Annotated in this window: 215 protein-coding genes, 2 pseudogenes and 1 riboswitch (1 of these 218 only partly in view); of the genes and pseudogenes, 119 read left to right on the plus strand and 98 right to left on the minus strand. The window is 62.1% G+C overall.

Annotated elements, in window-relative coordinates:
* Both BC363_RS25270 and BC363_RS25275 read left to right on the plus strand, forming a co-directional pair.
* Positions 1-877: pseudogene (locus tag BC363_RS25270) on the plus strand (NADP-dependent phosphogluconate dehydrogenase); the annotation flags it as partial.
* Positions 878-1162: 285 nt separating this feature from the next.
* Positions 1163-1729 (plus strand): dienelactone hydrolase family protein, encoded by a 567-nt coding sequence (locus BC363_RS25275; protein WP_065779857.1) that lies wholly within the window; start codon positions 1163-1165, stop codon positions 1727-1729.
* Between the two features lie 91 nt (positions 1730-1820).
* Here BC363_RS25275 and BC363_RS25280 read toward each other — a convergent pair whose 3' ends face one another.
* Together BC363_RS25280 and BC363_RS25285 are read right to left on the minus strand one after the other, a co-directional pair.
* Positions 1821-2267, minus strand: a complete 447-nt coding sequence (locus tag BC363_RS25280; RefSeq protein WP_065779859.1) for a GNAT family N-acetyltransferase — start codon at positions 2265-2267, stop codon at positions 1821-1823.
* A gap of 134 nt (positions 2268-2401) precedes the next feature.
* Positions 2402-3460, minus strand: coding sequence for a LacI family transcriptional regulator (locus BC363_RS25285; protein ID WP_065779862.1), 1059 nt, complete (start codon positions 3458-3460; stop codon positions 2402-2404).
* A gap of 470 nt (positions 3461-3930) precedes the next feature.
* Between BC363_RS25285 and BC363_RS25290 the strand changes: the two genes are divergently transcribed.
* The 11 genes from BC363_RS25290 (at position 3931) to BC363_RS25340 (ending at position 16763) form a co-directional block, all read left to right on the plus strand.
* Positions 3931-5166: an ABC transporter substrate-binding protein gene (locus BC363_RS25290; RefSeq protein ID WP_065779870.1), complete on the plus strand. Its 1236-nt coding sequence runs from the start codon at positions 3931-3933 to the stop codon at positions 5164-5166.
* Between the two features lie 222 nt (positions 5167-5388).
* The gene (locus BC363_RS25295) at positions 5389-6297 is read left to right on the plus strand and encodes a sugar ABC transporter permease (protein WP_065779872.1); all 909 of its coding nucleotides are present in this window, start codon (positions 5389-5391) and stop codon (positions 6295-6297) included.
* Positions 6298-6316: 19 nt separating this feature from the next.
* Positions 6317-7243 carry a carbohydrate ABC transporter permease gene (locus BC363_RS25300; protein WP_161952495.1) on the plus strand — a complete coding sequence of 309 codons (927 nt, stop codon included), beginning with the start codon at positions 6317-6319 and terminating at the stop codon, positions 7241-7243.
* 4 nt (positions 7244-7247) lie between these two features.
* Positions 7248-8339, plus strand: coding sequence for an ABC transporter ATP-binding protein (locus BC363_RS25305; protein WP_065779876.1), 1092 nt, complete (start codon positions 7248-7250; stop codon positions 8337-8339).
* Between the two features lie 91 nt (positions 8340-8430).
* A complete protein-coding gene (locus tag BC363_RS25310; protein ID WP_065779878.1) occupies positions 8431-10905 on the plus strand; it encodes a glycoside hydrolase family 2 protein in 2475 nt (824 codons plus the stop codon).
* A 6-nt stretch (positions 10906-10911) separates the two neighbouring features.
* Complete coding sequence (locus BC363_RS25315; protein ID WP_065779880.1) at positions 10912-11607, plus strand: D-lyxose/D-mannose family sugar isomerase; 696 nt, start codon at positions 10912-10914, stop codon at positions 11605-11607.
* Between the two features lie 75 nt (positions 11608-11682).
* On the plus strand, positions 11683-12444 hold the full coding sequence (locus BC363_RS25320; RefSeq protein WP_065779882.1) for a sugar phosphate isomerase/epimerase: 762 nt from the start codon (positions 11683-11685) through the stop codon (positions 12442-12444).
* 15 nt (positions 12445-12459) lie between these two features.
* The gene (locus BC363_RS25325) at positions 12460-13638 is read left to right on the plus strand and encodes a Gfo/Idh/MocA family oxidoreductase (RefSeq protein WP_065779884.1); all 1179 of its coding nucleotides are present in this window, start codon (positions 12460-12462) and stop codon (positions 13636-13638) included.
* A 118-nt stretch (positions 13639-13756) separates the two neighbouring features.
* Positions 13757-14785, plus strand: a complete 1029-nt coding sequence (gene mgrA / locus BC363_RS25330) for an L-glyceraldehyde 3-phosphate reductase (protein WP_065779886.1) — start codon at positions 13757-13759, stop codon at positions 14783-14785.
* Positions 14786-15070: 285 nt separating this feature from the next.
* Positions 15071-16177: a TRAP transporter substrate-binding protein gene (locus BC363_RS25335; RefSeq protein WP_065779888.1), complete on the plus strand. Its 1107-nt coding sequence runs from the start codon at positions 15071-15073 to the stop codon at positions 16175-16177.
* 172 nt (positions 16178-16349) lie between these two features.
* A complete protein-coding gene (locus BC363_RS25340; protein WP_065779890.1) occupies positions 16350-16763 on the plus strand; it encodes a cupin domain-containing protein in 414 nt (137 codons plus the stop codon).
* Positions 16764-16907: 144 nt separating this feature from the next.
* On the opposite strand, the gene BC363_RS25345 is transcribed toward BC363_RS25340, so the two are convergent.
* A complete protein-coding gene (locus BC363_RS25345; protein WP_065779892.1) occupies positions 16908-18689 on the minus strand; it encodes a TRAP transporter large permease subunit in 1782 nt (593 codons plus the stop codon).
* The gene (locus tag BC363_RS25350; RefSeq protein ID WP_065779894.1) at positions 18686-19261 is read right to left on the minus strand and encodes a TRAP transporter small permease subunit; all 576 of its coding nucleotides are present in this window, start codon (positions 19259-19261) and stop codon (positions 18686-18688) included. Before BC363_RS25350 ends, BC363_RS25345 begins: the two co-directional genes overlap by 4 nt.
* 345 nt (positions 19262-19606) lie before the next feature.
* On the opposite strand from BC363_RS25350, the gene BC363_RS25355 reads away from it, so the two are divergent.
* Positions 19607-21232, plus strand: a complete 1626-nt coding sequence (locus BC363_RS25355) for a glycoside hydrolase family 43 protein (RefSeq protein ID WP_065779896.1) — start codon at positions 19607-19609, stop codon at positions 21230-21232.
* A 127-nt stretch (positions 21233-21359) separates the two neighbouring features.
* On the plus strand, positions 21360-21752 hold the full coding sequence (locus BC363_RS25360; RefSeq protein WP_065779898.1) for an RcnB family protein: 393 nt from the start codon (positions 21360-21362) through the stop codon (positions 21750-21752).
* A gap of 43 nt (positions 21753-21795) precedes the next feature.
* Here the strand turns inward: BC363_RS25360 and BC363_RS34750 are convergent, their stop codons facing one another.
* From BC363_RS34750 to znuA, 3 genes are all read right to left on the minus strand, one after another.
* A complete protein-coding gene (locus BC363_RS34750) occupies positions 21796-22014 on the minus strand; it encodes a hypothetical protein (RefSeq protein WP_139110053.1) in 219 nt (72 codons plus the stop codon).
* Positions 22014-23219, minus strand: coding sequence for a GTP-binding protein (locus tag BC363_RS25365; RefSeq protein WP_065780334.1), 1206 nt, complete (start codon positions 23217-23219; stop codon positions 22014-22016). Before BC363_RS25365 ends, BC363_RS34750 begins: the two co-directional genes overlap by 1 nt.
* 390 nt (positions 23220-23609) lie before the next feature.
* On the minus strand, positions 23610-24665 hold the full coding sequence (znuA, locus tag BC363_RS25370; protein ID WP_065779900.1) for a zinc ABC transporter substrate-binding protein ZnuA: 1056 nt from the start codon (positions 24663-24665) through the stop codon (positions 23610-23612).
* Between the two features lie 203 nt (positions 24666-24868).
* Here znuA and BC363_RS25375 point away from each other — a divergent pair, with 203 nt between their 5' ends.
* From BC363_RS25375 to BC363_RS25385, 3 genes are read left to right on the plus strand one after another with little or no spacing between them, the layout of a single operon-like run.
* The gene (locus BC363_RS25375) at positions 24869-25774 is read left to right on the plus strand and encodes an ATP-binding cassette domain-containing protein (protein ID WP_065779902.1); all 906 of its coding nucleotides are present in this window, start codon (positions 24869-24871) and stop codon (positions 25772-25774) included.
* Positions 25767-26597 carry a zinc ABC transporter permease subunit ZnuB gene (znuB, locus tag BC363_RS25380; RefSeq protein ID WP_065779904.1) on the plus strand — a complete coding sequence of 277 codons (831 nt, stop codon included), beginning with the start codon at positions 25767-25769 and terminating at the stop codon, positions 26595-26597. The genes BC363_RS25375 and znuB overlap by 8 nt, the downstream gene beginning before the upstream one ends.
* Positions 26597-26992, plus strand: coding sequence for a Fur family transcriptional regulator (locus tag BC363_RS25385; protein ID WP_065779906.1), 396 nt, complete (start codon positions 26597-26599; stop codon positions 26990-26992). The genes znuB and BC363_RS25385 overlap by 1 nt, the downstream gene beginning before the upstream one ends.
* A 105-nt stretch (positions 26993-27097) precedes the next feature.
* Here BC363_RS25385 and BC363_RS25390 read toward each other — a convergent pair whose 3' ends face one another.
* From BC363_RS25390 to BC363_RS25415, 6 genes are all read right to left on the minus strand, one after another.
* Complete coding sequence (locus BC363_RS25390; RefSeq protein WP_065779908.1) at positions 27098-27628, minus strand: gamma carbonic anhydrase family protein; 531 nt, start codon at positions 27626-27628, stop codon at positions 27098-27100.
* A gap of 188 nt (positions 27629-27816) precedes the next feature.
* Positions 27817-28503, minus strand: coding sequence for a fumarylacetoacetate hydrolase family protein (locus tag BC363_RS25395; RefSeq protein ID WP_065779910.1), 687 nt, complete (start codon positions 28501-28503; stop codon positions 27817-27819).
* A 67-nt stretch (positions 28504-28570) separates the two neighbouring features.
* Positions 28571-28774 (minus strand): hypothetical protein, encoded by a 204-nt coding sequence (locus BC363_RS25400; protein WP_063934152.1) that lies wholly within the window; start codon positions 28772-28774, stop codon positions 28571-28573.
* Positions 28775-29143: 369 nt separating this feature from the next.
* Positions 29144-29383 (minus strand): DUF982 domain-containing protein, encoded by a 240-nt coding sequence (locus tag BC363_RS25405; RefSeq protein ID WP_053251758.1) that lies wholly within the window; start codon positions 29381-29383, stop codon positions 29144-29146.
* A 169-nt stretch (positions 29384-29552) separates the two neighbouring features.
* Positions 29553-29795, minus strand: a complete 243-nt coding sequence (locus tag BC363_RS25410) for a hypothetical protein (RefSeq protein ID WP_202618617.1) — start codon at positions 29793-29795, stop codon at positions 29553-29555.
* Positions 29796-29956: 161 nt separating this feature from the next.
* Entirely contained in the window at positions 29957-30340 is a 384-nt protein-coding gene (locus BC363_RS25415) for a hypothetical protein (RefSeq protein ID WP_065779913.1), read from the minus strand.
* Positions 30341-30742: 402 nt separating this feature from the next.
* Here BC363_RS25415 and dusA point away from each other — a divergent pair, with 402 nt between their 5' ends.
* Positions 30743-31822, plus strand: a complete 1080-nt coding sequence (gene dusA / locus BC363_RS25420; protein ID WP_065779915.1) for a tRNA dihydrouridine(20/20a) synthase DusA — start codon at positions 30743-30745, stop codon at positions 31820-31822.
* Between the two features lie 299 nt (positions 31823-32121).
* Here the strand turns inward: dusA and BC363_RS25425 are convergent, their stop codons facing one another.
* Entirely contained in the window at positions 32122-32334 is a 213-nt protein-coding gene (locus BC363_RS25425) for a cold-shock protein (RefSeq protein ID WP_025427309.1), read from the minus strand.
* A gap of 739 nt (positions 32335-33073) precedes the next feature.
* Here BC363_RS25425 and BC363_RS25430 point away from each other — a divergent pair.
* The 6 genes and pseudogenes from BC363_RS25430 to BC363_RS25455 all read left to right on the plus strand — a co-directional run bounded on the left by BC363_RS25430 (position 33074) and on the right by BC363_RS25455 (position 38953).
* Positions 33074-33643 (plus strand): J domain-containing protein, encoded by a 570-nt coding sequence (locus BC363_RS25430; protein WP_141690438.1) that lies wholly within the window; start codon positions 33074-33076, stop codon positions 33641-33643.
* Positions 33644-33928: 285 nt separating this feature from the next.
* Complete coding sequence (locus BC363_RS25435; protein ID WP_083223368.1) at positions 33929-34627, plus strand: LssY C-terminal domain-containing protein; 699 nt, start codon at positions 33929-33931, stop codon at positions 34625-34627.
* A gap of 335 nt (positions 34628-34962) precedes the next feature.
* The gene (locus tag BC363_RS25440; RefSeq protein WP_065779921.1) at positions 34963-35718 is read left to right on the plus strand and encodes a DUF4239 domain-containing protein; all 756 of its coding nucleotides are present in this window, start codon (positions 34963-34965) and stop codon (positions 35716-35718) included.
* Positions 35719-35772: 54 nt separating this feature from the next.
* Positions 35773-36258, plus strand: a pseudogene (locus BC363_RS33830) (molecular chaperone DnaJ); the annotation flags it as partial.
* A gap of 841 nt (positions 36259-37099) precedes the next feature.
* Positions 37100-38002 (plus strand): retron St85 family effector protein, encoded by a 903-nt coding sequence (locus tag BC363_RS25450; RefSeq protein WP_065779925.1) that lies wholly within the window; start codon positions 37100-37102, stop codon positions 38000-38002.
* Positions 38003-38005: 3 nt separating this feature from the next.
* Entirely contained in the window at positions 38006-38953 is a 948-nt protein-coding gene (locus BC363_RS25455; RefSeq protein WP_083223369.1) for a retron St85 family RNA-directed DNA polymerase, read from the plus strand.
* 207 nt (positions 38954-39160) lie between these two features.
* Here the strand turns inward: BC363_RS25455 and uvrB are convergent, their stop codons facing one another.
* On the minus strand, positions 39161-42049 hold the full coding sequence (uvrB, locus tag BC363_RS25460) for an excinuclease ABC subunit UvrB (RefSeq protein WP_065779927.1): 2889 nt from the start codon (positions 42047-42049) through the stop codon (positions 39161-39163).
* A 329-nt stretch (positions 42050-42378) separates the two neighbouring features.
* Here uvrB and BC363_RS25465 point away from each other — a divergent pair, with 329 nt between their 5' ends.
* Complete coding sequence (locus BC363_RS25465; RefSeq protein WP_065780337.1) at positions 42379-43380, plus strand: FecR domain-containing protein; 1002 nt, start codon at positions 42379-42381, stop codon at positions 43378-43380.
* A gap of 3 nt (positions 43381-43383) precedes the next feature.
* Here the strand turns inward: BC363_RS25465 and BC363_RS25470 are convergent, their stop codons facing one another.
* Both BC363_RS25470 and BC363_RS25475 read right to left on the minus strand, forming a co-directional pair.
* Complete coding sequence (locus BC363_RS25470) at positions 43384-45555, minus strand: adenylate/guanylate cyclase domain-containing protein (protein ID WP_065779929.1); 2172 nt, start codon at positions 45553-45555, stop codon at positions 43384-43386.
* 6 nt (positions 45556-45561) lie between these two features.
* On the minus strand, positions 45562-47316 hold the full coding sequence (locus BC363_RS25475) for an adenylate/guanylate cyclase domain-containing protein (protein ID WP_065779932.1): 1755 nt from the start codon (positions 47314-47316) through the stop codon (positions 45562-45564).
* Between the two features lie 301 nt (positions 47317-47617).
* On the opposite strand from BC363_RS25475, the gene BC363_RS25480 reads away from it, so the two are divergent.
* Together BC363_RS25480 and BC363_RS25485 are read left to right on the plus strand one after the other, a co-directional pair.
* Complete coding sequence (locus BC363_RS25480) at positions 47618-48280, plus strand: aspartate/glutamate racemase family protein (protein WP_065779934.1); 663 nt, start codon at positions 47618-47620, stop codon at positions 48278-48280.
* Between the two features lie 312 nt (positions 48281-48592).
* A complete protein-coding gene (locus BC363_RS25485) occupies positions 48593-49141 on the plus strand; it encodes a GNAT family N-acetyltransferase (protein WP_065779942.1) in 549 nt (182 codons plus the stop codon).
* Positions 49142-49173: 32 nt separating this feature from the next.
* Here BC363_RS25485 and BC363_RS25490 read toward each other — a convergent pair whose 3' ends face one another.
* Entirely contained in the window at positions 49174-49617 is a 444-nt protein-coding gene (locus BC363_RS25490; protein WP_065779944.1) for a TIGR02594 family protein, read from the minus strand.
* An 886-nt stretch (positions 49618-50503) separates the two neighbouring features.
* Between BC363_RS25490 and BC363_RS25495 the strand changes: the two genes are divergently transcribed.
* Positions 50504-50857, plus strand: a complete 354-nt coding sequence (locus BC363_RS25495; protein WP_065779946.1) for a DMT family protein — start codon at positions 50504-50506, stop codon at positions 50855-50857.
* A gap of 121 nt (positions 50858-50978) precedes the next feature.
* Here BC363_RS25495 and BC363_RS25500 read toward each other — a convergent pair whose 3' ends face one another.
* From BC363_RS25500 to BC363_RS25515, 4 genes are all read right to left on the minus strand, one after another.
* Complete coding sequence (locus BC363_RS25500; protein WP_065779948.1) at positions 50979-51845, minus strand: RDD family protein; 867 nt, start codon at positions 51843-51845, stop codon at positions 50979-50981.
* Positions 51846-51941: 96 nt separating this feature from the next.
* A complete protein-coding gene (locus BC363_RS25505; RefSeq protein ID WP_065780339.1) occupies positions 51942-52697 on the minus strand; it encodes an ATP-binding cassette domain-containing protein in 756 nt (251 codons plus the stop codon).
* Positions 52698-52806: 109 nt separating this feature from the next.
* A complete protein-coding gene (locus tag BC363_RS25510; protein WP_065779950.1) occupies positions 52807-53589 on the minus strand; it encodes an ABC transporter permease subunit in 783 nt (260 codons plus the stop codon).
* Between the two features lie 101 nt (positions 53590-53690).
* Entirely contained in the window at positions 53691-54644 is a 954-nt protein-coding gene (locus tag BC363_RS25515; protein ID WP_065779952.1) for an aliphatic sulfonate ABC transporter substrate-binding protein, read from the minus strand.
* 96 nt (positions 54645-54740) lie between these two features.
* Between BC363_RS25515 and BC363_RS25520 the strand changes: the two genes are divergently transcribed.
* From BC363_RS25520 to BC363_RS25530, 3 genes are read left to right on the plus strand one after another with little or no spacing between them, the layout of a single operon-like run.
* Positions 54741-54983 (plus strand): hypothetical protein, encoded by a 243-nt coding sequence (locus BC363_RS25520; RefSeq protein WP_065793337.1) that lies wholly within the window; start codon positions 54741-54743, stop codon positions 54981-54983.
* Between the two features lie 6 nt (positions 54984-54989).
* Entirely contained in the window at positions 54990-55556 is a 567-nt protein-coding gene (locus BC363_RS25525; protein ID WP_065779954.1) for a sigma-70 family RNA polymerase sigma factor, read from the plus strand.
* Positions 55537-56178 (plus strand): DUF1109 domain-containing protein, encoded by a 642-nt coding sequence (locus tag BC363_RS25530; protein WP_348272156.1) that lies wholly within the window; start codon positions 55537-55539, stop codon positions 56176-56178. Before BC363_RS25525 ends, BC363_RS25530 begins: the two co-directional genes overlap by 20 nt.
* A 28-nt stretch (positions 56179-56206) precedes the next feature.
* Here BC363_RS25530 and BC363_RS25535 read toward each other — a convergent pair whose 3' ends face one another.
* Complete coding sequence (locus BC363_RS25535; RefSeq protein ID WP_065779956.1) at positions 56207-56797, minus strand: hypothetical protein; 591 nt, start codon at positions 56795-56797, stop codon at positions 56207-56209.
* 11 nt (positions 56798-56808) lie between these two features.
* Positions 56809-57195: an acyl-CoA thioesterase gene (locus tag BC363_RS25540; RefSeq protein WP_053251737.1), complete on the minus strand. Its 387-nt coding sequence runs from the start codon at positions 57193-57195 to the stop codon at positions 56809-56811.
* Between the two features lie 214 nt (positions 57196-57409).
* Between BC363_RS25540 and BC363_RS25545 the strand changes: the two genes are divergently transcribed.
* The 9 genes from BC363_RS25545 (at position 57410) to BC363_RS25585 (ending at position 65559) form a co-directional block, all read left to right on the plus strand.
* Entirely contained in the window at positions 57410-59224 is a 1815-nt protein-coding gene (locus BC363_RS25545; RefSeq protein ID WP_065779958.1) for a methyl-accepting chemotaxis protein, read from the plus strand.
* A gap of 391 nt (positions 59225-59615) precedes the next feature.
* On the plus strand, positions 59616-60167 hold the full coding sequence (locus BC363_RS25550; RefSeq protein ID WP_065779960.1) for a Kazal-type serine protease inhibitor domain-containing protein: 552 nt from the start codon (positions 59616-59618) through the stop codon (positions 60165-60167).
* Positions 60168-60550: 383 nt separating this feature from the next.
* Positions 60551-61804: an extensin family protein gene (locus BC363_RS25555; RefSeq protein ID WP_065779962.1), complete on the plus strand. Its 1254-nt coding sequence runs from the start codon at positions 60551-60553 to the stop codon at positions 61802-61804.
* A 193-nt stretch (positions 61805-61997) separates the two neighbouring features.
* The gene (locus BC363_RS25560) at positions 61998-62264 is read left to right on the plus strand and encodes a hypothetical protein (RefSeq protein WP_139110048.1); all 267 of its coding nucleotides are present in this window, start codon (positions 61998-62000) and stop codon (positions 62262-62264) included.
* A gap of 277 nt (positions 62265-62541) precedes the next feature.
* Positions 62542-62874: a metalloregulator ArsR/SmtB family transcription factor gene (locus BC363_RS25565; RefSeq protein ID WP_065779966.1), complete on the plus strand. Its 333-nt coding sequence runs from the start codon at positions 62542-62544 to the stop codon at positions 62872-62874.
* A complete protein-coding gene (locus BC363_RS25570; protein WP_065779968.1) occupies positions 62871-63278 on the plus strand; it encodes a YeeE/YedE family protein in 408 nt (135 codons plus the stop codon). The genes BC363_RS25565 and BC363_RS25570 overlap by 4 nt, the downstream gene beginning before the upstream one ends.
* Positions 63275-63763, plus strand: a complete 489-nt coding sequence (locus BC363_RS25575; protein WP_065779970.1) for a YeeE/YedE family protein — start codon at positions 63275-63277, stop codon at positions 63761-63763. The genes BC363_RS25570 and BC363_RS25575 overlap by 4 nt, the downstream gene beginning before the upstream one ends.
* A gap of 111 nt (positions 63764-63874) precedes the next feature.
* Positions 63875-64801, plus strand: coding sequence for an ABC transporter ATP-binding protein (locus BC363_RS25580; RefSeq protein ID WP_065779972.1), 927 nt, complete (start codon positions 63875-63877; stop codon positions 64799-64801).
* Positions 64798-65559, plus strand: coding sequence for an ABC transporter permease (locus BC363_RS25585; RefSeq protein ID WP_065779974.1), 762 nt, complete (start codon positions 64798-64800; stop codon positions 65557-65559). The genes BC363_RS25580 and BC363_RS25585 overlap by 4 nt, the downstream gene beginning before the upstream one ends.
* A 171-nt stretch (positions 65560-65730) precedes the next feature.
* On the opposite strand, the gene BC363_RS25590 is transcribed toward BC363_RS25585, so the two are convergent.
* The 3 genes from BC363_RS25590 to BC363_RS25600 all read right to left on the minus strand — a co-directional run bounded on the left by BC363_RS25590 (position 65731) and on the right by BC363_RS25600 (position 67503).
* Positions 65731-66432, minus strand: a complete 702-nt coding sequence (locus BC363_RS25590; RefSeq protein ID WP_065779976.1) for a TIGR02281 family clan AA aspartic protease — start codon at positions 66430-66432, stop codon at positions 65731-65733.
* Positions 66429-66650 (minus strand): DUF1289 domain-containing protein, encoded by a 222-nt coding sequence (locus BC363_RS25595; RefSeq protein WP_065779978.1) that lies wholly within the window; start codon positions 66648-66650, stop codon positions 66429-66431. Before BC363_RS25595 ends, BC363_RS25590 begins: the two co-directional genes overlap by 4 nt.
* Before the next feature lie 64 nt (positions 66651-66714).
* Positions 66715-67503, minus strand: coding sequence for an adenosylcobinamide-GDP ribazoletransferase (locus BC363_RS25600; protein ID WP_065779980.1), 789 nt, complete (start codon positions 67501-67503; stop codon positions 66715-66717).
* 152 nt (positions 67504-67655) lie between these two features.
* Here BC363_RS25600 and cobT point away from each other — a divergent pair, with 152 nt between their 5' ends.
* Both cobT and BC363_RS25610 read left to right on the plus strand, forming a co-directional pair.
* Positions 67656-68672, plus strand: a complete 1017-nt coding sequence (gene cobT, locus BC363_RS25605; RefSeq protein WP_065779982.1) for a nicotinate-nucleotide--dimethylbenzimidazole phosphoribosyltransferase — start codon at positions 67656-67658, stop codon at positions 68670-68672.
* A 226-nt stretch (positions 68673-68898) separates the two neighbouring features.
* Complete coding sequence (locus BC363_RS25610) at positions 68899-69312, plus strand: diacylglycerol kinase (RefSeq protein ID WP_065779984.1); 414 nt, start codon at positions 68899-68901, stop codon at positions 69310-69312.
* Between the two features lie 39 nt (positions 69313-69351).
* On the opposite strand, the gene petA (BC363_RS25615) is transcribed toward BC363_RS25610, so the two are convergent.
* Both petA (BC363_RS25615) and BC363_RS25620 read right to left on the minus strand, forming a co-directional pair.
* Positions 69352-69918: a ubiquinol-cytochrome c reductase iron-sulfur subunit gene (gene petA, locus BC363_RS25615; RefSeq protein ID WP_065779986.1), complete on the minus strand. Its 567-nt coding sequence runs from the start codon at positions 69916-69918 to the stop codon at positions 69352-69354.
* Positions 69919-70181: 263 nt separating this feature from the next.
* Positions 70182-71717, minus strand: a complete 1536-nt coding sequence (locus BC363_RS25620; protein WP_065779988.1) for a HAMP domain-containing sensor histidine kinase — start codon at positions 71715-71717, stop codon at positions 70182-70184.
* A gap of 166 nt (positions 71718-71883) precedes the next feature.
* On the opposite strand from BC363_RS25620, the gene BC363_RS25625 reads away from it, so the two are divergent.
* From BC363_RS25625 to BC363_RS25635, 3 genes are all read left to right on the plus strand, one after another.
* A complete protein-coding gene (locus BC363_RS25625; RefSeq protein ID WP_244519949.1) occupies positions 71884-72552 on the plus strand; it encodes a thermonuclease family protein in 669 nt (222 codons plus the stop codon).
* Positions 72545-73180, plus strand: a complete 636-nt coding sequence (locus tag BC363_RS25630; protein ID WP_065779992.1) for a uracil-DNA glycosylase family protein — start codon at positions 72545-72547, stop codon at positions 73178-73180. Before BC363_RS25625 ends, BC363_RS25630 begins: the two co-directional genes overlap by 8 nt.
* Positions 73181-73245: 65 nt before the next feature.
* Complete coding sequence (locus tag BC363_RS25635; RefSeq protein ID WP_025427268.1) at positions 73246-73734, plus strand: Lrp/AsnC family transcriptional regulator; 489 nt, start codon at positions 73246-73248, stop codon at positions 73732-73734.
* 112 nt (positions 73735-73846) lie between these two features.
* On the opposite strand, the gene BC363_RS25640 is transcribed toward BC363_RS25635, so the two are convergent.
* From BC363_RS25640 to BC363_RS25650, 3 genes are all read right to left on the minus strand, one after another.
* A complete protein-coding gene (locus BC363_RS25640; protein WP_065779993.1) occupies positions 73847-74569 on the minus strand; it encodes a DNA alkylation repair protein in 723 nt (240 codons plus the stop codon).
* Positions 74566-75435 carry an NAD(P)-dependent oxidoreductase gene (locus BC363_RS25645; RefSeq protein WP_065779995.1) on the minus strand — a complete coding sequence of 290 codons (870 nt, stop codon included), beginning with the start codon at positions 75433-75435 and terminating at the stop codon, positions 74566-74568. The genes BC363_RS25640 and BC363_RS25645 overlap by 4 nt, the downstream gene beginning before the upstream one ends.
* Before the next feature lie 112 nt (positions 75436-75547).
* Complete coding sequence (locus tag BC363_RS25650; protein ID WP_065779997.1) at positions 75548-76375, minus strand: class I SAM-dependent methyltransferase; 828 nt, start codon at positions 76373-76375, stop codon at positions 75548-75550.
* A 182-nt stretch (positions 76376-76557) separates the two neighbouring features.
* On the opposite strand from BC363_RS25650, the gene BC363_RS25655 reads away from it, so the two are divergent.
* Both BC363_RS25655 and BC363_RS25660 read left to right on the plus strand, forming a co-directional pair.
* Positions 76558-77283: a DUF2270 domain-containing protein gene (locus tag BC363_RS25655; RefSeq protein WP_065779999.1), complete on the plus strand. Its 726-nt coding sequence runs from the start codon at positions 76558-76560 to the stop codon at positions 77281-77283.
* 223 nt (positions 77284-77506) lie between these two features.
* Complete coding sequence (locus BC363_RS25660; RefSeq protein ID WP_065780001.1) at positions 77507-78211, plus strand: SDR family oxidoreductase; 705 nt, start codon at positions 77507-77509, stop codon at positions 78209-78211.
* 129 nt (positions 78212-78340) lie between these two features.
* On the opposite strand, the gene BC363_RS25665 is transcribed toward BC363_RS25660, so the two are convergent.
* The 4 genes from BC363_RS25665 to BC363_RS25680 form a co-directional block, all read right to left on the minus strand.
* Positions 78341-78607, minus strand: a complete 267-nt coding sequence (locus BC363_RS25665; protein WP_065780004.1) for an usg protein — start codon at positions 78605-78607, stop codon at positions 78341-78343.
* A gap of 168 nt (positions 78608-78775) precedes the next feature.
* The gene (locus tag BC363_RS25670) at positions 78776-79606 is read right to left on the minus strand and encodes an ABC transporter permease (protein WP_065780006.1); all 831 of its coding nucleotides are present in this window, start codon (positions 79604-79606) and stop codon (positions 78776-78778) included.
* Entirely contained in the window at positions 79603-80406 is an 804-nt protein-coding gene (locus tag BC363_RS25675) for an ABC transporter permease (RefSeq protein WP_065780008.1), read from the minus strand. The genes BC363_RS25670 and BC363_RS25675 overlap by 4 nt, the downstream gene beginning before the upstream one ends.
* A 169-nt stretch (positions 80407-80575) precedes the next feature.
* Positions 80576-81358 carry an ABC transporter substrate-binding protein gene (locus BC363_RS25680; protein WP_065780010.1) on the minus strand — a complete coding sequence of 261 codons (783 nt, stop codon included), beginning with the start codon at positions 81356-81358 and terminating at the stop codon, positions 80576-80578.
* A gap of 55 nt (positions 81359-81413) precedes the next feature.
* Between BC363_RS25680 and BC363_RS35205 the strand changes: the two genes are divergently transcribed.
* The 4 genes from BC363_RS35205 to BC363_RS25695 all read left to right on the plus strand — a co-directional run bounded on the left by BC363_RS35205 (position 81414) and on the right by BC363_RS25695 (position 86190).
* Positions 81414-81572 carry a hypothetical protein gene (locus BC363_RS35205; RefSeq protein WP_161491379.1) on the plus strand — a complete coding sequence of 53 codons (159 nt, stop codon included), beginning with the start codon at positions 81414-81416 and terminating at the stop codon, positions 81570-81572.
* A gap of 201 nt (positions 81573-81773) precedes the next feature.
* Positions 81774-84131 carry an OmpA family protein gene (locus BC363_RS25685; RefSeq protein ID WP_065780012.1) on the plus strand — a complete coding sequence of 786 codons (2358 nt, stop codon included), beginning with the start codon at positions 81774-81776 and terminating at the stop codon, positions 84129-84131.
* Positions 84132-84247: 116 nt separating this feature from the next.
* Entirely contained in the window at positions 84248-84991 is a 744-nt protein-coding gene (locus BC363_RS25690; RefSeq protein ID WP_065780343.1) for a polysaccharide deacetylase family protein, read from the plus strand.
* A gap of 170 nt (positions 84992-85161) precedes the next feature.
* Positions 85162-86190, plus strand: a complete 1029-nt coding sequence (locus tag BC363_RS25695; protein ID WP_161952491.1) for an SEL1-like repeat protein — start codon at positions 85162-85164, stop codon at positions 86188-86190.
* 225 nt (positions 86191-86415) lie between these two features.
* On the opposite strand, the gene mobB is transcribed toward BC363_RS25695, so the two are convergent.
* The 3 genes from mobB to BC363_RS25710 are packed head-to-tail and all read right to left on the minus strand — an operon-like array spanning position 86416 to position 88530.
* The gene (mobB, locus tag BC363_RS25700) at positions 86416-86943 is read right to left on the minus strand and encodes a molybdopterin-guanine dinucleotide biosynthesis protein B (RefSeq protein ID WP_065780014.1); all 528 of its coding nucleotides are present in this window, start codon (positions 86941-86943) and stop codon (positions 86416-86418) included.
* Positions 86940-87605, minus strand: a complete 666-nt coding sequence (gene mobA / locus BC363_RS25705) for a molybdenum cofactor guanylyltransferase MobA (RefSeq protein ID WP_065780016.1) — start codon at positions 87603-87605, stop codon at positions 86940-86942. The genes mobB and mobA overlap by 4 nt, the downstream gene beginning before the upstream one ends.
* 16 nt (positions 87606-87621) lie before the next feature.
* Complete coding sequence (locus BC363_RS25710) at positions 87622-88530, minus strand: DMT family transporter (protein WP_065780018.1); 909 nt, start codon at positions 88528-88530, stop codon at positions 87622-87624.
* A 456-nt stretch (positions 88531-88986) separates the two neighbouring features.
* On the opposite strand from BC363_RS25710, the gene BC363_RS25715 reads away from it, so the two are divergent.
* Positions 88987-91539, plus strand: coding sequence for a methyl-accepting chemotaxis protein (locus BC363_RS25715; RefSeq protein WP_065780020.1), 2553 nt, complete (start codon positions 88987-88989; stop codon positions 91537-91539).
* A gap of 301 nt (positions 91540-91840) precedes the next feature.
* Here BC363_RS25715 and moaA read toward each other — a convergent pair whose 3' ends face one another.
* Positions 91841-92890, minus strand: coding sequence for a GTP 3',8-cyclase MoaA (gene moaA / locus BC363_RS25720; RefSeq protein ID WP_139110047.1), 1050 nt, complete (start codon positions 92888-92890; stop codon positions 91841-91843).
* A gap of 248 nt (positions 92891-93138) precedes the next feature.
* Between moaA and BC363_RS25725 the strand changes: the two genes are divergently transcribed.
* Positions 93139-93513, plus strand: a complete 375-nt coding sequence (locus BC363_RS25725; protein WP_065780024.1) for a DUF971 domain-containing protein — start codon at positions 93139-93141, stop codon at positions 93511-93513.
* A 24-nt stretch (positions 93514-93537) separates the two neighbouring features.
* Entirely contained in the window at positions 93538-93690 is a 153-nt protein-coding gene (locus BC363_RS35210; protein WP_161952492.1) for a hypothetical protein, read from the plus strand.
* A 25-nt stretch (positions 93691-93715) separates the two neighbouring features.
* On the opposite strand, the gene BC363_RS25730 is transcribed toward BC363_RS35210, so the two are convergent.
* Complete coding sequence (locus BC363_RS25730) at positions 93716-94201, minus strand: MarR family transcriptional regulator (RefSeq protein ID WP_065780347.1); 486 nt, start codon at positions 94199-94201, stop codon at positions 93716-93718.
* 47 nt (positions 94202-94248) lie between these two features.
* Here BC363_RS25730 and BC363_RS25735 point away from each other — a divergent pair, with 47 nt between their 5' ends.
* From BC363_RS25735 to BC363_RS25745, 3 genes are all read left to right on the plus strand, one after another.
* Complete coding sequence (locus BC363_RS25735; protein WP_065780026.1) at positions 94249-95202, plus strand: alpha/beta fold hydrolase; 954 nt, start codon at positions 94249-94251, stop codon at positions 95200-95202.
* Positions 95203-95389: 187 nt separating this feature from the next.
* Positions 95390-95998: a pyridoxamine 5'-phosphate oxidase family protein gene (locus BC363_RS25740; protein WP_065780028.1), complete on the plus strand. Its 609-nt coding sequence runs from the start codon at positions 95390-95392 to the stop codon at positions 95996-95998.
* Positions 95999-96064: 66 nt separating this feature from the next.
* Positions 96065-96871 (plus strand): M15 family metallopeptidase, encoded by an 807-nt coding sequence (locus tag BC363_RS25745; RefSeq protein WP_065780030.1) that lies wholly within the window; start codon positions 96065-96067, stop codon positions 96869-96871.
* A gap of 36 nt (positions 96872-96907) precedes the next feature.
* On the opposite strand, the gene BC363_RS34755 is transcribed toward BC363_RS25745, so the two are convergent.
* The 3 genes from BC363_RS34755 to fumC form a co-directional block, all read right to left on the minus strand.
* Complete coding sequence (locus BC363_RS34755) at positions 96908-97069, minus strand: L,D-transpeptidase family protein (protein ID WP_202618618.1); 162 nt, start codon at positions 97067-97069, stop codon at positions 96908-96910.
* A gap of 35 nt (positions 97070-97104) precedes the next feature.
* Positions 97105-98175: a GGDEF domain-containing protein gene (locus BC363_RS25750; protein ID WP_065780032.1), complete on the minus strand. Its 1071-nt coding sequence runs from the start codon at positions 98173-98175 to the stop codon at positions 97105-97107.
* 190 nt (positions 98176-98365) lie between these two features.
* Entirely contained in the window at positions 98366-99757 is a 1392-nt protein-coding gene (gene fumC, locus BC363_RS25755) for a class II fumarate hydratase (protein WP_065780349.1), read from the minus strand.
* Between the two features lie 534 nt (positions 99758-100291).
* Between fumC and BC363_RS25760 the strand changes: the two genes are divergently transcribed.
* Positions 100292-102187 carry a murein L,D-transpeptidase gene (locus tag BC363_RS25760; RefSeq protein WP_065780034.1) on the plus strand — a complete coding sequence of 632 codons (1896 nt, stop codon included), beginning with the start codon at positions 100292-100294 and terminating at the stop codon, positions 102185-102187.
* Positions 102188-102555: 368 nt separating this feature from the next.
* Here BC363_RS25760 and BC363_RS25765 read toward each other — a convergent pair whose 3' ends face one another.
* On the minus strand, positions 102556-103233 hold the full coding sequence (locus BC363_RS25765; protein WP_065780036.1) for an HAD family hydrolase: 678 nt from the start codon (positions 103231-103233) through the stop codon (positions 102556-102558).
* Between the two features lie 222 nt (positions 103234-103455).
* Between BC363_RS25765 and rpiA the strand changes: the two genes are divergently transcribed.
* The 5 genes from rpiA (at position 103456) to BC363_RS25790 (ending at position 108552) form a co-directional block, all read left to right on the plus strand.
* Entirely contained in the window at positions 103456-104151 is a 696-nt protein-coding gene (rpiA, locus tag BC363_RS25770; RefSeq protein ID WP_065780039.1) for a ribose-5-phosphate isomerase RpiA, read from the plus strand.
* A 121-nt stretch (positions 104152-104272) separates the two neighbouring features.
* Positions 104273-104821 (plus strand): DUF2059 domain-containing protein, encoded by a 549-nt coding sequence (locus BC363_RS25775; protein WP_065780041.1) that lies wholly within the window; start codon positions 104273-104275, stop codon positions 104819-104821.
* Between the two features lie 196 nt (positions 104822-105017).
* Entirely contained in the window at positions 105018-106409 is a 1392-nt protein-coding gene (gene gor / locus BC363_RS25780) for a glutathione-disulfide reductase (protein WP_065780043.1), read from the plus strand.
* Between the two features lie 246 nt (positions 106410-106655).
* On the plus strand, positions 106656-108029 hold the full coding sequence (locus BC363_RS25785) for a 3-deoxy-7-phosphoheptulonate synthase class II (protein ID WP_065780351.1): 1374 nt from the start codon (positions 106656-106658) through the stop codon (positions 108027-108029).
* Between the two features lie 124 nt (positions 108030-108153).
* The gene (locus BC363_RS25790) at positions 108154-108552 is read left to right on the plus strand and encodes a GFA family protein (RefSeq protein WP_065780045.1); all 399 of its coding nucleotides are present in this window, start codon (positions 108154-108156) and stop codon (positions 108550-108552) included.
* A 6-nt stretch (positions 108553-108558) separates the two neighbouring features.
* On the opposite strand, the gene BC363_RS25795 is transcribed toward BC363_RS25790, so the two are convergent.
* From BC363_RS25795 to BC363_RS25815, 5 genes are all read right to left on the minus strand, one after another.
* Entirely contained in the window at positions 108559-109593 is a 1035-nt protein-coding gene (locus BC363_RS25795; RefSeq protein ID WP_065780047.1) for a MerR family transcriptional regulator, read from the minus strand.
* A 249-nt stretch (positions 109594-109842) separates the two neighbouring features.
* The gene (locus BC363_RS25800; RefSeq protein WP_065780049.1) at positions 109843-110760 is read right to left on the minus strand and encodes a hypothetical protein; all 918 of its coding nucleotides are present in this window, start codon (positions 110758-110760) and stop codon (positions 109843-109845) included.
* Positions 110761-110957: 197 nt separating this feature from the next.
* Entirely contained in the window at positions 110958-112676 is a 1719-nt protein-coding gene (locus BC363_RS25805) for a pilus assembly protein TadG-related protein (protein ID WP_065780353.1), read from the minus strand.
* Positions 112677-112698: 22 nt separating this feature from the next.
* Entirely contained in the window at positions 112699-113121 is a 423-nt protein-coding gene (locus tag BC363_RS25810; protein ID WP_065780051.1) for a TadE/TadG family type IV pilus assembly protein, read from the minus strand.
* Positions 113122-113580: 459 nt separating this feature from the next.
* Positions 113581-115503 carry an LTA synthase family protein gene (locus BC363_RS25815; protein WP_065780356.1) on the minus strand — a complete coding sequence of 641 codons (1923 nt, stop codon included), beginning with the start codon at positions 115501-115503 and terminating at the stop codon, positions 113581-113583.
* A 269-nt stretch (positions 115504-115772) separates the two neighbouring features.
* Between BC363_RS25815 and BC363_RS25820 the strand changes: the two genes are divergently transcribed.
* From BC363_RS25820 to BC363_RS35625, 6 genes are all read left to right on the plus strand, one after another.
* Positions 115773-117455, plus strand: a complete 1683-nt coding sequence (locus BC363_RS25820; protein WP_065780053.1) for an NAD+ synthase — start codon at positions 115773-115775, stop codon at positions 117453-117455.
* A 2-nt stretch (positions 117456-117457) separates the two neighbouring features.
* Positions 117458-117793 (plus strand): hypothetical protein, encoded by a 336-nt coding sequence (locus BC363_RS25825; RefSeq protein ID WP_065780055.1) that lies wholly within the window; start codon positions 117458-117460, stop codon positions 117791-117793.
* Positions 117794-117817: 24 nt separating this feature from the next.
* Positions 117818-118645 (plus strand): TolB family protein, encoded by an 828-nt coding sequence (locus BC363_RS25830; protein ID WP_065780057.1) that lies wholly within the window; start codon positions 117818-117820, stop codon positions 118643-118645.
* Positions 118646-118913: 268 nt separating this feature from the next.
* Complete coding sequence (locus BC363_RS25835) at positions 118914-120647, plus strand: ankyrin repeat domain-containing protein (RefSeq protein WP_065780059.1); 1734 nt, start codon at positions 118914-118916, stop codon at positions 120645-120647.
* 160 nt (positions 120648-120807) lie between these two features.
* Positions 120808-122328 (plus strand): diguanylate cyclase, encoded by a 1521-nt coding sequence (locus BC363_RS25840; protein ID WP_065780061.1) that lies wholly within the window; start codon positions 120808-120810, stop codon positions 122326-122328.
* Positions 122325-122468, plus strand: a complete 144-nt coding sequence (locus tag BC363_RS35625; protein ID WP_202618619.1) for a hypothetical protein — start codon at positions 122325-122327, stop codon at positions 122466-122468. The genes BC363_RS25840 and BC363_RS35625 overlap by 4 nt, the downstream gene beginning before the upstream one ends.
* Before the next feature lie 47 nt (positions 122469-122515).
* Here the strand turns inward: BC363_RS35625 and BC363_RS25845 are convergent, their stop codons facing one another.
* A complete protein-coding gene (locus tag BC363_RS25845; protein ID WP_065780063.1) occupies positions 122516-123541 on the minus strand; it encodes a LacI family DNA-binding transcriptional regulator in 1026 nt (341 codons plus the stop codon).
* Positions 123542-123641: 100 nt separating this feature from the next.
* On the opposite strand from BC363_RS25845, the gene BC363_RS25850 reads away from it, so the two are divergent.
* The 3 genes from BC363_RS25850 (at position 123642) to bluB (ending at position 126906) form a co-directional block, all read left to right on the plus strand.
* Positions 123642-124835 (plus strand): phytanoyl-CoA dioxygenase family protein, encoded by a 1194-nt coding sequence (locus BC363_RS25850; RefSeq protein WP_065780065.1) that lies wholly within the window; start codon positions 123642-123644, stop codon positions 124833-124835.
* A gap of 91 nt (positions 124836-124926) precedes the next feature.
* The gene (locus tag BC363_RS25855; protein WP_065780067.1) at positions 124927-125748 is read left to right on the plus strand and encodes an SDR family oxidoreductase; all 822 of its coding nucleotides are present in this window, start codon (positions 124927-124929) and stop codon (positions 125746-125748) included.
* A 106-nt stretch (positions 125749-125854) separates the two neighbouring features.
* Positions 125855-126064, plus strand: a riboswitch (cobalamin riboswitch).
* A gap of 44 nt (positions 126065-126108) precedes the next feature.
* Positions 126109-126906 carry a 5,6-dimethylbenzimidazole synthase gene (bluB, locus tag BC363_RS25860; protein WP_065780069.1) on the plus strand — a complete coding sequence of 266 codons (798 nt, stop codon included), beginning with the start codon at positions 126109-126111 and terminating at the stop codon, positions 126904-126906.
* On the opposite strand, the gene BC363_RS25865 is transcribed toward bluB, so the two are convergent.
* The 4 genes from BC363_RS25865 to BC363_RS25880 all read right to left on the minus strand — a co-directional run bounded on the left by BC363_RS25865 (position 126815) and on the right by BC363_RS25880 (position 132104).
* Positions 126815-127900 (minus strand): DUF2865 domain-containing protein, encoded by a 1086-nt coding sequence (locus tag BC363_RS25865; RefSeq protein ID WP_065780071.1) that lies wholly within the window; start codon positions 127898-127900, stop codon positions 126815-126817. The genes bluB and BC363_RS25865 overlap by 92 nt on opposite strands.
* 177 nt (positions 127901-128077) lie before the next feature.
* Positions 128078-128722, minus strand: a complete 645-nt coding sequence (locus BC363_RS25870) for an acyl-homoserine-lactone synthase (protein WP_065780073.1) — start codon at positions 128720-128722, stop codon at positions 128078-128080.
* A gap of 154 nt (positions 128723-128876) precedes the next feature.
* A complete protein-coding gene (locus BC363_RS25875; RefSeq protein WP_065780075.1) occupies positions 128877-129614 on the minus strand; it encodes a LuxR family transcriptional regulator in 738 nt (245 codons plus the stop codon).
* Between the two features lie 177 nt (positions 129615-129791).
* On the minus strand, positions 129792-132104 hold the full coding sequence (locus BC363_RS25880) for an NADP-dependent malic enzyme (protein WP_065780077.1): 2313 nt from the start codon (positions 132102-132104) through the stop codon (positions 129792-129794).
* Positions 132105-132279: 175 nt separating this feature from the next.
* Here BC363_RS25880 and BC363_RS25885 point away from each other — a divergent pair, with 175 nt between their 5' ends.
* Entirely contained in the window at positions 132280-133119 is an 840-nt protein-coding gene (locus tag BC363_RS25885; RefSeq protein ID WP_065780079.1) for a UDP-2,3-diacylglucosamine diphosphatase, read from the plus strand.
* 104 nt (positions 133120-133223) lie between these two features.
* A complete protein-coding gene (locus BC363_RS25890) occupies positions 133224-134444 on the plus strand; it encodes an MFS transporter (protein ID WP_065780081.1) in 1221 nt (406 codons plus the stop codon).
* Here the strand turns inward: BC363_RS25890 and dgcA are convergent.
* Complete coding sequence (dgcA, locus tag BC363_RS25895; protein WP_065780083.1) at positions 134396-135379, minus strand: N-acetyl-D-Glu racemase DgcA; 984 nt, start codon at positions 135377-135379, stop codon at positions 134396-134398. The two genes, BC363_RS25890 and dgcA, sit on opposite strands and share 49 nt — an antisense overlap.
* A 138-nt stretch (positions 135380-135517) precedes the next feature.
* On the opposite strand from dgcA, the gene BC363_RS25900 reads away from it, so the two are divergent.
* The 4 genes from BC363_RS25900 to BC363_RS25915 all read left to right on the plus strand — a co-directional run bounded on the left by BC363_RS25900 (position 135518) and on the right by BC363_RS25915 (position 139673).
* Positions 135518-136672 (plus strand): ABC transporter permease, encoded by a 1155-nt coding sequence (locus BC363_RS25900; protein ID WP_065780085.1) that lies wholly within the window; start codon positions 135518-135520, stop codon positions 136670-136672.
* A 13-nt stretch (positions 136673-136685) separates the two neighbouring features.
* Positions 136686-137495 (plus strand): ABC transporter ATP-binding protein, encoded by an 810-nt coding sequence (locus BC363_RS25905; protein WP_065780087.1) that lies wholly within the window; start codon positions 136686-136688, stop codon positions 137493-137495.
* A gap of 96 nt (positions 137496-137591) precedes the next feature.
* Complete coding sequence (locus BC363_RS25910; RefSeq protein ID WP_065780089.1) at positions 137592-138962, plus strand: MlaD family protein; 1371 nt, start codon at positions 137592-137594, stop codon at positions 138960-138962.
* Between the two features lie 93 nt (positions 138963-139055).
* Positions 139056-139673, plus strand: coding sequence for an ABC-type transport auxiliary lipoprotein family protein (locus tag BC363_RS25915; protein WP_065780091.1), 618 nt, complete (start codon positions 139056-139058; stop codon positions 139671-139673).
* A 214-nt stretch (positions 139674-139887) separates the two neighbouring features.
* On the opposite strand, the gene BC363_RS25920 is transcribed toward BC363_RS25915, so the two are convergent.
* Positions 139888-140160 (minus strand): BON domain-containing protein, encoded by a 273-nt coding sequence (locus BC363_RS25920; protein ID WP_065780092.1) that lies wholly within the window; start codon positions 140158-140160, stop codon positions 139888-139890.
* 156 nt (positions 140161-140316) lie between these two features.
* On the opposite strand from BC363_RS25920, the gene BC363_RS35215 reads away from it, so the two are divergent.
* Entirely contained in the window at positions 140317-140493 is a 177-nt protein-coding gene (locus BC363_RS35215) for a hypothetical protein (protein ID WP_161952493.1), read from the plus strand.
* A 22-nt stretch (positions 140494-140515) separates the two neighbouring features.
* Here the strand turns inward: BC363_RS35215 and hemF are convergent, their stop codons facing one another.
* Positions 140516-141427, minus strand: a complete 912-nt coding sequence (hemF, locus tag BC363_RS25930; RefSeq protein WP_065780358.1) for an oxygen-dependent coproporphyrinogen oxidase — start codon at positions 141425-141427, stop codon at positions 140516-140518.
* Between the two features lie 297 nt (positions 141428-141724).
* On the opposite strand from hemF, the gene BC363_RS25935 reads away from it, so the two are divergent.
* On the plus strand, positions 141725-141985 hold the full coding sequence (locus tag BC363_RS25935) for a hypothetical protein (protein WP_065780097.1): 261 nt from the start codon (positions 141725-141727) through the stop codon (positions 141983-141985).
* An 87-nt stretch (positions 141986-142072) separates the two neighbouring features.
* On the opposite strand, the gene soxR is transcribed toward BC363_RS25935, so the two are convergent.
* Positions 142073-142552, minus strand: a complete 480-nt coding sequence (soxR, locus tag BC363_RS25940) for a redox-sensitive transcriptional activator SoxR (RefSeq protein ID WP_065780099.1) — start codon at positions 142550-142552, stop codon at positions 142073-142075.
* Positions 142553-142629: 77 nt separating this feature from the next.
* Between soxR and BC363_RS25945 the strand changes: the two genes are divergently transcribed.
* Positions 142630-143205: an NADPH-dependent FMN reductase gene (locus BC363_RS25945; protein ID WP_065780101.1), complete on the plus strand. Its 576-nt coding sequence runs from the start codon at positions 142630-142632 to the stop codon at positions 143203-143205.
* Positions 143206-143287: 82 nt separating this feature from the next.
* Here BC363_RS25945 and BC363_RS34760 read toward each other — a convergent pair whose 3' ends face one another.
* Complete coding sequence (locus tag BC363_RS34760) at positions 143288-143749, minus strand: tRNA (cytidine(34)-2'-O)-methyltransferase (protein WP_065780103.1); 462 nt, start codon at positions 143747-143749, stop codon at positions 143288-143290.
* Between the two features lie 6 nt (positions 143750-143755).
* Positions 143756-144280 carry a GNAT family protein gene (locus tag BC363_RS34765; RefSeq protein WP_244519950.1) on the minus strand — a complete coding sequence of 175 codons (525 nt, stop codon included), beginning with the start codon at positions 144278-144280 and terminating at the stop codon, positions 143756-143758.
* Between the two features lie 35 nt (positions 144281-144315).
* Here BC363_RS34765 and BC363_RS34770 point away from each other — a divergent pair, with 35 nt between their 5' ends.
* The 6 genes from BC363_RS34770 to BC363_RS25980 all read left to right on the plus strand — a co-directional run bounded on the left by BC363_RS34770 (position 144316) and on the right by BC363_RS25980 (position 151767).
* Positions 144316-144759, plus strand: coding sequence for a hypothetical protein (locus BC363_RS34770; RefSeq protein ID WP_141690432.1), 444 nt, complete (start codon positions 144316-144318; stop codon positions 144757-144759).
* Positions 144743-146596, plus strand: a complete 1854-nt coding sequence (locus tag BC363_RS25960) for an ABC transporter ATP-binding protein (RefSeq protein WP_065780107.1) — start codon at positions 144743-144745, stop codon at positions 146594-146596. The genes BC363_RS34770 and BC363_RS25960 overlap by 17 nt, the downstream gene beginning before the upstream one ends.
* 122 nt (positions 146597-146718) lie before the next feature.
* Positions 146719-148584, plus strand: a complete 1866-nt coding sequence (locus tag BC363_RS25965) for an ABC transporter ATP-binding protein (protein WP_141690433.1) — start codon at positions 146719-146721, stop codon at positions 148582-148584.
* Positions 148585-148949: 365 nt separating this feature from the next.
* Positions 148950-149528 carry a ubiquinol-cytochrome c reductase iron-sulfur subunit gene (petA, locus tag BC363_RS25970; RefSeq protein ID WP_065780111.1) on the plus strand — a complete coding sequence of 193 codons (579 nt, stop codon included), beginning with the start codon at positions 148950-148952 and terminating at the stop codon, positions 149526-149528.
* Positions 149529-149542: 14 nt separating this feature from the next.
* Positions 149543-150865: a cytochrome b N-terminal domain-containing protein gene (locus BC363_RS25975; protein ID WP_065780113.1), complete on the plus strand. Its 1323-nt coding sequence runs from the start codon at positions 149543-149545 to the stop codon at positions 150863-150865.
* 32 nt (positions 150866-150897) lie between these two features.
* Complete coding sequence (locus BC363_RS25980; protein ID WP_065780115.1) at positions 150898-151767, plus strand: cytochrome c1; 870 nt, start codon at positions 150898-150900, stop codon at positions 151765-151767.
* Positions 151768-153014: 1247 nt separating this feature from the next.
* Here BC363_RS25980 and BC363_RS25985 read toward each other — a convergent pair.
* Positions 153015-159671 carry a kinesin gene (locus BC363_RS25985; RefSeq protein WP_065780117.1) on the minus strand — a complete coding sequence of 2219 codons (6657 nt, stop codon included), beginning with the start codon at positions 159669-159671 and terminating at the stop codon, positions 153015-153017.
* Positions 159672-160279: 608 nt separating this feature from the next.
* Between BC363_RS25985 and BC363_RS25990 the strand changes: the two genes are divergently transcribed.
* On the plus strand, positions 160280-160648 hold the full coding sequence (locus BC363_RS25990) for an Hpt domain-containing protein (RefSeq protein ID WP_065780119.1): 369 nt from the start codon (positions 160280-160282) through the stop codon (positions 160646-160648).
* Positions 160649-160933: 285 nt separating this feature from the next.
* Positions 160934-161254, plus strand: coding sequence for a 2Fe-2S iron-sulfur cluster-binding protein (locus tag BC363_RS25995; protein ID WP_025427192.1), 321 nt, complete (start codon positions 160934-160936; stop codon positions 161252-161254).
* A 488-nt stretch (positions 161255-161742) separates the two neighbouring features.
* On the opposite strand, the gene BC363_RS26000 is transcribed toward BC363_RS25995, so the two are convergent.
* Positions 161743-162372, minus strand: coding sequence for a DUF922 domain-containing protein (locus BC363_RS26000; protein ID WP_065780121.1), 630 nt, complete (start codon positions 162370-162372; stop codon positions 161743-161745).
* 105 nt (positions 162373-162477) lie between these two features.
* Between BC363_RS26000 and folP the strand changes: the two genes are divergently transcribed.
* The 3 genes from folP to folK are packed head-to-tail and all read left to right on the plus strand — an operon-like array spanning position 162478 to position 164226.
* Positions 162478-163329, plus strand: a complete 852-nt coding sequence (folP, locus tag BC363_RS26005; RefSeq protein ID WP_065780123.1) for a dihydropteroate synthase — start codon at positions 162478-162480, stop codon at positions 163327-163329.
* A gap of 14 nt (positions 163330-163343) precedes the next feature.
* A complete protein-coding gene (gene folB, locus BC363_RS26010; protein WP_053247535.1) occupies positions 163344-163712 on the plus strand; it encodes a dihydroneopterin aldolase in 369 nt (122 codons plus the stop codon).
* Positions 163702-164226, plus strand: coding sequence for a 2-amino-4-hydroxy-6-hydroxymethyldihydropteridine diphosphokinase (gene folK, locus BC363_RS26015; protein ID WP_065780125.1), 525 nt, complete (start codon positions 163702-163704; stop codon positions 164224-164226). Before folB ends, folK begins: the two co-directional genes overlap by 11 nt.
* 69 nt (positions 164227-164295) lie before the next feature.
* On the opposite strand, the gene BC363_RS26020 is transcribed toward folK, so the two are convergent.
* Complete coding sequence (locus tag BC363_RS26020) at positions 164296-164847, minus strand: hypothetical protein (protein WP_065780127.1); 552 nt, start codon at positions 164845-164847, stop codon at positions 164296-164298.
* Between the two features lie 279 nt (positions 164848-165126).
* Between BC363_RS26020 and BC363_RS26025 the strand changes: the two genes are divergently transcribed.
* Positions 165127-165957: a cytochrome b/b6 domain-containing protein gene (locus BC363_RS26025; protein ID WP_065780360.1), complete on the plus strand. Its 831-nt coding sequence runs from the start codon at positions 165127-165129 to the stop codon at positions 165955-165957.
* Positions 165954-166745, plus strand: a complete 792-nt coding sequence (locus BC363_RS26030; protein WP_065780129.1) for a molybdopterin-binding protein — start codon at positions 165954-165956, stop codon at positions 166743-166745. Before BC363_RS26025 ends, BC363_RS26030 begins: the two co-directional genes overlap by 4 nt.
* 9 nt (positions 166746-166754) lie before the next feature.
* Here the strand turns inward: BC363_RS26030 and BC363_RS26035 are convergent, their stop codons facing one another.
* From BC363_RS26035 to BC363_RS26045, 3 genes are all read right to left on the minus strand, one after another.
* The gene (locus BC363_RS26035) at positions 166755-167840 is read right to left on the minus strand and encodes a TIGR01620 family protein (protein WP_065780131.1); all 1086 of its coding nucleotides are present in this window, start codon (positions 167838-167840) and stop codon (positions 166755-166757) included.
* Positions 167837-169330: a YcjX family protein gene (locus BC363_RS26040; protein ID WP_065780133.1), complete on the minus strand. Its 1494-nt coding sequence runs from the start codon at positions 169328-169330 to the stop codon at positions 167837-167839. Before BC363_RS26040 ends, BC363_RS26035 begins: the two co-directional genes overlap by 4 nt.
* Positions 169331-169454: 124 nt before the next feature.
* Positions 169455-169976, minus strand: a complete 522-nt coding sequence (locus BC363_RS26045; RefSeq protein WP_065780362.1) for a histidine phosphatase family protein — start codon at positions 169974-169976, stop codon at positions 169455-169457.
* A 413-nt stretch (positions 169977-170389) separates the two neighbouring features.
* On the opposite strand from BC363_RS26045, the gene dksA reads away from it, so the two are divergent.
* The gene (gene dksA / locus BC363_RS26050; protein ID WP_025427181.1) at positions 170390-170809 is read left to right on the plus strand and encodes an RNA polymerase-binding protein DksA; all 420 of its coding nucleotides are present in this window, start codon (positions 170390-170392) and stop codon (positions 170807-170809) included.
* Between the two features lie 102 nt (positions 170810-170911).
* Here dksA and BC363_RS26055 read toward each other — a convergent pair whose 3' ends face one another.
* A complete protein-coding gene (locus BC363_RS26055) occupies positions 170912-171865 on the minus strand; it encodes a flagellar biosynthetic protein FliO (RefSeq protein ID WP_065780135.1) in 954 nt (317 codons plus the stop codon).
* A 275-nt stretch (positions 171866-172140) separates the two neighbouring features.
* Here BC363_RS26055 and BC363_RS26060 point away from each other — a divergent pair, with 275 nt between their 5' ends.
* Positions 172141-174765, plus strand: coding sequence for a PAS domain-containing sensor histidine kinase (locus BC363_RS26060; RefSeq protein WP_065780137.1), 2625 nt, complete (start codon positions 172141-172143; stop codon positions 174763-174765).
* A 90-nt stretch (positions 174766-174855) separates the two neighbouring features.
* Here the strand turns inward: BC363_RS26060 and BC363_RS26065 are convergent, their stop codons facing one another.
* Both BC363_RS26065 and BC363_RS26070 read right to left on the minus strand, forming a co-directional pair.
* Entirely contained in the window at positions 174856-175785 is a 930-nt protein-coding gene (locus BC363_RS26065; protein WP_065780140.1) for a pseudouridine-5'-phosphate glycosidase, read from the minus strand.
* A gap of 30 nt (positions 175786-175815) precedes the next feature.
* A complete protein-coding gene (locus tag BC363_RS26070) occupies positions 175816-176763 on the minus strand; it encodes a carbohydrate kinase family protein (RefSeq protein WP_065780142.1) in 948 nt (315 codons plus the stop codon).
* 239 nt (positions 176764-177002) lie between these two features.
* On the opposite strand from BC363_RS26070, the gene recA reads away from it, so the two are divergent.
* From recA to BC363_RS26085, 3 genes are all read left to right on the plus strand, one after another.
* Entirely contained in the window at positions 177003-178091 is a 1089-nt protein-coding gene (gene recA, locus BC363_RS26075; RefSeq protein ID WP_065780144.1) for a recombinase RecA, read from the plus strand.
* Positions 178092-178321: 230 nt separating this feature from the next.
* A complete protein-coding gene (gene alaS / locus BC363_RS26080; RefSeq protein ID WP_065780146.1) occupies positions 178322-180985 on the plus strand; it encodes an alanine--tRNA ligase in 2664 nt (887 codons plus the stop codon).
* 259 nt (positions 180986-181244) lie between these two features.
* On the plus strand, positions 181245-182096 hold the full coding sequence (locus BC363_RS26085) for an AraC family transcriptional regulator (protein ID WP_065780148.1): 852 nt from the start codon (positions 181245-181247) through the stop codon (positions 182094-182096).
* Here BC363_RS26085 and BC363_RS26090 read toward each other — a convergent pair.
* Both BC363_RS26090 and BC363_RS26095 read right to left on the minus strand, forming a co-directional pair.
* Positions 182089-182673: a demethoxyubiquinone hydroxylase family protein gene (locus BC363_RS26090; RefSeq protein WP_065780150.1), complete on the minus strand. Its 585-nt coding sequence runs from the start codon at positions 182671-182673 to the stop codon at positions 182089-182091. The genes BC363_RS26085 and BC363_RS26090 overlap by 8 nt on opposite strands.
* A 16-nt stretch (positions 182674-182689) precedes the next feature.
* The gene (locus BC363_RS26095; protein ID WP_065780152.1) at positions 182690-183904 is read right to left on the minus strand and encodes an NADP-dependent isocitrate dehydrogenase; all 1215 of its coding nucleotides are present in this window, start codon (positions 183902-183904) and stop codon (positions 182690-182692) included.
* Between the two features lie 274 nt (positions 183905-184178).
* Here BC363_RS26095 and BC363_RS26100 point away from each other — a divergent pair, with 274 nt between their 5' ends.
* From BC363_RS26100 to BC363_RS26135, 8 genes are all read left to right on the plus strand, one after another.
* The gene (locus tag BC363_RS26100; RefSeq protein ID WP_065780364.1) at positions 184179-186167 is read left to right on the plus strand and encodes an FUSC family protein; all 1989 of its coding nucleotides are present in this window, start codon (positions 184179-184181) and stop codon (positions 186165-186167) included.
* Positions 186168-186256: 89 nt separating this feature from the next.
* Complete coding sequence (locus BC363_RS26105; protein ID WP_065780154.1) at positions 186257-187102, plus strand: RNA methyltransferase; 846 nt, start codon at positions 186257-186259, stop codon at positions 187100-187102.
* Positions 187089-187886: a glutamate racemase gene (gene murI / locus BC363_RS26110; protein WP_065780156.1), complete on the plus strand. Its 798-nt coding sequence runs from the start codon at positions 187089-187091 to the stop codon at positions 187884-187886. Before BC363_RS26105 ends, murI begins: the two co-directional genes overlap by 14 nt.
* Before the next feature lie 223 nt (positions 187887-188109).
* Positions 188110-189624, plus strand: coding sequence for an ATP-binding protein (locus BC363_RS26115; RefSeq protein WP_065780159.1), 1515 nt, complete (start codon positions 188110-188112; stop codon positions 189622-189624).
* Between the two features lie 256 nt (positions 189625-189880).
* Positions 189881-190498: a 30S ribosomal protein S4 gene (rpsD, locus tag BC363_RS26120; RefSeq protein ID WP_065780161.1), complete on the plus strand. Its 618-nt coding sequence runs from the start codon at positions 189881-189883 to the stop codon at positions 190496-190498.
* A gap of 155 nt (positions 190499-190653) precedes the next feature.
* The gene (locus BC363_RS26125) at positions 190654-191601 is read left to right on the plus strand and encodes a glutaminase (protein WP_065780163.1); all 948 of its coding nucleotides are present in this window, start codon (positions 190654-190656) and stop codon (positions 191599-191601) included.
* A gap of 114 nt (positions 191602-191715) precedes the next feature.
* Complete coding sequence (gene ttcA, locus BC363_RS26130) at positions 191716-192600, plus strand: tRNA 2-thiocytidine(32) synthetase TtcA (RefSeq protein WP_065780165.1); 885 nt, start codon at positions 191716-191718, stop codon at positions 192598-192600.
* A complete protein-coding gene (locus tag BC363_RS26135; RefSeq protein WP_065780167.1) occupies positions 192597-193421 on the plus strand; it encodes an inositol monophosphatase family protein in 825 nt (274 codons plus the stop codon). Before ttcA ends, BC363_RS26135 begins: the two co-directional genes overlap by 4 nt.
* Before the next feature lie 73 nt (positions 193422-193494).
* On the opposite strand, the gene BC363_RS26140 is transcribed toward BC363_RS26135, so the two are convergent.
* The 8 genes from BC363_RS26140 to BC363_RS26175 form a co-directional block, all read right to left on the minus strand.
* Positions 193495-194787: a multidrug effflux MFS transporter gene (locus tag BC363_RS26140; protein WP_065780170.1), complete on the minus strand. Its 1293-nt coding sequence runs from the start codon at positions 194785-194787 to the stop codon at positions 193495-193497.
* A 68-nt stretch (positions 194788-194855) separates the two neighbouring features.
* A complete protein-coding gene (locus BC363_RS26145; protein WP_065780172.1) occupies positions 194856-196091 on the minus strand; it encodes a multidrug effflux MFS transporter in 1236 nt (411 codons plus the stop codon).
* 393 nt (positions 196092-196484) lie between these two features.
* Positions 196485-196823 carry a Grx4 family monothiol glutaredoxin gene (grxD, locus tag BC363_RS26150; protein ID WP_065780174.1) on the minus strand — a complete coding sequence of 113 codons (339 nt, stop codon included), beginning with the start codon at positions 196821-196823 and terminating at the stop codon, positions 196485-196487.
* 134 nt (positions 196824-196957) lie between these two features.
* Positions 196958-197200, minus strand: coding sequence for a hypothetical protein (locus BC363_RS26155; protein WP_065780176.1), 243 nt, complete (start codon positions 197198-197200; stop codon positions 196958-196960).
* Between the two features lie 7 nt (positions 197201-197207).
* Positions 197208-197441, minus strand: a complete 234-nt coding sequence (locus tag BC363_RS26160) for a BolA family transcriptional regulator (protein ID WP_057248940.1) — start codon at positions 197439-197441, stop codon at positions 197208-197210.
* Positions 197442-197622: 181 nt separating this feature from the next.
* Positions 197623-199854 (minus strand): phosphoribosylformylglycinamidine synthase subunit PurL, encoded by a 2232-nt coding sequence (gene purL / locus BC363_RS26165; protein ID WP_065780178.1) that lies wholly within the window; start codon positions 199852-199854, stop codon positions 197623-197625.
* Positions 199855-200050: 196 nt separating this feature from the next.
* Positions 200051-200632: an acyloxyacyl hydrolase gene (locus tag BC363_RS26170; protein ID WP_141690434.1), complete on the minus strand. Its 582-nt coding sequence runs from the start codon at positions 200630-200632 to the stop codon at positions 200051-200053.
* A gap of 91 nt (positions 200633-200723) precedes the next feature.
* A complete protein-coding gene (locus tag BC363_RS26175; RefSeq protein ID WP_065780182.1) occupies positions 200724-202142 on the minus strand; it encodes a PLP-dependent aminotransferase family protein in 1419 nt (472 codons plus the stop codon).
* A gap of 82 nt (positions 202143-202224) precedes the next feature.
* Here BC363_RS26175 and BC363_RS26180 point away from each other — a divergent pair, with 82 nt between their 5' ends.
* Complete coding sequence (locus BC363_RS26180) at positions 202225-202479, plus strand: DUF1127 domain-containing protein (RefSeq protein WP_065780366.1); 255 nt, start codon at positions 202225-202227, stop codon at positions 202477-202479.
* A gap of 145 nt (positions 202480-202624) precedes the next feature.
* Here the strand turns inward: BC363_RS26180 and BC363_RS26185 are convergent, their stop codons facing one another.
* From BC363_RS26185 to purC, 4 genes are all read right to left on the minus strand, one after another.
* Positions 202625-203032, minus strand: coding sequence for a hypothetical protein (locus tag BC363_RS26185; RefSeq protein ID WP_065780184.1), 408 nt, complete (start codon positions 203030-203032; stop codon positions 202625-202627).
* Positions 203033-203087: 55 nt separating this feature from the next.
* A complete protein-coding gene (gene purQ, locus BC363_RS26190; protein ID WP_065780368.1) occupies positions 203088-203759 on the minus strand; it encodes a phosphoribosylformylglycinamidine synthase subunit PurQ in 672 nt (223 codons plus the stop codon).
* Between the two features lie 270 nt (positions 203760-204029).
* On the minus strand, positions 204030-204272 hold the full coding sequence (gene purS / locus BC363_RS26195; protein WP_065780186.1) for a phosphoribosylformylglycinamidine synthase subunit PurS: 243 nt from the start codon (positions 204270-204272) through the stop codon (positions 204030-204032).
* Positions 204273-204305: 33 nt separating this feature from the next.
* Positions 204306-205070 (minus strand): phosphoribosylaminoimidazolesuccinocarboxamide synthase, encoded by a 765-nt coding sequence (purC, locus tag BC363_RS26200; protein WP_025427151.1) that lies wholly within the window; start codon positions 205068-205070, stop codon positions 204306-204308.
* A 335-nt stretch (positions 205071-205405) separates the two neighbouring features.
* Between purC and BC363_RS26205 the strand changes: the two genes are divergently transcribed.
* Positions 205406-205720: an ATPase inhibitor subunit zeta gene (locus BC363_RS26205; protein WP_065780188.1), complete on the plus strand. Its 315-nt coding sequence runs from the start codon at positions 205406-205408 to the stop codon at positions 205718-205720.
* Between the two features lie 58 nt (positions 205721-205778).
* Here BC363_RS26205 and BC363_RS26210 read toward each other — a convergent pair whose 3' ends face one another.
* Positions 205779-208268, minus strand: a complete 2490-nt coding sequence (locus BC363_RS26210; RefSeq protein WP_141690435.1) for an EAL domain-containing protein — start codon at positions 208266-208268, stop codon at positions 205779-205781.
* A gap of 154 nt (positions 208269-208422) precedes the next feature.
* Positions 208423-208977, minus strand: a complete 555-nt coding sequence (locus BC363_RS26215; RefSeq protein ID WP_065780192.1) for an alpha/beta hydrolase — start codon at positions 208975-208977, stop codon at positions 208423-208425.
* A 161-nt stretch (positions 208978-209138) separates the two neighbouring features.
* Here BC363_RS26215 and BC363_RS26220 point away from each other — a divergent pair, with 161 nt between their 5' ends.
* Positions 209139-209954, plus strand: coding sequence for a DUF2189 domain-containing protein (locus BC363_RS26220; RefSeq protein WP_065780194.1), 816 nt, complete (start codon positions 209139-209141; stop codon positions 209952-209954).
* A 58-nt stretch (positions 209955-210012) separates the two neighbouring features.
* Here the strand turns inward: BC363_RS26220 and BC363_RS26225 are convergent, their stop codons facing one another.
* From BC363_RS26225 to BC363_RS26255, 7 genes are all read right to left on the minus strand, one after another.
* Positions 210013-210318, minus strand: coding sequence for a PilZ domain-containing protein (locus BC363_RS26225; RefSeq protein WP_053247501.1), 306 nt, complete (start codon positions 210316-210318; stop codon positions 210013-210015).
* Between the two features lie 332 nt (positions 210319-210650).
* On the minus strand, positions 210651-211952 hold the full coding sequence (purB, locus tag BC363_RS26230) for an adenylosuccinate lyase (protein ID WP_065780196.1): 1302 nt from the start codon (positions 211950-211952) through the stop codon (positions 210651-210653).
* A 63-nt stretch (positions 211953-212015) separates the two neighbouring features.
* The gene (locus BC363_RS26235; RefSeq protein WP_065780370.1) at positions 212016-212570 is read right to left on the minus strand and encodes a hypothetical protein; all 555 of its coding nucleotides are present in this window, start codon (positions 212568-212570) and stop codon (positions 212016-212018) included.
* Positions 212567-213259, minus strand: coding sequence for a DUF2259 domain-containing protein (locus BC363_RS26240; RefSeq protein ID WP_244519951.1), 693 nt, complete (start codon positions 213257-213259; stop codon positions 212567-212569). Before BC363_RS26240 ends, BC363_RS26235 begins: the two co-directional genes overlap by 4 nt.
* A gap of 47 nt (positions 213260-213306) precedes the next feature.
* Positions 213307-213981: a ribulose-phosphate 3-epimerase gene (gene rpe / locus BC363_RS26245; RefSeq protein ID WP_065780201.1), complete on the minus strand. Its 675-nt coding sequence runs from the start codon at positions 213979-213981 to the stop codon at positions 213307-213309.
* 74 nt (positions 213982-214055) lie between these two features.
* On the minus strand, positions 214056-215060 hold the full coding sequence (locus tag BC363_RS26250; protein ID WP_141690436.1) for a P1 family peptidase: 1005 nt from the start codon (positions 215058-215060) through the stop codon (positions 214056-214058).
* Positions 215060-216148, minus strand: a complete 1089-nt coding sequence (locus BC363_RS26255; protein WP_065780205.1) for a branched-chain amino acid ABC transporter substrate-binding protein — start codon at positions 216146-216148, stop codon at positions 215060-215062. Before BC363_RS26255 ends, BC363_RS26250 begins: the two co-directional genes overlap by 1 nt.
* Positions 216149-216487: 339 nt before the next feature.
* On the opposite strand from BC363_RS26255, the gene BC363_RS26260 reads away from it, so the two are divergent.
* From BC363_RS26260 to BC363_RS26290, 7 genes are all read left to right on the plus strand, one after another.
* A complete protein-coding gene (locus BC363_RS26260) occupies positions 216488-216937 on the plus strand; it encodes a flavin reductase family protein (RefSeq protein ID WP_139109964.1) in 450 nt (149 codons plus the stop codon).
* Positions 216938-217059: 122 nt separating this feature from the next.
* Positions 217060-217986, plus strand: a complete 927-nt coding sequence (locus BC363_RS26265) for a MoxR family ATPase (RefSeq protein WP_065780209.1) — start codon at positions 217060-217062, stop codon at positions 217984-217986.
* Positions 217987-217988: 2 nt separating this feature from the next.
* Positions 217989-219275 carry a VWA domain-containing protein gene (locus tag BC363_RS26270; RefSeq protein ID WP_202618620.1) on the plus strand — a complete coding sequence of 429 codons (1287 nt, stop codon included), beginning with the start codon at positions 217989-217991 and terminating at the stop codon, positions 219273-219275.
* Between the two features lie 5 nt (positions 219276-219280).
* Positions 219281-219613: an XdhC family protein gene (locus BC363_RS26275; protein WP_065780211.1), complete on the plus strand. Its 333-nt coding sequence runs from the start codon at positions 219281-219283 to the stop codon at positions 219611-219613.
* A 3-nt stretch (positions 219614-219616) separates the two neighbouring features.
* Complete coding sequence (locus tag BC363_RS26280) at positions 219617-220324, plus strand: XdhC family protein (protein WP_065780213.1); 708 nt, start codon at positions 219617-219619, stop codon at positions 220322-220324.
* Positions 220321-221937 (plus strand): NTP transferase domain-containing protein, encoded by a 1617-nt coding sequence (locus BC363_RS26285; RefSeq protein ID WP_065780215.1) that lies wholly within the window; start codon positions 220321-220323, stop codon positions 221935-221937. The genes BC363_RS26280 and BC363_RS26285 overlap by 4 nt, the downstream gene beginning before the upstream one ends.
* A gap of 4 nt (positions 221938-221941) precedes the next feature.
* Positions 221942-222259 carry a TfoX/Sxy family protein gene (locus BC363_RS26290; RefSeq protein WP_065780217.1) on the plus strand — a complete coding sequence of 106 codons (318 nt, stop codon included), beginning with the start codon at positions 221942-221944 and terminating at the stop codon, positions 222257-222259.
* Between the two features lie 38 nt (positions 222260-222297).
* Here the strand turns inward: BC363_RS26290 and BC363_RS26295 are convergent, their stop codons facing one another.
* The 5 genes from BC363_RS26295 to BC363_RS26315 form a co-directional block, all read right to left on the minus strand.
* Entirely contained in the window at positions 222298-222735 is a 438-nt protein-coding gene (locus BC363_RS26295) for an NUDIX domain-containing protein (RefSeq protein WP_065780220.1), read from the minus strand.
* Positions 222736-222743: 8 nt separating this feature from the next.
* The gene (locus tag BC363_RS26300) at positions 222744-224252 is read right to left on the minus strand and encodes a DEAD/DEAH box helicase (RefSeq protein WP_065780222.1); all 1509 of its coding nucleotides are present in this window, start codon (positions 224250-224252) and stop codon (positions 222744-222746) included.
* A gap of 198 nt (positions 224253-224450) precedes the next feature.
* Positions 224451-225782, minus strand: a complete 1332-nt coding sequence (locus BC363_RS26305; protein ID WP_065780224.1) for a M23 family metallopeptidase — start codon at positions 225780-225782, stop codon at positions 224451-224453.
* 88 nt (positions 225783-225870) lie between these two features.
* Complete coding sequence (locus BC363_RS26310) at positions 225871-226701, minus strand: ferritin-like domain-containing protein (protein WP_065780373.1); 831 nt, start codon at positions 226699-226701, stop codon at positions 225871-225873.
* Positions 226702-226722: 21 nt separating this feature from the next.
* A complete protein-coding gene (locus BC363_RS26315) occupies positions 226723-227190 on the minus strand; it encodes a peroxiredoxin (protein ID WP_065780226.1) in 468 nt (155 codons plus the stop codon).
* A 324-nt stretch (positions 227191-227514) separates the two neighbouring features.
* Here BC363_RS26315 and BC363_RS26320 point away from each other — a divergent pair, with 324 nt between their 5' ends.
* Positions 227515-228435, plus strand: partial view of a DUF3971 domain-containing protein gene (locus BC363_RS26320; protein WP_065780228.1) — the beginning only. 2475 nt of this gene lie beyond the right edge of the window; only the first 921 of its 3396 coding nucleotides appear in the window; the start codon lies at positions 227515-227517; its stop codon lies off the right edge, out of view.

A 228435-nucleotide genomic window follows, 5' to 3' on the forward strand; every position in this document is an offset into this window, starting at 1 on the left:
GATCCACAACGGCATCGAATATGCCGACATGCAGATGATCGCCGAGATCTACGGCATCCTGCGCGACGGCCTGAAGATGACGGCGGGCGAGATCGGCGAGGTGTTCGGCGCCTGGAACAAGGGCCGCCTCAACTCCTACCTGATCGAGATCACCGAGAAGGTGCTGAAGGCAGCCGACCCGCTGACCGGCAAGCCGATCGTCGACCTGATCCTCGACAAGGCCGGCCAGAAGGGCACCGGCAAGTGGTCGGTGATCGAAGCGCAGAACATGGGCGTTCCGGCAACCGCGATCGAAGCGGCCGTTGCCGCCCGCAGCATCTCGTCGGCGAAGGACGAGCGCGAAGCCGCCGAGAAGATCCTTGGCCTGCCCGATGTCGGCGCGTTCACGGTCGCCGACAGGGCCGCCTTCATCAGGGACCTGGAAAACGCGCTGCTGGCCGCCAAGATCGGCGCCTATGCGCAGGGCTTCGCCGTCATGTCCGCCGCCTCGAAGGAATTCGACTGGTCGCTGCCGATGCCGACGATTGCCAAGATCTGGCGCGCCGGCTGCATCATCCGCTCGCAGTTCCTGGATGAAATCACCACCGCCTTCACCAAGGCGCCCGATGCCGCCAACCTGATCGTCACGCCGACCTTTGCCGCCATGGTCAAGGAAACCGATGGGGCACTGCGCCGCGTCGTTTCGGCCGCAGCCCTTGGCGGCCTGCCGGCACCGGCGCTGGCCTCGGCGCTCGGCTATTTCGACAGCTACCGCCGCGGTCGCGGCACGGCCAATGTCATCCAGGCGCAGCGCGACTTCTTCGGCGCCCACGGCTTCGACCGCGTCGATGGCGCCGACAGCCACCATGGCCCGTGGGGCAGCGGCCTCAACGCCTGAGCGAGCAAAGATCGGAAATTCGAACGGGGCGGCTTAGGTCGCCCCTTTTCGTTTGGGGTATATGCTGTCGCTTCGGCACCGGAGGGACGTGCAGGGCCATTACAGCGCCGCGCGTCAAATATGACGCGCTAAGGACGCTGTAACAGCCTAAACTTGCTGCATAATTTTCTCCTTAATCGATTCCGATTTAAGGAATTATGCAGTAATCCTCGGCCGGCATTGTCTCGAAATGCACGTCATAGTATTTCAGGTCCGGCGACGGCAACCGGCACGAGGAGCATATCGATGGCCATAGTGATCCTGTTTCATTCCATCTACGGGCTGCGCGCGCTGGAGCGCGACGCTGCGGCGCGATTGCGGACAGCGGGCCACGATGTGATCACGCCAGATCTCTACGAGGGCCAGGTTGCCGGCTCGGTCGACGATGGCTTTGCACTGAAGGATAAGATCGGCTGGCGGACGCTGTGCGAACGGGCGGAAGCGGCGGTGGCCGGCCAGCCGGCGTCAGCAGTGCTCGGCGGATTTTCCTTCGGCGCGGCGATAGCCTCACACCTTTGGGCGAAGCGGCCGGAAACATCCGGCGTTCTGCTGCTGCACAGCATCGTCGAAATCCCCGGCAATGCCCGCGACGGGGTTCCGGTGCAACTGCATCTGGCTGATCCGGATATCTACGAGCCGGCGGAGGATGTTGCGGCATGGCGGGCGGTGGCCGACCGGTCGACGATCGCGCTTGAAGCCTTCACCTATCCTGGCGTCGGGCACCTCTATACGGATGCTTCCCTGCCGGATTACGATGCCGAGGCGGCAAGCCTCACCTGGAGCCGTGTGGAGCGTTTCCTCGACGCCCTTTAGGCGCAACTTCGTCGCTCGCCGGAGCGCGGGGAAGCGCCCCTCTGCGAAGCCATAGCGATCCCGCCGACGAGCCCGAATGCCGGTGGGGGCTCTACTTGGGGCGACGTTTCTCGTACCGAACGTCGCCGTTTGCCATCGTGTCGACGTGGATCCAGCCGTGCTTGCGATAGAAGCCGTTGGCGCGGATGCCGTCGCGTCCGTCGGTTTCGAGCCAGATCGTCTCATGACTGCGGAAGAGGGCGGTTTCCGCCTCTTGCAGCAGCAACCTTCCAAGCCCGAGCCCTTCGAAATCAGGGTTGACGAAGAGGGCGAAGACGCAGCCGTCTTCGTCGTCGATCGACGAGAATGCGGCGGGGGTACCGTCGACCTCGGCGATCCAGACGCCGACGTCGGCCGCCAGCATCTCGACCAGTGTTGCAGGTGTGATGCCCATCTCCGACAGTTGTTCGCGCGACAGGTGGTTTTGAACAACGCTGGTGCGGATGTCGAAAATCGCCTCGACGTCTTCGGCTCTGGCTTTTCTGACGACGATGTTCATCACGGACCCCCTGCTGCGCGCACGGGTGTCGTCTAGCGCGCTGATATCGATGCGTCCACAGGTTGCTGCTGGGGCAACAAACTGATTTGCGATGGTGCCGTAAGCACCACAAGCCGGCATCGCGCGACCAACCGCTAACGCTTGATCGACACCTGTACGGCGGACTGAAACTCAGGCTGGCTGAGGCTCTGCAGCGTCTCGGATGGCTGGCCGTCGATATGGCCGATCACCGCCTTGGCGAGTTCGCGCCCGGCAACCCGGATGTCCTCGTACATGGTCACCACCTCTGGACGAAGCCACCGCAGGAAATCGCTCGGCACCTTGGAGACCATGTCGGCATCCTTGCCAAGCGTCTTGTTGGCGGCCTCCAGCCCGGCAATCAGCGCGATCGCGCCCGAGCCGCTGCCCGATACGATGCCATCTGGCGGATCGTCCGAGCGCATCAGCGTTTCGAAGGCGTCGCGGATCTCGACCAGCGTGTGATCGATGTTGATATGATGGAAACTGACTGCATCCGCCTGGAAGTCGCGAAGCCCGCGCTCGAAGCCGGCGCGCATGTGGGAGTAGAAGGTCAAATGCGGCGGTGGTTCCAGCAGCACCAGGCGCTTGCGGCCGCGCTCCACCAGTTCGCGCACAGCCTCATAGGCAAAACGCTCGTTGTCGAAGTCGTGATAGGGGTGGACGACACCCATTTCGGTGCGGCCATGGGTGACGAAGGGCAGGCCGCGCTCCGTCAGGAGCGCCACGCGCGGGTCGTGCGGTTCCGTGCGCGAGATGATCACGCCGTCGGCGGCACCGGTATCGAGGATATAGCGGATCGGCGCCAGGGCATCCTTGGTGGCGCTATAGGGGGTGACGACCAGGTGATAGGGCGTGCCGGCGAGAACCTCGGTAATGCCGACGACCATCGGGCTGGTGATGCCCATGATCTCTTCATCGAGCGTCAGCACCAGGCTGATGACGTTGGTCTTGCCCGTTCTCAGGCGCACGCCGGCGCGGTTCGGCTGGTAGCCGATCTGCTTGGCGACGAGGCGCACGCGCTCCTTGGTTTCGGCGCCGATATCGGGCGCATCCTTCAAGGCACGGGAAACGGTGGTGATGCCGAGCCCGGTCATGAAGGCGATCGTCTTCAGCGTCGGCCTGCCGCCATCCGGCGGCGGCGTCAGCGGTCTGTTTTTCGTCTTGCTGTCCATCGCCTTACCCGCCCGCCCTTGCCATTGCCGCCAGCCGTCCCATTTAGCGTCACTTCACCGCCTTATATACGAAATGTGACGGGGAGCTATCCCGCTATGGGCCCGCGGCGCCAATACAAATCTGTAACGATACAGTAGCGCTGTCGAGCGTTTTTGTTGCTGCGCTGCGGCGAATGAAACACTCTGGTTGAGTGCTCCGCCTAGCGGCTAGCATTTTGCGCTTGCGAGAGAGCACATGCAGCAAAATGGCCGTTCATCTCTGCAATAACCTTCAAAATCAGCGAGATAGAGACCTGAAGTATCTCATTTTCATGGGTCTATCGTGAAGATCTCGCTCCTCTTCGATGTCTTCTTATGCATTCCTGGGTTGTAACAAATGTTTCTATTTAAATTCATTGGGGTGGGAGTTGCGGACCGGGATCGTTTCCTCTAAGTTTTTTACGGTAACGTTACAGTGAGGGAGGAGACTCATGAATTTACGTTCTTTCGCAGCCGCATTGGCGGTGACGGTTGCGCTGCCGCTTGGTGCAGCAAGTGCGGCCGATCTTGAAGTAACCCATTGGTGGACATCGGGCGGCGAGGCGGCTGCTGTCGCCGAGCTGGCCAAGGCATTCGACGCAACCGGAAACCATTGGGTTGACGGTGCGATTGCCGGCTCCGGCGGTACGGCTCGCCCGATCATGGTCAGCCGCATCACCGGTGGCGATCCGATGGCAGCCACGCAGTTCAACCACGGTCGCCAGGCTGAGGAGCTTGTCGAGGCCGGGCTGATGCGTGACCTGACCGATATCGCCACCAAGGAGAAGTGGACGGAAATCATCAAGCCGGCAAGCCTGCTCGATTCCTGCACCATCGACGGCAAGATCTACTGCGCGCCGGTCAACATCCATTCCTGGCAATGGCTCTGGCTGTCGAACGCCGCCTTCAAACAGGCGGGCGTCGACGTGCCGAAGAACTGGGATGAGTTCGTCGCTGCGGCCCCGGCACTCGAAAAGGCCGGCATCGTGCCGCTCGCCGTCGGCGGGCAGCCGTGGCAGGCAGCCGGCGCTTTCGACGTCCTGATGGTGGCGATTGCCGGCAAGGACACCTTCCAGAAGGTCTTTGGCGACAAGGACGAGGAGGCAGCCGCCGGACCGGAGATCGCCAAGGTCTTCAAGGCTGCCGACGATGCGCGCCGCATGTCCAAGGGCACCAATGTCCAGGATTGGAACCAGGCGACGAACATGGTTATCACCGGCAAGGCCGGCGGCCAGATCATGGGCGACTGGGCGCAGGGCGAGTTCCAGCTCGCCGGCCAGAAGGCCGGAACCGACTACACCTGCCTGCCGGGTCTCGGCGTCAACGAGGTGATCTCGACCGGCGGCGACGCCTTCTACTTCCCGCTGCTGAAGGACGAGGAAAAGTCCAAGGCGCAGGAAGTGCTGGCGTCGACTCTCTTGAATCCGGCGACGCAGGTCGCATTCAACTTGAAGAAGGGTTCGCTGCCGGTGCGTGGGGACGTCGATCTCGCCGCCGCGAACGACTGCATGAAGAAGGGCCTGGATATTCTTGCCAAGGGCAACGTGATCCAGGGCACCGACCAGCTTCTGTCGGCCGATAGCCAGAAACAGAAGGAGGACCTCTTCTCCGAGTTCTTCGCGAACCCCTCCATGACGCCGGAAGATGCGCAGAAGCGCTTTGCCGACATCATCGCCTCGGCGGATTGATTGAGCCTTCCTTGTTCCGTCGGTCCCGCCAAGGGGCGGGGCCGGCCAAGGCTCCCTTGCGGCACGAAACGCTCGTGCCGGAGCGACGCGGCTTCGCCTGGCGGGGCGCGCATCTGGGGAGTGGCTTCAACGTGGCGAGGTGGTTCATCGAGGAGCGGCACATTCGCCGTCGTCGATGCTGCCCGCCATCTGAAATCCAATGCAGTTCCGGAGGAACGAAACATGGCGGGTCACACACGCGGTTCGGGTCGGCCGAACCAGTGGCTGCGGAACCTGAATGCGAAGCTGGCTTCTATCCCGATGATCCTGACGGCCGTGGTCATCTTTCTCGGCGGCACGGTCTGGACGGTGGTCTATTCCTTCACCAATTCCAAGCTGCTGCCGCGGCTTTCCTTCGTCGGCCTTGACCAGTACGAGCGGCTGTGGGCGGCGCCACGATGGCTGATCTCAGTCCAGAACCTGGTGATCTACGGCTTTTTCTCGCTGATCTTCAGTCTCGTGATCGGCTTTCTGCTGGCGGCGCTGATGGATCAGAAGATCCGCTTCGAAAACACCTTCCGCACGATCATGCTCTATCCCTTCGCGCTGTCCTTCATCGTGACGGGTCTCGTGTGGCAATGGCTGCTCAATCCGGAATACGGCATCCAGTCGGTGGTGCGCTCGCTCGGCTGGACGAGCTTTGCCTTCGACCCGCTCTACAACTCCAACATCGTCATCTACGGCATCCTGATTGCGGCCCTCTGGCAGGGAACCGGCCTTGTGATGTGCCTGATGCTCGCGGGCTTGCGCGGTATCGACGAGGATATCTGGAAGGCTGCCCGCGTCGACGGCATCCCGATGTGGAAGACCTATCTGCTGGTAATCATTCCGATGATGCGTGGCGTCTTCATCACCACGCTGGTGATCATCGCAAGCGGCATCGTCAAGGTGTACGACCTTGTGGTGGCGCAGACGAGCGGCGGCCCGGGCATCGCCTCGGAAGTGCCGGCCAAATATGTTTACGACTACATGTTCCAGGCACAGAATCTCGGCCAGGGCTTCGCGGCCTCGACCATGATGCTCGTGACCGTTGCCATCATCATCGTGCCCTGGGCCTATCTCGAATTTGGGGGAGGGCGCAAGCGTGCCTGAGATCGTCGCTTTCAACGCTATTGCCGCGGGCATCGAACCGGAGGCCGAAAAGGACCCGGTTGCCCTATCGGGGCCCTGGGGACGCAAACCGCGCCGGGCGCTCTCGCCGCGCAACATCATTATCTACGGCACGCTGATCGTCGTGGCGCTCTACTATCTGCTGCCGCTCTACGTGATGGTCATGACGTCGCTGAAGGGCATGCCGGAAATCCGGCTCGGCAACATCTTTGCGCCGCCGCTCGAAATCACCTTCGAGCCCTGGGCCAAGGCCTGGTCGAGCGCCTGCACCGGCCTCAATTGCGACGGGCTTTCGCGCGGTTTCTGGAACTCGGTGCGCATCACCGTCCCTTCGACGATCGTGTCGATCGCGATTGCTTCGGTGAATGGCTATGCGCTGGCAAACTGGCGCTTCAAGGGCGCCGATCTGTTCTTCACCATCCTGATCGTCGGCGCCTTCATTCCCTATCAGGTAATGATCTATCCGATCGTCATCGTGCTCAGGGAGCTTGGCGTCTATGGCTCGCTGACCGGCCTGATCATCGTGCACACCATCTTCGGCATGCCGATCCTGACGCTTCTGTTCCGCAACTATTTCGCCGGTCTTCCGGAGGAATTGTTCAAGGCGGCGCGTGTCGACGGCGCGGGCTTCTGGACCATCTATTTCCGCATCATGCTGCCGATGTCGATGCCGATCTTCGTCGTGGCGATGATCCTGCAGGTCACCGGCATCTGGAACGACTTCCTGTTCGGCGTGGTGTTCACCCGGCCGGAATACTACCCGATGACCGTCCAGCTCAACAACATCGTCAATTCGGTGCAGGGCGTGAAGGAATACAACGTCAACATGGCGGCCACCATCCTCACCGGTGCCGTTCCGCTCATCGTCTACTTCGTCTCCGGGCGGCTATTTGTCCGCGGCATCGCCGCCGGCGCAGTGAAAGGGTAAGGGCATGGAAAACGTCAGCGTATCGGTCAAGGATCTGTCGTTGAGCTTCGGTGCCGTCACGGTGCTGGACACGCTCAACCTCGACATCAAGGACGGAGAATTCCTGGTTCTACTCGGCTCGTCCGGCTGCGGCAAGTCGACCTTGCTCAACTGCATCGCTGGCCTCCTGGATGTCAGCGAGGGCCAGATCTTCATCAAGAACAAGAATGTCACCTGGGAGGAGCCGAAGGACCGCGGCATCGGCATGGTGTTCCAGTCCTACGCGCTCTATCCGCAGATGTCGGTGGAGAAGAACCTGTCCTTCGGCCTGAAGGTCGCCAAGGTGGAAAAGGCCGAGATCGACAAGCGCGTCAGCCGTGCCGCCGAAATATTGCAGATCCAGCCGCTGCTGAAGCGCAAGCCGGCCGAACTTTCCGGTGGCCAGCGCCAGCGCGTGGCGATCGGCCGGGCGCTGGTGCGCGATGTCGACGTGTTCCTGTTCGACGAGCCGCTGTCGAATCTCGACGCCAAGCTGCGCTCGGAACTGCGCGTCGAGATCAAGCGGCTGCATCAATCGCTGAAGAACACGATGATCTACGTCACCCACGACCAGATCGAGGCGCTGACGCTCGCCGATCGCATCGCGGTGATGAAGAGCGGCGTCATCCAGCAGCTTGCCGACCCGATGACGATCTACAACGCGCCGGAAAACCTGTTCGTCGCCGGCTTCATCGGTTCGCCGTCGATGAATTTCTTCCGTGGCGAGCTGCAGTTGAGGGATGAGCGGGCCTTCGTGCATGCCAATGGTGTCGATTTCGACGTGTCCGCCTATCCGTCGCGCGGACCTTTCCGGGACGGGCAGAAGGTCGTCCTGGGTGTCAGGCCGGAGCATGTGCGTGTCGACGAGGCGCTGAGCCGCCAGCCGTCGCACCAGGCGGTCGTCGATATCGAGGAACCGATGGGCGCCGACAACCTGCTTTGGCTGAAGCTAGCCGGCCAGTCGATGTCCGTGCGCATCGCCGGCCAGCGCCGCTACAAGCCGGGCACGGCGGTCACGCTCTCCTTCGACATGGCGGTCGCCTCGATCTTCGACGCGGTCAGCGAAAACCGTCTGTGAGCAACGAGGGAACGCGCCGGCTTCCATCATCCGGCGCGTTTCGACACACTGGCATGCCGGCACTGTCGCCGGCGATCAACGGAATATGGAAATGCTCTCTGAGGATCTGAACCGAACCGCTGTCCATCTCAACCTGGCGGGCGAATGGCAGCTCGCCTCCGGCGATCGAAACCACGCGACCACCATGGTCTTGCCGGGCGACGTGCACACGGCGCTGCAGAAGGCCGGCGTCATCGACGATCCCTATGCCGGCCGCAACGAGGACGACGTGCAGTGGGTGGCCCACAAGGACTGGGTGATCGAGCGCACGGTGTCGATCGATGCCGGTGATCTCGGCGGCTACTGGTATCTCGACCTCGAATGCATCGACACCGTCGCCTCGGTCTTCGTCAACGACCGCCCCGTGCTTGAGGCCGACAACTGCTTCCGCCGCCATCGCCCCGACGTTTCCCGCGCGCTGGTTGCCGGTGAGAACCGTATTCGCATCGTGCTGCCGTCCGCGATAACAGAGGGCGCGCGCCGGCAGGCGGCGCAACCCTTCTACGTGCCCTACCATCCGGGCAATTCGCCGATCGCCAACGGCAACATGCTGCGCAAGCCGCAGTGCCATTTCGGCTGGGACTGGAACATCGCCATCGCGCCGCTCGGCGTCTACGGCACACTCGCCCTGCGTCGGCTAGAGATCGCCCGCATCGAGCATGTGACGACACGGCAGGTCTGGCTCGACGACGGCTCGGTCGACCTGCAGGTAACTGTCACCCTCTTTGCCGACGGCCCCGGCATCGTCCCGGTTCATTTTTCGCTCGACGGTCAGAGGGAGCGGCTCGATTGCGCCGTCGGTGCCGGCGAGACCCGCATCACCCATGTCTTTACCGTCAGCGACCCGAAACGCTGGTGGCCGGCCGGTAGCGGCGAACAGAACCTTTCGATGCTGACGGTGGAAGTGCCGCAGGAGCAGGTGAGCCGCCAGATCGGTTTCCGCACAATCGAGCTTCTGACCGATAGGGACGAGGCGGGCAGCCGCTTTGCCTTTCGCGTCAACGGCCGCGAGATCTTCTGCCGGGGGGCCAACTGGATCCCGGCCGATGCGCTGATGTCGCGCGTGACGCAGGAGGGCGTAGAGGATCTGCTCACCTCGGCGGTCGACGCCAACATGAACATGATCCGCGTCTGGGGCGGCGGGTTCTACGAGCCGGACTGGTTCTACGATCTCTGCGACCGGCTGGGCCTGATGGTCTGGCAGGACTTCATGTTCGCCTGCAACCTCTACCCCTCGACGCCCGATTTTCTCGACAATGTCGCAGCCGAGGTCGACTATCAGGTCAAACGTCTGTCGTCCCACCCGTCGATCGCGCTCTGGTGTGGCGACAACGAGCTGGTCGGCGCGCTCACCTGGTTCGACGAGCCGCGCAAGGACCGCGACCGTTATCTCGTTTCCTACGACCGGCTGAACCGCACGGTGGAGGTGGCACTGAAGGCGGCCTTGCCGGAGGCGCTGTGGTGGCCGTCGAGCCCGGCGTCGGGCTATCTCGATTTTGGCGATGCCTGGCATTCGGACGGTTCCGGCGACATGCACTACTGGTCGGTGTGGCACGAGAACAAATCCTTCGACAATTACCGCGCCGTGCGCCCGCGCTTCTGCTCGGAGTTCGGTTTCCAGTCCTATACCTCGATGCCGGTGATCCGGCAGTTCGCGGCGGAGAAGGACCTCAACATCGCCGCGCCCGTGATCGAGAGCCACCAGAAGAATGTCGGCGGCAACGAGCGCATCGCCGGCACGATGTTTCGCTATTTCCGCTTCCCCAAGGATTTCCCGAGTTTCGTCTATCTCAGCCAGGTCCAGCAGGGCCTGGCGATCCGCACCGCTGTCGACTATTGGCGCTCGCTGAAGCCCCATTGCATGGGCACGCTCTACTGGCAGCTCAACGACACCTGGCCGGTCGCCTCCTGGTCGAGCCTCGATTACGGCGGCAGCTGGAAGGCGATGCACTACATGGTGCGGCGCTTCTTCCAGCCTGTTTCCGTCGCGGCGATCCCATCCGCCGACGGCAAGGAAATTGCCTTTTCGATGGTCAATGACACGGCCGCGCCGGTGACGGTGGAGCTGCAGGCCTTCGTCGTCACGCTCGATGGCGTGCGCACGCCGTTGATGGCGGCAGCCGGAACCTGCCCGCCGGACCGGGCGGCAACGCTGGTGAGCATCGCGGCGCGCGACATTCCCGCAAACGCGCTGTTGTTCTGGTCCTTCGAGGCGTCGAACGGCATGCGCGGCGCGGGGCATCACGTGCCCGGCACCTACAAGGCGCTCGACCTTCAGCCCTCCGGGCTTTCGCTTGAGGTCCTGCCGGTCGGCGACGGCAGCTACGATGTTTCGGTCACGGCGAGCGGCCTGGCGCTGCACGTGATGATCGAGGCCGATGTCGCCGGGCGCTACTCCGACAATGCCTTCGATCTCACCGCCGGCGAAACGAAGGTCATTCGCTTCACGCCGAAAACACCGCTTGCCGGAGGCACATTGCCGCGCTTTGCCGCCTTCGATCTCGAATCCTGCCAGGGAAAGGGGTGACCCACCATGAAACGCAGCCACGTCAACGACATCATCGCCCGCAGCGATGCCTTCATGAAGAGCTTCGGCTTCGTGCTTCCGCCCTTTGCCTATTGGTCGCCTGAAGAAATGAAGTCACGCGTCGCTTCCGATTGCCCGACGATCTATGATGCCCGTCTCGGCTGGGACATCACCGATTACGGCAAGGGTCGTTTCGACGAATTCGGTCTCGTGCTCTTCACGCTGCGCAACGGCGATGCTTCCAATCTGAAGACGGGGCAGGGCATGGTCTATGCCGAGAAGCTGATGATTACCCGTAACGGCCAAGTCAATCCGCTGCATCGCCACGCTGTCAAGACCGAGGACATCATCAACCGCGGCGGCGGAACGCTGGTCCTGCAGATGTACAATTCGCGCTCCGACGGCACCGTCGACGAGGAAAGCGGTGTCGAGGTGGCGACCGATGCGCGGCTGAGAAGGCTGAGGGCCGGCGATCTGCTGAAGCTCTTGCCCGGCGAAAGCGTGACGTTGCTGCCCGGCAACTGGCACGCTTTCTGGGCAGAAGACGGCGACGTGTTGATGGGCGAGGTTTCGACCGTCAACGACGACCTGACCGACAACTACTTCCGCGAACCCGTCGGTCGCTTCTCGGCGATCGAGGAGGATGCAGCACCCGTCCATCTGCTGGTGTCGGACTACGACGGCTGGCTCAGGGCCGGATGACAACAAACGCGGGCGGTTCTTGTTCCGCCCTTACCGTTCAGACCGATCACGATGATTTCCCAAGGAGGATTTTCGATGAAAGACGTCAGTTTCCAGCTCTATAGCGCCCGCAACTTCCCGCCCTTCGCCGATGTGCTGAAGGCGCTCGGCGAGGCCGGTTACAGCCAGGTCGAAGGCTATGGCGCGCTCTATGCAGCGCTCAGCGATGCGGAGATCGCCAGCTTCAAGCATGGCCTCGACGAGAATGGCCTGGCGATGCCGACAGCGCATTTCGGCCTTGATATGCTCGAGAGCGATCCGGCGCGGGTGCTGGAAATCGCCAAGGCGCTCGGCATCCGGGCGATCTATTGCCCCTATCTCCTGCCGGAGCATCGCCCGACCGACGCTGCCGGCTGGCGCGCTTTCGGAGAGCGACTGCAGGCGGCCGGCAAGCCTTATCGCGATGCCGGCCTGATCTTCGGCTGGCACAACCACGATTTCGAATTCTTCGCCCTGCCGGATGGAAGCATTCCGCAGGACCTGATCTTTGGGGGCGGGCCGGACCTTTCCTGGGAAGCCGATATCGCCTGGATCATCCGCGGCGGCGCCGACCCGATCGCCTGGATCAGGAAATACGCCGACCGGATCACCGCCGTGCACGTGAAGGACATTGCGCCGACTGGCGAGAAGAAGGACGAGGACGGCTGGGCCGATGTCGGCGAAGGCACGGTCGACTGGAAGGGCCTGTTCCAGGCGCTCTCGGGCACCAAGGCTCGCTACTTCATCGCCGAACACGACAATCCGAGCGATTTCCAGCGCTTTGCCAAGCGCTCGCTCGCCTCCATCCAATCCTACTGAAAAACAGGTAGATCCATGACCAAGGAACTTGGCGTCGGCATCATCGGATGCGGCAACATCTCCACCACCTATTTCAAGCTTGCTCCCCTTTTCAGGGGCATCAAGGTCATTGCCTGCGCGGACATCAATCCGGCGGCGGCTGAAGCGCGCGCGACTGAGTATGGCGTCGAAGCCCAGAGCATCGAGGCGCTTCTGGCCAATCCGGATGTCGACATCGTCGTCAACCTGACCATCCCTGATGCGCATTTCCCGGTATCAAAGAGCATTCTCGAGGCCGGCAAACACGTCTACTCGGAAAAGCCGCTGGTGCTGTCGCTCGCCCAGGGCGAGGAGCTGCGCGCTATCGCCAAGGCCAAGGGGCTGACGGTCGGTTGCGCCCCCGATACATTCCTTGGCGGTGCGCACCAGCTTGCCCGCAGCTACATCGACGCCGGCAAGATCGGCCGCGTCACGTCGGGCACCTGCCATGTGCTCAGCCCGGGCATGGAGATGTGGCATCCGAACCCGGATTTCTTCTTCCTGCCGGGCGGCGGTCCGATCCTCGATCTCGGGCCTTACTACATTGCCAACCTGATCAACCTCATCGGCCCGGTGAAGCGCGTCGCGGCGCTGTCGTCCATGGCCAACCCCACGCGCACGATCACCAGCGAGCCGCGCAACGGCGAGGTCATTCCGGTGAAGACGCCGACCAACATCCATGCGCTGCTGGAGTTCCAGAACGGCGCGACGATCACGCTGTCGGCGAGCTGGGATGTCTGGTCGCATCGCCACGCCAACATGGAGCTTTACGGTACGGAAGGCTCGATCTTCGTGCCCGATCCCAACTTCTTCGGCGGCAAGGTGGAAGCAAGCGGCCGCGACAAGGATATCCAGCCGCTCGAAATGTGGGATCATCCTTTTGCCGTCGAAAACCAGGAACACCCGCAGGGCCCGATGGCGAACTACCGCACTGCCGGCCTTGCCGACATGGCGATCGCCATTCTCGAAGGCCGCGATGCCCGCTGCTCGCTCGACCGGGCGCTGCACGGCGTCGACGTGATGGTATCGATCCTGAAGTCGGGCGAGGAAGGGCGGTTCATCGAACTGTCGACCACCTGCACCCAGCCGGCCGCGCTCGGGATCGAGGAGGCGCGGGCGCTGCTCATCGAGCCGCTGGAAGAAATATCGGGAAATCGTGCCGCTGCTGCTTCATAGCCGCGCCGGACCAGTTTAGACGTTTGTGAACAGGGGTTTCCGCAGCCGCGGAAACCTTTCTCATTTGCAGGATGGCGGACACTTGTCGCCATCGGGACCTGCTCGCGGAGGAATTGCGATGACCTGGCAGCCGGCGGAAAACCGCTACGACACCATGAAGTACAACCGCGTCGGACGGTCCGGCCTGAAGCTGCCGGCGATCTCGCTCGGGCTATGGCACAATTTCGGCGGCGACACGCCGCATGATCGCAAGATCGACATGTGCCGCACCGCCTTCGATCTCGGCATCACCCATTTCGACCTCGCCAACAATTATGGCCCGCCTCCGGGATCCGCCGAAACCGCCTTCGGCGAGATCATGCGCACGGACTTCGCGCATCTGCGCGGCGAGCTGATCATCTCGTCCAAGGCCGGCTACGACATGTGGCCGGGTCCCTATGGCGAGTGGGGCAGCCGCAAGTATCTGATCGCGTCCTGCGACCAGAGCCTGAAGCGCATGGGCCTCGACTATGTCGATATCTTCTACTCGCACCGCTTCGATCCGGATACGCCACTGGAGGAAACCTGCGGCGCCCTCGACCATATCGTGCGGTCCGGCCGGGCGCTTTATGTCGGCATCTCCTCCTACAACTCGCAGCGCACCCGCGAGGCGGCCGCGATCCTGAAGGACCTTGGCACGCCCTGCCTGATCCACCAGCCGAGCTATTCCATGCTCAATCGCTGGATCGAGGACGACGGCCTCGTCCACACGCTCGAAGATCTCGGCATCGGCTCGATCGTCTTCTCGCCGCTCGCCCAGGGCATGCTGACGACGAAGTATCTCGGCGGCATTCCGCAGGATAGCCGCGCGGCGCAGAACCACTTCCTCAAGAAGGATTTCATCCGTCCTGAGATCATCGACAACATCCGCAAGCTGAACGGTATTGCCGAAAAGCGCGGCCAGACGCTGGCGCAGATGGCGCTCGCCTGGGTGCTGCGCGGCGGGCGCATCACCTCGGCGCTGATCGGCGCCAGCCGCTCCGAGCAGATCGTCGATTGCGTCAAGGCGCTAGACAATGACTCGTTCACGGCGGAGGAACTGGCCGAGATCGACCTTTATGCGCGCGAGGCCGACGTCAATCTCTGGGCCTCTTCGGCCGAGCGCTGAGTTTGGCTGAAAACATTGATTTGCCTTGATTTTAGGCAAAGAACACAGCTTTCCGGCGCATTAGACAAAAGTCGAATAGGCGCCGGAAGGCGCCTTCTGGACATGGACCAGCGAGCGTGTAAGGTGCGCTCCTGCCGATGGTTTACGGGGCTGCTTTGCTGCTCTCGCCACGGTGGAAAGAGGAGGAGAGGGACCAATCGACTGTCCGTTGCGGCAGCGGGTCTCATTGGACGCGGCGCAGCGTCTGCTGCGCCGGAGTCTGCCCCGGCGGAATAGGGAGGAACCATGGATCGCCGTTCATTCATCAAAAACGCAAGCCTCGGTGGTCTGGCTGCGGCCGGCGCATCCGCGCTTGCCTCGCCGGCCATTGCGCAGGCAAACCCGAAAATCAACTGGCGCCTCGCCTCGTCGTTCCCGAAGTCGCTCGACACGATCTACGGCGGCGGCGAAGTGCTGGCCAAACACGTCTCCGAAGCGACCGACGGCAATTTCCAGATCCAGGTCTTCGCTGCCGGTGAAATCGTGCCCGGCCTGCAGGCCGCTGACGCGGCTGCGGCCGGTACGGTCGAAGCCTGCCACACGGTCGCCTACTACTACTGGGGCAAGGACCCGACCTGGGCGCTCGGCGCTGCCGTTCCCTTCGCGCTCAATGCGCGCGGCATGAACGCCTGGCACTATCATGGCGGCGGCATCGATCTCTTCAACGAATTCCTCGGAACCCAGGGCCTCGTCGGCTTCCCCAACGGCAACACCGGCGTGCAGATGGGCGGTTGGTTCCGCAAGGAGATCAAGACGGTTGCCGACATGCAGGGCCTGAAGATGCGCATCGGCGGCTTCGCCGGCAAGGTGGTCGAAAAGCTGGGCGTCGTGCCGCAGCAGATCGCCGGCGGCGATATCTATCCGGCGCTGGAAAAGGGCACGATCGACGCTGCCGAGTGGGTCGGACCCTATGACGACGAGAAGCTCGGCTTCTACAAGGTCGCGCCGTACTACTACTATCCCGGCTGGTGGGAAGGTGGCCCGACGGTCCATGCCATGTTCAACAAGGCGGCCTTCGACGGCCTGCCGAAGAACTACCAGTCGCTGCTGCGCACCGCCTGCCAGGCGACCGACGCGAACATGCTGCAGAAGTACGACTACCTGAACCCGTCGGCGATCAAGCGGCTTGTCGCCTCCGGTGCGAAGCTCAGCCCGTTCAGCGCGGAAATCCTTTCGGCCTGCTTCGACAAGGCGAACGAAGTCTACGGCGAAATGGAAGACTCGAACCCGAACTTCAAAAAGATCTGGGACTCGATCAAGGCTTTCCGGGGCGAGTACTACCTGAACGCCCAGATCGCCGAATACAACTACGACACCTTCATGATGATCCAGCAGCGGGGCGGCAAGCTCTAAGCTTGCACCCGCCAAGGGTGCTTTCCATCCCTGATGGAAAGCGGCACCAACTGAAATGAAAGCCGCTCGCAACCTCGGTTGCGGGCGGCTTTTTGCTTCCTGCTACCGGCGGGATACGGTCTCTTGTTTTCGTGGTAGGGTTGCTGCCTCAACGCTCGAGCAGGAGGATGCCATGGCGAGCGAAAGCCAATCGATCGTGCTCGGGCCGGATGGCGGCCGGCGCTACGACATGGGCGCGATACAGGCCGTCTTCAAAGCCGACGGCCCGGAAACCCAAGGCCGGTTCTCAATCTCCGAATGGTGGGTCGAGGCGCGGCATGAAGGGCCGGGGGCGCACAAGCACGACGACAATGACGAGATCTTCTACGTGATCGAGGGGGCCGCCAGCATCCTGGTCGGCGACGCCTGGCACCAGATGGCGAAGGGATCGATCTGCGTCATCCCGCGCGGAACCATGCACGACTTCCGTAACGCGAGCACGTCCCGCATGGGCCTGCTCAACGTTTTCGTGGGGGGCCCATTTGAGGAAATGATGCCTGCCATCGTCGACTGGTATTGCGACAATCCGGCCAAGCGGCTGGACTGATGCGGGTTGCCCTGTCTACTGAATGTCTCCTTAAATCGTCGCCGATTTAGGGACAAAACATGCAGCCATTCAATGGTCGCTGTCGGTCGGGTGGGGCCGGAAAGAAAGACGGGCGGCCCTTTGTGAGGCCGCCCGATGCTGGTGTCACTTGAACGATGGTGGCTGACTGAGATCGTTCGCAGGCGGCGTTTGCGTGCCGCCATTTGGGTCCGCGGGCTTCTGGTCGAGCGGACTGCCGCCCGGAAGCTGGAGGCCGCCGGGAAGGCCCAGGCCGCCGCCATTGTCGGGCAGGGTGAGCCCGCCGCCGCCGGCCCCGAAGCCGGGCACCTCGATCTTGATCGTGTTCGGATCGATGACCTCGCCGCTTCCCTTGTAGTGCATGACCATCTGCGGGAACATGATCGTCAGCGCCACCATCAGGAGCTGGATGCCGACAAAGGGCACGGCGCCCCAGTAGATCTGGCCGGTGGTCACCGGTTGGATCTTCTTGCCGGTGATCTTGTCCAGATAGGGCACCCTGGCTGCGACCGAGCGCAGATAGAAGAGCGCGAAGCCGAAGGGCGGGTGCATGAAGCTCGTCTGCATGTTGATGCCGAGCAGCACGCCGAACCAGATGAGGTCGATGCCGAGCTTGTCGGCGGCCGGCGCCAAGAGCGGCACGATGATGAAGGCGAGCTCGAAGAAATCCAGGAAGAAGGCCAGGAAGAAGACGAGGACGTTGACGGTGATGAGGAAGCCGGTCTCGCCGCCCGGCATCGCCGTCAGCAGGTGTTCGACCCATATGTGGCCGTTGACCCCGTAGAAGGTGAGCGAGAAGACGCGCGCACCGATCAGGATGAACAGCACGAAAGCTGAAAGCCGGGTGGTCGCCGTCAGCGCGCCGCGTACGACATCCATGGTGAGGCGACCCTTGGCCGCGGCCATGATCAGTGCTCCGACAGCGCCCATGGCGCCGCCTTCCGTCGGCGTGGCAATGCCGAGGAAGATGGTGCCGAGTACGAGGAAGATCAGGGCCAGCGGCGGGATCAGCACGATGATGACCTGCTGGGCCAGCCGCGACATCGCGTTGATCTTGAACCCGCGATCGAGCAGCGCGACGACATAGATGAAGGCCACACCCACTGTTCCGCCGAGGATGTCGGCGTTCTCGCCCTGGGTCGGAGAGAGATAGACATGGGCGGCATAGGCGATGCCCGCCGCGACGGCGAGGGCAATGAACAGCGAGGTCACACCCGAGCCGAGCGTGCGCGCCTCCAGCGGCAGGGCCGGCATGGAGTCCCGCTTGAGGACCGTCATGATCAGGATATAGATCATGTAGAGGCCGGTCAGCACCAGGCCGGGGATGAGAGCGCCGGCATACATGTCGCCGACCGAGCGGCCGAGCTGGTCGGCAAGAACGATCAGCACCAGCGACGGCGGAATGATCTGGGCGAGCGTGCCGGATGCGGCGATGACGCCCGAGGCGACCTTCCGGTCGTAGCCGTAGCGCAGCATGATCGGTAGCGAGATCAGGCCCATGGCGATGACCGAAGCGGCGACGACGCCGGTGGTGGCTGCAAGCAGCGCACCGACGAAGATGACCGCATAGGCGAGACCGCCGCGGATCGGGCCGAAGAGCTGGCCGATCGTGTCGAGCAGGTCTTCCGCCATGCCCGATTTTTCGAGCACGATTCCCATGAAGGTGAAGAAGGGGATGGCAAGCAATGTGTCGTTCGACATCACCCCCCAGAACCGGTCGGGAAGTGCATTGAGCAATGGCCAGGACAGATTGATCGAATCCGACAGCGGAGCCAGTTCCACGCCGATGATGAAGAACAGGAGGCCGTTGGCAGCGAGCGAGAAGGCGACGGGATAGCCCAAGAGCAGGAACACGATCAGCGAGACGAACATGATCGGTGCCAGGTTTTCAGCAATGAATTCGATCATGGACGGGCCTCCGGGGACACGACGTCATCAAGCGGCGCATGGGTCGGCACGTAAGGTGTCGGGTCCTCCATGTTGCCGGTCATGATCGCGATTTTCTTGATGATCTCCGACACGCCCTGGAAAGCGAGCAGCAGGAAGCCGAAGAGCAGGATGGCCTTTGCCGGCCAGATGATCAGGCCGCCGGCGCTGGAAGAGACTTCGCCCGAGGCGTAGGACATCGTCACATAGGGGACGAGGTAATAGAGCATCAGCAGGACGAAGGGCATCAGGAAGAGGAGGTGCCCGAGAAGATCGATCCAGTGCTGTACGCGGCGCGAGAACTGGCCGTAGACCACGTCGATGCGGATATGTTCGTTCTGGCTGAGCGTATAGGCGGCCGCGAACATGAAGGCGGCCCCGAACAGATACCACTGCGCCTCGAGCCAGGCGTTCGACGACATGTTGAACATTTTCCGGATGACGGCATTACCGGCGCTGACAAGCACAGCGATCAGAATGAGCCAGGACACCGATTTGCCGATGAACTCGGTAATCGTGTCTATGAGTCGGCTGAAGCCGAGTAACGCTTTCATCGATTTCCTCCCCGCAGTGGCTGTTTTGGTTTTTGTGCCAAGCACAGGCAGAGTGCCGATTTCAAGCCCGCGTTCAAGTCCGAGGCCCGGTTTTCCCTGTTAGTTCCGCGACCCCAGACTAAAGTCGAATAGAGCTGTCTGGCGATTGCCCAAACATTGGGCACAACAGGGCATCGCCCAGTATCGCCAATCGGTTTCACTTGCAGACGCAAAGGGCGGTGACGGCGATACTGCGGGAATCACGCATGCGGCGGCGGCTGTCGGCCCATCGACTGCAACGTTGCAGTCTTGAAAAAGGCGATGGTTTGGGGCTGGATGCGGCCGACAAACGGAGGAGCCCTCGGTATGACCGCCCTGATTCGCAACCCGATCCTGCCGGGCTTCAACCCTGACCCGTCCATCTGCCGGGTCGGCGACGACTACTACATCGCCACGTCCACATTCGAGTGGTACCCGGGCGTGCAGATTCACCATTCGCGCGACCTGGTGAACTGGCGGCTGGTGCGCCGGCCGCTGGAGCGGGCAAGCCAGCTCGACATGCGCGGCAACCCCGACAGCTGCGGCGTCTGGGCGCCGTGCCTGTCCTATGACGACGGCCTGTTCTTTCTTGTCTATACCGACGTCAAGCGCTTCGACGGCAACTTCAAGGACGCGCACAACTACATCGTCACGGCAGAGGCGGTCGAGGCGGTCTGGTCCGATCCGGTCTATGTCAATTCCTCGGGCTTCGACCCGTCGCTGTTCCATGACGACGACGGTCGCAAGTGGTTCCTCAACATGCAGTGGAACCATCGCAGCGAGAGTTTTGGCGGCTCGCCGAAGCACCCGGCCTTTGACGGCATCCTTCTGCAGGAATGGGACGAGCGCACGCGCAAGCTCACCGGACCGGTGAAGAACATCTTTGCCGGCTCGCCGCTCGGCCTGGTCGAAGGACCGCACCTCTTCAAGCGCAATGGCTGGTACTACCTGACGACGGCGGAAGGCGGCACCGGATACGATCATGCCGTGACCATGGCACGGTCGCGCACGATCGACGGTCCATACGAGATGCATCCGGATACCTACCTGATCACGTCCAAGGATCAACCGGATGCGCCGTTGCAGCGGGCGGGTCACGGGCAATATGTCGAGACCCCGGACGGGCAGGCCTATCACACGCATCTCTGCGGCCGGCCGCTGCGACCTCAGCGTCGCTGCACGCTTGGCCGCGAGACGGCACTGCAGAAGTGCGTCTGGCGCGACGACGGCTGGCTCTATCTCGAAAACGGTGGGCCGGTTCCCGCGATCACGGTTGCAGCCCCGGGCCCGGTCGAGGCCGTGGCGGTGCGGCGGGTGGTCGAGACCGACTTCGATGAAAGGGCGTTGCCCGGCGAGTTCCAGTGGCTGCGCACGCCGCTGCCGGAGCGGATCTTTTCGCTGGAAAGGCGGGCAGGGCATCTGAGGCTCTTTGGCCGCGAAAGCATCGGCAGCTGGTTCGAGCAGGCGCTCGTCGCTCGCCGGCAGGAACATCATTCTTTCCGTGCTGAAACCACCGTCGAATTCGCGCCTGAGACCTATCAGCAGGTGGCCGGGCTGACGCACTATTACAACCGCCACAAGTTCCATGCGCTGGGCGTGACCTGGCACGAGACGCTTGGGCGGGCGCTGACGATCCTGTCCTGCCCGGGCGACTTCCCGCATGGCCGGCTGCAATTTCCTGTCGGAAGCGGCGTCGCCGTGCCGGACGGGCCGATCGGGCTTGCCATGGAGGTCCGCGACAATGATCTGCAGTTTTTCTGGCGACCGGCCGGCGTGGGCGACTGGCAGGCGATCGGCCCGGTTCTCGACGCCGGTGTGGTGTCGGACGAGGGCGGCCGCGGCGAACACGGATCCTTCACCGGCGCCTTCGCCGGCATGTTCGCCTTCGACACATCAGGCTCGGGACAGGCGGCCGACTTCGACCTATTCCGTTACGTCAGCCTTTCGAAGTGAGAACGTCATTTTGTAAGGAGACGCTTATAAGTATGGAATATCATTACGCATTTGTAATGTAGCGTTTCATTTTCGGTTCAGGAAGTCGGGCCTATTTTCGGGGTGCAAATAACGAAAGGATACCCCGATGAAACGCCTCCTGACCGCTCTGGTCGCCAGCTCCTTCCTGATCACGCCGGTAGCGGCCTTTGCCCAGCCGGCAGGTTCCTTCGAGGTAGCGCAGAACCATGACCGCTATCAGCGCCGGCCGGTCGATCGTCACATGGACCGGAACGGGGAGCGGCACGGCAACAAGCACGTGACCATCGAAAAGCGCGTCATCGTCAAGAAGAAGGAACGCTGGACCCGCGGCCATCGCCTCAGCCCCGCCGAGCGCCGCCACATGGCGCAGGTGCGCGATTATCGCCGCTACAAGCTGCGCCAGCCGCCGCGCGGCCAGCAGTGGGTTCGCGTCGACAACGACTTTCTGCTGATCAGCCTAGCGACCGGCGTCATCGTCGGCCTGGTGTCCGCGCACTAAAACACGACTGGGGCAGCCTTTCGGGCTGCCCCTTCGGCGTTCCTTACACTGTCGTTCGGCGCATCGGCGAGACGTCCGCGCCTTCGGTTCGATCCCGCTCGCCGAAAAGCAGTCGCTCCAGCGGACCGACCGGCATGAGAACTTCTTCCACCTCATCCTGTCCGTCGAAGAACGGGTCGAACATCGGCACCGGCCTGCCGGCCGCGTTAAGGCCCATGCAGGTGAAGCGCGGCCGACGCGGCCCTTGTCCCGCCGCCGCCATCAGGCCGCCCGCTGCGACCAGCTCGCGAAGGGATCCGGCAGGTCCCGCCAGCGGTCCGGCCGGAAGCTGGTGTCATCGATTAGGCAGGCGTCGAGTTCGGCCGTCAGCAGGGCTTGATCCATCGGGTCGGCGCCGATGAAGACGATCTCCTGGCGGCGGTCGCCCCAGACGGGATCGATATAGGGACCGACGGCCTTCAGGAAGCCCGGGTCGCGTGGCCATTGTTCCCTAGGCACGGCCGCCCACCACAGGCCCATCTTCGAGGTTCTGACCAACGGCCCGGCCTGGCTCAACTCGCCGACATGATAGGGCCGCGTCGCCAGCCAGAAAAAGCCCTTGGCGCGCACCACGCCCTGCCAGGAGCGATTGAGAAACGCCTGGAACCGGGTGGGGTCGAACGGCCGGCGGGCCTCATAGACGAAGGAGCGGATGCCGTATTCCTCGGTTTCCGGAATATGATCCTTGAAGCCATGCAGCTCCTTGTACCAGAGCGGGTGCTGCTCGGCCCTGGCAAGGTCGAAACGGCCGGTGCCGAGCACCTCGCGCAGTTCGACCTGGCCGAAATCCGCCTCGATCAGCCGCGCGTCCGGGTTCAGTCCGACGATGATCTTCAGCGCCGCATCGCGCTGCTCGGGCGTCGCCGTGCCGATCTTGTTGAGCACGACGACATCGGCAAACTCGATCTGCTCGACCAAGAGGTCGACCAATGTGCGCGTATCGCCTTCGCCTGCCGTCTCGCCGCGATCGGCAAGGAAATCGAGCGAGGAATAGTCCGCGAGCAGATTGGCGGCGTCGACCACCGTAACCATGGTGTCGAGCCGGGCGACATCGGCAAGGCTCTCGCCATTCTCATCGCGAAAATCGAAGGTGGTGGCAACGGGCAGGGGCTCGGAAATGCCGCTCGATTCGATCAAGAGATAGTCGAACCGGTTCTGTTCGGCGAGGTCACGGACTTCGCGCAAGAGATCGTCGCGCAGCGTGCAACAGATGCAGCCATTGGTCATTTCGACAAGCTGCTCTTCGGTGCGCGACAGGTTGGCGCCGCTGTCGCGGATCAGCGCGGCATCGATATTGATCTCGCTCATGTCGTTGACGATGACGGCAACGCGCAGGCCGTCGCGATTGGTCAGCACATGGTTGAGCAGCGTCGTCTTGCCAGCGCCGAGGAAGCCGGACAGCACGGTAACGGGAAGCTTTTCCATCATTGTTTCCTGCATGTTATACCATTACATTTTCGTCGAATTTAAAAGGCGAGCGCGAACGCCCGCCTGGACAATCCCTTAGCTGGGGGGGCCGGCGTTTCAATTGGCCCCGAGGCTCTGGCATCTCGCGCCGTTTCTGCCTCGACCGGTCTCAGTCATCGGTTTGCCTCCTCCTCTAGTCGCTCCCGGATCAGGTCTCCCGCTTCGTCATCCTCCCGCTTGACCTCTCCTCCCGTCATCCTCGGGCTTGACCCGAGGATCCAACTGTGAGGCGCCGTACGAGGAGGCATGCTGGATGCTCGGGTCAAGCCCGAGCATGACCGAGCGAGGGGGAGCACGGCCGCCCACCCTAGCCGCATTGGGAGGACGGCCTTGCCGCCTTGGGAGGACGGATCAGCTTGCCGAGGCGAGGCAGGTCTTGAGCGATGTGCCGATGTTTTCCATCAGCTGGAAGTAGAGGTCCGGGCCTGCGTCGAGTGTCGCCGCTTCCGGATCGAGCGTGCCGGATTTCGCCGGCGTGCCTTCGATCACCACATTGATCAGCTTCGGTTCGAACTGCGGTTCGGCAAAGACGCAGGTTGCGCCCAGTTCCTTGATCTTGGCGTGAATCTGCGAGAGCCGCTCGGCGCCAGGCAAAACCTCCGGGCTGACCGTGATCGAGCCGGCAACCCGCACCTGGTAGCGGTGCTCGAAGTACTGGTAGGCATCGTGGAAGACGATGAACGGCTTGTCCTTCACCGGCGCGAGGGTGGTCGTCAGGCTCTTGTCGAGCGCGTCGAGGCGCTGGTTGAACTTGTCGAGGTTCGCCTTGTAGGCGGCGGCATTGTCCGGGTCGGCCTTGGTGAGCGTCTTTTCAATCTCGGCTGCCATCGCCTTGGCGTTCTGCGGATCGAGCCACATGTGCATGTCGAAGCCGTCGTGATCATGATCGTGCCCCTCGTGCGCGTGATCATCGGCGGTAGCGGCTTCGGGTGCTGCGGCATGGTCGTGTTCTGCTTCGCCCTCCGTGTGCTTGTGCCCTTCTTCCCCGTGACCAGCGTCGGTATGGGCTTCGCCTTCATGGCCTTCGTCGCCATCATCATGCGCCTCGAAGGCGCCGCCTTCGCGGAATTTCAGCTTCTCAAGTCCAGGCGCCTCGCCGAGCTCCACCACCTTGGCGCCGCCGCTGAGCGCATCGAGCGGCTTGTCCAGAAAAGCTTCGAGCCCGGGGCCGACCCAGAAGACCACCTTGGCCGCCTGAAGTGCTGCGGCATTGGAGGGTTTCATGTTGTAGGTATGCGGGGAGGCGGCACCCTCGACGATCAGCGACGGCTCGCCGACGCCCTGCATGATCGAAGCGACGAGCGAGTGGACAGGCTTGATCGAAGCCACGACATTGGGACCAGCCGCCGCAACGGGCGAAGACAAGAGGATAGTGGAGGCAAAGAGCAGGGCGGAAGTCAATTTCATCGGTTTCTCCGGGCTTGAATGTCACGCAATCCCCTGAACCGAATGTGTTTTTCGGCCAGGGACAGGCGCAGTTCGGACATCTAAAACGCCGAGCGCACGTCCGGTTGAACGTGTGGACGTTTTAATGTAATGTTATTACATCAATTGCGTTATGCTATAACGTGTGCGATAGCCAGTGGCAACCGCCAATCCGGAATTTTTTGATGTTGAATTTCCGATCCCCAGAAACGACACCGCTGGTCCGGCTGAACGATGCCGGCGTCAGCCGCAACGGCCGCTGGCTGGTGCGCGGCGTCGAATTTTCGATCAGCCCCGGTGAGATCGTCACCCTGATTGGCCCCAACGGCTCGGGCAAATCGACGACGGCCAAGACCGCGATCGGCGTGCTGAAGGCCGACGAGGGCTATGTTGAGCGCAAACCAGGCCTGAAGGTCGGCTACGTCCCGCAGAAGCTGTCGGTCGACTGGACGCTGCCCTTGACGGTCGAGCGGCTGATGACGCTGACCGGACCTCTGAAGGGCCGGGAGATCGAGGAGGCGTTGTCGGCGACCGGGGTTTTGCATCTCGCCAAAGCCGAGGTGCAGCACCTGTCGGGCGGCGAATTCCAGCGGGCTCTCTTGGCGCGGGCGATCGCCCGCAAGCCGGACCTGCTGGTGCTCGACGAGCCGGTGCAGGGCGTCGACTTCAGCGGCGAGATCGCGCTCTACGAACTGATCAAGCAGATCCGTAATCGCACCGGCTGCGGCATTCTGCTGATCTCGCACGATCTGCATATCGTCATGGCGGAGACCGACACGGTTGTCTGCCTCAATGGCCATGTCTGCTGCCGCGGCACGCCGCAGGCGGTCAGCCAGAGCCCGGAGTACCAGAAGCTTTTCGGCCGCCGCGCCGCCGGCGCGCTTGCGGTCTACAGCCACAATCACGACCACACCCACCTGCCTGACGGTCGCGTGCTGCATGCGGACGGCTCGATCACCGAGCATTGCTACCCCGGCGACGGCCATCACCACGACGAGGACGACAACGTGCACGACCATGGCGAGGATTGCGGCTGCGGCCACCATACCCGCCTGCATGGCTTTGAACTGAAGGAGAAGCGCGATGCTTGACGATTTCTTCGTCCGGGCGCTGATCGCCGGCATCGGTATCGCCGTCATGGCCGGGCCGCTCGGCTGCTTCGTGATCTGGCGGCGCATGGCCTATTTCGGCGATACCATGGCGCATTCGGCGCTGCTCGGCGTCGCCCTGTCCTTGCTTCTCGACCTCAACCTGATGGTGGCGGTGTTCATCGTTGCGGCTGCCGTGTCGGTATTGCTGCTCTTTCTGCAGCGGCGCGGGGCGCTGTCGACCGATGCGCTGCTCGGCATCCTGTCGCATTCGGCGCTGTCGATCGGCCTCGTCATCGTCGCCTTCATGACCTGGGTGCGCATCGATCTCGTCGGCTTTCTCTTCGGCGACATTCTTGCGGTGTCGGAGGCCGACATCGACATCATCTGGGGTGGCGGCATCCTTGTGATCTTCGCCATCGTCTATCTCTGGCGGCCGCTGCTTGCGTCCACGGTCAATCCGGAGCTCGCCGAGGCCGAGGGCATGAGGCCGGAGCGGGCGCGGCTGTTGTTCATGCTCTTGATGGCGCTGGTGATCGCCATCGCCATGAAGATCGTCGGCATCCTGCTGATCACCTCGCTGTTGATCATCCCGGCGGCCACGGCCCGGCGCTTTGCGACATCCCCCGAGGTGATGGCGGTTCTGGCCTCGGTGATCGGCGCGTTTGCCGTGACCGGTGGACTTTTCGGCTCGCTGCACTGGGATACGCCATCGGGACCGTCTATCGTGGTTGCCGCACTTGCGCTTTTCGTCCTGAGTCTGCTGCCGATCGGGCGGCGCCGGTTGGAGACAGCGTCTCATTCCACGCCTGGAGGGCATCACTGATGGCGACCCCGCAACTGACCAAGAACCAGACGATGGTGATGGATGCGCTCAGCCATTCCGAAGGCCCGATGAGCGCCTACACCATTCTCGACAAGCTGCGCGATCAGGGTTTTCGCGCGCCGCTGCAGGTCTATCGCGCGCTCGACAAGCTGCTCGAATACGGCCTCGTGCACCGGCTCGAAAGCCTCAACGCCTTCGTCGCCTGCACGTGCCCGCACGAGCATGAGCAAGACCACGGGGTAACAGCCTTCACGATCTGCGAAGGTTGCGGGCAGGTGACCGAATTCCACGACACTGCGATCGAGCAGCGGTTGTCGGCGCTGACGCGCGCCCAGAACTTCAAGACGGAAAAGACCACCATCGAGATCCGCGGCCATTGCCAGAGCTGCGCCTGACAGGCCGCTGATGCGGAGCAGAGGGGCTTGGCGTGCACGAGAGCATGCGCGCAGGCCGGCTTTGGATATTCCCTTAAACAGCGTCACATCTGACGCGCGGCGCGTTCAGTCGAGCTTCGTCAGCTGCATCGCATAACGCTGCCAGTTCTTGACGTAGTGGCTGGCCGAGCGTTTCAAGCCTTCGACCGCGGCATCGTCCAGCACGCGGATCGCCTTGGCGGGCGCACCGACGATCAGCGAATTATCGGGGAATTCCTTGCCCTCGGTCACCAGCGCGTTGGCGCCGACCAGGCAGTTGCGGCCGATCTTCGCGCCGTTCAGCACCGTTGCGCCCATGCCGATCAGCGAGTTGTCGCCGATGGTGCAGCCATGGATAATCGCGCCGTGGCCGATGGTGCAGCCTTCTCCAATGGTCACGGGAAAGCCGGGGTCGACGTGGATCACGGTGTTTTCCTGAATGTTGGTGCGGGCGCCGAGCCGGATCGGCTCGTTGTCGCCGCGCAGCGTCGCGCCAAACCAGATGCCGACATCCTCGCCGATCTCGACCTGGCCGATGACGTTGGCGTCTGGCGCCACCCAGTAGCTGCCCTCGGGCGGGGTTTGTGGGCGCAGTGGTCCAAGGGCGTAGAGCGGCATCGAGCGATCCTTGTGGCCAGAGCATTTCCAGGAAAAGTGCGTAGCGGTTTTCCGCGGGGAAATGCGTCAAGGGCGGTTAGAGCATTTCCAGGAAAAGTGCGTAGCGGTTTTCCGTAGGAAATGGATCGAAACAAGCGAAAGGGCGCTTCCATGACACCGTCTAGAACGAAAGCGGAAGCGCTCCGATTTTAGAGAACAGTGACGGCAAGGGCTGCGACACCGTCGACGCCGCAGGTTACCGTGTCGCCGCGAACCACAGGGCCGACGCCCGAAGGGGTCCCGGTCATGATGATATCACCGGGGGCGAGGGTAAACAGCCGCGAAAGCTCCGAGATGACTTCGGGTATCTTCCAGATCATCTGGTCGAGATCGCCGTGCTGGCGCAGCTCGCCATTGACCTTCAGCCAGATATTGCCGTTGACGGGGTGGCCGATCGCTTCGACCGGCACGATTTCGGAAACGGGGGCCGAATGCTCGAAGGCCTTGGCGGCCGCCCACGGCTTGCCGGCCTTCTTGGCTTCGGCCTGCAGGTCGCGGCGGGTGAAGTCGATGCCGACGGCATAGCCATAGACGCAATCGAGCGCCTGTTCGACCGGGATGTCGGCGCCGCCGCGCTTCAAGGCGACAACCAGCTCGACCTCGTGATGCACATCCGTCGTGCGCGGCGGGTAGGGGAAGGCCCTGTCGGCCACCAGCAGATTATCCGGGTTCTTCTGGAAGAAGAACGGCGGCTCGCGGTCCGGGTCGTGACCCATCTCGATGGCGTGGGCCGCATAGTTGCGGCCCACGCAATAAACCCGGCGCACCGGAAAACCCACGAGGCTGCCGGCGATCGGCAGCAGGACGGGTGGCGAAAGTGGAATGATTGTTTGCATGATGGTCCGGCTGTTTCGAATCCCAGCCGGACGTTAACACCCTGTTCGGGTGCTGCAAGGGTTTATCTCAGGCGCAGCAGGCGTAGGCCTGCAACTGGTCGCGCGTGAGAAACCGGCCGTCGGACCGAGAGTTCAGTTCCGGATGGCTGTATTCTAGGCTTGGTACTTGAAGTTCCAGGGCTTGTCGCACGGTCATGATGCCGACATCGCGACGGTCGCCGTCGCGCTTCACACTGACTTCAACGATGCGATAGAGATTCTGCTCGCTCATGATATCTCTCCCGTTTTCGTTGTCCCTTGTCCGGGACATTATGCTTTTCCCTTAATGGAATTGAGGCGCTTCGAAATTGGTTTTTATGAGGCACCTCACGATATAGCGGAGAGAAATGAACGCTTCACGACAGAAATCGGGCCATTTCCGGGAAATTTGCGAGCGATTTGAAGATGGTGCACCTAAACGGCGCGCTACCTCAATCACCGAACCCCATGTGCAGGCTCTGTCCGGGCGCGCGGTCGCGCCGCCACAAGTCATTTCTCTCAAAAGGCGCCAGACGCCAATCGAAACAACATCCAGCGTGCTCTTCGCATGCTGGCGGCAAGAGGCGAGTGCAGAGGCACCCGGCCCGGGCGGCAAACCCTCTCAGTGGGCTTTCAGTTCGGCTTCGCGTGCGGCAGAGATAAACAGCGATCGCGCTTCTTCGACCGTGCGGCGGCCGTCGATCGCAGCGCGGCAGGCGCTGCGGGCGGCGACATAACTCGGTCCGCGGCGCGGCCACTGGTCGGCAAGGCAGGCGAGCGCGTCTGAAGGGCCTTTGACGGTGCGAACGTCTCCGGTCACGAGATCGAGTTCGATCGGCTGGTTCCAGATGATTTGATGCATGCGTCTCCTCCTCGAGATCATCTCAATGAATGTCGGCATTGCGACCGCTTGCGACAGGGCTCCTCCCACGCGGCAAGCGGTCAATCGTGCTAATGTAACGCAGGATAACGCTTTTGTAAGCAGCTTTTGAGGGTGTGCTTTGCTGCGGCGCAACCTCTAGCTCCTGACTCTAGGAAGAGGTCGATGTCTCCGCCGGCAGGCGTGAGGCGAACCAGCGGCCAACGACGAGCAGCAACTGCTCATTTGTCGTGCCTGCCAGATATTCGTCGATCAGCATGCGCGCATGCCGGCGGGCGTGCTCGCTGTCGCGCGGCCAGTGATGTTCGGCGCAGATATTGTCGAAAACGCGCTGCAGCGTGTCGATGTCCGGCTGCGACAGCGCAATACATTGTGTCGAGCGCAAAGGGTTCACGTCTGTCTCCCCCGGCACCCAAGTCCCGGTGCCCGACGAACTATGCCACAACGCCCTATAATTGAACCCCTGGGGAATGAGGGGTTCCCGGAGCAGGTCGGAAGCGGAAAGCGCCGGCGTTGGCCCGCCGGGTCACCCGGGACCGCGACGTCTTTGGTGTCTCAGGCCGGTCCGACGCCTGCCACCTTGGTCTGGCGTCCGCCTTCCTCGATCCTGACATAGTCGGGTCCGATCTGCGCGAACTGGTCGCAGCGCCTGCCACCATCCTCGAATGTGATGCAGACCTCGTCGCCTGCGATCGTGTAGGTTCCGCCGTCGCGCACTTCGTAGTCGCGGTAGCCATAGCGGCCGTCGGCAAAGTAGGAGGAGACGACGCCATTGATCGTGTAGCGCAGCGACTTGCCGACGATGAGGGCCTGAAGATCGGCTCCGGAGAGCGTCGGCACGGAGGGGGGCTTCGGCTTTGCAATCTCCTGGTCCTCGAGCGCCATCGACTGGCAACCCGCGAGCTGGAGAGTGAGGAGTGCCACGATCGCACGTTTCATACCGTCTTCCCTTGTTCCTGCCTTCTGTATCGATACAGGGACGCTGGCCTAATCGCCCGTGACGCTGCCTGTCAACCCGGTGATATTTGCATAGGTCGGTTTGCGCCGCCCGGCTACGCGTGAATTCGTTTCTGTGCCGCACGTCGAGCGGTGTCAGCCGCCTTGCGGCGTCGCTTCAATAGTGCGGAGTTCGCAAGCGCCGGGTGGCCAGTCCGGCCATCTCGTGCTATGGGGCTGCGGGCGGCGCCCGACCCGACACCAATTGGGTGCATTCGTTTCAATGCCGTCCTCCTGGATTGCTACAAAATCGGCCGCTCTGCACCTATCTGACAGGGACGGCAGCACGAAGGTCGAACTCGCGCGCTCGCCGCGCACCGATCGGTTATGAGAGACTTGCCTGATATGGCCGAAATTTTGCGCAACAGCCGCTATTTCAAAAGCCCGGTCTTTGCCGTGGCGCCTATGATCGATTGGACCGATCGGCACTACCGCTTTTTCGCGCGCCGGCTTACGCGGCATGCGCTGCTCTATACCGAGATGATCGTTGCCGATGCGATCCTGCGCGGTGATCGCGGCAAGCTGCTTGGCCATGACGTCTCGGAGCATCCGCTGGCGCTGCAGCTTGGCGGCAACGATCCGCGCAAGATGGCGGAAGCCGCGCGCATTGCCGAAGAGTGCGGCTATGACGAGATCAATATGAATGTCGGCTGCCCGTCGGACCGGGTGCAATCCGGCACGTTCGGCGCCTGCCTGATGCAGGAGCCCGGCGTGGTGGCGGAATGCGTGGCGGCGATGAAGGCAGCGGTCAAGATTCCGGTGACGGTAAAATGCCGCATCGGCGTCGACGAGCAGGATCCGGAAGTGGCGCTGCGGGATCTGGTGTCGCGCGTGACCGACGCCGGCACGGACGCCGTCTGGGTGCATGCCCGCAAGGCCTGGCTGCAGGGGCTGTCGCCAAAGGAAAACCGCGACATCCCGCCGCTCGACTACGACCTCGTGCATCGTTTGAAGGCGGAAAATCCCAATCTTTTCATCGGCCTCAACGGCGGACTTCAGACTTTGAGTCAGTCTCTTGCGGAGCTGAAACACCTCGACGGCGTGATGCTCGGCCGCGCCGCCTATCATGACAGTGCCATGCTGTCGGCGGTCGATGGCGTCTTCGCCCATCCGCTGACCGATGCACCGGCACTCGTCCGCGACGGCGCCGATTTTTCAGAGCGCGGCCACCGGCTCGACCTCGCCTTCTGGGCAGAACTGCGCGACGCGATGGCCGATTATGCTGCCGGCCATATTGCCGCCGGCGGGCGGCTGGCCCATGTCACGCGGCATATGGTCGGGCTGTTCCAGGGCTGGCCGGGTGCGCGGCGCTATCGCCAGATCCTGTCGTCCGACGCCACTCGGCCAGGCGCGGGGCCGGAGGTCATTCACGCGGCCTTCGACGCCGTGTTCGAGGCGGCCGCGGCAAAGCAGGCGGCTGAGTAGGTCCGAGTTCGTCTCAGAAACAGTCGCTGTTCCCCCACCATCCCGTGCCTGTCACAGGGGCAGTGGCGGTGCGTGTGAAGGACGGGAAGCTCCGACGGGGCATCTTCGCTGTCATCCTCGGCCTTGAGCCGAGGATCCATGCCCGGCCGGCAGATCCGGTGCAGGCCAAAGGGTCTCATTGGCGCTGTAGGTGGCCCGGCCAGCGTGCTGGAGCACGTCCGACGCGAACCAACGGCACAAACGAAAACGGCGCCCCCTGGGGAGCGCCGCTTCCAAAAAGTTCAGTCGGACGATCCGGCTTACGAAGCCTGGATGTTGACGGCCTTCGGGCCCTTGCCCATGCGGTCAGCTTCGGTGTCGAACGTGACAACCTGGCCGTCCTTCAGCGTAGCAAGGCCAGCGGCCTGTACAGCGGAGATGTGGACGAAAACGTCCTTAGCGCCGCCGTCCGGCGTGATGAAACCAAAACCCTTGTCCTGGTTGAAGAATTTTACGGTGCCCTTAGTGGCCATGGAAGAAGTCCTTTTCCTTCAGTCTTAAAGCTATACCCGCGCCCCCGGGGGGATGTGGGTGTGTCGTCTTCCGCATACAAGCGGATAGGCGTCGAGTAGTCACGATAACGGGGAAAGAACGTCCATTTGCCGCTTCCGGCCGGCCCGGCAAGCCGGGCACAAAAGAGAAAGTCCAGTCTCCGGGATTGAAAACGCCCGAACGGTAGCAGCAGTGACAGTATTTGCACAAAAACGCAAGAGCCATTCGCGCGGCTTATTTCGGGAAAATGTGGCGCCAACCACAGCATTCTCAGGGGTTTTAGACTTCGGTCCGCGTCGAGGGCTGCCGCTCGGCAAAGCGGACCGCGGAGCCGGCCCGACCGCAAGTCGGTTTTCGGGGGCGGGCCAGAGTGCGTTGCCCTGCATTGTCGAAAACGCCCATCGGCGATCGCCGCTCGGGCCGCGACACGAATTCACCACCATCGACCCCGCATGGAAAAATCGGGGACGGCCCGGTTCTGACCACAATTTCGTCCCGGCCACGGCCGAACGTGCGCGCCGCTTCGGGCGGGCGTTGACACAGCGAACCCGGCAGCGTGCGGTGCTGATCGCCATCACATCGCATCAGCACTTGAACAAGTTTGGGATAACGCGCAGGCTTTACCGGTGATTGGTTCCGGTCTTCGGATGCGTGCGTTAGGTCAGGCGGAGAAATCGGAATGCGAGACGAACAGGGGGCAGCGTGATCGATCCCTACGAGATGCTTGGCGTGGACCGCGACGCGAACGACCAGGCTATCCGCACGGCCTATCGCAAGGCAGCCAAGGCGGCTCATCCCGACTCGGGCGGCGATGCCGAGCAGTTTGCCCGGCTGCAGGCGGTCTATGATCTCCTGAAGGACCCGGTGCGCCGCAAGGTCTTTGACGACACCGGCTACGACCCGCAGCTCGCCGAGCCGCGCGACCTCAAGGGCCTGATGATGCTGGAGACGCTGGTCAACGACTTCATCCTCGACGAGCGCGAACCCGGCAGCTTCGACCCCGTTGCCGCCATGCGCCGCAAGCTTTCCGACGATATCGTCAAAAGCCGCTTCCACATCCTCGAGCTGGAGCGTCACCGCGCCCGCGTGCGCAAACACCTCGACCGCCTCGGCCGCCGGCCGGAGACCGACGTGCTTGGCTCGATGCTGCGCGCCCGCTCACGCTCGATCGCCGAAGCGATCAAGACGACCGAAGAGCAGATCAAGACCATCGAACAGGCCTATGAAATGCTGGAGGGCTATTCCTACGAGTTGGAGGCGCTGGAGGCAAAGGCGCACGCGGCGGAGTAGGGCAGCTCGCATCTTGCGGCAGGAGAGGCGCTACAGCGCCGCGCGTCTTTTAAGACGCGCCAAGGTCGCTGTAACATTTTGAATTGCTGCATGTTTTTCGCCTTAAATCGAATACGATTTAAGGAAACATGCAGTAGGTTCAGAGCGCAAGGAATGGTCTGCGGCGACGATGGCGGATCGGAGGCGGGCGCGGGTCAGGATCGGCACGATTGTCGCCACGTGTTGCATTCCAAGCCGTGTCAGGTTTAGCTTATATGGCCGCACCGGGACTTGGGGGGAATGCAGATGACCCGTCGCAGGAAACTTCATGCATTGCTGAGCGTTCTGGCGGCCGTGCTGGTTGCCTATCTGCTGGTCAGCTACTTCCTGCTGCCGGAACTCTGGATTTTTCGCGACCGGAGCCGGGTCGACGATGTCAGCTCCATGGTCACCACCACCGAGCAGGATATCCCCGGCGACCCGATCAATGTCGGGCTCGTCGGCTCCAGGGAGCAGATAATCCGCGCCTTCGCCGCGGCCGGCTGGGATCCGGCCGACAAGATCACGCTGCGCTCCTCGGTCGATATCGGCTTGAGCGTGGTGCTCGATCGGCCGGATCTTGATGCGCCGGTCAGCCCTTTGTTCTTCGAGGGCCGGAAACAGGATCTGGCGTTCGAAAAGCCTGTCGGTAACAGCGCCGACGAGCGCAACCACGTGCGCTTCTGGCTGAGCAAACAAACCGGTGCGGATGGCAGGCCGCTCTGGCTCGCTTCGGCAAGTTTCGACCGCGGCGTCGGCTTCAGTCACGACACCGGGCAGATCACCCACCATATCGGCCCGGATCTGGACGCCGAGAGAAACCTGGTGATCGCCGACCTGCAAAAGGCCGGGCAGGTCTCGTCGACCTATGACATCCCCGGTATCGGTGCCACCAAGACCGGCCGCAACGGCGGCGGCGATCCCTATTATACCGATGGCAAGGCGCTGGTTGGCGTGCTGAAGTAAGCGACAACCGCCACCGGCGTTCAAAGTGCGGCGCTACAGCGCCGCGCGTCTATTTAGACGCGCAAAGGTCGCTGTAACACTTTGAGTTGCTGCATGATTTTGCCCTTAAATCGATTCCGATTTAAGGAATTATGCCGGAGGTGGCAGAACGATAACGCAACCTTCGAAGGCGGCGCCGCGATCCTTGGCATTCATCGGTCATGTCGGTTGTTGCCGTTACCGTTGCCTGCGGCAACGATTGCCTTTGCCCGCCGGGAACGTCAAAGTTCCCTTTCCAGCTGCCGAGAAGACTTGCAGAACGCGCAGAATGCAGCGGGGGGATGGGAGCGGTATCCATGAGCGCGATCCTGATTGCCGTTGCCGCCTTTCTCTGCCTGAGCGTGGCGGCGCTCGGTATGATGCATCTCTATCCAAAGCTGCCGGCCCGCCATCGCGACGAGGATACCAACACCGTCGTGCGGCTCGTCGCCAATATCTTCGTGGTCATGGCGTCGCTGGTCTTCGGCCTGATGATCAATTCGGCCAAGAACACATTCGAGGGCATCGACGACAACGTGCATTCCTTCGCCATCAACCTGATCCTGCTCGACCGCACCCTCAGGACCTACGGCCTCGCCGGCAACGATGCTCGGCAATATCTGATCGCCTATGTCGAAGGCGCGATCGCCAACCCCGAGCGCGTCAACGACGCACTGCACGAGGCGCGTAATGCCGGTCAGCAACGGCTTGACACCATCGGCAACAGCCTGGCGGCCATCCAGCCCGCCGACAGCTTGCATGAATCCATGCTGGCGGACGCGCGCCAGCATTACAACCGCATCGTCGAACAGCGCTGGACGATCGTCGAGCAATCGGAGGGCGCGATCCCGATGCCTGTCATCGGCATGCTGATCGCCTGGATGGCACTGATCTTCGCCAGCTTCGGCTACCGCGCCCCGCAAAATGCCGTGGTCGTTTCCATGTTCGTGGTTTCAGCGATGTTCATCGCCGCCTCTGTCTATGTCGTGCTCGACATGGACATTCCGTTCACCGGCGCGATCCAGATTTCCGATGCGCCGCTGCATCGGGCGCTGGCGGAGATGAAGGTGTAGCGCACAGCGGCGATGGGCGCGGATGTGCACCGCTTCCGGAGGTGAAGCTTGTGCGATGCCGAGCAATTTGGCCTGCGGTCGGCGGTCTATGATGTCCTAGGTCCCGGTGCGCCGGAAGGTCTTTGACGACACCGGCTGCGACCCGCAGCTCGCCGAACCACGCGACCTCAAGGGCCTGATGATGCTGGAGGCGCTGGTCAACGGCTTCATCCCTAGCGAGTACGAACCCGGCAGCTTCGATCCCGTTGCCACCATGCGCCGCAAGCTCTCCGACGATATCGTCAAGAGCCGGTTCCACATCCTCGAGCTGGAACGCCACCGCGTCCGGGTGCGCAAACACCTCGACCGCCTCGACCGCCTCGGCCGCCGACCGGAGACCGACGTGCTTGGCTCGATGCTGCGCGCTCGCTCACGCTCGATCGCCGAGGCGATCAAGCCACCGAGGAGCAGATCAAGGCAATCGAACAGGCGTATGAAATGCTGGAGGGCTATTCCTACGAGCTGGAGGTGCTCGAGGCGAAAGGGCACGCGGCGGAGTAGGCGGCGCGCAACACTAGTACCGATGAGGCCACCCTCCGGCGCATGCTCCACCCTCATCCCCGTATCGGTCACTGGCCTTCAGCCGACACGCGTCGGCACCACGATAGAGTTTGGTCCAGCCTGCCGCCGTCTTGGCATCGTGTCCGGAGCGGAGGCCTCTGCGCGCCGCAGACGTGGCGCTACTGGAATTTTGCTACAAGCGCAGAATGAGGGAAGGAGGTCGCTGAGGGGGTGGGGCGGACGAAGTATCCTTGACACACGGACGAACTGGCGCGCCGCGCTACCCGTGTGCACAAACACTTCGATCCGCTGGCCGGAAACAGAGATCCTCGGCCGCACGATACGCGTTCGCACGCAGTCGATCGCTCAGGGATCAAGAATGTTGAGGAGCAGATCAGAAGCAAGAGCAGGCCTATGAGGTTGCGGAGAAATGCCTCTCTGAGTTGTGTAAGTGCTGGAGGTAAAGGCTTACGTGGCGGAGTTGGACGGGCGTTGCTCGCAGCATGTCCAGAGGCCTGCTTCGTGAACGTGGTACTTTGGCGAAACCTTAGTGTTGGTATGATCTTGCATATGCCCTTGCTCTCATTGAGCTTATTGTGGATCTGCCGATTGCAAGCTGTGAATTTAGCGACCTCAACTCTTGTTTGTTTTTGTTTCGATGGTAGCTTGTTGCCACTCTTAGCTGAGTGTGGTTGCGAGACACTCTATGCCGGGCGATTGGCCAGGCTGTACTCGATTGAACGATTTTGGGCGCCGACTTCGAATCATTTTGTCGGCCCCGGTCGTTGCCTCGGAGCCGACAAAATGATTCGAAGTCGGACGCTTAAGTAAGAGAATTGGAATGGATCATCCCCTGCGCAGCAAGAAACTAAAGCCGCTGCGCGGGCGGGTGATCTCCCTATTTCAGAGTGGGTTTCTTATCCAACGAACGAGCAACATAGTCTTCGTTTGTGGCGGAAACAGTCCAGACAATATGCGTCGAAAATTTCAGGACATCTTTAGCAGTCTTTTGCCTGACTTTGAGTTCTTCGAACCTGAATTTGCGATGCGCAATTACTTCGGCCTGGGGGACGAGCGACCTTTCGATATATCGGAGTTTGAAGAGCTTATCGGTGAACTATCTCATTCAATTGTTCTCTTCCCTGAGGCGCCGGGTTCATTCGCTGAGGCAGGATATTTTGGGGCAATAGATAGTTTAGCAAAAAAAACGATTCTAGCGATCGACTTGAATAGACAAAAGAATGATAGTTTCATATCGCTTGGCCCAGCAAAGAAGATTGCCGACATTTCTTTCTTTCAGCCAAATATACAACTTAATTACAATGAGCCTGACTTTTCTTTGATCTCGCAGAGAATTTTGGAGCGAAGACCCCTGAAAAAATCCAAGGGGGCATTCGTTATTAAGCCATTTAACCAGACATCAACGTTTGAATTGTTCGCGCTTATTCACCAGATTGTCTCGCTTCTGCGGATCGCTACGGCAGCCGATGTCGAGTTCTTCGTCAACTCGGTCTACAAAAGCCACATCAATCCATCAAAGGTGAAGAAAGTGATCTCAATGCTTGTGGGATCTAGGAGATTGATGGAAGTTGGTGGCTTTGATCATCTACGTGCGTGCGAGGACCGTGCATCGTTCTTATCCGTGCGAGAGGGCTTCCAAACCTCGCATGATGTCCTCTCAGTTGATATCGCCACCGCAATGCTGGAAGCGGATGCAGATTTCCTTGCTGTTTTGGGGGCATAACTGATGCTAGTGGAATTGCTCGTTAGAGCCTCAAAGATTAGCGAAGCTAAACTGACCAGCTTGGCGGCTACTGCGAGCAACAGGTACAAAGTGTACGAGATCCCAAAGCGGTCGGGCGGGAAAAGAACGATCGAACATCCAAGCAAGGAACTAAAAGCCATTCAGCGGTGGATTGCAAAGGCTGTATTTGCTCGCTTCCCAATCCATTCTGGAGCCACTGCATATCGCCAGGGGTTTGGAATTCGCGAGAACGCTGAGAGGCACAGACAAAGCAAGTTTACAAATCGCTACGATTTCTCCAATTTCTTTCCATCGTTTACGCAAGCTGAGGTGCAGAATTTCTTACGTTCGCGATCGGCGGCGGTCGGTTTGGTGCTTACAGAGAAAGATATTGGGTTCGTTGGTAATATTGTTTGCCGCAACGGGCGATTGACGATCGGATCGCCAACTTCACCCATCATCACCAATACGATGATGTTCGATTTTGACGTCACCCTCGACAATTTTTGTGCTGAACGTGGTCTGATCTTTACAAGGTATGCGGATGATATGTTTGTGTCATCCAATAAGGAGGGGCAACTTTTTTCTGTAGAAGATGGAATACATCTTGCGATGAATAGTATTCCTAATCTTAATCTTGAGGTTAATCACAAAAAAACAGCCCTTCTTTCCAAGAAGTATCTGCGCCGTGTGACTGGTGTTGTGATAACTTCGGATCATCGATTGTCAATTGGACGGCACCGAAAACGCGAAATTAAGGCGCTAATTCATAAATGGCGGACCGGCACTCTAGAGGTTGAGAAATTGCATTACATGCGTGGACTGGTGGCCTTCGCTAGAGATGTCGAACCGAACTTTGAGCAGCGACTAAGGTTGAAGTACGGAGACCAAGCAATCGATGAGATAGTTCACTCTTCTGATCTTAGTATTGTGTTTGATAAGAATACTTGAATCTGCTTCAGTAGTCTAATTCATATTCATTGTCGCTATTGTTTCCTGAATAACGCTATGGATTAATATTTCCATATTTAGCGTCAGGATCTCGCGTGTCGCTGGCGGTGACGGGGCCTTTTATTTCTGACGTCCTGCGAGTTTGAGGTGTGTTGCACGACGCCTGGATAAACTGGGATCAGTTTGACCGCATCAGGATCGCGAAAGTTACCTTCCCGGTCGGCCCGTCTTGCCCTTGGTCCGCCCCTTCTGCCGCTTCTCGTCGACCGGTTCCTCGTAAGAGCCGACGCCTGGTTTGGCGCGGATGAGGGGCTTGTCGGGTACCTTGCCGATCACCGGCTTTTCGGTGCGGCCGACGGTCATTTCGTCGAGGCTGTTCTTGCGGAAGAGGCTTTGGCCCTCGGCATCCCTGCGGCCGGCCGGGGTTGCAACGTCGCGGCCCATTTCGTCAAGTGACGGTTTCTGGAACAAAGATTTTTCGTCGGCGGTGATGGATCCTCGGGTCGAGCCCGAGGATGACGGAGAAGCGGACGCCTGACCGTTCTTGGATACCGCTTCTTTCTTCCGTCCGGTTCCGCCCTCAATCGCCTTTGCCTCTTCCCTTGCCATCGGGTCGTCCATGGCGGCGAGTTCGGCGGCCTTCAGGCGCTTGATTTCGTCGCGCAGGCGGGCGGCCTTTTCGAAGTCGAGGTCGGCGGCGGCGTCGCGCATCTGCTTTTCCAGCGCATTGAGGTGCGCCTGCAGGTTGTTGCCGACGAGGTGGCCGCCGTCGGCAAAACCCTTGCCGGCGACGCCGGAGATGTCGGCGCGCACGTGGTCCTTCTCGTAGACCGAGTCGAGGATGTCGGAGATCTTTGCCTTCACCGATTCCGGGGTGATGCCGTTGGCCTCGTTAAAGGCCATCTGCTTTTCGCGGCGGCGGCTGGTCTCGTCCATGGCGCGCTGCATCGAGCCGGTGATCTGGTCGGCATAGAGGATGACCTTGCCGTCGACGTTGCGCGCGGCGCGGCCGATGGTCTGCACCAACGAGGTTTCCGAACGCAAAAAGCCTTCCTTGTCGGCGTCGAGAATGGCGACGAAGCCGCATTCGGGAATGTCGAGACCTTCGCGCAGGAGGTTGATGCCGACGAGCACGTCGAAAGCACCCAAACGAAGATCGCGGATGATCTCGATGCGCTCCAACGTGTCGATGTCGGAGTGCATGTAGCGCACGCGAATGCCCTGTTCGTGCAGGTATTCGGTCAGATCCTCGGCCATGCGCTTGGTGAGTACCGTTACCAGCGTGCGGTAGCCGGCAGCGGCCGTCTCGCGGATTTCGCCCAAGACGTCGTCGACCTGAGTCTTTGCCGAGCGCACTTCCACCGGCGGGTCGATCAGGCCGGTCGGGCGGATGACCTGTTCGGCAAAGACGCCGCCGGACTGCTCCAGTTCCCAGCCGCCGGGGGTTGCCGAAACGGCGATCGTGTCCGGGCGCATGGCGTCCCATTCCTCGAAGCGCAGCGGCCGGTTGTCCATGCACGAGGGCAGGCGGAAGCCGTATTCGGCCAGCGTCGCCTTGCGGCGGAAGTCGCCGCGATACATGCCGCCGATCTGGCTGACGGAGACGTGGCTTTCGTCGATGAACAGCAGCGCGTTGTCGGGGATGTATTCGAACAGCGTCGGCGGCGGCTCACCGGGATTGCGGCCGGTGAGGTAGCGCGAATAGTTCTCGATGCCGGCGCAGGAGCCGGTGGCCTCCAGCATCTCGATATCATAGCGGGTGCGCTGCTCCAGCCGCTGGGCTTCGAGCAGGCGTCCGCCCTTTTCCAGCTCGGCCAGCCGGTGCTTCAGTTCTTCCTTGATCGCCTTGATGGCGCCGTTCAGCGTCGGGCGCGGGGTGACATAGTGCGAGTTGGCGTAGATTTTCACCGACTTCAGGTCGCCGGTCTTCTGGCCGGTCAAGGGATCGAACTCGGTGATAGCGTCGATCTCATCGCCGAACATGGAGATGCGCCAGGCGGCATCCTCCAGGTGGGCCGGGAAAATCTCGATGGTATCGCCGCGCACGCGAAACGAGCCGCGCTGGAAATCCATGTCGCGGCGCTTGTATTGCTGTGCCACCAGATCGGCCAGCAGCTGGCGCTGGTCGAGCGTGTCGCCGACATTCATCTGGAAGGTCATGGCGGTATAGGTCTCGACCGAGCCGATACCGTAGATGCAGGAGACCGAGGCGACGATGATGCAGTCGTCGCGCTCGAGCAGCGAGCGCGTGGCCGAGTGGCGCATGCGGTCGATCTGCTCGTTGATCGACGATTCCTTCTCGATGAAGGTATCGGAGCGCGGCACGTAGGCTTCCGGCTGGTAGTAGTCGTAATAAGAGACGAAGTACTCGACCGCGTTGTCGGGGAAGAAGTTCTTGAACTCGGAATAGAGCTGGGCGGCCAGCGTCTTGTTGGGCGCGAGGATGACGGCGGGGCGCTGCGTCGCCTCGATCACCTTGGCCATGGTGAAGGTCTTGCCGGAGCCGGTGACGCCGAGCAGCACCTGGCTGCGCTCGCCGGAGGACAGGCCCTCGACGAGATCGGCGATCGCCGTCGGCTGGTCGCCGGCGGGCTCGTAGTCGGAGACCATGCGGATCTCGATGCCGCCTTCGGATTTCGGCGGCCGGGCAGGGCGGTGCGGCGTCCAGAGCTTGCCGTCCTTGAACAGCGGATTGCCGCTCTCGATCAGCGCCGACAGCGCCTCCACCGTGGCGGTGACGCCCGAAGTGGACAGCTTGTCGGCATCCTCCAGCGACACGTCGAGGCCAGCGACCGGGTTGAGGCCGGCCGCGGCGCGCGTCTTCGGGTCGGTCGTGCCGCCCATCGAGGTGCCCCGAGCAGATTTGGAAGCCGCGATCTCCACCTTCTTGCGGTGCTTGCCGGCCTTGGAGGCAACCTCGCGCTGGCTCTCGAAGGCAGAGGCCTCGGCATCCGCTTCAAGCTGTTTCACCCAATCGGAGACATTGCCTGACAGCGGCGTTCCGGACAGCGGCGCCTGCGGGGCTTCCTCGAAGCCGCCGGGCACTGTGCTTTTGCTGGGGGGATTTTTTGCAGACTTCTTCGGATCCTTGGCCATGGCGGGAATATGGACAGAGTCATTGCGAAAATAAAGAGGGAATGAGTACAAAAGGGAAACGAAATGTCCGGATTTTCGCCGGTGGCGAGGGCCGGCTTATTGCATTTTGGTTGGCCAATGGCGCGCGGTCGCCGATGGGACCGATTTGTCCGTCGTTTTCACATCTAAGGGTGGCGTTGATTGGCCACTGCGAGTTCCGGTTGCTAGCCGCTTACCTCGAATGGGCGAGCAGACACCCGGCCGAACAGCATGATAATAGTAATAATAATAGAGGTTTGGAGGGGACCATGTCGTGTTTGCGTGGTGCCGCCCTTATCGCTTTTCGTGCCATGCTCCTTTGCCCTGCCTCGAGCTTTGCGGCCGAACCTGTCGGCCAGGCAGTCTCGATCAGGACCGAGGTGTCCGGCGCGCGCGGTCCGCTGGCGGTCAGGGACCCGGTCTACCGGGACGAACGGATCCGGACGTCAAAGTCCGGCCTCGGCCAGTTCGTCTTTCAGGACGGCACCAAGCTCGCCGTCGGCTGGGGCTCGTCGGTTGTGATCGATCAATTCGTCTACGACGGCAGCAAGTCGGTGAAAAAGCTGACGATCATGGCCGCCAAGGGCACTTTTCGCTGGGTCAGCGGCAAATCGAACCATTCCGCCTATGAAATCGTCACGCCCGCCGGCACGATCGGCGTGCGCGGTACGGCCTTCGATTTCTATGTCGGCCGCGACGGCACGACTGCGGTCGTGCTGCTCAACGGCGCGGCCAGCTTCTGCGGTGCCGGCGGTTGCCGGCAGTTGACGCGGCGCTGCGACTGTGTCGTTGCCACACCCGGCGGCGGGGTCAGCCAAGCGGCGCGCGTCAGCCAGCGCACGCTGCGCAGCCTTGGCAATAGCCAGGCCCTGCCTTTCCTTTCCGGCGGTCAGAGGCTTTCCGGCACGATAAGCGCGGTCGGCGCTGGCTGCGGGCTGCAGGCCGCGGTTCGCGACGATCTAGAGCGTCCGCCGGCGCGGATCGTGCCGGAGCAGGCGCCGATCGTGCGCGAGGAGCCCAAGCCGGAAAAACCCCGACCGGAAAAGCCGCATCATGAGAAACCCCACCATGACAAACCGGATCGCGACAAACCCGACCACGACAAGCCGGATCGGGACAAGGAGCACGAGCATCACGACAGGGACCATGAGGACCGCGACGATGATCATGACGCCTCCGGCGGCGACAACGGGTACGGTGGCGGCGATGACGATGGCAGGAACGGTGGAGACCGCGCCGATCGCAACGGAAACAACGATCGCCATGGTGGACGTGACCGCGATCGAAGCGATCACGACAACGACGACGATTGATCGCTATTCGGCGATGCGGCTGGCCTGATCGGCGGGGATATCGATGAAATGTTCGGAGCGGCGGGTGATCCTGCCATAGAACGGCACGAGGCCGGGCGTGATCGCCGCCGCCTTGAGCTTTGCCGCATTGGCAAGGCTGCGGCTGGTCGAGGCGCGTGCACGCAGGTTTTCGACCAGTCTCGAATGCAGCCGCTGCAGTTCGCCGAAGTCGGGCGAAGAGGCGACGCCTTCGTCGCCGACGACGGCAAAGAGCCGGGTTCGTGTCGTCTTTCCCTTCAGCCCCAGGGCGCCTGCTTCCAGCAGCGCGCAACCGGGCAGGGCCTGCGCCGTCGCCTCTGACACGAGAACGTCGAAGCTCACCTCCTTGCAAGCTGCCTCAATGCGGGCGGCGATGTTGACGGTATCGCCGACAGCCGAATAGTTGAAGCGCGTCTCGGCACCCATATTGCCGACGCAAGCGATCCCCGTATGAATCCCGATGCCGATGCCGATATCCTGCGCCGCACCGAATCCGAAGGCATCGTCGGCATTGAGCCGCGCCAGGGTCTCGCGCATGCCGAGCGCTGCCCGCAGCGCCTTTCGCGGATGGTTGGCGACGTCGACCGGCGCGTTCCAGAAGGCCATGATCGAATCGCCGATGAACTTGTCGAGGGTGCCCTCGTTGGCAATGACGTGCCGGCTCAGGGCGTCGAGCAGCGTGTTGAGAAAGGCAACGACATCGGTCGGCGCCATGCGCTCGCTGATCTCGGTGAAGTTGCGCACGTCGACGAACATGACGGTGAGTTCGCGATCGTCGCCGCCGAGCCTCAGGGCGTTGCGGTTGTGCTCGATGCGGTAGAGCAGAGAAGGCGAGAGGTAGCGGCCGAAGGCCTGGCGGACCTCGCGGCGCTCGCGGTCGGTGACCAGGAAGCGGAAGGCGGTCGCGGAGAAGTGGGTGATCGACGCCGCAAGGATCGGTGCCAGCGGGTCGAAGAGCAGGCCCGCATAGGAGAACGCGACCCAGGAGGCGACCAGCCCCAGCGCCGTGATCGCCAGACCGCAGGCGAGCGCCATTACCGGGCTGACGAAGGTCGTCAGCAGCACGAGCAGGCAGCCGGCAATCGCGATCGCCAGGATTTCCAGGCCATTTGCCCAGTCCGGGCGCGAGAGGTAGCGGCCGGAGAGGATCTGCTCGACGATCTGGGCGTGCAGCGAGACGCCGGGCACGTTCTGGCCGAGCGCCGTCGTGCGCACGTCCTGCAGGCCGGCGGCAGAGGTGCCGATGAACACGATGCTGCCCGCGATCGCCGCACTGACATCGGGGGATATGTCATCGTCTTCGAGAATGCGCCGGGCGGAGACATAGCGCTCGGTCGTATCGGGACTGACATAGAGCCAGAGTTCGCCGGAGGCGGTCAGCGGCACGACGAAATCGCCGATCTTGGCGGCTGTCAGCGTATCCGGCAGATCGGGCGCACCGGCAAGGACATAGGTCGAAGCGCCTTGCGCCACGCGCAGTGCCTCCATTGCGAGGCTGGGGTAGAGTTGCTGACCGTCGCTCAGAAACAGGGGTGCCGCGCGTACGACAGCCGAGGAACCGCCGGGGTTGAGACTGATATGGCCGAGGCCGGCGGCATTGCTCTCCAGTTGCGGCCGCAGCGGCGTGGCCGCCCGGATGCGCGGCGGCGCACCGATCGGGCTTTCGCCGGTGAACGCGAATCCGGCCTTGACCGGTGGTAGGTAGCTTCCGTCGTTGGTCAGCCCAAAGCCGAGGACGACGGGCTTTTCCACGATCGACGTGGCAAAGACCTCGTCATTGTCGGGCAGGCGCTCGAGCAGCGACTGGTCGAGTTCGGGGACGTCGCGCAATACGCTGCGCGGCGACAGCCGGTCCGGTTCGGCAAACAGGATGTCGAAAGCGATCGCCGAGGCGCCCATCTCCGCGAGCCTGTCGGTGAGCTTTGCCAGTCGGTCTCGCGGCCAGGGCCATTGTCCGAAGGCGCGCAGCGAGGCCTCGTCGATATCGACGACCTTGACCGGCATCGCCTCGTAGGCGCGTGGCGACAGCCGTTGATATTCATCGAAGGTGACGTCGCGCGCCTGCCTCAGAAGCTGCGGGTCGCTGGCGCGCAGCAACGTGAGGACCAAAACGATAGCCAGACCGATCACGACACCAAGCGGTTGCGCACGTGTCATGGCGCCTCACGGAACGGCAGGCAGGCCCGCCTTGCGCAGACCGTCGGTGAAATGCGTGTAATCGGCGGGATCGACGTAGGCCGTGAAGATCTGCCAGTAGCGTGGAAGATCCAGCGGGGCGTTGGCGACTGCTTCGTCGATGAGCTTGCCGGCATCCGCCGTGCGTCCAAGCTGGCCGAGACAGGCGAGCACCACCACCAGATTGAAATAGGTGCGCCGCAATAGCAGCCCGCGTTCGGCATGGTGCTGCGCCTCCTCGTAATTGCCGAGATGATAGTGGGCAAGCGCGAGCCGATTGAGGAAGAGATAGGTCAGCGGATCGTGCGGGCTCAACCGCAAGGCCTTGTGCAATGGATCGAGCGCCTCGGCGAAGCGGCCGATGAATATGCGGGCCCAGCCGAGTGCCATATAGGCCAGTGCGAGATTGGGGTTGATGTCGATTGCCTGCTGCGCTTCGGCAACAGCGGCATGCGGGCGGTGGGCCGCAAAATTGGCAAGGCACATGACGTAATGCGAGTAAGGATCCCGGTCTTCGAGCGCGATGGCGCGCTCGGCTGCGACGAGCAGTTCGGTGCTGTCGCGGTCGATATCGTCGCTGAAACCGAAGAAACATCGGGCGTACAGCGAACGCGCGAGCATCATGTGGGCGCGGCCGAAGTCCGGATCGAGCGCGATGGCGCGGCGATGCCAGTCGATCGCCTCGGAAAAATGCGCGGCCGTGTCCTGGGCATTGTGCAGCAGCGTGCCGCGCATATGGCATTCGTAGGCGTCGAGGTTTTCGGTGCCGCGCAACAGCGCGCGGCGGTTTTCACCGATGAGGATTTCCGGTTCGATGGCGGCGACCACGTGCTGGGTGAGTTCGTCCTGGATGGCGAAGATGTCAGCCACCTCGCGATCGAAGCGCTGCGCCCAGAGATGCACGCCGGTCTCGGCCTCGATCAGCTGCCCGGTGACACGCACGCGGCTTCCCGACCGGCGCACACTGCCCTCGACGATATAGCGCACGCCGAGATCACGGCCGATCTGCTTCACGTCCATTGCATGCCCCTTGTAGGCGAAGGATGAGTTGCGGGCGATGACGAAGAACCAGCGACAGAGCGAGAGCCCGGTGATGATGTCCTCGGTCAGCCCGTCGGCAAAGTAGTCCTGGCCCGGATCGTCCGACATGTTGACGAACGGGAGGACGGCGATCGACGGCTTGTTCGGCAGACGGAGCGGCATGCCGGGCAGATCGGGTACCGTCGGATCTTCGCGCCAGTCGACGCTGTGCACCAGCACCGGCCGCGGCATGTTTTTGAGCGTCTGCTCGCCGAGCTTGACCATGGGGAAGTCGAGCTTGCCTTCGATCTGGTCATGCAGGGTTCCGGAAATGCAGACGCCGGCCGGTCGTGCCACCTGCTGCAGCCGTGCCGCGACGTTGACGCCGTCGCCCAAAAGGTTCGTGCCCTCGACCACGACGTCACCGAGATTGATGCCGATGCGGAACTCCATGCGTTTCTCCGGCGCCAGATCGGCATTGCGACGTTGCAGAGCGCGCTGGATGGCAACGGCGGCGCGTACCCCCTGGACGGCGCTGTGGAATTCGGCGACGACGCTGTCGCCGGCAGTGCTGAAAATGCGGCCGCCATGCTCGGCGACGAGGTCGCCGATCGTGGCGCAATAGGTGCCGAGCGTCGCAAGCGTACCTTCCTCGTCGGTCGCGACGAGGCGACTATAGCCAGCGACATCGGCGGCGAGGATGACTGCGAGCTTCCGTTCCAAGGGGGCAAGTCCCTCCTGTGGCGTACAGCTAGAGGAAATTAAGGGTAGCGTAATTTAGTAATATCTAGAAGGGTGAAAAGCGCGGCGATCGTGTGTCGGCATCGATTGATGCGCTGATTTTGAGACCATTTGCGGGCCAAGCGCCCTTTCGTCCGTGGATTGCGCGCTTGAGACGACGAAGAGTCTGCGTTGTGGGTTCTTCAAACGCCGTTTTCACCGAGCGGCGTAACGTGCGAGATATGTCGACGGCGGGTGACTGACACTGGTCGCGAAGCTCAAAACCAGCGTGAGGAAAAACATCTTGATCATCGCCTGCCTGCACACGGCCGATAGCAACGTCGCCGTTTTCGAATCTGCCGCGCGCGAGCTCGGCCTTGCAACGGAGGTGCTCCGCCACGCCGTGCGGCCGGACCTGCTCGAGGCTGCGGAACGGGCAGGCGGGCTCACGGACGCCACAGCCCGCGAGACGGGCGCAGCGCTGACGGCACTGGCGGCCCGGGCCGATGCTGTACTCCTTACCTGTTCGACGCTTGGGCCGAGCATGGCGAATGTTCGTGAGGCGCCGGTGCCGGTGTTGCGGACCGATGCGGCGCTTGCCGAAATGGCAACGGCAGTCGGGGGCAGGGTGGTGGCGCTTTGCGCCGTCGAAACGACCGTGGCGCCGACCACCGCGCTTTTTGCCGAGGCCGCGAAGCGACGGGGTGTTGCGCTTGAGGTGCGCCTCGTCGCCGGCGCCTGGGCCTTGTTTAGAGCGGGTGACCGCGATGGCTATCTCGCCGCAATCGCCGGTGCTGCCGACGCCGCCTATGGTGATGGCGCGGCAATCGTTGCCCTTGCTCAAGCCTCCATGGCCGGTGCGGCGGACCTCGTGCGTGGAGGACCGCGCCCATTGACGAGCCCGACGGCCGGTTTGAGTGCGGCGCTGGCGCGGATCGCGCAGATGGCCGCGCCGGCTGCGCGGTGATTAGGCGTTTGGTAGTCGATTCAGGTGTTTAGGAGGAAAGTCTAAATGTCGGAATCCGGTTGCCGACATCGCGGATTAGCGTTGACAGGGTCGAGTCGATGCGGGGAGGATCGTTCGCCTGATGCATGTCGCCCAAAAGTGCGCAGCGGTTTTGTGATCACGACATAAGACCGCGTGTGGATGGCGAAGAGATTGGGATAAGCGATTGTCTTTATGTAGAAAACTCCAGTCGTGCATTGTCCGCACATCTTACCTGACGGTCCTATCGCAGGACTGTATCGACGGAGCCGCTGCCGCCGGTAGGATGCCGCCATGAACGCCTTGATTCGACTGACCCGTGAAGATGACACACCCGTGCTGCCCGATATCGAAAGATCGTCGGGAGAGGCTTTTCGCAGCGTTTCCGACCTGGCCTGGATTGCCGACGACGACGTGCAATCGGTCGATGCGCATCTGGATTTCGTTCGCTCCGGCCTCTCCTGGGTGACCGTCGATAATCGCGACCATCCGCTTGGATTTCTCTGCGCCGAGATTAGCGATGGCGCGCTGCACATCTGGCAACTGGCGGTACTGCACGAGCGGCAAGGCCATGGGCTTGGACGTGGCTTGATCGCCGCCGCCATCGCCCATGCGCGCGACCGCTCGCTTGGCGAGGTAACGCTGACCACCTTCCGCGACCTCGCATGGAACGAGCGCTTCTATCGCAAGCTCGGGTTCCGGACGCTCGACGAAGAAGGGCTCGACGCGCGGCTGGCGCAGATCCTGGCGAAAGAGGCGACCTACGGCCTGCCGACCGATCGACGTTGCGCGATGCGCCTATCGCTCGACGACAGGCGGTCAAACGCCCCCACGATCCCCTAGGTAGCAAACTGCAAATCCGTTTCCTTCGCCGGCTAACGTCTGACGGCGACGACCTGACCGCGGTTGAACTGCGAAACCGTAACGCGGCCCGACTGGTTGCCGCCCATCACCTTCGCCGTCGATTTCGACAGGGCGGAGATGATGCCGACGTGATAGCTGCGGCCGGTGCGCACGACGATGATATCGCCGGGGCGCGCGTAGGATAGCTTGACCGGGGCACCGAAGCGCAGCCAGGAGCGGGCGATACCGAAACTCTGTGGCGGGGTTCGACCGGCCTTGCGGGCAACCAGGCCCATGAAGTGCCCGCACCAGGGGGTGCGGGCCGGATTGATGCCGAGTGCGGCGCGCAGTCGCCTGTTGTTCTTGACCTCGTGCAGGCCTTTGTATTGCTGGGCCTGGGCCAACATGCCCGCCGTGGCCACATCCGGTATCAAAAGAGCGGCATAGGCAGCCGCGAGAAACGCCAGGACCTTCATGGTCAGGTCTCCTTGCCAAGTTGTTTGGTGCGTGCATCCCGGATGAGCCTGGCGATCGCCGGCACTGCCCCCGGTTTTTCATCTGCATCGGTCATTGTGTTCGGGGATATCGGCGGTTCGCGCCTGCGCGTTGCACCTTGAACGCAGCATCAGCGCGCCGGCGAACCGCGCTGAAACGCGGAGCCAACTTCACGGCAATTGCCGTCGGAGTGTGGTATTCCCCTGCCTGTCCCGTCGGACAGTGCGCGGACTTTGCCTATGGGCTGGAGCAAAATTGTGGCAAAGCGCGCAAAAGGCGAATTTTCGTGCGCAACCTAACCCATTTGGATTATATATCGCCGATTTTCGTGGGTTTGGTGCACTATTTTTGTGTCCCGCCTGGCTGCTGGCTTCGGTGCAACGATCCATTGATCGCATGTTCGAGCCCTAATTAAGGCAGCAATTTTCAACTGTGGCCGAATACGGTAGAACGGGCAAAGCCATGGAAAGGAACAGGATTTGACGCAGGCGGCCGAAGCCGGGGCCGGCTGGCGGCGCTGATTGCCGAGGGCGCAAGGCAAGGCGCATGGGCGATCGATGATCCACGGATGCTGGCGACCTTCCTCTTTAACGGCGAGCATGGCGTCGCCGACGGCAAGGACCGCACTTGCACTGGTCGAGGGGCTGCAACGGTCCGATTCCAGACTGCTTGGGATTGGGGAATGATCGCCTATACGCCGCGTGTCGACGCAAAACAAAGTCTTTAAAAGAGTTTATCGAAGCTCCTTGAGAGAGTCATTCAGGTTTCGCACGCCGCCGATTGCGCTCCTCGACTGATGTTCACGCTTGTCAGAGCGCGTGCGGCAAGATCATCCTGCCGGAGCGATTCGCGCCTTCGAGGATACTCATGCCGTTTACCATCAACCCGACCTATCTCTGGCCGATCCTGCTGCTCCTGATCTCCAACGTCTTCATGACATTTGCCTGGTATGGGCACCTGAAGTACACCTCGTCGCCGCTTTACATGGCGATCGTCGCGAGCTGGGGCATCGCCTTCTTCGAATATTGCCTGGCCGTGCCGGCAAACCGCATCGGTCACGAGGTCTATTCGGCAGCGCAACTGAAGACGATGCAGGAGGTGATCACGCTGTTGGTGTTCGCGGCGTTTTCAGTCTTCTGGCTGAAGGAGTCGATCGGCTGGAACCACCTCGTCGGCTTCTCCCTGATCGCGATCGGTGCCTCGTTCATCTTCAAGGGATGAGCCGGGCAGCAGTGGGGCGAAACGACTGGATTTCGAGATGATTGCTCGCCGAGTTCGATGCCACCGCAGAAGCGGGTGTGGCAATGACCACGAGCGATTGCGCGATGGTGACATCGGGTGATCAGGCGGCTGTAGGCGCCGAATGGGCCATGCGCGATCTGGGGCTGTGAATGACGCGGCATCCTGTCAGACGGTCATAGATGGTTCGACCGCGCCAGCGCATGAAGGGCCATACCCACCAGACGATTGCGGGCAAGGGGGAGAGCAGGCCGCCGACAAGCAGGATGACGTGAGCCGGCGCGCCAAAGATGGTCACGGCGTCGATCGCATCCCTGAGAATGTCACCGGTGCCAAAAATCGCAAGCGACAGCAGCAATAGCGGAGCGCTAAATGCCGCAAGGATTGTCGGCAGCATGCGCAACACCTCCCGTTTGGCGGCCTTGGCAAACGGCAGCGGTTCGCCATTGTCTTGGACAACGCGCAAAGCGAAGAGCCTCTTGCCGGGTGTGGTGCCGAAGCGCGCGATCAGAGCGGCGCCGGACAGGCAGAAGAGAAGAATCGGCGCTAGTTCGCTAAGCACTGCGTGTCCCACCTGCATCGCTTCAAGTTCGAGCGGATTGCCGGCCTCGTCGATCTCGAACCTGATCGACCGTTGTGTTGGCATATCGCCAGCGTCGATCAACGTTGAAACAAACGACCTGCTGTCGGGCACGCCCCAAAAGGAGGTGGTGCAGATCTGGTTTTCGCGCGATTGACCGGGCGCCAGTGGCCATTCGCGGTCGATTCTTTGTGCAAACGCACTTGGCGCGGCCGGTTCGCATATGGTCGTCGCGGACATGAAAAAGCGCGGCGCCCAGGGAAGCACGAACATGAGGACGATCGAAATAGCGACTGCGACGACGCAAAATAGGAGGGAGTCGACAACAAAGGCCGCCAGTCGCCGCCAAAAGAAGCGTGGGAGGTTGGTGCCGGCGACCGTAGTGTTCATGTTTCAACCTTCAATGCATGCCATGATTGCATTGCTTTCATGGAAGGTTGTGTTCGTCAATGCACGGCGCAACAAACAAAGATCGGAAGCGGCACGTCATCCCCGTCCGAATAGCCGGTCCAGGATCTGGCCTTCGAACCTGGCAGTTTCGGCGCTGCCGTGACCGCGAGGGCGCGCGAGCGGGATCGGCAGATCGAGCGCGATGCGGCCTTTATCGATGACGACGACGCGGTCGGCAAGCGCCACGGCCTCAGTGACATCGTGGGTGACGAGCACGGCGGTAAAGCTCTGTTGCTGCCAGATGCGCTCCAGCAGCTGCTGCATCTCGATGCGCGTCAGTGCGTCCAGCGCGCCAAGCGGCTCGTCGAGCGCCAGGATGAAGGGATGGGCGACGAGTGCCCGGGCAAGCGCCACGCGCTGCTTCTGCCCACCCGACAGTACCGACGGCCATTCCTCGGCGCGGTCGGCAAGGCCGACCTCCTTAAGGATCTGCTGCGAGAGATCGCGGGCGACTTCGCCCTCGGCGATACCGGTCAGGCCGATTTCGACATTGCGGGCGATCCGTGCCCAGGGCAGCAGCCGTGGTTCCTGGAACATGATGCGGCTGCGCCGCTCCGACGCGCTGCCACCGGCAACAGTCAGGCTGCCACTCGTTGGGCTGTCCAGTCCCGCAAGAATGCGCAGCAAGGTGCTCTTGCCGCAGCCGCTCTTGCCGATGACGGCGACGAACTGACCCTGGGGTACGTCGAGATCGATGCCGTCGAGCACGGTCTTTTCGCCGAAACGCTTGGCGATGCCCCGTAAGGAGAAGGCGAGTGGAGCGGATGGCGAAGCCGGTGAAGGTGTCCGCATGGTCGCGGACGGGCCGTTCGCTTCCTGTGGCTGTTTCGGATGAAGGGCGATGACGGACATCGGATTGCTCCTTTTTTCGTCGGGATCGGGCTCGTCCAGTTTAGCTGCATCAAGCCGGGTGGAAGGCCGGGTGCCACTGCAGCGTCAGTCGCTCGAGCAAGCGTGCAAAGCTGTCGGCGAGCTTGCCGAGCAGGGCGTAGATCAGGATGGACAGGATGACGACATCGATCAGCAGGAACTCCCGCGCCTGCATCGCCATGTAGCCGAGGCCCGAGGAGGCAGCGATCGTCTCGGCAACGATCAGCGTCAGCCACATGATGCCGAGCGCATAGCGAAGGCCGACGAAGATCGCCGGCAGGGCGCCGGGCAGGATGACGCGGAAGAAGAGCTGACGCCGCGACATGCCGTAGATCCGGCCCATCTCGACGAGCTGCGGGTCGACGCCCTGAATGCCGAGTAGCGTGTTGACATAGATCGGGAAGAAGACGCCGAGCGCGACGAGGAACAGCTTGGCTTCTTCGTCGATGCCGAACCACAGGATGACCAGTGGAATCAGCGCCAGATGCGGAATGTTGCGCACCATCTGCAGCGTCGTGTCGGTCAGGTCCCGGCTCAAGCGCGAAAGGCCGTTGGCCAGCCCGAAGGCAAAGCCGATCGCGCCGCCGATGGCAAAACCCGAGAGCGCCCGCAGGGTGCTGATGCCGATGTTTTCGACAAGCTCTCCGGAGGCGAGCAGCCGGATAAAGGCGGCAAGCACGGCCGAGGGCGGCGCCATCACGCTTTCCGAGATCAAGCCGCTGCGCGAAGCCGCTTCCCAAGCGAGGATCAAAGCGGCGGGCAGCAGCCAGCCCGCGAGGTTTCGCGCAATGGTGTTCGTTGCGGTCTTCGCCATGACTTGGGTCCTCGTTTGCTCAGAGCCTTCTGTCTTCGCGGCGCCGGCGCCGAAACTTCCGTCCCGACGCCGGCCGGTTCTCGCCTTGGGAGGGAGAGGGATTAGTTGCCCGGTGCGTTCCAGACCGCATCGGAGATGGTGACCTGCTTGGGGATGAGCCCGAGCTTGAAGAAGCGATCGGCGGTCTGCTGCTGGCCGGCGACGATGTCGTCGTTGATGGGGCCGATCGAAAAGACGGTGCGGTTGGCCGCAATCGTCTGCGCCTCGAGCGGCACGCCGGTCACTTCATGCAAGGCGGCCGCCACCTTGTCGCGATTGGCGTCAGCCCAGACGGAGGCCTCCTTCAGGGCTGCAATCGTCGTGGTGACCGTCTCTGCATGGCTGGCCGCGAAGTCGCGGTTGGCGAGGAAGTAGGTATTGACCTCCAAGGTCTCGGCCGATGTCGTCAGAATGCGCGGCTTGTAGCGCGTTTCTGCGATCGCGAAGAACGGGTCCCAGACGGCCCAGGCGTCGATCTTGTCGCTGGCGAAAGCGGCTGCCGCATCGGCGGGGCTCAGATAGACCGGGGTGACGTCGCCAAAGCCGATGCCGGCCTTTTCCAGTGCCGCGACCACGAGATTGTGGGCGCTGGTGCCCTTGCCGACGCCGATCTTCTTGCCCTTCAGGTCCGCGAGCGACTGGATCGGCGAGCCCGGCTTGACGAAGATCGCCTCGCCCTTGCCGTTGGAAGGAAGCGCTGCGGCATAGACGATCGAGGAGCCGGCCGCCTGGCCGAAGATCGGCGGCGCGTCGCCGGTCCAACCGACATCGATGGAGCCGACGTTCAAGGCCTCGACCAGCGGTGGCCCGGCGGTGAACTCCACCCAGGAAACGGCGATGCCTTTCGGCTCCAACGCCTTCTCGATGACCTTCTGTTGCTGGGCGACGACGGGGAGGCCGGTCTTTTGAAAGCCGATGCGGAATTCCCCAAGGTCTTCGGCCATGACGCCGAAGGAGGCGAGCACCGCGGCGGTGAAGAGGCCGGTGCCGAAAAGCCGTCTGGTCAGTTTGAACATCTGTCCCGCTCCTGTTTGCTGGAGGGCGAAGGGCGCCGTCCGCTGAACTGGAATCAGTGTAAAAGAAGAATATAAAATTTATGGAGTTTATTTGTTTTGTTGTTGGCGCGCTTTGCGGAACGCTTTTGCGGCAGGACAGGCAGCTTGGGGATAATCCTCATTGTGGTGATCGGGCGGCTGGCTGGTCGTTACATCCTGCTTTTCGATTTTTTTCGTGCCGTGCGCTTGCTGTCTGTTCGATTGCAGGGGAAAACGCTGGCGAAGCGAGGCTTCCGGCCGATTCAGAAATATTTCTTCGGTGCCGGTAACAAAAATGCGTGCCTCGTTCGTAGAGGATGATGTCGGGTGAAGTATTCGGCGCGTGACCAGGAATGGGCAGAGTGGATGCGCAGCGCCATAAAAGGCGACACGCAGGCCTATCACCGCTTTCTCTCCGCCGTTACGCCGCATCTGCGCGCCATGGCGCGCAGGCGCTGCGACCAGTTCGGGGCGCCGGCGAGCGAGGCGGAGGACGTGGTGCAGGAGGTCCTGCTGGCCGTCCACCTCAAGCGCGGTACCTGGGATCCGGATCGCCCGATCGGCCCATGGCTGTCGGCGATCGTGCGCAACAAGCTGATCGACAGCCTGCGTCGGCGGGGTCGACACGTGAATGTGCCGATCGAGGACGTGATTGCGACATTGGAAGCGGAAGAGCAGAGCGACGGGTTGGATCGGCTGGACGCGCAGCACATGCTGGAGCGCCTGAAGGATCCGCAGCGTGATATTGTCCGCTCGATTTCGCTGGAGGGTGCCGGGGTGCGCGAGACGGCCGAACGACTGAAGATGAGCGAAGGAGCAGTGCGCGTGGCGCTGCACAGGGCGTTGAAGTCACTGGCAGCCCTTTATCGGAGTGATGCACGTGAAGACGAATGACTTGATCAGCCTGTTGGCAGAGGATGCGCCCGTCGGGATGCGGCTTGGCCGCATGCTGGCGATTGCCCTTCTGGTCGGCGTCGTCGTGTCCGCTCTGGTGCTCCTGTCGACAGTGGGTGTGCGTCCCAACCTGGCAGCGGCCATCGAGACGGCGCGCGTCCTGTTCAAGATCGGCTTCACGCTGGTTCTCGCCGCTGCCGCCTGCCGCCTGGTCTTCATCGTCGGCCGGCCGGGGCTGTCGCTCAAGGCGCGCGGACTTCAACTCGCCGTTCCCCTCGTGTTTCTTGCCATTGCTGTCGCTTCCGAGCTTTCCGTTCTGCCCTCGGAGGCGTGGACGGCGAGCATGCTCGGCAGGAACGCCGCCTTCTGCCTGTTCTTCATCCCTGTCCTGTCGCTGGCGCCGCTCGCCGGTTTTCTGCTTGTGCTGAAAAACGGTGCGCCTGAAAGTCCCGGTCTCGCCGGTGCGTCGGCCGGTCTTGCCGCCGGCGCCATTGCCGCTTCGCTCTATGCCTTCCACTGCCCGGACGATAGTCCGCTGTTCCTGGCTGTTTGGTACTCGATCGCCGTGCTGCTGGTGACCACGATCGGCTACCTCATCGGGCGGCGCTGGCTGCGCTGGTAGGCGACGCCTCCGGCCTCGGCCACCGCGCTCAATCCAGGAGGTCGAATGCCCGGTACATCCACACCAATTGATAGGTGACCGCGCCGATGAGGAACGCGGCGTGAAAGCGCCGGTTCGGTGTCCAGGCCGCGATCAGGCACAGGACGATGTAGGTCACGTTGCGCATCGGGTATTCCGGCCCGTAGGACGCGAAATAGGCCTTTCCCTTGAGCGCGGTGTCGAAGAGGTCGACGGCAAAGGCAAGCGCCAGAAAGGCGAAGAACCAGCTTCGCCGCGACATGAAGTAGTGCTCGTAGTCGCTGTAATCCTCCAGTGTCGTCGGAAACAGCAGCACGCAAAGAAAGAAGAAGACGCAGCAATAGAGGATGACGAAGAGATAGACGGTCACGTCGAGAACGGGCAGGGCATGGAGGTGGAATTCCCACCACCAGAAATGCACGAGGAAGACGAACATGAACAGGACCCAGCCGAGGTGGATCCAGTACACCCTGGTCTTTCCCGGATGCTGTACGAAGAGCGCGAGCCCGCTCAGGAGTCTGGCGAGGCTGAGACTGACGACCATGCCCATGACGACGCGAATATGCGAGAAAATCGCCGGGTCAGGCTGGGTCGGGTCCATGAACGCTGCTCCTATTCGTCCGGTACCGCCTTCGGCTTGCCGTTCTCGTCGAGCGCGACCATGACGAAGATCGCGTCGGTGACCTTTTCCATCAAATGCGAGAGATAGCGCTGCGCCCAGGCCTCGACCTTGAGTGTCATCGAGGTCCGGCCGACCTTGACGACATCGGTGTAGATGCAGAGCGTATCGCCGATCTTGACCGGCAGCGCGAAGGCCATTTCCTTGACTGCCGCCGTTACCACGCGGCCGCGGGCCCGCTCGGCAGCACGAATACCGCAGGAAAGGTCCATCTGCGCCATGACCCAGCCACCGAAAATGTCGCCGGCGGCATTGGCGTCGGCGGGCATGGCGAGCGTGCGCAAGGTCAGCTCGCCGGTCGGTTTGTTGTCTGCGGTCATGCGGCCTGTCTCCCTGTGTCGGGAAAGATGTAGCGCATGGTTGCTTCGTCAGGGAAGAGCGCCGGACGACAAATCGCGCCAGGTCAGCGATCGCAAACTTCATTCCTTTCGAAGGCATTATTTGAGAATTGTCAAAATTAGGGATCGTTTGTTAGGGGCTTTGCAAAGAGCCCTCCCTATCCTGCACGCTTCTACTGGAGGCAGGGGACAGGGGATGAAACGATTCAGGATTTCGGTGCGGCTTTACGCGCTCGTCGCGTTCGCACTTTTGACCATGGCGGCGGCGCTGACCTTCGGTCTGTTTCAAGCGCAGGACAAGCTCGTCGGCGAACGCAAGGCGATGCTGTCGGCAATGAACGAGAACGCCATTGCGGTGTTCGACGCCTACCACAAACAGGAGGTTGCCGGCACGTTGTCGCGCGAGGATGCGCAGAAGCGTGCGCTCGAAGCGATCAAGGCGATGCGCTATCAGGGCAGCGGCTATTTCTGGATCAACGACATGCATCCGACGATGATCATGCATCCGATCAAGCCGGAAATGGATGGCCGCGATCTTTCCGCCAACAAGGATCCGAATGGCAAGCACCTCTTCGTCGAATTCGTCAAGACGGTGGAAAAGAGCGGACAGGGCTTCGTCGATTACTATTGGCCGAAGCCGGGCGCCGACGAGCCGGTGCTGAAATACTCCCATGTCGCCGGCTTCAAGCCCTGGGGCTGGGTGGTCGGCACCGGCGTCTATTCCGACGATCTCACAGCCATGTTCCGCGAGCGCGCCTGGCAGGTTGCCGGCATTCTTCTCGCTGCAGCGCTGGCGATCCTGATGGCGGCGCTGGCGATCGTGCGCAGCGTGGTCAAACCGGTCGAGAAGCTGAAGGCGTCGATGCGGTCGATTGCCGATGAGGATCTGTCATCCGACGTGCCGGAAACCGACCGTGGCGACGAGATCGGCCAGATGGCCAAGGTGCTCGTCGTCCTGCGCGACTCGGTGCGCGAGCGGCTGGAGCTGCGCTCACGCGAAGCCGAGCAGCAGGACAGGCTGGAGTCCGAGCGGCGCGGCAACGAACAGCGCCGGCGGGCAACGGCTGACGCACAGGCCGACGCGATGGAAATCGTGGGCGCTGCGCTCGAGCTGCTCGCAAGCGGTGATCTGACGGCCGAAATCGGCCATATCGCCCCGGAATACGGTAAGCTGCGGCAGGACTTCAACACGGCGGTTGCAGCTCTTCGCGACGTCATCGGTTCAATCTCGCATTCGACCGAGATCGTCACCGCCAGCGCCGGCGACATTTCGGAAGCGGCCAACAACCTGTCGCGCCGCACCGAACAGCAGGCCGCGGCACTGGAAGAGACGGCCGCGGCGCTTGACGAGATCACCTCGACGGTGCGCCATTCCTCCGACCGGGCCAACGAAGCGCGCGGCATGGTCAGCGAGACCAAGGCGAGTGCGGCAAAATCCGGCGGCATCGTGCGCAACGCCATCGACGCCATGGGGCGGATCGAGGCGTCGTCGAGTCGGATCAGCCAGATCATCGGCGTGATCGACGAAATCGCCTTCCAGACCAATCTTCTGGCGCTGAACGCCGGCGTCGAGGCAGCGCGGGCAGGCGAGGCTGGTCGTGGTTTTGCCGTTGTCGCACAGGAGGTGCGCGAACTGGCGCAACGCTCCGCCGGTGCCGCCAAGGAGATCAAGGAACTGATCGGAACATCGGTGCGCGAAGTCGGCGCCGGCGTCGAGCTTGTCCGCTCGACCGGTGATGCGCTGACGGAGATCGAAGCCCTGGTCAACCGTGTCAACGAACAGGTTGCCTCGATCGCAACCGCAGCCCGCGAACAGGCGACCGGTCTGGCGGAAGTGAATACCGCCGTCAACAGCATGGACCAGATGACCCAGCAGAACGCGGCAATGGTGGAAGAGACGACGGCGGCAAGCCAGACGCTCGCTGCCGAGAGCCGCGAACTGAAGATGTTGCTGACGAAGTTCCGGCTGCAGGAAACGGCCCGGCAGACGGCCTACGGCCGCGCCGCCTGAACGCAACGGCCATGGCGATCAATGAAGGCCTGCGTGCGGAAGCACGCAGGCTTTTCGGCATTTCGGCGCTTACAGCGCCGCGCGTCAAACATGACACGCTGGGGACGCTGTAACACTTTAAACTTGCTGCATAATTTATCCCTAAATCGAATCCGATTTAAGGAATTACGCAGTAGGCGGCGCGAGCTAACCGATCGGAAGCGCGGGTGTGCGCTGGGGCGGCTCGGCCTTCTCCAATCGTTGACGATTTGGCTTCCGTTCAACCGTTGGTCACTCCGGCGAAGGGCGGGCTTGACCAATCCGTGTATGGAGATAGATACGGCTGAACGGGAGGTGGAATGACGCGGCATGGCGCCGGGTCGCCCGTCTGCCTGTGCTAGAGGGGATATTCATGGCGCTTCTCAGACTTCTTTTTACGCGGGCGGGGGCGGCTATTTTGCTGGCGTTCGGATTTCTGTCCGCGTGTACCGTCGTGGTTGACGAGCCAAGACCCGGTCCGGGGCCGATCCGTCCGCCGATGTGCACGATGGAATATGCGCCGGTCTGTGGCGCGCGGGGCAGCCGCATGCGCACCTTCTCGAATTCGTGCCAGGCGCGCGCCGACGGCTTCAACGTCATCCACCGTGGCGAGTGCCGGCCGGATTACCGTCCGCCGGAGCGGGAGCCGCAGGCCTGCACGCGTGAATACGCTCCGGTGTGCGGCCAGCGCGGCCGCCAGCAGCAGACGTTCTCGAATGCCTGCATGGCGCGGGCTGATGGCTTCCGCGTGGTTGCGCCCGGCGAATGCCGCCGCGATGACGACCGCCCGCCGCAGGGCCAGTTCTGCACCCGCGAGTATGCGCCGGTCTGCGGCCAACGCGGCAACCGGATCCAGACCTTCCCGAATTCCTGCGAGGCAGGTGGCGCCGGTTTCCGGATCGTGCACCCCGGTGAGTGCCGCTAATCACGCGTCAGCGGGAAAAGTGAAACGGGCCTGCGCAGAGCGATCTGCGCAGGCCATTTTGCTGTGCGCCGTCAGCGCATTGCGAAGCCGTCGACCTGCCGGATGTTGGATGCATGTCGCAAGGCTTCATTTACCGTGTTTGCTTAAAATGCGCCCCAGAACGGGCTTTTTCGGCGGCGTGCCCGGCTCGCGACACAGGCGGACTGCACCGTTTTGATGTTGGGTGGGTGCGGCGTGGCGGTGTCTTCGATACCGCCCTAGAGCGCTGCGCGTCCATTTGGACGCGCTAAGGTCGCTCTAGCACTTTGAATGAGCGTATGAGCCTTTTCGAAAATCGATACCGATTTTCGGGCCTATACGCGGGATGAAGGCGGCAAATCGGTATGGCGTATGTTCCCTCTCTCCATCGTCCATTGACGGCGTTCGTGCTGTCGATCTCGCTTGTTGCCTGCACGACTGATGTGTTGACGCCCTCGGCCCGCATCGACGGCAGCGAACGCGTCGGCGCGATCAGGCCCGTTCCGGTCGATGCCGTGCCGGAGCAGGAGGTTGCGGCGTATCCCTCCGGAGAGCCGGTTTCGACTTTCAGGAATGGCGGTGGCAATGAAATGGCCGTTGAGCCGCGCCAGCAGACACGCCGCGCCCTGCCGATGATCGACAGCGAAGAGGCGAGCCTTTCCGGCGCCCAACAGGTCGATACCGGCTCGACCGCCATTCCTTCCGAAGGCGTCAACATGGACGCGATGCTCGGCGTGCAGCCGGTGGTCGGGCTGGCGGAGGAGCAGAGCAGCGAGATTGCCGAGGGCAATGCCAGCCAGCCCGTCGTCGGTGGCATCGGCGAGGACAATGTCCGCCAGCTCGGCAGCCCGCCGCAGACCTTAGATGAGGCCCAGGCGAGCCTTGGCGGCGACCCGGATCTGCCTGCATTGACCGCCGAACAGATTTCAGCGGAAGAGGCGCAGCGCGCCCGCGCCTTCGAGCGGCAGAGGGCCATGCAGAGAGCCCAGGAACCGCAGCAGGTGGCGATGCTGCCACGCGCGCGCAATCCGCTATCGACGCCGGAGAGGCAATATACCGGTCAGATGCCGGGCTCGGAGATTGCCTGCCGCCAGCGCCTGCGCAAGCTCGGCGTCGAGTTCCGCGATATCCCGCGCATCAGCAACGGCCCTTCCTGCGGCATCGACTATCCGATCGAACTCAGCGGCCTGTCCGGCGGCATCGACGTCAAGCCCGCAGTCAAGCTCAACTGCGAAGTGACCGAGGCCTTTGCGAAATGGGTGAAATACGAGCTGGCGCCATCGTCGCGCTATCGCTACTGGTCCGGCGTCAAGACGATCAAGCCGCTCGGCGGCTATTCCTGCCGCACCATGAACTCGCGCCGGGGCAACCCGATGTCCGAGCATGCGCATGGCAACGCCATCGATGTCGGCAAGTTCGTGTTGAAGAACGGCAAGGAAATCGACGTGCGCAAGAAGGGCTTCTTCGCCTTTCGCGAGAAGGGGCTTTTGAAGGCTGTTCGCACCGACAGCTGCAAATACTTCAACACGGTCCTCGGCCCGGGCAGCGATCCCTTTCACAAGGATCATTTCCACTTCGACCTGAGGACACGCAAGACCGGCTACCGCCATTGCGATTGAGGGGCCGTCAGAACCGCGCATATCGTGAGCCGGCAAAAAAAGAGGCCGGCGGGGAGCCGGCCGATGTCCGGATAAGGGGTCTCCGGAACTAAAGCGATGCGTGCAAATCACGTGGCGGGTGGGCCGCGTGCGACGCCAAACTGATTGAAAAGCATCACCGTTTCGTGACAGAACAGGCGCGTCGGCGGCAATATTGCGTTCCTTTGCCGGATTCTCACCGTCACGATTGGAGCGGGTGGCGCGCGCCAGCCTGCCGGCGCTTTCAACCGGTTTCATCAACGCGATCGCCGTTGGCCTGATCATTCCGATCATATGGCTGATTGCACCGCTCGGTGTGGCGGCGGCCCATGCCATGGACCGACGCCAGCTCGAGGCGGATTCGGCATTTTCAAAATTCTGGTTGATGTATGGCTTTTATACATCTTATGCGTGTAAGTCGTTTTTATACCGTAGGTTTTAGCGCTTGCTCTTGGTTGATTCCAGAAATTAGCCCAATTTTGGCGCGCTACTTTCCGATGACCTACAATTGTAACAATCTGAATTTACTATATGATTTTCATCGTCCTCGTCGGTGCGGGCCGACTGTCGGTGGTAACGCGTTTGTGTGTCGTCTGGCTTGCGAATAAGTATTACCATAATATATTACTTCATATAACAATCATGGATAGAATCCGGGCTTGTCCCGGACGCGTCATTTTCGGGGCTCCACTCACTCCTTGGCACGACAGGAGGAAGGCATGGGAACTGTAATGCGATTTCCAGGGATGCGCGCCGACATGACTGCGCATGCCACCGAAGTTTCACAGATCCTGCGCACGCTTGCCAATCGCAACCGACTGCTGATCGTCACCACGCTTCTCGAAGGGGAACATTCGGTGGCGGCACTGGAGGAATTGCTCGGTATCCGCCAACCGACGCTGTCACAGCAACTGACCGTGCTGCGCGATGCGGGCGTCGTTTCGACGCGGCGCCAAGCCAAGCAGGTTTTCTATCGCCTGAGCCATGATAAGGTCGCCCGGCTCGTGGGCGCGCTTTGTCAAATCTTCTGTCGCGAAGGCAAGAAAACATGAATGAGTACTGGAATGCGCTTGCCGGAGGCCTGCTGATCGGGCTTTCGGCGGCGATCCTGATGGTAGCCAACGGTCGTGTGGCCGGTATCAGCGGAATTGCCGGAAGGCTGTTGCAAGGGGTCCAGGCCACCACCGGGATCGTCTTTGTTCTTGGCCTGATAGCGGGTCCCGTGATCTACCGTCTTTTCGCCGGCACTTGGCCAGCGGTTACTGTCACGTCCTCCTGGCCGCTGTTGGTGATTGGCGGGCTGCTTGTCGGTTTTGGCTCGCGCATGGGCTCAGGCTGCACCAGCGGTCACGGCGTCGTCGGTCTCGCCCGGCTTTCGCGTCGCTCGGTCGCGGCGGTTGCCACCTTCATGATCGCGGCCGTCGCCACCGTCTATCTCCAAGGTTTCCTCCAATGAACGGCAGCGCCTTCTCGCGCCTGGTGGCAACGCTTGCCTCCGGCGTCATCTTCGGAATTGGCCTGTCGCTCTCCGGCATGCTGGATCCGGCCCGCGTTCGCGCCTTTCTCGACATCACGCGCGACTGGAATCCGTCACTTGCCTTCGTGCTCGGCGGCGCGGTGGCCGTCTCAGCACTCGGCGTCCTCATGACCCGGCGCATGCAGCGGCCGTTGCTCGACGATGCCTTTCATTTGCCCGCGAACCGCGTGATCGACCGACGGCTCATCATCGGCTCGGCGATCTTCGGCGTTGGCTGGGGTCTGGTCGGCCTTTGCCCCGGTCCGGCGCTCGCATCCCTTTCGCTCGGCCTGCCGGCGACGGCCCTTTTTGTGGTCGCCATGCTTGCCGGTATGGTGCTGCACGATCGATTGCCGCGCGTGGGGCCTCGTGCGCAAGGACAGGTGAATGACCGGATCAGGTTGGAAAGCGGCCGATTGCCCTGATGTTGACGCTCCGTCACCTTGTTTTTTGCGGGCCGCGGGCTGCAAATCGCGATGAATCGGCCCATATAGGCGAGACCTGTCGACTTCGCTCCCCGCATCCGGATCAGCTTCATGGCGCCTATCGTTTCCGTTTCCAATCTTTCGAAAACCTATGCCTCGGGCTTCAAGGCGCTGAAAGGCGTCAGCCTCGATATCGAGCAGGGCGAGATCCTGGCGCTGCTTGGTCCGAACGGGGCGGGCAAGACCACGCTGATCTCGATCATCTGCGGCATCGTCAATCCGAGTGGCGGCAGCGTGGTGGTCGGCGGCCATGACGTCGTGCGCGATTTTCGCGAGACGCGGTCGATGATCGGCCTGGTGCCGCAGGAACTGACGACGGATGCCTTCGAGACGGTCTGGAACACCGTCACCTTTTCGCGCGGCCTGCACGGCAAGAAGCCGAACCCGGCGCATATCGAGAAGGTGCTGAAGGACCTGTCCCTCTGGGACAAGAAGGACAACATGCTGCGCGAGCTTTCCGGCGGCATGAAGCGGCGTGTGCTGATCGCCAAGGCGCTGTCGCACGAACCGCGCGTGCTCTTCCTCGACGAGCCGACCGCCGGTGTCGACGTCAGCCTGCGCAAGAGCATGTGGGAGGTCGTGGAACGGCTGCGCGCCTCGGGTGTGACGATCATCCTGACGACCCACTACATCGAAGAGGCGGAAGAGATCGCCGACCGCATCGGCGTCATCAATGGCGGTGAGATCCTGCTGGTGGAGGACAAGACGGCGCTGATGAGCAAGCTCGGGCGCAAGCAACTGCGTGTCGACCTGTCGCATCCGTTGGAAGCCGTGCCCGAAACGCTCTCGACCTACAACCTGACGCTAGAGGGCGATGGTCATTGTCTGATCTACGACTATGACACCAGCGCCGAGCGCACGGGCATAACCTCGCTGCTGGCGGCGCTCGCCGAAGCCGGTGTGCGCCTCAAGGACATCTCCACGCGGCAGAGTTCGCTGGAGGATATTTTCGTCGAGATCGTGGGAGCAGGACGATGAACATCGAAGCGATCAAGTCGATCTACTTCTTCGAGATGGCGCGCACGCGGCGCACCCTGCTGCAGAGCGTGGTGTCGCCGGTCATTTCCACCTCGCTCTATTTCATCGTCTTCGGCGCGGCGATCGGCGCGCGCATCCAGGAGATCGATGGCGTCTCCTATGGCGCCTTCATCACGCCTGGCCTGATCATGCTGACGCTCCTGACCCAGTGCATCGGCAACGGCTCCTTCGGCATCTATTTCCCAAAATTCACTGGCACGATCTACGAGGTGCTGTCCTCGCCGGTGTCGATGGTCGAGATCGTCCTCGGTTATGTCGGGGCGGCGGCGACCAAGGGGGTGATGATCGGCACGATCATCCTTCTGACGGCTTCGCTGTTCGTCGATCTTTCGATCGCCCATCCCTTGGCGATGATTTTCTTCTTCGTGTTGACCGCCGTTTCGTTCAGCCTGTTCGGCTTCATCATCGGCATCTGGGCCAAGGACTTCGAGCAGCTGAACCTGATCCCGATGCTGGTCATCCCGCCGCTCGTATTCCTTGGCGGCAGCTTCTACTCGATCGACATGCTGCCACCGTTCTGGCAGGCGGTCAGCCACTTCAACCCGGTGCTCTATCTCATCAGCGGTTTCCGCTGGAGCTTCTTTGAAGTGTCCGACGTCAATCCGGTCGTCAGCGCGGCGATGATCCTGGTGTTCCTGACGGTCTGCCTGTCTGTGCTCGCCTGGATCTTCCGCACCGGCTACCGGTTGCGGAACTGACGGCGGTGAGCCGTCACCCGTGCCGTAGATGATGGCGGCGCCGACCAGGAAAATGGCGATCAGTGCCTGAAACAAGGTCCAGACGACGCGCAGGGCCGCCCGTGTGGTCGACAGACTGAGGTGGGCCCTGAACCAGTGCGTTCAAGAAGAAGCGTTTGCCGCAGATCCCGTTCAGTCGCGCAGCCGGAGCTGGTCTGTGCGCATCTGCAGGGAGTCGAGAGTCGACAGGAAGCTCATGCCGAGCAGGCTCTGGTCGAGCTTGCCTTCGGCTGCGACCGTTGCGCGGACGTCGTTGCGCACGATCGGGCCGATGGCGACCTCGGAAAGCAGCACGGGTGCCGCCATCGCCTGACCATTGGCGGTCATGACCGTCATCGTGTAGCTCAGCTTTGCCGGATCAAGCCCGATGCGCTCGGCATCTTCGTAGGTCAGCGCAATGCTGCTGGCGCCGGTGTCGACCAGCATGTTGATCTCTTTGCCGTTGACCGCGGCATTCGTCTCGAAATGGCCGTTGATCATCTTCTGCAGCACCACCTCCTGGTGGCCTTCGCTGTCGGTAATGACGGTGGCGCGACCCGGTATCAGACCGGAAAGCACCCGGTTGCCGAAGCCCTGTAGCTCGAAGCGATAGACATAGGCCGAGACGAGGGCCAGCAAAATGAGCAGCCAGATCGCTGCCTGCCGGGCGCCTACGCCAAAGCGGCGACGGCTTTGCCAGATGCCGGCGCTCAACAGCGTGGCAATTGCGCCGAGCGAGACGAGCTGGCCGAAATCGTCATTCGCCAGTCCGAAGGTGCGGCCGGCGTCATGGTTGACGATCAGCAACAGGAGGCCGATCGCCAGGATCGAGAGCAAAATCAAAAGGCGTGTCATGCGTCGCCACGTTCCCTGGCCATGCGCGTGCGGCGCGTTTCGCGCCGGGGCTTTCGCTCCATCGTTTCAAGCCTTGCCGGCAGGGCCAACATAATCGCGTGTCTGTCGGCGTCGGTGTAGAGCGTCCAGGCGCCGATCTCATTTCGGGTGCGACCGCAGCCGAAACAGTAGCCGGTCCTGTCGTCGATCGAACAGACGAGAATGCAGGGAGATTCCATGGTCCTGAGCTGAAGGTCCTGGGTTGTGGGGTGGGCCGTTGTTTCGACTGATTATATCGGCTTTTCAAACCGTCAGTGCAAGGGCACCGAGGATGGCGATTTCCGTCAGTTGCTGTGTCGCGCCGATGGTGTCGCCGGTGTGGCCACCGATCTTGCGGGTGGCGAGACGGCCAAAGGCGGCAACGGTCGCGACGAAGGCGACAAGTGTGAGAAGGAGGGCGAGTGCCGGGGCCTTGGCGAAATAGAAAAGCAGCATGGCGGCAAGCACGCCTGAGCCAAGCGCGAAGGACGTGGCTGCCGGGTCGGGTTCGCCGGCCGAGGCGGCAACACCGTCACGGCGAGCCGGCGGCAGGCGCGACCAGTGCCAGACCATCGCCGCACGACTGAGGGCGGCGGCGCCCAGGATCATGAGCCCGGCGCCGGTCGGGGTAAACAACGGCAGGAAGGACGCCAGCGCCGATACGCGAAGGCCGAAGGAGAGGATCAGCGCAACGGCGCCATAGGAACCGATGCGGCTGTCCTTCATGATCACCAGCGCCGCCTCCCGGTCGCGCCCGCCGCCGAAGCCGTCGGCCGCATCGCCCAGCCCATCCTCGTGCAGGCAGCCGGTCACCAGCGCCTGCACGGCGACGACCAGGAAGGCCGTAAACAGGGAGCTGACCTGGAGCGCCATCAGCAAGGAGGCGATGGCGGCTGCGGGCAGGGCGATCAACAGTCCCGCCAACGGAAAGGCGCGAACGGCACGGTTCAGCCGGCCGTCATAATCGACGAAATGGCGTTGCGGCATATGGATGCGGCTGAGGAAGGCGACCGAGCGCGCCAGATCGTCACAAAAGTCGCGAAGATAGGTCATGGCCCCTCCAAACCCCGGGCGCGCCGAATCGATGCCCTTTCGCCGGATCATGCTCCGGCGACGCGGATTGGCGCAAATGTCGTTGCCCGAAATTTGCGCGCCCTCTATGAGGAGCGTGGATTGAGCTTCACGATATGCAAGGATTCCTCCCCATGAGTGCCAGCGGCCTGCCGTTTGATGATTTCCGCGAATTGTTGCGCAACCTCCCGGGCCCGAATTCGGCCGCGCTGGCTGCCGCGCGCGATCGCGATGCGCAGCTGACGAAGCCGCCGGGCGCGCTCGGGCGTCTTGAGGAGATCGCTTTCTGGCTGGCCGCCTGGACGGGCAAGCCGCCGGCGGTCAATCGGCCGCTCGTCGCGATCTTTGCCGGCAATCACGGTGTCACCCGTCAGGGCGTCACGCCATTTCCGTCGTCGGTCACGGCACAGATGGTCGAGAACTTTGCCGCCGGCGGCGCCGCGATCAACCAGATCTGCGTCAGCCACGATCTCGGCCTGAAGGTCTTCGACCTCGCGCTCGATTATCCCACCGGCGACATCACCGAGGAGGCGGCACTTTCCGAGCGCGACTGTGCGGCCACCATGGCCTTCGGCATGGAAGCTGTCGCCGGCGGTACCGATCTGTTGTGCATCGGCGAGATGGGCATCGGCAACACGACGATCGCTGCTGCGATCAATCTCGGCCTTTACGGCGGCACGGCGGAAGACTGGGTCGGGCCGGGCACAGGTTCGGAAGGCGAGGTGCTGAAGCGCAAGATCGCTGCGGTCGAAAAGGCGGTCGCGCTGCACCGCAATCATCTGTCCGACCCGCTCGAGCTGATGCGCCGCCTCGGCGGCCGCGAGATCGCTGCCATGGCCGGCGCCATCCTGGCGGCCCGCATGCAGCAGGTGCCCGTCATCATCGACGGTTACGTGGCGACCGCTGCCGGCGCAATCCTCAAGGCGGCCAACCCGTCGGCGCTCGATCATTGCCTGATCGGCCACGTCTCCGGCGAACCCGGCCATATGCGCGCGATCGAAAAGCTCGGCAAGACTCCGCTGCTGGCGCTCGGCATGCGCCTTGGCGAAGGCACGGGTGCCGCCCTTGCCGCCGGCATCGTCAAGGCGGCTGCCGCCTGCCACGGCGGCATGGCGACGTTTGCGCAGGCTGGCGTCAGCAACAAGAACTGACGAAGAAACGACGGGCCTTCGTGCGAAGGCCCACCGTTTGCTGTCGATTGCCTGTCGCAGGCACCACACTTGTCTGCGACAGGCTTGCTGGCCGCATTCTTCTCGCCTATCCAGAGGCGCATATGCACGCGGCAGCCACCGCCGGCGCCTCTGCAACCGAGACCGCCTTGCATTCGCCTCAATGACGATGTCGAAGCAGCGCAGTTTTATAGACAGTCGAGATGAAATGGACGCCAACAATACCACGCCCCGCCGCGGCCAGACCGGACCGGTCGAAAAGCAGACCGGAATCCGCCATCTGTTCGCTGCCGCGAGCTATTCGCTGGGCGGTGCCAAGCGGCTGATCGGCGAGGCTGCGTTCCGGCACGAGCTGATCGCCTTCGCGATGGTGATGGTCGCGTTCACAATCGCCGGCGCCACATTCTTCCAATACGTCGCCATGGCGATCCTGTTTCTGCTGATGATGGCCTTCGAGGCGATCAACACGGCAATCGAAGAGATCGTCGACCGCGTCTCGCCGGAAATCTCGGAGATGGGCAAGAACGCCAAGGACCTCGGCTCCTTCGCCTGCCTTTGCCTCATCGTCGCGAATACGGTCTATGCCGGCTACGTCATTTTTGTCGCGGGCCTCATCGACTGAGACGACACATCTCGCGGCGAAACGGGCGCACGACGTGCGCTAACCGATCTTGATGACGGTATCGGAGATAAACACCATCGGCGGTATCGCCAGGTTCTCCGGGGCAGGACCCTTACGGACGCGGCCGGCCGTGTCGTAGTGCGAGCCGTGGCAAGGGCAGAACCAGCCGCCGTATTCGCCGGCCTGGCCGAGCGGGATACAGCCGAGGTGGGTGCAGACGCCGACCATCACGAGCCAGTTCTCCCGTCCTTCTCCGGCCGAGCGCGCAAGATCGGTGGCCGGCTGGTCCCTGGGAAGATTGGCGTTACGAGCCACCGGGTCCTTGAGTTCGTCCATCGCGACCGCTTTCGCCGCCTCGATCTCCTTGGGCGTCCTGTGGCGGATGAAGATCGGGCGGCTGCGCCACCTGAGCGTCATCGACGCCCCCTCCTCAAGCGAGGCTACGTCGACCTCGACCGAGGCCATCGCCAGCGTCGAGGCGTCAGGATTCATCTGGTTCAAGAACGGCCACGAAGCACCACCCAGTCCAACTGCGCCCGCAATGCCGGTCGAAAGATAGAGGAATTCACGCCTCGTCGGTTCCCTTTCTTCAGTGAATATGTTCATGCCACAGCGCTCCTTCCGTCGCGCCACGCGGTCGAGCGACATGCCCCTGGCGGAGGGGCAGAAGGGATGTCCGACCTTCGGCTGTCGCGGTTGCAATGCAAGCGTGGCGGTTTCCCACTTTTATCGCGCAATTTTACGCTTAATTCGCTCCGGAATTAAGGTGTTGCATTGCGCTGGCGCTTGGGGATGCTGGCGACGCCAATGGAGGTCGCGACCGCACACTGCCCGCAGGTGGCGGCACGAGCTGTTTCAGCGGATACGGATCAGGCGAAGCTCTTGCGGCGGCGGGCAGGGGCGGGCACGTCTTCGACGGCGGGCAGGCTTTCAAGCACGCGGCGGGCCGGCAGGATGGCGATGGCTTCGGTGCCTTCGCGCAGCTTTGAGCGCAGGATGAACTCGCCATTGTGCTTGGCAAGGATCGCCTGCACGATCGGCAGGCCGAGGCCGGTGCCCTGTTCGGCGCTCTTGATGGCGATGGAACCCTGGCCGAAGGCGGAGAGCACGATCGGGATTTCCTCCTCGGGAATGCCCGGGCCATTGTCCTTGATCGAGAGATATTGGCCGCCGCCGGCCGTCCAGCCCACCTTGACCGTGATTTCGCCGCTGGAACTGGTGAATTTCACCGCATTCGACAACAGGTTGAGGATGACCTGGCGCATGGCCTTTTCATCGACCCAGACGGCGGGCATGCCCTGCTCGAATTGTGCATGGATGCTAATCGACTTGGCACGGGCGCGAAGCTGGACCATGCCGATGCAATCGTCGGCGATATCGACGAGGCTGACGGATTCTTCGTTGAGGTCGTAGCGGCCCGCCTCAATGCGCGAGAGGTCGAGGATCTCGTTGATCAGGTTGAGCAGATGTTCACCCGAGCGGTGGATATCGCTGGTATATTCCTTGTAGGTCGGGTTGTTGAGCGGCCCGAGAACCTCGGTCGACATGACCTCGGAGAAGCCGAGGATGGCGTTGAGCGGCGTGCGCAGCTCGTGCGACATCGAGGCGAGGAACCGCGACTTGGCGAGGTTTGCTTCCTCCGCGCGCCGACGCGCTTCGTCCGACATGGATTTTGCCACTTCGAGCTCGGCGATCAGGTCGTCCTTCTCCGATTGCATCGAAAGAATATGCACATTGGCGCGGTTCATGCGGTCGGTCATGAAGACGAGGAACAGCAGAGACAGCGAGATTACGCCGGTCAGGCCGACATGAACCGGATCGCCCGTGGTCAGCGAGGAAAAGGCGAGCGCAGCGACGACGGGCAGGAATGTGTAAAGCAGGGCGTTGCGCAGCAGGAAGGTGCCCATGGCGGTGGCGGCAAGTGCGATCAGCAGGCCGGCGCCTTCAAAGAAGCCATAGCGGATCTCGCCGCAGGTGGCGCAGTCCTGCGTCACGAACGTCGCCCAGCAAAGGCCCATCAGCAGTTGCCCGATCAGGAAGCGGCGGCGCCACACCGGCACCTTGTCGGCGGCCATGTCCTCCTTGCGCGCCTTTCGCGCCAGGAAGACGGTGACGGCGTGGGCCGACAACGTCATGATCGCCCAGACGACGATACTCAGGTTGCCGGAGAGATAGATGCCGACGGCGGTGATGAGGGTAACGAGCAAGGGCATGGCAATGGCGCCATGCAATGCGGAACCAATATAGAGATTGAGCATTTCGCGTTCGAAGCCGGAGGGCGCAGACGAACCGGTTTGCAGCCGTTCGCGCGTCGCGCGCACTGTCTTCGAAACGGCCTTGTTTCGATGGCTTCGCGACTTGTCGACAATGATCTTATCTGTCGATGTGCTGACGGCGATACTCATGCTCTTATATGCAAAGGTTACAGCTGGTTGCAGTCTAGTGAGCAATCCTTAAGAAGTTGCTGCCTGACATGAAGGATTCGACAACCATTGTGGCGCGATCGTGATTGTGGCGCGATCGTGATTTGCGGCTTCAATGGGCGTTGCAAAGCGGACGGGGCGCAGCAAATTGAGATCGGGCAGATCCAGATATCGGTTCACGGGCGGCAGAAGGGGTGCTGAGGGTGGCGCCCCTGCCGGGCGCATGGGAACCATCGGCGGCTGGATCTTCTTTCTGCTGCTCTGCGCCGGCGCCTTTGTCGTCTCGCAGCTGCCGCCACCGGAGCGGACGGTGACGGGTGAGCTCTCTGGGATGGCGACCGCGAGCGACGGCGACAGCCTGCGCCTCGATGGCCGGCGCATACGCCTCGACGGCATCGACGCGCCCGAGATCGGCCAGATCTGTGAGCGCGATGGCGCGCAGTGGGATTGCGGAGCCGACGCTCGCCAGCGGCTGAGGGCGATGGTTTCGGGCACCACGACGCATTGTCGGCTGCACGGGCGCGACAAATATGGCCGTGATCTCGGTACGTGCGAAACGAATGGGCGAGACATCGGACGGGAGATGGTCGCGACCGGCTATGCCGTCAGCTACGGCCGCTATCGGAAAGAAGAAGCAGCGGCGGAAAGGCAGAACGTCGGGCTTTGGGGTGGCGATTTCACCCGGCCACAAGCCTGGCGCCGCAGCAACGGCCATGCGGACGAGGCGCCGCATGTCGTGGATAGTTGGCTCGATGCTATCCGGCTGTGGCTTTCCGAACAGCTCTCGGCGCTGTTTGCGAGGATCGGCGATGCATGAGAAGCAGGATGATATTGCAGGGCTTCGCGCCGCTATCGCGGCCTGCCGCATCTGTCGTGACCAGCCGGCGCGCGGATCGGAAGACCGGCTGCCGCACGAGCCGCGACCGGTTGCGGTCATTTCCAGATCCGCGCGGGTGCTGATCGCCGGACAGGCGCCGGGCCTGCGGGTGCATGAAAGCGGGTTGCCCTTCAATGACGCCTCCGGCGACCGGCTGCGGCAGTGGCTCGAGATCGATCGGGAAACCTTCTACAACAGGGACAAGCTGGCGATCGTGCCGATGGGATTCTGCTTTCCGGGTTACGACGCCCATGGCAGCGACCTGCCACCACGGCGGGAATGCGCGCCCTTCTGGCGGATGAGGGTAATGCAGGCGATGCCGCAGGTCGAGCTGGTGCTGGCCATCGGCCACTATGCGCAGCGCTGGCATATCGGGCCGGACTGTCCGAAATCGATGACCGAAACGGTTGCCGGTTGGCGGCGCTATGCGTTGCGCAATGCCGTGCCTGCGATCGTGCCGTTGCCGCATCCGAGCTGGCGTAATACCGGCTGGCTGAAGCGCAATCCCTGGTTCGAGGCGGATGTTTTGCCGTTTTTGCGTGAGCGGGTCAGGTTGTTGATTTCCTGAAAAATTATTCTTTATCTTTGTCGATTTCGCGCTATAGAAAGAAAAATAATTCGAGAGGGACATACATGGATCGTCTAGACCGCAAAATCCTGCGCCTGTTGCAGGAGGATTCCACCTTGGCCGTTGCCGACCTTGCCAAGAAGGTAGGCCTGTCGACCACGCCTTGCTGGCGGCGCATCCAGAAGATGGAAGAGGATGGCGTCATCCGCCGCCGGGTGGCGCTGCTCGATCCGGTCAAGATCAACACCAAGGTGACGGTGTTCGTGTCGATCCGCACCAATACGCACTCGATCGAATGGCTGCGTCGTTTCTCGGAAGTGGTCGGCGAATTCCCCGAGGTCGTCGAGTTCTATCGCATGAGCGGCGACGTCGATTACCTCCTGCGGGTCGTCGTCCCCGATATCGCCGCCTATGACGCTTTCTACAAGCGACTGATCGCCAAGATCGAGATCCGCGACGTCTCCTCAGCCTTCGCCATGGAGCAGATCAAGTACACGACCGAGCTTCCGCTCGACTACATGATGATCGATCAGGCGAAATCCAGCGAGGATTGAGGCTGATATCCGGGCGGCGTTGGTGGTCCCAACGCCGCTGGTCGCCTGGCTGTCAAAGGTGCAGGAAATTCGGCCTGTCGGCCGCGATGCCTCCTTCGATCGGCGCCCATTGTCAGGCCCTCGATTGGTCTCGGCCCGTCGCCGCGAGGCCGAGCCTCGCCAGGACCTTGTCGCTGCCCAGTTCCCGGACCGCGTCCTTGCCGGTCCATCGCGCCGCGCGGTTGGAACTGGCGGCAAGTCTTTCGGCCAGCGCCAGCGCCGGTCCATGGCAGGCGGCATTGCGCTTGCCGATCTGGCGCAGCGCCCAGTTGACTGCCTTCTTGACGAAGTTGCGCTCGTCTTCGGCGTGGCGCTCGATCAGCGGCAGCCAGGCAAGAAGGCTTGCATCCGGCTCCTTCTTTAGATGCACGGCGGCGGTCGCGATCATCGCAAAGGCGGTGCGGCGAACGAATTCGCGCGTGTCTGCCGCAAACTCGGGGATCAGGACCTGTTCGAACCGGGCGGTCACGAAGACGTCGGCGACGGTGTCGACGACCTCCCAGGAATTGCAATCCTCAGCCCAGCGTCGTGCCTCGTCGAGCGTCAATGCCTTCGGGTCGGCGGTAAAGGCGGCGAGAATGCGTGCCTCGCGGATACCGGATCGCCAGAGCTCAAGCGCACGGGCGTGGTCAACCTTCACCAGTCGCGTGATCCGGTGGAGTTCGACATTCGAAAGGCCCAGAGCCGTCTCGGTGACAATGCCGAACCGTGCCATGCCCGCGAGGTTCTCCTGCGAACGCTGCGCGCGCAGGTGCTCGATGATGTCGCCGGCGCTCGAGGTCGGCGAAAGGCTCATTTTTCCAACCTGGCGAGCAACGAGGAGGTATCCCAGCGGTTTCCGCCCATGGCCTGCACGTCGCCATAGAACTGGTCGACGAGGGCGGTGACCGGCAGCTTGGCGCCGTTGCGGCGGGCTTCCGCCAGGACGATGTCGAGATCCTTACGCATCCAGTCGACGGCAAAGCCGAAATCATACTTGCCGGCATTCATCGTCTTGTGGCGGTTCTCCATCTGCCATGAGCCGGCGGCGCCCTTGGAGATGACGTCGACGACCTTCTCGATGTCGAGGCCGGCCTTCTTGCCGAAGTGAATGCCTTCGGCGAGGCCCTGCACGAGACCTGCGATGCAGATCTGGTTGATCATCTTGGTGATCTGGCCGGCGCCGGCAGGCCCCATCAGCCCGACCATGCGGGCAAAGGCGTCGATCACCGGCTTGGCGCGCTCGAAGGCGGGCTCGTCGCCGCCGCACATCACCGTCAGCACACCGTTCTCGGCGCCAGCCTGGCCGCCGGACACGGGCGCATCGACGAAATGGGCGCCGCGGGCGCGGGCCGCCTCATAAAGCTCGCGGGCGACTTCGGCAGAGGCCGTGGTGTTGTCGATGAAGATGGCCTCGGCCTTCAGCTTTTCGAAGGCGCCGTCCTTGCCAGTGGTGACTGAGCGCAGGTCGTCGTCATTGCCGACGCAGGCGAAGACGAATTCGGCGCCATCGGCCGCTTCGGCCGGCGTCTTGACCGCCCGTCCACCGAACTCGGCAGCCCATTTTTCGGCCTTGGCGAAGGTGCGGTTATAGACCGTCAGCTCGTGTCCGCCACGAACCCTGAGGTGACCGGCCATGGGGTAACCCATGACGCCGAGACCGATGAATGCGACCTTTGCCATTTCCAAAACACTCCCGATTGCTTTGGGTGAGGTTTAGCCGATGGCGCCGGTGCGCGAAAGGGGCGACGGAACAGGTGGGCACCTTGTTCCGTCTCCGGTCTTGTTTCGTTGCTTAAGGCTGGAAGCGGGCGATCACGAGGTGGCCGGCGATCGGTTCGCCTTCTTCCATTCGCACGGTGATGTCGCCGACTTCGATCACTTCGAAGCCGGTCGCCGTCAGGCGTTCGCGCAGGTAGGCCTCAGCATGGGCAAAGCGCTGGTGCGGGCCGACCAGGAAGGGGCGACCGGCGAAGGTCTCGGCAGGCAGCGTTTCGCTGGAAAAGATGAAAAGGCCGCCGGGCACGAGATTGTCGACCGCGCCGAAGAACAGTGCCTCGAGCGCGCCCATGTAAGGCAGCACGTCGGTTGCGACGATCAGGTCGAAGGGCTCGTCGTCGTTGTCGTCGAGAAAGTCCACCGCTTCGGCGACATAGAGGGTTTCGTAGAGATCCTTCTCATGGGCGATCTCGACCATGTTTTCGGAGAGGTCGATGCCGGTGATGTCTTCCGCCATGTCGCGGAGCGCACCGCCGGTCAGGCCCGTGCCGCAGCCAAGGTCGAGCACGCGGTTGAACGGACCGAGTGCAAGCGCCTGCAGACGCTGGCGCACGAGCAGAGGAACGCAGTAGCCAAGCTGCTCGACGAGCACGTTGTCGAACACGTCTGCGTGCTGGTCGAAAAGGGTGGCGACGTAGGCGTCCGGCGCCTTCACAGGCGTTTCGCCGCGTCCCATCGAGGCGAGCCGCACGGATGCGCCGCCGTGATCCTCGGGATCGAGCGCCAGCACTTCGGCATAGGCATCGGCCGCGGCATCGAAATTGCCGGATTTTTCCAGGGAGAGGGCGCGGTTGTAGGCTTCCGCCAGCGCTTCCTCGTCGATTTTCGTGGCGTTCTGGGTCATGCGCGCTTCTTACGTCCGAAGGCCGCTTTTGGCAATGCGCCGCAAGCCGCGGCTGACCGGGATCCTTGCGCCGTCAGGGCGACTGAGAAGCAAAAAATGGCGGCGGGCGGCGAGCACGGGATTTATCCTTGGGGGGAAAGGGTTCATGATCGCAACAACAAGAAAAGACGGAGGAAATGCCGATGGCCGCCGAACTCGGTCCGCTGCTGGTGGGCACGGAAATCAAGGAGCTGAAGGGGCCGCCGCTGCCCCAGACCTCGCAGGAGCAGATTAACGCCATCGTGCATTATTATCGCGGCGAAATGGGGCGAATGGCCGGCTGGCGGGATCGCATCGACCGCACGTCCAACTGGGCGATTACCGTGGTCGCCGCCCTGTTGTCGGTATCGTTGTCGACTCCTTCCTCCCATCATGGCGTGCTGCTGTTTGCCATGCTGCTGATCACGCTGCTGCTTCTGATCGAGGCCCGGCGCTACCGGTTCTTCGACGTCTACCGCGCCCGGGTGCGCCAACTCGAGCGTGGATACTTCGCACAGATCCTGGCGCCGGACGGGGCGCCGAACCTCAACTGGGCGGCGGCGATCGCCAAGAGCTTGCGCAAGCCGGCATTCCTGATGAGCTACCGCGAGGCGCTCTGCCGTCGGCTGCAGCGCAATTATTGCTGGATGTACCTGATCCTGCTGCTCGCCTGGGCGCTCAAGATCTCGTCGCCGAAGATGTCGACCAATGGCGAGCCCTTCGGGCACGTGCGCACCTGGACCGATGTCGCGGAGAATGCAGCGCTCGGCCCGTTGCCGGGCTGGCCCGTGATCCTGGTGGTCGTGCTGTTCTACGCTGTCGTGCTCTACGGCTCGCTGCACAGGGAACCGGGTGAGGGCGAGCTTGCCCATGGCGAGGTCCACGTCTGACACTGCATACCTCCCGCAAGGATGTGTGCATTTGTGGCTGTCTTCAGAATTTGTCATTTGAGATTGCCGCAGCGGACTGCTTCTATCCCGGCTACTGCATAATTCCTTAAATCGGATCCGATTTAAGGACAAAATTATGCAGCAAGTTTAAAGCGTTACAGCGTCCTTTGGGCGTCATATTTGACGCGCGGCGCTGTAAGAAAAGCCGAACAGGAGCAACACTATGGCTGGCGAAAAAGTAGCGGTGATCACGGCGGGCGGTTCCGGCATGGGGGCGGTCGCGGCACGACGGATGGCGGCCGAAGGGTACCGCGTGGCGATCCTGTCATCGTCGGGCAAGGGCGAGGCGCTGGCCAAGGAACTCGGCGGTCTCGGCGTCACCGGCTCGAACCAGTCCAACGACGACCTGAAGCGCCTGGTGGACAAGGCGTATGATACCTGGGGCCGTATCGACGCGCTGATCAATTCGGCCGGCCACGGCCCGCGCGCGCCGGTGCTGGAGCTGACCGACGAGGATTGGCACAAGGGCATGGAGGTCTATTTCCTCAACGCAGTTCGTCCGGCACGATTGGTGACGCCGATCATGCGCGAGCAGAAGTCGGGCAGCATCGTCAACATCTCGACCTATGCGGCCTTCGAGCCCGATCCGCTGTTTCCGACATCAGGCGTCTTCCGTTCGGGGCTTGCCGCTTTCACCAAGCTGTTCTCGGATCAGTATGCCGCCGAGAATATCCGTATGAACAACGTGCTTCCCGGCTTCATCGACAGCCTGCCGGAGACGGAGGAGCGACGCAACCGGATCCCGATGAAGCGTTACGGCACGTCGGAGGAGGTGGCCGAATTGATCGCGCTTCTGGCGACCGACCGGGGTGCCTACATCACCGGCCAGAACATCCGCATCGACGGTGGCATTACCCGCTCGGTCTGATTTCGTCGTTGTCTACAGCGCCGTGCGTCGAGTGTGACAGGCGAAGGACGCTGTAACGCCTTAACCTGGCTGCATAATATTCGTGCCGGATCGAATCCGGTTCAAGGCATCATGCAGTCGCGGGCGGGTTCAGTGCAGAATGAACTCGCCCTTGAGTGCCCGCCATTCGGTGGCCGATACCAGCTTGCGATGCACGTAGCGTACCGAATGCAGCGGGCCGTCCAGTTTTTCCTGCCAGAACTTCAGGAAGCCGTGCATCTCCGGGAAATCCGGGGCGATGTCGTAGTGCTGCCAGATATAGGTCTGCAGAAACGTCGGATGGTCCGGCATGCGGTAGAGGATCTGGGCCGTGGTCACGCCGTAGCCCTTCAGCTGCAGTTCCATTTCGTTCGTCATATGAACCTCACTTTTCGCAAAGGTTGGTCTCTATGATGAAACGCTTGATTTATTAATCAAGTTCTAATATTTGCTCCAATCTGAAACTTTTGGCGTAATAACAATGGCTTGGCAGCACTCTTTGAGGAGTGCTGCCAAGCCATTTATGACTCGATCGATAGCCAGGTTTTAGCGTTTCAGATGCCGCGTCAGGCGATTTTCCAGCCAGGCCCAGATGTTGCGAAGCAGTTCGACCATCAGCAGATAGAGGATCGCCGCCCAGACATACATCTGGTAGTCGAAGGTGCGCGAAAAGGCACGGCGCGTCTCACCCATCAAGTCGAACACCGTGACGATCGCGACGATCGCCGAGCCCTTGATCATCAGGATGATCTCGTTGCCGTAGGGGCGCAGCGCCACGATCATCGCCTGCGGCAGAATGATCTTGTAGAATGCGATGCGTTCCGACAAGCCAAGGGCGGCTGCACCTTCGCGCTGGCCGCGCGGCACGCTCTCGATCGAACCGCGCAGGATTTCCGCCTGATAGGCGGCGGTGTTCAGCGTGAAGGCAAAGAGCGCGCAATTCCAGGCCTCGCGGAAGAACCACCAGAGGCCGACCGATTCCAGTTGCGGGCGGAAGCTGCCGAGGCCGTAGTAGATCAGAAAGAGCTGGGCGATCAACGGCGTACCGCGGAAGAAGTAGACATAGGCATAGGCAAGCCACGACCAGATCTTGTTCTTCGACATGCGACCGAGCGCGACCGGCAGCGAAAGGATGGCGCCGAGCACGACCGAGCAGGCCACCAGCATCAGGGTGACGCCAAGGCCGGACAGGAAGCTCGGACCGTATTTGGTGAATTTCGCCGGGTCCCAGCCGTTGACGACGGTGAGGAATATGCCGACGCCGAGGGCGAGCCAGATGCCGAGCGTTACGCTGCCGACAAAGCGGGCGAGGGTATAAGGCTTGGGCGGCGCCGGTGGCGGTGCCTGCGGCGGGATCATCGTCTCGACGAAGCTCATCGGCCCATCTCCGCGCGTTTGGTCCAGCGTTCAAGGTTCGAGAATATGATCGACGAAACCATGGCCAGCACCAGGAAGAGGATGCAGGCCATGCCGAAGAACTCGAACGCCTGCTTGGTGACGCGGGCGGCAATGCCGGTCTGGCGCAGGATGTCGGGCAGGCCGACGACCGAGACGAGCGCCGTGTCTTTCAGCAGCGCCATCCAGAGGTTGCCGAGGCCGGGCAAGGCGATGCGCACGAGCTGCGGCAGGATGATCAGCCGCATGGTGCGGCTGCGATGAAGCCCGAGGGCAGCACCCGCCTCGTACTGGCCATGCGGGATCGCCTTGAAGGCTGACAGCAGAACCTCGGAGCAATAGGCCGAGAAGACCACGCCAAGGGCGATCATGCCGGCAAAGAAGGCGTTGATCTCGACGGGTCCCTCGTAGCCGAACGATGCCAGGAGCTGCTGTACCAGGATCTGCAGGCCGTAATAGACGATGAACAGCGTCAAGAGTTCCGGCAGGCCGCGGAAGATGGTGGTGTAGATATTCGACGCGAGCCGGACAGTGCGCTCTTCAGACTGCTTGCCAAGGGCTACGAAGAAGCCGATCAGCAGGCCGACGGGCAAAGTCGCGATGGCAAGGCTTGCGGTGACAACGAAGCCGTAGGCGATCTCGTCGCCCCAGCCTGCATCGCCGCAGGACAGCAGCGTGCCGGGTGCCAGCCAGCGAAATACGCCGACCGGGCCGCACAATGGATCCACGATGGAGCCGACCCAGGCTAGGATCGAATAGAAGCCGGCAAATAACCCGCTCATGTCAGAGAATTCCCCTTTGCGCTGTTCTTATGCATATGGATCGCGCTTGTGTTTTAGGTTCTTGTCAAACAAAAACGGCGGAAGGGCAAGCCGTCCGCCGTTGCATTTTTTTCATGAACCAACGTTTTTCCGGCATGATTCACTAGGAAATCAGGCCGGAAGCCGTTGATCAGCTGCCATAAACGTCGAACGGGAAGTACTTTTCGTTGATTTCCTTGTACTTGCCGTTGGCGCGGATGGCTTCGATCGCCTTGTTGAACTTCTCCCGCAGCGCGTCGTCGCCCTTGCGCACGGCGATGCCGGCGCCTTCGCCGTTGATGACGGGGTCCACCGGCAGCGTGCCGAGCAGTTTGCAGCATGCACCGTCAGCCGACTTCAGCCACTCCGAAAGCACCACTACGTCGTCGATCACCGCGTCGACGCGGCCATTGACGATGTCGAGCTTGTATTCTTCCGCGGTCGGATAGAGCTTGATTTCCGCTTCCTTCATATGCGCTTCGGCATAGTTGGAGTGGGTGGTCGAGCCCTGCGCGCCGAGCGTCTTGCCAGCCAGGGCCGCCTCGGTTGCGTCGGTAATCGGCGAATCCTTCGGCACCACGATCGCCGGCGGCGTGTTGTAGTACTTGTTGGTGAAGTCGACCTTTTCCTTGCGCTCGGCAGTGATCGACATGGACGCGATGATGGCGTCGAACTTCTTGGCGATCAGTGCCGGAATGATGCCGTCCCAGTCCTGCGTCACGAACGTGCATTCCGCCTTCATCTCGACGCAAAGGGCCTTCGCGATGTCGACGTCGAAGCCGGTCAGCGTGCCGTCGGATTCGAGGTTGTTGAAGGGCGGGTAGGCGCCTTCCGTGCCGATAACGACCTTTTCGCCATCTGCCATGGCCGAGCCAGCCATGAGCACGAAAACGGCAGCCGATGCGGCGGCTGCCAGCCGTCTGGAAATACGCATGATAGTCCTCTCTGTTGGCCGACATCCGGGTTTTTGTTGTTTGCGGATGCCTATCTTGACCGGGGCGCTTGCCGCCGGTTGGAGCGATATTCGTACTGTTTTCCAGCAAAAATCAACAGGAAAGCGAAAGCACCCACCGGGAAAAGGATTTCTACCGGAGATTGCTGCGGCCGTGATCGGCGCGAACATGAACGACCTGTTCAGCGGCGGTTAATCTTGCTTCGGCTACGCCTATTGCGGGAACCGATTGGAGGTTCGGGCGTTGCGTTGGTGGCTCGTTTGACGGGCAACACAAAAAAGCCGGAACCTTGGATCAAGGCCCTTGAGAATTCACGCTTGTCTCCTGTTGCCGAACCGGCTGTCCGGTGGGTAACAGTGGCAGGCCAGGGACCTCCCAGGACGAGGAAGGAAGACAATGTCGATTCGATCCAGACTATTCGCAACCGTGGCGCTGCCGGTGCTCTCGGTGTCGCTTGCGGTGCAACCAGCCCTTGCCGACAGCCTGATGAAGCCGTTCGAGGTGGCGCAGGAAGGGAGCGGTCAGCCGTCGGACGAAGAGCTTCTGCTGCTGCAGCAGCGCCAGGCCGAAGAGCAGCAGCGTGCGGCGGAAGCTGAAGCGCAGCGCCAGCAGCAGGAGCAGCAGGCCGCCGAACAGCAGAAGGCTGCCGAAGAAGAGGCTGCCCGCCAGGCCGCCGAACAGCAGAGGGCTGCCGAAGAAGAGGCTGCCCGCCAGGCCGCCGAGCAGCAGAAGGCTGCCGAGGAAGAGGCCGCCCGCCAGGCTGCCGAACAGGAGAAGGCGGCAGCAGCTCAGCGGGCTGCAGAAGAGGAAGCCGCACGCCAGCAGCAGGAGCAGCAAGCGGCCGAACAGCAGAAGGCGGCAGAAGAAGAGGCGGCGCGTCAGGCCGCCGAACAGCAAAAGGCTGCCGAAGAGGAAGCCGCCCGCCAGGCCGCTGAACAGCAGAAGGCTGCTGAAGACGAGGCTGCGCGCCAGGCCGCCGAGCAGGAGAAAGCTGCAGAAGCCCAGAAGGCCGCCGACGAACAGAAGGCTGCCGAAAGCGAAGCCCAGCAGAAGGCCGCCGACGAGCAGAAGGCTGCGGAAGACGAAGCCGCCCGCCAGGCCGCCGAACAGCAGAAGGCTGCCGAGGCAGAGGCCGCACGTCAAGCCGAAGAAGCCAGGAAGGCTCAGGCAGGCGAGTGCGTTGTTCCGGAAGGTCAGGACGCCTCCACCGCTTGCCCGCCGGCTGGCGGTGAAGCGACCGGCCAGCAGCCGGCAACGGGAGGCCAGAATGCCGGCGAGCAACCGCCGGTGACCGAAGAACAGAAGGCGGGCGAAGAGCCGCCTGTAACCGATGGGCAGAATGCCGGCGAAGCCGTAGCGCCCGCCGTCGAGCCGCAGACGACCGAACCGCAGACGGGCGAGGGGCAGGCAGTTCCGGGCACCGAGCAGCCGGCGACGGCCGAACAGCAGCCGCAGGTCCAGCCGGTACCGGAAGTGGTCGATACCCGCACCGAGGAAGAAAAGCTGAAGATCGCCGAAGATCCTGCGGCGACTGACGAGACCGTCGTGCTTCCGGTCGAAAACGGTGCGGCCGTTCTCGACAGCGACAAGGATGCCGACAACGTCGGCGGCAACCAGGCTCGCGAAGACCGCCAGAAATTGCGCGAAGAACTGCGTGCACAGGAGGAAAGCGCTCCGCCGCCGGCCGATGACGCCGCAGCGCAGGCGCTGATGCCGGCCGAAATCCAGGCCGACCTGCCGCAGAAGATCGAGGCGAACCTGACCGAGCAAGGCACACGCATCGATGAAGCGCCCGTATTCGTGGTGCCGGAGACGACCAACATCGTCAACAACACCGTCATCAACAACACGGTGATCAACAACAACACGACGGTCAACAACGTCACCAACAACATCACCAATGTGGAAGTGATTCAGGAGATCGACAACCGCGTCATTCTTGGCGTCGGCGACCAGATCTTCGTTCGTGGCGACGACCGCCCGCGCCTTCGTCGCGATGCGGAAGAGACCTACTACGACCAGCTGCCGCGTGGCCGTACCCGCGAAACCATCGTTCGCCCCGGCGGCTACCAGATCGTCACGATCTACAATCGCTACGGCGACATCCTGCAGCGTTCGCGTGTCGATCGTGACGGCAACGAGTACCTGATGATCTACGCACCTGAGCGTGACGAAGGCCCGCGTCCGGCGATCATCGACGTTGGTTACGAGCTGCCGCCGATGCGCCTGCGCATCCCGGTTCGCGACTATATCGCCGATGTTTCCGACGATCCTGGCCGCGACTACTACGACTTCCTGGCCGAGCCGCCGGTGGAGCGCGTCGAGCGCGTCTATTCGATCGACGAGGTCCGTCACTCGGCACGCCTGCGCGACAAGGTCCGCCGCATCGACCTCGACACCATCACCTTCCCGACGGGCAGCGCGGAAGTGTCGATGTCGCAGGCAAAGACCATGCGCGGCGTAGCCGCTGCCATGGAGAAGGTGCTGGCCAAGGATCCGGGTGAAACCTTCTTCATCGAAGGCCATACGGACGCCGTCGGCTCGGACCGCTCGAACCTGGTGCTTTCGGACCAGCGCGCCGAATCGGTTGCCTCGCTGCTCACCGAGGTCTACGGCATTCCTGCCGAAAACCTGGTGACGCAGGGCTATGGCGAGCGCTTCCTGAAGGTTCGCACTGAGGAAGCCGAGCAGCAGAACCGCCGCGTTACCATTCGCCGCGTCACGCCGCTGGTTCGCCCGGTCGCCCAGCGCTGATCAAGCCTCGGGCACGACCGCCCGTGCAACGCCTAGGAAACCCGCCTGTCACAGGGCGGGTTTCTGCCGTTTCCGTTTCAGTCATCTTCTTCTTCTTCTTCTTCTTCCGGATTGCCATGAAAACCGCCGCTCTTCTGATTGCCTCCCTTGCCCTGCTTGCCCAGTCCGCCCATGCGGCGCCGGCGCTTGTCGAGCCGGACCTGCGGCTTCCGAGCAATCCCGCGGGCAAGGACCAGCCGCCGCGCGTGGCGCTGACGCTCGACGCCTGCAGCGGCGCGACCGACATGCGTATCCTCGGCACCCTGATCGAGAACCGCATCCCTGCGACGATCTTCGTGACGGCGCGCTGGCTGAAGCGCAACGGGCTGGTGGTCGAGGTGATGAAGGCGCACCCGGATCTCTTCGAAATCGAAGATCACGGCGCCATGCATGTGCCGCCGATCGACGTCAAGGTTTCCGTCTATGGGCTGGCCGCCGCCGGCTCGAGCGCGGCCGTTGCGGCCGAAGTCGAAGGCGGGGCGGCAGCGATCAGGGCGCATGGCCTCGCGGCACCGCGCTGGTTCCGCGGCGCGACGGCGAAATACAGCCATTCCTCGATGAGCCAGATCCGCGAGATGGGCTACCGTATCGCGGGCTATTCCGTGAATGGCGACGGCGGCTCGCTGCTGGGGGCGGCCATGGCCGAGAAGCGTATCCGCAACGCCCAGGACGGTGATGTCGTCATCGCTCACATCAACCAGCCGACGCACACCGCCGGCGCCGGCGTCGCACGCGGTATTCTCGACCTGAAAGCCAAGGGCTACAGCTTCGTCCGCCTCAACGACATTCCCGATGAGATGACCGTCGGCGCCACGAATTGACGGCCGACAATGGGTGAGTGCGGCGAACGTCAGCATTGTCTCGGCCCTTCGGCAGGATGAGCGCGCGAGAGGATGGAGTGCGATGTTTCGCTGGAGAGGGGAAATTCGTTGTCGAATCAACCTTTCGTTGCTTAATGTTCGTATTGAACGGTTTGCCTCGGGAGGAATGGATGAAACCCGCCGTCTTCGGCCTTGTTGCCGCGCTCGCCTTCGGCCTCTCCGTTTCCCCCGCGCTGGCGGAAATGCCCCCCATCCCTACCGATCAAGACAGAGCGCTAGCGGAGAAAGGGGACATCTACGCCCAGTTTCTCATCGCCTGGTCCTACTTCACCGGCCAAGGCGCCAAGCAGGATGATACTGAAGCGTTTCGCTGGTTTCAGAAGTCCGCCGAAGGCGGCAACGTGCCGGCGCAATACAATTTGGCGGGAATGCTGATGGAGGGCCGCGGTGTGGCCCGGAACGAGACCGAAGCTTTCAAGTGGTACAGGCGGGCCGCTGAGAGCGGGCATGCCATGGCGCAGTACGAGCTGGCACAGCAGTATTTCAGGGGCGAAGGCGTCGAGCGAAATCTTGAAGAGGCGCTCCGTTGGTATCGCCTTTCCGCTGCACAGAACTTTCCGCGGGCGCAGTTCCGACTGGGTATGATCTACGGCAAGGGCGAGGGTGTGCCGCAGGATCAGGCAAAGGCGTTCGGACTCTTGATTCAGGCGGCGGAGCAAGGGCACAAGTTTGCGCAGATAAACGTTGGCCTGATGTATGTCAGCGGTATCGGTGTCGCAGAGGATCAGGCGGCCGCAGCACAATGGTTCCGCACGGTGGCCGATACAGGCGATGCTGCTGGTCAATACAATCTGGCGGTGATGTATCAAGATGGCCGAGGCGTGGGGCGCGACGCGAAGGAGGCGGCGCGGCTCTACACGCTCTCGGCGGAGCAAGGCTACGAGTTTGCACAGCACAATCTTGGCGTCGCTTATGCGATCGGCTCCGGCGTCGATCGTGACCCGGCAGCGGCCTTCGGCTGGTTCCTGAAGGCAGCCGAGCAGGGTCACGGCAAGGCGCAGTTCAACGTCGCAGTGGCCTACGCCAACGCCCTCGGGGTCGACAAGGATCTGTTGGCGGCAGCACGCTGGTACGGCAAGGCCGCTGCGCAGGGCATTACTGAGGCGCAACCGGCGATCGATGCGCTGCCGAAGGATTGATGACGCTGCGGCTGCTGTCAGGTGGTGTCGCTAGGCCGCCGCTCAGGGAATGCTACTGCATAATTCCTTAAATCGGAATCGATCTAAGGAGGAATTATGCAGCAAATTTATAGTGTTACAGCGTCCTTGGCGCGCCATATTTGGCGCGCAGCGCTGTAAAGGTGCAACAGGCGCTCGCCGCGTTGCCGAAAGAGTATTGCGACGCCTTGAAGCGTTGAAGCCTGGTCAGGAAGCGTCGCTTTTGGGCAACAACCCCGTAACCTTCTCCACGAAATCGGCGATGGTCGCAGTGTCGTCGAGATCGAAGACCGGCAGGTCGCTGTCCGTGACCGGGTGATCGGCGGCGATGGCACAGATGTGCGGATCGGTGGGCGCCAAGGGCTCGCGGTTCGCCGATTCGAGCCGACGGGCCTCGATCTTGGAGATCGGCTCGCGCTTGTAGCCTTCGACCAGAATGAGATCGCAAGGGGCGAGCCGGGTGAGGATGTCTTCGAAGCTCGGCTCCGGTGCACCACGCAATTCATGCATAATCGCAAAGCGTGTGCCTGAAACGATGGTGACTTCGTGGGCGCCTGCTTCCCTGTGGCGGAAACTGTCGGCCCCGACCTTGTCGATGTCGAAGTCATGATGGGCGTGCTTGACGGTCGATACGACATATCCACGCTGCGTCAATTCGGTGACGAGGCGAACCATTAGTCCGGTCTTGCCGGAATTCTTCCAGCCCGCGATGCCGAAAATTTTCGTCGCAGTCATGCGCTGTTCTCCCCAAGAATGCCCAGCCATTCCTCTGCCCGCAGCAGATCATCCGGCGTGTTGATGTTGAAGAAGGGATCGAACAGTCCGCTGGTCGTCGTTGTCATCGGAAAGTCGACGGTGACGGATGGATGGCGCTCGATGAAGGTGCGCACGCGGCGTTTTGGATCCGTCGTGAGCCAGTGTTCGAGATCGTCGGCGAGCCCGACGGACCAGAGTGCAAAGAGCGGATGCAGCGCACCATCGGATGACGCAACGGCAATCTGCTCGCGTCCCGTCATCGCATCGGTCAGGCGTTGAGCGAGGTCATGCGGGAAGAAGGGCGTGTCCGTCGGCACGACGAGGACATGCGTCGCTGTCGGCGTGGCGGCGGCCGCGTGGCGCATCGCCGTCAACACACCCGCAAGCGGACCGAGAAAGCCGGGCACGGTATCGCAAATCACCGGATGCCCCTCGATCGCCGCCCGCTCGCCGGCGCCGTTGAGATTGATGGCGACGCTGGCGACCTGAGGCTGGAGCCTCTCGACGATCCGCCACAGCATCGTCTTTCCGTCCAGAAGCAAGTCGGACTTCGGCCGCCCCATGCGACGCGAAAGTCCGCCGGCAAGGACGACGGCCGGCCACAATGGATGTCTCGCATCTGACGTCTTGACTGTTGGCATCGAGGTTTCTTCGTTCCTATTCGAGCGGTCCGGTCAGGGAGCTTTGTGCAACCGGCTTCCTGCCGCGCCGGCTCTCGCGATAGAAGGTGTAAAGGCCCGAGCCGATGATGACCGCAACACCAACCAGCATCCATGCATCCGGCTTTTCCGAGAAGAAGAAAATGCCGATCGCGATCGCAAACAGCAGGCTGGTGTAGCGAAAGGGCGCGATAACTGAGATATCGCCGCCACGCATGGCAAGCACGATCGTCTGGTATCCGACCATCAGGAGCAGGCTGGCGGCGGCGACGTGGGTCAGCGTGGTCGAGGACATCGACTGCCAGCCGCCAAGCGGTACGATCAATGCGGCGCCGACCAATGTCGTCACAAGCGCCGTTGTCACCGTTATGTAGAGCGAGGGGATGTCGTGGTCGATGCGACGGGTGCAGAGATCGCGCGTCGCGGTGCAGAAGACGCAGGCAACGACGGTGAGTGCGGCTGATGTAAAGCCTTCGGGGCCTGGGCGAAGCACGATCAGCACGCCGATGAAGCCGACGAAGATGGCGGTCCAGCGCCGCCATCCGACCGGTTCGCCGAGGAACACGGCGGCGCCGAGCGTTACGGCCAGCGGCAGCGCCTGCATGATCGCCGATGCATTGGCGAGGGGAATTTGCCCGAGCGCCGAGATGTAGGTGATGGATGCCAGCGCCTCCATGACGATGCGCAGGATGATGACCGGCTTCATGATGGTGCGAAGCGGACGAAATGCCCGGAAATGCCTGGCAATGACGATTACCATCAAGGTGGTCAGCAGCCCGCGCACGAACATGATCTGGCCGACATTCATCGCCCCGGTCACCGATTTCACCAATGCGTCGTTGCAGGAGAAGGCGACCATTGCCAGACACATGAAGACGATGCCGCGGAAATTGCTGGAGGATTGCATGCTGGCTGTCCTGCGGCGCCGAATCGGGCGGGAACCTGACGGCCGGTGGCAAAGGCGAATCCGTTGTCGGACGTCGTTTACCGTTTAAGCATCGGCCGCCATTTTGTGCAAACACCAACCCGCCAGCTGGCGATTTTTCTTCCATCGCAAGTAGAACTTCCGGGTGTTGGCGAGATCAATCGTGATGAAGACTGTTCGCCGCGCAGAAAGCACGGTCTCCCGGACCGGTTTCTATTCGCGGAATCTTAAGTTTCGCTGCCTATCGTCCCGATGATTCCGCTTCCAATCGCATGACGCGATCGGTGGGTGGTGTGCGTCAGAACCTTGGCGGCGCGCCATTCCAGAAGTGTCGGTCGGTGCCTGGGAGGTGCTTCCGCCGATATTTCACCCCATGCTTCCAGCAAGAAGAAGCCACCGCGCGGACATGTCTCTCATAAGAATAATCTGGGGTCCGCAATGTCTTTCATCGATCGTCTCTTACAGCGCCTGCGCATCGTCACCAAGGTTCTGCTCTTCGTGGTTCCGCTGGTCGCTCTGATCGCGGGTATCGGTCTCGTTGGCTTCTTCACCGCACGAACGCTCAACGGCCACATGACCGTGACGCGCGAAACCATCAACAATCTCTCGGATTTCCAGGCGCTGCGCAGCGCGCTCCAGACTTTTGCCGATGCGCCGAGCGAGGATACGAGAGGGGCGCTGAGTGCCCAGATCGATGAACAGGAGAGCGGGGTTCGCGCCCTCGACGGCCTGCTGACACGTGAGGCGGACAGGTCCGAGATCGCCTCCGTACTGTCGCTGGGTGAAGCAATGCGGGCCCAGACCGAAAAGCTCTGGTCGATCAAGGTCGAGCAGGATCAGGTGACGGCTTCGCTCGAGGCGGCGCTGACCGACATGACGGCGCAGGGCAACAGCGCCTACAAGCAGATCGACATCATCCGCAAGGAATCGGGTGAGAAGGAAGCTTTTGCCAAGGCACTGCTCTTCGATGCCGCCGCCTACCAGGGTGTCGCCGAGCGAATCAAGAAATTCCGCCTGCCGGTGACGATGGCTGCCAACGCCGACGCCAAGATCGATCAGGCGGGCAAGCTGCTGCCGCACCTCATCAAGCAGATCGAGGAAGCCGAGACGATCGCGTCGGAAAAGGTTCAGAAGCCGATTGCCGAGCTGAAGGACCTGGCGCTGAAGGTCCAGGCGATTCTTGCCGGCGCTGAAGACAGCGAAGCCAAGAAGAATGCGCTTGTGCCGATCCTCAGCAAGTTCTCGAAATACGAGGCCGATTTCGCCAAGGAAGCGGCCAAGAATTCCGACACGGCTGCCAAGCGCTTTGTCGGCATGGACAGCGAAATCTCGCAGCTGAAGACGCTGATCGCGTTGATGGGCGACACCTTCAAGGGCCTCGACAGCACGCGGCTGCATATCAGCGAACTGCACCGCAAGCTCGACGCGGAAAGCCGCGATCTGGTGATGGCCGATATTCAGGCGGTTCGCGACAGTGCGGCGAAACTGTCAGAGCTTGGCGGCAAGAATGCTGCCTTGCGTGATCTGCCGGCCAAGCTCAAGCCTTCGCTCGACAACATCGACAAGGGCACTGCCGCCCTGATCGACGTCGGTGGTCGCTGGCAGGAAGCCAAGGCCGCCGCCTCGACGCTGGTTGCCGGCGCGAGCGCGACGCTCGAAAGCTTCGTCAGCAGCGCCCAGGAGGCCGGCAAGCTCGACAGCCAACGTTCGGCCAATATGTCGATCGTGGCGATGGTGGCCGGTACGCTGCTTGCGATCATCGGCGGCCTGATGCTGGTCGAAACCCTGCGCGGTCCGCTGAAGCGCGTGACCGAGACGATGACCCGGCTTGCCGACGGCGATCTCGACGTGGCGATCGAAGGCCGCAACCGCGGCGACGAGATCGGCGACATGGTGCGCTCGGTGGCGGTGTTCCGCGACAACGCCGTCGAAAACGTCCGGCTGGGACGGGAGGCGGAAGCCGCCCGCACGCTTTCGGCGGAAGAGGAAGCCCGTCGGGCCGAAGAGCGCGCCCGGATCGAGGCCGAGCAGATGCAGGCGCTGAACGCGCTTTCGGACGTTCTGGCTGAGCTTGCCGCCGGCAACCTCGAAGAAGGCATGGCAGAAGACCTGCCGGCCGACTACGTGATCATGGCGCGCACCTACAACAACGCGGTCGAGGCGCTGCGCGCCACGCTCAGCGACGTGCGTATGGTGACCGGCGAGATCACCGGCGGCACCAGCAACCTGTCGGCTTCGGCCGACGACCTGGCGCGGCGGACGGAGCAGCAGGCCGCAGCGCTCGAGGAAAGCTCGCGCGCCCTGCGCCAGCTGACCGAGATCGTTCGTTCGACGGCGGAAAGCGCCCGCAAGACCACCGTCTCGGTCGATGAGACCAATTCCTACGCCAAGCATTCCGGCCAGGTCGTCGCCAAGGCGATCGACGCGATGGCGGAGATCAACCGCTCGTCCGAGAAGATCAGCACGATCATCAGCGTCATCGACGAGATTGCCTTCCAGACGAACCTTCTGGCGCTCAATGCCGGCGTCGAGGCGGCACGGGCAGGCGAGGCGGGTCGCGGCTTTGCGGTCGTGGCACAGGAGGTGCGGGAACTCGCCCAGCGTTGCGCCGGGGCAGCGCGCGAAATCAAGGGCCTGATCTCCGAAAGCTCGGCGCAGGTCAGAAGCGGCGTGGCGCTGGTGCAGGAGACCGGTGACGCGCTTACCGTCATCAACAACCACATCGGCACTATCCACCAGCTCGTCAGCAACATCGAGGCCGCGGCCGCCGACCAGTATACCGGCCTCAACGAGGTCAATTCGGCGGTGCACGAGGTCGAGCTGATCACCCAGCAGAACGCGGCAATGGTGGAGGAAAACACCGCCGAGATCCACGGCCTGCGCCGCCAGGTCGAGGCGCTCAACGAAAAGATCGAGCGCTTCAAGACCGGTACGTCGGCGGTCGCCGGCCAGGCTTATGGCCGCGGTTACGGGTCGATCTACGCGGCTTGAGTTGTCGCCGGCAGAGCGTGCCGGTTGCCCCTCACCCTAACCCTCTCCCCGCAGGCGGGGCGAGGGGACGTGTCCCGCCATAGGTTTTCGATGGTGTGCATTGCCGTGGCCAAGCTTGGCGTTTCGGCCGTAGCTATCTCTCATTCGGTCTGCGCAGTACCTGATCAATGCGCGAAAGGCGAGGCATCTCAAGGCTCAAGGGATGCGAGAGCGTTGCTACAGGTTCCCTTCTCCCCGCTGGCGGGAAGAAGGTGCCGGCAGGCGGATGAGGGGCGGAGACATCTGCGACCTCGATGGCGGCTCAGCCGCCGGTAACGCTCATGTGGCGGGCAACGGCGGGGCGGTTGTGCTCGCGGTCGATGATGAAGTCGTGGCCCTTGGGCTTGCGCCCGATGGCTTCGTCGATCACCTGGCCGAGATAGGTGTCGTCGTCGGAAGCCCGCAGTGCGGTGCGCAGGTCGGCGGCGTCGTTCTGGCCGAGGCACATGTAAAGCGTGCCGGTGCAGGTCAGCCGGACGCGATTGCAGCTTTCGCAGAAATTATGGGTCATCGGCGTGATGAGGCCGAGGCGGCCGCCGGTCTCGGCAACCTCCACATAACGGGCGGGCCCGCCGGTCTTGTAGGCGATGTCGGCGAGCGTGAACCGCTCTTCGAGCTGCCGGCGCATTTCAGACAACGGCATGTAGTGATCGGTGCGGTCTTCCTCGATCTCGCCCATCGGCATGGTTTCGATCAGCGTCAGATCCATGTCGCGACCATGCGCCCAGCGCATCAGGTCGGGGATTTCGGCGTCATTGAAACCCTTGAGCGCGACGGCATTGATCTTGACCTTGATGCCGGCCGCCTGAGCGGCGTCGATGCCTTCGATCACCTTGCCGAGATCGCCCCAGCGGGTGATCTGGTGGAATTTCGCCGGGTCGAGCGTGTCGAGCGAGACGTTGATACGCCGCACGCCGCAATCGGCCAGTTCTGCGGCATGTTTCGCAAGCTGAGAACCATTTGTCGTCAGCGTCAACTCATCGAGGCGTCCAGCCTCGATCTCGCGTCCGAGTTCGCGCACCAGAAACATGATGTTCTTGCGCACCAGCGGCTCGCCACCAGTCAGCCTTAGCTTACGCACACCCTTGGCGATGAAGGCGGAACAGAGCCGGTGGAGTTCTTCCAGCGTCAGAAGGTCCTTCTTCGGCAGAAAGGTCATGTGTTCCGCCATGCAGTAGGTGCAGCGGAAATCGCAGCGATCGGTGACGGACACGCGCAGATAGGTGATCGCCCGGCCGAACGGATCGATCATCGGGGCGGTTCTATCCTCTAGCGCCGTTGCGCCGGTTCTCATTATCGCTGCTGTGTTCAAGCGTCTTTCTCCCAGCCCCTTCAATGTCGCCAGCAAACGTGGTCGCGTCAAGGCGCATCATGTCGCAAAGTGTTGATCGGAAAAGCCGGGTAATTCTCGGCGAGCGATTCTTCAGCTACTGCATAGTTCCTTAAATCGGAATCGATTTAAGGAACTATGCAGCGGGCCTAAAGTGTTACAGCGTCCTTTGCGCGTCATATTTGACGCGCGGCGCTGTAGGCGTGGGCTTGAAAACAGGAGCAGACATCATGAGCGAATTCTGGCCGACGGAACTGCGCGTATCGAAAGACCGCCACCGCCTCGTCGTCGCCTTCAACGACGGTGCATCCTTCGATCTTTCGGCGGAGATGCTGCGCGTGCTTTCGCCGTCTGCCGAAGTACAGGGACACGGGCCAGGCCAGCGGGTGACGGTACCGGGCAAGCGCAACGTCCAGATCATCTCGGTGCAGCCGACCGGAAACTACGCCGTGCGCATCGGCTTTGACGATTTGCACGACACCGGCATCTTCACCTGGACCTATCTGCGCGAACTCGGCGAGAAGGGCGAAGAGCTTTTTGCCGCCTATGAGCAGGAGCTCGCCGACAAGGGCATGTCGCGCGACAAGGCCGAAAAGCCACGCTGAACCGTTTGAAAAGGAGACGGTCTATTGGCCGAGGCATCGAACGCGAACGGCCTGACGCAGGTGGTCGTGCTGTTGACTGCCGGTGTCGTTGCCGTGCCGCTGTTCATCGCCCCGAGAACGGCGCGTGAGCGGGCGGAGGCGGAAGCGCACGAGGCGCAGGAAAGCACAACCAGCTAAAACTGGCTCACGCCCGGCACGGGTGTCAGGCGAGCTCGTTCTCGTCCCTCAGCAGAACCGCGATCAACCGCTCCATGGATTGCGCCACGATCATGCAATCCTCGAGCGGCGCGCCCTCCATCGACTTTTCGATGAGGCCGGTCTGAACCTCCATCGCCTCTTCGGTCAGCGTGCGCCCGGTCGGCGTCAGAGACAGCCGCAGGACGCGCTTGTCCTTGTCGTCGCCGCGGCGCTCGATCAGCCCGCGTTTCTCCAGTTGCGGCAGCAGCATGCTCATGTTGGACCGTCCCACCAGCAGCTTGCGGGCAAGCTCCTGCTGCGAGATTCCGTCGAAGCGGTAGAGGTTGATCAGGATGTCGAGATGCGGCGGCTTGATGTCGAGATGCGCCAGCGACCGCGTCATGGTCTGCTGCATCAACTGACAGGCGCGCGCAACGGCAATCCAGCTGCGAAAACGCGGGTGGTCCCAGGGGAAATGATGCTGTTCGTTCGTCACTTGCTTTTTGTTCATCGTTGTACAATAATGTTCAGCATTGAACATATTAAGAGATTCTCACTATGGCATCCTTTGCGATCAAGGTCATCCGCCATGCGCTTGCCGGCGTGTCGGTCATTTCTCCCGAGGCCGCCGGCCGGCTTGCGTTCAAACTGTTCAGCGTCACGCCCGGCCGCAAGCCGAAGAGCGCCAAGGAACGTGCGGCCCTTGCCGCAGCCGTCCCGGTCATTGCCAAGGGCAAGCCGGTGACGCTTTCCTACGCCGGCGGTTGGGTCATGGCCCGGCATTTCACGAGCTCACGCAATGCCGCCAACGCCAAGCGCGTGCTGCTGGTCCACGGCTGGGGCTCGCGCAGCGACTATCTCGCCGCCATGATCGAGGGCCTGGTTGCCGGTGGCGCCGAGGTGGTGACGCTCGACTGGCCGGGGCATGGCGCCTCGCCGGGGCGGACGCTGACCATGCCTGCCGCCGTTCGGGCCATCGATGCCGCCTGGCGACATTTCGGCGGCTTCGACGTCAGCGTCGGCCATTCCTTTGGCGGCGCAAGCCTTGCCTGTGCGGCTGGCGGCGTCGTTTGCGACGTGCCGAGCCATGTGGCGAAGAAACTCGTCCTGATCGGTGCCCCGAGCGAGATGACCTGGCTTTTCAAGGGTTTCGGCAAAGTTCTTCGACTCTCGTCCAAGACACAGAGGGCTTTCGAAGCCGTCGTTGAACGACTGTCGGGCCGCCGGCTGGAAGATTTCGATGCGGCCAAGATCCTTGAGGTGCGGGCCGTGCCGACACTGATCATCCATGCGGAAGACGACAAGGAGGTTTCGGCCGAACATGCGCGCCGCTATGCCGCTGCCGGACCCAATGTCGAACTTCACTGGGCGAACGGCTACGGCCATCGCCGCATCGTGTCGGCAGTTCCGGTGATCGACAGGATCAACGCCTTCGTCCATGGCGAGGATCGAAAGGCTGCTGAGGCAATGCGGCTCGAAAAGTCTGCAGTGCATCTGGGTTCTCGCACCTGATACGGTCTCGGCCAATTTCGCAGATGCCGTCATATGCCCGTCATGCTATCCGTCGAAAGGATTACTTCGGTCTGCGGTGCTGCCCGCCTTTCCAGAGGCGCGAGCGTCGCTACTGATATCGGATTGGCTGCATGAATCCGGATAACGATTTCGACATGCGGCTATCGTGCGCTTGCGGGAGGACGGCATGTCGGTCATCACTTCGATCGAGGAATTGAACGCACTTTACGGGCGCGTCAGCGAGGCATCGGTGGCAAAGGTTACCGAGGCGCTGACCGCAGAGTACCGCCAGATGATCGAGGCTTCGCCTTTTGCAGCGCTTGCAACCGTCGGTCCGGAAGGGCTCGACTGTTCTCCGCGCGGCGACGACGATTGCGTCGTCCGCATTGCCGACGACAAAACCGTTCTGATGCCCGACTGGCGCGGCAACAACCGCGTCGATTCGCTTGCCAACATCGTGCGCGATCCGCGCGTGGCGCTGATGTTCCTGGTGCCGGGATCCAACACCACCATGCGCATCAACGGCACCGCCGTCGTCAACATCGATCCGGCTCTGACCGGCTCCTTCGAGGTCGACGGCAAGAACCCGCGCAGCGTCATCGTCGTGACCATCGGCGAGGTCTATTTCCAGTGCGCGCGCGCTTTGATGCGATCGCAGATCTGGAACCCGGAACGCTTCATCGACCCTGCGGCGCTTCCCACACCCGGCATGTTGCTGAAGGCTGCCAAGGCCGATTTCGACCGGGATACCTACGATCGCGAATGGCCCGAGCGCGCCGCCAAGACCATGTGGTAGGTTATATAGCCGAGCGGGTTCGCGGACCTTTCGCCGAGCCGACGCAACCCAAGCGATGGAAATGTGATGCGACGTCGACCTTCGAGCGCATATCTTGGTGCGGCCGCGTTGCTTCTTTCGGCATGCGTCAGCAACGCCCTGGCCGCCGAGCCGACGCTGAGCGAGAAACTTGCGCTGCTTGCCAAGGCCTATCCGGAGGCGATTGCCGAGATCGGCGACGGGGCGCTGATCCTGCGCGACGGCGGAGCGGCGCTGCCGATCGATGACGGCAGGCTGAAGAGCCATGTGGAAAAGCTCGAAGTGGGCGATATCGAGGACAGTCTTTCTCAGATCTATCCGCTTGGCCCTTGTGCCAAGCCGCCGGCTGTTGATTTCGATCCGGGGCGCATCCGCAGCGAAGCCTTGATGAAACGCCTCTATGGCGACAGCGCTGCGCGCGTCCGGCGCGATCTTGTCACGGTAGACTGGTTCGGGGAGCGACTCAGCGTGACCGGAAGGCACGGTGTGGCCAGTGCTCTGCAAGCGGTCGAGGCGGAACTCGCTTCACGCCCCAAGCTGAAGCGGTACCTCGTACCAAATGCCGGCACCTTCAACTGGCGCCATATCGCCGGCGCGCGCACGCTCTCGGTGCACAGCTTCGGCGCCGCGATCGATCTCAATACCGGCTTTGCCGATTACTGGCGCTGGGCGGGCAGGGGCAAGATCGGAACGGCGCCCTACCGCAACCGCTATCCGCTCGAAATCATCGAGATCTTCGAGGAGCACGGTTTCATCTGGGGCGGGCGCTGGTACCATTTCGACACCATACATTTCGAGTACCGGCCGGAACTGATTGCCATTGCCAGGCAGGCGGGTTCTTCCGCCTGTCGATAGGGTAACGCTGACCGTGGACGTGCCATGACTGATCGATCAGTCGCGAATGACAACCGTCGCGCCGATCTGGACATCGGCGTAGAGGTGCTCGACATCCTCGTTGGCCATGCAGATGCAGCCGGACGACATCGCCTTGCCGATCGATCGATCTGGCTGTTTCCAAGGGAACCGGGGTGCTGAAACGAAAATGGCGCCCATGCGGCGCCATCTCACGAGGGGATTGCCGTTGCTTGCTAGCGTCGGTAGATCAGCCAGTTGCGGCCGGATTCCTTGCGCATGCCGTCTTCGAACAGCATCGTCCTGTTGCGGCCGGCATTCTTGGCGGAGTAGAGCGCGATGTCTGCCTTGTTGTAGAGGTCGACCGCATCCTCGGCGGCGGTCGCCATGCACACGCCGACGGATAGGGTGATCGGGCCGTAGTTGACCCCGGTCTTGGAATTTCGGAAGGGCGTTCCGGCCAGAACCGTGCGAATGCGATCGGCAACCTGCAGGCATTCCTCCTGGCTGCTGTCGTTGAGGATGATGGCGAATTCCTCGCCGCCGGTGCGCGCAACAAAGGCGTCGCGCCGGACATTGGCGCGGATGACGCTGCCGACCGTCGCCAGGATCTTGTCGCCGACGGGGTGGCCGAAGGTATCGTTCACCTTCTTGAAGTGGTCGATATCCGCAACCAGTAGGCCGGTGAAGTTCTTCTCGTGATCGTTGTTGTAGACGGCGGCGAGATTGTCGTCGAAGGCGCGACGGTTGGCCAGCCGCGTCAGCGAATCCGTATTGGCAATCCGCTTGTATTCGTCGAGTTCCTGGCGGATGACCTCCATCTCGAACGACTTCTGCACGACAGTCTGCACGCGTTCCTTGCCCTGGCTCATCGTGTCGACGGTCGCTTCCGTGAGGATGCTGATGGCATGGCGCAGGATGTCGGCGCTGGAGGCACTCTTGCTGGTTATGTTGACATAGGCTTCGTCGAGAACCTTGTTGTAGTTCTCGAGCGCATATTGCTCGTCCTTCAACAGGTTGACCAGCTCGGCCAGCTTGGTGGCAAGGCTGGTGTGCGCGCGCTCGATACCGGTCGAGCGGTGGATATGGCTGAAATACTGCGCGCCGATCGCGTCGAGTTCTTCCTGGGTCGCGCGGCTGCCGAGGGCTGCAAGCTCCTTGGACAGTTGCGGGTTGGAACCCAGATAGGCTTCGTAATAGAGCTCGTAATTGCGCGGTATCGGCGATACGCCCATCATCCGCATCGCATGGGTCACTTGCGCTGCGATATCAGGAGCTTGTGTTTTTCCAGAGGTGGCCGTTTGCATCCGCAAACCCCCAATATTACTCATTGCTTACGGGTACTGATTTTTAGGGGCAAATGATTTGCGAAGTCTTAATGATTGGTTCTGCGAAAGAGGACAATTCGACTTAAGGCAGGCAAAGCGCTGTCCTGTCAATCCGGGGCGAGAGCCGTGCCGCGACGCCGGTTAAGGCGCCGCGGCAGGGATAAACGGATCAGGCCGGGCTGATCATCGTTTCCGGACGCACGACCGCGTCGAACTCTTCATTGGTGACGTAGCCGCCGCCGACGGCCTCTTCGCGCAGTGTCGTACCGTTCTTGTGGGCCGTCTTGGCGATCTTTGCCGCGTTGTCGTAGCCAATCTTCGGCGCCAGTGCCGTCACCAGCATCAGCGAGCGGTCGAGTGCCGCCTTGATGTTGTCTTCGCGGGCTTCGATGCCGACAACGCAGTTGTCGGTGAAGGAGAGCGCGGCATCGGCGAGCAGCTGCACCGACTGCAGGAAGTTGTAGGCCATCAGCGGGTTGAAGACGTTCAGTTCGAAATGGCCCTGGCTGCCAGCGAAGGTCAGTGCGGCATTGTTGCCGAAGACCTGGATGCAGACCTGGGTGAGCGCCTCGCACTGGGTCGGGTTGACCTTGCCCGGCATGATCGACGAGCCCGGCTCGTTTTCCGGAAGTGAGAGTTCGCCGAGGCCCGAGCGGGGGCCGGAGCCGAGGAAGCGAATGTCGTTGGCGATCTTGAAGAGGGCGGCGGCAGCGGCGTTGATCGCGCCGTGGCTGAACACCATCGAATCGTGGGCGGCAAGCGCCTCGAACTTGTTCGGCGCCGTGGTGAAGGCGATGCCGGTGATCTTGGCGATTTCGTCGGCGACCTTTTCGGCAAAGCCGATCGGGGCGTTGAGGCCGGTACCGACAGCCGTGCCGCCCTGGGCCAGTTCACAAAGACCAGGCAGGGTCATTTCGATGCGCTTGATCGAGGAGGCGACCTGCGCGGCATAGCCGGAGAATTCCTGGCCAAGCGTCAGCGGGGTTGCATCCTGGGTGTGGGTGCGGCCGATCTTGATGATGTGGTCGAATGCCTTGACCTTGGTTTCGAGCGCCTTGTGCAGGTGCTTGAGCGCCGGCAGCAGGTCATGGATCACGCGCTCGGCGCAGGCGATGTGCATGGCCGTCGGGTAGGTGTCGTTCGACGACTGGCTCATGTTGACATGATCGTTGGGGTGCACCGGCTTCTTCGAGCCCATGACGCCGCCGAGCAGCTCGATGGCGCGGTTGGAGATCACCTCGTTGGCGTTCATGTTCGATTGGGTGCCGGAGCCGGTCTGCCAGACGACCAGCGGGAAATGGTCGTTGAGCTTGCCGTCGATGACTTCCTGCGATGCCTTCACGATGGCATCGGCGACGGTCGCATCCAGGCGGCCGAGCGCCATGTTGGTGCGGGCTGCTGCCTGTTTGACGATGCCGAGCGCCCGTACGACCGAAGCCGGCTGCTTTTCCCAGCCGATCTTGAAGTTGCCGAGCGATCGCTGGGCCTGGGCGCCCCAGTAGCGGTCGTTTGCCACTTCGATGGGGCCGAACGTATCTGTTTCCGTGCGCGTCGATGTCATCGTGATCCCTGCCTTCGTCATGCGGTTCATGAAGTCTGGGCGAGGGGACGCGGTCGCAACCGGCTGCCCCTTCCCCAAGGTGCCGGGCCTCTCTCTGCCCCGGCTGGCAGGGCTTGTAAAGAGGCGGCGCCGGCGGTGGCAATGCTACAATCGTTTGAAAGGTGGGCCTGCGACCAAGAGCGGCTTTTGTCGCCGTGTGACGGGCGATTCGCCGTGCGCAGCACGGGTCCGGAATCCTTGTGGCGTTTCAGTCACATTCGTTATCTTCATTGGGCGCGCGCAACGGTGGCTTGGCCTGGCTGGAGGCGTCGCTGCCGCATTAATGTCGATGCAAATCAAATTTTTATGGGCTCTCGAACGTCCTGAAAATGAAGCGGTTTTTTTACTGCGCAGAGGTGTTTTCATGCAGGTTCGGGCAGGCGCGTTTCCTTTTCATTCACCATCCTTTTCTATAAGTTTTGGAGCACGAGGGCGTGGCGAGAATCTGGCTAAAGCCGAGTTCGGCGACAACGCGATACGGGGACGTAGTTTCACATGAGAATTTTCAAGACGGCAGCGATCGTAGCGCTCATGAGCGGCTGTTCGATTGCAACCTTCGATGTGCGGCCGGCTGAGGCCATCACGTTGATGGACTTTATCCGTGGCGGCAAGAAGAAGACGCCGCAGCAGGAAATGCAGTCCACCCAGCCGCTGCCTGGCATCGATTCCATGGTCCAGCCGCAGGAGAGGACGGTCTCCACGCCGCTGCCGAAGGTGACCGGCCCTCGCTATTATACCTACAAGGCGGAACCCTTGCGCCGGGTCGATACCGGCAAGCTGCTCGATCCGGTCGTCACCGGTTCCGTGCGCAACGGAGCGCTGCCGCCGATGCTGCGTGCGGCGCTCGCCGATGCCCGTCAATTCATGCCTGACGTTGAGGTTCGCACGACCTCGAATGTGGCAAAAGCCATCGAGACCCATTACGGCTCGCGTTCGGATTTCGTCTGGATCGAGGGCACCGGTGTCAACGCGCGCGCAAAGGGGGCGATCGCCGTTCTTGCCGATGCGGCAAAGGTTGGTCTCGATCCGCAGGATTATGCCGTTCAGGTGCCTGCTGATGACTTCGACCGCGGCGATATGATCGCGCGCGAAAAAGAACTTGTTCAGTTCGAAATCGCGCTGTCGGCGGCAACGCTTTCCTATGTCGAGGACACGGTGCGTGGCCGCATCGATCCCAACAAGATCTCCGGCTATCACGATTTCAAGCGCAAGACCGTCGATCTCTCAGCCTTCCTCGATAGGATGTCGGCAAGCTCCGATGTTGCCACGCTGCTCAACGATCAGAACCCGAAGAGCGAACAATTCGCCGCGTTGTCGGTTGAACTCGAGCGCCTTCGTGCCGAAAAGAGCGTGGAGCAGCGCGTCGAAATCGCGCCGGGCACGCTGCTGAAGCCGGGCCAGAGCAATCCTGAACTTGCCAACATTGTCGCCGGGATCCGCATCAAAGGCTCTGATACACTGAAGGCGGACCATGCTGCGGTGCTCGCCGCCTATCAGGGAACTCCTGAGTACACGCCTGAGCTGGTTCTGCTGGTCGAAGCGTTCCAGAAGGAAAACAGTCTGAAGGCCGATGGTGTCGTCGGGCAGGCGTCGCTGCGCATCCTGACGGGCGGCGATACCGTGGCAAGCAAGATCAACAAGCTCGAAGTCGCCATGGAACAGGCGCGGTGGCTTCCCGATGGTCTGGGCAACCGCTATGTCTTCATCAACCAGCCGGCCTTTACCGCCTCCTATACCGACAATGGCGCCGAGCAGTTTTCCATGCGCGTCGTCGTCGGCTCCAAGGCGAACCAGACCTATTTCTTCCAGGACGAGATTCAGACCGTCGAGGTCAATCCTTACTGGGGCGTGCCGCAGTCGATCATCATCAATGAGATGCTGCCGAAGCTGCGCAACGATCCCGGCTATCTCGACCGGATGGGCTACCAGGTCGAGATCGGCGGCCGTTCCGTGCCGTCATCTTCGGTCAACTGGAATGGATCGACGGCCTCTGTTGCCGTACGTCAGCCGCCGAGCAGCGACAATGCGCTTGGCGAGTTGAAGATCCTGTTCCCGAATGCGCACGCCATCTACATGCACGACACGCCGTCGAAGAGCTTCTTCAAGCGTGACCAGCGTGCCCTGAGCCATGGTTGCGTGCGGCTTGCCGATCCGCGCCGGATGGCAGCGGCGGTGCTCGGCACCAGCGTCGAGGATGTCGGCAAGGAAATCGGCGGTGGCAGCAACAAGGCGCTGCAGGTGCCGCAGAAGGTTCCGGTTTACGTCGCCTACTTCACCGCCTGGCCAAACAAGGACGGTGTCATCGAGTATTTCGACGACGTGTATGAGCGCGATATGTATATGGACCGCGCCTTCGACGCGACCCGCAACGCCCGCAGGGCCGAGGGGTAAGACACATCCGGGCATGTCGCCGCTACAGCGCCGCGCGTCAAATGTGACGCGCAAGGGACGCTGTAACGCTTCAAACTTGCTGCATAATTTTATCCTTAAATCGGATCCGATTTAAGGAATTAGGCAGTAACCAACGGCGCTGCGTTCGGTCATAGAATGCAAGACCCCTGTGGAGCATCTCCGCGGGGGTCTTTTCGTCTTTTGGCTGTGGTGGCGCGAAGGGAAACCGGCGTGCCGTCATGAAAGCGGCGACGGTGGTGCGAAGTCCTGCGACACCTGCTCCGCAAAGATCATCGACCGTCGTCGCGCTTGCCGTCGATCAAAAATGATCGGGTCCGGAGGTGACCCGCCCCGGCGGGTGCTATTCGTCACTTGCCGTTGAAAAGTCCAGTGACCAGCGCCGGTGTCAGTTCGTCGAAGTGGCGGATGATCACTGTCGGCTCCAGGCTTTCGATCGGAACGTCGGAATAGCCGAACGGCACGGCGATCGATGGGATCGCGGCGTTGCGGGCCACCAGAATGTCATTGAGGCTGTCGCCGATCATCACCGAATGCGCAGCACTGCCGCCGGCATTGGCGATCGTGCGCAGCAGGTGGTCGGCATTCGGCTTGCGGATTTCGAACGTGTCGCCACCGGAAACCGCCGCGAAGCGATCGATGAGGCCGAGGCGTTCGAGCAGCCGGTTTGCCAGCATCTCCGGCTTGTTGGTGCAGACCGCGAGCTTGAAGCCCGCCGCCGACAGGCGGTCGAGCGCGTCGAGCATGCCGGGATAGGGCAGGGAATCACCGGGCATGGAGCCATGGTAGAAGTCGACGAACTCCTTCATCTGCCAGGCGAGGGCATCCTCATCGAGCGGCTTGCTGCGAAGCGCGAAGGTGCGCTCGATCATCGCGCGGGCACCGTGGCCGACAAGGTGGGTGAGGTCGCGGTATGTGACCGGCTCGACACCCGCCTGGGTCACCGCATGGTTGAGGCTCGCCACCAGATCCGGCGCCGTATCGACAAGGGTTCCGTCGAGATCAAAGACGACAATGGGGGAAGACAAGAGGTGAACCTCGCATAACCGGAAAGAGTTGCCGTTCGGGTAGGCGAAGTTGCAGCAGAATGCAATGGCAAGTGTGTGTGGGAACGGGCCAGGAATCCGGGCTGGGGCCCTGATTTTGGCTTTTGTTTGCAGCTTCGGGCGTGTAAGTGTCTGTGCGGAAAACGGATGGAGAAGATGGGTCACCATAGCTACATCCGGTGAACAAAAGGGAGCGACTGGCGTATGGACGCCCGCCAAATGAAAATCAAAGCCGCGGCAGCGGCGCTCGAATATGTCGAAGACGGCATGCGGCTCGGCATCGGGACGGGATCGACTGCGGAGGAGTTCGTTCGGCTCTTGGCCGAGAAGGTCTCTGCAGGCTTTCGCATCGAAGGTGTTCCGACCTCCGAGCGCACGGCGCGTCTTTGCCTGGAGCTCGGCGTGCAGCTGAAATCGCTGGACGAGCTGCCGGAACTGGACCTGACGATCGATGGCGCCGACGAGGTCGATGGCCAGTTGCGACTGATCAAGGGCGGCGGCGGCGCGTTGCTGCGCGAGAAGATCGTCGCGGCCGCTTCCAAGCGCATGATCGTCATCGCCGACGAAACCAAAGTCGTCGACGTGCTCGGCGCGTTCAAGCTGCCGATAGAGGTCAATCCGTTTGGGCAGGTGGCGACGCGTATCGCCATCGAAAAGGTGGCTTCGCGCCTCGGCCTTTCCGGCGATATCTCCGTGCGCAAGTCAGGTGACGGGCCATTCAAGACCGACGGTGGACACCTCATTCTTGATGCATCTTTTGGCCGTATTCCTGATGCAGATGCGCTCGCGGGAGAGCTGAATGCCATTCCCGGTGTCGTCGAGCATGGGCTTTTCATCGGCATCGCGTCGCTGGCAATTATTGCCGGACCGGAAGAGGCACGCATTCTGACCGCGTCTTGATCTGGTTTCCAATGCTCCGCCAGGAGCAGGGAACGGTGAAGAAAACAGGTTACCACACATGCGGGCCTGGCGGCGGCAATCGCCCGGGCAGCATGCGACAAACACAGGAGCATGGATAAAAATGAACAAACTCGCAGGTCTTGTACGCACATTCGCAGTCACCGCGGTTCTCCTTTCTGCATCCATTCCGGCGGTCCAGGCTCAGGACGTGTCTGAAGACCAGGTCAAGGCCGCTCGCGCGACCATCGCCGCACTCGGTGTGACCAACAACTTCGACAACATCCTGCCGAACCTGGCCGAGCGTCTGAAGAACACCCTGATCCAGGCCTCGCCGAACTTCCAGGAACTGATCACCGCGACCGTCGATGAAAAGGCTTTGTCCTTGGCATCACGCCGCGCCGACCTCGAGCATGAGGCGGCGACGATCTACGCCAAGACCTTTACGCTCGAAGAGTTGAACGCCATCACGGAGTTCTACAACTCGACCGCCGGCAAGAAGCTCCTGAATGATGGCCCGATCGCTTCGCGCGAATTGCTGAAGGCGGCCGACATCTGGGCAGCCGGCGTTTCGCGGGACCTCAACACCGAAGCGACCAAGTCGCTCGACGCCAAGGTCGGCACGTCGGCCCCGGCACTTGTTGAAGGCACGGTCCAGACGCCCGCCCAATAACCTCGGGCCAGTCGAGCAATCACATCACGTTTTGAGGAGCCCGGAGCGATCCGGGCTTTTCTTTTTCCGCAGTGCAACCCTATATGTGCCTGCGACGGGGCTCCCACCCCGGGCGGGGCATGCGGTCGGCGAAACGCCGATAGCATTGTGTCCCTATCATCCCAATTGCAGTCTGCACGACCTTCAGGAGTTCACCATGCCCGCTTTCGACTATGACCTCTTCGTAATCGGCGGCGGTTCGGGTGGCGTCAGAAGCGCTCGGTTGGCAGCGAGCCTCGGCAAGAAAGTGGCGATCGCCGAAGAGTTCCGTTATGGCGGCACCTGCGTCATCCGTGGCTGCGTGCCGAAGAAGCTCTATGTGTACGCGTCGCAATATTCCGAACATTTCGAGGATGCGGCCGGCTTCGGTTGGACCGTCGGTGAAAGCCGGTTCGATTGGCAAAAGCTCGTGGCGGCCAAGGAACAGGAGATCACGCGCCTTGAAGGCCTCTACGAGAAGGGGCTCGCCAATGCCGGCGCGGAGATCCTGCGCACGCGGGCGCAGCTTGTTGGCCCGAATACGGTTCGCCTGCTCGATACCGGCAAGACCGTGACCGCAGAACGCATCGTCATTGCCGTAGGTGGGCATCCGACGCCGCATGGCGCTTTGCCGGGTCATGAACTCTGCATCTCTTCAAATGAAGCTTTCGACCTCCCCGAACTTCCGAAGTCGATCCTGATTGCCGGCGGTGGCTACATCGCGGTCGAGTTCGCCAATGTGTTCCATGGTCTCGGTGTCGAGACGACGCTGATCTATCGCGGCAAGGAAATCCTCTCGCGCTTCGACCAGGATCTCCGCCGCGGTCTGCACAAGGCGATGGAGGAAAAGGGTATCCGAATCCTTTGCGAGGACATCATTCAGTCGGTGGCCACGGGCGCAGACGGCAAGCGCGTGGCGCAGACGATGAAACACGGCGAAATTGCCGTCGATCAGATCATGCTGGCACTCGGTCGTGTGCCGAACACCAAGGGGCTGGGGCTGGAGAGCGCCGGCGTGAACACGGACGAGCGCGGCGCGATCGTCGTCGACGCCTTCTCGCGCACGAGCGCGCCCGGCATTTATGCGCTCGGCGACGTAACCGACCGCGTCCAGCTGACGCCGGTCGCCATCCACGAGGCTATGTGCTTCATCGAGACCGAATACAGGAACAACCCGGTATCGCCCGACCACGACCTGATCGCGACTGCAGTCTTCTCCCAGCCGGAGATCGGCACCGTCGGCCTCAGCGAGGAGCAGGCGGCACGCCAGTTCGAGGAGCTGGAAGTCTATCGCGCCGAGTTCCGACCGATGAAGGCGACGCTTTCCGGCCGCAAGGAAAAGATGATCATGAAGCTGATCGTCAACGCTGCCGACCGCAAGGTGCTGGGCGCCCACATTCTCGGCCACGATGCCGGCGAGATGGCGCAGTTGCTCGGCATTTCGCTGAAGGCCGGGTGCACCAAGGACGACTTCGACCGCACCATGGCCGTTCACCCGACGGGATCGGAGGAGCTCGTGACGATGTATGCGCCAACCTATCGCCTGCGCAAGGGCGAGCGCGTCGGCTGAGCAGGGCGGTCGCTTTGCTGGCGCCGGAATCCATGAATTCTGGTAGGATGTCTTTCCAAGCCATCGCTTAACGTCTATAAGCCCGCATCCGCGAAGTCACCGGCTTCGAGCGGGCGCGAGGGCTTGGCCACGCGCTGGAGCAGGGCACGCGGACTAGAGTGAAATTTCCGAATACCGGGCGGTGTCAAAACCGTCAGGGTGCGACCCGCGCGGACCGAAGTCCGCGGCAGACAACAGGTGATCGAAATGGCACAGACTTGGACTCCGAATAGCTGGCGGCAGAAACCCATCCAGCAGGTTCCGGACTATCCGGACCTTGCAGCTCTTGCGGCAACGGAAGCGAAGCTCGCGAAGTATCCGCCGCTGGTGTTTGCCGGTGAGGCGCGGCGTCTGAAAAGTGCTCTTGCCAATGTTGCCGAGGGCCGCGGCTTTCTGCTGCAGGGCGGCGATTGCGCCGAGAGCTTTGCCGAGCACGGTGCCGACACGATCCGCGATTTCTTCCGCGCCTTCCTGCAGATGGCCGTCGTTCTGACGTTCGGCGCCCAGCAGCCGGTGGTCAAGGTCGGCCGCATCGCCGGCCAGTTTGCCAAGCCGCGCTCGTCCAACATCGAAAAGCAGGGCGACGTCGAGCTGCCGAGCTACCGCGGCGACATCATCAACGGCATCGAGTTCACCGAAGAAGACCGCGTGCCGAACCCGGAACGGCAGATCATGGCCTACCGCCAGTCAGCCGCGACGCTCAACCTGCTGCGCGCTTTTGCGATGGGTGGCTATGCCAACCTGGACAACGTTCACCAGTGGATGCTCGGCTTCGTCAAAGATAGCCCGCAGGCGGAACGCTACCGCAAGCTCGCCGACCGGATCTCCGAGACGATGGATTTCATGAAGGCGATCGGCATCACCTCGGAAAACCATCCGAGCCTGCGCGAGACCGATTTCTTCACCAGCCACGAGGCGCTGCTGCTCGGCTACGAGCAGGCGTTGACGCGCGTCGATTCCACGTCCGGCGACTGGTACGCGACTTCGGGCCACATGATCTGGATCGGCGACCGCACCCGCCAACCCGACCATGCGCACATCGAATATTGCCGCGGTATCAAGAACCCGCTCGGCCTCAAGTGTGGCCCGTCGTTGACGGCCGACGGCCTGCTGGAATTGATCGACCTGCTCAACCCGGCCAACGAAGCCGGCCGCCTGACGCTGATCTGCCGCTTCGGCCACGACAAGGTTGCCGAGCACCTGCCGCGCCTCATCCGCGCGGTGGAGCGTGAAGGCAAGAAGGTCGTCTGGTCCTGCGATCCGATGCACGGCAACACGATCACGCTCAACAACTACAAGACCCGGCCGTTCGAGCGGATCCTGTCGGAAGTCGAGAGCTTCTTCCAGATCCACCGTGCGGAAGGTTCGCATCCGGGCGGCATCCATATCGAGATGACCGGTAACGACGTCACCGAGTGCACCGGCGGCGCCCGCGCGCTTTCGGGCGACGATCTGGCCGATCGCTACCACACTCATTGCGATCCGCGCCTCAATGCGGACCAGGCGCTGGAACTGGCGTTCCTGCTTGCCGAGCGCATGAAGGGTGGCCGAGACGAGAAGAAGCTGGTCGTCAACGGCTGATCGTCACGTCCGGCCCACGGTTCAGTTTTTCTGAATCTCGAGCCGTCGCTATGAAATTGACAATGCCGGGCCGGCTCGCGAAGCTAGCCCGGCATTTTTCGTTTCAGGGAGGTCGGAGGGGACCATGTCGGATATCCATAGCGGCAGCTGCCTGTGCGCTGCAGTGCGCTTCAAGACACGGGGCGAGCTGCGCAAGCTGATCTTTTGCCATTGCACGCAATGCCGAAAGCAGACGGGTCTCTACTACGCCGCGACCGATGTCCTGGATCGCGACATGGAACTTGAGGGCGCCGAGGACGTGACCTGGTATCGCTCGAGCAATAGCGCCCAGCGGGGGTTTTGCCGCCATTGCGGCTCAGCCCTGTTCTGGAAATCGGATGGCCTCGACTACACCTCAATCATGGCCGGCGCCTTCGACAAGCCGACGGACCTCCAACCCGGCTATCACGTTTTCTGTGCCGACAAGGGCGACTTCTACGAGATCGACGACGGGCTGTCGAAGTTCGATGCAGAGCGGACGTAAGACCGCTCAGGCCACTTCCGGCCGCCACGCGATGACGCCTTCGGCGCGCGCCCGAACCTCCGGCGACGCCAGACAGTTGGCGACGGTTTCATAACCAGGAGCGCCTGGATAGGGGGCGACCTCGATTGGCGGGCTATGGTTGGCAGGGCAGAGAATGATGGTTTCGTCGGCCCCGACGGCAGCCAGGTTCAGGATCGTGTTGGACCGAGTGAGCATGAAGATCGGCCTCCTGTCGGTGCGGCCATGGCGCAAATGGGCCATCAGAGCGGCCTGCGATGCGGCGTCGAGGCCCTGCTCGATCATGTCGACAACGAACGCGTTGGCATCCGATTCCAGCGCGACCAGCAGCGCCGTTAAAGCGGGGGATGCGGTGGCACCATCTTCTACCAGTTGCGCGAGTACGGTCGCCATGCGCGATTTCGGTTCAGGCTCGGCCTCAATCCGGTGTTGGGTGGTCTGGATGTTTTCGTCTTCCAGCCGTGTGAGGCCGATGAAAGCTGTGTTGGGCAGGGCAGTGGCGATGGCACGGGCCAAGCGGGTCTTGCCACTGCCGAGCGGTCCGGTGATGTAGGTCAGCCGGCGAATGGCACCGAGCGTGAATTCTTCGCCGCCCCATGGCCACGGAAGATCGAGGACAATCTTGGGATTGCCGGCTGGCGGCGCCTTCTGTGCCCATTCCTGCAAGGTGGATGCCTTATCGGCGGCCGGATCTTGCCTGAGGCGCCGGACTTTTTCGACGGTATCATGCAGGTCTTGCGTCCGCGCTTCGAGCAACGCCTGCTGCTCCGCCAATGCAGGGGCGAGTTGCTGCGTGCCGCCGTCAAGCACCCGGCCGATTTGTGCCAGGCCGAGGCCGAGCGACCGCAGGGCAGCGATCTCGCCTGCGCGCTGCATTTCCGCCGGACCGTAGGTCCGCCAGCCCACCGAGGTGCGCACCGGGGCGATCAGGCCCCGCTCTTCGTAGAGGCGAAGTGCCTTGACCGAGACGCCGAGGCGTCTGGCGGCCTCGGTCGCATTGAAGAACTGTGCGGAAGAACTCACGAATCACCTCGTCCTGTTGGCCGCCGTCCTTATCGGTCCTGCCCCTGGGGACGGGTCAACCGGCTACTGCATCATTCCTTAAATCGGATCCGATTTAAGGATAAGGTTGTGCAGCAAGTTCAGAGCGTCGCAGCGTGCTTTGCGCGTCATGTTTGACGCGCGGCGCTGTATGGCCGATTTCGTGCGTCGGCACCCAGCACAGCTGCTGATGAAGGACCGGGAACGCTCCACGGTTGGGGCGAGGTGATGCTATTCCGCCAAGCGGACGGCACCGTCCGTGGCTCTCTCATACGCATTGGCCAATGCGGCGAGCTTGACGGCCTGCCAGCGACAATATTCGTCAACGAGCCGGGCACTCATCCAGAAGCGGCCACGCGCGCCGTCGTTCGATCGCCCGATGTAGCCGGAGTCCTGGGCCCTGGTAAACAGTCTGCGGACATGGGTATTGGAGATCGTGTAATGCGTCGCAAGTTCAGCCAGATTGAGCTCGAGCCAGACCTTCCCGTCCACAGGCGTCAGACTTTTGGGACGCGCCATCAGATCGTCGAGTAACAAGCCGCCGCATTCGGTCCAGACGAAGATGGCAACGCCTTCGGGGGGCTCGCTCCAGTTCTTGTCGGAAAGCAGCATTCTGGCCGCGATCGGCTGCGTGCGCCCGAGTACCGACGTATCGGCCTCCACATGCTCCAGCCGACGCCTGCCATCAAGGCGGTCGAGCGTGCCCATCTGGCTCATGAACCAACGCATCATCGCGTTCTCGCTGACCTCCGTCGGCTCCAGAGGGCGAACCTTCTTATTCGTCCGCTCGCCGCTGGCATCGCGCAGCAGCTTGTAGGCGAGCAGTTCAGCCAGGAATGCGGCCGCCGTGTTTCTGCTGGCACCACCGGTTTCGTGCATGAACTTCAAGAGCCGTGCAGCGGTAATACCAGAATCAGGGTGAGATGGGTCGCGCTCAAGATGAAGCGCGTAGGCGGCCTGGCTCAAGATCCATTTCTGGTGGGAGGCCACGAGACGGGCCACGCGCGGAAAAATATCATAAACCGCCATCAGATCGCGGGCGCTGATCTGCAGCGTCTCGCGCAGCAGCGGATTGCGCAAGATTCCGTCCGCTGTGAAGGCGAGCGGTTTCTCCGGTGAAGCATCCCCCTGTTTTGCCACCAAATGCATCTGCTGTGCACGTCTCCCGACGATCTCTCGCGTACGTCTCGGGGGCCGATCCCTCGCCACGCCTGCTTCGATACCACTCAACTCCACTGCTTGTAGCAGCTCTACCTTGCTCATAACGTGCGAACCCGCGATTTTGTTCGAAAGGGCTGGCAACGGATTTTTCCGTTGCCAGCCCTCTTGTGTTTGTCGGGATGCTGTTACTGCACGAGAACCGGCGGTTGGCATTTGACGCCGGTGACACGGACATCCGCTTCGCCCACCCGTACCCCTACCAGGAGCAACAGGTTGTAGAGCAGATCATCCACCGGTTTCGTGACAGCGCCGAGGGTCTGGGCCAGCGCCTGCTGCAGGATCGTGGGGCTGCCGAGCGTGAGGAACAACACCTGAATGTTGAGATCCAGATTGTTGAGCAGGGTCTTCGTCGTCGATGACAGGATGTCCCTGGTCGATACGGTCTTGATCGAGCGTGCGGCCACTTCGGTGGGGCTGAATGTGAGTCGGGAAGCTTGAAGGTTCTGCGCCTCGACGTGCGCGATAGCGTCAATTTTGACCACCAGCGCATCGACGATGCGGGCGCGTTCGACCCGAGCGTCGGAGGAGAAACTCGAAAGCACCTTCGGGTTGACGTCGCCGATGGCGATTTCGGCGACGCCCGGCACCGCATCGACAACGACTGCCGCGTTCTCCGGGTTGCCGCCGTAGCAGCGGATATCGGAAAGCTTGGCTTCGGCGTGGGCCAGCTCGACATAGATCGGCAGACGGATGCGAATGCCTGCAAGCGCAGCCAGCCCGTCTACACCCACCTCGACCGCGAGCCGGGTCTGTGCCGTGCGCACCGCCGCGCCCGGGGTGCCGAGCCGGTGGCTCGGAGTCTCGACCGGCGGTTCGCCGATCGCAAGTTTCACTGTGGCCGAGGCTATTCCCGGCAGGCCCGCGACGGCGCTAAGTGCAATCTGGTTCTCGCCGTTTGCAATGGCGGCGGCGGCAGATACGATCTGCAGTGCGCTGACCTTCATCGCCCAATCCGACCCGGCGTCGACCCTCAGGTCCTTCTTGGGATCGAGATTGAGGATCTGCGCCAACGTGAAGGTTTTCTTGTTGTTGGCCGTCGCCAGTTCGATGCTCTTGAGAGCGGAGGTTACCGTGCCGGAGAGCCCCTGAAACAGCCGCATCGACGACAACAATTGCGGCATCGTCAGCTGGGCGTCGAGCACGTCCTCGTAGGAGGCGGCGGTCAGGCTGAGCTTGGTCGCAATGATCTTCAGGAAGGGCTGGATGTCGATATCGGCGTCGATCAGGGCGTTGTAGTCCATGACCTTCAACGAGATGTTCGTGCCGAGCATCTGGCCTAGAATGGCGTTGAGCAGGCCGTCGTTAAGGCTGGCAAGACGCGATCCGACAGAAAAGGCCGCAATTTTCGAACTGGCCGCCGTGCCGATGACGTTGAGGTCCGGTGGCTCGCTGAAGACGGAGGCAAGATAGATCAGACCCTTCTTTTCCAGATGCACCTGGACCGCATCTGAAGGGGCCGCGTCCTTGATGAAGCGCTGGCCCGCGGCGATGTTCGGATCGGGCACATAGCGTCCACGCGTGACCGTTGCCACCCCGTCGACCTTCGCAGTGCCGATGTCGCCCGGCGGCAGGACCTTGCCGTCGACCGTCAGCAGGCCGGCGGGTGTCGCAACCGCGAAATTAAGGCCGTTGTTGGAGAAGTACTTGAGGACCGCCTGCTCGGCGGAAGACACGTTCGATGCGGCGGCAATGGCGGCAAGATCGACCGTCGACTGCATCTCTTGCCTCTGGACGGTGAGGTAGCCGTAGTCGATGCCGAGCCCCATGGACATGATCACGAGCGGCATGACGAGAGCGGCGGATATGCCGATATTGCCATCCTTTGATCGTGCGAGAGACCGCATTCCTAGCCCCTTCAGAACCATGTCAGATGCCTCCCATGCGAATTGTCGCGAAGCGTTCGATCTGCTCGCTCGGCATCGCAAAGGTGAACATGTTGAAGATCGGGAGATCGCCGGCGTCGTATTTGATCCTTACCGTGAACTGGCTGGCGTTGCTCGTGTCGTCCTTGACGGTGACCGTCATCTGGGATGGCTTGATGAAGGCTTGATCCATCGTCGTGCGTTGGATGTAATCCGTCGCAAGACGTTCCCGCTCGCTTTGAGAAAGACCGGCGATGGCGGTGCGCGCTGCATCGGCGGCAATCTGCTGAATGGAGTGGGCTGCGCTGAGATAGATGCCATAGGCGATCAATGTCAGCAGACATAGAAGGAAGAGTGGGGCGATGATCGCAAATTCAATTGCGGCAGCGCCATCGCGGCTGCCGAACAGGCGCGTTGTATTGGACATATCAGCAACTCCGACCGAACCGTGACTGCTTTTCCCTGTCCCTGCACCTTCAGGCTGCGCCTTAAGTGTTAATTTTTTGATACCCGAACAGGTTGTTTCAATGGTCAGAAATAGCCTGTTGTTGCGAAATACATATTTATGATTGAATTAGGATTCGCGCGGATTCCGGCAGATTTTATCTCCTCTCGCGTCGACTACTCGTTGTCGGGCGCGTGCCGATATTGGGCAAGCTGGCGGTTGAGATTGGCGATGTCGGTACGCAGATCGGCGATCTCGCGCAGCAGCACGTTTGCCGAAGAGGTGCTGAGAAAGGTCGTTGAAGTGCGGCATGGTCGTCTCCGGAAATGGGGCGGAGGGATTTAGCGCACCACTTCGACCAGGAAATCAACGGGATAGGTGAAAATGAAAAGAGCCGGACGGTCGCCCGTCCGGCTCTGTCTGGTTCAAAAGCACGTTGGACTAGAAACCTGCAGCGTAGAGATCCGCGTGCGACTTGAAGAAGCGGTCGGTCGAGTAGCGCTTGCCGAACATCATGTCGTGCTGCAGGAAGCGGTAGTCGCGCAGCAGCGCCGGCACCTTCGGTTGGCGCGACCACTCGGCGACATCCTTGCCGTTCTTGCGGATCAGCATGTAGCGGTCGACGACGCGGTACTGGTCATGCACCTTGCCGAGGAAGCCGGTGTAATAGGGATGCTCGTAACCGGACTGCTTCAGGATCTGGTAGGAGAGGAAAGCCGGGCTGATCGTGCCGACATTCTTCTTCGGACCCGTCTTGTTCGACCAGACGACGAGCGGCGTCTCGTGCTGGGCCTTCATCTGGTCCTTCGGACCCTTGCGCTCGGCGGTCACGCCCTTCATGAAACCGGTGTTGGTATAGACGGTGTTCAGCGGCGGCAGGTGGTCGCCAAAGAGGACAATGATGGTTTCGCGGTCGCGTTCCTTGGCCCAATCCATGAGTTTCTTCAGGCTCTCGTCGGCTTCCTTGATGCCCTGCGCATAGGTGGCAAGGACCTGGCGGTCGCTCTCGGGCAGGTTGCCTTCGACCTTGATGGTGTTCTTGGCATAGCGGTTGGGCTCATAGGGGCCGTGGCCCTGCAGCGTCACCGCGAAGAAGAAGAACGGGTCGTCCATGGCATCCGCCTGGCGGATGATCTCTTTGGTCAGGGATTCGTCCGAGGCGAAGATGCCGCGCTTCTGCATCGGCGGCATGTTTTCCTCCGATTTGAAGGTGTCGAAGCCGAAGGCCTTGTAGACGGCCGTGCGGTTCCAGAACCAGCTCTGGAACGGATGGATGGCGCGTGAAACGTAACCCTCGCCACGGAAGAAGGTGGCAAGCGACGGGATCGGATTGCGGATATACTGCTGGTACGGAATGCTGCCATAGGGCAGGAAGGCGTTCGAAAAGCCGGTCAGCGCTTCGAATTCGACATTGGCCGTCATGCCGCCGAACTCGGGCGAGAACACGTTGCCTGACTGCATCTCGCGGATCGTCGGCATCGGGTCGGGCGTCAGCTTGACGTTCGGCAGACGCGTCGGATCCCAGAAGGATTCGCTCATCAGCACGATGACATCAGGCTTGCCGCGGTGGGAGGTGCCGGCTGGCAGCGGCTTGACCGGGATGCGGTCGATCGCATCAGCCATGTAGCCTGAAGGCGCGCTGACATTGGCCATCGGCAGGTTGATCGCAAAGGCGAGCGCAAACCCGTTGTGGCGGTAGTTTTCGGTCTGGTCCCACATGATCGGGATGACCTTCAGGCGATCACGGATCCAGGAGAACTGGTTGTAGTCCATGATGTTCCAGAAGGCGAAGAGCAATGGCAGCGCAAAAGCCGCACGGGCGATGCGCTCGCGGCGCGTCAGCTTGGGGAAGTTGCGCCAGGCGTAACGCAGCAACAGGCCGATTGCGGCGACGGCCGCGATGAGGCCGACAACGATGCCGACGGCGGTCCAAGGGCGGTCCTTGACCAGAACCGGCATCAGCTCGAGGATCTGGCGGCCGAAGAGGAAGTCGGTGGGATAGAGCGGGTCGGACAGGAAGACCTGCTTCTGCTGGCAGATGATGGCCGGGATGATCGCCAGCGGCGCAAGGAGCACGGCGGACTTGTGTTCGCGGCCGAAAACGCCATCGATGGCGAGCAGGATCAGGAAGAATGCGCCGATGGTGGTCCAGGCGGGGCGCATCGGATCGACGAAGTAGGCGGTGGCGTCAGCCATGGACTGGCGCACGATCAGCTCGACTGCAAAAACGAGGGCAGCCGCAATCGCCAGCGAGAAAAATGCACTGCGCGCGGAGGTCAGCGTCTTGGCGTGCCGCGCGGCAAATCCGGGTCTACCAGCGTAGACTCGTGATCTCCTCGCTACGGCTGAATCAATACTAGCCAACATCTTCTCCAATTTCATCAATGTGTCGTGTAACTGTCATACGACCGTCATTTTGAACAGGGGATGAATGGCTTGTTCAGGGTGTTTGGAAACAGGTTTTCGTGACGTCAGGGCGCGCGAGCCTGCGCCGATAACAAGCCGGAAAAGCAGAATTATTTGGAATTTTTCGCTTCGCGGCGATTGGCTGTGGGTATTTTGGCGCGGATTGCGCTAAAGATCGGGGCGAAAGTCAGACGCATTCGTTCGAGAACAGACCGACAGGCCCGCTCATGACCGCTCATAAAGCCACTCCCACCCTGCTTCGTATCGCAATCGCCCAGCTCAATCCAACGGTCGGCGATATTGCCGGAAACCTGGCGAAAGCGCGTGAGGCGCGCGCCGATGCGGCGCGCCAGGGCGCCGATCTCCTGCTTCTCACCGAGCTTTTCATTTCCGGTTACCCCCCGGAGGATCTGGTCCTCAAGCCGGCCTTCCTCAAGTCCTGCCTACAGGCGGTGGAAAAGCTGGCGGCGGAGACCGCCGATGGCGGTCCCGGCGTCGTCATCGGTTTTCCGCGTCTTGCCAAGACCGGGCGCCACAATGCAGTGGCCGTTCTCGATGGCGGCAAGATCATTGCAGTGCGCGACAAGGTCGATTTGCCGAACTATGGCGAATTCGACGAGAAACGGGTGTTCGACCAGGGCGAGATGCCGGGACCGGTCAATTTCCGCGGCATTCGCATTGGCATTCCGATCTGCGAGGACATCTGGGGCGACCTCGGTGTGTGCGAGACGCTGGCGGAAAGCGGTGCTGAAATCCTTTTGTCGCCGAACGGTTCGCCCTATTACCGCGGCAAGGTGGACGTGCGCCATCAGGTCGTGCTGAAGCAGGTGATCGAGACGGGCCTGCCGATGATCTACGCCAACCAGCTCGGCGGCCAGGATGAGCTGGTGTTCGACGGCGCGAGCTTCGCCTTCAACACGGATAAGTCACTCGCCTTCCAGATGAGCCAGTTCGAGGAAGCGCTGTCGATCGTTGAATGGAAGAAGGGCGACAATGGCTGGCATTGTGCCGGCGGTCTGCAGTCGCGCATGCCGGAGCGGGAGGAGGCCGACTATCGCGCCTGCATGCTTGGCTTCCGCGATTACGTCAACAAGAACGGCTTTAAGAATGTCGTGCTCGGCCTGTCCGGCGGCATCGACTCGGCGATCTGCGCAGCACTTGCCGTCGATGCGCTCGGCGAGGAGCGCGTGCGCACGATCATGCTGCCTTACCACTACACCTCGAAGGATTCGCTGAAAGACGCCAAGGATTGCGCGGAGGCGCTTGGTTGTCGCTACGATATCGTGCCGATCGAAGAGCCGGTGCAAGGGTTTCTGGACGCGCTGGCGGATATGTTCGAAGGCACGGAATCAGGAATCACCGAGGAAAACCTGCAGAGCCGCACACGCGGCACCATCCTCATGGCCGTCTCCAACAAATTCGGCTCGATGGTGGTTACCACCGGCAACAAGTCGGAAATGTCGGTCGGCTATGCCACGCTCTATGGCGACATGAACGGCGGCTTCAATCCGATCAAGGACCTCTACAAGATGGAGGTCTATGGGCTCTCACGCTGGCGCAACACCACCGTGCCACCAGGCGCGCTCGGTCCGTCCGGCGTGGTCATCCCGCCAAACATCATCGACAAGGCGCCTTCGGCCGAACTTCGTCCCAACCAGACGGACCAGGATTCGCTGCCGCCCTATCCCGTGCTCGACGATATTCTCGAATGCCTCGTCGAAAAGGAGATGAGCACGGAGGAAATCGTGGCGCGCGGTCATGACGAAGCGACGGTGCACCGCATCGAGCATCTGCTCTACATCGCCGAATACAAGCGCCGGCAGTCGGCACCCGGCGTGAAGATCACCAAGAAGAATTTTGGTCGCGATCGGCGCTATCCGATCACCAACCGGTTCCGCGACCGGGGTTAGCGGTGAGCATCTTCTCCGAAGGGCAGGACGGCAGGGAAAGCCGTCCCGAGTTCACGGACGAGGAAATCCGGCTGATCCGGCTTTGGTCGTTGAGTGATGGTTCTGCCGGCGGGCAGGTTTCGGCGCAGGTCGCCTATTTCGCGACACCGGCGGTGTTCGGGATCTACGGTCTTGCGACCGGCAGCCTCGTCATCGTCGGTGTGGCCTTCGTCTGCATCCTGTTGCTGCTGGCCTGGGGTTTCGTCTCGACCTGGCGCGACCAGCGCACTTTCGGCTTGATGCGGTCGATCTGCGCCAAGGTGCTGGCAATGCTGCCTGCGGGCGACGAACGCAAATAGCTGCGGTTGCGGCAGGAGAAGCGTATGCGCAGTTCCATCGAAATCCATGACATCGTCACCGGCGAGACGCGCGTCGTCTGGCAGACGGACAGGCTGGTCGAGGCGCCGAACTGGTCGCCGGACGGGCGCTCTCTGATCATCAACGCAGATGGGCTACTCTATCGCCTTGCGCTTGCTGGCGGTGCGCCGGTCCAGATCGACACCGGCTTTGCCCGCCTCTGCAACAACGACCACGGCATTTCGCCGGATGGCAGCACGATTGCGATCAGCGACAAGACCGAGTTCGGCAAGTCGGCAATCTATCTGCTGCCGGCTGCGGGTGGCAGTCCGCGGCTCGTGACCCCGAACCTTCCGTCCTACTGGCACGGCTGGTCGCCGGATGGCCAGACGCTCACCTATTGCGGCATCCGTGACCAGGTCTTCGATATCTATACGATCCCGGTCGAGGGCGGCGAGGAGCGGCGGCTGACGCAGGGCGAGGGCAGAAACGACGGGCCCGACTGGTCGCCGGACGGGGCATGGATCTACTTCAACTCCAGCCGCACCGGCCGCATGCAGATCTGGCGCGTTCGGCCGGACGGCACCGATGTCGAACGAATTACCGACAGCCCCTATGGAGACTGGTTCCCGCATCCGTCGCCGGACGGGCGACACCTGCTGGTTCTCTCCTATGACGGCGATGTCTTTGACCATCCGCGAGACCTGGACGTCCGTTTGCGACTGATGGACATGGACGGTGGCAATGCGCGCGAGCTGTTCGAGCTCTTCGGCGGGCAGGGCACGATGAACGTGCCGAACTGGTCGCCCAGGGGCGATTGCTTTGCTTTCGTTCGCTACCAGCGGGAAAGCTGACAAGACTACTGCATGTTTCCTTAAATCCTATCCGATTTAAGGATAAAAACATGCAGCAATTCAAAGTGCTACAGCGACCTTTGCGCGTCTGATAAGACGCGCGGCGCTGTAGACAACAATATGGGCTGCGTGGTAGCGATTTTGTCGTTCGCAGGGCGCACCCGATCCGCGGGAAGGGCCAGACCCACCTGTTTCGCTGAACTTGGTTGCCACACCTCTTTTCAGTCTGTGGGCGCGGATACCGGACGTGAATGAAAGGAGGTCTTTCATGATCACGCGCGATCTTCCCGCGAACGCTACCCTGGATTCCATCCGCAAACAGGCCAAGGCTTTTCTGAAGGCCCTGAAGGCTGGCGATGCCGCAGCACGCCAGCGGGCGCTGCCCTATTTCGCTGACCCGGCCGCGATCGGTCTGCAGGATGCCCAACTCGTCATTGCCCGGGAGTTCGGCTTCTCCAGCTGGACGCGATTGAAAACGCATCTCGAACGCGCTCAACCGGGAAAGCCTGCAACCGAACAGCTTGCCAACCGTTTCCTGGCACTCGCGACCGTGTCCTACTTCGCCGATATCGCTGCCGACCCGGAGCGATATGCTCAGGCCAAAGCCCTGCTCGACGGACATCCTGAAATCGCCGGCGAAAGCATCCATGTTGCCGCAGCGCTCGGGGATGGCAAAGCCATCGACCGTTGGCTAGACGAGGATCCGAAACTGCTCGGCAAGCGTGGTGGACCCTACGATTGGGAGCCTCTGCTTTACGCGGCCTATGCCCGCGTTCCCGGCGGATCTTCGCTTGCCGCGGGCGAGCGGCTGGTGGCACGCGGCGCCGATGCCAATGTCTTCTGGATGGATGACGGGCAATATCGCTTTACCGCTCTGACGGGCGTCTTCGGCCAGGGCGAGGCGGGCAAGGAGCGGCAGCCGGAACACCCGGATTGCATCGCCTTTGCCGAACTTCTGCTCAAGGCCGGCGCCAAGGCCAATGACAGCCAGGCGCTCTACAACCGGATGTTCGAGCCCGACAACACCTGCATCGGACTCCTGCTGCGGCACGGACTGAGTGCGAAGGACAGGAACAACTGGCTTGTCCGCGAAGATGGCCAGCTGATCGAAAACAGCGAGCGGGTCTTCGACTACCAGCTTGCCTGGGCGCTGGAAAAGAAGATGGCGGCCCGCGTTCGGCTGCTCGTCGAGCATGGAGCCGACGTCAACCGCACCGTGAACGGGCGCACGCCGTACCAATGGGCCGAGCTCGGCGGGGACACGTCCCTTGCCGAGTATCTGGCTGCTCATGGCGCAACGGCGGCAGAACTCACCGATGTCGACCGCCTGGCGCGGGTTATTGGAGAGGGCAAGGAAGAGCTGGCGAAGGCACTGGCGGCGGCGGATCCGACACTCGTTTCGCGCACGCAAGCGGCCCATTCGGCAATCCTGCATGAGGCTGCGGGTGAAAACCACCAGGCCCAGGTGGCGCTGATGTTGTCGCTCGGCTTCGACGTCAACCGCATGACCTCGCGCACCCCGCTGCACGAGGCGGCCCTGCACGGGCATATCGAAATGGCGAAGCTGTTGCTCGATCATGGCGCCAACGCCATGGCGCGCGACCCGTACCATCACGCGCCACCGATCGGCTGGGCGGAGTATAACGGCAAGGCTGATATGGTGGGCTTCCTCGAGACCCAGCCGCTCGACCTGTTTGCCGCTGCCGCCTTCGGCAAGGGCGAACGGGTGCTGGAGATCGTCGATGAAAAGCCGGAATTGCTCGACATCCCCTTCGGACAATTCCGTGGGCGTGGGCGTCCAAACCCGCAGAGCGACTGGATGACGCCGCTTGCCATTGCGGTCGTCCACGGGAGACCGACGGTGGTGAAGCTGCTGCTCGAAAAAGGCGCGAATGCAAACCTGCGCGGTGGCACGGGAACAGGCTCGATCCGCGACATGGCGCGCGACGAAGGCGACGAGGAGATAATCTTATTGTTGCGCCGGGCGTTGCCTTCCAACTAGCGGTCGCACGACTACAGATTGCTGGTTTTACTAGATGGTTGAAGTCTTTAAGGCTTTCAATACCAGCTTGCTTAAACTAAATTTCTGCTTTGATCTTTAGGGTGGCGTCTGACCGGTGCCACCTTTCGCCCTTGACGGCTGGCCCGGTGAGGGGGGTGGCGTGATCGAACAAAAGTTTCGGCAATCGAAGCGCAACAAGGCAGTCTGGGCGATCCACGCGGCCTGCACCTTGGTCGCGATCCTGACGATCGCCAGCCTCATCTTCGTTCTCAACCGCTCCGTCGTCGAGGCCGACCGCTTCGGCCTTTCGGCAGAGCGTCGGCTGGTGGCGAACGAATTGCGGCACCAGATGGAAGCCGCCGTGCAATTCCAGGCGCAGATTTCTTTCTGGAACGACACCTATGCCGAACTGGCATCCGGGCGGATAGGCGATACCTTCGTCGCAGAACAGTTGGCCGGCTGGCTGTGGGAGGATTACGGCTTCTCCTGGCTGATCTTCAGCGATGCTGACGGACATGTCTCGACCGCTCTGAGGGACGGATTGCTCGTGCCGACAGGGGTGGCCGGAGCCCCGCTACGCGAGGTCGACGATCTGCTCGACGAGGCCCGGCGCCGTTACGACAATGCGCTGAGAAACAACGGCGGAAGCTATATGCTCGACATCACCAGGCCCGACCGGCAATCGGTGGCGCCGGTCGTGCCCGGTATCCATGCCGTCGATCTGCGTGAAATTCAGGGTCAGATGAGCATCGCCGTGGTTCAGGCGGTGATCCCCGAAACGCTGCAGGTTCCTGCCGCGCGTCGCGAGCCTGTGTTCATGCTCTCGGTTCGTCCGCTGACGGCGAAGTTGATACGGGAAATCGAGACAAGGCTCGGCGTGACCAGCCTGACCTTCGTGCCGCTATCGCAGCGGCCGGCCGACAGCGTGCATGTCTCCGCAGGCCGTTGCGCGGACGCCTCCTGCCTTGTCATAGCCTGGACGCCCAAATCCCCTGGCGGCTTCGTGCGTGCGGAGATCCTGCCGAGCGTCATCGTTATCGCGATCGTGGCGGCTTTGCTGATGGCCTTCGTAGCTCTCCGGTTCTCGACGGTCTTTGCCGCCCTTCAGCAGAGCGAGGCGCGAAACCGCCACATGGCGAAACACGATCGCCTCACCGGGCTCCTCAATCGCAGTGGTTTTGACGATGCGCTCGCTGCGGCTCTCCTTGACGTCAAGAACCGGCCGTTCGCGCTGATCTACGCCGACCTCGACGAGTTCAAGGCCGTCAACGACCGGCAAGGACATGCGGCGGGCGATGCTGTCTTGATGACAATCGCCGAACGATACCGCCTCAGAGTCGGCACACGGGGCACAGTCGCCCGTCTGGGCGGCGACGAGTTCGCCGTCATTCTACGGTCAGCCGCCAAGGAAGCAGATGCATCCGAACTTGCTGCCGGTCTCATCGTCGATGCGCGGACGCCGATCGAGTTCGAGGGGCAGATGCTGCGCGTCGGCGGCAGTGTCGGCATGGCCTTTGCGCCTAGGCATGGCCGCACGGCCCGCGCGCTGTTGGCAGCTGCCGACGAGGCGCTCTATCTCGCCAAGCGACGAGGACGCAATCGTGTCCAGACGGCTGATGACCTTTTGCCAGAGGACAAGATTTGGTCGCACCAAGAGACGGCCAGGCGTGAGGCCAGTTGAGGGTGTCAGTCCGACGTCGTTCCATCGGCGTGATCGAGCGGCCGCGCATCGAGACCTTCGCGCTGTCGGACTGGGCGGCGGCCCATGCCCGGCTCGAAGGCCGGCGTTTTTCCGGAAAGATCGTGCTTTTGCCTGAATGAGGAACAAGCCCCGCTTGGTCGCGGGCCTGTCTTTTCAGCCACTCGGCTCAGGCAACGGGCACATTGTAGGGCGTGATCACCTCGACGGCGGAGAGCTGGCTGCCGCTGAGCTTTTGGCCGGCGCCGCTTCGTCGGGCGAGAATCGCACGGAAGGTCATGCGGGCGTCGCTGCGCAGATCATGATGCAGGACGAAATGGATCCGGCGTTGGCGCAGCAGCGCCAGATTGTCCTGGTCGAGATCATGGGCGATGAACACGGCGCAATCGCGGCCGAGGCGCTCGAAGGCGGCCAGCACGGCGCGGTTGCCACCGCCGATCGAATAGGCGGCGTTGATGTCGGCGTGCTCTGCAAGCGCCTTGGCGGCGAGCACACCCGTCTCGGCGTCCTTGCCGTAGCCTTCGCTGATCTCGACGATGCGGATCGCCGGATAATGTTCGCGCAGCACCCGGCGAAAACCGATCTCGCGTTCCTCCTCGCCACGGAAGCGGCTGCTTGAAATCGTCACCAGTACGGTCGCGGCGCTTTCGGCGAAACGTTCGCCGAGGAGATAGGCAGCCGTCTCGCCGGCCGCGCGGTTGTCGGCGCCGGCATAGGCGGTGCGTGCCGAGTTCGGCAGATCGGTGACAAGCGTGATGACCGCAATTCCCGCCTGCTCCAGGCGGGCGACAGCGCCGACGATTTCGGGCACATCAGGTGCCTTCAGCACGACGCCGTCGGTGCCGCGCAGACGGATGCGATCGAGCAGTTGCGCGATGTCGTACGGGCGCATGGTTTCGGCGAAGTGGAAACGGCAACGGAAGGTTGTCGGCATGAAGGTCGGCGCCTCGGCTTCGAATGCCTGCCTAACCGCCTCGGTGAAGCGTTCCGGCGCCTCCATCACGATGTCGATCGCGCGCTTCTGGCCCTGAACGTCCAATCCGGATTGCTGCTTCTCCAACTCTCGGATGGCGGCTCGCACCCGCGCTTCGGTCTGCCGGCGTACGCCAGGACGACCATTCAAGACGCGATCGACGGTCGCGGTGCTGAGCCCCGCTTGAAAGGCGATGTCCTTGACCAGAAACGGATGAGCCAACGACGATCCCTCCTGATGGTTTTTTGATGGATTTCTGCTCTATATCACGATTTTGCGGCGCCTATAGTCGGGACATCGAAAGTTTCTGAGGAGGAGCGGGATGAAGACCGACAACAATGCGCGCCAGCGCCTCGGCCGCGTGTGGCTGAGTGAGGATGCCTGCGACATCGAAGCGTTCCGGGCCGAAGTGGAGCGCCGGACAAACCTTGCGGACTATCCGCACGCGCTCGCCTGCGAGAAGAATGTGCTGATCTATGACAGCGCCAGGCTGGTTGCTGCCTGCGCCACGGCCGAGGGACGCCGCGCCGCCTTGGCCGAGATCTGCGAGGCGCTTGCGACCGGGCCCGGCGTCGCGGTGTTCAAGCGCGCTTACGCAGACACGACGGTCATCGATGCCGCCAGCGGTATTTTCGGCGCCATTATCGATGAGCAACACCGCACCAACAGCGGCGGCGGCGATCACTTCGCCAAGCCCGGTGCCAACGACCGCATCTGGAACTCGCTCGAAAAGCACTGCCTGAAAAGCCCTGAGAGCTTCGCCGCATATTACGCCAACGCCATTATAGCGCTCGTCAGCGAAGCCTGGCTTGGTCCGAACTATCAGATGACGGCACAGGTCAATCGCGTCAATCCAGGCGGCGCATCGCAGTCGGCCCATCGCGACTACCATCTGGGCTTCCAGACCTCTGATGTCATCGAGCAGTATCCGGCGCATGTGCACCGGCTATCGCCGGTGCTGACGTTACAAGGGGCGGTTGCCCATTGCGACATGCCGCTTGAGAGCGGCCCGACGCTTTTCCTTCCCTATAGCCAGACCTATGTGCCCGGCTATCTCGCGCTGAAGCGCCCGGAGTTCCGTGCCTATTTCGATGAGCATCACGTGCAGTTGCCGCTGGAAAAGGGCGATGTCGTCTTTTTCAACCCGGCGCTGTTCCATGCGGCCGGCAGCAACCGTTCGACCGATATCAAGCGCGTTGCCAACCTGCTTCAGGTGTCGTCGGCCTTCGGGCGGGCGATGGAGACTGTCGATCGCGTCAAGATGAGCGCGGCGCTCTACCCGGCGCTTGCGGCCCTGATGGCATCGGGCACGCTTTCGGCCAGTGAGGCGGCCAATGCGATTGCGTCCTGTGCCGAGGGCTATTCCTTCCCGACCAATCTCGATCGCGATCCGCCGCTGGGCGGCCTGGCGCCGAAAACCCAGGCGCAACTGATGCATGAGGCGCTTGCGGGCAAGTGGAGCGATGCGGATTTCCGAAGCGCGCTTGACGAGCAGGCACAGCGCAAACTGAGCTGAAGGACAGGCATAGATATCTCAGGTCCCCGGCGCTCTGCGGCGGGGGCCGTTTTCCCGTTTCGATGAGACATTCACTCCTGGGAGGACTTTCATGACCGAGCAATATGGCCGTCTCGACGGCAAGATCGCCATCGTCACCGGTGGTACGCAGGGGCTGGGCGCAACGATCGCCAGCCTGTTTGCGGAACGTGGCGCGCGAGGCGTCGTCATCTGCGGACGCAACGCGGCCAAGGGCGAAGCGAAGGCCGAGCAGATCCGCAAGGCAACCGGCGCGCAGGTGCATTACGTCGAGGCCGACCTAGAAAAGGTCGAGGATGCCCGCAAGGTCGTCAGTGCCTGCGACGCGACATTCGGGCGTGTCGATGCCCTGGTCAACGCGGCGGCGATTACCGATCGCGGTACCATTCTCGACACCAGCCCCGAGCTGTTCGACCGAATGTTCGCCATCAATGTCCGTGCGCCCTTCTTCCTGATGCAGGAGGCGGTCAAGGTTATGCGCCGCGAGGGCACGCAGGGAACGATCGTCAACATCGGTTCGATGTCGGCGATGGCCGGGCAGCCGTTCATCGCCGCCTATTGCTCGTCGAAGGGCGCCCTGGAGACTCTGACCAAGAACACCGCCTATGCGCTGCTGCGCAACCGCATTCGCGTCAACGGCCTCAATATCGGCTGGATGGCTTCCGAGGGCGAAGACCGCATCCAGCGCGAGTTTCACGGGGCGGCTGCCGACTGGCTCGAAAAGGCCGCCGCCAGCCAGCCCTTCGGCCGCCTCGTCGACCCAAAAGAGGTCGCGCGTGCCTGTGCTTATCTGTCGTCGGATGAATCCGGACTGATGACGGGTTCGGTCATCTGCTTCGATCAGTCGGTCTGGGGCGGCTATGACGGCTCGCCGCATCCGGTCGCGCCGCTCTGACAGCGAGCGGCACGGGCGGCGGGTCGCAAACATCGGTCGCTGCCGATTGACCTTGGGACTGCCGGGGCCGCCATCTCGGGTTTGCTTGTCTTTCCATTCCGCCTGTGTCCATATGGCACCGTCAGGTGCCCGCGATGCGGGAGAATCGGGAATCCGGTGTCACTCCGGAACGTGCCCAACGCTGTGACGGGGACGGCTGCCTCTAGGGATTTTGAGCTTACTCAAGGTCTTGCCACTGGATCCTCATGTGATCTGGGAAGGTGAGGCGGCCGGTTGATCCGAAGTCAGAAGACCGGCCTGGCAAGATGGACCGATATCCGCGCGGACGGCGGAAGGTTGTGCATTGTTGGGGATCGAACGATGCGGACTGACGCGAATGGCGGCCTTGCAGCCGCCGAGGCCTTTTCACCCGACGAGCGTGAAGCCGTCTATAGGGCGATCGAGACGCGCCGGGATGTCCGGGACCAGTTCTTGGCCGAGCCTTTGCCCGACGATGTGGTGATGCGCCTGCTGAATGCCGCGCACCGCGCGCCGTCGGTGGGTTTCATGCAGCCATGGAATTTTGTCGTCGTGCGCCGGGCAGAGACCCGCGAGCGAGTATGGCAGGCCTTTTCGCGCGCCAACGATGAAGCTGCACTGATGTTTGACGGTGATCGCCAAGCGAAATACCGCTCGCTGAAACTGGAGGGGATCCGCAAGGCACCGCTCAGCATCTGCGTCACCTGCGACCGCACGCGCGGCGGGGCGGTCGTTCTTGGGCGCACCCACAATCCGCAGATGGATGTTTATTCCACCGTCTGTGCCGTGCAAAATCTGTGGCTCGCCGCGCGCGCCGAAGGCGTCGGCGTCGGCTGGGTCAGCATCTTTCACGAAAGTGAGATCAAGGCGATACTCGGCATTCCCGATCACATCGAGATTGTCGCCTGGCTTTGCCTTGGCTTCGTCGACCACCTCTACCAGGAGCCTGAACTTGCGGTGAAGGGTTGGCGCCAGCGGCTGCCGCTGGAGGAACTGGTATTCGAGGAAGGTTGGGGAACGCGACGCGGTGCGGAGTCCGGCACGCTGATCAGTTGTTCTGGACCGGCTGGTAGCCCGGACCCTTCGGATGGCGTAGATCGATCGACGTTTCCTCCTGGGGAAGGAACGTCGGGCCGATGATCCGCACCTTGCTCTTGGCGGGATCGTAGGGGCGCTCTTCCGTAGCCGCTTTGGCGGCAGCGGCTGCCGCTTCCTTCTTGCCTTCGATGACCATGATCGACGATTCGCTGCTGCCGGTATTGCCGCCGCCAGCCTTGGGCGTTGTGGCCGCCGTCTTTGGAATTCGGCAGCTGCAAACTCCGGGCTTGCCGACGCCACGCGTGCGATAGGCGAAAGCGTTCGGCAGTTCCGTATAGGGGCGCCCCGTCGAGGCGGAGACCATCTGGTCGCTCTCTTCGGTTGCAAGCTCGTGGAAGAAGAGTTCAGTTTCCGCGTCCGGGCAACGGGCGCGGCAGGCCTGCTCGTCGCGGGCGAAATCCGCCGGGCTCGCCTCGGACGAGATCGGGAAGAAGGCGCCGTCACAGGTGCGTACGCACATGGTGCGAAGCGTGCCGGAATAGACGCCGCTTTCCGGCGGGTAGGTGCCTGCTTCGTGGTCCCGTAGCATCGGGCCGTAGGATTCGTCCGGCGGCAGATCGCGCAGGATGTTGCGATGCGTTTCCGGCTCATCCGGGTCGGCGCTGGCGAACTCCTCGCGATCGCCGTAACAACCGTTGATTTCGAGCGCGGCCAGGATGCGTCGTCGCGTATCGTCGCCATCGCCTGACATGAGCTGCTGGCGCTCTGACTTGAGGATGCGCAGATTGTCTTCCATCTCGGCGATCAGGCTGTTGATGTCGGCGCAGATATTCGGGTCGCCGCCGTTGAAGACGACGACGCTGCCCGTGCCGCAGCCGGCGCGTCGGCGGTCGTTGCGCGCCCGGCGCAACTCGATGTTCTGCCTGGAAATCGCGCTCGCATAGTCGCGCGTGTCGGCCGTTGTCGCGATGGCGGCGGGGAATTCGGCAAGCCGGGTGTTCAGGCGGTCGCATACGCTGGAGGCCAGCGCCTGATCGGCCAGAACCAGAAGCAACGGCAGGCTCGCCGCCGCAAGGGTTTTGATGTTCCGGAACAAGGCGAACGTCTCTTCCTGCAACCGCACGGGCGCCACCCTTGTTGTGCGGGATCGGTCGCCGCCGGCAATTCCTGTTTCCGCCCTATCATAAGGCTTGTCGCCGCCGGTGCAACGACAAGCCTCGCATTGCGTTAACAGCTCCGTCCGATGGGAGGAACGGACGGTGCTGATCCGAGATCAGGCGGCGCGCGCCGTTTCCAGCGACATCGGCCGTTCGAGAACCGTACCGTCGATCGCTGCTACTGCCTTCATGGTACTGAGCAGCGACGGCGTCACCTCCCAGGCGACTGCCACGGCATAGACTGAGCCGATCCGGTGCGGGTCGGCGATACGCTCGCCGGGGCAACCCATGCGGCGGAACATCCGCTCGAGGAAGACGTCGGTCACCGTCACGATATGGCTGATACCGGACGCAAGTCCGAGTTCACCGACACCACACATCAGTTCTGCGGCGGCCACGGTCACCTGGTTCGAGGCGCGGTCCTGGGAGATCCCCGGGTCGATGCAGAAGCGGCTCGATTCCCAGATCGAGGCGCTGCGGATCTGCGGGTTGTCACCAAGCAGGATTGGAAACGTATCGTCCAGCATGTTGGGGCCGAGCGTCGGCAGCAATCTCAGCGATCCGCGCAGCTTTCCCGTCTCCGGCGAATAGGACAGCACATAGAGCGGATTCGACTTGTCATAATTGTCGATCTCCCATTCCCCATCGGTCTGCACGTCCCATTTCAGGAAATCGTGGAAGACGCGCTTGCGCAGCTTGAACATCTCGTCGATGGCCTGTGGGTGCTGTCCGCGTGTCCTGCCGTTGAGGATCCTGATCATCGTTTTCTCCATCCTTGTTTTGGGGGATGGCGCGATGCTGTCAGTCCTGCGGCAGTGACGAAACTGTCGGTAGTGACAGTTCCTGAAACGGCTTTTTCCCTCTAAATTTCGATGGGTTTTCAGATGGGCGAAGGAGGAGCGTCTTGGAGCGGGATCAAACCGTTGGGATCAGCGCATGGCGAACGGCCTGCGCCACGGCCTGCGTGTTGGAAACGACGTTGAGCTTTCGGCGGGCGTTGGTCATGAAGAAACGCACGGTGCGTTCGGAAATGCCGAGAATAGTGGCAATCTCCCAGTAGCTTTTACCGGCCGCCGACCAGGTCAAAACCTCGGTTTCACGGCCTGTCAGGCGCATTTCGCGCGTGTTCAGCCCCCCGGTCATGGCTGCATTCTCAAGCATGCCGGCGTGAAACAGGTTGGCGGCGAGCTGGAAGTCGCGCAGGTGGTTGCGCCGATAGATCGACCACTCTGCGGCCGACATGTTGACGTTTATGGCAAGCAACGCCATGCGGCCGGCCGGCGAGGGCAGCGGCAGGGCGACACCTTCACTGGAAAGCCCGATCTCTTCGGCCGTCTTGAACAATGGCTCGCATTCGGGAAAGCGATGGCGCGCCGTTGTCCATTCCACGGGCCTGACGCCGCCGAGCGCCAGCTTGAGGATGGGGTCGATACGGTAGAGCCCCCGCGTCAGATAAAGCTCGGCCGCGTAGGCACCGAAGGTGTGGTGCAACCGGCAGATCTTGAGCTCGTCTGGGTAGGGCTCGGCTTCAAGATAAAGGAGATGAGCGATGCGAAAGGTACGGCGCATCAACGTAAAGAAATGGGCCGGCTCGATACAGCCTCCGCATTCCAGGATTTCCAGCATGTCGAGGACAGCCTGTTGTTCAGTCATGCCACAACACCGATTCTTGCCCTGAAACCCCACAATGGTTGGGGGTTCACCTTTTGTCCAGAAGCAGCAGCCGTATTTGCTGTGGATTGTCGATCCCTGCAAACAATGGTTGTTGCCAGCGATCGCCAGAGCAACACAGGGCCGCCGGATGCAGCGGCCCTGTAAACGAGGGCGCCGTTAGCCCGGATGGCTGGCCTCGACGACGGCGAGTGCCGCCATGTTGACGACGCCGCGCGAGGTTACCGAAGGCGACAGGATGTGCGCCGGCAGCGCCGATCCAAGCAGGATCGGGCCGACATGCAGGCTGTCCGTCATCGTCTTGACGACGCCAAGCGTGATGTTGGCGGCATCCAGGTTAGGGAAGACCAGCAGGTTGGCTTCGCCCGACAGCGTGCTGTTGGGCATGACGCGCTGGCGCAGCACTTCGGAGATGGCGGAATCACCGTGCATTTCGCCATCGACTTCCAGGTCGGGTGCGAGTTCGCGCACAAGCTGCAGCGCCTGGCGCATCTTGGTAGCACTTTCGGAATCGCGCGAGCCGAAGTTCGAGTGCGAGACCAGAGCGGCGTGCGGCGTAATCCCGAAGCGCCGAATCTCCTGTGCCGCCATGACGGTGGTCTGGGCGATCTCTTCAGCGCTCGGGCAATAGCTGACATAGGTGTCGGTGAAGAACGTGGCGCCGCGCTGCGAGATCAGCAGACTGAGCGCGGAGAAGTCGAGTACGCCTTCGCGCTTGCCGATGATCTGCGAGACGTCGCGCAGGTGCTTGCTATAGCGTCCTTCGACGCCGCAGATCAGCGCATCGGCTTCGCCGCGCTTGAGGGCAAGAGCACCGATGACGGTGGTGTTGGTACGAACGATCGTACGCGCGGCTTCCGGTATGACGCCGAGCCGGCCGACGAGGGCGAAATAGTCCTCGACGTAGTCGCGGTAGCGCGGATCGCCCTCGGGGTTGACCACTTCGAAATCGACGTCCGGTCGAACGCGCAGGCCGTAGCGACGCAGGCGCGTCTCGATGATCTGCGGACGGCCGATGAGGATCGGGCGCGCGGTTCCTTCTTCCAGCAGGACCTGGGCGGCGCGCAGCACGCGCTCGTCTTCACCCTCAGCGAAGATCACGCGGTTCTTCTGCGCATTCTTGGCGGCGGCGAAGACCGGCTTCATGATGAAGCCCGAACGGAAGACGAAGCGGTTCAGCTTGTCGAGATAGGCGTCGTAGTCCTGGATCGGACGGGTGGCGACGCCGCTTTCCTCGGCAGCCTTAGCGACGGCCGGCGCGATCCTGAGGATCAGGCGCTGGTCGAAGGGCGACGGGATCAGGTAGTCGGGACCGAAGACCGGCGTCTCACCGGAATAGGCGCGGGCGGCCACATCGGACGGCTCCTCGCGAGCAAGGCCGGCGATGGCACGGACCGCCGCCATCTTCATTTCTTCGTTGATCGTGCTTGCGCCGCAGTCGAGCGCACCGCGGAAGATATGCGGGAAGCAAAGCACGTTGTTGACCTGGTTGGGGAAATCCGAACGGCCGGTGCAGATCATTGCGTCAGGGCGTGCCGCACGGGCAGCCTCCGGCATGATTTCCGGTGTCGGGTTGGCAAGCGCCATGATCAGCGGCTTTTCGGCCATCTGCACGAGCAGTTCCGGCTTCAGCACGCCTGCAGCAGAGAGACCGAGGAAGACGTCGGCGCCACCGATGCTGTCGGCCAGCACGCGGTTGTCGCTTTCCTGGGCGTAGACCGATTTCCATTCGTCCATGAGCACTTCGCGGCCCTTATAGACGAGGCCCTCGAGGTCGTGCACCCAGATGTTCTCGCGCTTGGCGCCAAGCGTGACCAGCAGGTTGAGACAGGCGAGCGCTGCAGCACCCGCTCCGGAGGTGACGATCTTGGCCTTGGCGATGTCCTTGCCGGCCAGCTCCAGACCGTTGAGGATGGCGGCCGCAACGATGATCGCGGTGCCGTGCTGGTCGTCATGGAATACGGGGATCTGCATCCTTTCGCGCAACTGGCGCTCGACCTCGAAGCATTCCGGCGCCTTGATGTCTTCCAGGTTGATGCCGCCGAACGTCGGCTCCAGCGCCGAAATGACGTCGACCATGCGCTCGATGCTCGCCGCGTCGATCTCGATGTCGAAGACGTCGATGCCGGCGAATTTCTTGAACAGGACGGCCTTGCCTTCCATCACCGGCTTGGAGGCGAGCGGGCCGATATTGCCGAGGCCAAGAACGGCGGTGCCGTTGGAAATGACCGCGACAAGATTGGCGCGCGCCGTGTAATCGGCGGCCATCTCCGGATTGTCGCGGATGGCGATGCAGGGGGCCGCGACGCCGGGCGAATAGGCGAGCGCGAGGTCGCGCTGGTTGCCGAGCGGCTTGGTGGGCTGGATTTCGAGCTTCCCGGGGCGAGGGTAACGATGGAAGAAAAGGGCCTGCTGGTCGATGTCACCGCTGGCCGGACCTGTTTGGGATTTGGTTTTGTCGCCCGTGCTCATAGTCTGCATTCCTCTTTTTTGGACGTGGCCTTGTGGCATGAATTGCGAAGCGCGTACAGTTTTTGCGCGGTTCTTTTCAGCCGGTGCGACGAAGCGGCCGGCGTCCGTGTCATCTTCCTGAAACACGAGTCTGGTTTTGACGGGCCCCAGAAGGCGCAATCAAGACGAGGCTGGTATGATGGCGGCACCGCAAAACAACTCCGTACGACACCTCAGGACGTTGTTCATCTCCGACGTCCATCTCGGCTCCAAGGCCGCCAAAACCGACTATCTCATTGATTTTCTGCGCCACCATGAGGCGGAAACCATCGTTCTCGTCGGCGACATCGTCGATGGGTGGCGGTTGAAGCGCAGCTGGTACTGGCCGCAAAACTGCAACGACGTCGTCCAGAAGCTGCTGCGCAAGGCGCGCAAGGGCACACGCATCGTCTACATCCCCGGCAATCACGACGAGTTCATGCGCGATTTCCCGGGCGTTCACTTCGGCGGCATCGAGGTGGCGCAGCGTCACATGCACAAGGGCGCAGATGGCCGCAATTATCTGGTGCTGCACGGCGACGAGTTCGATGTGGTGGTGCGCAACGCCCGCATCCTCGCCTATCTCGGCGACTGGGCCTATGACACGGCGATCGCCATCAACATCGGCCTTGCTGCCATACGCCGCCGGCTCGGCATGCCCTATTGGTCTTTCTCGTCCTGGGCGAAGCTGCAGGTGAAACACGCCGTCAACTTCATCGGCGAGTTCCAGAAGGTGGTGGCCGACGAGGCGCGGCGCCATGACGCGCAAGGGGTGATCTGCGGCCATATCCACCACGCGGTCATCGAAGATATAGGTGATATCAGATACATCAATACCGGCGACTGGGTCGAAAGCTGCACGGCGATCGCTGAACATCACGACGGCACCATGGAACTGATCACCTGGCACCAGATGCGCGGCGGCGTCTCCGAGGCCGAGGGAACGGCCGACGCGGAACGCTTGCTGGCACAGTTGCTGACGCAACGGGCGGCCTGACAAGCACGGCGGCGAGACGCAAACTTCGCCTGTAGCGAAATCTAGGTTGTGGCGATCCTGCTGTGGGCTATGCTATTGCTGGCCGATAGCCATCAGGTTCTCCCATGATTCCCTCCCAAGCGCCCGCTGCAGTGGGCCCGCCACCGCGTTATTTTACGCTTCGCACCGCCTTGCTCTTTTGCGCACCGTTGATCGTCAACGGTTTCGCCATGCCGTATTTTCCGGTGTGGCTGACGACGCTTTCCATGAGCGATTTCGAGATCGGCGTCGTGCTGGCATTGCCGATGTTCGTACGCGTGTTCACAGCGCCGATAGCGGGCGTGATCGCCGACCGGCTCGGGGAGCGCACGATTGTCTTGATCTGGTCCGGATTCCTGTCGTTGGCGACCGCCTTTGTGCTGTTCTATGCTAGGGAGTTCTGGCCGGTTCTGATCATCTATACGCTGCAGTCGGCGGTCTATTCGCCCTATGTGCCGATCGTCGAGGCGATCGCGCTTTCCGGTGTCCGGCGCTGGGGCTTCGACTATGCGCAGATGCGGCTTTGGGGTTCCGTCGCCTTTATCGGTGCCACCATGCTTGGCGGCTGGATGATCGGTATCTTCGGTGGAGACATGGTGCTGCCGGCGATGGCGATCGGCTTCGGCCTGACGATCCTGATGGCCTTCGCGGCGCCGCGTGTCGGCCGGCCGCGGCGCCCATCACCGATCACGGCGCTGACCGAGCCTCCGCCGAAGTCGTTACGCCAGCTTGATCTGCAGCTGCTGCTCGTCGGCGTGACGCTGGTGAACGCCAGCCATGCGATGCTCTTCGCTTTCTCGGCGATCTACTGGCAGCATATCGGCTATAGCGGCACGGAGATCGGCATTCTCTGGAGCGCGGGCGTCGCCGCCGAGGTGACGATGTTCATCTTCGCCAAGGCGATCATCCGGCGCTTCAGCGTCTGGACGATGATCCTGTCCGGCTGCTCGCTGGCCGTCCTTCGGTGGATTATCTTCCCGATGGATCTGGGCTTTTCCGGCTACTTCGTGCTGCAGTGCTTTCACGCCTTCACCTACGCGATCATGCACACCGGCATGCAGAACAAGCTCGTGGAGCGCGTCGTCGAGGAGCAGGAGGCCTCGGCCCAGGGGCTTTACTTCTTCTACACCGGCATCTTCACGGCGATCTTCACCTTCCTGTCCGGCTATCTCTATGCCTGGTACGGGGTGAACGGGTTCTATTCGATGTCGGTCGTCGCTTTTGCCGGTTGCTGCTTTGCCGTCGCCGCCTGGTACCTTCAGCCCCAGAGGCGTGGCTCCGGCGGAAAGACCAGCGAGGCTTCGTAGCGCAGGCCAGGCGTGCGATCGCGCGCCAGGAGCAGAGGACCGTCGAGGTCGACGAAATCCGCGCCCTGCGCCGCCAGGATCGCCGGTGCCATGCCGAGCGAGGTGCCGACCATGCAGCCGACCATCACCTTGAGGCCGAGCGACGTCGCCGCATCGCGCATGCGAAGCGCTTCCGTCAGCCCACCGGTCTTGTCGAGCTTGATGTTGACCGCATCATAGCGGCCGACGAGGGCCGGGAGGTCACCGGTCGCATGCACGCTCTCGTCGGCGCACACCGGAACGGGGCGGGTGATTGTGGCCAGGGCCTGATCATTGCCCGCCGGAAGCGGCTGCTCGATCAGGTTGATGCGTTGCTCGGCGCAGATGGCGAAGTGATAGGCGAGGCTGTCGGGCGTCCAACCCTCATTGGCATCGAGAATGATCCGGCTCTCCGGCGCACCTTCCCGCACGGCGCGGATGCGCGATGCATCGTCCGATGTGCCGACCTTGATCTTGAGCAGCGCGCGGTGGGCATATTGTGCGGCCTGTTTGCGCATGGCGTCGGGCTCGGCAAGCGAGAGCGTATAGGCTGTCGTCAATGTTCCAGGTGAAGAGAGGCCGGCAAGCTCGTGGACAGATTTGTCTTTCTGCTTTGCCTCCAGATCCCAGAGAGCGCAATCGACGGCGTTGCGGGCGGCACCCGGCATCATCGCTGTCTGCAGTTCCAGGCGCGTCAGCCCCGATTCGATCCGGGGGCGAATGGCTTCGATCTCGGCGAGCACCGAGGCAATGGTTTCGTTGTAACGGCCATAGGGCACGCATTCGCCCCAACCGCTGATGCCATCCTTGGTGATTCGGCAGGTCACCACGCTTGCCGTGGTCTTCGAACCGCGCGAAATCGTGAATGTGCCCGCAATCGGGAAGTCTTCGGTTGTCGCTTCGAGCACAGTTGACATGAAATCTTCTCCGGCGGGGCTTATCTGGCACATTGGTCGCGATGTTACCGGCTTCGTCCGGATGACATCAAGGATGTGAGCCGTTATGACGGAGCAAGGTTTTACGAGCGGTTAGCAAATCGGGATGACAGAGACCAGGTGACGCGTTCCCAGACCAAGATCGTTGCGGATGTCGCGCTCGGCGGAGACGCCGGAGGCTCTGGTGGCACTTACGTCTTTTCAGGCGTCTGGCGGCACGAGACAGCCGAAGCCATGGGCGCCAAGCTCGACCAGCTTGCGCGCAAGGGCGGCAGCGTCAGGCAGTTCGATCTATCGGGTGTGACGGCCATGGACACGGCGGGGGCCTGGATCATCCGACGTTTCATGACGCAGATTGCCGGTCCTGAAAAGAACGAGATCCAGTTCGTCGATGGCGGACAGCGCTATGTCGAGCTGATCGGCGCATTGCCGGCGGAACTGCCGACACCGGAAGACGAAGGCGAGCATGTTCCGCTGTTCCAGCAGATATTCGCGCCGGTCGGCGAGGTGATGATCGCGACCTGGAACGATATCGTCGCGGCGATGTACATTCTCGGCTCGGCGGTTCGCGGCGCCCAGCTCAAACTCGGACGACACAGCGGCGTCTCGCCGGCCGCCATCGTTCACCAGATCGACCGCATGGGCGTCAAGGCCGTGCCGATCATCATGCTGATGTCCTTCCTGATCGGCGCGATCATTGCGCAGCAGGGCGCATTCCAGCTGCGGTATTTCGGCGCCGAAGTCTTCGTCGTCGATCTCGTCGGCATCCTGCAATTGCGCGAAATCGGCGTGCTCCTGACCGCGATCATGATCGCCGGGCGTTCGGGCAGCGCGATCACCGCCGAAATCGGCTCGATGAAGATGCGCGAAGAGGTGGACGCGCTGAAGGTCATGGGGCTCAGCCCGGTCGGCGTCCTGGTGTTTCCGCGGCTGGTGGCGCTGACGATCGCCTTGCCGCTGTTGACCATCATCGCCAACTTCGCCGCGCTCACCGGTGCGGCGCTGGTCGCCTGGGCCTATTCGGGCATCACGATTGCAACCTTCCTGTCGCGCCTGCAGGAGGCCGTGGATTTTTCGTCGGTTGCGGCGGGCATGATCAAAGCGCCGTTCATGGCGCTGATCATCGGCGTGGTGGCGGCGGTCGAGGGGCTGAAGGTCGGCGGCAGTGCCGAATCGCTCGGCCGCCACGTGACCTCTTCGGTGGTCAAATCGATCTTCGTGGTGATCCTGATCGACGGCCTGTTTGCCATGTTCTACGCATCGATCGACTTCTGAGGCGGATGGGACGATGAGCACAGCAGCCAGAGAAAGACAGCCGGAAGCCGCCAATGGGCACGAGGCGGTTCTGTCCGTGCGCGACCTGACAGTCGGCTTCGGCTCCCACATCGTTCTCGACAAGCTCAACCTCGAGATCTATCGCGGCGAAATCCTCGGCTTCGTCGGTGCCTCCGGCACCGGCAAGTCTGTATTGATGCGCACGGTTCTCCGGCTTTTGGCCAAGCGCTCCGGTACGATCGAGATCCTCGGCGCGGAATACGACAAGATGTCGGAGGCCGACCGGATCGCGCTCGACATGCGCCTCGGCGTGCTTTTCCAGCACGGCGCGCTGTTCTCGGCACTCACGGTGCGCGAAAACATCCAGGTGCCGATGCGCGAGTATCTCGACCTGCCGCAGAGCCTGATGGATGAGCTGGCGCGCCTGAAGATCGAGCTGGTGGGACTGGCGCCGGAGGCGGCCGACAAATATCCTTCCGAGCTTTCGGGCGGCATGATCAAGCGGGCGGCACTCGCCCGGGCGCTGGCTCTCGACCCCGATCTCGTCTTCCTCGACGAGCCGACGTCGGGCCTCGATCCGATCGGTGCGGCCGAGTTCGACGAGTTGATTGCCAAGCTGCGCGACACGCTCGGATTGACCGTGTATATGGTGACTCACGACCTCGACAGCCTGTTTTCGGTTTGCGATCGCATCGCGGTGCTTGGGAACAAGAAGGTCCTGGTCGAGGGGACCGTCGAAGACATGCTGGCCTGCGACGACCCCTGGGTGCAGTCCTATTTCCGGGGCAAGCGGGCGCGGTCGATCGTGCGTCACGACGAATAGCGCCAGGAAGCCGTCGGACATTCCCTCGGGACATTCCTTGGGGTGTCCGAAGCAGAAGAACGGCCGATAGGATGGCCACTGAGGTAGTCGGAACGAATGGAAACTAAAGCGAACTACGCCATTGTCGGCTTCTTCACGGTGTTCGTGATCGCGGCGGCCTTCGGCTTCGTCTATTGGATGTCGCAATATGGCCGCAGCGGCGAAATGGTCGAGCTGGTCGTCAATATTCCCGGCTCGGCCAACGGGCTGTCCGTCGGTTCTCCGGTTCGCTTCAACGGCATTCCCGTCGGTTCGGTGCGCAATTTGGCGATCGATGCCAACGATCCGCGCTTTTCGATTGCGGTCACGGAGGTCTCGATTGACGCGCCCGTGCTGAAATCGACCAAGGCGACGCTCGAAGTGCAGGGCCTGACAGGGGCCGCCTATATCGAACTCAGCGGCGGCAACAAGGGCGACGAGAATATCTTGAAGAACGCCATCGAGAAGGGCACGCAGGCGCGCATTCTCGCCGACCAGTCGAGCGTCACCAGTCTGCTGGCGACCGCGGACCAGATCATGGACCGCGCCAACGACGCGATCACCGATATCCATGCCTTCATCAAGGATGTGCGCGGCCCGCTGACGGGCACGATCGGCAATGCCGAGAAATTCTCCAAGGCGCTTGCCGACAATTCCGGCGCGATTGACGACTTCCTGAAAAGCGTGACCGAGCTTTCGGCATCGATCAATGCCGCGTCGAAGAAGCTCGATTCGACGCTGGCCTCGGCCGATGTGCTGGTGAAGTCGGTGGATCCGAAGAAGATCGATCATATCGTCAGCAACGTCGAGCAGTTGAGCAACGACCTGAAGGCCGCCTCGGGCGGAGTTTCCGAAACCATCGCGGCGTTCAAGCGCACGGTGGAGACCTATGACCAGTTCGGCAAGAATGCGCAAAAGACGCTCGAGCGCGTCGATACGCTGGTGGCTACCGTCGACAAGCAGAAGGTCGAGTTGGTCGTCAACGACATTTCGGCGGCCAGCGCCGACGCCCGCAAGGCGGTCGCCAACATCACGCAATTTGCCGAAAAGATCACCGCGCGGCAGCAGGACATCGATCGCACGATCACTGACGTCACCCAGATGGCGAGCAAGCTGAATGCGGCCTCGAATAGGGTCGACAGCATTCTCGTCAAGGTCGACGGCTTCCTCGGCGATGCCGATGCGCCGTCGCTTTCGGCCGAGGCGCGCACGACGCTCGAATCGTTCCGCAAGATGGCCGACAATCTCAACGCCCAGATCGGCCCGATCGCCGACAATCTGAAGCGCTTCTCCGGTTCCGGCCTTCGCGATGTCGAGGCGCTGGTGACCGATACGCGCCGCACCGTCCAGAGTCTCGAAAACACGATTTCGACATTCGACAAGGATCCGCAGCGCCTGCTGTTCGGCGGCGAAACGGTCAAACAATACGATGGTCGCACCCGACGCTGAATCGGGTAAGACAATGCCGGTGTGGGGCCGGGCGGGTTGCTTTCATTAAAGAGCGCTCTAAGGTGCGGCGTATTGGACAAGGGTTTGGGCAGTATGAATTTTCCGGGGCTGGTGTGTGTGCGTGAGATGGGAGCGGTCCGCTCCGCGCTGGTCTTCACGCTGGCTGTCTTGTTGGCGGGATGCGGGACCCGTGCCGCCGTCAACGACACGTTCAGCCTTTCCGCGTCGCCGGTCATCGAAGGACGTGCGGCGACCAGCAAGCAGATCCTCGTGCCGGAACCGACGGCGTTGAAGGCGCTCGACAGCGATCAGGTCGTCATCCGTCTTACCGGCTCGGAGCTGCAATATCTCTCCAAGGCGCAATGGAGCGACCGCCTGCCGCGTATGGTGCAGGCGAAGCTGGTTCAGGCGTTCGAAAACACCGGCAAGGTCGGCGGCGTCGGCAAGCCGGGCGAGGGGCTGGCGATCGACTATCAGGTGATCAGCGAAATCCGCTCCTTCGAGATATCGACGGAGGGTGCCGACACCGCCGTCGTCGAGATTTTCGCGAAGATCGTCAACGACCGGAACGGCACAGTGCGGGCGCAGAAGGCATTCCGCGCCACTGCGGGCGTCAAGGGTGCCGGCAACCCGGCCTTCGTGAGGGCACTCGACCAGGCATTCGCGACGGTTGCGTCCGAGATCGTCGGCTGGACGCTCAGCTCTATCTGACCTACTGCATAATTCCTTAAATCGGAATCGATTTAAGGAGAAAATTATCCAGCAAGTTTAGGGTGTTACAGCGTCCTTAGCGCGTCATATTTGACGCGCGGCGCTGTAGAGCGTTTCCGGTTTGGACGGAGCCGCGGAAACGCTCTATCTCTTTGTTTTTACGCACTTCCTGACGGAAAACCGCTTCGCATTTTTCCCGGAAATGCTCTAAGATCTATCTGGTCTCAGCCGCCTCGATGCGGTTGATCACTTCGGCCACCCCTTCCGTCAGCCTTGCGGCTTCTTCCGCGCGCGCGATCTCGGCAGTCGTGGCGACATGGCCGGCCAACACGATCGTATTTCCCTTGCAGACGACGGTGACGTCTGCTGCATCGAGTCCCGGCGTCACGGCCAGTCGGTGCGCGACGCGGCGTTCGAGTTCCGCGGGGTGGTCCCCCGTCCTGCGTTCCGGCTCAATGCCGTGGAATGTGCGCTTCTTGAAGATCATCGTCCGGCCTCTTTCCTTGGTGGAAAGACAACGCTGCGCTCGGCCATTTGTTCAGCTGTTCCAATCGAAACAGCGCGAACCTGGCTTTCTTGCGATGGGTCGCACATGCGGATCGCACGTCATTCCTGGCCGCAGAATTCGAACGGGGAACCATCCATGCATCATTCCTTCCGCGCCGTCGCACTTGCGATGACGACCGTCCTTGCTATCGCCATATCGGCAAAAGCCGGCAACTACAGCTATGGCCAGCGACAGACCTGCGTCGTCAAGACGGTGAAGACCTATGGCGCCTATGCCCGGGTGGTGATGAAGAAGGTGCGCATCTGCAAATGACGCCTGCGCACCGTCGGTCTCGTTAGGGCCAGCGTACGACCGGGGGCAGGGACGAGAGGATCGACTCGACATTGCCGCCGGTCTTCAGGCCGAAGATGGTGCCGCGATCGTAAAGCAGGTTGAACTCGACATAGCGACCGCGGCGCACGAGCTGCTCGTCGCGATCTTCCTCGGTCCATGGCGTGTTGAAATTGCTGCGCACGATCTTGGGGTAGACGAGCGCGAAGGCCTTGCCGAGGTCGCGCGTGAAGGCGAAGTCGGCTTCCCAGCCGCCTTGCTCATCCGAGGAGCGCAGCCAATCGTAGAATATGCCGCCGGTACCACGCGGCTCGTTGCGGTGCTTCAGGAAGAAGTAGTCGTCGCACCATTGCTTGAACCTGGCGTGATCGGCGACCGGGTGACGGTTGCAGGTGATCTCCATGGCGCGGTGGAACAGCTGGGTGTCCGGGTCGGTCATGACACGGCGGCGGTCGAGCACCGGCGTCAGGTCGGCGCCGCCGCCGAACCAGTTGCTGGTGGTGACGACCATACGGGTGTTCATGTGCACGGCCGGAACGTTGGGGTTCACGGGATGCGCGATCAGCGAGATGCCCGACGCCCAGAAACGCGGGTCTTCGTTTGCGCCCGGAATCTGCTCGCGAAATTCCGGCGAGAATTCGCCGAACACGGTCGAGGTGTGAACGCCGACCTTCTCGAAGACGCGGCCTTCCATCATCGACATGCGGCCGCCGCCGCCTTCGCCGCCGTCTCGGCTCCAGTCCTTAGCCACGAAACGGCCCGGTTCACGGTCGGACAAAGGGCCGGTCAGATCATCTTCGACAGCCTCGAAAGCGGCGCAGATCGTATCGCGCAGGCTTTCGAACCAGGCCCTGGCTGCGGCCTTCTTGTCTTCGATATCGGCAGGCAGCCCCTGGGGTAGTTGCGGTCGTTCCATGAAAATTTGTCCTGTTCGCGGCTTTGCGCGCCGGAAAGCCGCCGATTCGTTGATGTGCGCCACAGTTCATATTTCCGCCAGATTGGCAACGGCGGTCGGGTCATCGGGCTGCCGCATAATTCCTTAAATCAGATTCGATTTAAGGGGAAATTATGCAGCACGTCTAAAGTGCTACAGCGTCCTTTGCGCGTCATATTTGACGCGCGGCGCTGTAGTCTGCCGCATCGGCTGGCCGGTGTAAAACGGACTCGCAATGGCCCGATACTCACACTATCTTTACCTCCAGAGGTATGGCCCATGGCAAGAATACCCGCAGGTCCGCCGCTCGATGGTTTGCGGCGCCAGATCGCCCGGCATCGCCGGGACAATCCGACACGAGGCGACGGCCTTTTCGTGCGTGAAACCTTTCGGCTCGATCGAAATGCTGCCCGCGCCAAGGCCCGCGAATGGTTCGATACCTGGCCGAAAGCCGCCTATTGGACCGAGGTGGAAAGCTGGCGCCAGCTCGACGGCGACGAGATCGAATTCACCATGCGCCGACTGCCGACCGCCGATTGAGCGCTGGGCATTGACGAACGCCACCCTGTTTTCCTTCGGCGCGTTTGCCAGCCTGGTCGCACTTACTCGATAGCGGCCGCGCGACCGCTAGGGCTGACCGTCCTCTTCCGTCGCATCCATCAGCCGCGGCCCGGCGCCTTCCATCGAAAGCACATCGTGCGGGTTGCGCAGCGGACATTCCCTCAGCGACAGGCATCCGCAGCCGATGCAGCTCGTCAGGTGGTCGCGCAGCGCCATCAGGCTGGCTATGCGCATGTTCAGCTGCTCGCGCCAGCTCTCCGACAGCCGCGCCCAATCCTGTACCGTCAGCGGCCGGTCGTCCGGCAGCACCGTCAAAGCCTCCTGGATTTCCGAAAGCGGAATTCCGGTTCGCTGGGCGACCTTGATCACCGCCACGCGCCTCAGCACGCTGCGGGGATAGCGACGTTGGTTGCCGCGGCTGCGATTGCTGCGGATCAGTCCCTTGGCCTCATAGAAATGGAGGGTAGAAACGGCGACACCGCTGCGCTCTGCGACTTCGCCGACGGTCAGCTCGCGCCGCATTTCGCTGCTTCTTACAATCGTCATGACAGCTATTGACCTCAACTAATGTTGAGGTTTTATAGCATGAGCTCCATGGAATTCACAACAAGGAGCTGATCCCCATGACAGAGAAAATGACGCTTGCGGTGGTCTACGGCAGCGCCCGGCAGGGGCGCTTCTGCGATACGGTCGCCAATTGGCTGATCCGCGAGATTTCGGATTCGAACGTGTTCAACCTCACGGTCATCGATCCGGCGCGGCTGAGGGCGTCGCGCGGCGTCGGCGCTGCGGTCAATCCCGGCGAGTGGCTGGAGCGCAAGGTGGCCGAGGCGGATGCCTTCCTGGTGGTGACGCCGGAATACAATCACGGCTACCCGGCCGCGCTGAAGGAGCTGATCGATTCAGTCTACGAGCCCTGGCATGCCAAGCCCGTCGCCTTCGTCTCCTATGGTGGCGCTTCGGGCGGCATTCGCGCCGTCGAGCAGTTGCGGCAGGTCTTTGGCGAATTGCATGCGGTGACGCTGCGCGACGGCGTCCAGTTTGCCAAGGCCTGGTCGAAATTCGATGCGGCCGGCAACCTCTACAAGCCCGAGGAGATGCGTGCGCCGCTGTTCCTGATGATGGATCGGCTCATCTGGTGGGCGCGGACATTGAAGCAGGCCCGCAAGGTGACGCCCTATAACGAAGTGGCCGCCTGAGTTGCCGGGGCGCTGCCGCCGGCGGCGCCCATCCCCTGAACCCCTTCAGGAAAGGTGGGGCAGAGCCATGCGATTCTTCTTATTAGAGCAACTGCACTTGCCGGATCGCCTCGCCGGCGATCATGGCGGCGGACATGGCGACGTTCAACGACCGTTGCCCCTCGGCCATCGGGATGAGGATGCGGCCTTGCGCGCGATCATGCACATGGTCTGGTACACCGGCGCTTTCCCGCCCGAAGAGCAGAATATCGTCCGGGCGGAATTCGAAACGGGTGTAGGGCACGGCGGCCTTGGTCGAGGCAAGCACAAGCCTGCGTCCCGTCGGCACCCGCCACGCCTCGAACCGTTCCCAATTGATGTGGCGGGTGAGGGTGACCGAGGCGATATAGTCCATGCCGGCGCGTTTCAGATTGCGGTCGGAAAGGTCGAAGCCCGCCGGCTCGATGACATCGACGGCAAGGCCAAGGCAGGCCGCAAGGCGCAGGATCGTGCCAGTGTTGCCGGGAATGTCGGGCTGGTAGAGGGCGATGCGAAGGTCACTCACGTCTGTTCACTTTCCTTGCGGCATGTCTGTCAAGCTAGAGAACTCATGCGTGAGAACTCCCATCATGATGTCGTCGTGCCATTCGCCGTCGATCAGCGCCGCCTCCCGTTCGCGCCCCTCGACCGAGAATCCGCATTTGAGATAGCTGGCAACCGCGCGCTCGTTGAAGGCAAGCACGCGCAACGAGATACGATGCAGGGCGAGCGCGCCGAATGCATAGGCCAATACAAGTTTCGTTGCGGCGGTGCCAAGCCCTTGGCCCAGGAGTTTCGGATCGAGGATGCCGATGGCGAAGGAGGCTCGGCGATCACAGTGGTTGACATTGTCGAGCCTGACCTCGCCGACGAGCCCGTCGCGATTGATGATCCAGGCGGCCGGGTGCTCGATGATGCGTTGCAGCCATGCCGCCGCGTCCACTTGCCCGTAAGGGCGGGTGAAGGAGGCGCTGCCGCCGAACATGCGGTGGATCTCCGGCTCACGGCCAATAGCCAGCCGCGCCTCGACGTCACCGGCTTGCGGGCGCCTCAACAAGAAGCCATGTCCTTTCAATTCAGGAGGGTTCGTCGATGATGCATTCATATCCGCTTGCCGCCAATGCTGACCGTGTTCGACATGTATCATTCCCTGCTGATTTCGCGGTCCCTAATCTGTGCCGAATGGGCAACATCCGGCCGGACGATGAAAAAACAGGCAAGAAAGTGCCTGCGACAATCTGGCATGTCGAGGCGAATGGAGGTAGACAGAAGATCTCTTCAACGCGAACCGACGGAGGCAATGATGACTGTATTGATGTTGACACGCCTTCCAGGAGTGATGGGCCACCGTTTGGCCTGACCGGTTCCGCGACCTATCTTTCAAGAGATCGATGCGCGCTTCCGGAACTCCGGAAGACAAGCCGCTATGGCGGGCAGCATTTCCGGACTGAAATTTTTCACGATAAAGAATGCGGGGAGATACCCGCCTTCCTTCAAAATACTCTGAAGGAGCAAGACAATGTTTGGCTGGTTTGAATCCCGCCTCAATCCCTATCCGACGGAAGAACCCGTGCTTCCGCCGAAAAGCCTTTTCGGCTTCTGCTGGCACTATTCCAAGCCGGCGGTTCCGTGGCTGCTGATCATGTCGGTCTGCACCATGCTGATCGCCATCGGCGAAGTGGCCCTGTTCCAGTTTCTCGGAAACATGGTCGACTGGCTGTCGAACGCCAATCGCGAAACCTTCCTGGAAGCCGAAGGCCACAGGCTCATCTGGATGGGCGGCCTGGTCCTGATCGGCCTGCCGGCACTGGTGGCGATCGATTCGTTGGTCATGCACCAGGTGCTGCTCGGAAATTACCCGATGATCGCCCGCTGGCAGATGCACCGCTATCTGCTGCGCCAGAGCATGACGTTCTTCGCCAACGAATTCGCCGGCCGCGTGGCGACCAAGGTCATGCAGACCTCGCTTGCGGTTCGCGAAACGGTGATGAAGATCCTCGACGTCTTCGTCTATGTCGTCAGCTATTTCGTCACGATGCTGATCGTCGTTGCCGCCGCTGATTGGCGGCTGGTGGCGCCGCTCGCCGTCTGGCTGGTGATCTACATCTGCATCGTCAGCTATTTCGTGCCGCGTCTGCAGAAGATCTCCAAGGAGCAGGCCGACGCGCGATCGATGATGACCGGCCGTATCGTCGACAGCTACACCAACATCGGCACGGTCAAGCTGTTCTCGCATGCGGGCCGTGAGGAAACCTACGCGCGCGCCGGCATGGACGGCTTCCTCGACACCGTGCATCGCCAGATGCGCAAGGTGACGCTGTTCCATGTGCTTGTATACGCCAACAACAGCATTGCGCTGTTTGCCATCAGCGCGCTCGGCATCCACTTGTGGCTGACAAGCGCCATCTCGGTCGGCGCCATCGCGATCGCCGTTGGTCTTGCCATGCGCATCAACGGCATGTCGCAATGGATCATGTGGGAAGTCTCGGCGCTGTTTGAGAACATCGGCACGGTCTATGACGGCATCGGCATGATGACCAAGGCGCACGACATCGTCGACGAGCCGAATGCCAAGCCGCTGCAGGCGGAGAAAGGCGCGATCACCTACGACAACGTGCGCTTCCATTACGGCAAGGCGAAGGGTGTCATCGATCACCTGTCACTCGACATCAAGCCGGGCGAGAAGATCGGCCTGGTCGGACGCTCGGGCGCCGGCAAGACGACGCTGATGAACCTGCTGTTGCGGTTCTACGATGTGGAATCGGGCGCAATCCGGATCGACGGCAAGGATATCTCGACCGTCACCCAGGATAGCCTGCGCGCCCAGATCGGCGTCGTCACGCAGGATACCTCGCTGCTCCATCGCTCCATCCGCGACAACATTGCCTATGGGCATCCGGAAGCCGACGACGAGGCGATCATTGCCGCTGCGAAGCGGGCGAACGCCTGGGAGTTCATCCTGGGGCTCGAGGACAACCAGGGACGCAAGGGGCTCGACGCCCAGGTCGGCGAGCGCGGCGTCAAGCTTTCCGGCGGCCAGCGCCAGCGCATCGCGATCGCCCGCGTCTTCCTCAAGGATGCGCCGATCCTCGTTCTCGACGAAGCGACGTCCGCGCTCGATTCCGAGGTCGAGCAGGCGATCCAGGAAAACCTGTTTGCGCTGATGGCCGGCAAGACGGTGATCGCCATCGCCCACCGCCTGTCGACGCTGACGGAAATGGACCGCCTGGTGATCCTCGAGGCCGGCCGCATCGTCGAAACCGGTTCGCATGCCGAACTCGTGGCCAAGGGCGGTCTTTACGCCGACCTCTGGTCGCGCCAGTCGGGCGGCTTCATCGCCGACGACGCCGAGAAGGAAGAAGCGGCGGAATAATCCGCTTCGACACCCCGCCGCCTGTATGGGCGGCGGGGTGCGGCACTTGACGTTACGCATTTGTAATGCACCCGCTGGTGGAAACAGATTGCTGTTACCGCCGAACCGCCTATATCGGAACCATGCTCAGCGCCATCGTCAGCATCTTCGAGAACTGGATCAAGCCGTTTGCGCCGCGGGAGCGATTGCAGCCGCCGAAATCGCTGTGGGGTTTTGCCTGGTTCTATGCCCGTCAGGCCAAGGGGCCGTTTCTGGCGATGGCGGTGCTCGGCGGCCTCGTCGCCATGCTGGAGGCAGGGCTTTTCTATTTCGTCGGACGGCTTGTCGATCTGCTCGACACCGTCAAACCGGAGGCAGGCTGGAGCGGCCTGATTTCCGCCAACGGGCCCGAACTCCTGTTCATGCTGCTGACGGTGCTGGTGTTCCGCTTCGTTGCGGTGTCGCTGGCGGCGCTCGTAGAGGAGCAGTCGATCATCACCGGCTTCCTCAATCTGGTGCGCTGGCAGTCCTACACCCACGTCGCGCGGCAGTCGCTTTCTTTCTTCCAGAACGACTTTTCCGGCCGGATCGTGACGAAGGTCTGGTCGGGCGCGCAGGCAACCAGCGACCTGATCGTCTCGCTGCTGCAGGTCGTCTGGTTCATCGTCATCTACACCGCCTCGACCATGGCGCTGGTCGCCCAGCTCGACTGGCGCCTGGCGGCGATGGTGGCGTTCTGGGTCGTCATCTTCCTGGCGCTGGCGCGTTACTTTGTCCCGCGCATCCGCAAGCATGCCCGCGACACCGCCGAAATGGCCTCGATGCTGAACGGGCGGATGGTGGATGCCTATTCGAACATCCAGACGTTGAAGCTCTTCGGCCGCGACGACGAGAACGATCGCTATATCCGCGCTGGGTTCGATCGTTTCCAGCGTGCGGTCATTCCGTTTACGCGGCTCTTGACGGCGGTGCGCGCCTCGCTTGCGCTGCTGTCGGGCATGATGATCGCGGCTATCGCGGTCTATGCCATTCACCTCTGGCTCGGCGGCGTGATCAGTTCGGGTGCGGTCGCCTTCACGCTGGCGCTGGTCTTGCGGCTCAACATGCTGCTCGGGCGCATGATGACGCAGTTCAACTCCATCATGCGCAATATCGGCACGATCCAGAATTCGGCCGAGCTCGTCTCCCGGCCGATCGGCCTCGTCGACAGACCTGGTGCGAAAGAGCTCACGGTCAGCGAACCGGAAATCCGCTTCGAGCATGTGAAATTTCACTACGGCAGAGACGCCGGCGTCATCGACGACTTCTCCCTGATCGTTCGCCCTGGCGAGAAAGTCGGCATCGTCGGCCGCTCGGGCGCCGGCAAGTCGACGCTCGTCAATCTGCTCTTGCGCTTCTACGACCTCGAAGGCGGACGCATCCTGATCGACGGGCAGGATATTTCGACAGTGAAGCAGGAATCGCTGCGCGCGCAGGTCGGCATGGTCAGCCAGGATACCTCGCTGCTGCACCGATCCATCCGCGACAACATCCTCTTCGGGCATCCGGATGCGACCGAGGAGCAATTGGTCATGGCAGCCGAGAAGGCCGAGGCCTACGAGTTCATCCTCGATCTCGAGGACCAGCGCGGCCGCAGGAGCTTCGATGCCCATGTCGGCGAACGGGGCGTCAAGCTTTCGGGCGGGCAGCGGCAGCGGATCGCCATTGCGCGCGTCATGCTCAAGGATGCCCCGATCCTCGTCCTCGACGAGGCGACGTCGGCGCTCGATTCCGAGGTCGAAGCGGCGATCCAGTCCAATCTCGACCGGCTGATGCAGGGGAAAACGGTGCTGGCTATCGCGCATCGACTGTCGACGATCGCCGCCCTCGACCGGCTCGTCGTCATGGACAAGGGCCGGATCGTCGAGGACGGAACCCACGCCGAACTGATTGCCCGGGGCGGCCTTTATGCCGACCTCTGGTCGCGGCAATCGGGCGGCTTTCTGGCCCGCGAAGAAGCGGCGGAGTAGGGCAGCCCAGCACCCATTTTCACGCCCTTCCGACGAAGGTCGGCCAGTGGTGATGCCGACCGTCAAGTCCTTGTGCCAATTGGCCGCGCTTTTCCCCGCGACAATCTGCCCACCCGCCCTTGTCAAGGCTGGACATAATTTGCGATCAAGCATAGAACGCGCCGGATTGACGGGGAATCTGCGAGCCGTGTGCGCGCAGAACTTGACGGATTCTGACACCGGATAACGTGTTTGCAACAGCAAGCCGGCTAAGGTGCCAGCACATTGATTGGGCGTGTTTCCTTGACCTAGGTCAAACCGCAAGGGCAGGGATCTCGCTGGGCGGATGCGGTTTCCGCAACATTGCGTGAGAGGATGGTTTAGCCGTGAGCGAACACGACACTTCAAGCGAGACCTTGGGCGAGCCCACTCGCCGCGATTTCCTTTATCTGGCCACGGGCATGGCGGGCGTCGTTGGCGCCGGCGCGGTGGCCTGGCCCTTCATCGACCAGATGCGTCCGGATGCTTCGACGCTCGCGCTCGCCTCGATCGAGGTCGACGTATCGAGCCTGCAGCCCGGCATGTCGCTGACGGCCAAATGGCGCGGCAAGCCGATCTTCATCCGCAACCGCACCGAGAAGGAAGTGGAAGAGGCCAAGGCGGTCACTCTTGCCGACCTCAAGGATCCGGTTGCGCGCAACGCCAACCTTCCGACCGACGCCGAGGCGAACGATCTCGATCGCTCCGCCGGCGAAGGCAAGGAAAACTGGATCGTGATGATCGGCTCCTGCACCCATCTCGGTTGCGTGCCGCTTGGTCAGGCCGGTGATTTCGGTGGCTGGTTCTGTCCCTGCCACGGTTCGCACTACGATACGGCCGGCCGAATCCGTAAAGGTCCGGCGCCGGAAAACCTCCCCGTGCCGACCTTCGCGTTCGTTTCCGACACAGTTATCAAGATCGGTTGAGGGGACTACTGATAATGAGTGCTGAACATTCAACCTACACGCCAACGACTGGCATTGAGAAATGGGTTGATTCCCGTCTTCCGCTGCCGCGCATGATTCACGACAGCTTCATCAGCTATCCGGTTCCCCGGAACCTGAACTATGCCTACACCTTTGGCGCCATGCTGTCAGTGATGCTGGTCGTCCAGATCCTGACCGGTGTCGTGCTTGCGATGCATTATGCGGCTGAAGCGACCGTTGCGTTCAACTCGGTCGAAAAGATCATGCGCGACGTCAACCACGGTTGGCTTCTGCGCTACATGCACGCCAACGGCGCATCGTTCTTCTTCATCGCCGTCTACCTGCACATTGCCCGCGGCCTTTACTACGGCTCGTACAAGGCACCGCGCGAAATCCTCTGGATCCTCGGCGTGGTCATCTACCTCCTGATGATGGCGACCGGATTCATGGGCTACGTTCTGCCCTGGGGTCAGATGTCTTTCTGGGGTGCGACCGTTATCACCGGCTTCTTCACGGCCTTTCCGTTGGTAGGCGAGTGGATCCAGCAGTTCCTGCTTGGCGGCTTTGCCGTCGACCAGCCGACGCTGAACCGCTTCTTCTCGCTGCACTACCTGCTGCCCTTCATGATCGCCGGCGTCGTCGTGCTTCACGTCTGGGCTCTGCACGTGACCGGCCAGACGAACCCGACCGGCGTCGAAGTGAAGTCGAAGACCGATACCGTTCCCTTCACGCCCTACGCGACGCTGAAGGATGCACTCGGCGTCTCCGTCTTCCTGCTCGTTTACGCCTGGTTCGTCTTCTACATGCCGAACTTCCTTGGCCACCCGGACAACTACATTCCGGCTGACGCGCTGAAGACGCCTGCTCACATTGTTCCGGAATGGTACTACCTGCCGTTCTACGCGATGCTGCGCGCCATCACCTTCAATGTCGGCCCGATCGACTCCAAGCTCGGCGGCGTTCTGGTGATGTTCGGTTCGATCATCATCCTGTTCTTCCTGCCCTGGCTCGATACGTCCAAGGTTCGCTCGGCTGTCTACCGTCCCTGGTACAAGCTGTTCTTTTGGATCTTCGTCGTCAACGCCATCATGCTCGGCTGGCTCGGCTCGCGCCCGGCGGAAGGCAGTGGTCTGTTTGGCCTGATCTTTGGCGGTGACCTCAAGGGCAACTATGTGGGTTACTCCCAGCTCGGCACGCTGTACTACTTCGGCTTCTTCCTCGTCATCATGCCGGTTCTCGGCCTGATCGAGACGCCCAAGCGCATTCCGAACTCCATCACCGAAGCGGTGCTGGAGAAGAAGAATGCGAAGGCTCAGCCGGCCGCCGCACGCGCCTGATCAGAACAGCGATTGATAAGGAACCCACAACAATGAAAAAGCTTGTAACAGGCATTCTGTCACTTGCTGTCGTCGCTGGCCTCGGTCTCGGAGCTGCTGTCGCTGAAGAGGCGGCAGGTGGCGAGGAGCATGGCGGCGGCACGCCCCACTATCCGATCCACAAGCCGGAACAGCAGGACTGGTCGTTTGCCGGCCCGTTCGGGACCTACGACAAGGGCCAGCTGCAGCGCGGCCTGAAGGTCTACACCGAAGTCTGTTCGGCCTGCCACTCGATGAACCTGGTGGCATTCCGTACACTTGATGGCCTTGGCTATTCCGACGCCCAGGTGAAGGCTTTTGCAGCCAACTATGAAGTGCAGGATGGTCCGAACGCCGACGGCGAAATGTATACCCGCAAGGCCGTGCCTTCGGATCACTTCCCGTCGCCGTACCCGAACAAGGAAGCAGCCGCTGCTTCGAACAACGGGGCTGCACCGCCGGACTTCTCGCTGATCGCCAAGGCACGCGGCATCGAGCGCGGCTTCCCGCAGTTCGTCTTCGATATGTTCTGGCCCTACCAGGAAGGCGGCCCGGACTATATCCACGCGCTGCTGACCGGCTATCACGAGCCGCCGGAAGGCGTTCAGGTCGCCGAAGGCACGCACTACAACCCTTACTTCGCCAGCGCGTCGGCGCTCGCGATGGCCCAGCCGATCGCCAACGACCAGGTCACCTACGACGACGGTGCGCCGCAGACGGTCGATCAGTACGCCAAGGACGTCTCGGCCTTCCTGATGTGGGCTGCCGAGCCGCACCTGGAAGATCGCAAGCGCACCGGCTTCATGGTCATGGTGTTCCTGCTGATCTTTACCGGTCTCATCTATCTGACCAAGAAGTCGGTTTACGCCAACAAGGAACATTGATCGCAATCTGGCTCGGCCAGTTTGATCGAAACCTGAAAAAAGGCCCCGGTTCGTCCGGGGCTTTTTTTGTTTGCGCGGTGCTGTTCTCGTTCGGAGACCCGAAACGTGTGCAAGGTCGATCCGCACGGGCAGGGAGACATGCCGGTTGCAGCGTCAAATGCACGGTGCGGCCTGTCCGGGGCTTGGTGCCGTACTGCATGGTGCCACGGCACAAGAAGCCCATGTGCGAACGCCGCCCGAAATCAACGCCGTCAGAAACACGTGCTGGCGAAAGATAACGGTGCAGCCGGTGGTAGCTCGCATGTCGCACATTCCCCCCGTGGAGCAAACAGCCAGGCTTGCGATATTGGGCTAACGGCGGGCACACGCTGTGCGTTCGACAGTTCCGGGCGGATGTGGCGCTGGGCGCGGATGTGTCCCGGTGCGAAACCGGGCACGGTGCCAAACAGGACGCCTACTCGATCCGGGTGGCACGGCATGGTTACGGCCTTCTGGTCGGCATCCGCTGCGAGTTTGATGTTGCTGAGACGAGCGGGCTTTCTGCATCTCATACGAACTGCGTCTTCCTCCATTAGTGGGAGGAGTCGTGGTGCAGGCTTTCTCCGACACCTCGGCCAGGTGCCACCAACTCGGCTGCAGGTCGCATTTGTGGCCAATCACTTCGCCCAACCACCAGCCATAAATGGGCCATCCGGTGCGACGCTCTATAATCTCGGTGCGGGTGAAACGGTGCCCGCGGTCAAGCGGTATGGCAGTTGGGCAAAGCGTCGCCATCACGTGGCAGAGTCGGAGTAGAACGCAATGGACGACAGAATAGGTTTGGTTGCCGTTCTTCGGGCTTCAAGCGAAGGCATCGGCGACGGCAACGGCTCATTGAGATGAACGGAGGACCCGCAGGCGGGCGCGCTGGCACCACGCGGCATCGCACAGGATTGCGTTCTTCTTGCGCACACAGGCATCAGTGGCGCCACCGCAACCCATTGGTTTGGGCAGTTGGTTGGAGGCAGCAGCCGGTAAGGTAGCGAAGGGCAATCGGTCCGGTGGTGTGGTGACCAGATAACATGTGGTATCTGGATAAGATAAGGCGCCCGCAATAGAATACGGAACATCTTGCTGCCGATGCCAAAGGTTTCGCTGCTCCCAAATGGACGTCGGCTCGGCGTTTGCTTGCGTTGCGACCGGCACATGCGAAAACGGCCCCACCGTGCGGTGGGGCCGTTGCAGTTCTGGCTGTTGCCAAGGCTTGTTTAGTTGAAGCGGCCGGCGGCGTGGGCGAGCATCGTGTAGACCTTGCCCGTGTCGGACGTGAGGTAGGTCTGGGTGATGCGCTTGTCCGGGTCGTTGCGCGCGACATCGGCCAGCAGCTTTTCGAAATCGGCGATGTAGCGGTCGACGGCGGTGCGGAACTCCGGCTCCCGGTCGTACTTGCGCTTGATCTCGTCGAAGGTCTGCTGGCCCTTCAGCGTGTAGAGCCGGCGGGTGAAGACGTCGCGCTCGCCGCGCTGGTAGCGGCGCCACAGATCGACCGAGGCGTCATGATCGATGGCGCGGGCGATATCGACCGAAAGCGAATTCAGCGATTCCACCACGTGGCGCGGGTTGCGGGTATCGCCGGTGCGGGTCGCCGGCTGGCTTTCAGCCGGGCGCTGCGGCGCGGTTGTCGGAGCCTCTTCGCGCGAGGCTGCCCGCAGCAGGTCGCGCATCCAGCCACCGCCTTCTGCGACCTCGCTGGTGACGGCCTGGCTTGCAGGCTGCGCACGGGCAGGCTGGACGGGAGCAGGCTGCTGAACGGTTGCCTGTTCGATGCCAAGGCTGCCGCGCAGTGTGGGCGCCGGATCCTGGCGACGCGGTTCTGCGACCGGCTGCTGGGCCGGACGGGCGACGGGCGCTGCAGCCACAGGGACGGCTGCGACCGGCTGCTGGCGCAGCGGCTGTGCGACTTCGAGCTGCGTCGAGGACTTGCCGATGATTTCCGACAGCTCCTGCAGGGCCTTGATCTGCTCGGCCACGGCACGACGCATGACGGCGGCGTTTTCCTTGGCTTCCTCCGGCAGGTCGAAGGCGCTGCGCTTCAGCTCTTCGCGGGTCATGTCGAGTTCCTTGCGGATCTCTCCTGCCGAGCGGCGGATATCGTCGGTCGCACCGCTGAAGCGTCCGATGGCCTCGTCGATCGCCACGCGAACGGCGTCGCGAAGCTGAGCTGCCACGCCGTCCGACTTCTTGCCGCTCTCGTTGAGCATGCGCTCGACATCGGAGACCGACGAGGCGACGCTGCCGCGCAGGCGGGACGTCACTTCCTTGGAGCGTTCTTCGGCGTTTGCGAAGGCACCCTCGATCGCGGAGCCGGCATCTTCACCAACCTTGGCGATCGCCTGGCGGAGTGCTTCGGAGGCGCCGAGCGCGCGGCCTTCGACCGCCGAGAGCGTCTTGTTGACGTCGGCAAACGAGGTCTCGACGCCGGAGCGCAGCGTATCGGCAATCTGGCGCGACCGCTCTTCGGCACGCGAGAAGACCGTCTCAACCGAGGCACCAGCTTCGTCACCGGCCTGAGCCAGCGCATTGCGCATGGATTCGGCCGCTTCGGCTGCACGCTGCTCGGTGCTCGACAGCAGGCGGCCGACATCCGAGAAGGATTGCTGGATGCCGCTGCGCAGGTTGCCGGCAACGAGGCCGGAGCGCTCTTCGGCGCGCTGGAAGGCGCCATCGACGAAGCCTTCGAGTGCACGCATGGTGCGTTCGATTTCTTCCGAGCGCTGGACGAGGCCGACGGACAGGGTGCGCAAGGCATCCTGGCGTTCCTCGAGCGTGCTGACGAGGTTCGACTGGGCGGCCCCCAGCAGGTCTGAGGCCTGGCCGAGCACCTTGGAGTGATCCTCGAAGCGCCCGACGATGCCGCCGATCTGCGACAGTGTGGAGGCGGAGATGTCCGAAAGCTTGTCGACCTTTCCTTCGATGAGGCGTGTGGAGGTCGACAACATGTCGGAGGCCTGGCGCGTGGTTTCGGAGAAGCGGGTGGCCGTAGCCTCGAGCCGCTGATCCATGTCGCCAAGGTTGTCGCTTGCCTGGTCGATGACGGTTGCGATCGCCGTGTTGTTGGCGGCGAGCTGGTCGATCAGGCCAAGGGCTGTCGACTGCAGACGGTTCTCGACCATCTTCATCGCCTTTGCCGTTTCTTCAGCCCGCAGCGAGATGGCGTTGAGCGTCTCGCCGGTGCGTTCGGTAATGGCATTGACCAATGCGGTATTTTCCGCGCGCAGGCGATCGGTGCTGTCCTGCGTCAGGCTGGCGATGCGCTCAGCAGCCTCGCGGCCGGTTGCAGCATATTGATCGATGACCGGGCGTGCCTGCTCATCGATGATGCGCGACAGCTCCATCGAGCGGCCGGCGAGCATCGAGTTGAGTTCGCGGGTCCGGTCGTCGAGCGTGCTGCGGATCGCCTCGCTTCGCGCTTCCAGGGCCTTCTCGGCATCGGCAAGACCCTGCTGGATGTTCTGGGCATGGCTGGCGACCTGGCCGTGCGTAGCGGCAAGGCGTGCGGTGGCGGTGTCGGATGCGTCGGCGACCGAGCGTGCGAGTTCGGCGTGGCGTGCCGCCGTTGCCGAGGCGGTCTGCTCGATGGCATTTGCGAAGTCGGAGTTGCGTGCCGCCAGTACATTGGCGAAATCCTGGCCGGCCTTGGAAAGAAGACCAGCGGAACGGGCCGCTTCCGTGTCGAGTTCCTGTGCTGCCTCGCTGACCGCGCTGCGAAGGGTGGTGACGAGACCGGCGGCCTTGCCCTCGATGCGGGTGGCTTCGGCGTCGAGTTCCTGGGCAACATCGCCGACGGCACCGCGCAGGTTGCTGACGAGGTCCGCAGTCTTGCCCTCGATGCGGCCGGCTTCGGCGTCGATCTCCTGCGTGACTTCGCTGACGGCGCCGCGCAGGCTGGTGACGAGATCCGCAGTCTTGCCCTCGATGCGGCCGGCTTCGGCGTCAATCTCCTGCGTGACTTCGCTGACGGCGCCGCGCAGGCTGGTGACGAGATCCGCAGTCTTGCCCTCGATGCGGCCGGCTTCGGCGTCAATCTCCTGCGTTACTTCGCTGACGGCGCCGCGCAGGCTGGTGACAAGCACCGCGGCCTTGCCTTCGATCGTCCGGTTGACGTTTTCGAGGCCGATGTTGAGGGCGCGGTCCATGGTGCCGAGACGCTCCTCGATGCGGTCCGTACCGGCATCGATGGCGCTGGAAATGCGGCTTGCGGCGGTTTCGCTGACCCGGTCAATTTCGCCCGCGCGTTCTCCGAGGCTGTCGGCAATGCGCTGGCCAGCGTTGTCGACGATAGCGTTGACGCTGCCAACGCTATCGCGGATGCGGTTCTCCAGCGAGCCGATGCTCGTTTCAAGGCGGGCGCCCGTGTCGTCGACCAGAGCGTTGACGCTGCCGACGCTACCGCGAATGCGGCCTTCGAGCGAACCGATGCTCGTCTCGATGCGGGCGCCGGTATCGTCGACAATCGCGTTGACGCTGCCGACGCTATCGCGGATGCGGTCCTCAAGGGTACCGATGCTGGCCTCGATGCGGAAGCTGGTGTCGTCGACGATCGAATTGACGTTGCCGACGCTGCCGCGAATGCTCTCTTCCAGAGAACCGAGCCGGTCTTCGATGCGGTTGCTCGTTTCATCGACGATGGCACCAACCTTGTCGACGCTGCCGTGCATGCGGCCTTCGAGCGAGCCCAGGCGGGTCTCGATGCGAGCCGCGGTGTCATCGACGATGGCACTGACGTTATCGACGCTGCCGCGCATACGATCTTCAAGCGAGCCAAGACGGGTCTCGACACGAGCACCCGCCGCATCGGCAATCGTGCCGACATTTTCGGCGCTGTCGCGCATGCGCTCTTCAAGTGCGCCAAGGCTCGTCTCGATGCGCAGGCTGGTGTCGTCGAGACGGTCATTAAGGCCGTTGATCGACATGTCGACGCGGTTGGTCAGCGTATCGGCAGCCAGGCTGATCTGGCCTGCCGTTTCCGCCAGACGCTCGGCGATGTTGCCGGTGGTCGAGCGCATACGGGCTTCGAGCGTTTCGCCGCTGCGATCGATGATGCCGGCAAGTGCCGCCTGGCGCTCTTCGAGTGACATTTCGAGCATGCTGGCACTGGTGGCGAGGCTCGTGGCAATCGACATGGACTGGTCGGACAGCATGCCTTCCAGCTGATCGCGGCCCTGGTCGACGGCGAGGTTGATGGCATTGATCCGGTCGTCAAGCGTAGCGCGGATCTGCTCGTGCGTCGAGGACAGCGTTTCGCGCAGGTGTTCGGCGCGGCCGGCGAGTGTCTGTTCGATTTCCGTCGCCTTGCCGGCGAGCGAGGCGGTCGCCTCGGTCGTGCGCGCCGTCAGCGCTTCGGCAATCTGTGCGCTTGTGGCGGTCAGAGCGTCCGAGATCTTGCCGACGCGGCCGCTGAGGTCTTCAGCGATCCGGGCGCTGGTGTTGGTGAGGGTATCGGAAATCTGGCTGACCCGGCCGCCGAGGTTCTCGGCAACGAGGGACACGCTGTCCGAAAGCTTCTGTTCGATTTCACCGACGCGGTCCGTCATCGTCTCGGCAACGGCCGTGGCGCGGAAGGTGAGGTTGTCGGCGACGTCTTCGGCATGACGGCTCAAGGAGTCCGCCATTTCGTTGGCGCGGGCCGTCATCGTCGAACTGATGTGGGCGGAGCGATCGGCAAGAACGCCGTCGAGTACCGATGTCTGGCTCGAAAGGGTCTCTGCAATCGCCTGGCTGCGTTCCGACAGAACGCGCTCCAGCCGGTCGGCCGTTTCGCCGACCGCGCCTTCGATCGCGTCCGTTCCGGTCGAAAGCACGGTAGAGAGAGCAAGGGTGCGCTCAGACAGGGTGTTGTCGAGGCGGTGCTGGCTTGCGGCGATGGCGCTGGTGATTTCGTCGGTCGAACCGGTCAGCGTCTGCTCGATGCGGGCGTGGGCCGCGTGCAGGCCGTCGACGAACTGCGCGGTGCGGGTGTCGAGGCCCTCGGTCAGCCGCTGCTCGCTGGTCGTCAGCGCCGTTGCGAGCGCATCGGCGCGCCGGCCGAAGCCGCTCTCGATGCGATCCTGGGCCTCCGAAAGGGCACCCATCAGGCTGCTGGTCTTTTCGGACAGCACGCTGTCGATGCGGCTGTGGGCATCGCCGATCAGGTTGCTGAGATCAGACGTGCGGCTGCCGATCGTTTCCTCGATGAAGTCATGCGTCGCGCCGAGCGCGGTCGCAAGCGTCAGCGACTGATCCGAGAGAGCCGAGCCGATCTTCTCTATGCTGCTGTCGAGCGCACCGCCGATGGCATCGGACCCGCCGGATACGGTCTCGTTGATGCGGTGCAGGCTCTCCATCAGCTTGGTATCGAGCATGCTGGCGCGCTTGTCGAAGGCCGAGGCGAACTCGTGGAAGCGTTCGTCGAAGGCGGTGGCGAGCTGGCCGACGGTCGTCTGCAGCTTCTCTTCGAAGAAGCCGCCGCGCAGGTCGAGATCCATGATTGCGTCGTCGGCGCTGGAGCGCAGGCTCTGGCGGAAATGCGCGCCCTTTTCGTCGAGCGTGGCGTTGAGCGTGGCAAGCACGTCTTCAAGGCCGCCGGCAATCGCCTGCTGGCCGACGCTCAGGCTCTCGTTGAGGTCACGGGTGCGGGCAATCAGCGTTTCATTGAGCTGGCGGGCGCGCTCATTCAGAGCCGCGTTCAGCTTTTCGGTATTGGCGTCAAGCGAGGAGGCGCGGGTCTCGAACTGGCCGAGCAACTGCTCGCCGCGCTTGGTCAGCGTGTCGCTCAGCTGGTCGAGGCGGGTGTCGAATTCATTGCTGAGTCCGAGGCCGGCGGCCGTCAGGCCGGACAGGAGCGAGTCCGTGCGGTTCGACAGCATGGTGCTGATGTTCTGCAGCGCCGTATCGGACTTTTCGCTGAGAGCTGCTGCACGCGTGTCGATCAACGAGGCAAACGCCTCGCCGGAGATGGCGATGCGCGATGCGATGTCTTCGCCCGCCTGGTCGAGATCGTCCTTCAGCTTGCCGTGCGCACCGGCGATGGTCGAGCGGATGCGCTCGGAGTGGCCGATGATGGCTTCGCGCTCAAGGCCCAGCTCCTGAACCAGCGTACGTACGCGCAGTTCGTTTTCGCTGTAGCTGCGTTCAAGTGCGTTGACTTCGGAGTGAACGAGCGTTTCGAGCTCGGTGGCGCGGGCAATCGTGCGCTCGATGCCCTCGTTCATCGCGGAGACTTCGCGGCGAACTGCCTGACCGACGGTCATGACCCGGTCGGCCGCCGCAGTTTCCGGTTCGGCCAGACGTAGCGCCACTTCGGCCATGGAGCGCGCGGCGTTGCGCAGTTCCTGCGCACGGGCGATCATGATGGCGAAGGAGAAGAAGAGCATGATGGGCAGCGTGATGCCGATGGCGACGCCGACCGCACCAGGGGTGGCGGCGAGATCGCTCAGCGTGCGGATCTGCCAGATCTGCGGGCCATAGAGCAGGTTGGCAACGCCGAGGCCGGCCACAGCCCAGACCACCGAGACGAGGGCGGCGACACGAATGGCGGCGCGGTTCGAGCGAACGTCCAGCGCGCGCAACATTGCCGCCGGAGAGCGGCGGCCGTCGTCGTTTGCCGGAGAAAGGGGAGGCGACTTCGGTGCGGGTTCCGGAGCGAGCCCGCGTGCAGCGTCGTTGGCTCGCGCGGCGCGGGGGGCTTCCTGCTGAGGCTTTGTATTTCGACCGTGATCGGGCGCAGCAGCCTGATTGGTGGAGTCAGACACATTTTCCTCCGGATCATCCAAGGAAGTCTTGTCGTTAGGGCTCGACTTAAGCTCGTCAAAATCGATCTTAAGGGCCGCTTCCAGAGCCTGGAAGGCCTTTTCATCAATCGACTCGTTGCTCTTCTTCGTCGCCATAGGGATACGCCTCATTACCTATTGCTTCCGATGAAACGTGTCCTTTTAATCCGCAACTGCGGCCAGGCACTGTCTTTATCGGGGCGGTGACGGCAAGATACGCGCATCACATCTACGCAATACCCTACTGAACACCCACTGCATTTCCTCGATGGATAGTCGGAATTGACCCTCGAGGGCACCACTCGCACAGTTTATCCACCGGAACGGTTGCCATTTTCGTACGCAAGCCCGTTCCTAACCGTATCGTAGTGACACATTAGCCAGGTTCTTACAATTAAGAGCACTGCGGCTTCATTAAAATCCTAATGAATTCTTAATGCGATAGAGGGGCTTATGGCGGAAAAGACAAGGAAATCAGGAGGTTTAACGGGCGTTAACCATTTTCCCAGTTTCCTGCCTATATTGCGCCCCGTTTTAAGCCGATAGCAGCGCCCGCCCGTGGAGGATGATAGCTGCACACGCCGTAGCGATCGTCCGGAGACGATGCTTGGTGAGCAGGCGTCGTCAGTCACGGCGTCCGTGCCGCCCATGGCAATCGGACCGCGAATGACGCGGACGGCATCGGACAATGACCAACACCATACGAACAATAGGGAAATTGGCTCATGGCGGCCCTCAGAATTGCCTTCGAAGCTCCCGATACTCCGGGCAGTTCCTCTCCTTCCGGCAGGAAGCCCATCGATTTTGCCCATCTTGCCGCGCAGACAATGGGAGACAAGGCGCTTGAAATCGAAGTACTGCAACTTTTCGCCCGCCAGGCGCGAAAGGTGATGAAGGACATCACCGACGGCGAAGTGAACGGACGCGCCCAGGCGGCCCATCAATTGAAGGGGGCAGCACTTGCCGTCGGCGCCGTCGACGTTGCGACTGCAGCGGGCGCGATCGAGCAGCGCCCTACCGATCCGGCTTTGCCCGACGTTCTTGCAGCAAGCGTGCTTGAGGCGGAACTGTTCATCCTGAAGCTCTGCCGCTGATTGCAGCTTGCCAGAAAGGCGCATCGCGGCCCGCGCTGAAACGCCGCGTCCGCGATGCGACCGCCGGCTGTTGTTGACTGAATGGCCGAATTGTTGGAAGAACTTTCCCTGAATTCGCGCCCGCTGCTCCATGCGGCTTTGCGCTGCTGCATAATTCCATAAATCGGAAACGAACTATGGACAAAATTATGCAGAAATTTGAAAGTGTTACAGCGTCCTTGGCGCGTCATATTTGACGCCCGGCGCTGTAATGGCCAGTCCCATCAGCTTATTCCGGAAAGTGACATGACAAAACTTACGATCGTTGCCTTTGATGGCACGCGCCACGAACTCGATGTCGAGAACGGCTCGACCGTCATGGAGAACGCCGTTCGCAATTCGGTTCCGGGTGTTGAAGCGGAGTGTGGCGGGGCCTGTGCCTGTGCCACCTGTCATGTCTATGTCGACGATGCCTGGACGGCTGTCGTCGGTGCTCCGGAAGCTATGGAAGAGGATATGCTGGATTTTGCCTATGACGTACGTCCGACGTCGCGGCTTTCCTGTCAGATAAAGGTCAGCGATGCCCTGGACGGGCTCGTCGTGCACGTGCCCGAACGCCAGGCGTGATGGCTGACCGCGGACACCGCGCGCCTGTCGAGACGACGCACCTGTGCGTCTCTCGCTCTCCGTCTATGATGCCCATGTCTTGCAAAAAAGCGCCTCGCTGGTCGGGTGACGAGCGAGGCTAGGAGGGCGTATCGCACGCAGATGAGGGAGGGAACATCTGCTGCATCAAGACACGCCAGGAGAACCTGTATTGCTGCGTCGTAGAGCTTTACACTCAAGGAAACGAACCGACGCTGCTGATTCAAGTAACGGCAATATTTATACGTCCCGCAAGGCCCATCATGGCCCGCCAAATCGCTTTCGATAACGGAGGGTTGGGTTTCATTTCGCCCTCACGTCTCATGTTTCGAATGTAAGCGAGTCGCTCATTTGCAGCTATCGCTAGATTTCACCAATAAAATACTGTGGGTGCCCGCGCTCTAAGCGGATAGGGCGAAGTATATTCCCGCTATGCTTATGCCGGTCGTGATGGTGGAGCGTCGACCTGTCTACCGCTGTGTTTTTTTCAGCGTTTCCAGCCGATATTGCAGCAGACGGATCATCCGCTTGTCGAAATTAGCCGCCTCTGTCCGGTCGAACCGGGCCTGGTCCTTGTCATGGCTGGCGATCGCCTCGGCGCTGGCGCGCGTGACGCTTTCCTGCATTTTTTCACAGTCGGCCTGCGGCTTCAGGGCCAGAAACATCTTTTCCATTTTGCGCGCGTGGTTGCGCGCGATCTCCGCATGGCGTTCCTCGTGCCGCTTGATATCGCTCGACAGCGTATCCCAGACCAAAGCGAGGTCGCGGCTTGCCTGCTTGCGATATTTCCAGCGCGGCAGGATGATGCGCGTGCTGAGCGTGACGCGGGCAACGCCGACCGCGCAGCGTCCGCCGCGATTGACGTAGGTGATGGTTCCGCCAAACTTGATGCGCGTGGCGCCCGGATGGCGCGCGCCCGTCGATTTCATCATCGGCCCGGCCTTGGACAGAGCCTTGTCGAGATCCGCAGCCGTGCGACCGCCGATCGAGAAATAGGAAAAGCTCTTGCTTATCACCGTCTCGCCGGACGCCGAGCCCATGGGCATCGCTACCAGAAGGGCAAGAAGGGTGGCTTTGAACGGAACGCGTACTCGAGACATCAATGCGTAGTTCTCTTTAGTTGAACTTCAATCAAGCTTGGGGCATAGCCAGCGCGGGTGCAACAGCAAATCGAAATGGTTTCCGGCTGCGCATCGTGAGGGGAAATGACTTACAATCCATTTCAAAATTTTCACTGGAAACTGGCGCATGGGCGTAACCTCCAACTGGGGTCGCGTGGCGTTTTGATGGCGATCATCAATGTTACCCCCGACTCTTTCTCCGACGGCGGTCGTTTCACTGATACGTCAGCCGCCGTCGCTCAGGGCAAGCGTTGCCTCGAAGAGGGTGCCTTGATCCTCGATGTCGGTGGTGAATCAACCAGACCCGATGCAGCGCCGGTGAGTGCCGACGAGGAACAGAGCCGGATCCTTCCGGTCATCGCGGCATTGGCGCGCGACACCGATGCCCTCATATCGGTGGATACCTACAGGGCGGAGACGGCACGGCTTGCCGTCGAAGCCGGCGCCCACATCGTCAATGACGTGCACGGGCTTCAGCGCGAACCGGATATTGCGCGGGTTGCTGCGCAGACGGGCGCAGGGCTCTGCGTCATGCACACCGGTCGCGACCGCCAGAAGCTTGCCGATGTGGTCGATGACCAATTCGACTTTCTCGCGCGCTCGCTGCAGATCGCAGCAGAAGCCGGCATCGAACACGGGCGCATCGTGCTTGATCCAGGCTTCGGCTTTGCCAAGGACACGGATGAGAACCTGGAACTGATGGCGCGTTTTGCGGAATTGCACCGTTTCGAGCTGCCGTTTCTGGTCGGCACGTCACGCAAGCGTTTCCTCGGCGCCGTCACAGGACGTGAGCCGGCCGACCGCGACGCCGCGACAGCGGCGACGACGGCACTACTACGTATGGCGGGTGCTGCCATTTTCCGCGTACATGATGTCGCAAACAGCAGGGATGCGCTGATGATGGCGGATGCTATGCTGGGCGCAAAGAAGAGCTGACGGGACGGATAACCATGAGCGCGACCTATACGATCACCCTGAAAAACTGTGCCTTCTTTGCGCGCCATGGCGTTCTCGACGAAGAAGAATTCCTCGGCCAGCGGTTCTTCGTCGATGCAGAGCTCGAAGTGGAGCAGGGCACGGCGCTGGTCGACGATTCGATCGACGACACCGTGCACTATGGCATCGCCTTTACCGAGATCGAGCGAATCGTCACGGGACGCCGGCGCTACCTGATCGAGGCGTTGGCCCTCGAGGTCGCCAAGACGCTCTGTGTGCGCTTCCCGCAGATCCGCCGCGCGAAGGTTTCCGTCCGCAAGCCGAACGCACCTGTGCCCGGCGTGCTCGACTATGTCGAAGTGACCGTCGAGCATGTCGCCTGACATGAGCGGAGCGATCGCGACACTGGGGCTGGGCGGAAATCTGGGCGAGCCGCCAAAGGCCATGGCCGAAGCCCTGCAGATGCTCGACGCCCGGCCGGATTGCACGGTTCGAGCCGTTTCACGCCTGTTTCGCACACCCCCCTGGGGCAAGACCGACCAGGCCTGGTTCTTCAATGCCTGCGCTGAAGTCGAAACGACGCTCGGCCCGGAAGCGTTGCTGGATGCCTGCCTCGACATCGAGCGGCAGATGAAGCGGGTGCGCGACGAGCGCTGGGGCCCGCGGACGATCGACATCGATATCCTGACCTTCGGCGACATCTCCCAGACCGAGACCAAGCTGGAACTGCCGCATCCACGCATGACCGCACGCGGTTTCGTCCTGATGCCGCTCGCGGACTTCGCTGCTGCCATGAGCGTGAACGGACGGCGGGTCGAGGAGTGGCTGGCGGATGCCGATGTCACCGGGATAGAGGTGGCCGACGAAGACAGCGGCTGGTGGCGGGCAGGGACCTGAGATCAAGTAGGGTAGAAGAGAAAAGCCCTGGCGTTCGACCGGGGCTTTTCTCTTGAACGGTCCTGCCGCTTACTTGATCGAGCCAACGGCGATGTTATCGACCTGACGGTTGAGGCTGACGCCGATCACCGGCACCATCGTATCCTCGACCTTGACCGAGATCGTGATGTTCATCGTCGAGTCGTTCTGAAGCCGGGCGATCATCGCGCCATTCAGCTTCTTGCGGTTGATGCCGACGACGACCTTGTCCTTGGCGACGTTGCCTGACACCACGTCGAGGCCCTTGCCGTCAGCGCCATCGAGGAACTTGCCGGTGTAGCTGCTGCCCTTCTGGGTGATCAGCGCCGACATCGGCTGCTTGAACACGCCAACCCGGCAGAAGCCGTCGAGCTTGATGCCGGCATCATTGCCGGCAACCGGTTCGCCGGCGAGATCGCAGGTGAACTTGGTGCCCTTGTATTTTCCGGCGACAATCTCGCCGGGACCCTTCCACTGGCCGGAGACTTTCTCGAAGAAAGCCTTGTCCTTGCCGCCGGAAATGGCTGGCGTCGCAACGCCGACGGTTGCTGCAAGCGCGAAGGCGGCAGTGCCGCGAGCGATCAAAGAAGGGCGCGAGAACATAAACGATCCTTGATGGGTCAACGTCCGAAACTAGGAGTCACATTTGCGCTCAAATGGTTAATGGACGGTTTCTTCCGGGTGGATATCGAGGCTTCTTTGTGTCGATGATACCGCTTTGTGGGCAGCAGATCGGATGGCCGCAAGGCGGTCACCGCAGCCTCACCGTCATGTGCACCGATGCGCGCAGACGTGTTTATGAAACTCTGTCGCAACGGCGTACGTATCCACTTGAAACGCGGAGGTTTCACGATGGCAACGGCGATTAACGACACCCCGGAAATGGACGTCTCGCGGACGCTCACAATCCGCCGTCACGGACTTGCCACGCGGCTGACCCATTGGCTGTGGGCACTGGCATTGTTCTTCCTGCTCTTGAGTGGCTTGCAGATCTTCAATGCCCATCCGACGCTTTATCTCGGGCAGCAATCGGGATTTGCCTTCGACAACAGCGTTCTTTCCATCGGCGCCACTCGCACGGAAGATGGAGAGGTCAGGGGTGTCACGACGTTGCTTGGCCACCGGTTCGATACCACAGGCGCCCTCGGGGTCAGCGGTCCCGCTGATCGCCGCGCCTACAGGGCCTTTCCGGCCTGGCTGACGCTCCCGTCCTATCTGGACCTGGCGACGGGCCGCGTGGTGCATTTCTTCTTCGCGTGGCTTTTCGCGATGGTCTTTTTTGTTTGGCTGGTTGCGAGCCTGATCAACGGGCACCTGCGCCGCGACATCCTGCCATCGGGCGCCGACATCCGCAGCCTGCCACAGAGCTTCATCAACCACCTGCGGTTCCGGTTCGATCACGGCCGCAGTTACAACGGCTTGCAGAAACTCTCTTATGCCGCTGTTTTGCTGATCTTTTTTCCGTTGATGATCCTGACGGGGCTGACGATGTCGCCGGGCATGGACGCGGCTTGGCCATGGCTGGTCGATCTCTTCGCCGGCCGGCAGACGGCACGAACGATCCACTTCGTCATCATGATTCTGCTCGTCATCTTCTTCGTCGTCCACATCTTCATGGTGATTGCCGCCGGGCCGATCAACGAATTGCGCTCGATGATAACAGGACGATACCGCATCGGTGGCGAGCTGCCGCGCAAGGAGGCAGGACAATGAGCCGACTTCTGATCAACCGCAGGCGCTTTCTGACGGCCGCCGGCATCGCCGCCTCGACATTACCGCTTGCCGGCTGTGATGCATTTGACGGCATGCTGAAAAACAGAGCGCCAGTCCGCGACGTCCTGGCGTCGGCGAACGGCCTGACCTACCGGGTGCAGCGGCTATTGATGGACGCCGACCGGCTGGCGCCAGAGTTTGGCGAAAGTGAAATCCGGCAGGGGCAGAGGCCGAACGGCTCGACCGAGCCGACCGATCCGGAGTACATTGCACTCCAGCAGCAGGATTTCGCCGGTTACCGCCTCGGTATCACCGGGTTGGTCGAAAAGCCGCTCAGCCTGACATTGACCGAGTTGCGCAACATGCCGTCACGCACCCAGATCACGCGCCACGACTGCGTCGAGGGCTGGAGCTGCATCGCCAAATGGACCGGCGTTCCGCTTGCCAGGGTGCTTGATGAAGCGAAGGCTAAACCGGAAGCGCGTTATGTCGTCTTCCATTGTTTCGATCGCTTGGACCTCGGGCTTTCCGGACCGGCGGCCTACTACGAATCGATCGACCTTACCGATGCGCGCCACCCGCAGACGATCCTTGCCTATGGATTGAACGGAAGGCTGCTTCCGGTCGCCAATGGCGCGCCGCTTCGGGTGCGCATCGAGCGCCAACTCGGCTACAAGATGGCGAAGTATATCAGCACCATCGAGGTCGTTGCGGATCTGTCGCCATTCGGACGCGGACGCGGCGGTTTCTGGGAGGACCTCGGTTACGACTGGTATGCGGGCATCTAGCTCGAGCGGCTAGTCGTCTCCGGTTTGACTGGCCGCCCGACCGCCGCCGGGTGTGAGGTCTGACAGAAAATCGCCGATCCCGGGCCGTTTCAGCGCGCGGAACGGCATGGGCCGGCAAAGGTCCATGGCAGCGATGCCGATGCGCGCCGTCATCAGCCCATTGATCACGCCTTCGCCGAGCCGCGCCGAGAGTTTTGATGCAAGGCCGTGGCCGAGCACCTGCTGGATCAGGCTGTCGCCGGCGGCGATCGAGCCGGTGACGGCGAGGTGGGCGATGACATCGCGCATCAGCCTGATCATGCCGAGCGTGCCGGGGCGGCCGCCGTAAAGCTCGGCCATGGCACGGATCATGCGCGCGGATTCGTAAAGCACATAGCCAAGATCGACGAGCGCGCGCGGGCTGACGGCGGTGACGATCGACACGCGCTTGGAAGCGGCAAGGATGATACGCCGCGCCTCGCGATCGAGCGGCGTCAGCAATTCGCGCTCCGTCAGGTCGAGCAGATGCGGGCCGTCGATGATCTCGCCTTCGGTTTCCTTAAGACGCGCACGACCGCGTGCCGTGCGCGGATTGGCGGCGAGAAGATGGACCAGCTTTTCCGAGGCAGACCGCGCCAGCTTGGTGTTGCCGGAAGCGGCCGCAGTCTCTGTTTCCGATTTCAAGGTCTGGACGGCCGTCAGCTGCATCATGCCTGAAAGCTCGCGCGCAACGACCACCAGCAGCGCCAGGAGCCCGATGGCAACGACTCCCACAGCGGCATAGCCGAGCCAATCGGCGCGGGAGAACAGGTCGCGGATCAGGCGGTCGACCCAAAGGCCTGCCGCGAGCGACAGGAGAATGCCGAAGGCCCCCATGGCGATCTTGCCGACGGACAGGCGACGTCTGCGGGGACTTGCCTCCGGCAGAGCGAGGCTCTCGACCGCGAGTGTGGTTTCCCGGAAGGGATCCTCCGCGTCCGGCGTCATCACCACCTTGTCGTCAAAGCTCGCCGGCGCGCGGCGGGGGCGGGCGCTTTCCGCCGGCTTCGGCTCCGGATCCGGGCTCACCGAAAAGGCGCCGGGCTTGCGCCCCCGACTGTTGGAATCGTCGCTCATGCCAGCCGGTCTCCAAACAGGAACTGCATCGCCCGATCGAGCCGTATATGTGGTACCGACAACTTCAAGCCGCCACCGGTCTCTTCGAGATGCGGAGGCCGGAAACGCACGAAACTCAACTCGGGCAGCGGGTGCACGTCGCCGAATGTTATCGCTGACGCATCGGCATCAAGCACCTTGAAAAGAACTTCAGGATCGTCCGGCAAGTCACCAGGAAATATGGCTGTTTTCCGTTCGCCGTCAAAAGTCTCGCCGTTGATCTTCTCGCCGGAGATCGGTGTGCCGACGATAACCGGAAGCGTATGTCCGCCGTGGTCGACCGTTGCCTCGCGCGTCGCCCGGACCGAGGCGATCGCCATGACTTCCAGTCCCGCGCCGCTCATGCCGATGCTGGCAGCCGCCCGGGTGACCAGCCGCGCTGTGATGCGCTCCAGACGATCGTGGCTTTCGTGGTGCAGATGATCCGCCTTCGTCGCGGCGATCAGCACCCTGTCGATCCTCCGGGTCAAGAACGACGAGAGCCAGCTGTTTGTGCCCGGACGGAAACAGGCCAGCACATCGGCCAGCGCCTGCTCCAGATCGAGCAGGGCGTCCGGCCCGCCATTGATCGCCTGCAGCGCGTCGACGAGGACGATCTGCCGGTCGAGCCGGGCAAAATGTTCGCGAAAAAACGGGCCGACGACGTGCTTCTTGTAGGCCTCGTAGCGACGCTCCATCATCGCCCAGAGCGACCCTTTGGGCGCGCGGCCATCCGGCAGGTCGGGCAGCGGCGAGAAGGTCAGGGCCGGCGACCCCTCGAGATCGCCCGGCATCAGGAAGCGACCGGGCGGCAGGGTCGAGGGTGAGCTGGCGTCCGCCTTGCAGGCCCTGAGATAGGCGGTGAAACTTTCGGCAAGCCGGCGCGCACTGCTTTCGTCGGCGATCGCAGTCGGTCCCGCCGACGAGGCAAGCGTCAGCCAATCCGCCGACAGGTTGGCGCGGCCGCGGGCACGGGCGCGAGCCACCGAATTGTCGCTGAACTCTTTGAAATCCTGCGCGAGTAGCGGCAGGTCCAGCAGCCACTCGCCGGGATAATCGACGATATCGAGCGACAGTCGTCCGGCCGAAAACAGCCTGTTCCAGCCACTTGCGCTCTCGAAGTCGAGGGTTATGCGAAGCTGCGAGATCGCGCGCGTCGAATCCGGCCAGATACGATCGCGCACCAGAGCGGCGATGTGATCCTCATATTGAAAGCGCGGCACGGCGTCGTCCGGCTGTGGCTCAAGCCTTACCTTCGAGACGCGGCCGGAGCGCACCGGTTCGAACACCGGCAGCCGGCCACCGTTCAGGAGATTGTGCACCAGCGACGAGATGAAAACGGTCTTTCCGGCTCTCGAAAGGCCGGTGACACCCAGCCGGATGGTGGGATTGACGAGGCCCGATGCACGATCGGTAAGATTGTCGAGCGCGATCAGGGCGTCGTCTTTGAGGCTGGTCAGATTTGGCGCCAAGTCGTGCTATCCCTTGCGGACCTTGCCGCTTTCGTTCATGCCGATGTCGGCCGCCGAGATGGGCGGCAGGCCCTGTTTGCCTTGGCGATATAGGAAATATTTCCCGCACCGCAACAACGGCATGTCATTTCGGTTCCCTGGTCGGCAGCATCAACGACACCAGCGTGGCCGCAGCGCCGCTGCCTGCGCCTGCCTGCATATCAAGGATCGCAAGGGCTGCGGGCGGATAACCATGCGCAAGCGCGTCGGTCGCCACCTCGTTTCCGGCAAGACGATGGAACAGTTCGTCAATCATCGGATTGTGTCCAACGATCATCAGCGAACTCAGATGCCGGTGAGCATTGATGATGTCGGTGTAGACACTTGCCGGGCCGGTATAGAGCTCGTCGACATAGCGGATTTCGAGGTCTTCACTGACGGTGCGAAAGAAGGGTTCCGCGGTCTGGCGACAACGCACGGCTGTCGAGCACAAGATCAGCTCCGGCCGGATGCCACGATCGGCAGCCATCTCCGCGATCAGCTCCGCCTCGGCATATCCGGTGTCGTCGAGCGCGCGATCAAAATCACGTTGTCCGGGCAGGGCCCAACCGGAGCGGGCATGACGCAGAAGGAGGAGACGGAAGGGCCTGGCGGCACTGTCTTGCATATATGAGTTCCGGTATCTGCCGGCCGCGGGTCGCGACGGGATCGAATATCGCCGGATCGGGGTCTTGCGCGTCTCGCGGCGGATCACCACCTTTTCCCGTCGATGATGCAAAGATCAAGCTGCAAGCCGCTTTTTTCAGGGGATTGCCCGCTTGCTGCCAGACGCGGCAATCCCGGCAAAGGGCGGCGTCGCGCTGGCGGCAGGACATCCAAGTTACGACCGGTCTTCTTGACGACGGGTAGGTGATCATCCCTACGATTAAGATCTCATCTGTAATTTTGATGAAATATTCGCCAGTTAGCCTGAATTGCAAGCATTGTTAAAATACGGTTGAGTGTCTAATCCGAGGCTTGAATCGCGGCTTCCATGGGGCTATACACCGCCGCAATGAGATGTTCTTCAGGAGAATCGCGTTGAGTGAGAAGATCGATCTTAGTACCTTTGTTCTCTCCGAGGACGAGGAATTCATGAATGCCACCCACCGGGCCTATTTCCGGGCCAAGCTCAATGCTTGGAGAAACGATATCCTTCGCGAGGCACGCGAGACACTGGATCACTTGGCCGAGGAGAGCGCCAATCATCCTGATCTCGCTGACAGAGCCTCTTCCGAAACAGACCGGGCGATTGAACTGAGAGCTCGCGACCGACAGCGGAAGTTGATCTCGAAAATCGATGCGGCGCTACAGCGGCTAGATGAAGGGACCTACGGCTATTGCGAGGAAACCGGAGAACCGATCGGTTTGAAGCGTCTGGACGCCCGACCGATTGCAACTCTCTCGATCGAGGCGCAGGAGCGCCACGAGCGTCGGGAAAAGGTCTACAGGGACGAATAAAGGTCCGGTTTCCGGATCAGTCTTTAGAAAAAGGCGCGGTTTGACCGCGCCTTTTTCTTTGTGCTCATGTGTTTGTTTCATGGAGCCGTGACGCAGAATGCGTCAGGGTTTGCGGCCGGCGGAGATGTCGGCGAGCATGCGGTTCATCTCTTCCTCGATCGTCGGTTCCTTGCGGGCATCGTCAAGCGGTGCGCCGAGCAACGGCTCCTGCCGGGCCGTGGCGGCCACCGGCACACGGTTTTCCGGACGTGCGGCGGCTGCAGCCGGCGTCAGCCGCTGCAGGTCTCCGCTGATTTCGGCGTCGAGGATGCGCTCGAAATCCGACAGCGAACTTTGAGCGACGGGCTGCTGTTGGGCGACAGGTACGGGGCGCTGTTCCTGCACCGCAGGCTGGGTCGGAAGCACCCGGCTGCGGGCGGCATCGAAAATGCCTTCGACCTTCTCGGCCGTGTTTGCGGGGGGAACGATCTCGGGTGTCGGTGGCGCAACCCTTGCGACCGGGCGCGGCTCGACGGCCATTACGGGAGCCTGGCGCTGTTCGGCGACAGCGCGAACAGGCACGGCCGGCTCGACGCGCGCAATCGGCTGCTCCTGTGGCGTCGCCACCGGGCGCACCGGCGCATTGAGGGTCACCTCCGGCTGAGCGACAGGGCGTGACTGCGCCGGCGCTGCCACCTTCATCTGTGTTCCGTTGCCGTCGGCAACCAGCTGCTCGATCGGCCTGCGCTCGATGACAGCCGGACCGTCGTTTGCGAAGGCGCTCTCGTCGATCGGTGCAATCCGGCTTTCGATGACAATATCCGTCGGTCCGCCGATCATGATCAGGTGTTCGACGTCGTCCCGACGCACGAGCACCAGGCGACGACGCGTGTCGACCGCGGCGGCATCGAGCACGGCGAGGCGAGGCTGCCTGTTCTTGCCGCCGCGAATGAACGGCGACGACGGCCTGTTGCGCATTATCCACAGCACGGCCACGAGGCACAGAAGCCCGATCGCAACGGCGCCGGCGGCGATAATGAATCGGCTACCGTTGTCTCCGACGATCGTTTCCATCATAGGCTGAACTCCTTCTGCCTTTCGAGTGGCAGTACTTGACGGCTTTTTTCGGGCCTGGACAAGCACTTCGCCGACATTCCCTGTGAATTGACCGCTGCGCTTCCGCAGAGGTGCTTTTTGCTGTTATCTCTGATCGTTAAAGATGATTCCTATCCGAATGATCGAGGGCGTGTCGGTATTGGCCGATTTTGCCTGGCGGATTGCGCGGATGCCGGCCGGAGCGCCGGACCGAACCGGCCTTGGGCCGGGCGGTATTGGCGGCAGATGAGGACCCGATGACGAAATTGCGGCAGTCAGGTGACTACCAGATGCCGGTTGTTGACCGTGGCGTCAGGCCGGGAACCGTCATGCGGATCGTCCTGCTTGCGATCGTTCTCACCGTCTCTGCGATCGCCTTCGTGATTTTCAAGAACGAACTGGACAACGAGATCGTGCTCGGCATCCTTGGCGTTCTTGCGATGGTCGGGATCTTCTTCCTCGTCTCCTCGGTCATCGGCTTCATCGAGGTGATGCCGCAATCGCGGCCGGACGAGCTGGCGCGCGCCTTTCTCGACGCCCATGAAGACGGCACAATCGTCACGGACCGCAAGGGCCGCATCATTTACGCCAACGCCGCCTACGGCGCGCTGACCGGGGCGAAGAACGCGGCCGGCATCCAGTCGCTCGAGACGATCCTGTCGCGAAACCGCGAGGCGACCGAAGCGATCTACCGCCTGACCAACGGCCTGCACGAGGGCAAGCAGGGACACGAGGAGTTTCGACTGTTGAAGCCGCTCGCCACCGGCGCTGCCTCCAGCGGCTCCGGCGCCCACTGGTTTCGCTTGAAAGCCCGCGTGCTGCCGCTCGAAGACAGCGACCGCAATCCGCTCTACCTCTGGCAGATCGCCGACATCACCGCCGAACGCGACGACCAGGAGCGGTTCTTCAAGGAGCTGCAGAACGCCATCGACTATCTCGACCATGCCCCGGCCGGCTTCTTCTCGGCCGGGCGCAAGGGTGAGATCTTCTACATCAACGCCACCCTTGCGGATTGGCTGGGCATTGACCTGACGAAGTTCCAGCCAGGTTCCATGAGCATCGGCGACCTCGTCGCCGGCGAAGGGTTGACGCTGGTGCAGTCGGTGCAGGCCGAACCCGGACTGAAGAAGACCAAGGTGCTGGACCTCGATCTGCGCAAGACCAATGGCCAGAGCCTGCCGGTGCGCATGGTGCACCGGGTGTCGTCGGCACGCGACGGCGCGCCCGGCGAAAGCCGGACCATCGTCATGTCGCGCGACGGCGGCGAGGACGAGGATCAGTCGGCGTCGAGCGCTGCGATGCGCTTTACCCGCTTCTTCAACAATACGCCGATGGCGATCGCCTCGGTCGACGGAAAAGGCCGAATTCTTCGCACCAATGCGCCGTTTCTCAAGCTATTCTCGGGCCTCGTCTCCCAGGACGATGTCGAGCGCGGCGCGCTGATCGAAACGGTCGTGCACGCGACAGAGAAGGGGCGCCTGCACGACGCACTTGCCGCCGCCAAGGATCGCCAGGGCGACATTGCCCCGATCGACGCACTGCATCCGGTCGATGGCGAGCGCCATTTCCGCTTCTATATCAATGCCGTCATCGACCAGAGCGATCAGGCACCGGAAGAAGCGGCGATCATCTATGCGCTTGAAATTACCGAGCAGAAGGCGCTCGAAAACCAGATGGCGCAGACGCAGAAGATGAATGCGGTCGGCACGCTTGCGGGCGGTATCGCGCACGACTTCAACAACGTGCTGACGGCCATTCTGCTTTCGTCCGACCATCTGCTTTTGTCGGCGCGCCCCGCGGATGCGAGTTTCGCCGACCTGATGGAAATCAAGCGCAATGCCAATCGGGCGGCAGTTCTGGTCCGGCAATTGCTCGCCTTCTCGCGCAAGCAGACCATGCGGCCGACGGTGCTGAGCATGACCGACGTGATCGGCGATTTGCGCATGCTCGTCGATCGCATGACCGGCACCAACGTCAAGGTCGAAGTCGACTACGGGCGCGATCTCTGGCCGGTGCGCACGGATCTCGGCCAATTCGAGCAGGTGCTGCTCAACCTGGCCGTCAACGCGCGCGACGCGATGCCGGCAGGCGGCATCATCACGCTTCGCACGCGCAATCTGCCGTCAAGCGAAATCGCGGCTCTTGGCCGGCGCGAGCTGCCGGAAGAAGATTTTGTGATGGTGGAGGTTTCCGACCAGGGAACCGGCATTCCGCCCGAGATCCTCGACAAGATCTTCGAACCGTTCTTCACCACCAAGGAAGTCGGCAAGGGCACCGGTCTTGGTCTCTCGATGGTCTATGGCATCGTCAAGCAATCCGGCGGCTACATCTATCCGGAATCCGAAGTCGGCAAGGGAACGACATTCCGCATCCTGCTCCCGCGCCATATCGACATTCCCGAAGTCGCCGGTGAGCCGGCGTCGGGCACGTCAGCCGAAACGGTGGCGCTGCCGCCGGTCGAAACCGTCATCAAGCCGGTCGCCAAGGCCGAAGAACCGACGGACCTCACCGGCGATTCGGCCGTCGTCCTTCTCGTCGAGGATGAGGAAGCCGTCCGCCGCGGCGGCAAGCGCATGCTCGAGACACGCGGCTATACCGTCCATGAGGCCGGTTCCGGCGTCGAAGCGCTCGATATCATGGACGAGCTTGATGGTGCCGTCGATATCGTCGTGTCTGATGTGGTGATGCCGGAAATGGACGGGCCGACACTCCTGACGGAGTTGCGTAAGAAATACCCAGACCTAAAATTCATCTTCGTTTCGGGTTACGCGGAAGACGCATTCGCCCGCAATCTGCCGGCCGACGCAAAGTTCGGCTTCCTACCGAAGCCGTTCTCGCTGAAGCAACTGGCAGTGGCCGTGCGCGAAATGCTGGATTCCTGAGCCGCTTGCCGACGTTCACGTCACCGCAAAAGAAAGGCCCGACGCTTGCGCGTCGGGCCTTTCTTTTTGTCGTCTCGCTGACTGTCGCCCCTACTTCGCGGCGAGCGCGACAGCAATTTCGCCGGCGAGGCGGGCATTGTTCTCGACCAGCGCGATGTTGGTTTCGAGGCTGCGGCCTTCGGTCAGATGGAAGAGGTTGTCGAGCAGGTACGGCGTCACCGCCTTGCCTGTGATTTCGTCGCGTTCGGCGTTGTCGAGCGCGCGCGCGATGTAGATTTCCATCTCCTCGCGCGGGATCTCGCTTTCGGCTGGAACTGGGTTGGCGATCAGCATGCCGCCGTCGACGCCGAGCAGTTCGCGCATGTTCTGGAAGTTGGCGATTGCTGCCGGGCTGTTGAGCATCAGCGGGCTCTTGAGGCCTGAATCGCGCGACCAGAAGGCCGGGAACACGTCGCTGTCATAGGTGACGACGGGCACGCCGCGGGTTTCGAGAACTTCGAGTGTCTTCGGAATGTCGAGAATGGCCTTGGCGCCGGCGCAAACGACGATGACAGCCGTGCGTCCCAGTTCGTCGAGGTCGGCGGAGATGTCGAAGCTCAGCTCGGCGCCACGGTGCACGCCGCCAATGCCGCCGGTCGCAAAGACGCGGATGCCGGCACGGGCGGCAGCGATCATCGTCGCGGCAACGGTCGTCGCACCAGTGCGGCGCTCTGCGATCGCAAAGGCAAGATCGGCACGCGATACCTTCATCGCGCCTTCAGTCTTTGCCAGTTCTTCGAGCTTGACGTCATCAAGGCCGATATGAAGCACGCCGTGGATGACGGCAATGGTCGCCGGAACGGCGCCCTGGTCGCGAATGATCGCTTCGACGCTGCGGGCCATGTTCAGGTTGCCCGGATAGGGCATGCCATGGGTGATGATGGTCGATTCCAGCGCCACGATGGGCGCGCCGCGCGCCTTGGCGGCTGCAACCTCGTCGGAATATTCCATCGGCAGGAAGGGGGAAGCGGGTTTGGTCATGGTTTTTCCTTGGGAGTTCGGTAGCGGCGTTCATGCCAGCATTTGAGGTGCCGGCACAAGAGCCCGCGCCCGTTCGAGATTGGCCTGCGACATTTGTTCCGAGGCGGCCAAGGGGGAGCGAAGCGTAATGCCGGCAGACGCAATACCGTGCCGCAGGCATTCCGAAAGATCGTGACCGGCAAGCCGGGCGGCGAGGAAGCCGGACGCCAAAGCATCGCCGGCACCGGTGACATCGGCGAGTTCCGGCAAAGCCGGTGGCGTCGCGACGCAAACGGTTTCGCGATCGAAGGCGACCACCGCGCGGCCGCCGCGGGTGACGACGCCACCATTGAGACCGGCGGCGCGCAAAAGCGGCGGCCAGCCCTCAGCATCCGCTACGTCCTTGCCGGTGAGCGCCCGCGCCTCCGCTTCGTTCATGAACAGGAAGCCAAGCTTGGCTAGGCTCGGCTGGAACCGGATCACTTTTGCCGGCGAAACAGCGATGCCAGCGACGATGCGCCCGTCGCAGGACGCTGCCTCGACGAGAGCGGCAATCGTTTCTTCCGGCAGGTTCGCATCGGTCAGAACCAGCCGGCTGTCGGCGATGGCGTCGCGCAGTGCGCGACGCTGCAACTGGCGCGGCGAGAACATCCGGTAAAGATCCATGTCGGCAAGCGCGATCACCAGGTTGCCGTCATTCTCGATGATCGCGGTGTAGCTCGGCGTCGTGCGGTCAAGGAAGGTGAGGGGATTATCGATCACGCCAGCGGCGGCGGCGGCGGCCGTTACCATCTCACCGGCCGCGTCTCCGCCGCGCGTGCTGATCATCCTCACGCTATGCCCCAGTCGCGCCAGATTGCGCGCAGCGTTGAAACCGCCGCCGCCAGCTTCCTCGAACCAGGTGCCGGGGTTGCTCGAACCGGGCGCGGTCGTGCCGGTGATGCGGCCACGCCGATCGATATGGGCGCCGCCAAAGACGGCGATTTCGCCTTCCGTCATGAATGTTCCTCTGCTGTCTCTTGGGCGAATCGGATCAGCACCGTTCATCGTCTCGAGGCGCGCGGGGCGCTGTCGAAAAACTTACCCCGCAATGCGTGAACATGAATCGAACACAATCCGAATAATTCCTATTTTTCAATACCTTGTTCTGCCCTTGCAAAAACGGAACAAAACATGTACAAAAACTCGTGCGGCGGCTTCATTGCCTCGGTAGCTTCAATAACCTAAAGGTGGACCAAATGGCACAAAACTCTTTGCGGCTCGTAGAGGACAAATCGGTGGATAAAAGCAAGGCACTTGAAGCGGCACTTTCCCAGATCGAACGGTCGTTCGGCAAGGGATCGATCATGAAGCTCGGTGGGAAGGACAGCATCATTGAGATCGAGACGGTTTCGACCGGCTCTCTCAGCCTGGACATCGCACTCGGCATCGGCGGCCTGCCGAAGGGCCGCATCGTTGAAATCTATGGTCCGGAAAGCTCGGGCAAGACGACGCTGGCGCTGCAGACGATCGCAGAGGCACAGAAGAAGGGCGGCATCTGCGCCTTCGTCGACGCGGAACATGCACTCGATCCGGTCTATGCGCGCAAGCTGGGCGTCGATCTGGAAAATCTGCTGATCTCGCAGCCCGACACCGGTGAGCAGGCGCTTGAAATCACCGACACGCTGGTCCGCTCCGGGGCGATCGACGTTCTCGTCGTCGACTCCGTCGCAGCGCTCGTGCCGCGCGCCGAAATCGAAGGCGAAATGGGCGACAGCCTGCCGGGTATGCAGGCCCGCCTGATGAGCCAGGCGCTGCGCAAGCTGACGGCTTCGATCTCGAAGTCGAACTGCATGGTGATCTTCATCAACCAGATCCGCATGAAGATCGGCGTCATGTTCGGTTCGCCGGAAACGACGACGGGCGGCAACGCGTTGAAATTCTACGCCTCGGTTCGCCTCGACATCCGCCGTATCGGTTCCGTCAAGGAGCGCGAAGAAGTCGTCGGCAACCAGACGCGCGTCAAGGTCGTCAAGAACAAGATGGCGCCTCCGTTCAAACAGGTCGAGTTCGACATCATGTATGGCGAAGGCGTCTCCAAGACCGGCGAACTCGTCGATCTCGGCGTCAAGGCGGGCATCGTCGAGAAGTCCGGTGCCTGGTTCTCCTATAACAGCCAGCGCCTCGGCCAGGGTCGCGAGAACGCCAAGACGTTCCTCAGGGACAATCCGGACCTGTCGCGCGAGATCGAGACGGCTCTGCGTCAGAACGCCGGCCTGATTGCCGACCGGTTCCTCGAGAATGGCGGCCCGGAAGCCGACGACGGCGACGACGCCGCCGAAGCATAATCAGCAAGCAAAGCTTTGAGCTTTCAAAAACCGGTCGCCCTCGTCGGCGGCCGGTTTTTTGCTGCCGTCTGGACAGCATGATACGCGAACGATAAAAGCCTGTGGTTCCGGCGACCGAGGGCGTTGGAGGGCGCAGCCGTCAGGGACGGCTGCGGGGTTGAAGGACAACGGCGAGTGGCGCGGCAAATGCCGGGGCTTGGGCCTGAATTGGTGCACAGATAGGACGCAAGATGAGCGGCGTGAATGAAATCCGGTCGACGTTTCTCGACTATTTCCGCAGGAATGGTCATGAGGTGGTGTCGTCGAGCCCGTTGGTGCCGCGCAACGACCCGACGCTGATGTTCACCAATGCCGGCATGGTGCAGTTCAAGAACGTCTTCACCGGGCTTGAGCAGCGTCCCTATTCGACGGCCGTAACCGCACAGAAATGCGTGCGCGCCGGCGGCAAGCACAACGACCTCGACAATGTCGGCTACACCGCGCGCCACCACACCTTCTTCGAGATGCTCGGCAACTTCTCCTTTGGCGATTACTTCAAGGAGAATGCCATCGAATTTGCCTGGAACCTGATCACCAAGGAATATGGCCTCGACGCCAAGCGCCTGCTGGTCACGGTCTATCACACCGACGACGAGGCTTTCGGCCTGTGGAAGAAGATCGCCGGCCTAACCGACGACCGCATCATCCGTATTCCGACCAGCGACAATTTCTGGGCCATGGGCGATACCGGCCCTTGCGGTCCTTGCTCGGAAATCTTCTACGACCACGGCGACAAGATCTGGGGCGGACCTCCGGGTTCTGCCGATGAGGACGGCGACCGCTTCATCGAGATCTGGAACCTCGTCTTCATGCAGTACGAGCAGATCACCAAGGAAGAGCGCGTTAACCTGCCGCGTCCGTCGATCGACACCGGCATGGGCCTTGAACGCCTGGCAGCCGTGCTGCAGGGCCAGCACGACAACTACGACATCGATCTCTTCCGGGCGCTGATTGCCGCGTCTGAGGAAGCAACCGGCGTCAAGGCCGAAGGCGACCAGCGCGCCAGCCACCGCGTTATCGCCGACCACCTGCGTTCGTCCGCCTTCCTGATCGCCGATGGCGTGCTGCCGTCGAACGAGGGCCGCGGTTATGTGTTGCGCCGTATCATGCGCCGCGCCATGCGCCACGCGCAGCTGCTCGGCGCCCGCGATCCGCTGATGTGGAAGCTGCTGCCGGCGCTTGTCAGCCAGATGGGGCGCGCCTATCCGGAACTGATGCGCGCCGAAGCGCTGATCTCGGAAACGCTGAAGCTCGAGGAAACCCGTTTCCGCAAGACGCTGGAGCGCGGCCTCAACCTCCTGTCCGAAGCCTCGGCCGACCTTTCCGAAGGCGACCAGTTCAACGGCGAGACCGCCTTCAAGCTCTACGACACCTACGGTTTTCCGCTCGACCTGACCCAGGACGCGCTGCGCGCCAAGGGGATTTCCGTCGACACCGACGCCTTCACCTCCGCCATGGAGCGGCAGAAGGCCGAGGCCCGCGCCAATTGGGCCGGCTCCGGCGAAGCGGCAACCGAAACCATCTGGTTCGAGCTGCGCGAAAAGCACGGCGCGACCGAATTCCTCGGCTACGACACGGAAGTCGCCGAAGGCGTCGTGCAGGCGATCGTGCGCGATGGCTCCGTCGCTCAGTCGGCCACCAAGGGTGAAACTGTCCAGATCGTCCTCAACCAGACGCCGTTCTACGGCGAATCGGGTGGCCAGATGGGCGATACGGGTACGATCACCACGGACGGCGGCAAGCTGACGATCACCGACACGCAGAAGCGCGGTGAGGGCCTGTTCGTTCATTTCGGCGTCGTTGCCGAAGGCACGATCAAGACCGGCGACGCGGCTCAGCTCGACGTCGACCACGCCCGCCGCTCGCGCCTTCGGGCCAACCATTCGGCAACCCACCTGCTGCACGAGGCGCTGCGCGAAGTGCTCGGCACTCATGTGGCGCAGAAGGGTTCGCTGGTGGCACCCGAGCGCCTGCGCTTCGACGTATCGCATCCGAAGCCGATGACGACCGAGGAGTTGAAGATCGTCGAGGAGATGGCAAACGAGATGATCGTTCAGAACACGCCGGTTACCACCCGCCTGATGAGCGTCGACGATGCGATCGCGGAAGGCGCCATGGCGCTGTTCGGCGAAAAGTACGGCGACGAAGTGCGCGTCGTGTCCATGGGCCAGGGCATTCACGGCTCCAAGGCCAACCGTCCGTATTCCGTCGAGCTCTGCGGCGGCACCCACGTTTCGGCGACCGGCGACATCGGTCTCGTCCGCGTCGTTTCTGAAAGTGCCGTTGGCGCCGGCGTGCGCCGCGTCGAAGCGCTGACGGGCGAGGCAGCCCGCGCCTACCTCAATGAGCAGGACGAGCGGGTAAAGACGCTTGCCAACACGCTCAAGGTTCAGCCGGGCGACGTGCTCGGCCGCGTCGAGGCGCTTCTCGACGAGCGCCGCAAGCTGGAGCGCGAACTGACTGAAGCCAAGAAGAAGCTGGCGCTCGGTGGCGGCGGTCAGGCGGGATCGAGCGATGCCGCGCGCGATATCGCCGGCATGCGTTTCCTCGGCAAGGTCGTTTCCGGTGTCGAACCGAAGGATCTGAAGAGCCTGGCCGACGACGGCAAGAAGAGCCTCGGATCCGGTGTGGTTGCCTTCGTCGGCGTTTCCGGCGATGGCAAGGCAAGTGCTGTCGTGGCCGTTACCGACGACCTGACGTCCAAGGTGAGCGCCGTCGATCTCGTGCGCATCGCCTCGGCGGCGCTGGGCGGCAAGGGTGGCGGCGGCCGCCCTGACATGGCGCAGGCCGGCGGCCCTGATGGCGAGCGGGCGGCGGAAGCGATCGAGGCCGTTGCCGTGGCATTGTCCGGTTAAGGCAACTGCATAATTCCTTAAATCGGATCCGATTTAAGGACAAAATCATGCAGCAAGTTTAGAGCGTTACGGCGCCGCGCGTCATATCTGACGCGCGGCGCCGTAGGCGCAGAAACGTAAAATTGAAAAGGGCGTCCGTTTCGGGCGCCTTTTTTTGTGGCTGCGATTGGCCTTCGGTCCGGCAGTCGCAAAACTCCGCAGGATTTGTCAAAGTCGTCTATGGTCTACCGACCCGTGAGCAAAACGCAAAAGGTTCGACATGGACGAGCAGGCGACCTGGGCAGCTTACGAAAGACGGCTGCACAGGGTGAGCGACTACATCTACGGCCATCTCAACGAGGAGCTCGATCTCGATCGGCTCGCAGAAATCGCCTGCCTGTCGCCGCACCACTGGCACCGGATCTACCGGGCCGTCCACGGCGAGACGTTGGCGGCAACGGTCAAGCGGCTTCGGCTGCAGAAGGCCGCCGCCGATCTCGTGCAGTCCGATCTTCCTGTCGAAGCGATCGCGCAGCGCTCTGGCTACCCCAATGTTCAATCCTTCAACCGCACCTTCAAGGCAGTCTACGGGCTGCCGCCGGCGCGATATCGGAAGGAGGGCAGCCACAAAACCTTCGAAACCGCTTCATCGGAAGGAATTGCGGACATGTATGAAGTCACCCTCAAGGAGATCGATAGCTTCGATCTCGTCGGCGTCGCCCACACCGGTTCCTATATGGGCATTGGCAAGGCATTCGAGACACTCTACGGCACGCTGTTTTCGCGCAATCTTTTTCGCCCCGACATGGAGATGGTCGGCATCTACCAGGATGATCCGGAATTGGTGCCGACGGACAAGCTGCGCTCCTTTGCCTGCGTCACGGCCAAGCAGACCCTGCCTGCCGATGCGCCGCTGACACCCCAGACGCTCGACGGCGGCCGCTATGCCGTGCTGCGCCACAAGGGGCCTTATGCTGATATGCCCTTGGCCTATCAATGGCTCTACGGCACCTGGCTGCCACAATCGGGCCGCGAGGTGCGCGACAGCCTGATGTTCGAGAAATACCTCAACAACCCGCGCGACGTGCCGCCGACCGAGCTCTTGAGCGAGATTTACCTGCCCCTCAAGTAACGCTCGCCTGGCGCAACGCCGTGGCCATACGTGCGGAGTCGCCCCAGGTCGACAGCCATATCAGTATATTGGTGCACAGCGAGATGATGGCACGAAGGGCCCTCACGAGCATGTCTTCGTCGGTCAGCTGACCTTCGGCATGGTGCAGGTGCGCCAATTCCTCCTCCCGAATCGACAGGATGACGGCGTGAAGCTCGTCGTCCTTGCCCGAGAGAAAGTGCAGTTGGTCGTCGAGATGGCGATGCACGGCGGCTTCGACGGCTGCCGTGCATGCCCATATACCGCGTCGGCCGATAAGTGCCGTCAAAAAACCGAGGAGCCAGCCGCCCAAACTCCAAAACCGCATGACGCGGCAGGGGCGGGAATTTCGCGCCGGCATGGCGCCCCGAAAAAGCGAGCAGTGCTCGATTTCGTCTCCCAACATCTCGGAGAGCATGGGAACACATTCCGGATAAAGCCTCCGCGCGACTGCAATCTGCGCGGAGTAAATGCGGATCGCGCCAAATTCGCCGGCGTGGTTGACCCTGACGATCCGAGCGATCGTCAGGGCATTGCGCGGAGAAAGAAGCGCGGCCATTGGGCTCTTATGCCGGTCAGGCAGCCATTGCCTTCTTCAGGTTCTCGTCGATCTTGTCGAGGAAGCCGGTGGTCGAGAGCCACGGCTGATCGGGGCCGATCAGCAGCGCCAGGTCCTTGGTCATGAAGCCGGCTTCGACGGTGTCGACGCAGACCTTTTCGAGCGTTTCGGAGAATCGGGCGAGCTCGGCATTGCCGTCGAGCTTGGCGCGGTGTGCAAGGCCACGGGTCCAGGCGAAGATCGAAGCGATCGAGTTGGTCGAGGTTTCCTCGCCCTTCTCGTGCTGGCGGTAGTGACGGGTCACGGTGCCGTGGGCGGCTTCGGCTTCGACAGTCTTGCCATCCGGCGTCATCAGGACCGAGGTCATCAGACCGAGCGAGCCGAAGCCCTGGGCCACGATGTCGGACTGGACGTCGCCGTCATAGTTCTTGCACGCCCAGACGTAACCGCCGGACCACTTCAGCGCCGAAGCGACCATGTCGTCGATCAGGCGGTGTTCGTACCAGATCTTCAGTTCCTTGAACTTGTCGGCGAATTCTTCCTCGAAGACCTTCTGGAAGATGTCCTTGAAGCGGCCGTCATAGACCTTGAGGATGGTGTTCTTGGTCGAGAGGTAGACCGGAACCTTGCGCTGGATGCCGTAGTTGAACGAAGCGCGGGCGAATTCGGTGATCGAATCGTCGAGGTTGTACATGCCCATGGCAACGCCGGCCGACGGTGCGTCGAAGACGTCGTATTCGATTTCCTTGCCGTCCTCGCCGACGAACTTCATCGTCAGCTTGCCCTTGCCCGGGAACTTGAAGTCGGTGGCGCGGTACTGGTCGCCGAAGGCGTGACGGCCGACGATGATCGGCTTGGTCCAGCCCGGAACCAGGCGCGGAACGTTCTTGCAGATGATCGGCTCGCGGAAGATGACGCCGCCGAGGATGTTGCGGATGGTGCCGTTCGGCGACTTCCACATCTTCTTCAGCTTGAACTCTTCGACGCGGGCTTCGTCCGGGGTGATCGTGGCGCACTTGACGCCGACGCCATGCTTCTTGATGGCGTTGGCGGCATCGATCGTCACCTGGTCGTCGGTGGCGTCGCGGTTTTCCATGCCGAGGTCATAATACTCGAGATCGATGTCGAGGTAGGGATGGATCAGCTTGTCCTTGATGAACTGCCAGATGATGCGGGTCATCTCATCGCCGTCGAGTTCGACGACCGGATTTGCGACCTTGATCTTTGCCATGAATATGCCTCGTAGCTTAGCGGGACAGCGGGAGCGGTGTCCCTTCCTCTTTAGAAAAATCCAGAGCCCTATAGCATTGTGAAACGGCAAGGCAAAGCATGCTTGGCTGAAACTTTGGGTGGAGACTCGATCGACCGGCGGGCAGGGGCCGAGGCCGCGTTTTTGATCGGTTCAAGCCGGCCGCCGCCTTGAAAAGATCGGGGGCAGCGTTAAGCAGGAAGGAGCAGTGAAGCGGCGCCGGTCGATGGTCGCCGCAGCAGGCAAAAGGCATCCGATGGAAATTCGCTCCCGCGTGCGCGATTGGCTCCTGGCCAACGATCCTGCCTTTTCCCGGCTGCGCCAGGCGACGCGCATCACCGCGACGATCGTTTCGTCGGTTTGCCTGCTGGTGGCGTTCCACTTTCTCGTGGCGCCGCTGCCGCCGGCGGCCTACGGCCTTGCCGTTTCCCTCTCGATCCAAGGCGGCCTTGCCGTGCTCGATCGCACGCACGGCGAACAGCTGGTGACCCGCGTGATTGCCGTCATCGTCGGCGTCTCGATGGTTGCGCTGGCCTCGGTGCTGGAGGACCACCGCTATGTCTCGGATGTCGTCTTTTTGTCGATTATCTTCCTGGCGGTCTACTGCCGCTCGTTCGGAGCCAGATGGTTTGCCGTCGGCATGTTCGCCTTCATGTCCTATTTCATCGGAGCCTATCTCCGTCCGACGGTCGAGCAGTTGCCCGCGCTGTTTTTCGGTGCTGCGGTTTCGGCATTGGTCGCTCACCTTGTCCGTACCGTGCTTCTGCCCGACAACCGCTACCGCGACCTCATGCGCGCGGCCGCCAGCGTCCAGCAGCGCGTCGACGAGATGCTGGAGGAGCTGGCCGATGTCGCGCGCAGGCCGGCACTGCTCGAAACGGATCGCGCCCGGCTCCACCGGAGGGAGGAGCGCCTCAAGGAGGCGGTGCTGATGGCGGAAAGTTTCATTCCGACCGAAAAGCGACGCCCGGAACCCGAACCCGGCCTTGCCTCGTCGGATGTGGTGATCAACCTTTTCGACCTGCACCTGGCGGCCGAGAGCGTGATCGTTCTGAGCCTGCAGGCGATGCCGCCGGTTTCATTGATCGAAGCAATGCTTGCGCGAAATTCCGCCCTTATCGAAGCGGAGTCGGCGCGCATCGACCGCACGAATGAGAGGCTTGTCGAGACCGTCAAGGCACTCTCATGGCTGCGCAATGTTCGGCAGCGCCTTGCCCAGAGCCTCGAAAAACTCGACGCACACGATCTCGATGACCCGGTCGGACCAGCGATTGGCCAGCCGTCCGCACGTCCAAAGCTGACCGTGTCCAATCCGGCGCTCAAGGCGGCCATCCAGATCACGCTTGCCTCAGGCATCGCCATGGTCTTCGGGCTGATGCTGTCGCGCGACCGCTGGTTCTGGGCGGTACTGGCAGCCTTTCTGGTCTTCACCAACACCCGCTCACGCGGCGATACGGCGGTCAAGGCGCTGCAGCGCTCGGCCGGCACGCTGTTCGGCATCGTGGTTGGCATCGTCGTCGGCACGCTGGTCGCCGGGAACATCTACCTGGTGCTGCCACTGAGTGCGCTCTGTGTTTTTCTCGGCTTCTATTTCCTTGCGGTTTCCTATGCGGCGATGACCTTCTTCGTCTCTATCGTGCTCTCGCTACTTTACAGCCTCATGGGTGTGCTGACCCCACACCTGCTTCAGCTGCGCCTGGAGGAAACCCTGATCGGCTCCATCGCCGGTGCCGCGGTTGCCTTCGTGGTTTTCCCGACCCGCACGCGAACCTCGCTCGATCTGGCGATCAAGGCCTGGTGCGGCGAGCTGACGGGGCTTCTGCAAGCGGCGAAGGACGGCGGCTCGGGCATGGCGCTGATCATGCGGTCACAAGCCCTCGACCGCGCCTACCGTGATCTTGCCGCGGCGGCCAAGCCACTTGGCGTTTCCTGGCAGCTCGTCACGCGCCCCGGCCATGTGAGGCAGACGCTGGCGATTTTCATGGGCTGCACCTATTGGGGGCGCGTCTTTGCCCGCCGCGTCGTCGATGAGGCCGACGTGAGCGGCCCGACCTTTCATGGCGACATCGACGACAATCTGGCGCTGGTTCGCTCGATCGCGGAGAAGGGGGCCGGCTATTTCTACGACGTCGGCCGCGTCGCCGGGTCCGTCGATCGACATCTGCTGATATCGAAGGACGATGCGGAACTGGGGCTGGAGATGATCGGCATCTCCCTCAATCGTCTGCATCCGGCAAAACCGTGATGCCGACTGCCGTCGGCATGTCGGCCGGACTTTAATTTTCCGGGCTTTTGTGCGAGGGAAGCGCCGAACAGAAGGCGAAGGCGAAAGACATGGCAGGCACCAACAGCGAACGAGAACTCCTGACCGAAGGACCGGCGATCATTCTCGCCTATCCGCAGCTCGGCGAGAATATCGGCATGGTCGCCCGCGCCATGGCCAATTTCGGCCTGTCTGAACTGCGCCTTGTCAACCCGCGCGACGGCTGGCCGAACGAAAAGGCGCAATCTGCCGCCAGCCGTGCCGACCATGTCATCGAAGGCGCCAAGCTCTACGGCTCGCTGGAAGAGGCCATTGCCGATCTCAACTTCGTCTATGCGACGACGGCGCGCGACCGCTATGGCTACAAGCCGGTGCGCTCACCGATCGTTGCAGCGCGCACGCTCCGACAGCGCTTCCGCACCGGCGAGGCGACCGGCATCATCTTCGGCCGTGAGCGCACGGGCCTGACGAACGAGGAAGTCGCGCTTGCCGACGAGATCGTGACCTTCCCGGTCAATCCCGCCTTTGCCTCGCTGAACCTCGCCCAGGCCGTCCTGCTCATGTCCTATGAGTGGATGAAGACCGGCATGGAGAGCGAGGACGAGACGTCTTTCCAGGCGCTGGAGCAGCGTCCTGCGAAGAAGGACGATCTGCAGGGCCTGTTCGATCATCTCGAAGATGCGCTGGAAGCGCGCAACTATTTCCGCTCCGCCGACAAAAAGCCGAAATTGGTCGAAAATCTGCGCACCGTTCTGACCAGACCAGCCTTTACCGAAACGGAAATCCGGGTGCTGCGCGGCGTGATCTCGTCGCTGGATCGGTTTTCGCGCGAACATCCCCGGGGTTCCGGCGCTCCCGCTGATCACAGCAGGGCCGAGCACAACAGGAAAGTATCGGACAGCGGTGACAGCGACTGACCTGAAACCCATCCTCGTCTTTGACAGCGGCATCGGCGGGCTCACGGTTCTGCGTGAGGCGAGGGTGCTGATGCCGGAGCGGCATTTCATCTATATCGCCGACGATGCCGGCTTCCCCTATGGCGGCTGGGAGGAAGGGGCGCTGCGCGCACATATCATCGCGCTCTTTGGCCGGCTGCTGGCCGAGCACGATCCGGAAATCTGCGTGATTGCGTGCAATACCGCATTCACCCTGGTTGGTGCCGACCTGCGCGCCGCCTTTCCGGAGATGACCTTCGTTGGCACCGTGCCTGCGATCAAGCCGGCAGCCGAGCGCACGCGCTCGGGACTGGTTTCCGTTCTGGCAACGCCGGGCACGGTCAAGCGCGCCTATACGCGCGACCTCATCCAGTCCTTTGCCAGCCAATGCCATGTCCGCCTCGTCGGCTCGGAAAACCTCGCCAAGATGGCCGAGGCCTATATTCGCGGCGAGAAGCTGGACGATGCGGAGGTGTTGGCCGAGATCGCGCCTTGCTTCATCGAGATGGATGGCCGCAAGACCGACATCGTCGTTCTCGCCTGCACGCATTATCCCTTCATGGCCAATCTTTTCCGGAAACTGGCGCCGTGGCCGGTGGACTGGCTGGATCCGGCCGAAGCGATTGCCCGGCGTGCCCGTTCGCTGGTGCCGCTGCCCAACGGGTTCGAACCGTTGAACGGTGAGGACCCGGCGATCTTCACCTCGGGAAAACCGGATTTTTCGACGCGCCGGCTGATGCAGGGCTTTGGCCTGACAGTGCGGTAAACGAGCACTTCTTATCTGTGGGTTTCTCGCTTTGTACCGGGAAAACTTCGGGGAAGGGTGCTAGACCTCGGGGCTTGCGGGCGCTCGCCCGAAATCAGCTAAAGCATGTCCAGGAAAAGTGCGACGCGGTTTTCCGTCAGGAAATGCGTAAAAACTAAAGAGATAGAGCGCTTCTGCGACTCTGTCTGAACCAGAAGCGCTCTAAAGGCAGGATGAGGTACGGATGAAAGTCGGCATCGACATGGGAGCGACGTCCGAAGGGACTTCGGCCTCTCTCGATATCGAGGAGCTTCTGGCGACCCGTCTGCTGGTGCAGGGCAATTCCGGCTCCGGCAAGTCGCACCTTCTGAGAAGGCTGCTCGAGCAATCTGCGCCGTGGGTGCAGCAATGCATCATCGACCCCGAGGGCGATTTCGTCACGCTTGCCGACAAGTTCGGCCATGTGGTCGTCGAGGGCGAACGCACCGACGCCGAGCTGATCGGTATTGCGACGCGCATTCGCCAGCATCGGGTTTCCTGCGTGCTGTCGCTCGAAGGCCTCGACATCGAACAGCAGATGCGTAGCGCCGGCGTGTTCCTCAACGCCATGTTCGATGCAGATCGGGAATACTGGTATCCCGTGCTCGTGGTGGTCGACGAGGCGCAGATGTTTGCGCCGTCTGTCGCCGGTGACGTCACCGAAGAGGTCCGCAAGATCTCGCTCGGCGCCATGACCAATCTCATGTGCCGCGGGCGAAAGCGTGGGCTTGCGGGCGTGATCGCCACCCAGCGCCTGGCAAAGCTTGCCAAGAACGTTGCGGCGGAAGCATCCAACTTCCTGATGGGCCGCACCTTCCTCGATATCGACATGCTGCGCGCCGCCGACCTGCTCGGCATGGACCGTCGCACAGCCGAAATGTTCCGCGATCTGAAGCGCGGTTCCTTCGTTGCCCTTGGCCCGGCACTGTCGCGCCGTCCGCTGAAAGTGACGATCGGCGCCGTCGAGACCTCGGCGCGCTCGACGAGCCCGAAGCTGATGCCGCTGCCGGAAGCGCCGCAGGATGTGGAAGATCTGATCTTCACTCCCGACGCCGACGAGCTGACACGGCCGATCACGCGCCGTGCCGCGCCACCGCCGCGCCCGGCGACCGATATTCTCGCCGAACTGTCGCGACCGCGTCCGGAGCCGATGGCTCCTGTGGAAGCCAAGCCGGCCCAACCGGAAATGTCGGCGGAAGAGCGCGGCGCACTGCTCGACAGCCTGTTTGCCGAGATCCTCGCCAATCCAGACGCCGCGTTCCGGCCGGATGCCGAGCTGTTCCAGGATTTTCTCGTGCGCTGCCGCATTCGCCGTGTGCCGGGCGCGGCACTCTCCCTGAACGCGTTCCGTCGCAAGATGGCAATCGCCCGCTCCGGCGTCGATGCCGAGACTGCGGCGACAGACGCCTGGGCGTCGGCGCTCAGGCTTGCCGATCGCGTCACCGAGGATTTGCAGGGCGTGTTCCTGATGATGGCACAGGCGGCGGTGCGTGGCCTTGCCTGTCCGTCGGACGCGATGATCGCGCGCGCCTATGGTACGCATTCCGCGCGTCGCGCCAGACGTCTGCTCGGCTATTTCGAGGAGAATGGGCTCGTCGTCGTCCATGCTGACTTCTCCGGCAAGCGTATAGTCGCATTCCCTGACCTCGGCCACGAGACTGCGCCGGGCGACGCCAACGGCCCCGACATTACCGATACGGGTCGCGCCGCAGCGGAGTAGCTGATATGCCGGAACGATATGCGGGCAAATCCCTGCATTTCCTGTCATATTCCGTTGACATTCCGTCATTCTCTCAGTAAACACCCGCCCAACGCCGGGCAGAAATGTCCGGTGTTTCATTTGACATGTCCCGTGGTTTCTCCGGCAGCGTGATCGTGAGAATCCTGTCAGAACTCTAAAAATGGGTTCAGAGGAGGGCGTGTTTCCTTGATCCGGTTTGGCAACAAACCGGTGTAACCGACTGAAAGGAAATGCGATGAGCAAGCGCGAATCGTCCAAGTACAAAATTGACCGCCGTATGGGCGAAAACATCTGGGGCCGTCCGAAGTCGCCGGTTAACCGCCGCGAATACGGCCCGGGCCAGCACGGCCAGCGTCGCAAGTCCAAGCTTTCGGACTTCGGTGTGCAGCTGCGCGCCAAGCAGAAGCTCAAGGGCTACTACGGCGACATCCGCGAAAAGCAGTTCCGTGCGATCTTCGCCGAAGCTGACCGCCGCAAGGGCGACACCCCGGAGAACCTGATCGGCCTGCTCGAATCGCGCCTCGACGCGATCGTCTACCGCGCAAAGTTCGTTCCGACCGTTTTCGCTGCACGTCAGTTCGTCAACCATGGCCACGTCAAGGTTAACGGCGTTCGCGTCAACATCGGTTCCTACCGTTGCAAGCCGGGCGACGTCATCGAAGTCAAGGAAAAGTCCAAGCAGCTCGTGACCGTTCTTGAATCGGTTCAGCTCGCTGAGCGCGACGTTCCTGACTACATCGAAGTCGACCACAACAAGATGGTTGCGACCTACGTCCGCGTTCCGGTTCTCTCCGACGTTCCTTACGCCGTCGTCATGGAGCCGCACCTGGTCGTCGAATTCTATTCGCGTTAATCCGAGGCCCTGGCCTTGTGAACGATCGAAAGCCGCCCGGAGACGGGCGGTTTTTTTGTCTCTTCAGATATCTGGCTCTTTTGATCTGCCGCGCGACAGTACGGCTCTATGAGCCAGGCGCAGGCCGATGACTTGCGCGGTGAAAGGGAAGTCGCATGCCGGAGCAGAAGACGCCGCAGGACCTGCAGGCGATCATCGAGGACATTCACCGCGAACTGACGCCACGGCTCGGCGAGGGCAAGGTCGCGGATTACATCCCGCAGCTCGCGCGCGTCGATCCCAAACACTTCGGCATGGCGATCGTCACCACCGACGGGCAGGTGCACCGGGTCGGCGATGCCGAGGTGCCTTTCTCCATCCAGAGCGTCTCCAAGGTATTCACACTGACGCTGGCGCTCGGCAAACACGGCGAGAACATCTGGCATCGCGTCGGGCGCGAACCGTCAGGCTCTGCCTTCAACTCGATCGTCCAGCTCGAGCAGGAAGGCGGCAAGCCGCGCAATCCGTTCATCAATGCCGGCGCCATCACCATCAGCGACCTGATCCTTGCCGGACACACGCCGCGGGAGCTGATCGGCGAAATCGTGCAGTTCGTCCGCTATCTCGCTGACGACGACGCCATCGTCATAGATCATGAGGTCGCCCGGTCCGAGACGGCGACGGGATACCGCAACTTCGCGCTTGCCAACTTCATGCGCGCGTTCGGGCGGCTCGATCATCCGGTCGAGCACGTGCTCGGCGTCTATTTCCACCATTGCGCGCTCGCGATGACCTGTGGCCAGCTCGCCAAGGCCGGCCTGTTTCTGGCAGCCGCCGGAACCAACCCGCTGACCGGCCACTCGGTCGTGTCGCGACAGCGTGCGCGACGCATCAATGCGCTGATGCTGACTTGCGGCCACTATGACGGCTCGGGCGATTTTGCCTATCGCGTCGGCCTGCCCGGTAAGAGCGGCGTCGGCGGCGGCATTCTTGCCGTCGCGCCTGGCAAAGCCTCGGTGGCCGTCTGGTCGCCCGGGTTGAACGAGAACGGCAATTCGCTGCTGGGATCGCTGGCGCTGGAGATGTTGGCCGCGCGCACCGGCTGGTCGGTGTTTGGCTCCTGATTTCGGTTGGAAGGCCGTTTTCCCTTGATCTTGCTGTGGGAACGGGGCAAGTGCTGGCCGTGACGTGCCGAGCGCTCATTTGTCCTGTGCCGGCCCCATTCCAGGATCGTTGCCATGGATCATTCGCCAGCCATTTCGCCTGACGCAATCGACATTGCCGTTGAAGACGGCGACATCGAGACAGGCCTTCATCCGATCTTCGAACGCATGCCGTCGTCCGTCTCCTTCAACAAACTGCGCAAGCGGCTGCTGCGGCAGACGCGGCAGGCGCTGGACGATTTTGGCATGTTGAAGGGCGCCAAGCGCTGGCTGGTCGGGATCTCCGGCGGCAAGGACAGCTACAGCCTGCTGGCACTGCTGATGGACCTGCAGTGGCGCGGGCTGCTGCCCGTCGAGCTGGTCGCCTGCAATCTCGACCAGGGCCAGCCGAATTTTCCGAAGCATATCCTGCCGGAATATCTCGCCTCGATCGGCGTGAAGCATCGCATCGAATACCGCGACACCTATTCCATCGTGAAGGAAAAGGTGCAGACCGGAGCGACCTACTGTTCGCTCTGTTCGCGCTTGCGCCGCGGCAATCTCTACCGGATCGCGCGCGAGGAGGGCTGCGACGCGCTGGTCCTCGGCCACCATCGGGAAGACATTCTCGAAACCTTCTTCATGAACTTCTTCCATGGCGGCAGGCTCGCCTCGATGCCGGCGAAGCTTCTGAACGACGAGGGCGACCTGATGCTGCTGCGGCCGCTGGCCTATGCGGCGGAAGACGATCTGGCGAAATTTGCCGCTGCCATGGAATTCCCGATCATTCCTTGCGACCTCTGCGGTTCGCAGGACGGGCTGGAACGCAACGCGATGAAGGCGATGCTTGCCGATCTCGAACGGCGCATGCCCGGCCGCAAGGATACGATGCTGCGGGCACTCGGCCACGTGAACCCGTCGCATCTGCTTGACCCCAAGCTTTTCGACTTCCAGTCCCTCTCACCGGAGCCCAAAGAATGAGCCATTCCGTCGACATCGCCGCCCTTGCCAATCTGCTGCAGGAGGCCGCGGTCAAAGAAATCCTGCCGCGGTTTCGCAATCTCGGTGCGGGCGATGTCCGGATGAAGTCGGAAGCGATCGATCTCGTCACCGAGGGCGACGAGGCGGCCGAGCGCCTGATCAAGGCGCGCATGGACGAGATTGCGCCGGGCGCCGTATTCATCGGCGAAGAATCCGTCGCTGCCGATCCGGCGCTGCTCGACAAGCTGGCTGATGCCGATCTCGCCGTCGTCGTCGATCCTATCGACGGCACTTTCAACTTCGCGGCCGGCCTGCCGCTGTTCGGCGTGATGGCGAGCGTCGTTTCCAAGGGCGAGACGGTTGCCGGCATCATCTACGATCCGCTCGGCAACGATTGGGTGATCGCCGAAAAGGGCTCGGGCGCCTGGATGTGCCGCCCTGACGGCTCGCAGGAGCGCATGTCGGTGACCGTAGGCGTTCCGCTTGAAAGCATGGTCGGCGGCGCCTCGACGGGCTTTTACAAGCAAGAGGCACGGCGCGAGGTCATGGCCAACATGGCCAAGGTCCGGATCGCCACCAGCTACCGTTGTGCGGCGCACGAATACCGCATCCTTGCCGGCGGCTACATCCACTTCCTGATGTACCAGAAGCTGATGCCCTGGGATCACCTGGCCGGCACGCTGATAGCGCTGGAGGCAGGCGCCTACGCCGCTCGCTTCGACGGTTCGCCCTATCTGCCTGCCCATCTCAATGGCGGCCTGCTGCTGGCCACCGACAAGGACAGTTGGGAAACGCTGCGCCGCGAAGTCTTCACCGTCTAACAAGACGAAATCATAGAAACACAAAGCCCGCCGGGATCGCTCCAGGCGGGCTTCTTGTTGGTCCGGTTTAAATCTACATATGGCCGCCGCCGTGGTCGAGCGAGACGTCCTTGTCGCCGGGATGGGTGAAGAGCTTGCCCTTCTCGGCCCAGAGCGTCGCCAGGACCGTCACGAGGCCGAAGACGGCGAAGCCCCCGAACAGCGGCTGCAGCGTGCCGTTGAACAGTTGGCCTACGGCGCCGCCGAGCAGCGCGCCGCCGGTTGTCGAGACGAAGCCGGTGATGGCGGTCGCCGTGCCGGCAAGGTGACCCATCGGCTCCAGGCTGATCGCGGTGAAGTTGGTCGCGATCACCGCGAAGAACATCAACAGCACAGAGAACATGAGGTAGCTGACGACGAAGGCCGGCGTACCCCAGAGCGACATGACAAAGCCGATCACCGAAAGCAGGGTGAACAGGATCATCGACACATGCGAGATGCGACGCATGCCGAAGCTGCGCACGAAGAAGCCGTTGGCGAAGTTTGCAACGGCGATGCCGCCGGCGGTGCCGGCAAAGGCGATCGGCAACCAGTCGCCGAGGCCATAGACCTCGCCGAAGATCTGCTGGACGGTGACGATGTAGGCGCAGATCACGGCGGTGAACAGCGTCATGCCGATCATGTAGCCGCAGGTGATGCGGTTGGTCAGCACAGTCTTGAAACCGGTTGCGACCGACGATACCGAAAGCGGCAGCCGCTCTTCCTTCGGCAGCGATTCCTTCATGCGGGCCAGTGCCCAGACGAAGAGGACTGCGCCGATGATCCCGATCAGGATGAAGATCCAGTGCCAGTTGGCATAGAGGATGACGAGTTGGCCGATGGAAGGCGCGACGATCGGAACGATCATGAAGACGATCATGACGTAGGACATCACCCGCGCCATCTCGCGACCGCCGAAGCAGTCGCGCACGATCGCCATGGTGGTAATGCGCACGGCGGCTGCACCAATACCCTGGACGAAGCGCAGGACGAGCAGCATTTCGAAGCTCTGCGTGAGGGCGGCGGCAAACATCGACACGGTGAAGAAGGCAAGGCCCCCGAGCAGCACGGTGCGCCGTCCGAATGTATCGGAAAGGCTACCGAAGAAGATCTGCGAAAGGCCGAAACCGAGGAAGAACACGCCGATGACGAGCTGGGTGTCGTTGGAGTTGGCGACGCTGAGCGACTGGCCAATGCTCGGCAAAGCCGGCAGCATACTGTCGATGGCAATCGCCACGCTCGCCGTCATGACGGCAATGGTGATGATGAACTCGAGGAGGCCCATGTTGAGGCGCGCTGCGCCCGAAACCCCGTCGACATGGTCGGATTGTGTGGTGATTGAGGTCATTGTGCGTACCCGTAAGAGCAGATCTGGGAGGAGAAATCCGGTTGGCAAGGCTGTTTGGCAGGCTGTGATCAGCCCGCCGGGTTGTGTGCCTTGAACAGCTTTCCGCGTTCGGCGATGAGAACGAACACGACACCGATCGCCGCAACGGTGAAATAACCGATCGCAAGCGGTGTCGCCGTGCCGTCGAAGGCCTGACCGATGATGGCACCGATGACGCCGCCGCCGATGGTCTGGGTAAAGCCGAGCACCGAGGAGGCGGTGCCGGCGACGTGGCCGAGCGGCTCCATCGCCATCGCGTTGAAGTTCGACGCGATCAGCCCGAACTGGAACATCGCAGCACCATAGAGAACCACGAAGAGCGGGAAGGGCACCGGGCCATAAAGCGACGCCACCATCCAGAGGAGGCTCGCCAGCATGAAGCCGAGCAGTGCGGCATGCGACAGCGCCCGCATGCCGAAACGCCGAACGAGCTGCGAATTGGTGAACGACGCGACCGCCATCATTCCTGCAAATGCCGCAAACACGACCGGGAACCACAGACCCAGCCCGTAGACCCCAACGAGGATCTGCTGGGCGGAGTTGATGAAGCCGAAGAGCGCACCGAGGATGACCGATGTCCCCAGCGTGTAGAATAGCGACAGACGGTTCGTCAGGACGATCTTGAAGCCGCTGAGGATGACCGCCGGCGTGAAGGCCCGGCGATGATCCGGGTTCAACGTCTCCTGGAGCCGGAACACGACGAGCGTTGCTATCGTGAAGGCAAAGAGCGCGATGACGACGAAGATCATGTGCCATTCGGCAAAGATCATGATCAGCTGTCCGACGCTTGGCGCTATGACCGGTACGATCATGAACACCATCATGATCAGCGACATCACTTCAGCCATGCGACGGCCACCATAGACGTCACGCACGATCGACACGGTGATGACGCGCGTGGCGGCGGCGCCGATGCCCTGGACAAAGCGAAGCGCGAGCAGGGCGCTGAAGGTCGGTACAATGGTGATTGCGACCGCGCAGACACCGTAGATACCGAGACCTGTGAGCAGCGGCGCCTTGCGGCCGAAACGATCTGACAGCGGGCCGAAGAACAGCTGCGCCACGCCCATGCCGATGAGATAGGCAGTGATGACATACTGCCGATGATTTTCATCGGTGACGCCGAGGCTGGCGCCGATCTGCTGCAGACCCGGCAACATAATGTCGATCGACAAGGCATTGACTGCCATCAGCATGGCCATCAGGGCGATGAACTGAAATTTGCTGAGGCCGGGAGCGGCCGCTTCGTCTGTCGTGCTCGTCATAGGCAAAATCCTTGCGGCGCGCCGGGCGCAACCGTAATAGGTCAAGACCGGAGTTTGTTCCGGAAAGAGGCGACGTCGGCTGGCAAAATGCCGGTCGGCATGTCGAGTGTCGTTTGAGAGGACGGGCCTGGTCCGGCAAAGCGGTGCAAGCGGCATCCGATGTGAAGCGAAAGGGACTTTCGGCGATGGGCAGCCGGGCCAAGCCGGAGCATGGGGACGGGCGAACGCCCTTTCAGGCTGCTTATGCCGATTTATCGCGACCGCTTCATGACAGAACGAGAATGTGTTCCACCTAGAAAAGAACAACGAAAATTAGACGATCCGGATTTATTTCCGGAATCAAAAAAGGCGGTCGCCCGCCTTTTCCGACCAGATCGGAGTTGGCGGCCTGACTTAGGCAGCAGCGCCCTTGACCGAAATTCCCTGTTCCTGCAGGTGCGACTGGAGTTCGCCAGCCTGGAACATTTCGCGGACAATGTCGCAACCGCCGACGAATTCACCCTTTACATAAAGCTGGGGAATGGTCGGCCAGTTCGAATAGTCCTTGATGCCCTGGCGCAGGTCCGCGTCGGCAAGAACGTTGATGCCCTTGTAGTCGACGCCGATGTAATCAAGAATCTGGACCACCTGGCCGGAGAAACCACATTGCGGGAACTGCGGCGTACCCTTCATGAAGAGTACCACGTCGTTGGTCTTGACTTCGTTCGCGATGAATTCGTGAATTCCGCTCATCTTTTCATCCTTCCTGCGCCGGTTTCAAGGACCGGATATCGATTGGGCCTTAGATAGCATGCATATCAGTGATTTTCATCACCCAAATGCAACAAATATTGATGGGCCTCAAGATGTGGTTTTAATACAACTGCTCAGGCCGAACGGCGGCGTGCCTTGCTGCGTGCGCTGGCGGTTCGCCGCCGGCTCACCTGTTTCTTGGCCGGCTTGCCGATGGCGGCTTCCAGGAGATCGCCCAGAATGCCGCCCGTCGCTGCCTTGCGTGTCCGGCGTTTGGTCCGCTTTGTCGCGGTCCGCTTGACGCCGGTCTTCTTCAGGATTTCCTTCAGCGCGCTGTCGACAACGCCACTGACCAGTTCCTTGATCAGATCGGCCATTGCCTGCTTACTCCGGCGCGCTGGTCTGAAGGGCGAGGGCGTGCAGAACGCCGCCCATGTTGCCCTTCAGCGCGTTGTAGACCATCTGGTGCTGCTGCACCCGGGTCTTGCCGCGAAACGCTTCGGCCACGACTTCGGCGGCATAGTGGTCGCCGTCACCGGCCAGATCGCGGATCGTGACCTTGGCGCCGGGAATTCCTGCCTTGATCATGTCTTCGATGTCGCCTGGTGTCATGGGCATGTTACGCCAACTCCTTGTTATTCTGCAGTGCCCGCAGCGTTGCCGACACTGTCCATACACTCAGGGAACCACGATTCAGGGGCGAAACGCAATTGCTGAATTGATCGCAACGGAAACTCACGCAGCCCTGCGCGTGCGGCAATTTCGAATTGCCGCCGCACCCGGCCGCCGTCGCGCAGTCTCAGTTTTCCGGTGCCAGGTCGCCCTGCATGAATTCCGGGAACCACGCCTCGTGGGCGGAGCGCAACTGCCCGATCGAGACCGCCTTGGCGTCGCCAAGTTTGACCGCATCGCCGCCGGTCTTGCCGATCGCCGGCAAGGAAACGCCAGCGGTTTTCGCTCGTGCGAGGACGGCATCGAGCGCGCCGGCAGCAACCGTCACGACGTAGCGGCCCTGATCTTCGCCGTAGAAGCTGGCGATCGGATCATGACCCGTGACCGCGCCGACCGTGGCGCCGATGCCCGATGCCATCGCCATCTCGGCGACCGCAAGAGCCAGGCCACCCGACGAGCAGTCATGAACGGCGGTCGCAAGGCCATCGTGGATCAGGCCGCGGACGAAGTCGCCGACTTTGCGCTCATGCGCCAGATCGACATGCGGTGCCGGGCCGTCGGTGCGGCCATGGACGTCACGCATATAGACCGACTGGGCGATGTGCGAGCCGAGACCATCAGGCGCACCGGCAAGAAGGATCGTTTCGCCGGCAGCGGCAAAACGGATGCGCGCCATCTTCGACCAGTCCTTGATCAGGCCGACGCCGCCGATGGTCGGGGTCGGCAGGATTCCCTGGCCGTTGGTCTCGTTGTAGAGCGACACGTTGCCGGAAACGATCGGGAAGTCGAGCGCCGTGCAGGCTTCGCCGATGCCCTTAATGGCATGAACCAGCTGGCTCATGATTTCGGGGCGTTCCGGATTGCCGAAATTGAGATTGTCAGTGGCCGCCAGCGGCAGAGCGCCTGTCGCCGTCAGGTTGCGCCAGCATTCGGCAACCGCCTGCTTGCCGCCTTCGAACGGATCCGCCTCGACATAGCGCGGCGTCACGTCGGAGGAGAAGGCCAGCGCCTTGGTCGGGTGCCCCTCAACGCGCACCACGCCGGCGTCACCGCCCGGCAGCTGCAGCGAATTGCCCTGGATCAGAGTGTCGTACTGTTCGTAAACCCAGCGCCGCGAGGAATTGTTGGCCGAACCGACCAGTTGCACGAGCGCGTCGGCAACATCCGTCTGCGGAATGTCGTTGGTCGCAAGTGCCGTCGGAACCTTGGCCGGCGTCCAAGGGCGGTCATATTCCGGCGCTTCGTCGCCCAGTTCCTTGATCGGCAGGTTTGCGACTTCCTCGCCCTGATGCAGGATGCGGAAGCGCAGGTCGTCGGTGGTCTTGCCGACGATCGCAAAATCGAGACCCCACTTGACGAAAATCGCCTTGGCGACTTCTTCCTTGGCCGGCTCCAGCACCATGAGCATGCGCTCCTGGCTTTCCGAGAGCATCATCTCATAGGCGGTCATGCGTTCTTCGCGCACCGGCACGGTGTCGAGGTTGAGTTCGATACCGAGGTCGCCCTTGGCGCCCATTTCAACGGCCGAGCAGGTGAGACCGGCGGCACCCATGTCCTGGATGGCGATGACGGCGCCCGTCTGCATCAGCTCAAGGCAGGCTTCGAGCAGGCACTTTTCGGTGAAGGGGTCGCCGACCTGGACGGTCGGGCGTTTTTCCTCGATCGATTCGTCGAACTCGGCCGAGGCCATGGTTGCACCGCCCACGCCGTCACGACCCGTCTTGGCGCCGAGGTAAACGACCGGGAGACCGACGCCTTCAGCCTTGGAGTAGAAGATCGCGTCGCTCTTGGCGAGACCGGCGGCGAAGGCGTTGACGAGGATGTTGCCGTTGTAGCGGGCATCAAACTCGACTTCGCCACCGACGGTCGGAACGCCGAAGGAATTGCCGTAGCCGCCGACGCCGGCAACGACGCCGGAAACGAGGTGGCGGGTCTTCGGATGATCGGGCGAACCGAAGCGCAGGGCGTTCATCGCCGCAACCGGGCGAGCGCCCATGGTGAAGACGTCGCGCAAAATGCCGCCGACGCCGGTCGCTGCACCCTGGTAGGGCTCGATGTAGGACGGGTGGTTGTGGCTCTCCATCTTGAAAACGACGCAGTCGCCGTCATCGATGTCGACCACGCCGGCATTTTCGCCAGGCCCCTGGATGACGCGCGGACCCTTGGTCGGCAGCGTGCGAAGCCACTTCTTCGAAGATTTGTAGGAGCAGTGCTCGTTCCACATCGCCGAAAAGATGCCAAGCTCGGTAAAAGTCGGCTCGCGTCCGATCAGGCCGAGAATGCGCTCGTATTCATCGGGCTTGAGCCCGTGCGAGGCGATGAGTTCCGGGGTGATGGGGCGGGTGTTGGAAATCGTCATCGTCGACCGTCAAATCCTTCGGGCGGCGCGCAATCCTTCCACGGGATATGGCGCGTGCGAACCGCAACAGACACAGGGGGCGCTTTGCGGCTTCTTTAGCGTATGCTGCGGCGCGGCGCGACAGAAAAATACGGGCGATCAACAACGGTTGCCGCCCTTTTTCGAGGCGCCCGGGCGTCTCGCTGATGCTGACCTGTCAGAACTTGTAGCCGAGCGCGAGGCCGGCGCGGGTCAAGCCGTCGTTGGGACCATCGCAAAGTTCGGCATGCGAGGCATGCTCCACCGTCGCCGACAGGTTCCAATGCTCGTCGAACCTCAAGCCGGCCGCGGCATATTCGCGGAAGAGCAGGCGGCAGCCGAGCTTCGGCCCCAACGTGCCGTCAGCGTGCAATTCTCCGTCATGCACCGTTCCGCCGGCGCCAAGCTCGACGAAGAACCGCTTCGTCACATCGAAGGTCCAGCTCAAGCCGCCATAGACTTCGTTGGCGCCTTCGGACGAGGTTGCGATGGCGGCCCCTGCATGAATGCGCGGTCGCAGCAGCTGCTCGCCAAGATCCTTGGCGCCGTCTGCATCGAGCGGATCGAGGAAGACCGTGAACGAAGGAAAGACGCCATGCTCGCGGTTATCGCCGTTGTTGATGGACGCAGTCGTCCCGAAGCGCATCTCATCGAAGATGCCGTCACCGGCGATGGCGGGGGCGGTCGGCACCATACCGGCGAGAAGAAGCGACAATGTTGCGAAGCAGCGCGATGGACGAAGAAGAAGCAATGATGGCATGCCGAATCCCTGAAGCGAATCGATCTACGCAAGACTGCTAAAACATATGATGCTCAGCCTTGCGCGAAAGTCACCCCGCGGATCCGGGTTATCAGTCGAAACTATCGTAGCCCGCTCGCCCGCTGTCGAGCAGCCGCCTCAGCGTCTGAAAGCCACGGCGCACCTCGGCACGGTCGGCCGGCGAGGAAAAGCCGATGCGAATGCGGTGGAAGACGCGGTCCGCCCGGCCGGCCTTGAACTCATCCTCGTCGTCGACGAGCACGCCTTCCTGTAGTGCTGCCTGCTTGAACGTTCCGGAAAGCCAAGGCTCCGGCAGCTTCATCCAGAGGAAGGGAACACTCGGATGCGAGCTGAACTCGATACCGTCGAACACTTCGCGCGCCATCGCCTCGCGCACCCGGATCTCTTCGATACCCTTGCTTCGCAGAATGGTGGCCGAGCCGGAGAGAACAAGCCGCGCGCAAAGCTCCGCCAGGATGAACGGCAGGCCGCCGCTGACCATCTTGTGGGCAATGCGGATGCGCTGGCTGAAATGGGGAGGGCAGGCAACCCAGCCGCCGCGCACGCCAGCGGCGACGGACTTTGAAAGGCCGCCGACGAGAAAGGTTCGCTCGGGCGCAAGCTCCGCCAATGGCGGCGTCGGATCGCCGGTCATGGCACCATAAAGATCGTCTTCGACCAGCCAGACGCCGTATTTACGGGCGATATCGGCAATCGCCTGGCGCCGGGCAAGCGGCATGACGGCAACGGTCGGGTTTTGCGCGCTCGGCATCAGGAAGGCGAGCTTGGGATGCTGCTGGGCACAAACCCGCTCGAAGTCCTCGGGAATCAGCCCGAATTCATCCGATTCCATCAGCGTCGTGCGACGCCCGATCAGGCCAGCGCTGCGGCTGACCTGGGAGTAGGTAAGCGTCTCGAAGGCGATACGATCGCCGGGCGAGGTCACGGCGGCGATTACGGCGATAACCGCAGCATGCGCACCCAGCGTCGGCACGATCGTTTCCGGCGAGGGACGAAAGCCGCCGCGTGCCAACCATTGGCATCCGGCCTCGAACCAATGATCCGGGAAGTTGCGGGCGTAGCTGGCAATGTCGGCGTGGTGATCGCGGCTGATCTCGCTCAGCAGTTCACTCAAGACATGGCCCTGGCCTATATCCGGTGCCGCGGTGCTGTCGAAGCGCAATTTCCCGGCGGGTGCAATCAGCGGCCGGGTGCCGGCCAGGGATGTGGTCAGCGGGTCGGCCTGCTCCGGCGGGCGGCTTTCCTGGTGATCCAGCACATAGGTTCCGCGCCCGACCTCGCCGCTGACAAGACCGCGTTCGCGCACGATATTGTAGGCGCGTCCGATGGTGCCAATGGTGACACCAATGTCATAGGCGAGGTTGCGCTGCGGCGGCAATTTGGCGCCGACGGGCAGGGCGCCTTCGCCGATTGCCTGCTCGATCTGGTCTGCAATCCGCGCATAAAGCGGACCGTGACCCTGCTGAATGTCTGGGAGCCAATTTGTCATAGTGACAATTATCTAGATTACAGGGCGAAATATGTCAATTATCACCAATGCAATGATGTCAATCGATGCATTGGAGCGCACAATGAGTACAATTGATACAATTTGCTCGACCGTCGTGGAAAAGGCCCCTCGCGCACGCCGCAAGGTCGGGTTCGACGTCGAATTTTCGGGGAGGGCGAAGAATGCGCTTCAGCGCCTCTGGCGGCTCTACTGCTTCCTGGCGGCCAAGAGGCGCAGCCGCTTGGCTCTCGAAGAGATGAGCGACTGGCAATTGAGGGATATCGGCGTCTGCGAGAAGGATGCCCGGCGGGAATCGTCGGTGCCGTTCTGGCGTTAACGCACGCGGCGCGAAATGTGTCGCGGTTTTGCAATAACGGCATGCGCAAAAAATCAAAGCGCGGTAGACGATCCTTCGCGACGCGCATTGGCGAACGCTGAGGGTGCCGGCCCCGCAGCGTCCGAACTCTCAACCGGTGGCTTGATTAATTGCAGCCCTGGCCGCCAGCGGCCCAGCGGCGGATATCTGCGCTCATGCGGGTGCCGACCGGTTCGCTCAGCAACGGCCCGAACGCCTGCAGCCGCGCCGGCTGGCCTTCCGCCTGAACGACGGCCAGCGGCCGTGCTTCGGGCGACTTGCGCGGTACGATCAGGATACGGGGGCGTCCGGAGAAGGAATTGAGTTCAGGGGCGAGCCGGTAGTTCTTGAAGGCCGGATCGCCCGATTTGAACCAGCAGCTGTTGGCGCCAAGCGCAACGCGCTCCATCGTCGGCAGGGCGGCCGAATTTGCTGTCGGCGCCGGTGGGCGCGGCGATTGGCAGGACGTCAGAAATGTCAGGGCGAATGCCGCGCAAGCAGGGGCGATCAGGCGTCCAGTGAAAGTTGAAGGCATCGACGGTCTCGCTTGCGTTAAGGGGATGGTCGAATGCCTTCTATCAGTGGGACGGTTAAGCGGCGATTACTTCGAGAGCCGAAGCGAAGATGCCGCGACCATCGGCGCCGCCGTGAGCCGCTTCGATCAGATTTTCCGGATGTGGCATCATGCCGAGTACGTTGCCGGCCTTGTTCATCACGCCGGCAATATCGCCCATCGAACCGTTCGGATTGGTGCCTTCGGCGTAACGGAACACGACCTGGCCATTGCCTTCGATCGACTCCAGGGTCTCAGCGTCAGCAAAATAGTTGCCGTCGTGGTGTGCGACGGGGCTGCGGATGATCTGCCCCTTGGAATAGGCGCGGGTAAAATCTGTGTCGGCGTTGACAACCTCAAGCTTGACTTCGCGGCAAACAAATTTGAGCGAAGCGTTGCGCATCAGCGCGCCCGGCAGGAGACCGGCCTCGACCAGAATCTGGAAGCCGTTGCAGACGCCAAGAACCTTGACGCCCTTTTCGGCCTTCGCCTTGATCGCCTGCATGACCGGCATGCGGGCCGCAATTGCGCCACAGCGCAGATAGTCGCCGTAGGAGAAGCCGCCGGGGATGACGATCAGGTCGACATCCGGGATCTCCGTTTCCGTCTGCCAGACGGTCACGGGCGCCTTGCCGGAGATTTTTGTAAGGGCAGCGATCATGTCGCGATCGCGGTTGAGGCCTGGAAGCTGGACGACGGCTGACTTCATGGTGCGGTTCAAACCCTGCCTGCGCCTCTTGAAGCTCATGCAATTCGAGGCGGTTTCCGATGCGGCCGAAGCGCAGTTCCGTGCGCTCGGGGCCGATGTTGGATGCACTGCGCATCCCTTCCACTTTAAAACCATCGAGCCGCGGGCAGAATGTCCCTTCGATGTCGCTTGGCTGATCGGCATGGGAAGGGCCCGTACTGCATGGGCCGCATCGTCATTTCCAGTTCACCCGAGCCGTCATGTCCGGCCATCCGCGGCGCTCCGCCGCCGTTAGGCGAGGGAGATGGTGTAGTTTTCGATCACCGTGTTGGCGAGTAGCTTTTCGCACATCGCCTTGAGGTCGGCCTCAGCCTTGGTCCTGTCGCCGGTCTCGATCTGCAGATCGAACACCTTGCCCTGGCGGACCTGGCCGATGCCGTCGAAGCCCAACGCGCCGAGCGCGCCTTCGATTGCCTTGCCCTGCGGATCGAGAACGCCATTCTTCAGCGTCACGGTTACACGTGCCTTGATCACTTTACACTTTCCCCGAACTAACTTGACCAGAAACTACTTGACCAGAACCGGGCCGGTGCCGCGCACGGGCTCGTTCTCGTTCATGATGCCGAGACGGCGAGCCACTTCCTGATAGGCCTCGACCAGGCCGCCCAAATCACGGCGGAAGCGGTCCTTGTCGAGCTTTTCCTTGGTCTCGATGTCCCACAGACGGCAGCTGTCCGGCGAGATTTCGTCCGCCAGGATGATGCGCATCATGTCACCTTCGAACAGGCGGCCGCACTCGATCTTGAAATCGACGAGCTGGATGCCGACGCCGAGGAACAGACCGGTCAGGAAGTCGTTGATGCGGATGGCAAGCGCCATGACGTCATCGAGTTCCTGCGGGCTTGCCCAGCCGAACGCGGTGATGTGCTCTTCGGAAACCATCGGGTCGTCCAGAGCATCGGCCTTGTAGTAGAATTCGATGATCGAGCGGGGAAGGACGGTGCCTTCTTCGATGCCGAGGCGCTTTGCCAGCGAGCCAGCGGCAACATTGCGCACGACGATCTCGAGCGGGATGATTTCGACTTCCTTGATCAACTGCTCGCGCATATTGAGACGGCGGATGAAGTGCGTCGGAATGCCGATGCGGTTCAGATGCGTGAAGATATACTCGGAAATCCGGTTGTTCAGCACACCCTTGCCGTCGATGACGTCATGCTTTTTCTTGTTGAAGGCGGTCGCGTCGTCCTTGAAAAACTGGATCAGCGTGCCCGGCTCGGGACCCTCATAAAGGATCTTTGCCTTGCCCTCGTAGATACGGCGGCGACGATTCATGGATATTGTCTCTGTGGTTGTTGGCGCTCTTGGGTCGCGCTAGTGGAGTGTTCTTACGGGGTCCATAGCTGAAAAGAACGCATTTCACAATCGGCGTATCTTCCCTTCCCCTGATTTACCTAGAGCGTGTCGCGATCTCTAGGATCCGCTCCTCGCGCTTTGGATCTTTGATCTTTCGCATGCCATTATCGCAAAACCGCTGCGCACTTTTGCGCGACATGCTTAGGGTACCATGAAAGTCACGAAACAAGAAAACTTCGCATTGCACTTTGACCACTGGTTTGGTTTATGGCGATAACTATTTCCGGCATGGAATTCTCAAGGGAGATCAATTGATGACGACGATGCAGGATCGCGAAAAGGCCTTCGAAGCCAAGTTTGCGCTGGACGAGGAACTGCGGTTCAAGTCTGAGGCGCGCCGCAACAAGCTGCTCGGCCTTTGGGCTGCCGGCTTGCTCGGCAAGACCGACGCGGAAGCCTATGCCAAGGAAGTCGTTGCGGCCGATTTCGAAGAAGCTGGCCACGAGGACGTCGTGCGCAAGATCAAGGCAGACTTCGACGCTGCCGGCGTTGCCCAGAGCGAAGAGCAGATCCGTGTGCGCATGCTTGAGCTTCTCGGCGAAGCGATCGAGCAGATCCAGAGCAAGTAATTTCGGGTGGCCAGACGGCCCCGTGACATCGCCGCTCGGCTGAAAAGCCGGGCGGTTTTTATTTGGCCGCCTTGTAGCGACGTCCTTTTTCCGGCGCCGTTTCGGCGCCCGGCGACGGCTTCCAGCCACTTTTGATGCGCTGTTCGAAATCGAGGCGGCTCATCGGCTTTGCCAGCGCGTAGCCTTGCAGGATGTCGCAACCGAGATCCCTCAGGATCGCCGCGTGCTCCCAGGTCTCCACGCCTTCTGCCACCACCTTGATGTTGAGCGAGTGGCCGATGTCGATGATGGCGCGAACGAGCTTTGCCTGTTGGGCGCTTTCGGTGATGGGCCCCACGAGCGCCCGGTCAATTTTCAGGCGGGCCGGATTGAGGTTGAGCAGGCCGATGATCGAGGCGTGCCCAGTGCCGAAGTCGTCGATTTCAATCTCGATGCCGAGTCCGTTGAGCGCAGCGATCGTCTCGGCAATCTCATCTTCGAGATCGTCGAGGAATATGGATTCCAACAACTCGAAGGATAGAACCCCCGGCGGAATGCGCATCGCGCGGAGGTCGGAGATCAGGCTCGGATCACGCAGCCGCCGCGACGAGACGTTGACCGAGATCTTGGGCACTGTGAGACCGGCACGACGCCAGGCGGTAAAATCGGCATAGGCCATCTCGACGATGTTCCTGTCGATCGCGGGCAGGGCGTTGATCTCCTCGGCCACCTTCAGGAAATGTGTCGGAGCAAGGATGCCGCGTTCGGGATGGTCCCATCGCACCAGGGTTTCTACACCGGTGAGATCGAGCGAGCGGGCGTCGAATTGCGGCTGGTAGTAGGGCACGAACTGGCCCTCCTCGATCGCCTGACGGATATCGTCGCCGGTTCGCTTGGCACTGAGGATCTGGTTCTGGATCTGCTCGGAAAATACCTCGAATCGGTCACGGCCGAGGCTCTTGGCACGATAGAGTGCGATATCGGCATTCATCAGCAATTGCTTGGGATCGGTGTCGCCCTCGCCCCTCCAGGCGATGCCGATACTGGCGCCCAGCCGGCAAAGCTGCCCGTCGTAGGGAATAGGGCGGCGGAAGGCATGGACGATGCGCGCTGCGAGATCTCCCAGATCGCCAAGGCTGCGGCCACGACGGCAAAGAATGACGAATTCGTCGCCGCCGATGCGGGCGATGAAATCGTCCTGATCGGCATGACACCGCAGGATCGCGGCGGCATGCATTAGCATCGCATCGCCGGCCTGATGCCCGAGCGTGTCGTTGATCTGCTTGAAGCGATCGAGATCGAGGTGGAGGATGGCATTCAGCGTCGGATCGTCGGCGAGGATCTGATCGAGGTAGCGCCGATTCGGCAGGTCCGTCAGGTAGTCGTGCAACGCGTTGTATTCGATGCGGATGCGCGCTTCTTCAAGTTCACGGTTGCGGGCTTCGGTCGAAGCCTTGGCCTTGCGCAGCTCCTCCTGGAGCGCCACGTCTTCCGTGACGTCCCAGTTCGCGCCGATCAGTTTGCGGGTGCCGTCGCGGTCGACATAGAATGCCGTGTTGGCACGAATGTGCCGGATTTCGCCATCCGCCAGGATGATGCGGAACGCATTGGTGAAGGGGGCTCCTGCCGCAACGCCACCGTTGACGCGGGCGATCGCGATTTCCCGGTCGTCGGGATGCAACATGTCTTCCCAGTTGCGGCCACTCGGCGCGCCGGCCCCAGGATCAAGGCCATAGATGCCCAGAATGCGTTCGTCCCAAAGGGTCTCCTGAGTTTCGAGATTGTGGTCGAACACGCCGATCTTCGAGACGTCAAGCGCCAGCCGAAGACGCCGTGAGATTTCCTCAAGCCGCGTCTCGGCCTCCTTTCGCGGCGTAATATCCGTGTCGGTGCCGATAATGCGACTGGGCTTGCCGTCCTCTCCATAGGCGACGGATGCGCCGCGGCTTTCGATCCAGACCCAATGTCCGTCCGCGTGGCGTTCGCGATACTGGAACGTGTTGTAGGTGACCTCGCCTGAATCTTGGCGCCCGATCGAAGCCACCACATGGGCACGATCGTCCGGATGCACATTCTCGATCCAGGCATCGAGCGAGCCGTCGACCTCAGCGTCGTCAGGAAGGCCGCGCAGACGCTTCCACGTGGCGGAGTAGAAGAGATTGCCGGTCGAAAAATCGTGATCCCAGACGCCTTCGAGCGCACTTTCAAGCGCATACTTCCACCGCGTCTCATCGTTGCGAAGTCCGGCAATCTCGCAGATCAGATGATCGACCGGAAGCATCAGCAACAAGCGGTTGTCCGCCATTGCACAAGAGGAGCAAACCAGAGAAACGGTGTCGGCCGCGCCATGCAGGCGGATCGTCTGGGCGGATGCCGAAGGTTGCGACGTCCCATCGGGCGACAGCAGGTGTTGGTCGTCGGCATGAACAAGGTCATGGAGAGACCGATTGAGTAACTCGCACGACTGAAGGCGCAAAAGATCGCAGGCATAGGGGTTTGCCGAAACGATCGTCCCTGTTTCGTCGACAACGATCGCCCCGACCGGCAGCTGGTCCAGCGCCGATCGCATCACAATGTCTAGCTTCGCCGATGCACGGCGTTTGTTGTTGATGGGATCTTTCGGTCCGGTCACGTATCCCACGATCCAGCATTTGTTGCCGGTAGATGATGATCGCGGACCATGAACTTCGGATTAATGCCGAGTCGTCTTGTTAGCAGGGCGATCAGGGCTGCAGGCGGCTGAGAAACTGCGCGAAGACCATCGTGCCCTCCGGCCACGGGCCGTGTCCGGACTCGGTGTTGAGATGGCCGGATTGCCCGGCGTCCACCAGCAGGGCCCCCCAGGATTTGGCGATCTCGTCGGCATGCTCATAGGAGCCAAACGGATCGTTGCGGCTTGCGACCATGAGCGACGGAAACGGCAGCGGATCGCGCGGATATGGCCCGAAGGTCATCAGGTGCTTCGGCCGGATCGCGGCATTGGCCACATCCGGCGGGGCGACCAGGAAGGCGCCGGCGATCTTCTTTTCGATGTGGGGCAGGGCATGGACCGCAGTCGCAACGCCGAGCGAGTGAGCGACGATGACGACCGGCTTTTCGGCGGCATTGACCTCCTCGATCATGCGCGCCACCCAATCCTCGCGCACTGGCTTGGCCCATTCGGCCTGCTCCACGCGGCGAGCCGTGGACATCTTTCTCTCCCAGCGGGACTGCCAATGGTCGGGACCAGAATTGGTGTAGCCGGGAACGATCAGGATATGGGCGTCGGAAAGTTTCATAATGGCCGCGATGTGGCGTCGAAACTCGTCGAAGTCAAGGCGTAGGCGACAGAGCCTGCATTTTATGTATAATCGCCAATGCAGGTCGCGGTCGATGCGGCTCGAGTTTTGCCGTTGTCGCTGGTCCGTGGCCGCTCTGTAGTGGTTGAGGAGTGTGAGCCATGACAACATTCCATGTTCTGTCGGGATCGGACGCGAGTGCCGCCCATCCCGGAATACGAAAGATCGGCCTGGCTGACGTGATGGACGCGTTACGCCTCGGGTTCAGCGACTTTCGCGAAAAGCCGTCTCACTATGTTTTTCTCTGCTTGATCTATCCCATCGCCGGCGCCGTCCTGATGACCTGGAGTGCAGGCGCCAACATGCTGCCGCTGCTTTATCCGCTCGCATCGGGCTTTGCCCTTGTCGGACCGGTTGCGGCCATCGGGCTTTATGAAATCAGCAGGCGTCGCGAACTCGGCATGGATACGTCCTGGCCTCACGCCTTCCGACTGCATCGTTCTCGGGCGCTGCCCTCCATCCTGGCCGTCGCGGCGATGCTGTTCTTCATCTTCATCGCCTGGCTGCTGGTGGCACAGGCTCTCTATGTCAGGATGTTCGGCGCCGAACCGCCGGCATCGATTGCCGCCTTCTGGAATGGCATCGTCAACACGGAACAGGGCTGGAACCTGATCCTGGTCGGCAATGCCGTAGGGTTCGTTTTCGCCGTCATCGTGCTGTCGATCAGCGTGGTGTCGTTCCCGTTGCTGATCGATCGTGACGTCGGCGCCGTGGCCGCGGTCGAAACGTCGATCCGCGCAACACTCGTCAATCCGATACCGGTCGCCTTCTGGGGATTTATCATTGCCGCTGGCCTGCTGATCGGCTCTATCCCGGTCTTCGTTGGTCTCGCCGTGATCATGCCTATCCTCGGTCACGCGACGTGGCATATGTATCGCAAGATGATCGAGCCGGATCCACGCAGCCGCAGGCGATAACGACAAAACGGCCAGCCTTCGCGAGGCTGGCCGCTTCTTCTTGCGATGATCGCTCGAACTACTTGAAATACTTGTAGTAGGACGAAATCTGGGCAGCGGTGTTGGACGAAAGATTGAGCTTGATGCCGATCTTGTCACCGCGATACCAGCGCACCATTCCGGTCAGAAATCCGAGTTCTTCGCTGCGGATCGTTACTTCCTGTCCGGTGCGGGCGTTGATGTCGAAATAAAGCTGAAAGCAGATGCCTTCAGCGGAAAGATCCGTGACGATACCGTTGCTCGCGCCCGTCTTGCAGGTGACCGTCCCGGTAATCTTCGTCTGCGTGCGCGCAGCCGTGCGCTGAACACTGTCCTTGTAGGCCATGTGAACCCTCGATCTGAATTGCTCAGGATCGACCATCTCACGCAATGATTGAATTCCTTGCTAACAAAAATGCCCGCATTTGATCAGACTGCGTCAAATGCGGGCATTATGGCGCATTACAACAGAAACGTGCTTCGTTCTGGCACGAACCGGGCGGCTATCGCGCCCGGCTTTTATTTCTTGGGCATGTCGTCACCGCAAAACCGCCGCACACGTTTGTGCGAAATGCTTACAGCGCCGCGCGTCTTTTAAGACGCGCCAAGGTCGCTGTAACACTTTGAATTGCTGCATAATTTTTCCCTTAAATCGATTCCGATTTAAGGAATTATGCATTAGCCAAAGACCCGGCTGAAGATCGTGTCGACGCGTTTGGTGTGGTAACCCAGATCGAACTTTTCGCGGATGTCAGCTTCCGACAGGGCCGCGCGAACCTCGGCATCGGCAAGCAACTCCTCCAGGAAGTCCTTGCCCTGTTCCCAGACCTTCATCGCGTTGCGCTGGACGAGGCGATAGGCATCCTCACGCGACACGCCGGCCTGCGTCAATGCGAGCAGGACGCGCTGCGAGTGAACGAGACCGCGGAACTTGTTCATGTTCTTGGTCATGTTGTCGGGATAGACGAGCAGCTTGTCGATCACGCCGGTCAAGCGGGCCAGCGCGAAGTCGAGCGTTACCGTCGCATCCGGGCCGATCATGCGCTCGACCGAGGAATGCGAGATATCGCGCTCGTGCCAGAGCGCGACGTTTTCCATCGCAGGAATGGCGAAAGCGCGGACCATGCGGGCAAGACCCGTGAGGTTTTCCGTCAGCACCGGATTGCGCTTGTGCGGCATGGCCGACGAGCCCTTCTGGCCCGGCGAGAAGTATTCCTCAGCTTCGAGGACTTCCGTGCGCTGCAGGTGGCGGATTTCGGTGGCCAGGCGCTCGATCGACGAGGCGACGACGCCAAGGGTGGCGAAATACATCGCGTGGCGGTCGCGCGGGATCACCTGGGTGGAGACCGGCTCTGGCTTCAGCCCAAGCGCCTTGGCGACGTGTTCCTCGACGCGCGGGTCGATATTGGCGAAGGTGCCGACGGCGCCGGAGATAGCGCAGGTCGCAACTTCTTCGCGGGCTGCGATAAGACGCTGCTTGCAGCGATCGAACTCGGCATAGGCCAGCGCCAGCTTGACGCCGAAGGTCGTCGGTTCGGCGTGGATGCCGTGCGAGCGGCCGATCGTCACCGTATCCTTGTGTTCGAAGGCGCGACGCTTCAGCGCTTCCAGCAGCTTGTCCATATCGGCAAGCAGAAGGTCGGTTGCCCGTACCAGCTGCACGTTGAAGCAGGTGTCGAGCACGTCGGAGGACGTCATGCCCTGGTGGATGAAGCGGCTGTCGGGGCCGACGAACTCTGCCAGATGCGTCAGGAACGCAATGACGTCGTGCTTGGTGACGGCTTCGATTTCGTCGATACGATCGACGTCGAACGTGGCGGCGCCACCCTTTTCCCAGATCGTCTTTGCGGCATCTTTCGGGATCACGCCGATTTCGGCCAGCGCATCGCAGGCATGGGCCTCGATCTCGAACCAGATGCGGAACTTGGTTTCCGGCGACCAGATGGCCACCATTTCCGGTCGGGAATAACGGGGGATCATGGGCTCTCAGCTTTCGTCATCAGTGGAGGATGGCTGTGCCTCTAGCAAAGATGCCCGGCAAGCTCAACGTTGTTGACGGCCCTCAGCCCCCGCAAGCCACAGGCTGACGGCCAGAAGTGCCACGCCGCCGACCGGAAGATAGAGCCGAATGCCCAGCACCAGGAACTGGTAGAAGGCGACAAGCGAGGTAAAGGCGAACTGGTAGAACCAGGCCCGGGTGCCGGTATCGGCGTGCCAGCGGGCGTAAAACAAGCGATAATCGAGCGCAAACAGCATGGCCGTCACGGCGATCGTGCCGAGCGACAGGCACAAGAGATAGGCCGCAAACCGGGTTTCGGCAGGACGGCCAAGCGTGGCGAAACGCGCCAGGAACAGTGCAGGCGGCCAGGCCAGCATGGCACCGAGACCATACATCACGAGCAATTCCGCCAGATGGAAGGTTAGGGTGCTCTCGCGAAACCAGAGCGCAAACCAGGCGGAAGCGGCCGTCACCAGCCCCCAGGCCGGCGCGCCCAACACAAGTTCAGGCGCGGACGGGAACGCCCGTACGAATCGCGAGCGCTTCAGGGCGGGCGCGGAAGCATAAGCTGATTTCGCCCCGGCGCCCGTTTCATTCATCTTGCGATCCGGGTCGGAACCGCAATCCATCGTCCGTCGGTCGTGCCCTCGAAGCCGAGCGATTTGACCAGCACCATCACGACATGGGTTTGCGTGCCATCGTCGTTCATGTGCGTCACTGCGCCGCCGATGCGATAACCGGTCGGGCAACGGCGGCTTTCCGGCACACGAGCGTCGTCCTGCAGCACGTCACTTGCCGGCTTGCCGGCCTTCATCGTCATCGACAGGCGGAAGCCTTTGACCTCTTTCAGGAAATCTTTGCACAGCCCTTCCGGCTCGAAGCTTTTTTCCTCGAGTGTCAGGCCGTAGGTCTCACGGAAGGCATCGTCTGCGGCAAAGGCATCGTAGGTAAGGGCCAGCGGCGCTGCATTGGCTTCGGTAATCGGATTGTAGGCAGCGAGCAGTCCCGGCGCATCGGCAAGCCTGTAGGCATCGATCAAGGGCGCGGCGCGGCGATGCGCCTCGTGTCTCGTCCGGTGCAGCGGAGCGCCATCCTCGCGACCGACTGCGCGCACCGGCGCGCCCGGCAGAAAGGTGTCGTTGCGCGTATCGACGACGTAGATCGTAGAATACGGGAAACCCGAGCCGTCCTGGACGCCATACTCCTCGAACGCAAAAACATTGCCGTCGGAGGAAAAGCCGATCGGCTGGAATGCAGCATAGTCACCGGCCGATGCCTGTGACGCCATAAGCGCAGCCACCCCGAGAAGCAGCCCTGACGTCGCCAGGTGCGCCATTAGCGGGCCTTTTCGGCGGGGGTGCGGATCGCCTGGATGGCAGAGCGATAGGCATCGACCGAACCACCCTTGAAGATTGCCGAACCGGCGACGAGCACATTTGCGCCGGCGCCGGCCGCAATCGCTGCCGTTTCAGGGGCGATGCCGCCGTCGACTTCGATCTCGATTGGCCGATCGCCGATCATCGCCTTGATCCGGCGGATCTTTTCCGCCGTCGCGTCGATGAATTTCTGGCCGCCGAAACCCGGGTTGACCGTCATCACCAGTACCAAGTCCACGGTGTCGAGCACATATTCGATGGCGCTTTCGGGCGTTGCCGGATTGAGCGAAACGCCGGCCTTCTTGCCGAGCGACCTGACGGTCTGCAGCGAACGGTGAAGGTGCGGCCCGGCTTCAGCGTGAACCGTCAGGATATCGCAACCGGCCTTGGCAAAGGCTTCAAGGAACCCGTCGGCGGGCGAGATCATCAGGTGGCAATCAAAGGTCGCCTCGGTATAGCGGCGCAACGACTTGATCACGTCGGGCCCAAACGTGATGTTCGGCACGAAATGCCCGTCCATGACATCGAGATGGATCCAATCCGCGCCGGCATCCACGACGTCGCGGACTTCCTGTCCGAGCTTCGAAAAATCGGCCGCCAGGATCGACGGTGCAATGCGAATGGGATGGGTCATGAGAGGCTCCGGCTGTTTCCCGCGCAATAGCACTCCGCAGCCGCGCAAACAACATGCGCGCTGCTAATCGTGGTTCAACCGCGGCTGGACCAGCACGGGACGGGATCGTTTTCGGCGGGTGTTGCGTCATGGACGCCGCGGGCGATCGCGCGCGCCATCGTCGCCGCGGCGGCTGCGCCGAGATCGAGGAAATCCGCGAGCTCCAATGTTCTGCCGCTTGCGCCGGTGGCAAGCGCGAAGATGAGGTCACCGTCAAGCGGCGTGTGCGCCGGCCATAGGGCCCGCGAGAAGCCATCATGCGCCGCGATTGCCAGGCGCTTGGCCTCGGCCTTGGTCAACACCGCATCCGTCGCGATCACCGCGATCGTGGTGTTGGCGGCTGCCGACAGGTTGGCAGCCAGTTTCGTGCGGATATCGGATGCGTCCGCCGGCAGGGGATGGGGCAGGCCAAGCCCACCGAACTCTTCCTGCTTCTCGAAGGGAGCGGCCCAGAAATGCCGGGTGCCGCCGACGGTCGCCGAGCCGAGTGCGTTGACGGCTACGAGCGCGCCGACGGTGATCCCGTTCGGCAGCACGATCGAGGCGGAGCCAAGGCCACCCTTGAAGGTCGCCGTCAAGGCGCCGGTGCCGGCGCCTGCCGAGCCCGTCGAAAAGCTCAGATCCGCTTTGCGCACAGCCTCGTAGCCAAGTTCGCGGTAGGGGGGGAACTGCCCCCAGTCCTTGTCGCCACCGTTGATCAGGTCGAACAGGATTGCAGCCGGCACGATCGGCACGCGGTGTGGCCCGATGGCAAAGCCGCGTCCCATCTCCTTGAGTGCTGCCTGCGCACCGGATGCAGCGTCCAGGCCAAAGGCCGAACCGCCGGACAGGATGATGGCATCGACGGTCTGCACGGTGTTGTGCGGTTCGAGCAAATCCGTTTCGCGCGCGCCGGGAGCACCGCCGAGCACCTGGACGGCGGCCGTTGCCGGCGGATCGCAGACGATTGCGGTCACGCCCGATTTCAAGCGATGGTCTTCGGCATTGCCGACGGAAAGGCCAGCGACATCGGTGATCAGGTTATATGGCCCAGGTACCATCATTGCGCTCCGGCGGCGTCGGCAACGGGGACGAAGCGGCCCGCCTGCCATTGCATCAATCGATAGGGGTTGCCGGCGCGCTCGTGCCCCGAGTTGAAAGCGATCGGGCCGAGGATCGTCTGGTAGGGGGCCTTGAGCAGCACCTCCGTCAGCGGCTTTTCGTCCTTTTCAGCTTGATCCCTGGCCTGCTCCAGAACAGACATGGCGCCGAATGCCTGGAGCACATAACCTTCGGGCTCGATGCCGGCTGACCGCATGGCGTCGGCGACAGGCTTGCCCTCAGGAGACTGCGCCGCATCGGGCAACGTCAGCGCCAGAACACCGTCGGCCAGCGGTACGGTCACGTCGGCTGCGTTCAGCGTGTCGCCGCCGAGCAAGGTCAGGCTTGCGCCTTCCTCCTGCGCATCGCGCGCGATCACGGCGGTATCCTGTCGGTCGCCGCCGGTGAAGACGTGCGTGGCGCCGCTCTTGACGAGCCGTCGTACGAGATTGATCTGCTGCTCCTGGGCGGGGCGATAGGTGTCGGTAAAGACTGGTGTCAGTCCGATTTCGCCGAGCGCTGCGCGCACGCTCTCGACCAGTTCGCGGCTATGGATCGTGCCGTCGTCGATCAAGGCGATCGGCTTGTCCTTCCAACGCGCGGTAATGGCAGCAACGATGCCGGCCGATTCGGCCTTGCCGCTCGGGGCGAGGCGAAACAGCGGCCAGTTCTTCTTGAGCACGTCTTCCATCAGGATGTCAGAACGCACGCTCAGCGTCACCGCTGGTATATTGGCCTCGGCGAGCGCTGGCAGCGTCGCGGTGAGGCTCTCGGTGCAGAGGAAGCCGATGGCCGCCTCGGCGCCGGCCGCCAGAAGCGCCTTGGTCAGAGCTTCGGCACTAGCCGCGTCGCATGTTTCGGGGATGACGACGATTTCGCTGCCGCGATCGGCTGCCTGGAAGGTGGCGCCATCGATGATCTGCTTGCCGAGCAGGGCGAACGGCCCTTCAACGGGAGCAACAACAGCGACCTTGACGCCGGCAGCGGCGGCAGGTGCAGCTTGCGCCATTCCCGCTACGATGAGGCTCAAAACGATCGAACGAAGCATGCAATTCCCCGATACTGCATAATTCCCAAGGTCGGAATGGTTTCAAGGAGAGATTATGCAGCGAGTCTAAAAATGCTACCGCATTCCTTGGCGTGATCTCAATCATCCGCGGCGCTGTAGTGGCCGCATGTTTTAAGGATGTGGCCACCGGCGTCAAAGGAAAAGATGCAGGTGGAAACGACGGCCATCCGATCCGCGCCATGACCATGTCGCGGATCTGCAAGATTCTCCGGCCGGCGGGTTTCATATTTTCCGCCAGCGGCTATATGTGCCTGACATCGCCTGGAGAGAGATGTGTTGGAGAGAACCCGACTGGACCCGATAAGTTATCGCGACGCGATGAGCCGCCTGGCCGGCCACGTGCAGCTCATCACCGCTGCCGATGGCGGCGAGCGACGCGGAGTCACGGTCACCGCCTCCTGCTCGGTTTCCGACAGCCCTCCAACCGTTCTCGTCTGCCTGAACGCTGCAAACCCGCGCAATGACATCTTCGTGCGGGGAGGCAGCTTTGCGCTGAACCTGCTCGGCGACGAGCATCGTGCGCTCGCCCACGCCTTTTCCGGTCGTGACCAGCTCGACATGGATCGCCGCTTCGCGCTCGGCCAATGGACGCAGCTGACGACCGGTTCGCCGATCCTCGTTGATGCAACCGCCGCTTTCGATTGCCGGCTGATCGAGGTCAAGACCATCGCGACCCATATCGTGCTGTTCGGCGAGGTCGTGGATGTCTCGCTCGGTCCGTCGCGCCCGCCGCTCATTTATGTAGACCGCGGATACCACTCGCTGTAGGTTTTCAAGACGGGCGATCCGTTCTCGCTGAGAACGTGAGAAAATGCCTGCAAGCAGCTGATATAAGACGTTTATATCAGATATCATGACGAATGACTGAAACTGGCCGTGGCGGAGGATGCATGGCGCCGGCGACAGGTGAATTGCCCCAATCCATCGATGAAACGATGGCGATGCTGGAGGCACAGGATTATCTCGCCGGCACGGCGCTTGCGACGGTGCTGTTTCTCGCGCTCCGGATGAAACGCCCGCTCTTTCTCGAAGGCGAGGCCGGTGTCGGCAAGACCGAGGTCGCCAAGGTGCTCGCCCGTGCCCTCGATCGGCCTTTGATCCGCCTGCAGTGCTACGAGGGGCTCGACGTCGCGTCTGCCGTTTACGAGTGGAACTATCCCGCGCAGATGCTGGAGATCCGGCTGTCGGAAGCGGCCGGCACGGTGGACCGACGCAGGGTCGAAAGCGACATCTTCTCGGAACGATTTCTCATTCGACGCCCGGTGCTTCAGGCCATTTCGGCTGAGAGCGGACGGGCACCGGTGTTCCTGATCGACGAACTCGACCGCACCGACGAAGCCTTCGAGGCGTTTCTGCTCGAGGTCCTGTCGGATTTCCAGGTGACCATTCCGGAACTGGGCACCATCCGCGCTGCCGAACCGCCGATTGTCATCATCACCACCAACCGCACGCGCGAGATCCACGATGCCTTGAAGCGGCGTTGCCTCTACCATTGGGTCGACTACCCCAAGGCGGCGCAGGAACTCGAAATCATCCGCCGCAAGGTTCCGGGCTGCAACACAGCCCTGTCGCGCGAAATCATCGCCTATGTGCAGCGGCTCCGCACGATCGATCTTTTCAAGAACCCGGGTGTTGCCGAGACGATCGACTGGGCGACGGCCCTGACCGAGCTCGACCGGCTCGCACTCGACCCCGAGACGATCGCCGATACGCTGGGCACTCTCCTAAAATACCAGGACGACATCGCCAGGATCGACGGAGCCGAGGGGCGCAAGCTGCTCGCCGAGGTCAAGGCCGAATTGCTGACGGCAGGTTGACGATGGAGCCGGGAGAACATCCGCCTGATGGTGCCATTCTCCCGCCGATGCCGCCCGGCGACGGAAAGCTGGCCGACAACATCGTGTTCTTTGCCCGCGCCTTGCGACGCGCCGGGATGAAGGTCGGCCCCGGAGCGATAGCCGACGCCATCGGCGCGGTCACCCTGATCGGCATCGGCACGCGCGACGAGTTCTACGCGGCACTTCAGTGCATCTTCGTCAAGCGCCACGAAGACCAGGCAGTCTTTGACGAGGCCTTTCGTCTGTTCTGGCGTTCGCGCGGCCTCGTCGAGAAGATGATCGCGATGATGTCTCCGCTCGCGCCGGAACGCGGGAGCGAGCGCCAGCGCCGACGGGCCGGCGAGACGCGGGTCAGCGATGCGCTGATGTCTGGCCACGACGATGCCCGGCCGCCGCGCGACGAACCCGAGATCGAGGTCGACGCACGCTATACCGTCTCGGGCAGGGAGCTTTTCCGCAAGGCCGATTTCGCCCAGATGACGGCTGCTGAAATCACTGAGGCGAGGCGGGCGCTGTCGTCGCTGGTGCTGCCGCTCGACCGGGTGAGGACCCGCCGCTACCGCGCCTCTGCGCGGCAGATCCGGATCGATCCGCGCGCGACGATGCGCGACGCCATGCGCTTCGGCGGTGAATTGATCTTGCCACGCTTTCGCGAGCGGCGTCTCGTCCATCCGCCGTTGGTCGTGCTTGCGGATATTTCCGGGTCGATGAGCCAATACACCCGCATCTTCCTGCATTTTCTCCACGCCCTGAGCGAAAAGCGCCAGCGCGTTCACACCTTCCTCTTCGGCACGCGGCTGACGAATGTTTCGCGGCCGATGCGAAACCGCGACCCTGATGTCGCGCTCGACGAATGCATCTCCGCGGTCAAGGACTGGTCCGGAGGCACGCGCATCGGCGAAACCCTGCATGAGTTCAACCGACGCTGGTCACGACGCGTGCTGGGGCAGGGTGCCATCGTCCTTTTGATCACCGATGGCCTCGAGCGCGACGATACGGCAGAGCTGGAGCAGGAAATCGACCGCCTGCACCGCTCATGCCGCCGGCTGATCTGGCTCAATCCGCTCTTGCGGTTCGACGGCTTCGAGGCGCGCGCCCGCGGCGTCAAAGCGATGCTTCCGCATGTTGACGAATTCCGGGCCGTGCACAATCTTGAGTCCGTGGGCGAGCTGGTCAAATCGCTGTCGGGTCAACGGTCTGGGGCGGCCGACCCTCGACGGTTCATGAACGAGCATCGCGTAATGCTGGGAGGCCGCGCTGGGAGGTAGGTAACATGCAGGCATCAACCGACATCCTCGATCCACTCGCCATCGCCGAAGCCTGGGTCGGCGAAGGGCGCCGGGTGGCGATTGCAACGGTGATCGAAACCTGGGGATCTGCGCCGCGGCCGGTCGGCAGCCACCTGGTGATCGACGGTGCCGGCAATTTCGAAGGTTCCGTTTCCGGCGGATGCGTCGAGGGCGCAGTCATCAGCGAAGCGGCCGATATTCTTGATACGGGAAAGCCGAGAATTCTTGAATTCGGCGTTGCCGACGAGACGGCATGGCGCGTCGGACTTTCCTGTGGCGGCCGGATCCGGGTGCTTGTCGAGCGGATTGATGGCTGAACCATGGATATCACAACCCTTCAGGCATTAAATGCGGCGCGCGCTGATAGACGAGCGGCTGTCGCCTTCACCGATCTTGAGACCGGCCAGAGCCATCTTTGCGTCGAAGGCGAACGCTGTCCGGACGAATGGGTTGACGCGATGGCATCTGCACTTCGCTCCGGTAAGGCCGGAATAATCGTCGCGGCTGAGCGGTCCTTCTTTCTCAATGTCTACCTGCCACCGCCGCGTATCCTCATTGTCGGCGCCGTCCATATCTCCCAGGCGCTTGCGCGCATGGCGCCCATCGCAGGCTTCGACCTCACCGTCGTCGATCCGCGCACTGCCTTCGCGACCGCCGAACGCTTTGCCGGCGTCGAGTTGATAGCGGAGTGGCCGGAGGACGTTCTGAAGGTCAGGCCGTTCGATCGGTTTACGGCCATGGTCGCAGTCACACACGATCCGAAGATCGATGACGAACCGATCCGGGCGGCACTTGCCAGCGGCTGTTTCTATGTCGGGGCGCTTGGCAGCAGAAAGACCCATGCAAGCCGCGTCGAACGACTGCGGCGCCTCGGACTGACCGATGACGCGATCGCGCGGGTCAAGGCGCCTATCGGGCTCGACATCGGCGCAGCGAGCCCAGCGGAGATCGCGGTTGCGATCCTCGCCGAAATCATCGAAGCGCTGCGGCGTCGGGATATCATGCACGGCAGCGAGGAGCGTCTATGAAATTTGGCGCCGTCAAGCTTTCAGCGGCCGAAGGCGTCTTGCTCGCGCATGCCGTCAAGGCCGGCGATCTGCGATTGCCGAAGGGGCACGTGCTGACCTCAGCCGATATCGCGGCACTTGCGCAGGCAGGGATCGCCGAGATTATCGTCGCCCAACCGGATCGGGGCGATCTGCTCGAGAATGAAGCGGCGGCCCGGATCGCCGCGGCGATCGCGCCTGACCATCTGCGGTTCTCGGCAGCGGCAACCGGCCGCGTGAACATCTATTCGCGGGTACACGGACTGTTCGTCGCCACCCGCGAAACCGTCGACAAGCTGAACCGCATCGACCCGGCCATCACGCTCGCCTGCCTTGCAGACCATGTGTCGGTCCAACCCGGCGACATGGTGGCAACCATCAAGATCATACCTCTTGCATTGGCAGGTTCACTCGTCGAGCAGGCCGAAACGCTGTTGCGTACTCATACTGCCTTCGAGGTCAAACCCTTCGCCGCACGCAACGCGGCACTGATAGCAACCGAGTTGCCATCATTGAAGCGCCAAGTCATGGACAAGACCCATGCGGTGCTGGCCGCGCGCCTGCGGCAATCCGCAAGCCAACTGACGACCGAGCGGCGCGTCGCCCATATGGAAGACGCCGTGGCTGCGGCCATCGACGATTTGAAGGCCGACCACGACCTCATCGTCGTCTTTGGTGCCTCGGCGGTTGCCGATTCGGACGATGTCATTCCGGCCGCCATCCGTCGTGCTGGCGGCACTGTCGATCATGTCGGCATGCCGGTCGATCCCGGCAATCTCATCGTGCTCGGCCGCGTCGGTAAGGTGCCGGTAATCGGAGCACCGGGCTGTGCGCGCAGCTCGCGCGAAAACGGCTTCGACTGGGTGCTCGACCGCATTCTCGCCGGCGAATGGCCAAGCCCGCATGACATTACGGGGCTCGGCGTCGGCGGCCTCTTGAAAGAGATACCAACCCGTCCGCAGCCGCGCGAACCTGCTGCGCCGAAGGCCTTGCGGCCGGTTGAAACCGTTGTGCTGGCCGCTGGCCGTGCCAGTCGCATGGGCCCTGAAGGCGGCCATAAGCTGCTGGCGACCTTCGATGGCGTGCCGCTCATCCGCCGCACCGTCGTCAGCGCGCTTGCAGCCGATATCGGCCGGGTGATCGTCGTCACCGGTCACAGGGAGGTGGAGATCCGCGCGGCACTGGGTGGCCTGACGGTGACGCTCGTCTCCAACCCCGATTATCTCTCCGGCATGGCGTCCTCGTTGACATCAGGGCTTGCTGCACTCGATCAGGGGGCGAGCGGCATGCTGGTGATGCTGGCCGACATGCCGGGGATAACGGCGGGCGACCTGCGCCGGCTCGTCGATACGTTTGCGGCAGAAGGCGGAAGCGCAGTGATCCGGGCCACGGCCGGTGGACAGCGCGGCAACCCGGTTATCCTGCCGCGGCAGACATTTGCCGCCATCGGCCGACTGGTTGGCGATGTTGGAGCTAGGCACATCGTCGAGGGATGTGGATTGCCGGTGATCGACGTCGAGCTGGGCGCCGCTGCGCGTCTTGACCTCGACACGCCGGAGCAGATCATCGCTGCCGGCGGAATTTTGGAGGAGTGAACGCGTGGACAATGCCGCAATCGAAGAGATGTTCGAAACGCTCGGGCCGGTGACCATCAAACGCATGTTCGGCGGCAAGGGCATCTATTTCGAAGGAATCATCTTCGCGCTTGAAGTCGACGGCGAAATTCTGCTGAAGGGCGATGACAAGACGGCCCCAGCCTTCGAGGCGGCCGGATCCCGGCAATGGGCCTATGACGGCAAGGGCAGGCCGGTGAAGATGCCCTACTGGAGCATCCCGGAAGAGGCGTATGACGATCCTGAGGAAATGGCGCGATGGGTCAGACTTGCCTATGAGGCGGCGTTGCGGGCCAAGAAATAGGCCGACCCATCGACTTCAAGCGAGATGGCGAATGAGGTTCAGCCGGCGTCGACCAGAAACTTCGCCTGTGCTCGAATCGCACCGACGGCGTCGGCGGCAAACCGCGAAAGCGGCTGGGGCAGGGCATCGAGATCGTACCAGCCGATGTCGGACAGCTTGTCCGGCTCGGTCAGTTGCGGTTCGCCCGAAAAGTCGTCGGTCACGTAGATCATCGAGATCCAGTGCTGACGATCCGCTTCGATCAGTTGTTCGCTGAGGCAGAGAAAGCGGGTCGAACGGATCGACAGGCCGCTTTCCTCTTCGGCCTCACGGCGCGCGGCGAGCTCGCTGCGCTCCATGTGGTCGACCTTGCCGCCCACAATGTTCCAGTGGCCGGCTTCAGGCGCCTTCAGGCGCTTGCACAGCAACAGCTTGCCGTCGCGTATGATCGCTAGTCCGCAGCCGAGGCCCGGAAAGTCAATGCCCGGCCGACCCATCGGTTGGATCAGGCCTTCCCGGCAATCAGCATGAATGCAGGGATCTCGTCACCGAAGCCGACAGGCGTCGGGCCGTCGTCGTGGTCACGACGGTGGCGATTGCGACGATCGCGGTTGTCGTCATTGGCAGGGTTTGCCGCGCGGACCGGACGTTCCGGACGGTGGCCGTTGCCCTGCTTCGTCTCTGCGTTGCGTGCCGGTTTCACCGATTCTACCCTTTCCACGACTGCTTCGATTTCGGCCTCACTATCGGCACGAACCGTATCTGTTTTGTGATCGGAACGGCCTCTCGGCGCACGGTCCCCATCTTTTTTACGGTCCCTGCGACCGTCGCGACCGCGGTCACGGCGACCGGTGTCGTGGCTTTCCATCGGCTCGGGAAGGTTCGAAAGATCGCCGTTCAGCCATTCGACCTTCTGGCCGATCAACTTCTCGATGGCGTCGGAGAACTTCGTGTCGCGTTTGGTCACCAGCGTGAAGGACGCGCCGGAGCGGCCGGCACGGCCTGTACGGCCGATGCGGTGAACATAGTCTTCCGCATGGATCGGTACGTCGAAATTGAAGACGTGGCTGACATCGGGGATGTCAAGGCCGCGGGCAGCAACATCGGATGCGACCAGCAACTTGATGTTATTGTCCTTGAAATTGGCAAGCATGGTCATGCGCGAGCGCTGGTCCATGTCGCCATGCAGAGCGCCGACCGAGAAACCGTGACGGTCAAGCGACCGGAAGAGGTCGGCGACATCCTTCTTGCGATTGCAGAAGATGATGGCGTTCTTCAGCTCGTCCTGGGCGCGGATCAGGTCACGCAGCACGGCGCGCTTTTCATAATCTTTCGCGTGTGTCGCAACGAAGCGCTGCGTCACCGTCTGGGCTGTGGACGCCGGGCGGGCGACTTCGACCCGTTCCGGGTTCTGCAGGAAGCGGTCGGCAAGCTTCTGGATCTCCGGCGGCATGGTTGCCGAGAAGAACAGCGTCTGGCGCGTGAACGGGATCATCTTGGCGATGCGCTCGATATCCGGAATGAAGCCCATGTCGAGCATGCGGTCAGCTTCGTCGATGACCAGGATCTCGACGCCGCTCATCAGCAGCTTGCCACGCTCGAAATGGTCGAGCAGGCGGCCGGGTGTGCAGATCAGCACATCGGCGCCGCGCTCCAGCTTGCGATCCTGTTCGTCGAACGAGACGCCGCCGATCAGGAGTGCGATGTTGAGCTTGTGGTTCTTGCCGTACTTGTCGAAGTTCTCAGCGACCTGGGCAGCCAGTTCGCGCGTCGGCTCCAGAATCAGCGTGCGCGGCATGCGCGCTCGTGCACGACCCTTTTCGAGCAGGGTCAGCATCGGCAACACGAAGGAGGCCGTCTTGCCTGTTCCCGTCTGCGCGATGCCGAGAATATCGCGGCGCTGGAGTGCCGGGGGAATGGCACCAGCCTGGATCGGGGTCGGGATTGTGTAGCCCGCATCGGTAACTGCGGAGAGAACTTTTTGGCTAAGGCCAAGGTCAGCAAAATTGGTCAAAGGGAAATCTGTTTCCGTTCCGGTTCGATAAGAACACTGCTCGATCGGTGGAAAACACACCACCGCGTGGCCGGGCTCTTAAGCCGAATGCCGTCGAAAGTCAAGAAATCCAGCACGTTGAAGCAGGAAAAGGTGAACGGCAACGAATCTGTTGCGTTTCTTGTCAAGTAGCAGCGGCCGGGCAGGCCGGCGCAGCGCTCATTTCATATAGCTGGCGAGCTTGCTGCCAGCGTTGAGAAACCGCATGGGATCAACCGCCTGACCGTTCAGCCGGATCTCATAATGCAGGTGCGGGCCCGTCGAGCGCCCGGTGTTGCCGGATTTGCCGACGACATCACCGGCCTTGATCCTGTCACCGACCTTGACCAAAACCGTCGAGAGATGGGCGTAGCGGCTGGCAACGCCGTTGCCATGATCGATCTCGACCATGTTTCCATAGCCACCCGTCAGGCCGGCATTGGTGACGGTGCCCGGAGCCGCCGCACGGATGCGGGTGCCAACCGTGGCACGAAAGTCGATGCCTGCGTGCAGCGCCAAGCGGCCGAGAAAGGGATCGAGCCTGTTGCCGAAGTCGCTGGTGATATCGCTCGCCGGCGACGGGTTGCCGAATGGCAGTTCGCGGACCTGAGCCCGGGTCCGCTCAAGCTCGACAAGGGCCGAGTCGAGCGCGGCAAGCGACCGGCCGAAGCCGTCGTCGTTCACGGGCTCGACGAAAGGGCCGCCAATTGCCGCATTCGTCGAAGCTGTGGTCTCATCGGATGGCGCCAACTCCGCGACGTCATTCTTCGACAGGGCAACACCTGTGCGACCGACGATCCTGCGGATCGCCTCAGACGTCCTTGCTGCCCCATCGGTCAGTTGCTCGAGCCGTTCCATCTGGTCGCGCTCGACATCCTTCAGCGAGAGCGTCACTTTCGAAAAGAGCCGATCGGCGCGGTCGGAGGTGCTTTCGCCTGACGCGGGCCGGGCATAGGCAAGGGCGGCGATACGGGCAGGCGCAGCACCTTGCACACCGCTCAGCCCCATCAACTTTTCGATCGCCTGAACGCCGCCGGTGGCGTCGGCACGTTTTTCGTGGGCGAGGGGTTCAACCTCTGCCGGCTGGGTGAAATCGGTCGACAGGCCGGAATTTTCCGCCCGTTCGATCAACGCACCAAGTTTGCCGTTGCGAGAGGAAAGCGCCTGCTGTTGCTCAAGCAGTTTTTCGACCTTCTCTTCGACCACCTGCTGATCAAGCAACTGTCGGCTCGTAACGCGATCGACCTGGGCCCGCAACGCAGTGATTCGGTCTTCGTATTCGTGCTGCATGCGTGCCTGACGGGCAATCGTGCCACCGATCAGATCGTCGCGAAGAACGAGGTAGGATGTGGCGGCGAGGTAACCGATGCTGAAAACGCCGGCTGCGGAAACGGCAAGGGCCGCCATCCACGGACGCACGGTCATATGGCGGACCTTGTCACCGCTCGCCAGGATCAAGACGTGATTCTGCGCGCGCTTTCCGAAGGTGCGATTTGCCGAACGTTCAGACACTCCACCACTCCCGCCATCTGCGAATTGTCTCGCACTGCTTGACGGGCATTACACTTCGTTAGGGTTAATATTTGGTTGAATGCTCGCACTACGAGAGATTGGTCGACGCGGTCATCGAGCGGTAGAAGGATGGAGTGAGGCCGGCTTCCGCCCGGGCAATGTCGTTGAACGGCGCCTTGAGCGGGCCGCGAAAATTGGCGCGGACAAGCTGCTGAAACGTTGCCGCCGGATCCTTTCTTTCGCGCGCGCAGAGGAAGCGGAACCATTTGGCACCGACCGCCACATGGCCTTTCTCGTCCTCGTAGATGACGTCGAGCACCGCGGCCGTCTCAAAGTCTCCGGTCTCGCGCATGCGCGCCTGCAGGGCCGGTGTCACGTCGAGCCCGCGCGCCTCCAGGATCAGCGGGACGACGGCAAGCCTGGCGGTCAGGTCGTTGCGTGTGTCGTGCGCCGCCTGCCAAAGTCCGTCATGGGCAGGCAGGTCGCCATAGTCGGCGCCAAGGTCGTTCAGGCGCTGGCGAACCATGCGGAAGTGCTTGGCCTCTTCGACTGCAACCTTCATCCATCCATCGAAAAACGAGTTCGGTACGGATTCGGACGCGAAGCGTGCGACGATATCGAGCGCGAGGTCGACGGCATTGAGTTCGATATGGGCAATCGAATGCAAGAGCGCGATCCGCCCCTTGAGCGAGCCGAGCGAGCGCTTCTTCACCTGCGTCGGTGGCGTCAGAACAGGCTTTTCCGGCCGACCCGGCCGCAGCGGAACCGGGCGGTCGAGCGGCGAGCGCAGCGACAGGGTACGGCGCTGCCAGCGCCGGGCGGCTTCCTGCGCCAGCTCAGTCTTGACGGCGAGATGCGCAGCGCTGATCGCCTCGACAGCGGCGCCGCGCAGGCTGTGGAACGTGGGAAGCGTCGTCATCTCGGTCTCTTCGTTTTTCACTCAGAGCTCCTTGGCGGCCTCGAGCACTTCGTTGGCGTGGCCATTAACCTTGACCTTTTCCCAGACGCGCGCGATCCGGCCGTCGGTGGCAATGAGGAAGGTGCTGCGTTCAACGCCCATATATTTGCGGCCGTAAAGGCTCTTTTCCACCCAGAGGCCGTAGGCGTTGATGACGGACTTCTCCTCGTCGGCAGCAAGCGTTACCGCCAAGTCATGTTTCTTGGCGAAGCGGTCGTGACGTTTCACCGAATCGGGTGATATCCCGATCAGCTCGACGCCTGCGGCGGCAAATTCCGGGGCAAGTTCGGTGAAGGAGATCGCCTCCAGCGTGCAACTTTTGGTGTCGTCCTTCGGGTAGAAGAACAACACGACCGGGCGCCCGCGCAGGGCCGAAAGCGCGATCGTACCGCCGCCGTCACGGGGAAGCGTGAAGTCGGGAGCGAGATCTCCGGGAGTAAGGCCTGCCATGAATAAACCTTCCTTGCGCCAAGTTTTGCGGACAATCGCCGGCTAGGGCATATCGAGAATCAGCGACCTCCGTCCAGCGGATTTGTGCTAGATTTGACAGGTTCCGGACGGGTTGCGTCGATAGGACCCTTTGCCCGGCATCCACACACGCGAAACCCGCGGATGTGTGAATGCTTTCCACAGCATGGTCGGTAAGACGTGATGACACCGTCCGGCCAGATGTGGTCTACGTGACGGTGAAAATGATCCGTCGACCCGTTGCCGCATGATGCATCGACGGGAGCGGCGGGCTTTCCCGTACTGAACCGGAGGGCGTCCGCGCCGATGAGTGAGATCCGCGGCGAAAAAGTCGGCTTTCGCAAGAAAGACATCGTCGCGTTGCATGCGTTGCCCTCAGCGCAGGCACACGAACCCGTCATCGTGCATGCGCCACACAAACGCGGGATCCTGCGTTTTCTCAGCAAGATTGCGGTTTGCGGCTTTCTGCTTGCCTTCATCATCGCAGCCAGCCTGATCGCCGTCGTCGAGAGCGGGGCTATCGACGGCACGCTCAATGCGCGCGCCCGCACGGCGCTGAACGCGGCGCTCGGCGGTGCCTATCGCGCCGAGGTCGGCAGCACCGTCGTTCGCATGACCTCAAACGGTGCACTGGCGCTGAAGGCGCGGGAAGTGGCGCTGAGCGAAACCACATCCGGCCAGCCCGTCGCAAAGTTGAGTTCGATATCCATTGCCCTCGACCCTCTAGCACTGTTGACGGGCCGGATCGCGGTTTCACGCCTTGAAGCGGAGGGCGGCGATTTCGACACAGGCCTCCTGCCACGCGGCGAGCCGATCGACCTCACGAAAATCAAGATCGCCGACGTGGGCGACGCGCTGGAGCAGCTATTTGCCCATGTCGACCGCATATCACAGATGGCGGCGGGGCGCGGTGACCAGACGGTCTTGCTTTCCAATTTCTCCTTCACCGTCGCCGGCGCGCGTGACCGCGTCGTGCCGGTCGATGCAAGGGAACTGGAGTTCAATCGTGATGCCGATGGCTCGATGCACGTCAAAGGCAGCGTTGCCGTCGATGGTGTCGATGTCGATCTCAGCGCCAACGCTCTTGGTGCAAAAGGTCATGTGTCGGGTTTCGAAGCCGCGATCTCGAACGTTCCGTTGAAGCCCTTCTTCTATCACGGCCCCTTCGGCAAGGAGGCGGCCTTCGGCATCGACGCAACGGCGGGACTGACGCTCGCGGCAACGCGC

The sequence above is a fragment of the Ensifer sp. LC384 genome (assembly GCF_001695865.1).
Classification (GTDB): Bacteria; Pseudomonadota; Alphaproteobacteria; order Rhizobiales; family Rhizobiaceae; genus Ensifer.

Excerpts from the sequence above, each read along its gene's own strand:
- BC363_RS25275 (WP_065779857.1), top strand. The coding sequence starts at position 1,163 with ATGGCCATAGTGATCCTGTTTCATTCCATCTACGGGCTGCGCGCGCTG.
- BC363_RS25280 (WP_065779859.1), bottom strand. The coding sequence starts at position 2,267 with ATGAACATCGTCGTCAGAAAAGCCAGAGCCGAAGACGTCGAGGCGATT.
- BC363_RS25285 (WP_065779862.1), bottom strand. The coding sequence starts at position 3,460 with ATGGACAGCAAGACGAAAAACAGACCGCTGACGCCGCCGCCGGATGGC.
- BC363_RS25290 (WP_065779870.1), top strand. The coding sequence starts at position 3,931 with ATGAATTTACGTTCTTTCGCAGCCGCATTGGCGGTGACGGTTGCGCTG.
- BC363_RS25295 (WP_065779872.1), top strand. The coding sequence starts at position 5,389 with ATGGCGGGTCACACACGCGGTTCGGGTCGGCCGAACCAGTGGCTGCGG.
- BC363_RS25305 (WP_065779876.1), top strand. The coding sequence starts at position 7,248 with ATGGAAAACGTCAGCGTATCGGTCAAGGATCTGTCGTTGAGCTTCGGT.
- BC363_RS25310 (WP_065779878.1), top strand. The coding sequence starts at position 8,431 with ATGCTCTCTGAGGATCTGAACCGAACCGCTGTCCATCTCAACCTGGCG.
- BC363_RS25315 (WP_065779880.1), top strand. The coding sequence starts at position 10,912 with ATGAAACGCAGCCACGTCAACGACATCATCGCCCGCAGCGATGCCTTC.
- BC363_RS25320 (WP_065779882.1), top strand. The coding sequence starts at position 11,683 with ATGAAAGACGTCAGTTTCCAGCTCTATAGCGCCCGCAACTTCCCGCCC.
- BC363_RS25325 (WP_065779884.1), top strand. The coding sequence starts at position 12,460 with ATGACCAAGGAACTTGGCGTCGGCATCATCGGATGCGGCAACATCTCC.
- mgrA (WP_065779886.1), top strand. The coding sequence starts at position 13,757 with ATGACCTGGCAGCCGGCGGAAAACCGCTACGACACCATGAAGTACAAC.
- BC363_RS25335 (WP_065779888.1), top strand. The coding sequence starts at position 15,071 with ATGGATCGCCGTTCATTCATCAAAAACGCAAGCCTCGGTGGTCTGGCT.
- BC363_RS25340 (WP_065779890.1), top strand. The coding sequence starts at position 16,350 with ATGGCGAGCGAAAGCCAATCGATCGTGCTCGGGCCGGATGGCGGCCGG.
- BC363_RS25345 (WP_065779892.1), bottom strand. The coding sequence starts at position 18,689 with ATGATCGAATTCATTGCTGAAAACCTGGCACCGATCATGTTCGTCTCG.
- BC363_RS25350 (WP_065779894.1), bottom strand. The coding sequence starts at position 19,261 with ATGAAAGCGTTACTCGGCTTCAGCCGACTCATAGACACGATTACCGAG.
- BC363_RS25355 (WP_065779896.1), top strand. The coding sequence starts at position 19,607 with ATGACCGCCCTGATTCGCAACCCGATCCTGCCGGGCTTCAACCCTGAC.
- BC363_RS25360 (WP_065779898.1), top strand. The coding sequence starts at position 21,360 with ATGAAACGCCTCCTGACCGCTCTGGTCGCCAGCTCCTTCCTGATCACG.
- BC363_RS34750 (WP_139110053.1), bottom strand. The coding sequence starts at position 22,014 with ATGGCGGCGGCGGGACAAGGGCCGCGTCGGCCGCGCTTCACCTGCATG.
- BC363_RS25365 (WP_065780334.1), bottom strand. The coding sequence starts at position 23,219 with ATGATGGAAAAGCTTCCCGTTACCGTGCTGTCCGGCTTCCTCGGCGCT.
- znuA (WP_065779900.1), bottom strand. The coding sequence starts at position 24,665 with ATGAAATTGACTTCCGCCCTGCTCTTTGCCTCCACTATCCTCTTGTCT.
- BC363_RS25375 (WP_065779902.1), top strand. The coding sequence starts at position 24,869 with ATGTTGAATTTCCGATCCCCAGAAACGACACCGCTGGTCCGGCTGAAC.
- znuB (WP_065779904.1), top strand. The coding sequence starts at position 25,767 with ATGCTTGACGATTTCTTCGTCCGGGCGCTGATCGCCGGCATCGGTATC.
- BC363_RS25385 (WP_065779906.1), top strand. The coding sequence starts at position 26,597 with ATGGCGACCCCGCAACTGACCAAGAACCAGACGATGGTGATGGATGCG.
- BC363_RS25390 (WP_065779908.1), bottom strand. The coding sequence starts at position 27,628 with ATGCCGCTCTACGCCCTTGGACCACTGCGCCCACAAACCCCGCCCGAG.
- BC363_RS25395 (WP_065779910.1), bottom strand. The coding sequence starts at position 28,503 with ATGCAAACAATCATTCCACTTTCGCCACCCGTCCTGCTGCCGATCGCC.
- BC363_RS25400 (WP_063934152.1), bottom strand. The coding sequence starts at position 28,774 with ATGAGCGAGCAGAATCTCTATCGCATCGTTGAAGTCAGTGTGAAGCGC.
- BC363_RS25405 (WP_053251758.1), bottom strand. The coding sequence starts at position 29,383 with ATGCATCAAATCATCTGGAACCAGCCGATCGAACTCGATCTCGTGACC.
- BC363_RS25415 (WP_065779913.1), bottom strand. The coding sequence starts at position 30,340 with ATGAAACGTGCGATCGTGGCACTCCTCACTCTCCAGCTCGCGGGTTGC.
- dusA (WP_065779915.1), top strand. The coding sequence starts at position 30,743 with ATGGCCGAAATTTTGCGCAACAGCCGCTATTTCAAAAGCCCGGTCTTT.
- BC363_RS25425 (WP_025427309.1), bottom strand. The coding sequence starts at position 32,334 with ATGGCCACTAAGGGCACCGTAAAATTCTTCAACCAGGACAAGGGTTTT.
- BC363_RS25430 (WP_141690438.1), top strand. The coding sequence starts at position 33,074 with ATGCTTGGCGTGGACCGCGACGCGAACGACCAGGCTATCCGCACGGCC.
- BC363_RS25435 (WP_083223368.1), top strand. The coding sequence starts at position 33,929 with ATGACCCGTCGCAGGAAACTTCATGCATTGCTGAGCGTTCTGGCGGCC.
- BC363_RS25440 (WP_065779921.1), top strand. The coding sequence starts at position 34,963 with ATGAGCGCGATCCTGATTGCCGTTGCCGCCTTTCTCTGCCTGAGCGTG.
- BC363_RS25450 (WP_065779925.1), top strand. The coding sequence starts at position 37,100 with ATGGATCATCCCCTGCGCAGCAAGAAACTAAAGCCGCTGCGCGGGCGG.
- BC363_RS25455 (WP_083223369.1), top strand. The coding sequence starts at position 38,006 with ATGCTAGTGGAATTGCTCGTTAGAGCCTCAAAGATTAGCGAAGCTAAA.
- uvrB (WP_065779927.1), bottom strand. The coding sequence starts at position 42,049 with ATGGCCAAGGATCCGAAGAAGTCTGCAAAAAATCCCCCCAGCAAAAGC.
- BC363_RS25465 (WP_065780337.1), top strand. The coding sequence starts at position 42,379 with ATGCTCCTTTGCCCTGCCTCGAGCTTTGCGGCCGAACCTGTCGGCCAG.
- BC363_RS25470 (WP_065779929.1), bottom strand. The coding sequence starts at position 45,555 with ATGACACGTGCGCAACCGCTTGGTGTCGTGATCGGTCTGGCTATCGTT.
- BC363_RS25485 (WP_065779942.1), top strand. The coding sequence starts at position 48,593 with ATGAACGCCTTGATTCGACTGACCCGTGAAGATGACACACCCGTGCTG.
- BC363_RS25490 (WP_065779944.1), bottom strand. The coding sequence starts at position 49,617 with ATGAAGGTCCTGGCGTTTCTCGCGGCTGCCTATGCCGCTCTTTTGATA.
- BC363_RS25495 (WP_065779946.1), top strand. The coding sequence starts at position 50,504 with ATGCCGTTTACCATCAACCCGACCTATCTCTGGCCGATCCTGCTGCTC.
- BC363_RS25500 (WP_065779948.1), bottom strand. The coding sequence starts at position 51,845 with ATGAACACTACGGTCGCCGGCACCAACCTCCCACGCTTCTTTTGGCGG.
- BC363_RS25505 (WP_065780339.1), bottom strand. The coding sequence starts at position 52,697 with ATGCGGACACCTTCACCGGCTTCGCCATCCGCTCCACTCGCCTTCTCC.
- BC363_RS25510 (WP_065779950.1), bottom strand. The coding sequence starts at position 53,589 with ATGGCGAAGACCGCAACGAACACCATTGCGCGAAACCTCGCGGGCTGG.
- BC363_RS25515 (WP_065779952.1), bottom strand. The coding sequence starts at position 54,644 with ATGTTCAAACTGACCAGACGGCTTTTCGGCACCGGCCTCTTCACCGCC.
- BC363_RS25530 (WP_348272156.1), top strand. The coding sequence starts at position 55,537 with ATGCACGTGAAGACGAATGACTTGATCAGCCTGTTGGCAGAGGATGCG.
- BC363_RS25535 (WP_065779956.1), bottom strand. The coding sequence starts at position 56,797 with ATGGACCCGACCCAGCCTGACCCGGCGATTTTCTCGCATATTCGCGTC.
- BC363_RS25540 (WP_053251737.1), bottom strand. The coding sequence starts at position 57,195 with ATGACCGCAGACAACAAACCGACCGGCGAGCTGACCTTGCGCACGCTC.
- BC363_RS25545 (WP_065779958.1), top strand. The coding sequence starts at position 57,410 with ATGAAACGATTCAGGATTTCGGTGCGGCTTTACGCGCTCGTCGCGTTC.
- BC363_RS25550 (WP_065779960.1), top strand. The coding sequence starts at position 59,616 with ATGGCGCTTCTCAGACTTCTTTTTACGCGGGCGGGGGCGGCTATTTTG.
- BC363_RS25555 (WP_065779962.1), top strand. The coding sequence starts at position 60,551 with ATGGCGTATGTTCCCTCTCTCCATCGTCCATTGACGGCGTTCGTGCTG.
- BC363_RS25565 (WP_065779966.1), top strand. The coding sequence starts at position 62,542 with ATGGGAACTGTAATGCGATTTCCAGGGATGCGCGCCGACATGACTGCG.
- BC363_RS25570 (WP_065779968.1), top strand. The coding sequence starts at position 62,871 with ATGAATGAGTACTGGAATGCGCTTGCCGGAGGCCTGCTGATCGGGCTT.
- BC363_RS25575 (WP_065779970.1), top strand. The coding sequence starts at position 63,275 with ATGAACGGCAGCGCCTTCTCGCGCCTGGTGGCAACGCTTGCCTCCGGC.
- BC363_RS25580 (WP_065779972.1), top strand. The coding sequence starts at position 63,875 with ATGGCGCCTATCGTTTCCGTTTCCAATCTTTCGAAAACCTATGCCTCG.
- BC363_RS25585 (WP_065779974.1), top strand. The coding sequence starts at position 64,798 with ATGAACATCGAAGCGATCAAGTCGATCTACTTCTTCGAGATGGCGCGC.
- BC363_RS25590 (WP_065779976.1), bottom strand. The coding sequence starts at position 66,432 with ATGACACGCCTTTTGATTTTGCTCTCGATCCTGGCGATCGGCCTCCTG.
- BC363_RS25595 (WP_065779978.1), bottom strand. The coding sequence starts at position 66,650 with ATGGAATCTCCCTGCATTCTCGTCTGTTCGATCGACGACAGGACCGGC.
- BC363_RS25600 (WP_065779980.1), bottom strand. The coding sequence starts at position 67,503 with ATGACCTATCTTCGCGACTTTTGTGACGATCTGGCGCGCTCGGTCGCC.
- cobT (WP_065779982.1), top strand. The coding sequence starts at position 67,656 with ATGAGTGCCAGCGGCCTGCCGTTTGATGATTTCCGCGAATTGTTGCGC.
- BC363_RS25610 (WP_065779984.1), top strand. The coding sequence starts at position 68,899 with ATGGACGCCAACAATACCACGCCCCGCCGCGGCCAGACCGGACCGGTC.
- petA (WP_065779986.1), bottom strand. The coding sequence starts at position 69,918 with ATGAACATATTCACTGAAGAAAGGGAACCGACGAGGCGTGAATTCCTC.
- BC363_RS25620 (WP_065779988.1), bottom strand. The coding sequence starts at position 71,717 with ATGAGTATCGCCGTCAGCACATCGACAGATAAGATCATTGTCGACAAG.
- BC363_RS25630 (WP_065779992.1), top strand. The coding sequence starts at position 72,545 with ATGCATGAGAAGCAGGATGATATTGCAGGGCTTCGCGCCGCTATCGCG.
- BC363_RS25635 (WP_025427268.1), top strand. The coding sequence starts at position 73,246 with ATGGATCGTCTAGACCGCAAAATCCTGCGCCTGTTGCAGGAGGATTCC.
- BC363_RS25640 (WP_065779993.1), bottom strand. The coding sequence starts at position 74,569 with ATGAGCCTTTCGCCGACCTCGAGCGCCGGCGACATCATCGAGCACCTG.
- BC363_RS25645 (WP_065779995.1), bottom strand. The coding sequence starts at position 75,435 with ATGGCAAAGGTCGCATTCATCGGTCTCGGCGTCATGGGTTACCCCATG.
- BC363_RS25650 (WP_065779997.1), bottom strand. The coding sequence starts at position 76,375 with ATGACCCAGAACGCCACGAAAATCGACGAGGAAGCGCTGGCGGAAGCC.
- BC363_RS25655 (WP_065779999.1), top strand. The coding sequence starts at position 76,558 with ATGGCCGCCGAACTCGGTCCGCTGCTGGTGGGCACGGAAATCAAGGAG.
- BC363_RS25660 (WP_065780001.1), top strand. The coding sequence starts at position 77,507 with ATGGCTGGCGAAAAAGTAGCGGTGATCACGGCGGGCGGTTCCGGCATG.
- BC363_RS25665 (WP_065780004.1), bottom strand. The coding sequence starts at position 78,607 with ATGACGAACGAAATGGAACTGCAGCTGAAGGGCTACGGCGTGACCACG.
- BC363_RS25670 (WP_065780006.1), bottom strand. The coding sequence starts at position 79,606 with ATGAGCTTCGTCGAGACGATGATCCCGCCGCAGGCACCGCCACCGGCG.
- BC363_RS25675 (WP_065780008.1), bottom strand. The coding sequence starts at position 80,406 with ATGAGCGGGTTATTTGCCGGCTTCTATTCGATCCTAGCCTGGGTCGGC.
- BC363_RS25680 (WP_065780010.1), bottom strand. The coding sequence starts at position 81,358 with ATGCGTATTTCCAGACGGCTGGCAGCCGCCGCATCGGCTGCCGTTTTC.
- BC363_RS25685 (WP_065780012.1), top strand. The coding sequence starts at position 81,774 with ATGTCGATTCGATCCAGACTATTCGCAACCGTGGCGCTGCCGGTGCTC.
- BC363_RS25690 (WP_065780343.1), top strand. The coding sequence starts at position 84,248 with ATGAAAACCGCCGCTCTTCTGATTGCCTCCCTTGCCCTGCTTGCCCAG.
- BC363_RS25695 (WP_161952491.1), top strand. The coding sequence starts at position 85,162 with ATGAAACCCGCCGTCTTCGGCCTTGTTGCCGCGCTCGCCTTCGGCCTC.
- mobB (WP_065780014.1), bottom strand. The coding sequence starts at position 86,943 with ATGACTGCGACGAAAATTTTCGGCATCGCGGGCTGGAAGAATTCCGGC.
- mobA (WP_065780016.1), bottom strand. The coding sequence starts at position 87,605 with ATGCCAACAGTCAAGACGTCAGATGCGAGACATCCATTGTGGCCGGCC.
- BC363_RS25710 (WP_065780018.1), bottom strand. The coding sequence starts at position 88,530 with ATGCAATCCTCCAGCAATTTCCGCGGCATCGTCTTCATGTGTCTGGCA.
- BC363_RS25715 (WP_065780020.1), top strand. The coding sequence starts at position 88,987 with ATGTCTTTCATCGATCGTCTCTTACAGCGCCTGCGCATCGTCACCAAG.
- BC363_RS25725 (WP_065780024.1), top strand. The coding sequence starts at position 93,139 with ATGAGCGAATTCTGGCCGACGGAACTGCGCGTATCGAAAGACCGCCAC.
- BC363_RS25730 (WP_065780347.1), bottom strand. The coding sequence starts at position 94,201 with ATGAACAAAAAGCAAGTGACGAACGAACAGCATCATTTCCCCTGGGAC.
- BC363_RS25735 (WP_065780026.1), top strand. The coding sequence starts at position 94,249 with ATGGCATCCTTTGCGATCAAGGTCATCCGCCATGCGCTTGCCGGCGTG.
- BC363_RS25740 (WP_065780028.1), top strand. The coding sequence starts at position 95,390 with ATGTCGGTCATCACTTCGATCGAGGAATTGAACGCACTTTACGGGCGC.
- BC363_RS25745 (WP_065780030.1), top strand. The coding sequence starts at position 96,065 with ATGCGACGTCGACCTTCGAGCGCATATCTTGGTGCGGCCGCGTTGCTT.
- BC363_RS34755 (WP_202618618.1), bottom strand. The coding sequence starts at position 97,069 with ATGGGCGCCATTTTCGTTTCAGCACCCCGGTTCCCTTGGAAACAGCCA.
- BC363_RS25750 (WP_065780032.1), bottom strand. The coding sequence starts at position 98,175 with ATGCAAACGGCCACCTCTGGAAAAACACAAGCTCCTGATATCGCAGCG.
- fumC (WP_065780349.1), bottom strand. The coding sequence starts at position 99,757 with ATGACATCGACGCGCACGGAAACAGATACGTTCGGCCCCATCGAAGTG.
- BC363_RS25760 (WP_065780034.1), top strand. The coding sequence starts at position 100,292 with ATGAGAATTTTCAAGACGGCAGCGATCGTAGCGCTCATGAGCGGCTGT.
- rpiA (WP_065780039.1), top strand. The coding sequence starts at position 103,456 with ATGGACGCCCGCCAAATGAAAATCAAAGCCGCGGCAGCGGCGCTCGAA.
- BC363_RS25775 (WP_065780041.1), top strand. The coding sequence starts at position 104,273 with ATGAACAAACTCGCAGGTCTTGTACGCACATTCGCAGTCACCGCGGTT.
- gor (WP_065780043.1), top strand. The coding sequence starts at position 105,018 with ATGCCCGCTTTCGACTATGACCTCTTCGTAATCGGCGGCGGTTCGGGT.
- BC363_RS25785 (WP_065780351.1), top strand. The coding sequence starts at position 106,656 with ATGGCACAGACTTGGACTCCGAATAGCTGGCGGCAGAAACCCATCCAG.
- BC363_RS25790 (WP_065780045.1), top strand. The coding sequence starts at position 108,154 with ATGTCGGATATCCATAGCGGCAGCTGCCTGTGCGCTGCAGTGCGCTTC.
- BC363_RS25800 (WP_065780049.1), bottom strand. The coding sequence starts at position 110,760 with ATGCATTTGGTGGCAAAACAGGGGGATGCTTCACCGGAGAAACCGCTC.
- BC363_RS25805 (WP_065780353.1), bottom strand. The coding sequence starts at position 112,676 with ATGCGGTCTCTCGCACGATCAAAGGATGGCAATATCGGCATATCCGCC.
- BC363_RS25810 (WP_065780051.1), bottom strand. The coding sequence starts at position 113,121 with ATGTCCAATACAACGCGCCTGTTCGGCAGCCGCGATGGCGCTGCCGCA.
- BC363_RS25820 (WP_065780053.1), top strand. The coding sequence starts at position 115,773 with ATGACCGCTCATAAAGCCACTCCCACCCTGCTTCGTATCGCAATCGCC.
- BC363_RS25830 (WP_065780057.1), top strand. The coding sequence starts at position 117,818 with ATGCGCAGTTCCATCGAAATCCATGACATCGTCACCGGCGAGACGCGC.
- BC363_RS25835 (WP_065780059.1), top strand. The coding sequence starts at position 118,914 with ATGATCACGCGCGATCTTCCCGCGAACGCTACCCTGGATTCCATCCGC.
- BC363_RS25850 (WP_065780065.1), top strand. The coding sequence starts at position 123,642 with ATGAAGACCGACAACAATGCGCGCCAGCGCCTCGGCCGCGTGTGGCTG.
- BC363_RS25855 (WP_065780067.1), top strand. The coding sequence starts at position 124,927 with ATGACCGAGCAATATGGCCGTCTCGACGGCAAGATCGCCATCGTCACC.
- bluB (WP_065780069.1), top strand. The coding sequence starts at position 126,109 with ATGCGGACTGACGCGAATGGCGGCCTTGCAGCCGCCGAGGCCTTTTCA.
- BC363_RS25870 (WP_065780073.1), bottom strand. The coding sequence starts at position 128,722 with ATGATCAGGATCCTCAACGGCAGGACACGCGGACAGCACCCACAGGCC.
- BC363_RS25875 (WP_065780075.1), bottom strand. The coding sequence starts at position 129,614 with ATGACTGAACAACAGGCTGTCCTCGACATGCTGGAAATCCTGGAATGC.
- BC363_RS25880 (WP_065780077.1), bottom strand. The coding sequence starts at position 132,104 with ATGAGCACGGGCGACAAAACCAAATCCCAAACAGGTCCGGCCAGCGGT.
- BC363_RS25885 (WP_065780079.1), top strand. The coding sequence starts at position 132,280 with ATGATGGCGGCACCGCAAAACAACTCCGTACGACACCTCAGGACGTTG.
- BC363_RS25890 (WP_065780081.1), top strand. The coding sequence starts at position 133,224 with ATGATTCCCTCCCAAGCGCCCGCTGCAGTGGGCCCGCCACCGCGTTAT.
- dgcA (WP_065780083.1), bottom strand. The coding sequence starts at position 135,379 with ATGTCAACTGTGCTCGAAGCGACAACCGAAGACTTCCCGATTGCGGGC.
- BC363_RS25905 (WP_065780087.1), top strand. The coding sequence starts at position 136,686 with ATGAGCACAGCAGCCAGAGAAAGACAGCCGGAAGCCGCCAATGGGCAC.
- BC363_RS25910 (WP_065780089.1), top strand. The coding sequence starts at position 137,592 with ATGGAAACTAAAGCGAACTACGCCATTGTCGGCTTCTTCACGGTGTTC.
- BC363_RS25915 (WP_065780091.1), top strand. The coding sequence starts at position 139,056 with ATGAATTTTCCGGGGCTGGTGTGTGTGCGTGAGATGGGAGCGGTCCGC.
- BC363_RS25920 (WP_065780092.1), bottom strand. The coding sequence starts at position 140,160 with ATGATCTTCAAGAAGCGCACATTCCACGGCATTGAGCCGGAACGCAGG.
- BC363_RS35215 (WP_161952493.1), top strand. The coding sequence starts at position 140,317 with ATGCATCATTCCTTCCGCGCCGTCGCACTTGCGATGACGACCGTCCTT.
- hemF (WP_065780358.1), bottom strand. The coding sequence starts at position 141,427 with ATGGAACGACCGCAACTACCCCAGGGGCTGCCTGCCGATATCGAAGAC.
- BC363_RS25935 (WP_065780097.1), top strand. The coding sequence starts at position 141,725 with ATGGCAAGAATACCCGCAGGTCCGCCGCTCGATGGTTTGCGGCGCCAG.
- soxR (WP_065780099.1), bottom strand. The coding sequence starts at position 142,552 with ATGACGATTGTAAGAAGCAGCGAAATGCGGCGCGAGCTGACCGTCGGC.
- BC363_RS25945 (WP_065780101.1), top strand. The coding sequence starts at position 142,630 with ATGACAGAGAAAATGACGCTTGCGGTGGTCTACGGCAGCGCCCGGCAG.
- BC363_RS34770 (WP_141690432.1), top strand. The coding sequence starts at position 144,316 with ATGATGCATTCATATCCGCTTGCCGCCAATGCTGACCGTGTTCGACAT.
- BC363_RS25960 (WP_065780107.1), top strand. The coding sequence starts at position 144,743 with ATGTTTGGCTGGTTTGAATCCCGCCTCAATCCCTATCCGACGGAAGAA.
- BC363_RS25965 (WP_141690433.1), top strand. The coding sequence starts at position 146,719 with ATGCTCAGCGCCATCGTCAGCATCTTCGAGAACTGGATCAAGCCGTTT.
- BC363_RS25975 (WP_065780113.1), top strand. The coding sequence starts at position 149,543 with ATGAGTGCTGAACATTCAACCTACACGCCAACGACTGGCATTGAGAAA.
- BC363_RS25980 (WP_065780115.1), top strand. The coding sequence starts at position 150,898 with ATGAAAAAGCTTGTAACAGGCATTCTGTCACTTGCTGTCGTCGCTGGC.
- BC363_RS25985 (WP_065780117.1), bottom strand. The coding sequence starts at position 159,671 with ATGGCGACGAAGAAGAGCAACGAGTCGATTGATGAAAAGGCCTTCCAG.
- BC363_RS25990 (WP_065780119.1), top strand. The coding sequence starts at position 160,280 with ATGGCGGCCCTCAGAATTGCCTTCGAAGCTCCCGATACTCCGGGCAGT.
- BC363_RS25995 (WP_025427192.1), top strand. The coding sequence starts at position 160,934 with ATGACAAAACTTACGATCGTTGCCTTTGATGGCACGCGCCACGAACTC.
- BC363_RS26000 (WP_065780121.1), bottom strand. The coding sequence starts at position 162,372 with ATGTCTCGAGTACGCGTTCCGTTCAAAGCCACCCTTCTTGCCCTTCTG.
- folP (WP_065780123.1), top strand. The coding sequence starts at position 162,478 with ATGACTTACAATCCATTTCAAAATTTTCACTGGAAACTGGCGCATGGG.
- folB (WP_053247535.1), top strand. The coding sequence starts at position 163,344 with ATGAGCGCGACCTATACGATCACCCTGAAAAACTGTGCCTTCTTTGCG.
- folK (WP_065780125.1), top strand. The coding sequence starts at position 163,702 with ATGTCGCCTGACATGAGCGGAGCGATCGCGACACTGGGGCTGGGCGGA.
- BC363_RS26020 (WP_065780127.1), bottom strand. The coding sequence starts at position 164,847 with ATGTTCTCGCGCCCTTCTTTGATCGCTCGCGGCACTGCCGCCTTCGCG.
- BC363_RS26025 (WP_065780360.1), top strand. The coding sequence starts at position 165,127 with ATGGACGTCTCGCGGACGCTCACAATCCGCCGTCACGGACTTGCCACG.
- BC363_RS26030 (WP_065780129.1), top strand. The coding sequence starts at position 165,954 with ATGAGCCGACTTCTGATCAACCGCAGGCGCTTTCTGACGGCCGCCGGC.
- BC363_RS26035 (WP_065780131.1), bottom strand. The coding sequence starts at position 167,840 with ATGAGCGACGATTCCAACAGTCGGGGGCGCAAGCCCGGCGCCTTTTCG.
- BC363_RS26045 (WP_065780362.1), bottom strand. The coding sequence starts at position 169,976 with ATGCAAGACAGTGCCGCCAGGCCCTTCCGTCTCCTCCTTCTGCGTCAT.
- BC363_RS26055 (WP_065780135.1), bottom strand. The coding sequence starts at position 171,865 with ATGATGGAAACGATCGTCGGAGACAACGGTAGCCGATTCATTATCGCC.
- BC363_RS26060 (WP_065780137.1), top strand. The coding sequence starts at position 172,141 with ATGACGAAATTGCGGCAGTCAGGTGACTACCAGATGCCGGTTGTTGAC.
- BC363_RS26065 (WP_065780140.1), bottom strand. The coding sequence starts at position 175,785 with ATGACCAAACCCGCTTCCCCCTTCCTGCCGATGGAATATTCCGACGAG.
- BC363_RS26070 (WP_065780142.1), bottom strand. The coding sequence starts at position 176,763 with ATGACGGAAGGCGAAATCGCCGTCTTTGGCGGCGCCCATATCGATCGG.
- recA (WP_065780144.1), top strand. The coding sequence starts at position 177,003 with ATGGCACAAAACTCTTTGCGGCTCGTAGAGGACAAATCGGTGGATAAA.
- alaS (WP_065780146.1), top strand. The coding sequence starts at position 178,322 with ATGAGCGGCGTGAATGAAATCCGGTCGACGTTTCTCGACTATTTCCGC.
- BC363_RS26085 (WP_065780148.1), top strand. The coding sequence starts at position 181,245 with ATGGACGAGCAGGCGACCTGGGCAGCTTACGAAAGACGGCTGCACAGG.
- BC363_RS26090 (WP_065780150.1), bottom strand. The coding sequence starts at position 182,673 with ATGGCCGCGCTTCTTTCTCCGCGCAATGCCCTGACGATCGCTCGGATC.
- BC363_RS26095 (WP_065780152.1), bottom strand. The coding sequence starts at position 183,904 with ATGGCAAAGATCAAGGTCGCAAATCCGGTCGTCGAACTCGACGGCGAT.
- BC363_RS26100 (WP_065780364.1), top strand. The coding sequence starts at position 184,179 with ATGGAAATTCGCTCCCGCGTGCGCGATTGGCTCCTGGCCAACGATCCT.
- BC363_RS26105 (WP_065780154.1), top strand. The coding sequence starts at position 186,257 with ATGGCAGGCACCAACAGCGAACGAGAACTCCTGACCGAAGGACCGGCG.
- BC363_RS26115 (WP_065780159.1), top strand. The coding sequence starts at position 188,110 with ATGAAAGTCGGCATCGACATGGGAGCGACGTCCGAAGGGACTTCGGCC.
- rpsD (WP_065780161.1), top strand. The coding sequence starts at position 189,881 with ATGAGCAAGCGCGAATCGTCCAAGTACAAAATTGACCGCCGTATGGGC.
- BC363_RS26125 (WP_065780163.1), top strand. The coding sequence starts at position 190,654 with ATGCCGGAGCAGAAGACGCCGCAGGACCTGCAGGCGATCATCGAGGAC.
- ttcA (WP_065780165.1), top strand. The coding sequence starts at position 191,716 with ATGGATCATTCGCCAGCCATTTCGCCTGACGCAATCGACATTGCCGTT.
- BC363_RS26135 (WP_065780167.1), top strand. The coding sequence starts at position 192,597 with ATGAGCCATTCCGTCGACATCGCCGCCCTTGCCAATCTGCTGCAGGAG.
- BC363_RS26140 (WP_065780170.1), bottom strand. The coding sequence starts at position 194,787 with ATGACCTCAATCACCACACAATCCGACCATGTCGACGGGGTTTCGGGC.
- BC363_RS26145 (WP_065780172.1), bottom strand. The coding sequence starts at position 196,091 with ATGACGAGCACGACAGACGAAGCGGCCGCTCCCGGCCTCAGCAAATTT.
- grxD (WP_065780174.1), bottom strand. The coding sequence starts at position 196,823 with ATGAGCGGAATTCACGAATTCATCGCGAACGAAGTCAAGACCAACGAC.
- BC363_RS26155 (WP_065780176.1), bottom strand. The coding sequence starts at position 197,200 with ATGGCCGATCTGATCAAGGAACTGGTCAGTGGCGTTGTCGACAGCGCG.
- BC363_RS26160 (WP_057248940.1), bottom strand. The coding sequence starts at position 197,441 with ATGCCCATGACACCAGGCGACATCGAAGACATGATCAAGGCAGGAATT.
- purL (WP_065780178.1), bottom strand. The coding sequence starts at position 199,854 with ATGACGATTTCCAACACCCGCCCCATCACCCCGGAACTCATCGCCTCG.
- BC363_RS26170 (WP_141690434.1), bottom strand. The coding sequence starts at position 200,632 with ATGCCATCATTGCTTCTTCTTCGTCCATCGCGCTGCTTCGCAACATTG.
- BC363_RS26175 (WP_065780182.1), bottom strand. The coding sequence starts at position 202,142 with ATGACAAATTGGCTCCCAGACATTCAGCAGGGTCACGGTCCGCTTTAT.
- BC363_RS26180 (WP_065780366.1), top strand. The coding sequence starts at position 202,225 with ATGAGTACAATTGATACAATTTGCTCGACCGTCGTGGAAAAGGCCCCT.
- BC363_RS26185 (WP_065780184.1), bottom strand. The coding sequence starts at position 203,032 with ATGCCTTCAACTTTCACTGGACGCCTGATCGCCCCTGCTTGCGCGGCA.
- purQ (WP_065780368.1), bottom strand. The coding sequence starts at position 203,759 with ATGAAGTCAGCCGTCGTCCAGCTTCCAGGCCTCAACCGCGATCGCGAC.
- purC (WP_025427151.1), bottom strand. The coding sequence starts at position 205,070 with ATGAATCGTCGCCGCCGTATCTACGAGGGCAAGGCAAAGATCCTTTAT.
- BC363_RS26205 (WP_065780188.1), top strand. The coding sequence starts at position 205,406 with ATGACGACGATGCAGGATCGCGAAAAGGCCTTCGAAGCCAAGTTTGCG.
- BC363_RS26210 (WP_141690435.1), bottom strand. The coding sequence starts at position 208,268 with ATGCGATCGGCGCTGGACCAGCTGCCGGTCGGGGCGATCGTTGTCGAC.
- BC363_RS26215 (WP_065780192.1), bottom strand. The coding sequence starts at position 208,977 with ATGAAACTTTCCGACGCCCATATCCTGATCGTTCCCGGCTACACCAAT.
- BC363_RS26220 (WP_065780194.1), top strand. The coding sequence starts at position 209,139 with ATGACAACATTCCATGTTCTGTCGGGATCGGACGCGAGTGCCGCCCAT.
- BC363_RS26225 (WP_053247501.1), bottom strand. The coding sequence starts at position 210,318 with ATGGCCTACAAGGACAGTGTTCAGCGCACGGCTGCGCGCACGCAGACG.
- purB (WP_065780196.1), bottom strand. The coding sequence starts at position 211,952 with ATGATCCCCCGTTATTCCCGACCGGAAATGGTGGCCATCTGGTCGCCG.
- BC363_RS26235 (WP_065780370.1), bottom strand. The coding sequence starts at position 212,570 with ATGAATGAAACGGGCGCCGGGGCGAAATCAGCTTATGCTTCCGCGCCC.
- BC363_RS26240 (WP_244519951.1), bottom strand. The coding sequence starts at position 213,259 with ATGGCGTCACAGGCATCGGCCGGTGACTATGCTGCATTCCAGCCGATC.
- rpe (WP_065780201.1), bottom strand. The coding sequence starts at position 213,981 with ATGACCCATCCCATTCGCATTGCACCGTCGATCCTGGCGGCCGATTTT.
- BC363_RS26250 (WP_141690436.1), bottom strand. The coding sequence starts at position 215,060 with ATGGTACCTGGGCCATATAACCTGATCACCGATGTCGCTGGCCTTTCC.
- BC363_RS26255 (WP_065780205.1), bottom strand. The coding sequence starts at position 216,148 with ATGCTTCGTTCGATCGTTTTGAGCCTCATCGTAGCGGGAATGGCGCAA.
- BC363_RS26260 (WP_139109964.1), top strand. The coding sequence starts at position 216,488 with ATGAGCCGCCTGGCCGGCCACGTGCAGCTCATCACCGCTGCCGATGGC.
- BC363_RS26265 (WP_065780209.1), top strand. The coding sequence starts at position 217,060 with ATGGCGCCGGCGACAGGTGAATTGCCCCAATCCATCGATGAAACGATG.
- BC363_RS26270 (WP_202618620.1), top strand. The coding sequence starts at position 217,989 with ATGGAGCCGGGAGAACATCCGCCTGATGGTGCCATTCTCCCGCCGATG.
- BC363_RS26275 (WP_065780211.1), top strand. The coding sequence starts at position 219,281 with ATGCAGGCATCAACCGACATCCTCGATCCACTCGCCATCGCCGAAGCC.
- BC363_RS26280 (WP_065780213.1), top strand. The coding sequence starts at position 219,617 with ATGGATATCACAACCCTTCAGGCATTAAATGCGGCGCGCGCTGATAGA.
- BC363_RS26285 (WP_065780215.1), top strand. The coding sequence starts at position 220,321 with ATGAAATTTGGCGCCGTCAAGCTTTCAGCGGCCGAAGGCGTCTTGCTC.
- BC363_RS26295 (WP_065780220.1), bottom strand. The coding sequence starts at position 222,735 with ATGGGTCGGCCGGGCATTGACTTTCCGGGCCTCGGCTGCGGACTAGCG.
- BC363_RS26310 (WP_065780373.1), bottom strand. The coding sequence starts at position 226,701 with ATGACGACGCTTCCCACGTTCCACAGCCTGCGCGGCGCCGCTGTCGAG.
- BC363_RS26315 (WP_065780226.1), bottom strand. The coding sequence starts at position 227,190 with ATGGCAGGCCTTACTCCCGGAGATCTCGCTCCCGACTTCACGCTTCCC.